The organism is Stenotrophomonas sp. ESTM1D_MKCIP4_1 (assembly GCF_003086895.1).
Classification (GTDB): domain Bacteria; phylum Pseudomonadota; class Gammaproteobacteria; order Xanthomonadales; family Xanthomonadaceae; genus Stenotrophomonas.
Genome location: NZ_CP026004.1, coordinates 1,507,417 through 1,731,559, shown reverse-complemented (window position 1 = coordinate 1,731,559; position 224,143 = coordinate 1,507,417). Strand labels below are relative to the sequence as shown.

Sequence of the window (224,143 nt, the reverse complement as noted above, 5' to 3'; positions counted from 1 at the left end):
AGTGTCCAACCTGCCCAACACCAAGGAATGAGCACAATGCGCACCCTGCCCCTGCTTGCCCTGCTGTGCATGCCTGCCCTGGCAGGCGCGGCAACCATGCGCCATGCACCGCCACAAGTGGAGGATCAGCAAGGGACGCCCTGCGTATCGGCGGGCGATGAGCGTGCACCGGTGACCGTGGACCACATCCAGCTGTTCGAGCGCAGCGGCGGCCGTGAGCGGCCCCTGGCCACCGCCGAGCTAGATGGCAACGGCCAAGCGCTGGCGCCGGGCCAGTGCCTGCGTCTGGATGAGCAACCGGCGCTGCGCGGCGTCGCCCTGACACCCGGCCAGGCCTATGGCGTGCTGCTGGTGTCATCGGTACCCGGCCGGGACGGTCCGTCGCGGCGCTGGTACCGCGGGCTGTTCTGCGTGGTGGGGCAAGGCCCTGAGCGTCGTGTGCTGCCCCTGCGGGATACCTCGGGAGAGCGCCAGAAGGATCTGGCCGCCTGCCAGCTGCGGCAGGCGCCGTGACCGGTATCGAAACGGCGGAAAGGCCGGTACGGGTGCAGTGCCCGTACCGGCCCCGATGCCCTCAGGCGTGGAGCGCCGGAGTCAGCGCGCGACCGCCACGCTCGGCGCCTGCGGCGACTGGCCCCAGCCGCCCAGTGCCTTGTACACACCGACCACGCTGACATTGACCTCAGCCTCGGCCGCGGCCAGTGCGTCGTCAGCCGCCAGCTGCGTGCGCTGCGCATCCAGCAGGGTCAGGAAGTCTTCCGAACCCTCGCGGAAGCGGATCTGCGCCAGCGATTCAGCACGCCGCGCCGCCTGCGCCTGCTCGACCACGATGGCCAGCCGCGCCTGCTGCTTGGCGTAGCGGGTCAGCGCGTTTTCGGTGTCTTCCAGCGCCAGCAGTACCGCCTGCTCGTACTGCGCGGCCACGCCTTCGGCTTCGGCCTTGCTGGCACGCAGGCGTGCTCGCACGCTGCCGAAATCGAACGCCGCCCAGCTCAGCGACGGGGTCAGTGACCACGCCTTGTTGTTGCCGTTGACCAGGCCGCTGGCATCGCCGCCGAGGAAACCGACGAAGCCGGACAGCGACAGCCGCGGGAACAGATCGGCGGTGGCCACGCCCACACGCGCGGTGGCGGCCGCCAGGCGGCGTTCGGCCACGCGCACATCGGCACGCTGGCGCAGCAGTTCGCGGGTGTCACCCAGCGGCAGCGCCTTGGCAAAGGCCGGCACGTCGTGCGGGGCAAGCATCGCGGTCAGCACTTCCGGGCGCTGGCCCAGCAGCACCGCCAGACGATTGCGCGACTGCGCCTCGGACACTTCCAGCAACGGGATGTCGGCCTCGATCGCCTTCAAGCGGGCGCGGCTGCTCTGCACATCCAGTTCGCTGCCGGCACCCAGTTCCCAGCGTGCCTCGGTCAGCTTCTGCGTATCGCGCAGGTTTTCCAGCGTGTGCTGGGCCACCGCGATGCGCTTCTGCGTGCCGCGCAGCTCGAAGTAGTTGCGCGCCACTTCGGCGGCAACCAGCACCTGCGCGTCGGCCAGGTTGGCCTGCTCGGCGCCGAGGTCGGCACGTGCGGCTTCTGCAGCGCGGCGCTTGCGGCCGAACAGATCCAGCTCCCAGCCGGCATCGAAGCCGAGCTGGTAGCTTTCACTGAACACCCGCTGCCCACCCAGCTGCGGATCGGGTTGCTTGCGGCGGTCGTAGCTGCCGTCAGCAGTGATGTGCGGCGCCTGGTCGAAGCGGCTTTCAACAAACACCGCGCGGGCCTGGCTGACGCGGGCCACGGCCACGCGCAGGTCCAGGTTGTCCGACAGCGCGCCGTGCACCAGTTCTTCCAGCACCGGATCATCAAACTGTGCCCACCAGCTGGCGACCGGCGAAGCGGTGCTGAACACCGCCTGCTGTGCGCCCTGCAGGGCCACCGGCTCCTGCGCCGGGGCCCTGTAGTTGGGGCCGACGGTGACACACCCTGCCAGCACCAGACTGGAGATGGCCATCGCCAACGTGCGGATCACCATGGCAGCACCTCGCCCAGGTAGGTGAAGCTGCCACTGGCACCGGCTTCGCCGATCAGCGCCATTTCCACGCTGGAACGCGCGCCTTCGCTGATTTCGATTTCGCCGTTGCCGCCGTTCATGTCGGTCTTCACGTAGCCGGGGTGCACGGTGTTGACCTTGATCGGGGTGTTGCGCAGTTCATAGGCCAGGCTCAGGGTCCAGCTGTTCACGGCCGCCTTGGAGGCGTTGTAGGCCGGAATCTTGAAATCGTAGATGCCCGAGTCCGGATCGGCGTGCAGGGTCTGCGAGCCCAGCATGCTGGACACGTTGACGATGCGGCCGGACTTGGCCTGCTTCACCAGCGGCAGGAAGGCCTGGGTGACCGCCACCAGCGCGTACACGTTGGTGTCGAAGGTGCGATGCCACGTCTCCAGCGACTGCTCGGACGGCGCCTGCGCCGGGTTCTCGATCATGATGCCGGCGTTGTTGACCAGGATGTCCAGGCGGCCGTGGCGCTGGCGCACCTGCTCGACCGCTTCGGCAATGCTGGCCGCATCGGTGACGTCGAGCTGGATGGCTTCCACCGGCAGGCCTTCGCCCTGCAGCAGCAGCGCCTGCTCCACGGCGGTCTCGCGCTTGCGGCCGGCCAGCAGGGTGTGCACCCCGGCCTGGGCGAGCTGGCGCACGGTTTCCAGGCCGATGCCACGGGTAGCGCCGGTGACCAGCGCGATCTTGTTCTGATGGGTGTTCATGGATTCATGCCTTGGTTTGGGGGAAGCGGTCGCCGCTCAGGGCCGGCGACCGCAGGGGTGCATGTCAGTGGTGGATGGTCGGCTCGCCGTGCTGCACCAGCTGGCCACCGCCGTTGCGGGTGACGAACTTGCGCAGGGCCACGTAGAACACCGGGGTCAGGAACAGACCGAACAGGGTCACGCCCAGCATGCCGGCAAACACCGTGATGCCGGTGACAGAGCGCACTTCGGCGCCTGCACCATGGGACAGCACCAGCGGCACGGTGCCGGCGATGAACGCGATGGAGGTCATCACGATCGGGCGCAGGCGCAGGCGGCAGGCTTCCAGCGCGGATTCAACGATGCCCTTGCCGCCCATTTCCAGTTCACGGGCAAATTCGACGATCAGGATCGCGTTCTTGCACGCCAGGCCCATCAGCACCACCAGGCCGACCTGCACGAACACGTTGTTGTCACCGCCGGTCAGCCACACGCCGAACAGGGCCGACAGCAGGGTCATCGGTACGATCAGGATCACCGCCAGCGGCAGCGACCAGCTTTCATACAGCGCCGCCAGCACCAGGAAGGCCAGCATGATCGCCACCGGGAACACGATGAAGGCCGCCTTGCCCTGGGTCGCCTGCTGGTAGCTCAGGTCGGTCCATTCAGTGGTCATGCCCACCGGCAGCACCTTGTCGGCAATCTCGGTCAGCTTGTTCATCGCCTCGGCCGAAGACATCACGCGCGGGTCGGCTTCACCGGCCAGATCGGCGGCCGGGTAGCCATTGAAGCGCAGCACCGGGTCCGGGCCGAAGGTCTGCTTGATGGTGACCATCGAGCCGATCGGCACCATCTCGCCGCGATCATTGCGGGTACGCAGCTTGCCGATGTCTTCCACGCTCTCACGGAACGGACCGTCGGCCTGGGCGATCACCTGCCAGGTACGACCGAACTGGTTGAAGTCGTTGACGTAGGCCGAACCCAGGTAGGTCTGCAGGGTGTCGAACAGCTCGGTGAGCTGCACGCCCTGGGCCTTTGCTTTCACGCGATCCACTTCCGCATCCAGCTGCGGCACGTTGGCCTGGTAGCTGGAAATCGGGAAGGCCATGCCCGGGGTCTGCGCGACGGTGCCCTGCATCGCCTGCACGGCATTCTGCAGCGCGCCATAGCCCAGGTTGCCACGGTCTTCGATGAACATCTGGTAGCCGTTGCCGTTGCCCAGGCCGAGGATCGGCGGCGGCATCATTGCGAAGGCGAAGCCCTCCTGCAGTCCGGCAATCTTCTGGTTGATCTCGGCATTGATCTGCGCAGCTGTACGGCCATGACGCTCGTTGAACGGCTTGAGCGGAATGAACGCCACACCCGTGTTGGGCGTGTTGGTGAACTGCAGCGCGTTCAGGCCGGGGAACGAGATGGTGTGGGCAACGCCATCGGTTTCCTGGGCGATCTTGGCGACCTTGCGCAGCATTTCATCGGTACGCGCGATCGACGAACCTTCCGGCAGCTTCACACCGGCAATCAGGTACAGCTTGTCCTGGGTCGGAATGAAGCCCGGCGGCACCAGCTTGAAGATCACACCGGTACCGACCAGCAGGATCGCGTAGACCACGAACACCGCACCGCGACGGCCGAGGATCTTTGAAACGCTGCGCTCGTACTTCTCCGAGCTCGACTTGAAGAAGCGGTTGAACGGACGGAACACCCAGCCGAACAGGCGGTCGATGATGCGCGTCGGCGCATCCTTGGCGGCGTCATGCGGCTTCAGCAGGCGCGCGGCCAGGGCCGGCGACAGGGTCAGCGAGTTGATGGCCGAGATCACCGTGGAGATGGCGATGGTGACAGCGAACTGCTTGTAGAACTGACCGGTGACACCGGACAGGAAGGCCATCGGCACGAACACGGCGCACAGCACCAGCGCGATCGCCACGATCGGGCCGGACACTTCGCGCATGGCCTGGTGGGCCGCGGCGGTGGGCGACAGCCCTTCCTCGATGTTGCGTTCAACGTTTTCCACGACCACGATCGCATCGTCGACCACGATGCCGATCGCCAGCACCAGGCCGAACAGGCTCAGCGTGTTGATCGAGAAGCCCAGCAGGTACAGCGCGGCAAAGGTACCCACCACCGACACCGGCACGGCGATCAGCGGAATGATCGAGGCACGCCAGGTCTGCAGGAACAGGATCACCACCAGCACCACCAGCGCGATGGCTTCCAGCAGGGTGGACACCACGGCCTTGATCGAATCGCGCACGAAGATGGTGGTGTCATACACCGCTTCGTACTTCACATCGGCCGGCATGCTCTTCTGCATCTCATCCATGGTGCCGATGACCGCATCACGGATTTCCAGCGCGTTGGCACCCGGTGCCTGGAAGATGCCGATGCCCACCGCGTTCTTGCCATCCAGCTGAGAACGCAGGGTGTAGTCGCCGGCACCCAGTTCCAGGCGGGCAACGTCGGACAGGCGCACGATCTCGCCATCGGTGCCGCTCTTGAGCACGATGTCGCCGAATTCCTTTTCGGTCTTCAGGCGGCCCTGCGCATTGATCAGGGTGAGGAACTGGCTGTTGGGCAGCGGTTCGGCGCCGAGCTGGCCGGCCGAAACCTGCACGTTCTGCTCGCGCATGGCGGCCACCACATCGCTGGCGGTCAGGCCGCGCGAAGCGACCTTGTCCGGGTCCAGCCAGGCGCGCATGGCGTAGTCACCGCCACCGAAGATCTGCGCATCGCCCACGCCCGGGATGCGGGCCAGTGCGTCCTTGACGTGCAGGCGGGCGTAGTTGCGCAGGTACAGGGTGTCGTACTTGCCATTGGGCGAGGTCAGGTGCACCACCATCAGGAACGTCGGCGACTGCTTCTGGGTGGTCACACCCTGCCGGCGCACGTCCTCGGGCAGACGCGCCTGCGCCTGCGCCACGCGGTTCTGCACCTTCACCGCCGCCGCATCCGGGTCGGTGCCCGGGCGGAAGGTGACGGTCATCTGCAGCACGCCATCGGAGCCGGCCACCGACTTGAGGTACATCATGCCCTCGACGCCGTTGATCGCCTCTTCCAGCGGGGTGGCCACGGTTTCAGCGATGACCTTGGGGTTGGCGCCCGGATAGACCGTGCGCACGACCACCGACGGCGGCACCACTTCGGGGTACTCGCCGATCGGCAGGATCGGAATCGAGATCAGGCCAGCGGCGAAGATCACGATCGACAGCACCGCCGCGAAGATCGGCCTGTCGATGAAGAAACGGGAAAAGTCCATGGAGGAATTCCTGGGAAATGCCGCCGACGGGCAACAGCCGCCCTGCCCCTCGTCAATCTGACGAAGGCAGGGAAGGCTGCCGCTGGCGCCGGCAGCTAAGCGGAAACTTGGATCAGGAGACGGCGGATCAGCGGTTCAGGGCAGCGGTGGCATCGCGGCCCGGCGCGGGCGCCGGCGAGGGCTGCATCGCCACCGCCTTGGCCTGCACCGGCATGCCCGGCATGAAGACCTTCTGCACGCCATCGATGATGACCTTGTCGCCAGCGGCCAGGCCGTGTTCGACGATGCGCAGGCCTTCGGCGGTGCGACCGAGCTGGATGTCACGGCGCTGCGCCTTGCCATCCTTGTCCACCACGTACACGTACTTGCGGTCCTGGTCGGTCAGCACGGCCTTGTCGTCGATCAGCATGGCCTGGAACTGGCCGCTGCCCAGCAGCTGCACGCGGGCGAACAGGCCCGGGGTGAACTGGCGGTCAGCGTTGTCCAGCAGTGCACGGACCCGGATGGTGCCGGTGCTGCGCGCCACCTGGTTGTCGAGGAAATCGACCTTGCCGGTGTGCGGGTAGCCCTCTTCACCGGACAGGCCAACCTTCACCGGCAGTTCGCTGTCACGCTCGCTCGGGCGTTCGCCCTTGCGCGCCATCTGGGCGTAGCGCAGGAAGGTGCTTTCGTCGGCATCGAAGTACACAAAGACGGTGTCCAGCGAGACCAGCGTGGTCAGCACGCTGGCGCTGTCGCCGGCAGTGACCAGGTTGCCGGCGGTGACCATCGCCCGGCCGGCACGGCCGTCGATGGGCGCGCGCACCTTGGTGAACTCCAGGTTGAGGCGGGCTGCATCCAGTGCGGCCTGCGCAGCCTGCACCGCCGCACCGGACTGATCGGCTGCGGCACGACGCTGTTCGGCGGTCTCGGTGGAAATGGCCTGCTGTTCGGACAAACGCTTGGCACGCTCGGACTCGCTGCGGGCCAGGCTGGCCTGGGTGCGAGCGCGGGCCAGTTCAGCGGCAGCGCGATCGTACTCGGCCTGGTAGCTGCGGGCGTCGATGGTGAACAGGACAGCGCCCTTCTTCACTTCTTCGCCTTCAACGTAATTGACCTTGTCGATGTAGCCGGACACGCGCGGACGCAGCTCGACGCTCTGCACGGCCTCGACGCGGCCGCTGAACTCGTCCCACTGGCTGATCGGCTTGACCAGCACCGGGGCGGCACTGACCTGCGGCGGCGGCGGTGCGCCGGCCTCTTCGGCATGGCCGCCACTGCAGGCGGCCAGTACTGCGGCTGCGAGGATCGACACGCCGGCCATCGCCAGGCGATGGCGGAAACGGTGTGGGGTGGTGTTGGGGGAAGTCATGGCATGCATCCGTACGGAAGGGGTGGTACAGCGTAGGAATCGAAGATCGGTAAAGCGGCGGCGTAGCCTGCGACCTCAACAAAGGTTGAGGTCAAGCAACGCCTGCGGTGTCGCGCCACAGTGGCGGCAGGTCGAGGTTCAACAGGCCGCGCGGCAGTTCCGCATCGCTGCTGTCGCAGCGGACGATGGCGCGGTTGTCGCGGCATCCGCTGTCCAGCAGGGACACCACGCGGCGGCCGACCAGCAGCGAGCTCGGCCACTCGATGCAGGCGTTGGCCGCATTGGCCGGGGTGCATACCGGGCTGCACACTTCCAGCATCTGCGCACGCACGCCCACGGCCTGCGCTTCCTGGTGCACCACCTGCGCGTACATGCGCAGCGCTGCGGTGGTGATCGAGGTTTCGCCGTAGCCGGCCCAGGGTTTGGCACCTGCAGGGCTGCCGATCATCACGTAGCGGCGGGCGTGCGGGTTGTCCTGCAGCAGCGGCAGCAGGTGGCGCACCGCGTGGGCATGCGGCATCAGGTCGGCCTGGAACGCACCCATCAGGGCATCGCCGCTGCGGTCGATGACACGGCCACGGTTGTACGGGCCGCCCATCGCGGCGACGACGGCCGCCAGCGGACGGGGCCGCTGCACCACGCGTTCGGCGAGCACCTGTGCGGAGCGGTCATCGCTGAGCGAGCCCAGCATCGTCTGCAGGCCCGGCTCATCGGCGAACTGCTCGTGCAGTGCCGCCAGTCGGCCCGGGTCGCGACCCACCACCAGGACCGGGCTGCCGGCCTCCAGCAGGGCACCGACCACGCCCTGGCCGACGGCACCGGTGCCGCCAAGGACCAGGACTTCGGGCGTCAGAATCCCATTCACGGGACATTTCCTCCCAAATCCGGGATAGTCCCAATTCGCCGCAGCAGATCGCTCTGCTGGGCAGCCAGGCGGATCGAACTGCCGCGCTGGTTACGCATGGGCGCGGTAAACTCCCGGAAATCCTTGTGTACCAAGGAACTTGGGCGGGCTTCGACGGTCATTGCCAGGTCCAGAGTGGTCTGGCCGGCACGCCGGAAGTGGGCAAGAATGTTGCGCAGGCTCATGGCGGACGAGCTCCATTTCACGAATGGCGCCACGATAGACCTCAAACCTTTACTTGATTAGTCCGGATTAAGGGGAATAATCATCCCGTCCCCGGTCCAATCGATCTGTCACGATTGTCCCATCCCCGCCGTCCAGGATCCCGACCATGTCCCACGATCTCAATGAGACGCTGATCTTCGTCAAGGTGGTTGAGCAAGGCAGCTTCATTGCCGCTGCCAAATCGCTCGGCCTGCCCAAGACCACGGTCAGCCGCAAAGTACAGGAGCTGGAAACGCGCCTGGGCGCGCGGCTGCTGCACCGGACCACGCGCCGGCTCGGGCTGACCGAAGCCGGTTCGATCTATCACGAGCACTGCCAGCGCATTGCACGCGAACTGGAAGAAGCCGAAAGCGCGGTGAGCCAGCTGCAGTCCGGCCCGCGTGGCTGGCTGCGGTTTACCGTGCCGTATGCCATCGGCATCACCTGGATCGCGCCGCTGCTGGGCCAGTTCCACGCGCAGTACCCCGAAATCCGCCTGGACATGCACCTGGGCAACGAGAAGCTGGACCTGATTGCAGGTGAAGCCGATCTTGCGCTGCGCGTCGGTGCCCTGCCCGATTCCAACCTGGTCGCGCGCAAGCTGGGCAGCCTGCGCACACAGGTGTTTGCCAGCCCGGCCTACATCGAGCGCTATGGCGAGCCGCTGCATCCGGAAGAGCTGCAGTTCCATCGCATCCTGGCGATGCGCAAGCCGTACCACACCGGCAATTCGCCGCGCTTTACCTGGCAGCTGGGCGAGAACGGCGGCGAGCTGCGCGATTTCCCGGTGACCCCGTTGATGACCGCCAATGACATGTCGGCGTTGAACGGCGCACTGGTGTGCGGCGAAGGCCTGCTGCTGACCGGCGATGTGATGGCCAAGCCGTTCGTCGAATCGGGCATGGTGCGCCGCGTGCTGGCCGGTTGGACCGGCCCGGAAGTGGACTTCAACGCGGTATTCGCCGGCGGCCGCCTGGTCTCGCCGAAGGTGCGTGCCTTCGTCGATTTCCTGGTGGAGAAGCTCAACTTCGACGCCAACTACATGCTGGCGCAGTGCCCGGCCGCGAAGCTGGCACGGCAGCAGCAGGAAAAGGAAGATGCCGTGCTGGAAAGCAGCGGCAAGCGCATCCTTGAAAAGGTGACCGCGGCGGCGTGAACCGCCGCATCCACGCATGGCGTGGATCTACTGCCCGACGGGCGCATGGCATCCACGCGTGGCGTGGATCTACTGCGCGACCGGTGCACGCATCCACGCATGGCGTGGATCTACTGCCCGACGGGCGCACGGCATCCACGCGTGGCGTGGATCTGCCCGACCGGTGCACGCATCCACGCATGGCGTGGATCTACTGCCCGACGGGCGCATGGCATCCACGCGTGGCGAGGATCTGCCCGACCGGTGCACGCATCCACGCATGGCGTGGATCTACTGCCCGACGGGCGCACGGCATCCACGCGTGGCGTGGATCTGCCCGGTAGGGCCGGCCGCTGGCCGGCTGTTCGCCTGTCAACCGAGCACGTGCTCGACCAGCTGGCAGGGGTCGAGCTTGCTCGAACGCTTTTTGTAGAGTCGAGCCGTGCTCGACTCTGCCAAGGCCAGAGCGTGCCGACCAAGGTCGACGTACCACGAGCGGGAGATGCGGCTGGGAATTTCATGGCGTGCCGAGCAACGCTCGGCACCCACAAAAATGCCGCCTGCAAGGGCGGCATTTTCGTTCCGGCCGAGGGCCGGAACGGCTCAAGCAGTAACGCTGCGCGTTACTGCTTGAGCGGAATCACGCGGATTTCCACGCGGCGGTTCTGCGCACGGCCTGCATCGGTGCTGTTGTCGGCAATCGGGTAAGCCTTGCCGGCACCCAGGGTTTCGATGCGCACCTGCTGCACGCCCTGGCCCACCAGGTACTGGGCCACCGAGTCAGCGCGCTCCTTCGACAGGCGGTTGTTCACCGCATCGCTGCCGATGCTGTCGGTGTGGCCGACCACTTCGATCATGGTCTGGTTGTACTCATTCAGCGTGCTGGCCACGCCATTGAGCGAGCTGTAGAACTGCGGCTTCAGCGCCGACTTGCCGAAATCGAAGGTGATGCCGTCCGGCAGGTTCAGGGTGATGTTGTCGCCCTGGCGCTGCACGTCGATGCCGGTATTGGCGGTGCGCTCACGCAGCGCACGCTCCTGGCGATCCTGGTAGTTGCCGATGGCCGCGCCGCTGAGTGCGCCGATGCCGGCACCGACCAGCGCGTGCTGGCGACGTTCGGTGGCACTGTTGCCGCTGAGCAGGCCGGCGGCGACGCCGACGGCGGTACCGATCAGGGCGCCACGACCGGTGCGGTTCTGCTGCTCGGTGGGGTTGCCGTACTGGTCACTCTGCACGTAGGACCCGCCAGTGGCGCACGCCGTCAGCGCGGCAGCGGTCATCAGGGCCAGGGCAACGTTGCGGGTGGTGTTGCGGATCATGGTGGTCTCCTTGGGTGCCGGCCAATGCGGCGTGCGAACGACCCGGAGGATATACAGCCCGGCGCGATGCCGGGATGATGAATGTGAAGGTCGGACGTCCTGCATTCAGCTTTCTGACCCGACCTTCATCGGCCCGCTTTACTCTCCGCCCGTGCTCCGGTAAGCGGAGAGCGCGGCATCGCGACCCGCCACCAGGTCCACCAGCGGCGTGCGTGGATACCCGGGCGCTTTCTCGGCCAGCAGCTGCGGATGCTGCCACGGGGCGAAGCGCGCCTTCACCGGCAGCGCTGCCAGTTCGGGCACCCAACGCGTGATGTAACGCGCCTGCGGATCGAACTTCTCCGCCTGGGTCACCGGGTTGAACACGCGGAAGTACGGCGCCGCATCAGCCCCGGTCCCCGCCACCCACTGCCACCCCATCGTGTTGTTGGCCAGGTCGGCATCGACCAGCGTGTCCCAGAACCAGCGCGCACCGTGCAGCCAGTGCGCGCGCAGGTGCTTGCACAGATAACTGGCGACGATCATGCGCACCCGGTTGTGCATGTAGCCGGTGTGCCAGAGCTCGCGCAGGCCTGAATCTACAATCGGCACACCGGTATTGCCACGCTGCCAGTCCTGCAGCTGCGCAGTGCTGGGGTTGGCCCAAGGGAAACGGTCAAAGCGCGGATTGAGGTTTTCGTTCGGCGTCTTCGGGAAGTGGTGCAGCAGGTGGTAGGCAAAGTCCCGCCAGCCGAGCTGGCGCAGATAGCCGTCGATATCGGCATCGGTACCGGCGCTGCGCAGTGCCTCCAATGCGTGGGCGATGCGCCACGGCGCGATCTCACCAAAGTGCAGGTGCGGCGACATCCGCGAGGTACCCACGCGATCCGGCAGGTCACGCTGTTCGCGGTACCCGCGCAGTGCACCGTCCTCGAACACCGACAGAGCCTCCAGTGCCCCGGCTTCGCCCGGCTGCCAGTGCTCCCAGAAGCCGGCATCCCAGTCCAGTGCCGGCGCCAGCTGCAGTTCCTCCAGCGCGCGACTGGCGACGCCGTGCGATGCCAGCTTCTTCGGCGCAGCCTGCAGCGCAGGCAGGCGCCAATGGCTGAGCACGTTGCGCCAGTACGGGGTAAACACCTTGTACGGCTGTCCCTGCTGGGTCGCGATGTCCCAGGGCTCGAACAGCAGGCTGCCGTTGCAGCTCTGCGCGTCGATGCCCTGCTCGCGCAGCGTGCGCTTGATGGTGGCGTCACGCGGCTGGGTGGCCGGCTCGTACTTGCGGTTCCAGTAGACGGCCTCGGCACCGGTTTCCTCGATCAGCGCCTGCAGTTCGGCCAGGCTGTCACCGGCGCGCAGCACCAGCGCTGAACCCCGCGCACGCAGGTCGGCATCCAGCGCGGCCAGCGAGCGGTGGCGCCAGGCATCCGACGCGGCACCGGGCACCCACTCGCCCTCCTCCTGCGGCGCATGGATGTAGACCGGCACGGCGTCATGGCCAGCATCCAGTGCGGCCTGCAGGGCCGGATTGTCCTGCAGCCGCAGATCACGGCGGAACCATACCAACGCTACCGACACGTGCATCGCCTTCGTTCTGAGTGCCGCACATGATAGCCAGCGGCGGTGAAGGCGGTGCGCGCGACGCGGTCTGCCGGGCTCGTCCCACTACAGGCCCAGGCGGCGTGTGTTCTGGAATCACTGCGCAGCTGAGGGTTTCCCGCGCGTAGCGTCACAGACCTCGGGCGCGCTGGCCATCCCAGGCATGCGCAATCATCGCCCGCCGATAGACCGAAGCGGCCCGCTCGGCCAGCGCGCGGTCATCGAAGCGCAGGAAACCCCGCTGCAGGCGCACCGCGTGGTCCAGCCCCAGACCGCGCTCTGCGGCAGCATCCATGGCCTGCCAGTGCGCACGCGCCAACTCCCGGATCATCGCCGGATCGCTCAGGTCCACCGCGCCATAATCCTTGGACCGCGGCCGCAGCGCCGCGGGCGCCTGCGCCATCGGCGGCGGCTCCGGTGCGGGCCCGGGTTGCCAGCGCCCACCACGCAGCACGCGCTGCAGGCGTACCGGCACCGTCATCAACACCACGGCGAAGGGAAAGGGCAACAGCAGTGCGCCAGCTCCGGTGTGCAGGGTTCCCTGCAGGCCATCACCCAGTCCGGTGCGCAGTGCGGACAGCCCATGGCCCAGATGCATCAGCAGCCCGAAGGCGATGAGATGGACCCAGGGGTACAGCGCGGCACGGTTGAAGCCGCGCCGCCACCATCGGGGCGCCGAAAGATCTGCCGGGTACCGGCTGTACATCAGGACACCCAGCACCAACCAGCCCACCACTGCCGCGATGACCCACTCCCTTGCCATTGCCGAGCCTCTCCCCTGCCCCAGCGGCGCTGCGCCGCGCCCGCGCAGCGTATCGGGTTGCCCTGGCCCGCGCTATGGCATCGGCTCAGCGAGGGTTTTTCGCATCGAAACGCTGCATGGACTCACGGATCAGCGCCTGCGCCTCGGCCGCGTTGCCCCAGCCATTGAGCTGCACCGGGTTGCGACCGGCCGGCAGATCCTTGTAGACCCGGAAGAACGCTTCAATGCGCTGCCGTTCGATCTCGGGCAGATCGGCCAGATCGCGGATGTTGGCGTAGCTTGGGTCGACCTTGTCGGTGGGCACGCCGATCACCTTCTCGTCGTGCTCGCCATTGTCGATCATCTTCAGGTAGCCGATCGGGCGGAAGCGCACGATCACCCCGGGATGCAGCGGTTCACGGGTCAGCACCAGCGCGTCCAGCGGGTCGTTGTCACCGGCCAGGGTGCGCGGCATCGAACCGTAGTTGGCCGGATAGGCCACCGGCATCGACTGGAAACGATCCACGTGCACCAGACCATCTTCCTTGATCTCGTACTTGGTGAAGCTGCCGGCGGGAATCTCAACCGCCAGGTTCACTTCCTTCGGGGCCTGCTTTGGCTGCGCGGCCAGGAACGGGTGCAGCACGCTGTCAGCGGCAGTCACTGCACCGGTCATCAGCAGCAGCGCCGCGCCGATGGCGGCCAGTGGGGCACTACGTCGAGGTGTGTTCATGCAATGGCTCCTCATTCCCAGCAGCGGTCGGCACGACCCTTGGCAGTCTGCGCACGCGGGCATGCACGCGGGGTGATGCGCCCCTCGGACAGCTCGATCTTCTGCGTGCTGCCATCGGCAGCCCGGCGCAGCTCGAAGGCGTCGTACAGACGGCCGGTGACGGTGCGGGCTTCGTAGCGCAACTGCTGCGGATCGATGTGCAACACCTGGAACAACTGGGTGTCTTCGGCCACCGGGTCCATGGTCTGCTTCGCCTCGTCCGACAGCCGGTACTGCTTCGGGCCAGCCACGGTCACCACGTACTGTGGCGTCGCGGCCTGCCCTTCGCCACGGCGGCCGTAGGTGTGGTCATGGCCCTGCAGCACCAGATCCACCTTGTGGCGGCGGATCACCGGCTGCAGCACGTCCTGCAGTTCCGCGTTCTGGCGCCCCTCGCGCGGCGAATAGAACGGTTGGTGCAGCAGCACGATCGTCCACGCACGCGGGTTGCCGCTCAGCACGGTGTCAAGCCAGCGGGCCTGCGCCTGCGCGGTGCCCAGATCGAGGGCCGAGGTGCCATCGAGCACCACCACGCGCACGTCCTGCACGTCGAACCAGTAGGTGCTGGTATCGGCTGCGCCCACGCCGTTGCCCGGCAGCGCGAAGGTAACCGGCCAGTGGCGGCCCAGCACGCGCCTTTCCTGCGGCGTATCTTCAAATTCCTCGAAGTATTCGTGGTTGCCGATGGCCGGTGCCACCAGCGTTTCCTGTGCCAACCAACCGGTCGCCGCGAACCATTCACCCCATTCGCTATCGTCCGCGCCGTCGCCACCGCTGACCAGATCGCCCGCAAACAGGCTCACCCGCGCATCCGGCGCGGTCTTCTGCGCCGCCCGCACCACGCGGCTGACATGGCTGAGGTTCTTGTTCTGGGTATCGCCGAAGTACAGCAGGGTAAGCGGCTGACCCGGAACGCCTGCGGTGCGCAGCTGGTTCCAGGCACTCCAGCCGCCGTTGCCCTGCACGCGGTAGACATACAGCGTGTCCGGCTGCAGCCCGTCCACCTGCACACGATGATGATGGGACAGGCCGTTCTCGCTCTGCAGCGTCCGGGTCGTCGCACGCACCTGGCGCACGCCTTCGATGGCCGGCGAATCACCGGCCACGGCCACTTCCAGCAGCGGCGACTGCACGCTGCCATCGGTACGCCAGGCCACCGCGAAGGCATGTGCTGGATCGGCCGACGGCGAGGCCACGATGCGGTCCGGCAGTGGCGTGGCGGCGTAGTGACGGCTGCCCTGCGGAACCTGGGTATTGGGCTCGGCGGCGGCGCCCGCCAGCAGCGGTGCGGCAAGCAGCAGGCCCAGCGCGAGGGCATTCATGCAACGACGGCTCATGCGCCACACTCCAGCGGCAGCGACAGCTGCCTGGCAATGGCTTCCCAGTCGAACGCCACCACGCCCTGGTCGTCATGCACCGCATACAGCGCGCCGTGCGGGAAGCGCGGGCTGGGCTGCTGCATCATCCAGATGCCATCGGTGTTGGCCACGGTGTTGCCCTGGAAGGCACCGACCGGCTTCAGCGTATGGCGGTCGAACAGATGGAACACACTGCGTTGCTTGCCCTGTTCGGTGGTGATCCACCAGCCATCCTTGCCGCAGGTGCGCAGCATCACGCCCTCGGCCTGCGCCTTGAACACATCGCGGCCAAAGGTGGTACCGGTGAAGCGGCCGGCCAGCGTGTAGACCTTGAATTCGCTGCCGTAGCTTTCATCTTCCTCGGCGATCAGCAGGCGATCGTTGGCCGGGTCGCCCCAGATCGACTCGACCACGCGCAGCGCGCCGGCCTCGCTGGTGTCACCGATGCTGGCCGCCAGGGTCGCTTCGACCTTGGCGCCATCGCGGGTGACGTGGTACTGGCGCACGCGCTTGTCCAGTTCAGCCAGTGGCGGCAGGATGTCCTTGCCCTGTGCGTCTTCGCCGTTGTCCCAGGAATCGGTGACATAGACACTGTAGCCATCGGCGCGGCGGTCCACCCACAGGCCGTACGGCTTGCGCAGATCGGCGGCGCCGAACACCGCCAGCGGGGTGAAGTCCGGCAGGGAAAACACCTGCACGCGGTGGTTGTCGCGCTCGACGATCCACAGCAGGTCGTCGGTCACCGAAATGCCATTGGGGCGGTCGAACTGGCCCAGTGCGGTGCCCGCGGTACCGACATCCCGCAGGTGCTGGCCGGTGCTGCCGTCGTACACCACCAGCTTGTCGGTGGCCTTGGCGGTGGCGATCAGCCAGGTGCTGCCATCCGGTGCCTTCCAGGCGGCCGGCGAATCAATGTTGTCGTCCGGGGTCATCGGGGTCAGGAACGCCTCGGCGATGGTCGACACCGCACGCGGTGCTCCGGCCGTGGCAGCGCTGCCGGCCGCAGCCGGATCGGCCGACGGCGTGCAGCCAGCGGCAAGGCAGGCGGCCATCGCGGCGGCCAGCAGGGTCATGCCACGCGCCATCACAGGGCCACCTTCAGGCCGACGGCGTAGGTGCGGCCGTATTCTTCCATCTGCAGGGTGCGCGAACGGGTGCCCTGGTACAGCTCCAGTGGCTTGTCGAGCAGGTTCTGGGCTTCAAAGTACATGCTGATGCGCGGGGTGAACTTGTAGTCCAGCGAGAAATCGAGCTGGGTGTTCGGTGCCACATAGATATCGAACGCGCGGCCTGCACCCACGGTGTCCAGGTACTCGCTGCGGTACACCGCGGCCAGGCGCGTGCTCAGGCCGTACTTCTCATAGCCGATGTGCGCGCTGTACACGTGCTTGGAGGCGCGCGGCAGCATGAAGTCCTCACCCTCGCGGCCGTCGATGCCTGCGTCGAACTCCGTATCCAGCCAGGTGCCGCTGGCACCGACCAGCAGGCCGTCCAGCGCCCCCGGCAGGAAGGCCAGCTGCTGCTGCCAGTTGAACTCGGCACCGCGCACGGTGGCCTTGCGGCCATTGATCGGGCGGGTCACGTCGTAGCCATTGTAAGCCGGATCGTTCTGGCTGATGGTTTCCACGATGTAGCCGTCGATGGACTTGTGGAACAGGCCCAGCGAGACGATGCCGGTGCTGCCAATGTACTTCTCCACCGACAGGTCGAGGTTCTTCGACTCGTACGGGTCCAGCTGCGGATTGCCCAGGCGCAGCTCCTCGTCACCGGTATTGAGCGCCCGGCGCGGCGAAATGTCGCCGAAGGACGGACGCGAGACCGTCTTGTTGGCCGAGGCGCGCAGTACCCAGTCGTCGGCCGCGTCGTAGCGCAGGTGCAGGCCCGGCAGCACGTTGGTGTAGCTGCGGTTGGCCTGCACCGGGCTGACGGTGTAACCGTCATCGTCGTCCAGCTCAACGTTGTTGCCAGTGGCCTTGAACTGGGTGTTTTCCACGCGCACGCCGCCGATGATGCGCAGCGCGCCGATGTCCCAGGTGCCCATCGCATAGCTGGCGAAGATGTCTTCGCTGGCGGTGTAGTCTTCTTCCAGCGACGTGGCCGCGTTGCCGGCGACATCCTGCGGACGTGCGCTGTAGCGGCTGCCGTTCTGCGCCCAGTAAGCACGCATGGCGGCCGAGCTCATGCCCTGCCCCATCGTGCCATGACGATGTTCCGGATCGGCCGCGGTCCAGCTGGTCAGGTCGATGTCCGGGCCGCGGCGCAGCTCGACTTCGTCCACGTTGACATCACGGTCCCGCCAGCGGCCCAGCAGGCCGAACTTGATGCTGCTGTTGTCACCATCGAAGCGCACGTTGACCTGCGCGCTGCGCTCTTCATCGTTGACCTGCTTGGGCGAAAGCACGACGCGATCGAAGGCGTAGTTCGCGTTGTCCATCCAGTCGTTGCTGCTGAGCGTGTAGGTCGGCAGGCGGCTGCGCTGGTCCAGGGTGCCGGACATGTCGTCGGCATCCAGCTCGAAGCGCGCTTCCATTTCGTCGTTGACGCGCTCTTCGGTGCGGGTGTAACCAACCTTGTAGTCCACCACCGCGTTGGTCAGCTTGTTCTCGCCGCCGAGGCTGGCGGCAAAGGTGTTTTCCTTCTTGGTGCGGTAACGCATGCGCTTCTGGATCGCATCCGACGGCAGGTCGTCCAGGCGGTACTGGTCGGTGCCGGTGGCCACCATGTCGGCGTCGTCGAAGTTGTAGATCACGCGCTGGCGCGTCTCTGCATCGTCGAACTGGCTGTACAGCGTACGCAGGTAGTACGTGCTGTCCTCGTTCGGGCGCCAGTCCATGTTGAGGTTGGCACCGATGCGCTTGCGCTCGATTTCGTACTTGCGGTTCTGCAGATTGATCGCGGTGACCTCACCGGGCTTCACGTCGACGGCGTCGATGTCGCCGTCGAGGTTGTCGTACTCGACTTCGGTGTTGTCCGACTCGAACTTGCGGTTCTGGTAGTTCACGCCCAGGGCAATGCCGAAGGTATCGGCGAACACTTCGCTGTAGTTGAACGAGGCCTTGGGGCTGGTCTCGCCGGACAGCTGCTGGTGGCTGGCTTCGATCTTGCCACGCAGGCTGCGGCCGTCGCGGTCGAAGGCCGAGGCCGATTCGACCAGCACGGCACCGCCGATGGCATCGCCGGGCATGTCCGGCGTGGGCGACTTGACCACGCGCAGGCGCTCGGTCGAATCGGAGGGGATGACGTCCAGCGGCGCGGCGCGGCTGGAATCTTCCGGGGTGCCTACCGCAATGCCATCGACGCTGACGCTGTTGAGGTTGGCATCCAGGCCGCGGATGACCACGAAGCGGCCCTCGCCCTGGTCACGGGTGACGCTGATGCCCGGCAGGCGCTGCAGCGACTCGGCCACGTTCTTGTCCGGGTACTGGCCCAGCGCGTCGGAGGACACCGCATCTTCGATGGCGTCGCTGCTGCGCTTCAGGTCGACCGCGCGGATCTGCGATTCAAGCTGGGCGCGCACTTCGATTCGGTCCAGGTCGACCGCATCGGCGGCAACCGCGCCGGTGGCGGCCAAGGCCTGCTGCCCGGCGGCGTGCAGCGGTGCTGCGGCCCCCAGCGCCAGGGTCACGGTGATGGCCATGGCCAGCGGAGTCTTGATGTGCACGGTGGAGCCCCATACCTGTGAAGAATGGGTCTGCACGGTATGTCCGCAACGTTGCACGGCGGTGACACTGTTCAGCACTTTCCCGGCCCATGGCGTGGGCTTCGCCGCGCCGATCCGGCAAAATGGGGGCCTCTCTCCATTCCCCTTCCCGACAATGAAGATCGTCGAAGTGCGCCACCCGCTGGTGCAGCACAAGATCGGCCTGATGCGCAACGCCGCGCTCAGCACCAAGGATTTCCGCGAACTGGCCAACGAACTGGGCACGCTGCTGGCCTACGAGGCCACTGCCGACCTGGAAACCGAGCCGCACACCCTCCCCGGCTGGGCCGGACCGGTAACGGTGCAGCGCATTGCCGGTGCCAAGATCACCGTGGTGCCGATCCTGCGGGCAGGCCTGGGCATGCTGAGCGGCGTGCTGTCGCTGATTCCGGCCGCCCGCGTCAGCGTGGTCGGCCTGCAGCGCGATGAAGAAACCCTGCAGCCGGTGCCCTACTTCGAGCGCCTGACCGGCCGCCTGGAAGAGCGCGATGCGCTGATCCTGGACCCCATGCTGGCCACCGGCGGCACCCTCATCGCAACCATCGACATGCTCAAGCGTGCCGGTGCGCGCCGCATCAAGGGCATCTTCCTGGTGGCAGCGCCGGAAGGCATCGAAGCAGTCAAGGCCGCGCACCCGGACGTGGATATCTACACCGCGGCCATCGATGCCCAGCTCAACGACAAGGGCTACATCCTGCCGGGCCTGGGCGATGCCGGCGACCGCATTTTCGGTACCCGCGTGGTGTGATCCTGCGGCTGGGGTCAGAGCCCATTGCCGTCGCAAAGGGATCTGACCCCGGGGTCGGATCCCTTCCGCAGGAAGGGCTCTGACCCCAGATCCATCTTCCCGTCGTCTTCCGGCCAGCAGGCGAATGCTCCGCGCAAACCGCACCGCTCGCCCTGGAGCTGCCTGAAAGCCTCGTAACACCGCTCACGAACCGGGGGTCAGAGCCCGTTGCCCAGCAACGGGATCCGACCCCGCTGTTGCTGTTGCCGGCCAGCGGCCGGCACTACCGCCTGCCGCACACCTGTCACCCCAGCGCGCGTGCCTTCAGTTCGCCCTGCTCGTGCAGGGTCACGAAACGTCCTTTCTCATCCCGCCCCAACTGCGCCAGGGCCACCTGCGGGTCATGGGTGAAGAACAGATGCACGTTGCGCGCAAGCTTGTCCTCCAGGAAGCGGCGCTTCTCGTCGATCAGCAGCTCGGCGTTGCGGTCGTAGCCCATGGTGATCGGCACATGCACCCAGGATCGGCCTGGGATCAGATCGGCGCAGAACACCACCCCACCCCGCGCATCCCCGTCGGGCGCGGCATGGCCGACGATCTCGGCAAGCATCAGGCCGGGCGTATGGCCATCGCTGTAACTGAAGCGCACGCGCTTGCCCAGCACCTGCGAGTATTCGCCCTCAACCACTTCCAGGCGGCCGCTGGCCTGCAGCAGGCCCGGCAGTTCGGGAATGAAGCTGGCCCTATCACGCGGATGCGGCTGCAGTGCACGCTGCCAGTGCTGCGCACCGACCACGAAGGTGGCGTTGGGGAACAGCAGTTCCGGCCCGCGCCCCTCGCTCCAGGCTGCCAGCAGGCCCCCCGCATGATCGAAATGCAGGTGGCTGAGCACCACCGCATCGATGTCTTCGTGCTCGAACCCCGCTTCGCGCAGTGAATCGATCAGGACGTGCTGGCTTTCCTGCACGCCATAGCGATCACGCATGCGCGGATCGAAGAAGGCGCCGATGCCGGTCTCGAACAGCACGGTCTTGCCATCCAGCGGACTGGCCAGCAGCGCACGACAGGCCAGCTGGATGCGGTTGAGCTCATCCGGAGCGGCCCACTTTTCCCATACTGCGCGCGGCGCATTGCCGAACATCGCGCCGCCATCCAGGCGCTGCGAGTTCCCACGGATCGACCATAGTTTCATGCGGCAATTATCGAGGGGGCCCCGTTAAATAATCGCTAGCCGGAATCGTTGGGCAGACAACGAAGAACCCCGCCGGGTGGCGGGGTTCTGGGGTATCGGTGATTCGCCAGGTTGCCGGCCAGCGGCCGGCACTACCCTCAACGGGCCGGTACTACCTGGGCGGCGCCCACCGGGTTGCGCGGGTCGCTGCCGCCGTAAAGCTTGTTGGCCTTGCGGTCCCATTCCACCGTCTGCAGGTTGCCCCACACGTGGCTGGAACCGCGGCCGCCAGCGGCGGTGTCGCCCGGCAGGTCGATCTTATGGCCCATCGCCTGCAGCTGCTTCACCGTGTCCGCATCAAAGGCATCGCTCTCGGCCTCGATCAGGTCCGGCAGCCACTGGTGGTGGTAGCGCGGCAACGCGGCCACCTGCTGTGCGTCCAGGCCGGCGTCGTAGCCGAGGATGCCCAGCAGCACCATGGTGATGATGCGGCTGCCACCCGGCGTACCCAGCACCACCACCTTGTCGGCGTTTTCCATGAAGGTAGGCGTCATCGAACTGAGCATGCGCTTGCCCGGCTTCGGTGCGTTGGCCGCATACCCCATCACGCCGAAGGCGTTGGGCGTGCCCGGCTTCAGCGCGAAGTCGTCCATCTCGTTGTTCAGCAGCACGCCGGTGCCCTTGGGAATCAGCCCCGAGCCGTACAGCAGGTTGACGGTCTGGGTGGCGCCGACGCGGTTGCCGTCGCGGTCGATGATCGAGAAATGGGTGGTCTCGTCATCTTCCAGCGGGGTCGGGTTGCCCGACAGCAGATCGCTGGGGGTCGCCTTTTCCGGGTGGATCGTCGCCCGCAGGCCCTGTGCGTAATCCTTGCTGGTCAGCACCTTCTGCGGGATCTGCACGAAGTCCGGATCGCCGAGGAAGAAGGTGCGATCACGGTAGGCGCGGCGCATGGCTTCCACCACCAGGTGGGTGCGGTGCGCGGCATCCATCTGCTTGATGTCCCAGCCTTCCAGGATCTGCAGCATGCTGGCCAGGGCGATGCCACCGGACGACGGCGGCGGCGCGGTGGTGATCTTCCAGCCGTTGTAGTCGAACACGATCGGTTCGCGCAGCTTGACCTGGTAGCCGGCCAGTTCGTCCGCCGTCCACTTGCCACCAGCCTGCTTCACGCCTTCCAGCAGCAGCTTGCCGGTCTGGCCCTTGTAGAAGCCATCACGGCCGCCAGCGGCCAGGCGTTCCAGGGTCTGCGCCAGCTCCGGCTGCTTGAACAGATCGCCGGTGGCGATCGGCTTGCCATTGCGCAGGTAGACCTCGCGCGTGCCGGGGAAGCGTTCCATCACCTCGCGGCGCGAGGCGTAGCCCTTGGCCATGCGGTCGTAGACCGGGAAGCCTTCGCGGGCGATGCGGATGGCCGGCTGCAGCGAGGCCGACAGCGGCAGCTTGCCGTGCTTGGACGACAGTTCCACCAGTGCGGCAGGCAGGCCCGGAATGCCTGCCGACCACGGGCCGTTCACCGAACGGTCGCGGTCCAGGTTGCCCTGCTTGTCCAGGAACGCCTGCGGGGTCGCTGCCGCCGGAGCGGTCTCGCGCGCATCCAGCATGATGTCCTTGCCGGTGGTGGCATCGTGCAGAAGGAAGAAGCCGCCGCCGCCCAGGCCGGAACTGATCGGCTCAACCACGGCCAGGGTGGACGACACCGCGACGGCCGCATCGAAGGCGTTGCCGCCCTGGGCCAGGATGTCGATGCCGGCCTGGGTGGCCAGCGCATGACCGCTGGCGATGGCCGCGCCATCGGGGCGCTCGGCACGGGCGGTGGTTTCGGCCCAGGCCAGCGGGCTCAGCACCAGGCTGAGCAGCAGCAGGGGGCGGACGAGCAGCGTCTTCATTCGGATGGGGGCTCCGCGTAGAGTTCGGGGTGATCGTGCTGCAGTTGGCGCAACTTGGCCAGCAGCTGGATTTCCGTTTCCACGATCTCCGGGTCCGGGTCGATGCATTCGACCGGGCAGACGACCACGCACTGTGGTTCGTCGAAATGACCCACGCATTCGGTGCAGCGCGCAGGGTCGATCACGTAGATGGTTTCACCCATCGAAATGGCCTGGTTCGGGCAGGCCGGCTCACAGACGTCGCAGTTGACGCAGAGCTCGTTGATTTTCAGCGACATGGCGATACTCCTCGCCCGCGCCTTGGGACAAGGACCGTCCCGCGCGGGCGCGCGGGACGGTCAGGTCATCGGCAGCGCCACCGGGGTGGCAGTGCCCGGGCCATGCCGCAGCATGGCCGCCATGGCTCGGTCTTACTTGGCTTCGACGAAAATGTATTCGGCGCCGGTCGGCTGCACGGCAGCCTGCACGCGGGCGTTGTCAGCGGACTGGCCGATGAAGACGACGCGCACGCCCTTCATCGAATCCGGCGAGACATCCTTGAACACCGCCTGGATCATGTCAGCCATCTTGCCCGAGGCCGACGAACCGAAGGCCAGCATGTTGCCCGGCTGCACGCCACGGGCCACGGCCTGGGTCGCGCTTTCGGTCTGGCGCTCGTACTTGGCCTGGAAGTCCGGGTCCGATTCCGGCGAGAGGTAATACAGGAACGGGCTGTTGGTGATGTTGCCCATGTTCTGGATCGCCACTTCCTGCAGGTACTTCTTCCAGCCTGCATCGTCTTCCTTGGCCGGGGCGACCAGGGCCTGCTTGGCTTCCTCGACCGGAGCGGCCTCTTCCTTCTTGCAGGCGGTGAAGGCCAGGGCAAACGAAGCGATCAGCATCGCGCGCATGGTGGTGTTCATGGGTTTCCTCCCGAATGGTGCGTGTGGTTTACGTAATGGGGGTGCGTGGTACTACTGGCCCTGCCGCAGGGGCAGGATTTACGACTGCGCCGACTTCGCTTCGCGGACCCTGCGCAACGCCTCGAGCACGGCGGCCGGCACGAAACCGGACACGTCGCCTCCCAGGCGGGCGATCTCGCGGACCAGCGAGGACGAAATGAAGCTGTGCTGCTCGGCCGGGGTCAGGAACAGGGTCTCGACCTCCGGAATCAGATGGCGGTTCATGCTCGCCATCTGGAATTCGTATTCAAAGTCGGACACCGCGCGCAGGCCGCGCAGCAGCACGCCGCCCTGGACCGAACGTACGAAATGCGCCAGAAGCGTATCGAATCCGATGACCTCGACATTGCTGTGGTGGCCCAGGGCGCCCCGGGCCAGCTGCACGCGCTGCTCCAGCGGCAGCGCCGGGCCCTTGGAAGGGCTCTGCGCCACGCCCACCACAACCTTTTCAAACAGCGGCGCGGCCCGGCTCACCAGATCGATGTGACCATTGGTGATGGGGTCGAACGTACCGGGGTAGACGGCGATGCGGCGGTTGGCCACGGTCATGGGCGGATACAGATGTTCAGATGAAGTCAAAGTGTAGCAGCGGCGCGGCGGTACAGGGCAAAGCGCACTTCGCGGGTGCCGCCCTCGCGGTGCAGCAGCCATTCCGGCGGCAGCACGGGTACGTGGCCGGCCGGTGATTCCAGGTACAGCCAGGCATCGGCGGCGAGGTGGCGCGGCAGCTGGGCCAGCACGTCCTGCCAGAGGCCATCGGCAAAGGGCGGGTCGATGAAGACCAGATCGGCCTGCTGGGCGGGCGCGCCCTGCAGCCAGCGCAGGGCATCGGCCTGGACCACGGTGACCTGCGCGGCGGCCTGCAGCTTGGCCACGGCGGCCGACAGATTGCGGCCCAGCTGGGCATCGCGCTCGACCAGGGTGGCGTGGGCGGCACCCCGCGAAACGGCTTCCAGGCCCAGCGCGCCGCTGCCAGCGAACAAGTCCAGCACGCGCGCCCCGCCCAGCCGGAGCATCAGCCAGTTGAACAGGGTTTCGCGCACACGGTCACTGCTGGGCCGCAGGCCCGGCAGGGTCGGCACCGGCAGGCGGGTGTTGCGCCAGCGCCCGCCGATGATGCGGACCTGGCCGTCATTGCCACCACGGCCGCTCATCGGCGCCCCCGGCGGAGGGTATTCGGAAAATTCAGCATGGGCGGGATTGTAGTCGCCCGGGCGGCGCCCGGAACCCCGGCGTAGATCCACGCCATGCGTGGATGAACTCCGTCAGCTATCGAATGGCATCCATCCACGCATGGCGTGGATCTACTCCGGGCATGCTTCGGAACACCCGCTGTTGCAGTTGAGCCTGCCGGCCAGCGGCCGGCACTACCGCAGGTGCAGCGCGAGCCCCCCTGCCCGACCAACCCCTTGATTTCGGGACAATCAGCCATACCCCTTGGCCAGGCCGCACGCGCTGGCGCGGCATTGCACATGGAGCCCTACCTGATGACCGAGACCACCCAGACCGAAACCCTTGGCTTCCAGACCGAGGTCAAGCAGCTGTTGCAGCTGATGATCCACTCGCTGTACTCCAACAAGGAAATCTTCCTCCGCGAGCTGGTCTCCAATGCCGCCGACGCCGCCGACAAGCTGCGCTTCGAGGCCCTGACCCAGCCGGCCCTGCTGGAAGGTGACAGCGAACTGCGCGTGCGCGTCAGCTTCGACGCCGCCGCCCACACCATCACCATCGAAGACAACGGCATCGGCATGAGCCGCGCCGAAGCCATCGCCCACCTTGGCACGATCGCCAAGTCCGGCACCGGCGATTTCCTGCGCCAGCTGTCCGGCGACCAGAAGAAGGATTCGCAGCTGATCGGCCAGTTCGGCGTCGGCTTCTACAGCGCCTTCATCGTCGCCGACGAAGTGGAAGTGACCTCGCGCCGCGCCGGCCTGGCTGCAGGCGAAGGCGTGCGCTGGACCTCGCGTGGCGAAGGCGATTTCGACGTGGCCACCATCGACAAGGCCGAGCGCGGCACCCGCATCGTGCTGCACCTGAAGGACGGCGAGCACGATTTCGCCGATGGCTGGCGCCTGCGCAGCATCCTCAAGAAGTACTCGGACCACATCGGCCTGCCGATCCAGATGCCGAAGGAAGGCGAAGAAGGCACCGCGCTGGAATGGGAAACCGTCAACCGTGCCAGCGCGCTGTGGACCCGCCCGCGCACCGAGATCAGCGACGCCGAATACACCGAGTTCTACAAACACGTGGCGCATGACCACAGCGACCCGCTGGCCTGGAGCCACAACAAGGTCGAAGGCAAGCTGGAATACACCTCGCTGCTCTATGTGCCTGGCCGCGCGCCGTTCGACCTGTACCACCGCGATGCGCCCAAGGGCCTGAAGCTGTACGTGCAGCGCGTGTTCGTGATGGACCAGGCCGAGCAGTTCCTGCCGCTGTACCTGCGCTTCATCAAGGGCGTGGTCGATTCCAACGATCTTTCGCTGAACGTTTCGCGCGAAATCCTGCAGTCCGGCCCGGTCATCGATTCGATGAAGGCCGCGCTGACCAAGCGCTCGCTGGACATGCTGGAAAAGCTGGCCGCCGACAAGCCCGAGCAGTACGCCACGTTCTGGAAGGAATTCGGCCAGGTGTTGAAGGAAGGCCCGGCCGAGGACTACAACAACCGCGAAAAGGTGGCTGGCCTGCTGCGCTTCGCCTCCACCCGTGGCGAAGCCGATGCACAGACCGTGTCGCTGGCCGAATACATCGGCCGCATGGCCGAAGGCCAGGACAATATCTATTACCTGACCGGCGAGAGCTACAGCCAGGTGCGCAACAGCCCGCACCTGGAAGTGTTCCGCAAGAAGGGCGTGGAAGTGCTGCTGCTGACCGATCGCATCGACGAATGGCTGATGGGCTACCTGACCGATTTCGACGGCAAGGGCTTTGTCGATATCGCTCGCGGCGACCTCGACCTGGGCGCGCTGGAAAGCGAGGCCGACAAGCAGGAACAGGAAGCGGCAGCGAAGGACAAGCAGGGCCTGGTCGAGCGCCTGAAGACGGTGCTGGGCGATGACGTGGCCGAAGTGCGCGTGTCGCACCGCTTGACCGATTCGCCGGCCGTGCTGGCCATCGGCGAACAGGACCTGGGTCTGCAGATGCGCCAGATCCTGGAAGCCAGCGGGCAGAAGGTGCCGGACAGCAAGCCGGTGCTGGAGATCAACCCCGGCCACCCGCTGATTGCCAAGCTCGATGCCGAAGCCGATGGCGCGCGCTTCGATGACCTGGGCCGTGTGCTGTTCGACCAGGCCGCGCTGGCCGCCGGTGACAGCCTGAAGGACCCGGGCGCCTACGTGGCGCGCCTGAACAAGCTGCTGCTGGAACTGTCGGCCTGACCGACAGCGGAGCGCCGGGCATGGCCCGGCGCTACCGGCCGCAGGCGATAGCCTCCGGCCGGTAGATCCACGCCATGCGTGGATGAAGCCATCCACGCAACCCGATTGCTGCTACGGGTGCACCCGCTCTGCCGCGTGCGTACCCAGCGCCAGGCAGGCCAGCATCAGCCCTTCCATCACCCGCTCGCCCACGTCATGTTCCGGCCCGCCGTTGCGACGGCAGCGTTCGGCTGCCAACAGCAACTCATGCAGGACGCGAAGCCCGGCCAAGGCGCAATCGCCATCGGCAATCTGGATGCGGCGGCCGATCGGCAGGTTGGACTCGGGCCACGGCTGCCCATCGCTGCCGTAGCCGGCACCGATGCGCCGCAGGGTGGTAATGAAGCGGTTGGGATCGCGGAACGCGTCGTCGGCGTTGGCCGGTTCGTCGTGGTTGCGGCCCGGGAAGGGAACGTGCTTTGCGTTCATGGCATGTGCTCCGTACAGGAAAGACGGCAGCGCCACCGGAAGAGGTGGCGGACGGTACGTGGCGGCAAAGACCGGGGTCACTGATCCGGCGGGCGCAAGCGCCCCCACGCACCGCCGCGCCATGGAACGCGGACGGATCGCCAACCGGCGCCGCACAAAACGACGCCGGTTGGCGAGTGGTACGAACAGTGACACCAGGGCTTTGCCGACCCGGCCACCCGTTTTCGGTGGCGATCCATCTTGTGCATATGCTCGCGCAGAGCACCAAGGGCGACTGCGACATTCACGAAGCGCCGCGAATTATTGCATACGCCCAACGCCTTGAAAGCCCTTGTTTTGCGGTCTTTTTGCCGCCGCTGAACTTCGGCCTCGATAACTTACGGGCGCGTCACCTGCCCGGCGATGACACGGTTCAATCGCGACAAGGCGATCGCATTGCACTGATCGGCTCGTCCGTACGTGGACGGCATGAACACGTGCAGCGGCTGCCACTGTTGGCGCTCCTGCTCTGGTAGAGGCCAACCTTGGTTGGCGCTTTGAAGAGCGTGTCAACCAAGGTTGACACCTACCAAGGCGGCAATCCCGGCAACCGCGGTTTGTACGTCCAAGGCGGCAATCGCGGCAACCGCGGTTGGTACGTCCAAGGCGGTAAGCGTGGCAACCGCGGTTGGCAGATCCAAGGCGGCGGTCGCCTCAGGCGTTCCGGTCCAGCAGCGAGCCCAGCATCTGGTCCTGGCGGCGGATCACCGAGGCGTTGGCAGCGAACGCCACCACTTCGGCCTTCGCCGCCAGCAGGTCGCCCAGCGGCGCCGTCGGGTCCGGATCGGTGGCACTGACGGTGGTTTCCACCCCGCCCTGCTCCACCGGGCTGCGCTGCAGCTGCAGGCGCTGCGCGTCCGGAGTGGCGAGGTTGGCCACATTGTGTGCGGCCACCTGCACGCCCTGCTGGGCTGCACGCATTCCGGACAGCGCAGTATCCATCACGTTCATTGGCAGTCTCCGGACCGCCCGGCGCAGCCCCTCGGACCGGTTAACGGCCGGACCTGCGCAATCTTGAATCCACATCGGGCCGACAGGCGCGAGTGGTAGCATATCCCTCTGATTTCAGCGCCTTTTGCCAATGCTCAGTTTTTTCCGCCGCAAGAAGCCCCAGGACGCCGCCACGACGGAGGCGCCCAAGACCCAGCACTACTCGGCTGACGAGCTGGCGGCGGCGTTCCCGTCCGCTGCCCCGGTCGAAGAAGCCCCGGCCGCGCAGGTCGCCACGCCGGCCAGCGTCGAGGCGGCCACGCCCGCGCCTGCGCCTGTCGTAGCGCCCGAGCCGCCGGTCGCCGCTGCTCCGCCTGCCCCGGCCCCGGAACGGGTGATCGCCCCGGAGGACTTTGAAGCCGAGGCCCTGGCCGCTGCCGCCGTCCTCGCACCGTTGGCGCCGGTTACCCCGGCCGAAACCGCGGCCGCGCCTGCAGCCGACCTGCCGGTGCTGGTGGATGCCGCCCCGGCCCCGGCCGGCAAGCCCGGCTGGCGCGAGCGCCTGCGCAACAGCGTCATCGCCCGCAGCTTCGGCGGCCTGTTCTCGCGCAATCCCAAGCTCGATGACGACCTGCTGGACGAACTGGAAACCGCGCTGATCACCGCCGACGTCGGCGTGGGTGCCACCACCGATCTGGTGGAAGGCCTGCGCAAGCGCATGAAGTCGCGCGAGTTCGCCGATGCCAACGCCCTGCTGTCCGCACTGCGCAGCGAGCTGATCGCGATCCTGCAGCCGGTGGCACAGCCGCTGGTGATCGACCGCAATGCCAAGCCCTTCGTGGTGCTCACCGTCGGCGTCAACGGCGTCGGCAAGACCACCACCATCGGCAAGCTGGCCAAGCGCTTCAAGGACGAAGGCCACAGCCTGATGCTGGCGGCCGGCGATACCTTCCGCGCCGCCGCCGTGGCCCAGCTGCAGGCTTGGGGCGAGCGCAACGGCGTGGCCGTGGTCGCGCAGGGGCAGAACGCCGATGCCGCTTCGGTGGCCTACGACGCGCTGCAGGCCGGCAAGGCACGTGGCACGTCGGTGCTGATTGCCGACACCGCCGGCCGGCTGCACACCCAGTCGGGCCTGATGAACGAGCTGGGCAAGATCCGCCGCGTGCTCGGGAAGATCGATGAAACCGCGCCGCACGAAGTGCTGATGGTGATTGACGGCACCACCGGCCAGAACGCGCTTTCGCAGCTGCGTCAGTTCAATGCCGCGGTGAAGGTGACCGGCCTGGTGGTGACCAAGCTGGACGGCACCGCCAAGGGCGGCGTGGTCTTCGCCCTGGCCCGAGAATTCGGCATTCCGATCCGTTTTGCCGGCATCGGCGAGCGCCCGGAAGACCTGCGCGTGTTCGACCCGGAAGCCTTTGTCGACGCCCTGCTGCCTGAGGCGCTGGGCGGTTGATACGCGGTGCAGCCACGCATGGCGTGGCTCTACTGCACTATCCCGGAACACCCATGCCCCGCCAGCCGCACGCCAGCGCCGCAACCGACCCCGCAGACGGCTTCGTCGCCCGCCTGCTGCACTGGTTCGACGACCACGGACGCCACGACCTGCCCTGGCAGCATCCGCGCAGCCCCTACCGGGTCTGGCTGTCGGAAATCATGCTGCAGCAGACCCAGGTGACCACGGTCATCCCGTACTTCCAGCGCTTCCTGCAGCACTTCCCGACCCTGCCCGACCTCGCCGCCGCCGGAAATGATGCGGTGATGGCGCAGTGGGCAGGGCTGGGCTACTACGCCCGCGCACGCAACCTGCACGCCGCGGCCAAGCGCTGCGTGGAACTGCACGACGGCGACCTGCCGCGCGATTTCGATGCCCTGCACGCCCTGCCCGGCATCGGCCGCAGCACTGCGGGGGCGATCCTCAGCCAGGCCTGGAACGACCCGTTCGCGATCCTCGATGGCAACGTCAAGCGCGTGCTCAGCCGCTACCACGGCATCGAGGGATTCCCCGGCCTGCCAGCCATCGAAAAGCAGCTGTGGTCGCTGGCCGAGGCGCATGTCGCGCAGGTGCCGGCCGGGCGCATGGCCGATTACACCCAGGCGCAGATGGACCTGGGGGCAACGGTGTGCAGCCGCGCCAAGCCGGCCTGTGTGATCTGCCCGCTGCAGCAGGACTGCGTGGCGCGCCGCGAGGGCCGCACCGCCGAGTTGCCGACGCCGAAGCCGGGCAAGGTCCTTCCCGAACGCGAAGCGGTGGCCCTGCTGCTGCGCGACGCCCAGCAGCGCGTGCTGCTGCAGAAGCGGCCGGATACCGGCATCTGGGCGCAGTTGTGGACCCTGCCACAGGCCGAGGCCGGCAGCGACCTGCAGGACTGGTTCGATGCCCATGTCGACGGTTCGCTGGAAGACGCCGAGGAACTGCCGGTACTGCAGCACACCTTCAGCCACTACCGGCTGCATCTGCAGGTATTGTCCCGGCAGGTGCGCGGCCTGCGCGTGGAAGAACCCGCGCTGCGCTGGGTCGCTGCCGATGAACTTCCGGCGCTGGGCCTGCCCGCGCCGATCCGCAAGCTGCTGGACGGCACGCCGATGAAAGCGCCGAAACGCAGAACCACGAAAACCCGCAACCACGAGTGAGTGCCATGCCCCGAACCGTCTTCTGCCAGTACGAACAACGCGATGCCGAGGGCCTGGACTTCGTGCCCTACCCCGGTGACCTGGGCCAGCGCGTGTTCAACCACATCGGCAAGCCGGCCTGGGCGGCCTGGCTGGCTCACCAGACCATGCTGATCAACGAGAACCGCCTGTCGCCGCGCAAGCCGGAACACCGCGCGATGCTGGAAGCGGAACTGGTGAAGTTCCTGTTCGAGAAGGATGCGGAAAAGCCGGCTGGCTTCACCCCCGAGGCCTGAACCACGGTAGTGCCGGCCGCTGGCCGGCAACCAGGAATACCTGCGATGCCGGCCAGCGGCCGGCACTACCCGGTCAGTTGGCGGGCGCTTCGCGCTCCTGCAGCTGCGCCTGGCGCATGTCCTTTTCGTCCGCGCGCAGGGCTTTGACGTCCAGCTTGCGGATGGTCTTGATGAAGCATGGCAGGCGGGGGCCACCGGTGGGATCGCGCACCAGCACCTTGTCGAACGGCGCCGTGACGCGGCCCATATGGCTGGTCAGGCCGATGGCGGGGGCATAGGAAAGATCCGGGCACGGCCCGGTCAGTTCCAGCAGATAGGCTTCGCTGGGCTTGGTCCACACCGCCAGCGCGCTGTCACCCAGTTCAGTCCAGCCGTTGAGCGCGCCGAAGAACTGCATGTCCTTCTGCGGCGGACCCGCGTGCGTGCGGTACAGCTCCAGCCGGTCGGCACTGCTCAATCCGGTGGTGGCGCAACCAGCCAGGGCCAGGCACAGGCCGGCGATCAGCAACGGGGTCTTCATGGCGGTTTCCAGCGGGGACGTATTGCCATCATGCGCCCGACCGGATGACACACGCGCGACGCCCGGCGGCCCCATTCAGCCGCCGGTCGGCGCGCCCGGCGCCCGGTAGGCGTCAACCTTGGTTGACGCGCGCCCAGCAAAAGCAGCCGACCAAGGTCGGCATCTACCAGAGGGCGGCAGCCCAACGCCTGGTAGTCGTCAACCTTGGTTGACGCGCGCCCCGCGAGAGCAGCAGCGAGGCCAGCCTGGCACCCGGTAGGCGTCAACCTTGGTTGACGCGCGCCCAGCAAAAGCAGCCGACCAAGGTCGGCATCTACCAGAGCGCGGCAGCCCAACGCCTGGTAGTCGTCAACCTTGGTTGACGCGCGCCCCGCGAGAGCAGCAGCGAGGCCAGCCTGGCACCCGGTAGGCGTCAACCTTGGTTGACGCGCGCCCAGCAAAAGCAGCCGACCAAGGTCGGCATCTACCAGAGCGCGGCAGCCCAACGCCTGGTAGTCGTCAACCTTGGTTGACGCGCGCCCCGCGAGAGCAGCAGCGAGGCCAGCCTGGCACCCGGTAGGCGTCAACCTTGGTTGACGCGCGCCCAGCAAAAGCAGCCGACCAAGGTCGGCATCTACCAGAGCAGGACCGGCACCTCAGACGTCGGCGTGGGCCAGTGCGTGCAGGCGCCCTTCGCGCAGTTCCAGCACGCGGTCCAGGCGGCGGGCCAGGCTGCGGTCGTGGGTGACCAGCACCAGGCTGGTATGACGCGCGCGGTTGAGTTCCAGCATCAGCTCGAACACGGTGGCCGCCGTGCGGTCATCCAGATTGCCTGTCGGCTCGTCGCCGAGCACGCAGGCCGGGTGGTTCACCAGCGCACGCGCCACGGCGGCACGCTGGCGTTCGCCGCCAGACAACTCGCCCGGCTTGTGGTCCAGGCGATGGCCCAGGCCAACCGCTTCCAGCAGCGCGGTCGCACGCTGGCTGGCTTCCGCTACGCCGGTACCGGACAGCATCACCGGCATCATCACGTTTTCCAGCGCGGTGAATTCCGGCAGCAGGTGGTGGAACTGGTAGACGAAGCCCAGCGCCTGGTTGCGCAGCAGGCCGCGCTCGGTGTCCGACAGGGCCGACATGCGCTGCCCGGTGACGTACACCTCGCCCGCGGTGGGTATGTCCAGGCCACCCAGCAGGTGCAGCAGGGTGCTCTTGCCGGCACCGGAAGCGCCGATGATCGCCACCGTCTCGCCGGCATCGACCTTCAGGTCCAGGCCATCGAATACCGGGGTCTGCATGCGCCCTTCGGCGTAGGTCTTGCCCAGCGCCTCGGCACGGATCACTTCATCGCCGCGATTGAAGACCTTATTCATAACGCAGGGCCTCCGCCGGCTGGGTGCGTGCTGCCCGCCAGGCGGGATACAGGGTGGCCAGGAAGCTCATCAACAAGGCAACCAACGTGATGACGACGATATCGCTGGTCTGCATGTCGGTCGGCAGGCCGGTGATGTAATACACGTCTTCCGGCAGCAGCTTGACGTTGAACAGCGACTCGATGGCGCCAAGGATGCGTTCCAGGTTCAAGGTGAGCGTGATGCCGCCGATCAGGCCGGCCAGTGTGCCGAAGATGCCGATGAGCGAGCCCTGCACCATGAACACCTGCATCACCCCGCCCGGGGTCAGGCCCAGCGTGCGCAGGATGGCGATGTCGGCCTGCTTGTCGGTCACCAGCATCACCTGCGAGGAGACCAGATTGAAGGCACCCATCGCGATGATCAGCGACAGCAGGATGCCCATCACTACCTTTTCCATGCGCAGCGAGTGGTAGAGATTGGCGTTCTGCTGGGTCCAGTCGCTCACCCGGTACGCGCCGCCCAGGTTCTGCGCCAGGTCCACGCCCACTTCCAGCGATCGATCCATGTCGTGCAGTTTCAGGCGCACGCCGGTGGCACCGTCCGAGCGCAGCACGCGCTCGAGGTCCTTCATGTTGGCGAAACCGACGCCGCGGTCGACCTCGTTGTAGCCGGCCTCGAACAGGCCACTGACGGTGAAGCGTTTCATCCGTGGCACCGCGCCAGCCGGTGTGCCCTGCACTTCGGCAAAGGTCACCAGCACCTGGTCGCCCACGTCCACGCCCAGCCAGAGCGCCAGCTCCTTGCCCAGCAGCAGGTTGAAGCTGCCAGGCTTGAGGCTGTCATAGCTGCCTTTGACGATCTTCCTGTCGATCACCGACACCTTCGGCTCCAGCGCCGGATCGATGCCCTGGATGATCGCGCCCTGCACGCGCGGGCCGCTGATCATCGACTGGATCTCGATGTATGGCGCGGCACCGGCAACGCGCGGGTCCTTGTTGGCCACGTCGACCACGCGCATCCAGTCCGGCATCGGTTCGCCATCGCGGCTGATGGTGGTGTGGGCGGTCATCTGCAGCAGGCGGCTGCGGATTTCCTTCTGGAAACCGCTCATCACCGCCAGGGTGGTGATCAGCACCGTGACGCCGAGCGCGATGCCCAGGATCGATGCCATTGAAATGAAGGAGATGAAGCCGTTGCGGCGCTTGGCGCGCAGGTAGCGCAGGCCGATGGCCACGGGGATGGGTTTGAACATGCAGGCACGCCAGTCGATTCAGTCTATGGTGCCATCGTACGGGGTCGACGTGGAACGGCGCGTGCGGATACGGCCAGTCGCAGTTCACGTCGCTGCCGGTGGTTCAGCACATCCGGCCAGAACAACAGCCGCCCGCGCCGCCCTTCCCTGCGCCACTGCAGCAGCAGCCACGGGCCACGCACCGCCAGCCGGGGAGCGTCGATATCGCTGCCATCCAGCTGCAGCGGTGCCGGCAACGCGGGCAGGTCGAGCCGCTGCACGCGCTTTCGCAGGCCCGATGCCAGCTGGATCAGGCCCAGCAGCCAGACCGCTGCCAGTACGGGCCAGAACCCGCCCTGCGGCAAGGCCGAGGCGTGCAGCAGCCAGGGGGCGGCCAGCAGCACCAGCGCCTGGGCGCCCGCCTGCAGCCGCGAGGGCCGCCACTCAAGCCTTGAGGGCGAGGATCTTCTGCATGAGGGGGATGGCGTGGGCATGCGGGCAGGCCTCGTAGCCCATGAACCAGCGCCACAACTTATCGTCCTCGCATTCGAGCAGGAACAGGAAAACTTCGCGCTCTTCGGTCGGCGCAGTGCTCCATTCGCGGTCCAGGTAGCGGCCGAACAGCTGGTCCAGCTCGCGCATGCCGCGGCGGCAGCGCCAGCGCAGCTTCTTCAGCAGGGTGTCTTCGTCCATCGTGTTTCTCCAGATACAGCAAAGCCACGCATGGCGTGGCTCTACTGGGGGCACAGCCACGCATGGCGTGTCTCTACCGGGTACCGCCAGGCCTGTATCAGGCGCGGCGTTCCATCATCAGCTTCTTGATCTCGGCGATCGCCAGCGCCGGGTTCAGGCCCTTCGGGCAGGTCCGGGCGCAGTTCATGATGGTGTGGCAGCGGTACAGCTTGAACGGATCTTCCAGATCGTCCAGGCGCGCACCGGTGTCTTCATCGCGCGAGTCGATGATCCAGCGGTAGGCCTGCAGCAGGATCGCCGGGCCCAGGTAACGCTCACCGTTCCACCAGTAGCTCGGGCAGCTGGTCGAGCAGCAGGCGCACAGGATGCACTCGTACAGGCCGTCCAGCTTCTTGCGGTCTTCCGGCGACTGCAGGCGCTCACGGTCCGGCGGCGCCGGGGTCTGGGTACGGATCCACGGCTTGATGGACGCGTACTGCGCGTAGAAGTGGGTCAGGTCCGGAACCAGATCCTTGACCACGCTCATGTGCGGCAGCGGGTAGATCGGCACTTCCTTCTTGCCGCAGTCCGCGATGGCGCGGGTGCAGGCCAGGGTGTTGGTGCCGTCGATGTTCATCGCGCACGAACCGCAGATACCTTCGCGGCAGGAGCGACGGAAGGTCAGGGTCGGGTCGATCTCGTTCTTGATCTTGATCAGCGCGTCCAGGACCATCGGGCCGCAGGCGTCCAGATCAATTTCATAGGTATCGGTGCGCGGGTTGCTGTCGTCGTCCGGACTCCAGCGGTAGATCTTGAAGGTGCGCAGGTTCTTGCCACCGCTCTTGGCGGGGAAGTGCTGGCCCTTCGTGACCTTGGAATTCTTGGGGAGTGAAAACTCGGCCATGGCTGCTCTCGTTGGCTCAGGCGGCCCGCGCCACTGGGGCGCGGATTGCATGGTAGGCGGGGGTCGCGATCAGTACACGCGCGGCTTCGGCGGCACCACGTCGACCTCGTCGGTCAGCGTGTACATGTGCACCGGACGGTAGTCGAAGCTGCACTTGCCCTTCTCGTCGACGGTGACCAGCGTGTGCTTGTGCCAGTTGACGTCGTCGCGGTCCGGGAAGTCCTCGTGCGCGTGCGCACCACGGCTTTCCTTGCGCTGTTCCGCCGAGTTGATCGTCGCCACTGCGTTCAGCAGCAGGTTGTTCAGCTCGTAGGTCTCGATCAGGTCCGAGTTCCAGACCAGCGAACGGTCGCTGACTTTCACGTCCTGGAACGAATCGAACACCTTGGCCATCTTCTCGCAGCCTTCCTTCAGCGTCTGGCTGGTACGGAAGACGGCGGCATCGGCCTGCATCGTGCGCTGCATGTTGTCACGGATGACCGAGGTCGGCGTATCGCCATTGGCGTGGCGCAGCTTGTCCAGCAGGCCCAGTGCCTTGTCGCAGGCATCGGCCGGCAGCGGCTTGTGCGCAGCGCCCGGCTTGATGGTTTCGGCGCAGCGGTTGGCCACGGCACGACCGAACACCACCAGATCGAGCAGCGAGTTGGAGCCCAGGCGGTTGGCGCCGTGCACCGACACGCAGGCCGCTTCGCCGATGGCGTACAGGCCGGGCACCACGGCATCGGGGTTGTCGCCATCCTTGCGCACGACTTCGCCGTGGAAGTTGGTCGGAATACCGCCCATGTTGTAGTGCACGGTCGGGATGACCGGGATCGGCTGCTTGTGCACGTCGACGCCGGCGAAGATGCGGGCGCTCTCGGCGATACCCGGCAGCTTCTCGTCGATCACGCCCGGGCCCAGGTGGGTCAGGTCGAGCAGGATGTGATCCTTGTGCTCGCCGACGCCGCGGCCTTCACGGATCTCGATGGTCATCGAACGGGCCACCACGTCGCGCGAGGCCAGATCCTTGTAATGCGGTGCGTAGCGCTCCATGAAGCGCTCGCCGCTGCTGTTGCGCAGGATGCCGCCTTCACCGCGGACACCCTCGGTGATCAGGCAGCCGGCGCCGTAGATGCCGGTCGGGTGGAACTGCACGAACTCCATATCCTGCATGGCGATGCCGGCGCGCATGGCCAGGCCGCCACCGTCGCCGGTGCAGGTGTGCGCCGAGGTGGCGCTGAAGTACGCACGGCCGTAGCCGCCGGTGGCCAGCACCACGCCCTGGGCGCGGAACAGGTGCAGCGTGCCATCGGACATGTCCAGGGCCAGCACGCCACGGCACACGCCTTCGTCATCGAAGATCAGATCGAGTGCGAAGTACTCGATCATGAAGCGCGCGTCGTGCTTGAGCGACTGCTGATACAGGGTGTGCAGCATGGCGTGGCCGGTACGGTCGGCCGCCGCGCAGGTACGCTGCGCCGCCGGGCCTTCGCCGTATTTGGTGGTCATGCCGCCGAACGGACGCTGGTAGATCTTGCCTTCCGCGGTGCGGCTGAAGGGCACGCCGTAGTGCTCGAGCTCGATGATGGCCGGAATGGCCTCACGGCACATGTACTCGATGGCGTCCTGGTCGCCCAGCCAATCCGAGCCCTTGATGGTGTCGTAGAAGTGGTAGCGCCAATCGTCTTCGCCCATGTTGGCGAGCGCGGCGGAAATACCGCCCTGGGCAGCGACGGTGTGCGAACGGGTCGGGAAGACCTTGGTCAGGCACACGGTCTGCAGACCCTTGGCGGCAAGGCCGAACGTGGCGCGCAGGCCGGCGCCGCCGGCGCCCACCACGACCATGTCGTACTTGTGTTCGGTGATCTTGTAAGCGGACATCTAGTCTGGATTCCTGTCTTGGTGCCTGGGCTCAGGCAACGCCGAGGGCGATGCGGCCCACCGCAAACACACTGACGATCATGCCGAGCACGGCGACGAACTTCACCGCGGTCTGCAGCACCAGGGCCAGCAGCGATTCGTGGATGTAATCTTCCAGCACGACCTGCATGCCGAGCTGTGCGTGCCAGAACATGGTGATCAGCAGGCCGATGAGCGGCACGGCGTTCCACGGCTTGGCGATGGTGGCCACGGCCGTGGCGTAATCAGCGCCGGCCATGCGCACCACGAACACCAGGAACCACAGGCCCAGCACCACCAGGGCGGCGGCGGTCAGGCGCTGGTGCACGAAGTGTTCGGTGCCGGTCTTGGCAGAACCCAGGCCGCGCACGTTCTTCAGGGGGGTACGGAACTTGCTCATGCGGCACCTCCGAACAGCACATAGGCCCAGACCAGCGCGGTGATCACCAGGCTGCCGAAGACCGAGATCCAGCTGCTGCGGACGAAGGCCGGGATGCTGAAGCCAACAGCGAAGTCCTGCACGATGTGGCGGATGCCATTGCACAGGTGATAGGCGAACGACCATGTCCACGCAAACAGGAACACGCGGCCATACCAGGCCCCGGCATGACCGGTGAAGCAGTTCCACGAATCGGGTCCCATCATCAGGGCCAGCAGGCCGGCGGCGATGATGAGGGCACCCACGGACAGAAAGACGCCAGTGGCTCGATGCAGGATCGAGGTGGCCATCTGAATCTGCCAGCGATACACCTGAAGGTGCGGGGATAGGGGGCGTTGTCTGGTCGCCATTTCGCTGGGCTCGTTGTCTCGGCTGGGCGGCACGCTGCCGCGTTGGCTCAATGCTGATCAGAAATCGATGCAGCGTCCGTTTTTCTCCCAATCGCCATACCGCACCGGATCAAGTCCGCCGCGGCCGCCGAATTCCTCTTCCGCCTCTGGTTGTTCCACGGGCACAGGTGCCGCGGGGACCAGCGGGGCTTCAGTTTCGTCGTCGGGAGTGGGGGTTGTTTGGCCTATCATGTTCGGTCTCGCAACGCACAAATTTTAGACCTCGTTCACGTGCCTGACAACCTTCCCCCTGCTTTCGTCGCATATCCGCGCCTGCCCGGCCACCAGTTGCTGAGCCTGCAGGGCGTGGATGCGGCCACTTTCGCCCATGCACAGTTCAGCAGCGACGTGACCGCCCTGCCCCTGCTTCACTGGCAATGGAGCGCCTGGCTGAGCGCCAAGGGCCGCACGCTGGCGGCGTTCCAGCTGCTGAAGCTGGCCGATGACCACGTGATGCTGGTGCTGGCCGACGGCGACGCAGATGCGATTGCGTCGCAACTGCAGCGCTTCGTGTTCCGCCGCAAGGTGAAACTGCAGGTGCATGCGGATCTTGCCGTTGCCGGCGCCTTCACTGCACCGGAAGCGGCCACGGCCGCCGCCATCGCGCAGTGTGGCGAGGCGGGCTGGGAACTGGACCTGGGCAGCGATGCCCTGCCGCGCACGCTGCGCATCGGCCCGGCCGCCGGGTTCGCGGCCGGCAGCGACGCCGACGAAGCCGCGTTCGCCCTGGCCTGGCGCCAGGCTGATCTGCGCTATGGCCTGCCGCGCCTGGAAGAAAGCCAGCGCGAAGCGTGGACGCCGCAGCAGCTCGGCCTGGACCGGCTGAACGGTTACAGCGTGAAGAAGGGGTGTTACCCCGGCCAGGAAATCGTGGCCCGCACGCATTTCCTCGGCAAGGCCAAGCGCGCGGTGCAGCTTCTGCATACCGCCGCCCCGGCACAGGCCGGCGATGGCGTGGAGCAGGACGGCGCGGCGTTGGGCAGCGTAGCCAGCGTGGCCGGCGAGCTGGCCCTGGCCGTGCTGCCGCTGGAAACCAGCGACGCCGAACTGCAGGTGGGCAGCGCGGTTGCGCAGCGGGTGCCGCTGCTGGATGGCCTGGCGCGCTGAAGGTCGATGAGGTAGTGCCGGCCGCTGGCCGGCAATCACGCGTCAATGATGCGTGGTAGTGCCGGCCGCTGGCCGGCAATTACGCGTCAATGGAATGCCGGCCACTGGCCGGCACTACCGCATCCGCGCATGGCGTGGATCTACCGGCCAAGGCATGGCGTGGATTTACAGGCGTTCGCCGGTTTCCGCATCGAAGAAATGCAGGCCCTGCGGGTGGATCGCCACGCGGATGTCTTCGCCCACGCCCGGCAGCGACTGCGGGGCCACGCGCATCGTCAGCGCATGCGTGCCGCTGCTCAGGTTGACGAAAATCTCGTTGCCCACCGGCTCGATGCCTTCAATGCGCGCCGTGAACCCATGCGCATCGTCCGCGCCCGCCGGCTGCAGGTGTTCCGGGCGCACGCCCACGGCAATCGGCTTCTGCAGCCATGCCGGATCAATCGTGGCCTGGCCCAGCGGCGCGCGCCATTCACCGGCAACCACCGATACGCCACTTGCATCGCCCTGCAACGTGCCGCGCAGCACGTTCATCGCCGGGCTGCCAAGGAAGCCGGCGACGAACAGGTTGGCCGGGCGGTCGTACAGCGCCATCGGCGTGTCGATCTGCTGGATGATGCCGTCCTTCAGCACCACGATGCGCTGGCCCAGGGTCATCGCTTCCACCTGGTCGTGCGTCACGTAGATCATGGTGGTGCCCAGCTTGCGGTGCAGCTGCGCGATCTCGGTACGCACGCTGTGGCGCAGCTTGGCATCCAGGTTGGACAGCGGTTCGTCCAGCAGGAACACCGCCGGCTCGCGCACCAGCGCACGCCCCAGTGCCACGCGCTGGCGCTGGCCGCCGGACATCGCCTTGGGCAGCTTGTCCATCATTTCGGTCAGGCCCAGCGTCTGCGCCGCTTCAGCGATGCGCTTGTCGATGGTTGCCTTGTCATGGCCGCGCAGCTTCAGGCCGAAGGCCAGGTTCTCGGCCACGGTCATGTGCGGGTAGAGCGCATAGCTCTGGAACACCATGGCGATGTCGCGATCCTTCGGCGCCACGTCGTTGACCACGCGGTCACCGATGGTCAGCGTGCCGCCGCTGATTTCCTCCAGGCCGGCCACCATCCGCAGCAGGGTCGACTTGCCACAGCCGGACGGGCCGACCAGCACCATGAGCTCGCCATCGGCGACCTCGAAGGTGGCGTCCTTCACCGCGACCTGGCCGTTGTCGTAGACCTTGCGCACACCCTGCAACTGCACTTTTGCCATATCAATCTATCCAGTCCGCCCGACGCCGGGCTGTCATTGGGGACTGCCTCGGCCCTCCCGATGGCAGTGATGATTGCGCGGTTGCCGCATGACGACGACCACTGCAATCGAATACAGTTGCCCATTCTGCCATGTAAACGTTTTCACGTGGCACTATCCGAAGGTCGGTGCGCGCCGATCTGCTTCGACGATCAGACGAAAGGTCATCGTCGTTGTGGTTACGAATGGAACGGTCGTCCGGCCCGCCGGAAATCCGCCCCCAGCGAGCCCCGGACAGACAGTAGCGCGGATGTCCCCTGAACCCAGCCATGAAGCGATTGACAACGATGTCACCCGGATCTGAAACTCGAGCGATGCACGACACCCTCTTCCTGTTTGGCGCCACAGGTGACCTGGCCCAGCGCTACCTGTTCCCTTCGCTGCTGCGCCTGCTTGGCGACGGCCTGCTGCCGGAGGATTTCCGCATCCGTGCGCTGGCCCTGTCCGGCCATGACACCGAAGCCTTCCACGACATTCTGCGGCCGCGCCTGCAGCAGGCCATGCCGATGGCCAGCCAGGAGGACATCGCCTCCCTGCTGCGCCGCGTCGATTACCGTTCGGTGGACCTGCGCGACGTCGATTCGGTCGCCGCTGCAGTCTCCGACCTGGTCGACCGCCGCTGCGTGAGCTACCTGGCCATCCCGCCGGGCCTGTACATCTCCACCTGCGAAGGCCTGGCCAAGGGCGGCGCCCTGGCCGCACCGGCACGCCTGATGCTGGAAAAGCCGATCGGCAGCGACAGCGAGAGCGCCGAGGAGATCATTTCCACCATCGGCCAGTGGATCGACGAAGACCGCGTGTTCCGCCTGGACCACTACCTGGGCAAGGCGGCGGTGCAGAACCTGATCGCCCTGCGCTTCGGCAACACGCTGCTGGAAGCCGTGTGGAACCGCAACTACATCGAATCGGTGCACATCCTGGTGGCCGAGAGCGAAGGCGTGGACGGCCGCGACGCCTACTACGCCCGCTCCGGCGCGCTGCGTGACATGGTGCAGAGCCACATCCTGCAGCTGCTGTGCATGGTGGCGATGGAACCGCCGGCCTCGCTGGAAGCCGACCGCATCCGCGACGAAAAGGTCAAGGTGCTGCGCGCCCTGCGCCCGTTGGATGCAAAGCACGCCGCGCGCGACAGCATCCGCGGCCGCTACACCGCCGGCAGCATCAACGGCCAGCCGGCCCAGGCCTACCAGCCGCCGGAAGGCAGCGACGTGGAAACCTTCGCCGGTGTCACCGCGCATATCGACAACTGGCGCTGGAGCGGCGTGCCGTTCCACCTGGTCACCGGCAAGCGCCTGCCCGAGCGCACCACCCGCGTGGTGGTCACGCTGAAGCCGGTCACCCACTGGCTGTTCGAGCGCCCGCAGCGTGCGCAGGCCGCACCGAACCGCCTGGTGTTCCAGCTGCAGCCACAGGAAAACATCGAACTGGGCCTGATGAGCAGCCTGGCCGGCCCCGAATGGGGCGCGCTGGAACTGCACCCGCTGGAACTGGAACTGTCGGTGCCGACCGGCCTGCACCGCCGCATCGCCTACGAACGCCTGTTCCTGGATGCCTTCAACGGCAACCACACGCTGTTCGTGCGCGATGACGAAGTGCGCGCGGCCTGGGCCTGGATCGACAGCGTGGCCGACGCTTGGAAGGCCGCCAAGCTGCCGCTGGAACCCTACCCGGCCGGCCAGTGGGGCCCGGACAACGCCACCGGCTTCCTGCCGCAGGGTGTGGATGCCCCGGACAGCGGAGCCTCCGCATGAGTGTCGGCAACCAGCCTGTGCTGGTCGCCGACATCGGCGGCACCAACGCCCGTTTTGCCCTGGCCGATACCTCGCTGGACGCGCCCCTGCAGAAGGACAGCATCCGCGAATACGCGGTGGCCGAGTTCCCCTCGCTGGGTGATGCCGCACGCCACTACCTGGAACAGGCCGGCGCCACCGCGCGCAGCGGCGTGTTCGCGGTGGCCGGCCGCGTCGATGGTGACGAAGCACGCATCACCAATCATCCCTGGGTGATCTCGCGCAGCCGCACCGCGGCAATGCTCGGTTTCGACCAGTTGCACCTCATCAACGACTTCGCCGCGCAGGCGATGGCCGTGGCGCTGCTGCAGCCGCAGGACGTGATCCAGATCGGCGGCGCGCACTGGACCCCTGCGGCGCCGGGCGAATCACGCAATTACGGCGTGATCGGTCCCGGCACCGGCCTGGGTGTGGGCGGCCTGATCGTGCGCCACGGCCGCAGCTATCCGCTGGAAACCGAAGGCGGCCACGTCAGCTTCCCGCCGGGCACGCCGGAGGAAATCCGCATCCTGGAGATCCTGTCCGAGCAGTTCGGCCGGGTGTCCAATGAACGCCTCATCTGCGGCCCCGGCCTGGTCAACATCCATCGCGCTGTGTGCGAGATGGCCGGTTTCGATCCGGGCCAGCTGCAGCCGGCCGACGTCACCGCCCGCGCCGCCCTCGGCGATCCGCAGGCGATGCGCACGGTGGATGTGTTCTGCGCCGTGTTCGGCGCCATCGCCGGCGATCTGGTGCTGGTGCAGGGCGCCTGGGATGGCGTGTTCCTGACCGGTGGCCTGGTGCCGAAGATGCTCGATTCGCTGCAGCATTCCGGCTTCCGCCAGCGCTTCGAGCACAAGGGCCGGTTCTCTTCGATCATGTCGCGGGTGCCGTCACTGGCGATCATGCACCCCTGCCCCGGGCTGCTGGGCGCCGCTGCCTATGCCGCCGACGCCGAACGCAATGCCCAAGGAGCTGCCGCATGAGCCCGACCTTCCACGACGACCGCGTCGACTTCATCAGCCACAGCGATGCCGATGGCTGGATCGAAGCGGTGGCCGCCGAAATGGCCCAGGCCATCAACCACGACATCAACGAAGTGGGCCGTGCCCGCATCCTGCTGTCCGGTGGTACCACGCCGGCACCGGTCTATCAGGCCCTGGCCGAACTGGACGTGCATTGGGACCGGGTGGAAGTGAGCCTGGCCGATGAGCGCTGGCTGTCGCCGCAGGATCGCGACAGCAACGCCTGGCTGGTGCGCGAGCACCTGCTCAAGCGTGCCGAAGGCGCGCACTTCGATCCCCTGGTGCGCGTTGGCAAGCCGCTGCCCGAATGCGTGTACACCGCCAACCTGCAGGCCCAGCACAGCCAGGCGCCGAGCGTGGTGGCCCTGGGCATGGGCAACGATGGCCATACCGCCTCGCTGTTCCCGGGCTCGAAGGATCTGGCCCGCGCACTGGAAAGCACCCTGCCCTACGCGGCGCTGGATGCCACCGGCTGCCCCGGCGCCAACCAGTGGCCGCTGCGCATCACCCTGACCCCGCGCGGGCTGGGCCAGTGCCGCCAGCGCCTGCTGCTGCTGCGTGGCAAGCAGAAACTGCAGGTGCTGCGCCAAGCGCTGGACAGCAACGATGCGCAGCAGTACCCGATCCTCAATGCAATCAACCTGGACGGCGCGCGCCTGCGCGTGCACTGGGCTGATTGACGTCGGCGGCGGCGCCTGCCGCCGCTTGCCTCTCGCCACCTTGAACGCTGGTAGCCAATGAGCCTCCATCCGCAACTGCAAGCCATCACCGATCGCGTCATCCGCCGCAGCGCCGCCTCGCGCGCCGCCTACCTGGCGGCGATCGACGCCGCCCTGCGCGATGGCCCGTTCCGCAGCCGCCTGAGCTGCGGCAATCTCGCCCACGGCTTCGCCGCCTGTGGCAGCACCGACAAGAGCCGGCTGCGCGGCGGCGTGACGCCCAACCTGGGCATCATCACCGCCTACAACGACATGCTGTCGGCACACCAGCCGTTCGAGACCTATCCCGAACAGATCCGTGAAATCGCCCGCGAACTGGGCGCCACCGCCCAGGTGGCCGGTGCGGTACCGGCGATGTGCGATGGCGTGACCCAGGGCCGCGGCGGCATGGAACTGTCGCTGTTCTCGCGCGATGTCATCGCGCAGGCCACCGCCGTCGGCCTCAGCCATGACATGTTCGACACCACCATCCATCTTGGCGTGTGCGACAAGATCGTGCCGGGCCTGCTGATCGGCGCGCTCGCCTTCGGCCACCTGCCGGCAGTGTTCGTGCCGGCCGGCCCGATGACGCCGGGCATTCCGAACAAGCAGAAGGCCGAAGTGCGCGAGCGCTACGCTGCCGGCGACGCCACCCGCGAGGAGCTGCTGGAAGCCGAATCCGCCTCGTACCACGGCGTCGGCACCTGCACCTTCTACGGCACGGCCAATTCCAACCAGGTGCTGCTGGAAGCGATGGGCGTGCAGCTGCCGGGTGCGTCGTTCGTCAACCCGGGCACGCCGCTGCGCGATGCGCTCACCCGCGAAGCCACCGAGCGTGCGCTGGACATCACCGCGCTGGGCGACGATTTCCGTCCGCTGGGCCGCATCATCGACGAGCGCGCGATCATCAACGCGGTCATCGCGCTGATGGCCACCGGCGGTTCGACCAACCACACCATCCACTGGATTGCCGTGGCCCGTGCCGCCGGCATCGTGCTGACCTGGGACGATTTCGACGAACTGTCGCAGCTGATTCCGCTGCTGGCCCGCGTCTATCCGAACGGCGAGGCCGACGTGAACCGTTTCGCTGCGGCCGGTGGCCCGGCGTTCGTGTTCGGGGAGCTGATCAAGGCCGGGCTGATGCACGGCGACATCGTCAGCGTGGCCCGTGGCGGCATGGCCGACTATGCCCGCGAGCCGCAGCTGCGCGATGGCGCGCTGGTCTATCTGCCGGGCCTGGAACGCAGCGCCGATGAAGAGGTGGTGCGTGGCGTCGACACTCCGTTTGAAAGCCAGGGTGGCCTGCGCCTGCTGCGCGGCAATCTGGGCAAGTCGCTGATCAAGCTGTCGGCGGTAAAGCCGCAGTACCGCACCATCGAGGCCCCGGCCGTGGTGGTCGATGCGCCGCAGGTGCTGAACAAGCTGCATGCCGGGGGGCTGCTGCCCGAGCATTTCGTGGCGGTGGTGCGTTACCAGGGCCCGCGTGCGAACGGCATGCCGGAGCTGCACTCGCTGGCGCCGCTGCTGGGCCTGCTGCAGAACCAGGGCCGGCGCGTGGCGCTGGTGACGGACGGTCGTTTGTCCGGGGCTTCGGGCAAGATTCCGGCGGCGATCCATGTGACGCCGGAAGCGGCGCGCGGGGGACCGCTGGCGAAGGTGCGCGAGGGCGACATGATCCGCCTGGACGGTGAAGCCGGCACGCTGGAGGTGCTGGTGGATGCGGCCGAGTGGGCGGCTCGTGCGCTGGCGCCGAACACGGCGCCGGCGGCACATGACCTGGGCCGCAATCTGTTCGCGATCAATCGCCGTGTGGTGGGTCCGGCGGACCAGGGGGCGATTTCGATTTCCTGCGGGCCGGCGGCGGCCGATGGTGGGCCGTGGGATTACGATTCCGAATACGAGCTGGGGCACGATGCTGCGGCTGCGGCGGCGCCGCATGAGGCGAAGGACGCCTGAAGCGAAAAGCCGCGGCAGGCTTCCCGGCTTGGGCAGTAGAGCGCCCTGGCCGGGACACGCCGTAAACCCATCCATGGGGGCTCGGTCGCGGCATCCATGCCGCTCACGGTCCCGACCAGGGCGCTCTACTGCCCTTGGACAATTCCCGGCGCGTCATTTGCGCTGCGGCCACTGAATCAAGAAGAGCAAAGGCAAGGGCAAAAGCATGGGTATCGAGCAACATCAGGTGAAGGCGGCGGAACTGCTGCATGCGGCGGGCATTCTGCCGGTGGTGACGATTCATACGCTGGACCAGGCGCGCGCGGTGAGTGCGGCGCTGCTGGAAGGTGGCCTGCCGGCCATCGAGTTGACGCTGCGTACGCCGGTGGCGATGGAAGCGCTGGCGATGCTCAAGCGCGAGCTGCCCGATGTGGTGGTGGGTGCAGGTACGGTGCTGACCGTGGAGCAGATGCAGCAGTCCATCGATGCAGGTGCGGATTTCCTGGTGACGCCGGGTACGCCACCGGTGCTGGCCGATGCACTGGCGGCCGCGCCGCTGCCGGTGGTGCCGGGTGCGGCCACGCCGACCGAGCTGCTGTCGCTCTACGCGCGCGGTTTCCGGGTGTGCAAGCTGTTCCCGGCTACGGCCGTGGGGGGCCTGGCGATGATCAAGGGCCTGGCTGGCCCGGTCGCCGACCTCAAGCTGTGCCCGACCGGTGGCATCACTGAAAACACCGCTGCCGAGTACCTGGAGCAGAAGAACGTGGTCTGCATCGGTGGCTCGTGGATGGTGCCGGGCAACTGGATCGCCGACGGCGAGTGGGACAAGGTGCGCGCCAGCGCTGCCGACGCCGCCAAGATCATCAAGCGCGTCCGCGGCCACTGACGCTTAGCGGGGGTCAGAGCCCTTTCCCGATGGGAAAGGGATCCGACCCCGGGCAACGAGCGCGCAAAGCGCGCGCCCCGCTCCTGCTCTTCCTTCTTCATTCCGCGGTGGCGGCGCACGGAAACTGTCCATGGCCGGGCGGATGGGCTGTGCAGGGGCGTGAGCCGCATGGATGCGGCGACCGAGCTTACAGGGACGTACTTGCAGCGTCCCCTGTACAGCCCATCCGCCCGGCCAACCCCAGAAATCCAACCGCACCACCACCGCGAGGGGCTTCGCCGTTGGCCGAACCCTGTTACAGCGGCCGTGCCGGATCCACCAGCCCGTATTGGCTGGCCATGCGCGCCAACGCAATGTTGTCGCTGATCCCCATCTTCTCGAACAACCGCGCCTTGTGCGTGTTCACCGTCTTCGCACTCAGGCTCAGGCGCCGTGCGATGTCTTCCTGGCGCAGCCCCTGGGTCAGCAGCAGTGCCACTTCCAGTTCACGCGGCGACAGCGTGTCGAACGGCGAGGCATTGCCTTCCACCGTGGACAGCGCCAGGTTCTGCGCGATGCTGGTGCCCAGGTAACGGCGGCCGGCCGCCACGTCACGCACCGCACGCAGCAGTTCCTGCGCATCGCAGCCCTTGCCGATGTAACCGGCGGCACCCGCTTCCAGCAGACGCTTGGGCAGCGGTCCATCCTCCAGCACGGAAACGATCACCACGCGGGTGGCACGGTGGCCACGCACGATGCGTTCGGTCACCTCCATGCCACTGACACCCGGCAGGTGCAGATCGCACAGCACGACGTCCGGCAGCAGCTGGCGGATCTCGCGCAGCCCATCCTCGCCGGTCTCGGCTTCCCCCACGACCTCGATGTCGGATTCACCCGACAGGATCATCTTCATACCGGTGCGGACCAGCGCGTGGTCGTCCACCAGGTAGACTCGAATCGTCATTCACGTACCTCATCGAATGCGGCCATTGCGGGCCACGCTAGGCAGGGCACCCCAGCACCGCAAGCACGATGACTGCGCAAAAACGGCGTTCTGCCTTGCGCATCACATTCTTCGCACATCGATGTTGCCCCCTGTCCCACAGAACCCGCTACAACGAAACAACCTGCTCTTTCATGGACACCCGTGAAGGGGCATCCACGTCACTCCCCTGTTGCGATCGCTTCGCTGGCCGCTGCTTGCGGCGAACCGCGGTGTCGCCAGGGTTGCCGGCGACGGAACATGACCAGATAGCACCCTACCACCCAAACCAGCGCCGCACACCATCCGGCGAGGATATCGGAGGGGTAATGCACCCCCAGATAGACCCGCGAGACGCTGACCAGCAGGCTGAACAGCGGCGCCAGCACCAGCACCGGCCAGCGCCAGCGGGTGTTCCAGGCCAGCAGCACCAGGGTCGCCGCCAGGGTCATGCTGCCCATCGCATGCCCGCTGGGGAAGCTGAACGTGGATTCCGGCGCGATCGATTCCCACAGGCTGGGGCGGTCACGCTGGAAAAACTGCTTGCTGCCCATGTTCAGCAGCGCAGAGCCGACGAAGCACACCGCCACGAAGGTCGCCTCGCGCCAACGCCTGTGCCACAGCAGCAGGGCGACGATGAGTACGTCGGCCGGGATCAGGAACCATTCGTAGCCCAGTTTCGACAGCAGCACGAAAAATCGGTCCAGCCACGGCGAATGCAGCCCGTGCATCTGCCACAGCAGCGGGGCATCGAAATGGAACGACTCGAACTCATGCACTTCATCGGCCAGTGCGACGAAGCAGGCCAGCGGCAGCAGCACGCCGGCAAACAGCAGCACCAGGCGCCACGCGTTGCGCGCCATCCAGTGTCGGAAGCCGGACGCCGGTTCCGGCGCGGCCAGGATCGCCGGCTTATCCGGCAATCCGGACATACTTCTGTTCGACATATTCGTCGATCAGGGCAACGAATTCCTGGGCGATGTTGTCACCACGCAGGGTCACCTTCTTCTCGCCATCGACGAACACCGGCGCGGCCGGCGTTTCGCCGGTACCCGGCAGGGAAATACCGATGTTGGCGTGGCGCGACTCGCCCGGTCCGTTGACGATGCAGCCCATCACGGCCAGGGTCATGTTCTCCGCGCCGGGGTGCTGCACCTTCCACACCGGCATCTTTTCGCGCACGTGGTTCTGCACGACCTTGGCCAGTTCCTGGAAGAACTCGGAGGTGGTGCGCCCGCAGCCCGGGCAGGCCGTGACCAGCGGCGTGAAGGCGCGCTGGCCGGTGGTCTGCAGCAGTTCCTGCGCGACGATCACTTCCTGCGTACGCGACTGCCCCGGCTCGGGGGTCAGCGAAATGCGGATGGTGTCGCCGATGCCTTCCTGCAGCAGCACGCTCAGCGCCGCCGCCGACGCGACGATGCCCTTGCTGCCGATGCCGGCTTCGGTCAGGCCCAGGTGCAGGGCGAAATCCGAACGCTGGGCCAGATCGCGGTACACCGCGATGAGTTCCTGCACGCCGCTGACCTTGGCCGAAAGAATGATGCGATCACGCGGCAGGCCGATCTCCACCGCCTGCTCGGCCGAATCCAGCGCCGAACGGATCAGCGCCTCGCGCAGCACGCGGCCGGCGTCCCAGGGCTGTTCGCGGTGGTTGTTCTCGTCCATCAGCTTCGCCGCCAGGGCCTGGTCCAGCGAACCCCAGTTGGCACCGATGCGCACCGGCTTGTTGTAGCGGATGGCGAATTCGATCAGCTGGGCGAACTGCAGGTCCTTCTTCTTGCCGAAACCGACGTTGCCCGGGTTGATGCGGTACTTGGCCAACGCCTCGGCACAGGCCGGTTCGGCGGTCAGCAGCTGGTGGCCGTTGTAGTGGAAGTCACCGATCAGCGGCACCTCGATGCCCATCATCGCCAGCTTGTCGACGATGCGCGGAATGGCCGCAGCCGCTTCCACGGTATTGACGGTCAGGCGCACCATTTCCGAACCGGCCCGCCACAACTCGGCCACCTGCTTCACGCTGGAGGCCAGGTCGGCGGTGTCGGTGTTGGTCATCGACTGCACCACCACCGGCTTGCCGCCGCCTACGGTGACCCCGCCGATCTGGACGGCATGGGTCTGGCGACGGGACCAGGCAGTGGCATCGGAGGGTTGGGTCGGGCGGGTGACGGCGTCGTGCATGGGCGCATTCTACCGCCCGGCCCTGCATTCCGGGCGATTCCCATTCAGGCGGCGGCACATCTGCGGCCGATTGTCGCAGGCAGGTTGCCCGGTGAACGCATACGATGGGCGGGCATGACCGGTCCCGACGCCCCCTTCCTACGTACCCTGTGCAGCCTGCGCTGGCTGGCCGTGGCCGGCCAGGCCGCGACCATCCTGGTGGCCACCTGGGTGCTGGGCCTGCCGCTGCCGCAGCTGCCCCTGTGGGCGGGCGTGGCCGTGCTGGCCGTCTTCAACCTGTACACGCAGCTGCGCCCCGAACCGGACGACACCGCGCCGCTGACCGCGTTCGGCCACATCCTGGTGGACGTGATCATCCTGACCTGGATGGTTGGCTGGAGCGGCGGCATCGCCAACCCGTTCGGCTCGCTGTTCCTGATCCTGATCGCCCTGGCCGCGTTCGCCCTGCCCCTGCGCTGGGCCCTGGCCGTGGCCACCGCCTGCCTGCTCGGCTACGCCGCCAGCGGGCTGTTCGGCCAGCCGCTGCCCACCGGCTATTTCCGCGCGCTGGATCTCAACCGCTGGGGCGTGGTCGCCAACTTCCTGCTGTCGGCGGCGGTGGTGCTGACCTTCTCCACCCGTTTGGCCATGGCCCTGCGCGTGCGCGAACTGGAGCTCTCGGCGCTGCGCGAACGCTTCGCCCGCAACGAAGGCATCGTCGCCCTGGCCACGCACGCGGCGTCGGTGGCGCACGAACTGAACACCCCGCTGGCGACCATGACCCTGCTGGCCGACGACGTAGCCGAGCGCAGCGAAGAACCGGAGGTGCGCGAGGACATGGAAACCCTGCGCGAACTGCTGGTGCAGTGCCGCGAGCGCGTGCTGGCACTGGCCGCACCGGCTGCCACCGATGGCCCCGGCCGCAGCCATGCCAGCGCCCAGCAGGTGCTTGAACAGTGGCGCCTGGTGCGCCCGACCATTGACCTGCACCGCAACGACGACGCGCCGCTGCGCCTGCCGCTCGACCCGGGCGTGGGCCACCTGCTGATGGTGCTGCTGAACAATGCGGCAGACGCCGGGGAACAGGCCGGCCGCCCGCGCGTGGACCTGGACCTGCGCATCGAAGGCGAGGATCTCATCGGCGAAGTGCGCGACTACGGACACGGGTTCAACGCGCGTGCCGCCGTGCTGCCGGGCAAGCTGTTCGGCAGCAGCAAGAGTGAGGGCATGGGCGTGGGCCTGGCCCTGTCCCATGCCACCATCGAACGCCTGCAGGGCGAAATGTGGATGCGCCCGGCCCAGGGGGTCGGCAGCCGCGTCGGCTTCCGCCTGCCACTGGCTACACGCGAGGAAACCCCATGAGCGCCTCAACCCTCGGCCTGCTGGTCGACGACGACGAACTGTATCTGCGCACCCTGCAGCGCAGCCTGGCCCGCAAGGGACTGGAAACGCAGACCGCGCAGGATGCCGCCAGTGCACTGGCACTGGCCCGCCAGCATCCGCCGGCATTTGCGTTGATCGACCTGAAGCTGGGCAGCGATTCCGGCCTGGCGCTGATCCAGCCGCTGCGCGCCCTGCGCGCGGACATGCGGATCCTGCTGGTCACCGGGTATGCCAGCATCGCGACCGCAGTCGAGGCCATCAAGCTGGGTGCCGATGACTACCTGCCCAAGCCCTCCACGGTGCCGATGATTCTGCGCGCGCTGGGCGAGGAGGACGACGGCCCGGCTGACGACGGCGAACTGGAAGTACCCGACGCGATGACGCCGATCAGCCGCCTGCAGTGGGAACACATCCAGCAGGCAATGCACGAGACCGGCGGCAACGTCTCGGCGGCCGCACGGTTGCTGGGCATGCATCGCCGTTCGCTGCAGCGCAAGCTGGCCAAGCGGCCGAGCCCGGAACGCGACCCGAGCCGCTGAAGCGGTAGTGCCGGCCGCTGGCCGGCAATCTCATGAACGACGGACGCATCGTGTGGATGCCGGCCAGCGGCCGGCACTACCAGGGTCTCAGCGCTTCAGTTGGGCCAGGATCCCGCGGGTCATCGGATCGGCAATCGCCACATCCTCATGAACGCCGGACGCATCGCGGGGATGCCGGCCAGCGGCCGGCACTACCAGGGTCTCAGCGCTTCAGCTGGGCCAGGATCTCGCGGGTCATGGGATCGGCAATCGCCACATCCTCACCCTGCAGGGCCGGCAACAGGCCACTGGCCAGCTGCTTGCCCAGTTCGACGCCGAACTGGTCGAAGGCGTTGATGTTCCAGATGACCGACTGTACGTACACGGCGTGCTCGTACATGGCGATCAGCGCGCCCAGCGCCTGCGGGGTCAGCGCATCGAGCAGGATGAGCGTGCTCGGGCGGCCGCCCGGGTAATCGCGATGCGGATCGTCGCTGGCCTGGCCGTTGGCCAGCGCCTCGGTCTGTGCCAGCAGGTTGGCCAGCAGGGCCTGGTGGTTGACCGTGTACGGATCATCGCTGTGCACGCAGCCGATGAAATCGGCCGGGATGATGCTGGTGCCCTGGTGCAGCGCCTGGAAGAAGCTGTGCTGCACGTCGGTGCCCGCCCCGCCCCACCACACCGGCACGGTGTCGGTGGTGACCGGCTGGCCGTCGCGCTGTACGCGCTTGCCCAGGCTTTCCATCACCAGCTGCTGCAGGTAGGCCGGCAGCAGCGCCAGGCGCTGGTCATAGGTCATCACCGCGTGCGTGGCATGGCCCAGCACGTTGCGGTTCCAGATGTCGGTCAGGCCGTGCAGCACCGGCAGGTTGCGCTCCAGCGGCGCGTCCAGCGCGTGCGCGTCCATCTGCGCGGCGCCCTCCAGCAGCTGCTCGAAACGCTCGAAACCGATGGCCAGCGCAATGGGGAAACCCACCGCAGACCACAGCGAGTAACGGCCGCCCACCCAGTCCCACATCGGCAGCACGCGATCGGCGGCGATGGCGAAGGCCTTGGCCGCACGCTCGGGGTTGGCGCTGACCGCGTACAGGCGGTCGCTGCCGCCCAGCCAGTCATGCAGGATCTGCCCGTTGAGCAGGGTTTCCTGGGTACCGAAGGTCTTGGAAATGAGGATGCCAGCGGTCTTCGCCGGATCCAGCGTGGCCAGCGTGCGCTGCATGGCGGCGCCGTCCACGTTCGACACGAAATGCACGCGCAGGCGTGCGCCGCTGACCGGTCGCAGTGCATCGGCCACCAGGCGCGGGCCCAGATCGGAACCGCCGATGCCCACGCTGACCACGTCGGTCACGCCGCTGTCTTCCAGCGCGCGCACCAGCACGCCCATGCGCTCGCGGATTCCGCGCGCGGTGGCATAGGCATCGGCCGCCACCGGCGCATCAACCACGTCGCCACGCAGCGCGGTATGCAGCGCGGCGCGGCCCTCGGTCAGGTTGACCTGCTCGCCACGGAACAGACGGGTGATGGCACCGCCGACATCACGGTCGGCGGCCAGCGCCAGCAATGCCTGCAACGCCGCAGCATCATATTTCTGCCGCGCGAAGTTGACGTACAACGGACCGACCCGCAGCGCCAGGTCCTGCACACGGCCGGGTTCGGCGGCGAGGAGGCTGGGGATGCTCGCGCCCTTCAGGCGCTGGGCGTGGGAATGCAGCGAGTCGAATCCGTTGTTCGTTGTCATGCGGCCTGGGTCGGGATCGTGTCGTTGGTGTGGGTGATCTGGTTGTTGCCGTCCACGTACACCAGCTTCGGCTTGAAGCTGTCGGCTTCCTGTTCGGTCATGCTGGCGAACGCAGCAATGATGATGATGTCACCGACCTGTACGTGGCGTGCAGCGCCGCCGTTGAGCGACACCACGCCGCTGCCGGCTTCGGCACGGATGGCGTAGGTCGAGAAGCGTGCACCGTTGGTCACGTCCCAGATGTGCACCTGCTCGAACTCGCGGATGCCCGTGGCAGCCAGCAGGTTGTCGTCGATGGCGATCGAGCCTTCGTAGTTCAGCTCGGAATGGGTGACGGTGGCGCGGTGGATCTTGGTCTTCAGCAGGGACAGGTGCATGGCACGGCACAACGCAAAGGAAAGCGGGGATTCTAGCACCCACGCAGCGCGGGGCATCACGGCCGGCAACCCGTTCAGGTAACGGGCTGGAAGGGGGAGCCGGGGTCAGATCCCTTTTCCGCAGGAAAAGGGACCTGACCCCGCGCAGACATCAGAATTCCAGGTTGTCGATCAACCGGGTGCTGCCCAGGCGGGCGGCGATCAGCGCCACCCGGCCGCCGCCGTCGAAGGTCGGCTCGGCCAGTTCCGGCGTGCGCAGCACCGCATAGTCGACCTGGAAGCCGGCGGCCTGCAGTGCGGCCGTGGCGTCAGCCTCGATCTGCGCACGCGCCTGCCCGGCCACGTAACCTTCGCGCATGCCCAGCAGCGTGCGATGGATGGTCGTGGCCAACGGACGCTGGGTGGCATCGAGGTACTGGTTGCGCGAGCTCTTGGCCAGGCCGTCGTCGTCACGCACGATCTCGGCACCGACGATCTGGATCGGGAACGACAGCTCGGCCACCATCTGCTTGATCACCGCCAGCTGCTGGTAGTCCTTGCGGCCGAACACGGCCACGTCCGGCTGCACCTGCAGGAACAGGCGGGCGACCACCGTACAGACCCCATCGAAGTGCCCCGGGCGGCTGGCGCCCTCCAGCACTTCGCTGACGCCCGGCGCGTGCATCTGCGTGGTCTTGTCCACGCCCAGCGGATACATCGCCTCGACGCTGGGCAGCCACACCGCATCACAGCCGACCTGCCCCAGCCCGGCCACATCGGCCTCGGGCGTGCGCGGGTAACGGCTGAAGTCCTCATTCGGCCCGAACTGGGTCGGGTTGACGAAGATGCTGGCCACCACTTTGTCGGCGTACTGCCGCGCCAGGCTCACCAGCGAGTGATGGCCGCCATGCAGGTTGCCCATGGTCGGCACCAGTGCCACGCGCAGGCCTTCCTGCTTCCACTGCGCGATCTGCCCGCGCAGCGCGCCGAGCTCGTTGAAGGTCTGGATCATTGGGCGTAGGCGTGCTGTTCGTCAGGGAAGCTGCCGTCACGCACGGCATCGGCGTAGGCGCGGGTGGCACCGGCCACCGAACCACCTTCGGCCAGGAAGTCCTTGACGAACTTCGGGCGGCGATGACCGCTGTCCAGGCCGATGAAGTCGTGCAGCACCAGCACCTGGCCATCGCAGTGCGGGCCGGCACCGATGCCGATGGTCGGCACGTCCACGGCCGCGGTCACTTCGGCAGCCACCGGGGTGGGCATGCATTCGAGCACGATGAGCGCGGCACCGGCAGCGGCCACCGCCTTGGCGTCTTCCACCAGCTGGCGCGCGGCATCGCCACGGCCCTGGATCTTGAAGCCACCCAGGCGCAGCACCGACTGCGGGGTCAGGCCCAGGTGCGAGCACACCGGAATCTCGCGCTCGACCAGGTAGCGCACGATGTCGACCTTGAAGCCAGCGCCTTCGATCTTGACCATCTCGGCACCGGCCTGCAGCAGCTGCAGCGAGGCGTCCAGCGCGCGCTCGGGGGTCGCGTCGGCACCGAACGGCAGGTCGGCCACCAGCAGCGCGCGCTGCAGCACGCGGGACACCGCACGGGTGTGGTAGACCATGTCGGCCACGGTCACCGGGAGCGTGGAATCGTGGCCCTGCACCACCATGCCCAGCGAGTCGCCGATCAGGATCAGGTCTACGCCGTTGGCGTCAAAAGTGCGGGCGAAGCCAGCGTCGTAGGCGGTCAACATGACCAGCTTCTGGCCATTGCGCTTGGCCTCGGCCAGGGCGGGAACGGTCCAGGGCTTGCTGTCTGCGTGGGTGCTCATGTGCTGATAACCGGGGGAGATAACCCGGCCATTATCACCCTATCGGCGCGATCCCGCAGGCATCGACCCGCACCACTGCATCCTGCACGCGACCATGGCCGGGAATGACCAGATCCGGTGCGATTTCGGCCAACGGCACCAGCACGAAGGCACGTTCGTGCAGATACGGGTGCGGCACCTGCAGGTCGGGCTCATCCAGCACCTGTGTTCCATACAGCAGCAGATCCAGGTCGAGTGCGCGCGGGCCCCAGTGCACGGCGGGGTCACGCACGCGGCCGAACTGCTGCTCCAGCGCCAGCATCGCCTGCAGCAGATCGCGGGCCGCCAGAGTGGTTTCGACCGCGGCCACCGCGTTGACGAACGGCGGCTGGTCTTCGTTGCCCCAGGCCGGCGTGGCGTACAGGCGTGACGCCTGGCGCAGCTGCGTGCCCGGCAGACCATCCAGCGCGGCGATGGCCGCGCGGACGGTACTGGCCGCGTCACCCAGGTTGGCCCCCAGGCCGATCCAGGCAAGGGTCATGGCTTACTCGGCGGCGCCGCCGGCGCCCCCACCAGTGCGACGACGACGACGGCGACGCTTGCGCGGTGCCCCGCCCTCTTCGTCTCCACCGTCGGCATGCGCGGCATCCAGCGAGGAGTCCAGCTCATGCCCGGACTGCGCCTGTGCCTCGCGCCAGAACGCCACATCGGCTTCGTGTTCGGCCGAGGCGACCTGGCGCAGGGACAGGAAGTCGAACGCAGCGCGGAAGCGCGGGTGCGTCAGGGTACGGAGCACGCGCTTGCGCTGGCGCGAGCTGAAGCGCGACTGCAGCAGCCAGATTTCCTGCATCGGCAGCGAGAAGCGACGCGGCAGGGCGATGGTGCTCAGCTGCTGCACGGTCACCCGGTCGGCGGCACGACGCTGCGCTTCTTCCGGCGCCACGCCCTGCTTGAGCAGGCTGGCCTGGGCGCGGCAGTACGCCGGCCACAGCAGCAGTGCGAACAGGAACGCGGGCGAAACCGGTTCATCCCGGGCCACGCGCGCATCGGTATTGGCCAGGCCTTCCACCAGCATGCGGCGCAGCGCGCCGGTGCGGTTGGACTTCAGGGCCTTGGCACTTTCGGGGAACAGCACGTCGAGCAGGCCGTAACGCTCCAGGCCCTCGAAGCTGGCCACGCCATGCCCGGACAGGAACAGCTTGAGCACTTCCTCGAACAGGCGCGCCGGGGCGGCCTCGTTGAGCAGACCGGCCAGGTGCGGGATCGGTGCGGCAGTGCCTTCTTCGATCTGGAAACCCAGCTTGGCGGCCAGGCGCACGGCGCGCAGCATGCGCACCGGGTCTTCCTGGTAGCGCTGCACCGGGTCGCCGATGAGCTTCATCAGGCGTGCCTGCACGTCCTCGAAGCCGCCGGTGTAATCGCGCACCGAGAAATCCTCGATGGCGTAGTACAGGGCGTTGCAGGTGAAGTCGCGGCGGACGGCATCGTCTTCGATGGTGCCGTACACGTTGTCGCGCACGAGCATGCCGTTTTCCATTTCGCGGTCGCCGCTGCCGTCATCGCTGTTGGCGCGGAAGGTGGCGACTTCGATGATCTCGCGGCCGAAGACCACGTGGGCGAGGCGGAAACGGCGGCCGATCAGGCGGCAGTTGCGGAACAGCTGCTTGACCTGTTCGGGCGTGGCATCGGTGGCCACGTCGAAATCCTTGGGTTGGCCATTGACCAGCAGGTCGCGCACCGCGCCGCCCACAAGGTAGGCGCCGAAGCCGGCATCGCGCAGGCGGTACAGCACGCGCAGAGCATTCGGGCTGATGTCCTTGCGGGAGATCGTGTGCTGGTCGCGCGGGATGACGCGCAGGCTGAACGGTGATGGAGCAGGGGAAATGATGTTGGCGCTTCCGGTTGAAGTTTCGGGATTGCCCAATGGCATCGAGGTGCATATACTAGCGCTCCTGCCTCGGCAGCGACACACCGCTCCCTTCGTCTAGTGGTTAGGACGTGGCCCTCTCAAGGCTAAAACAGGGGTTCGAGTCCCCTAGGGAGCACCAGTCGCCGCAGCAGGAACCGAAAAAGCCCGCCTTCGTGCGGGCTTTTCTGTTTTCCGGGGTGTGTGGCTTCGGGTGGTTGGTCGTTGTGGCGCCTCTTTGCTATCGGCGTGAGCCGGCGGGGCCCTTCGGGCCAGGACACGCCGTAAACCCATCCCTGGGGGCTCGATGGCGCCATCCATGGCGCCAACGGTCCTGGCCTGCAGGGGCCAGAATGTTGTAGGGGCACCACCTGTGGACCGAAGGCTCAGCGCTGGGAGGGCCCCGCCGGCTCTGGACGGTTTCATGCCCGCCGCGGCAGACGTCGGTTGCTGCTTCGCAGCTGCCGCACGCACCATGAAACTGTCAGGAGGGGGCAGGCCGCCCTCTCCAGGACCGTTGGCGCCATGGATGGCGCCATCGAGCACCATGGAGGGGATTTTGCGTGTCCTGGAGAGGGCGGCCTGCCCCCTCCCCCCACGGAACAGGAAGGCGCTAAAACGCAGGCCGGCCGTCAGCCTTCCATCTGCTCCAGTTCCTTGCCCTTGGTTTCGCGCACGTAGCGGATGACGAAGAAGATGGAGAGGAACGCGGCGACGGTGTAGATGCCGTACGCACCGGCCAGGCCGATGCCGGCCAGCAGCATCGGGAAGGTGACGGTGATGGCGAAGTTGGATGTCCACTGCGCCGCACCGGCCACCGCCAGCGCCGAGCCGCGGATCTGGTTCGGGAACATCTCGCCCAGCATCACCCACATCACCGGGCCCCACGACATGTTGAAGAACACGACGTAGACGTTGGCCGCCACCAGCGCCAGCCGGCCCATGCCATCGGACAACTGCAGCTTCCCATCGACCAGGCTGCCACTGGCAAAGGCCACCACCATCAGCGCCAGCGCAACCGCCATGCCGACCGAACCCACCCACAGCAGCGGCTTGCGACCGATGCGGTCGATCAGCAGCACCGTCACCAGGCAGGCACCGATGCTCAGCGCACCGGACAGCACGTTGATCAGCAGCGCGTCGTTTTCCGAGAAGCCCACCGCCTGCCACAGCACCGCGCCGTAGTAGAACACCACGTTGATGCCCACCAGCTGCTGCAGCACCGCCAGGCCGATACCCACCCAGACGATGCCGCGCAGCTTGCCACTGGCTTTGTCCTTCAGGTCGGCGAAGGTCGGGCGATGCTGGTCCTGGGCCAGGCTGCCCTCGATCTCGCTGCGCTTGGCCCGCGCCTCGGCCGTGCCGTACAGCTTCACCAGCACCGCCTCGGCCTGTGCGTGGCGGCCCTTGGCCACCAGGAAACGCGGGCTTTCCGGAATGGCCAGCAGCAGCACCAGGAACAGCAGCGACGGAATGGCCTGCATCCAGAACATCCAGCGCCATGCCTCCTGCCCCAGCCACAGCACCTCGGTGGAGGCACCGGCCGCACGGGCCAGCAGGAAGTTGCTGAGGAACGCTGCGAACAGGCCACTGATGATCGCCATCTGCTGCACCGTGGCCAGCTTGCCGCGATAGCGCGCCGAGGCCACTTCGGCGATGTAGGCCGGCGACATCACGCTGGCCGCCCCTACCGCGAAGCCACCGACCATGCGTGCGGCCACGAACAGCCACGAGGCATGCGCCGCGCCCGCACCCAGCGCCGACAGCAGGAACAGCACCGCCGAGATGATCAGCACGCTGCGCCGGCCCAGCAGGTCACCCAGGCGCCCGGCCACGAAGGCACCGATGGCGCAGCCCAGCAGCATCGACGCCACCTCGAAGCCCAGCGCCGCCTCGCTGGAATTGAACGCCTGGCGCAGGCCGTCGACCGTACCGTTGATCACGCCACTGTCGAAGCCGAACAGGAAACCACCGAGGGTGGCCACGCAGCTGATCAGGACGATGAAGGCAGTGTTTTCGCCGCGGCTGCCGGCGCTTGCAGGAATCGCTGTGGACATTGGGTCTTCCGCGAAAGAGGTGGGCCGGCCGCTCAGCGCAGCAGGTACTGGTTCAGCAGGTTCTCATAGGCTTCCTGTCGGCCGCTACGCTGGCGCGGCTCGCCGGCCTGCTGGGCATGGGCGCAGAGGTCGTCCAGGCTGAGCTGGCCAGCAGCAAATGCCTGGCCGGGGCCGTGGTCGAAGCTGGCATAGCGCTCGCGCCGCCACTGCTCCAGCGGCGAGGCCTGCAGCAGTGCATGGGCCACCTCCAGGCCGCGCGCGAAGGCATCCATGCCGCCGATATGGGCCAGGAACAGGTCCTGCGGGTCGGTCGACTCGCGGCGGACCTTGGCGTCGAAGTTGAGGCCGCCATGGCCCAGCCCGCCCTGCCGCAGCACCACCAGCATCGCGCCTACCGTGTCGTACAGGTCGGTCGGGAACTGGTCGGTGTCCCAGCCGTTCTGCGGGTTGCCGCGGTTGGCATCGATGCTGCCCAGCAGGCCGGCATCGGCGGCCACCTGCAGGTCATGGGCAAAGGTATGCCCGGACAGGGTCGCGTGGTTGGCCTCGATGTTCAGTTTGAAATCGCCGTCCAGCCCATGCTCGCGCAGGAAGCCGACCACGGTGGCGCTGTCGAAGTCGTACTGGTGGTGCATCGGTTCCATCGGCTTCGGCTCGATCAGGAACGTTCCCTCGAAGCCGATGCTGCGGCCGTGGTCGCGGGCGGCGGCCAGGAAACGGGCCAGGTGCGCCTGTTCGCGCTTCATGTCGGTGTTGAGCAGGCAGGCGTAGCCTTCGCGGCCCCCCCAGAACACGTAGTTGCTGCCCCCCAGCGCCACGGTCGCCTCCAGCGCCGCACGCACCTGCACCGCTGCGCGCGCGACCACGGCGAAGTCCGGATTGGTGGCCGCGCCGTTCATGTAGCGCGGGTGCGAGAACAGGTTGGCCGTACCCCACAACAGCTGCATGCCGGTCTGCTGCTGGCGCTGCCTGGCCAGTTCGACCATGTGCGCGAGGTTGGCGCGGTACTCGCCGATGTCCTCCGCGTCCGGCGCCAGGTCCACGTCATGGAAGCACCAGTACGGCACGCCCAGCTTGGTGAAGAACTCGAAGGCGGCATCACAGCGCGCCTCGGCACGGGCCAGCGGCGTATCGCCGTGGTCCCAGGGGAACGCACGGGTACCCGGCCCGAACGGGTCCTGGCCGGCGCCACAGAAGCTGTGCCAGTAGGCCACCGCAAAGCGCAGGTGCTCGGCCATGCTGCGCCCGCCGATCTGCCGCTGCGCGTCGTAGACCTTGAAGGCCAGGGGATTGTCGGAATCACGTCCCTCGAAAGGAATGCGACCAATGCCGGGGAAGTACTCACGCTGACCAACATGGAACGGGGTTGCCATGGACGATGCTTCCTTTTCGGGATCAGGGCAGGCGCTGCTGGAACAGCGGCGTCAACGCCTGCAGGTGGTGGACGAAACGCTGGTAGCCGGCCTCGTAGGCAGCGGCGCGGGTGGGATCGGGCCGGGCAGCCAGGGCGGCATCGAACTGCAGGTGGTCATCGACCAGGTCGGCCAGCGCGCGGCCCTCCCCTTCGCACAACCACAGCGCCTGCAACGCCGCACCGAACGCGGCACCCTCGGCCTGCACCGGCACGGCCACGGGAAGCTGGAACAGGTCGGCGATCAACTGGCGCCACGCGGGACTGTTGGCACCGCCGCCGGTCAGCACCAGGCGCTCACCGCGCAGGCCGCCTTCCACCAGCGCGTCATGGCCCAGCCGCAGGCTGTAGCTGGCGCCTTCCATCGCGGCGCGGTAGAGGTTGGCGGGCGTCAGGTTGTGCAGGTCCAGCCCCTGCAGTGCACCTCGCGCCAGCGGCAGGTCGGGGCTGCGTTCGCCGTTGAAGAACGGCAGCATCACCAGCCCATCGGCACCGGGCGCACTCTGCGCCAGCAGGGCCTCGCACTGCGCAGGCGACTGCCCCAGCAACGCGGCAATCTGGCCGGTGGCCACGGTGCAGTTCATGGTGCAGATCAGCGGCAGCCAGCCGCCGTCGGAGGCACAGAACGCAGCCCAGCGCCCCTGCGCGTCCACGCGGGGTGTGGCGCTCCAGGCGAACAGCGTGCCCGACGTTCCCAGGCTCATGCTCAGCCGCCCTTCGCGCACCGCACCGGTGCCGATCGCCGCCATCATGTTGTCGCCGCCACCCACGGCCACACGCGTTCCGGCTGGCAGCCCCAGCAGCGCCGCGATCGCCGGCAGCAGGGTGCAGCCCTGCTCCGGGCCGACCAGGGGTGGCAGCAGCGCGCGCAGGTCGCGCCGCTCATCGGTGGCCGCCAGCATCACCGGCGACCAGTCGCGTCGGCGCACATCCAGCCATCCCGTACCGGAGGCATCGCCGGCTTCCATGAAGCGCTGCCCGGTCAACCACAGATTCAGATAGTCATGCGGCAACGCGATGCCATCCAGAGCCGCATCGACCTCGGGCCGGTGCTGCCGGGTCCAGCGCAGTTTGGAGGCGGTATAGCCCACCCGCAGATCGTTGCCGGCCGCAGCGATGCAGGCCTCGGGCCCACCCACGGCAGTGGAGATGGCCAGACAGTCGGCGTCGGTGCTGGTGTCGCACCACAGTTTGACCGGGCCCAGCGCACGGTTGTCGCGCCCCAGCGGCACGAACCCATGCTGTTGGCCGGAGACCGCCAGCCCGCGCACCCGCGCCCGCACCGGGCCGGGCAGCGCCTGCACCGCCTCCACCAGCGCCTTCACCCAGTCCGCAGCGTTCTGCTCGCGCCCCCCGTTGGCCGTCGCCATCAGTTCCAGCGGCCGCGCCTGCTGCGCCAGCACCGCGCGTTCCGCCGCGTCGTAAGCGATCACCTTCACGCTCTGCGTGCCGGCATCGATCCCCAGATAGACGCTCATGCCCTGCCCGTTCCTGCGATCCGCACCGCTTCACCGCCAGATGTCCACCGATGGACATCGAGTCTGCCGGGGGCCTCCCCGGCTTGGCAATGTGCACTGCCGCAAAGTCCGTCTGCGCGGCGGCCGCGCGCCCTTGCCGGCGGTGCCGGAACGCGGCGTCGCATGGCGCAGGTGCGCCCGACGGCAGCGCGCGCGTTCAACCTGTTCTAGAATTGTCCGCTTGAAGACGGATCTGCCTCCCCCTTATGCCCTTTGTCGTCACCGAAAACTGCATCAAGTGCAAACACACCGATTGCGTGGAAGTGTGCCCCGTGGATTGCTTCCACGAAGGCCCGAACTTCCTGGTGATCGACCCGGACGAGTGCATCGACTGCACCCTCTGTGAGCCGGAGTGCCCGGTCAACGCGATTTTCCCGGAGGACGACGTGCCGGCCGGCCAGGAAGTGTTCGTCGGCCTCAATGCCGAGCTCGCCAAGGCGTGGCCGGTGCTGACCGTGCGCAAGGATCCGCCCGCCGACGCCGGCGAGTGGGACGGCAAGCCGGACAAGCTGCCGCTGCTGGAGCGCTGATCGACCGGCGGTTGCAACGAAGAAGGGCGCCCAGGGCGCCCTTTTTCGTGGGTCGATGCCAACCTTGGTTGGCACGCCGGCGCCAACCAAGGTTGGCGTCTACCAGAGCAAAGCGCAGCAACAAAAAAGGGCGCCCGGGGCGCCCTTTTTCGTGGGTCGATGCCAACCTTGCTTGGCGTTTACCCGGTGCCAGCGCCGTGCTTACTGCGCCAGCTTGGCCTTCAGTGCGGCAATCAGCTTCACCGGGGCTTCGGCGGTGGCCGGCAGGCCACGCGGATCCACCGCGGAAATGTAGGCACCGGCATCGACGGCAACCACGCGGACCAGGAAGTTGCTGCCTTCATAGGCCACATCGTAGGAACCCAGCAGCTGCGCGCGGCTGGCGATGGTCACGCCTTCCACGCCTTCCAGCGCGGTACCGACCTTGCCGAAGGCCTCTTCCTTGCTGCCCGGAATGGTGAAGCCGCTGTTGTTGGGGGCCGGAGCGGCCGTGGTTGCGGCAGCAGCCGGAGCCGCCGGCTTGGCGGCCGAGCTCAGCACCGGCACCTGGTTGCCACCGGCACCGGTGGGAACGTTCAGATCCGGCGGCACTTCCAGAGGACGCATTTCGGGGGCCAGGGCGTAATCACCCTTGGCGCCACGCTTGAAGCAGCCGGTGGTGCCGGCCGCAACGGCGACGGCGAGCAGCGCGTAGGACAGCACGCGGACAGTGGAAACGGAATGACGCATGTGGATCTCCTGGATCAGGCCACGACAACAGGTCAGTGGCTGGAAAGGGCTTCAAGGGCGGCGATGTCGCCGGCAAGATGGTCGGCTGCGGGCTGGTGTGCCGCCGACAGCGGCAGCAGCGGCAGGCGCAGGTCATGGCCGATGCCGATACGGCGCAGCAGCGCCTTGACCGGGATCGGGTTAGGCTCGACTCCGCAGAAATCGTGGAACGGCTGCAAGCGCGCATCCCAGGATTCGGTGGCGTCATGTTCGTGGGCTGCGGCCAGCGCACACATGCGGCGGTAGGCACCGGGAAGGACGTTGGAACCGACCGAGATCAGCCCGGCCATGCCCGCCTGGATCGAGCGGGCGGCGGTACCGTCGTCGCCGCTGAGCACGGCGAAATCCGGGCCGGCCAGTGCCAGCAGGGCGTGGACGCGGCCGGTGTCACCCACCGCTTCCTTGATGGCCACGATGTTGGGATGGCGGGCAAGCTCGGCCACGGTCTCCGGCTGCATGTCGCAGCCGGTACGGCCGGGCACGTTGTACAGCACCACGGGCAGGCCGCCCTGGTCGGCCACGGCACGGTAATGCGCGATCAGGCCGGCCTGGGTGGGACGCACGTACGGCGGGGTGACCACCAGCGCGTGGGTGGCGCCGAGCGCGGCGGCGCGGCGGGTCTGTTCGATCGTTTTGGCGGTGCCGGACAGGCCGGTGCCGGCCAGGACCGGCACGCGGCCGGCGATGTGCTCGACCGCGCTGGCCAGCAGCTGGTCGTATTCGGCATCGGAGAGGGTGGCTGCTTCGCCGGTCGAGCCGGCAACGACGACGCCCTGCACGCCGCCTTCCAGCTGCAGGTGCAGCAGGCGCTGCCAACCATCGGGGTCGAGGGAGCCGTCGGCCCGGAACGGGGTCGCCAGCGCGGTGATGAGGCCGGAAAGGGACAAGGACGTGCTGCTCTTGGCTGGGGAGGGAAACGCCCGCCACGACAGGCCGGGGGCACCCTGAATGTTACTTGCGGCGCGAAAGCACGGGCAAGTATGCTGGACACCGGTGGATTCCCGCCCCCGGCGGGCATTCAGACTCACCCCTGCATTACCCGGAATCGCCTTGACCGACACCACCCCGCGCCCCGCGCCGAGCGAAAACCACCTCCTGATCAACGCCTACACGACGCATCCGGAGTCCCCCCTGCTGTCCGTCACCCGCCGCATCGCCGACAGCGGCTGCAATCTGGTGGACGCGCGCCTGGCCACGGTGGGCCGCGATGTCTCGGTCACCGCCCTGGCCACCGGCTCCTGGGATTCGGTCGCCAAGCTGGAAGCCATGCTGACCCGGCTTGAGCGAGAGGAAGGCCTGAAGCTGGTCTGGTACCGCACGGAAGCCAAGCTGGCGCAGTCCAACCTGCTGCCGTACATCGTGGAAGTGATCGCCGCCGACAAGCCGGGCATCCTGTTCCAGCTGGCCGATTTCTTCGACCGCCAGGGCATCACCATCGAGAACCTGCAGAGCACGCGTTACCGCGCCATGCAGACCGGTGCTGAAATGTTCAGCGCGCAGGTCACCATCGGCGTGCCGGCCAACATGCACATCGCTGCACTGCGCGATGATTTCCTTGAGTTCTGCGACCATCTGAACCTGGACGCGATCATGGACCCGATGAAATTCTGATCGGAAGTGCGGATTTTTCGCGCGCCTCTCACAGGCGCGTGGCGTTTCATGCAATTGTCGTAGAAACAACCCAGGCTCGACAGAAGGACCTCATGAACAACGGCGATACCCTGGACAGCACCACCCTTTCCCTGCCGCTGGCGCTGTCCGGCGGCAACCAGTCCACCCTCGGCGACTACGCCGGCCAGTGGCTGGTGCTGTACTTCTACCCCAAGGACAGCACGCCCGGCTGCACCACCGAAGGCATCGACTTCAACGCCCTGCTGCCGGAATTCAGGAAGGCCGGCGCGGTCGTGCTCGGCGTCTCCCGCGACTCGGTCAAGTCCCACGACAACTTCTGCGCCAAGCAGGGTTTCAACTTTCCGCTGGTCAGCGATGCCGACGAAGCGCTGTGCACCGCCTTCGACGTCATCAAGATGAAGAACATGTACGGCAAGCAGGTACGTGGCATCGAACGCAGCACCTTCCTCATTTCTCCCGACAGCCAACTCATCCAGTCCTGGCGCAAGGTCAAGGTCGCCGGCCATGCCGACGCCGTGCTTGCCGAACTGAAGGCCGCCCAATCCAAGTGAGTCCCAACGCCCACTGTGTCCGCCATCACCCTGCCCTGCAGGCCGTGGTGGTTTTTCCCTGTCCGTAACCAGGAAATGACGATGACCCGAGGCAAGCGCATCTACGTGCTGGATACCAACGTGCTGATGCACGATCCCACCGCGCTGTTCAAATTCGAGGAACATGACGTCTACCTGCCCATGCAGGTGATCGAGGAGCTGGACAACGGCAAGAAGGGAACGTCCGAAGCGAGCCGCAACGCGCGCCAGGTCAGCCGCTTCCTCAACGAGCTGGTGCAGGAATCGGGCCTGGACAACCTGGCCGACGGCATTCCGCTGCAGCGTCCCAACGGCCTGCAATTGCGGGGCAAGCAGAGCGCCGGCAAGCTGCGCTTCCAGACCAGCCATTTCGATGCAGGCAAGAGCTTCGGCAAGGTCATCCCGGACAACGCCATCCTCGGCGCCATCCTTGCCCTGAAGGAAGAAACCCCGGACCTGCCGGTGGTGTTCGTTTCCAAGGACATCAACCTGCGGATCAAGGCCGCCATCGCAGGCATCGTGTCCGAGGACTACGAGAACGACCGCGCGCTGGATGATTTCAGCCTGCTGTACACCGGCGCCACCGAACTGCCGGAAGACTTCTGGAAGCGCCACGGCGAGGACCTGCGCAGCTGGAGCGACAAGGGCCGCACCCACTACGAAATCCTCGCCCAGGACGGCGAGGAGTGGTACCCGAACCAGTACGTCTACCTGCCGGGCGAAGATGAAGTCGAACTGCGCGTCAGCCGCGTGGTGGGCGATGGCAAGGTGGTGCTGTCGCTGGTTGATGATTTCCGCCACGGCAGCCATGCCGTGTGGGGCATCAGCGCACGCAACCGCGAACAGAACTTCGCGCTCAACGCACTGATGGACCCGGAGATCGACTTCGTCACCCTGCTCGGCACCGCCGGCACCGGCAAGACCCTGCTGGCCCTGGCTGCCGGCCTGGCGCAGACGATGGACCAGCAGCGCTATCGCGAAATCATCATGACCCGCGCCACGGTGAGCGTGGGCGAGGACATCGGCTTCCTGCCCGGCACCGAAGAAGAAAAGATGACCCCGTGGATGGGCGCGCTGACCGACAACCTGGAAGTGCTCACCCACAACCAGGAAGGCGGCACCTGGGGCCGGCAGGCCACCAACGATCTGCTGGCCAGCCGCATCAAGATCCGTTCGATGAACTTCATGCGCGGGCGCACCTTCCTGTCGCGTTATCTGATCCTGGACGAGGCGCAGAACCTCACCCCGAAGCAGATGAAGACGCTGATCACCCGTGCCGGCCCCGGCACCAAGATCGTCTGCCTGGGCAACGTCGAACAGATTGATACCCCGTACCTGACCGAAACCACCTCGGGCCTGACCTACGCGGTGGACCGCTTCAAGAACTGGCCGCATAGTGCGCATATCACCCTGCGCCGTGGCGAGCGTTCGCGCCTGGCCGATTATGCTTCGGAGGTGTTGTGAACCGTTTCACCCGCCTGCTGCTGCCCACGGCTGCGATCGCCCTCGCAGCCGCACTGGCCGCCTGCACCACCACGCGCGGCCCGGCCAGCGTGCCGACCGCCGAGCGTACCGGCCAATCGTGGGTGGTCACCCGCCCCGTCATCGCCGCGCAGGTGCTGGACACCTGCTCGCGCACAAGCCCCGGCCGCGAGGCCGGGCGGGTGACGGGTTACTGGGCGCCGAGCCGGCAGCAGGTGGACCAGATGGAAGCCAGGCTGTCCTCGCTGGAAGCCCAGGTTCCGCACGTGTTGGATTTCGATCGCCAGTACGTGGGCATCGAAAGCGGTGGCCAGCAGTTGATCTACATCAACGCGTTCCACCTGCCTGACGGCGCCACAACCAATCCGGCGCGCGAAGCGATCCGCGTGTGCGATGGTGGCCGGCAGTTCTGGGGCGCGGTGTTCGATCCGGCCAGCGGTAGCTTCAGCGACCTGCAGTTCAACGGCGGCAAAGTGCCGTCGCCCTGAGGCGGCGGCATGGGAATCCGCCTGCCCACCTGGGTCTGGATCGGCGCCGTCGCCTTGTCCAGCGTGGCCGGCATGGTCAACGTGGTGGGTTTCCTGGGCTTCGAGCATCAGGCGGTCAGCCACATGACCGGCAGCACCAGCCAGCTGGGCATGGCCATCGCCGAGGGTGACTGGCGCGCCGTGGGCCACCTCTGGGGCCTGCTGATCGCCTTCTCGCTGGGCGCGATGCTCAGCGGCCTGCTGATCCAGGACAACACCCTGCAGCTGGGCCGCCGCTACGGCGTGGCGCTGGCCATCGAATCCACGCTGCTGCTGGTGGCCATTCCACTGTTCGAGCAGCAGCAGATCTGGGGAGCCCTCGCCGCCGCCATGGCCTGCGGCCTGCAGAACGCGATGGCCACCACGTTCAGCGGCGCGGTGGTGCGTACCACGCATCTGAGCGGCATGTTCACCGACCTCGGCATCGGCCTGGGCCATCTGCTGCGCGGCCTGCCCCTGCAGGTGCGCCGGCTCACCCTCAGCGGCCTGATCATCAGCGGCTTCCTCGGCGGCGGCATCCTCGGCGCGTGGTTGTTCATGCGTTTCCGCTACGACGCCCTGCTGGCGCCTGCCCTGCTCACCGGCCTGACCGGCATCGTCTACGTGCTGTACCAGCAGTGGGCGCGCTGGCGGCACTGAGGATGGGCGGGGGTCAGATCCCTCTCCCGCGTAGAAGGCTCTGACCCCGGCTGCCGGATCCAGCGCATCCACGCATGGCGTGGATCTACCTTCCCCTGCGGGACCACGGCACAATCGCTGCATGAGCCCGACCACTCCCGCTTCCGCCCTCACCATCGCCGGCTCCGATTCCGGCGGTGGCGCCGGCATCCAGGCCGATCTGAAGGCCTTCGCCGCGCACCGCGTACATGGCCTGTCCGCCATCGCAGCATTGACGGCGCAGAACACCCGCGGCGTCATCGCCGTGCACGTGCCACCGGTCGCCTTCCTGCGCGCGCAGCTGGACGCCTGCTTCGATGATTTCGACATCCACGCCGTCAAGCTCGGCATGCTGGCCAATGCCGAGGTCATCCACACCGTCGCCGATGTGCTTGCACAGCGCCGCCCCGCACACGTGGTGCTGGACCCGGTGATGGTCGCCACCAGCGGCGCACGCCTGCTGGAAGACAGCGCGCTGCAGGCGATGCGCGAACGCCTGCTGCCGCTGGCAACGCTGATCACTCCCAATACCCCGGAAGCCGAGCTGCTGGTCGGCGGCAGCATCACCAACGCCGACCAGGCCGAACAGGCCGCTGCAGCCCTGCTGGACATGGGCGCCGGCGCGGTGCTGCTGAAGGGTGGCCACCTGCATGAAGGCAACCGGGTGATCGACCGCTATTTCGATGGCGTCAGCAGCGAGGAGTTCATCCACGCACGGCTGCCGCTGGATGCACATGGCACCGGCTGCACGCTGGCCTCGGCCATCGCCGCACAGCTGTGCAACGGGTTGAGCCTGGCCAACGCCTGCGAAGCCGGCATCGACTACGTGGCGCGCGGCCTGCAGCAGGGCTATGCGCCCGGACGCAGCGAGGTGCTGGTGCTGGACCACTTCGGCGCGGCGCCACACGCATGACCGATACGCCGCGCACCTTCGCCGTGGACAGCGGCGATGGCCACCGTTACGAAATCATCGCCTGCGTGCCTGCCGACCCCGTGGCGCGCCTGCTGTGGCTGCCGGCGCTGGGTGTGGCCGCGCGCCACTACCTGCCGCTGGCGCAGGCACTGGCCGCACGTGGCGTCGCCGTCTACCTGCACGAGTGGCGCGGCAACGGCAGCAGTTCCCTGCGCCCGTCGCGTACCACCGACTGGGGGTATCGCGAGATCCTCGAGCAGGATCTGCCGACCAGCCAGGCCGTGCTGGGCCGCGAAGACGAAGCGGCCAGCGCCCTGCCCTGGATCATCGGTGGACACAGCCTGGGCGGGCAGCTCGCCTGCCTGCATGCGGGGCGCAACCCGGACCGTTTCCAGCGCCTGTGGCTGGCGGCCAGTGGCACGCCGTTCTGGCGCGTGTTCCCGGCCCCGCGCGGCTGGCTGCTTCCGCTGTTCTACCGCTTCCTGCCATGGATCGCGCGCCGCCAGGGTGTACTGCACGGCCGCCGCCTTGGCTTTGGCGGCACCGAAGCGCGTGGCCTGATCGCGGACTGGGCACGTGTGGGCCTGAACAACCACTACGCCGCCGTGGGCATGCACGAGGATCTTGATGCGCAGCTGGCACGCATCCATGGCAGCGCGCAGGCGGTGCTGATGGCCGATGATTGGTTCGCGCCGCCCGGCTCCATGCACGCGCTGCTGGCCAAGCTGCCGAATGTGGCCTCACGCGTGCGCGTGCTGTCCGCGCAGGAACTGGGGACGCGTGCCGATCACTTCGCGTGGATGAAGGCGCCAGACATTGTGGCGGAGAGCTTTTTCATTCAGTTGAATGAAAATTTTCACAAAAGCGTTGACGACAGCCGCCGACATCCGCATAATTCCGCTCCTGTCGCAGGGCGCCCGTAGCTCAGTTGGATAGAGTACCTGGCTACGAACCAGGCGGTCGGGAGTTCGAATCTCTCCGGGCGCACCACTCGACAGGCTTCCAGCATCCGCCGCTGGAAGATGCAGTAAAATGAAGTAACAAATTGATTGTGTACCGCGCGCCCGTAGCTCAGTTGGATAGAGTACCTGGCTACGAACCAGGCGGTCGGGAGTTCGAATCTCTCCGGGCGCACCACACACGATCAATACAACAAGTTTATGTAATTGGCGCCCGTAGCTCAGTTGGATAGAGTACCTGGCTACGAACCAGGCGGTCGGGAGTTCGAATCTCTCCGGGCGCACCATTACACCGAAACAGCAGGCCTCGGCCTGCTGTTTTTTTTGTGCCTTCGGCAGGGCTGCGCCCTGCACCTGCGGTAGTGCCGGCCGCTGGCCGGCAACAACGTTTGGAGCGCGCGGCATTTGGCAGGTGTCGACCCTGGTCGACACATCTGTCAGGTATCGAAACAAGTCCGGGGTCAGAGCCCGTTGCACAGCAACGGGATCCGACCCCGTGCCGTTCCGACAGATCGCGGAAAACTGTCGAAGGCGGGGTGGGTCCGGTTGCGGGGGCGTGAGCGCCATGGATGGCGCGACCGAGCTTACATGGACGTACTTGCAGCGTCCCCCGCAACCGGACCCACCCCGCCATCCCACGGATAACCAGCTTCTGCCGTTGACGTTGACGTTGACGTTGCCGTCGACGTTGATTCGGCAGGTGCAGGGCGCAGCCCTGCAGACCCCCCCCCCTCCACGCATGGCGTGGATCTACCCCATTGCCTGCCACCACTGCGCCAGCAGCTCCGGCCTGCGCAACCGCTCGCGCCACCAGCGCAATGCCGCGCCATCCTCACCCGTGCGCCAGGCCAGCCAGAACGTTTCCTCCGGTTTGTGCTCCTCCACTTCGCGGATCACCAGCTGGCCACGGGCCACCGCTGCGCGCGCGCACGGCTCGGGCAGAAAACCGAAACCCACGCCCTGGCACTGCAGGTTCAACTTGCTGGCCATGTCCGGCACCGTCAGGATCTCCTGCCCCATCAGCAGGCCGACCGTGCGTGGCAGCAACCGCCGCGCGGAATCGGACACGGCAATGGCGCAATGCTCGGCCAGCTGCTCGCGCCCCAGCACACCCGGCGCCTGCGCCAACGGATGATGGGGAGCCACCGCGAACACAAACGCCACGCTTCCCAGCGGCTCCACCACGTAGCCACCGCCACTGGGTCCCTCGCCGGCCGCGCCCACCAGCAGGTCGGCGCGGCGGTCCAGCAGGGCCTCCCAGGTACCCGACAACGCCTCGCCGAACAGACGCAGCCGCGTCGGCGCCTCGATACCGCGAAACGCAGCAATGTCCGGGCCCAGCAGCCAGGTCGGAAACACCGAATCCACCGCCAGAGTCAGCTCCGCCTCCCAACCGGAGGCCACCCGCCGCACCCGCAGCTCCAGTTCACGGGCAGCCCGCAGCAGGTGGCGGCCCTCGTCCAGCAGCGCCCGACCGGCCTCGGTCAGCTCCGCACGGGGGCCGACCCGGTCGAACAGCTGGACGCCCAGGTCCTCCTCCAGCTTGGCCACGGTGTAGGAGATGGTCGAGGGCACCTTGTGCAGGGCCTTGCCCGCGCCGGCAAAGGAGCCGCGGCGGTCGATGGCGTCCAGGATCTGCAGGGCATCCAGGCTGAGCTTGAGCATTCGAAATTTTCGATGATGGCTGTCAAAACTATCCGTTTTTCAAACCCACGGTGCAAGCGGATACTTCTCTCCAACGGGGAAACACAGCGGCCACCGGCCCACCCCGCCCCATCGAAACCATCGAACAAGGAGAAATCATCATGCTGCAGATCCGCAAGAGCGCTACCCGTGGCCTGGCCGAGCATGGCTGGCTGTCCTCCCGCCACACCTTCTCCTTCGCCGGCTACTACGACCCGCGCTACGTCAGCTTCGGCCCGCTGCGCGTCATCAACGAAGACAAGGTCATCGGCGGCCAGGGCTTCGGCACCCACAGCCACAGCAACATGGAAATCATTTCCTACGTGCTGGGCGGTGCGCTGGAGCACAAGGACTCGATGGGCACCGGCTCGGTGCTGCGCTACGGCGACGTGCAGGTGATGAGCGCCGGCAGCGGCGTCAGCCACAGCGAGTTCAACCACTCGGCCACCGATCCGGTGCACTTCCTGCAGATCTGGGTCTTCCCGGACAGCGAGAACATCGAACCGTCCTACCGCGAGACCCATTTCGCGCCGGAAACCAAGCGCGGCCAGCTGCGCCTGATCGCCTCGCCCGATGGTGCCGACGGTTCGCTGCGCATCCAGCAGGATGCCCGCATCTACGCCACCATCCTTGATGGCAGCCAGAAGCTGCACCACGCACTGGGCAATGGCCGTGGCGCCTATGTGCAGGTCGCCCGTGGCCAGCTGCAGGTGAACGGCATCACCCTGGATGCCGGTGACGCACTGCAGATCAGCGACGAAGCACAGCTGACGCTGGAAAACGGCAACGACGCCGAAGTGCTGGTGTTCGATCTGCCGCTGTAAGCACTGAGCACGACGATGCAGCAAGGCCCGCGGCGCCCATGGGTGTCGCGGGCCTTTGCGTGCCTGGCCCGCGCGACTGCATTCGTATTCGCCGTGCGATGACGCTTCCGGCACTTGCTCAAGGAGCCTGGAAACGTTTTCATTGCGGGATTCTCCCGATCCCACCCTGCGCATGACGCCCTCTTCCCCGCGTGCCCAGCAGCACGCCACCCGCGCTGCCTTCTTCATACCGGGCTTTGCCACGGCGGCCTGGGCACCGATGGTGCCGTACGCCAAAGCCAAGGCGCAGTTGTCCGATGCCAGCCTGGGCGCGGTACTGCTGTGCCTCGGCCTGGGCTCGCTGCTGGCGATGCCGCTGGCCGGCGCACTGAGCGGACGCCTGGGCTGCCGGCGCCTGATGATCATCACCACCGGTCTCATCCTGCTGGCGTTGCCGCTGCTGGCGCTGGCGCCCTCCCCGCTGGCGCTGGGCACGGCGCTGTTCCTGTTCGGTGCGGGTGTCGGCGCGATGGACTGCACGATGAACATGCAGGCGGTGGCGGTTGAACGTGATGCCGGCCGCGCGATGATGTCGGGCTTCCATGCGTTCTACAGCATCGGCGGCTTCATCGGTGCCGGCTGCATGACCGGCCTGCTGTTGCTGGGCACACCACTGTGGATGGCCGCGCTGCTGTCGGTGGCAGCCATGCTCGTGGTGGCGCTGTTGTCGGCACCGCACTGGCGCCCGCAGCGCATCGCCCATGACGGCCCGATGCTGGCCATGCCCCACGGCGTGGTGCTGTTCATCAGCGTGCTGGCCTTCATCGTGTTCCTGGCCGAAGGCTCGATGCTCGATTGGAGCGCCGTGTTCCTTGCCGAGGTGCGGCAGGTCCCGCGCGACCAGGCCGGCGCTGGCTTTGCGGTGTTCACCCTGGCGATGACCGCGATGCGCCTGTTCGGCGATGGCCTCGTCGAGCGTCTGGGCCGCACGCGCACGATCATCATCGGCGGGGTCACCGCCGCCACCGGGTTCGCCCTGGCCACCCTGGTGCCCTCCTTCGCGGTGGCGCTGGCTGGCTATGTGATGGTCGGCCTGGGCTGCGCCAACATCGTGCCGGCGCTGTTCTCGATGGCCGGCCAGCAGCGCGCGATGCCTGAAAGCATCGCCATCACCGCCGTCACCACGCTGGGTTACGCCGGCATCCTCGCCGGCCCGGCGGCGATCGGCGGACTGGCCCACCTCACCACGCTGGGATTCGCCTTCCTCTGCGTGGCGGCACTGCTGCTGGGCGTGGCGGCCTCGGCCCGCGCTCTGGCACGCCGTTTGCCGTAAGGAGAAAGATCAGCCGCGCGTGGCCACAGGAGCGGCAGTGTCATGCACCCGCCACTCTGCCTGTGCCGGCAGTTGTGGCGCCGGGCAGGTCGCGCGCGGGTGGTGCGCGTCCTGGGCCATCCAGTCATCCACTACGCCGGCCAGCAGGTCCAATCGCAGCGGCAGGGTGATGTGGTCTTCTCCGCGCATCTCGATGTAGTGCGCGCGCGGATTGGCCAGCGCGAGCTGGCGGCCCTGGCTGACCGGAATGTGCTGGTCGCCCTGCCCGTGCAGCAGCAGCACGCAGGCACGGGTATCGGCCAGTGCGCGGGCCACGTCCACCCGGTCCAGATCGACATCAATGCGGCGGCTGGCAGCGGCGATCACCTGGTTGATGTCCTGGCCGCCGTAACGCCAGCGCGCATACGATGCCACGGCCTGCGCCTTCAGCCCTTCCGGCTGCAGCGCCATCAGGTGCGGAATCATCGTGCGGATGGCGACGCCCGCATTGGCAAACGATTCCATCGCCACCACGCCGGCCACCTGGTCGCCCAGCTTGTCGGCCGTGAACACGGCGGTGGCGGCGCCGTAGGACACCCCGAACAGGTACAAGGGCCCGACCACCTCGCCGCGCGCACGCAACTCGCCGATCACATCCACCACATCGTCCGATTCGTAGGTGCCGTAGCCGGACGGCCCACGCCCGGACTGGCCATGGTTGCGCAGGTCCAGGGTGACCACGCGGTAGCCCGACTCGGCCAGTTGCAGCGACCAGGGCAGCATCGAATCGCCATTCATCATCCAGCCGTGCAGCAGCACCACCGTGCCGCGCGGCGCCTGCGCACGGAACGGCTGCGGCACCGACAGGCTCAGCCCGGTGTCCAGGGGTTGGCCGTTCTCGTGGCGCTGCGGCAGGTAACGATAGCGGGCGCCATAGTCGCCCGGATCGAACACCCGCCAGAAGATCGGCACGCCATCGCGCCCCGGCGCAATGCCATGGCGATTGGGCAGCTCGGCGATGGCCGCGGCGATGCGCGGCTGGTCCAGCAGGGTGGATACGCCACCGGGCGCGACCAGCCGGTCGCTGAGCGACGTGGACGAGGCGGTGATCGAGGAAGAGCATGCAGCCAGCCACAGGCCGGCGCACGCCAGCAACAGCAGCAGCGGGCGCTTCATGGGCAATCAGGGAAAAGTGCGACAGCGTGGCAGGTTAGCGGGCGCAGCCGGGCTTCATCTATCGCAGTTGGATGACCGGTTGATGACAGTCGGGGATCGATTCAGTTTTGTCCGCGCGCCATCATGCGAAGGGTGGACGCATCCGCTCAGCGCTTGACCAGCTCGACGCGGCGATTGCGCGCCCTGCCGTCTTCGCTGCCGTTGTCAGCCACGGGCTTGTCGGCACCAAAGCCCGCCGCCTGCAGGCGCTCCGGAGCGATGCCTTTGCTGGTCAGGGCTGCCACCACCGATGCAGCACGGGCTTCAGACAGGCTGCGGTTGTGTGCCGCCGCGCCGCTGTTGTCGGTATGTCCTTCGATGGCAAGCTTCAGTGCAGCATCGCTGCGCAGCAGTTCCAGCACCTGCGCCAGCTGAGGCTCGGATGTCGGCAGGATGTCCGCCTTGTCGCTGGCGAAGTTGACCTGGATGGCGACCCGGCCGGCACTGTTCAGCTGATTCCTGAGTGCGTCGGCCGGCAGCAGCGCTGCGGTCTGGGTGAAGCCTTTGCGCTCGACCACGACCCAGCCTGCGCTCAGGTACTCCAGCCGCGCGTGCACCCAGAGCTGGCGACCATCGGCAAGGTCAACACGGTAGACCTGGGTTTCGTAATCCTGCCAGCTGAAGCCCGCAGCCTGGCTGTAGGCCGACTTCACCTGCTGCGGCACGCCATCGGCAGCTTCGCGCGGAATGTGGCCATCAAACACCTTGCGGCCACCGGCCTGGGCCATCATCGCTTCAAGGTTGCGCCGCACCTCATGCAATGAATACGCATGCTCGCCCTTGTCGAAGTCCTGGGCCCAGGTGCGTCCTTCCACCTGCTCGAAGCGCTTACCGTTCCAGAACGGGAAGGTGTCGAAATCACGTTTCTGCGGTGCATTGCGCTCGCCATAGCCGGCCGGCAGGCCCAGGTGCGGGAAGCTGTCCGACCACTGCGCGGTAGGCTTGAACGGCACGTCATCGAGTACCACCAGACCGGCGCCGTTGCTGTCCACGGCGAGCTGCACCCACACCGTGCGATCGGCCTGACGCACCACGTACACCGTGGTGGCCGCGTCCTGGTCCAGGTTCACCGCATCGATGAAACCGCCGCCGATCTCGTCTTCCAGCTGCGGGCCGTAGTAGATGTCACGCAGCAGTTTGCCCTCGAACACCTTGTGCCCACCGGCGGCAGCCAGCACGCCATCGAAGTTGCGCTGCACTTCCAGCGCCGAGAAGGTCTTGTCCGCTGCGCTGTCGGCAACGATGCGCGCCGACCAGCTCGGGCCTTCCGCCCAATGCACGCCATCGCCGATACGGAACGGAAAGCGCGCCCATGCACGCTTGCTGGCTGTGTTCTGCGGCGCATAGCCGTGTGGCAGGCTGAAGAACGGCAGTTCCCCCAGCGCCACGCTGCTGATCGACAGCTGAGTGGTATCGAAAGACAGCACCGGCACCGGCTTGCCATCCCGGTCGGTCAGGCCCGCGGCCGCGTCCTTTGCCGCCGCTGCACTGGCAGTGCCAGCTTCCGTTGCAGCTGCATCCGCGGGCGCGGCGGCCGTCTCGGCGGCCGGCACAGGCGTGCGTTCGCAGCCTGCCACTGCCAGCAGCACCACAGCCCCCAGACAGATCCTCGTCCATGCGTACATCGCCACACCTCATATCCATTGAGAAGGGCCCCGAGCATAGCGCATGGCCGTGACGGCCACACACTGCCATCGTTCGTGCGCATTCACGTCATTCCCATGTCATTGCGCCTGCAGAAACTCCCGGGCTTTCCCCACTCAAGGTCCGGTTTCGATGCGAACGATTGCGCGTTTTCCCAGTGTTTCGCTGCTTGCCCTGCTGATCGCCCCCGCGCTGGACGCCTTGGCTGAAGCACCGCAGGGCGAGACCGCCGAATCGCGCAGTGCCGACGCACGCACACTGGACCAGGTGCAGGTGATCGGCCAGGCCACCAGTTATGCCAAGACCTCGGTACGCACCGAAGCGCTGAACCGGCAGACGGTGCTGAGCAGCGTCAACGGCGCACTCAACGAAGTGCCGGGCGTCGTGGTCAGCGAAGCCGATGCAACCGGTTCTTCGGTGTGGGGCACGCAGATCAGCATGCGCGGCTTTGTCACCAACCGCGATACGCAGCAGATCGGCACCACCATCGATGGCCTGCCCAACGGCGGCTCGGGCTACGGCGGCGGCTCGCTGGCCAACCGCTACATCGACACGCTCGACCTGGAAACAGTGGAAGTCAGCCAGGGCACGGCCGACATTTCCTCGCGCTCCAACGAGGCGCTCGGCGGCACGCTGAACTTCCTCACCAGTGATCCGCTGCATGACAGCCGCCTGCGCTTCGTCACAGGTGCCGGTGACAACGATGCGCGCAAGTACTACGTGCGCTACGACACCGGCCTGCTCGGCGGCCACACCCGCGCCTGGGTCAGCGCATCCTCGGCCCGCGTGAGCGACTGGATCGATGGCAGCGGCAAGACCAGCAACGATCATATCGCCGGCAAATTCGTCACCGAACTGGACCGCTGGACGCTGACCGGCTATCTCTCCTACAACGATGCCGACGAGCCGGAATACACCAGCGTTTCGCCGCAGGGCTTTGCCAGCAACCCCGACCGCGACAACCTGGTCGGCACCCTCACCGGCATCCCCTACCTGGACCAGAACTACCGTTCCGGTTCGCGCGCGCTGCGTGAGAACACCTTCGGCTACCTGCGCGCGGCCTTCGACGGCGGCAACGGCTTCAGAACCTCGCTGGCTGCCTATGGCCATCGCATGCAGGGCCGAGGCGACTGGCTGCCGCCCTATCTGGCCGACGTGACCCAGGACGGGGCCGGCCAACCGCAGTCCGAATACATGGGCGGCAGCACGGCGTACGGCGGCAGCAACCTCGGCCAGATCTACTTCGTGAACCCCGATGGCAGCAGCGCCCAGCCCATTGCGGGTTGCACCCCGCGCGTGGGCTTCAGCGCCGAATACGATCCCAACTGCTACGCCGGCAACGTGCTGGGCGCGCAGTCCTATCGCCACACCCACTACGACAACGACCGCATGGGCGTGACCGCCGATGTCGAATGGCGGCAGACCTTTGGCGGCGTCGACAACACCGTCCGCGGCGGCCTGTGGGTGGAGAAGCTGGACCGCTCGGCGCGCCGCGACTGGCACCGCCTGCTCAACGTCGGCCAGGACATCGGCTTCGACCACCAGCCGTACTGGGTGCAGTTCGAGGACAACTACACGGTGGACGAGCAGATGTACTACGTCGAGGACGTGGCCCGCTTCGGCCCGTTCAGTACGCGCGTGGGCGTCAAGCAGTTCTTCGTCGACCAGTCGCGCAACCGCGTGATCGGTGCCAGCGAGCACGTCACCTCCGATTCCAAATCCGACCCGCTGCTGTCCACGGGCTTCACCTGGGCTCCGGGCGTGGAGGGCATGGAGCTGTTCGCCGGCTTCTCGCAGAACTTCGCCGCGATTCCCTCCGGCGTGCTCGGCGAAACCGACCCGCAGCGCTTCCGCAACGTCGAACCGGAGACGGCTGACAACATCGAAGTGGGCATGCGCATCAGCCGCTGGCCGCTGACCGCCTCGGTCACCCTGTACAACATCAAATTCGACAACCGGATCGTCTACCTGCCGGCCGGCCTGGTCAGCGGCATCGACTACCTGGACGAGACCGACGGCGTCTACGAGAACTTCGGTGGCGTGGAAAGCAACGGCCTGGAAGCGGCCTTCGGCTATGGCTGGGACAACGGCTGGCGGATCAACGCGGCCTATACCTACAACCGCTCCAAGTACCTGGGCAGCGGCGATGCCACGCGTGATACCCAGCTGGGCATCGTCGATGGGGCCAAAGTGATCGGCCAGCCCGAGCAGATCCTGGTGCTGTCGGCCGATTGGCAGGGCGAGAACTGGAACTTCGGCCTGTCCGGCCGCTACCTGGGCACCCGCTACCTGGACGCGGCCAACGTCAACAAGCTGCCCTCGGCCACGGTCTTCAACGCCAACATCGGCTTCGACCTGCAGGGCCTGTCGCCGCGCCTGAAGGGCATGGGCGCCAACCTCGTGGTGAGCAACATCACCGACAAGCGCTATCTTGCTGGGGTTGACGGTGCCAACGCGGCCTTCATCGGCGCGCCGCGCACCGTCGGCATCTCCTTCCGCGTGGATCTGTGAGGTACTCGTGACTGATATCGGCCGACGCCGGTTGCTGCAGGCCGGCGTCGCCGCCGGCCTGGCACCGCTGCTGCCCAGCATCGCCCGGGCAGCGGCCATCGCCCCGGCCGCGCAGACGCGCAGCCTGCAGGACCTGCAGCACATCGTGGTGTTCATGCAGGAAAACCGATCGTTCGACCACTACTTCGGCACCCTGCCGGGCGTGCGTGGGTTCGGCGACCGCTTCGTTGCCCCCGCTGCACCGCTGGCCGGCGCGGATGGCCCGCGCAGCCTCTGGCTGCAGCCCGATGCCAGCGGGCAACGCGCGATCGCGCCCTTCGCGCTGGATACGGCCGCACACTTCGGTTACATGCGCGTGGAAGGCACCCCGCACACCTGGCCCGATGCACAGCGCGCCTGGGACCACGGCCGCATGGGGCACTGGCCGATGGCCAAGCAGAACCACGCGATGGGCTACTTCCAGCGCGCCGACCTGCCTTTCCAGTTCGCCCTGGCCGAAGCATTCACGATCTGCGATGCCTACCACTGCGCCATGCAGGCCGGTACCAACCCGAACCGGGTATTCCTGTGGACCGGCCACAACGACGCCTTCGCCCGCGCCGGCGGTCCGGTGATCGCCAACTCGCATGACAACTTCCCCGAGCACGGCGGTCATCCGCAGTCCTACCGGTGGACCAGCTATGTGGAGCGGCTGCAGCAGGCAGGTGTCTCCTGGCAGATATACCAGGACATGGCCGACAACTTCACCGACAACCCGTTGGCCGGCTTCGAGACGTTCCGCCAGGCCTACAGCGGCGCACCGGGACACGATGCCGCGCTGCGCAAACGTGGCGTCAGCACGCGCGGGTTGGCCCAGCTGCGCCAGGACGCCATCGACGGCCGCCTGCCGCAGGTCAGCTTCATCATCGCCGATGCCGCCGGCAGCGAGCACCCTGGGCCTTCCAGTCCGGCCCAGGGCGCGGCCTACACCGCGCGCGTGCTGGACGCGCTGACCGCCGACCCGGAGGTGTGGAGCCGCACCGCGCTGCTGCTGATGTTCGATGAGAACGACGGTTTCTTCGACCACGTGCCGCCGCCCGCGCCGCCGTCGGCAACACCCGATGGCGGCTGGGCCGGTGCGTCGTCGGTGAGCACCGACGGCGAGTACCACCAGCACCCGGCGCCGGGCGACGAGAAGTCCGACGCTGCCGAACTGCGCGGCCGCCCGTATGGCCTGGGCCCGCGCGTGCCGCTGTATGTGATCTCGCCCTGGAGCCGCGGCGGCTGGGTCGATTCGCAGGTGTATGACCATACTTCGGTGCTGCGGCTGATCGAGCGCCGCTTCGGCGTGCCCGCGCCGGACATCTCGCCATGGCGCCGCGCCGTGTGTGGCGACCTGACCAATGCCTTCGACTTTGCCCAGCGCGATACCCGTCCGTTCGTGCGCAATCTGCCCGATGTCAGTGCCACCGCTGCGCGCGCCGCGGCCCTGCCCGGGCGCACCGTGCCTGCACTGCCTGCAGGCCTGCTGGCGGCACGCCAGGAAGCGGGCACGCGTCCTGCACGCGCCCTGCCGTATCGCCCGCAGGCGCAGGTGGCGGCGATTGCCGCAGACAGCATCCGCCTGCAGTTTTCCTGCGACGGCGCAGCCAGCGTACTGCACGTCTATGACCGGCTTCGCCTGACGGACCTGCCGCGCCGCTATACCGTGGCGCCGGACGCGCCGCTGCAGGACCGGTGGGCGCTGGATGCCCAGGGCCGCTACGATCTCTGGCTGCTGGGCCCGAACGGCTTCCACCGGCACTTCCGCGGCGCTGCCGGTGCGCCGGTGCTGCACGCGCAGGTTGACCCGATCGAGGGCCAGCTGCGGTTGACGCTGCGCAATGCCAGCGGTGCAGCGCAGTCGATCCGTGTGCGAGGCGGTGCCTACGCCGGGCACATGCCTGAGCAGACGCTGATCCTGGCCGCTGGGGTGGAGACCACGCTGGCCTGGGACGCGGCGCCCACCAGCGGTTGGTATGACCTGCACGTGGTGGCCGGTGACAGCGAACTGCGCCTGGCCGGCCGCGCCGAAGATGGTCGCCCCGGCACCAGCGACCCGGCGATGGGTGGCCAGCCGCTACGCTTCGAGCACGGATGAGGCTGTCGGTAGAGTCGAGCTTGCTCGACTGCTTGTTTCAGTCGAGCAGGCTCGACTCTACAAAATGCAGCCGAGCATGGGCTCGGCTCTGCAGAGCCAGTGGCGCATGACGGGACGTCAGCCGTTCCAGCCCAGCCCGCGCGGCTCACTGCTGAACCCTGCTTCGCGCAGCGCTTCGACGGCGGGACCACGATGGATCTGCTCTTCGTTGATGCGCTCCAGGGTGAACGACATCCGCCGGCCACGGCGCAGGCACACCGCCAGCGCCTGGGCAGCGGCCGACCAGCGCGCTGCGGCATCTTCGGCCGTCGCATCGATCCAGCTGGTCAGCTGGCGCCCGCCCTGCGGCAGGTACAGCTGCAGGCGGCCAGCGCCGATCACCACCATCGCCCCGGCTCGCCGCACGGGCTTCGGCCCTGCCGACGGCAAGGGCCAGGGCAGCAGACTGCCGAACGGATTGGCGGGGTCCAGTGCAGACAACGCAATCCATCTGCCAGGCCGACCCGGCCGTTCGGCGCTGACGCGCAGGCGGTCGATGTCATCGCGCTGGGCGAACTGGGCACCGCCCATGCCCTCCACGAAGCGCCCCCGCAGCAGCCGCCCGCTGTCTTCCATGCTGCGCAGTACCGGGCGCAGTGCCGGGAAACCACCCGCCACGGCTTCACTCATCGCCGCGCTGCGGGTCACCACCGTGTAACGATCCAGCAGCGCCTCGGCCTGTGCGAGCGCGCGCACCGTGTCGTTGGCCCGCGCCTGCGGCAGAAGCGACCAGCGTCCAGCCAGCGTTGGCCCCGTGCTGCTGGCAAGTTCCAGCCCAGCGCCCGCGGCAGATGTGGCTGGCGCGAAGGCAAAGCCCCGGCGCCGCCGCGACACCGGTACGGGGCGCGCCCGTGCGGGACGCGCGCCGCCCAGCGCGCGCAACGGCGCCCACAGATCACTGCTGACCTGGCCGCGCCAGGCCAGCTGCCACAACGCCGTCGGGAAGTCCTCGCCGGCACGGTCCGTCTCCGCCAGGCGCAGCTGTACCTGCATCGCCAGCTGCGGGGCGAAGAACGCACCGCCGTCGGCCAGCACGTGCAGGATCGCCTGCTGCATCGGCGAATCAGCCATCTCTCCGTTGATGGTCGGCAGGGTTTCAGGCGCATGCTCGCGGACGTGCAGCGACACCAGGCCATCATCGTCGCCCACACGGCCATGGCCAGCCCAGAGCACCGCGCCGGTCGCCAGCAGCTCATCCAGCAGCGCGGGCCTGTAGCCGGGCACGCGCGCCGGCAGCACCTGCTGTTCCCACAACGATGCCGGCAGTGGCAGGCCCGCCAGCTGTTCGATCACCTGCAGCACGCTTTCGCTGTCGGGCGCAGGCACGACCTCGTGCAGCACGCCTTGGTTCTGCAGCAGCAGGTCGACGTAGGCCTCCACCGGCACCGGGCGGGTCGCCTCGCGCGCGGCCTGCAGCGAGCGCAGCCGCAACCGCTGCAGCACATCGGCGGCGACCCACTCGTGGGCAGCGCGCGGCGAAGCAGGTGTGAGCTCATCCATGGCCTGGCGGCGATCAAGGCCGAAGCGGCCGCGAACGATCCGCCCTTGTTCCTGCAGGGCATGCAGCGCGTCATCCACCACCGCCACGCCCAGCCCGAAGCGTGCGGCCACGCCGCCGCTGCTGAAGGGCCCGTGATGCCGCGCATGGCGGCTGAGCAGATCACCCAGTGGATCGGGCACCGGCGCCAGGAATGCCTCGGCCACGTCCGCAGGCGGATCGATCCCCAGGGCATCCCGCAGCCGCGCGGCATCCTCCACCGCGGCCCACTGCTCAGTACCGGCGACGGCCACCCTGATGGCACGGCCAGCGGCGTGCAGCGCCTCCAGCCAGGCCGCGCCCTGCGCTGGCTCAGTGATGCGCTGCGCGACGTCGATGGCAGGCAGCGGGCCAAGTTCGCGCAGCAGGTCGGCCACGCCTTCGCTGCCACGCGCATGGCGGATCGGATCCAAGCGCTGCAGCTCGCGCGCCACGGTGGCCACCACGTCATCGTCGAGCAGCTCACCCAGATCGACCTGGCCAAGCAGTTCGGCAAGCAGGCCACTGTCGAGCGCCAGCACCGATGCACGCCGCTCGGCCAGCGGCACATCGGCTTCGTACATGAATTCGGCGACATAGCCGAACAGCAGATTCGCCGCGAAGGGCGATGGCACTGCCGTCTCCACTTCAACCATCCCGACCTGCCCCGCCTGCATGCGCAGCATCAGCGCATCCAGCGCGTCCAGATCGTAGACGTCCTGCAGGCACTCGCGTGCGGTTTCGACCAGGATCGGGAATTCCTCCTGCCCGCGTGTGATCTCCAGCAGCTGCCCGGCACGCAGGCGCTGCTGCCACAACGGCGAGCGCTTGCCCGGTGTGCGGCGCGGCAGCAGCAGGGCGCGCGAAGCGCACTCACGGAAGCGTGCGGCGAACAACGCAGAGCCCGTGACTGACAGATGGATGGTGTGGCGCAGGCTGGCCGCGTCGAACAGAAAGATCTCCGCACCGGGCACAACGCCGCTGCGATCCGGCATGCGCACGATGATGCCGTCGTCGCTGGCCACCACCGCCGCATCCACGCCCGCCTGCTCTCTCAGCCGGGCGGCCACGGCCAACGCCCAGGGATCGTGCACCCGTCGCCCGTAAGGGGAATGCAGCATCACCCGCCAATCACCCAGTTCATCACGGCAACGCTCCACCACCAGGCGCCGGTCGGTCGGCAGCACGCCGGTCGCCTGCTGCTGTTCGGCCACCAGCGCCAGCATGTTGCCGATCGCGTTGTCATCCAGGCCACGCCCGCGCAGCCGGGCAAGCAGCGCCGGGGATGGCTCGCCAGCGGAGCCTGGATCGGCTTCCAGTTCGGCAAGGAACGCGCCGGTGGCCTGCCCCAGCTCGGCCGGGCGGCCGATGCCCTCGCCCCGCCAGAACGGCAACCGCGCCGAGCGCCCTGGCGCGGGCGTCACCACGACCTGGTCGAGGGTGATCTGGTCAATGCGCCAGGAGGTGGCGCCGAGGGTGATCACATCATTGACCCGCGACTCGTGGACCATCTCCTCGTCCAGCTCGCCGACACGGCGCGATCCTGCCTGTTCTTCACCCTCGGGCAGGACAACGGCATACATGCCACGGTCGGGAATGGTACCGCCGCTGGTCACCGCCAGCTGGCGGGCGCCAGGACGTGCGGTCAGCGTGCCGGTCTTCCGGTCCCAGACAAGCCGCGGGCGGAAACCGGCGAACGCATCGGACGGATAGCGCCCAGCCAGCATGTCCAGCACCGCATCAAAGGCATTGCGCGGCAGCGTGCGGTACGGCGCGGCGCGGCGAACCCGTGCGTACCAGGCCTCGACATCGAGTGGCTCCATCGCTACCGCAGCCACGGTCTGCTGGGCCAGCACATCGAGCGGATTGCGCGGTGAGTCGATGGCTTCGATACGCCCATCGAGCATGCTGTCCACCACCACGGCCGCATCCACCAGGTCACGCCGCGTGCGTGGGTACAGCAGCCCGCGCGACAGACCACCCACCTGGTGCCCGGCACGCCCGACCCGCTGCAGCGCGCTGGACACCGAATGCGGCGCGGCCACCTGGATGACCAGATCCACCAGGCCCATGTCGATACCCAGTTCCAGGCTGGACGTCGCCACCACGCACCGCAGTTCGCCGGACTTCAGTGCCTGCTCGATGGCAGCACGCTGTTCCTTGGACACCGAGCCATGGTGCGATCGCGCAATCAGGGTGCCCGGCGCCGTCACCCGGTTCACCGTGCTGCCGGTGAACGAGCCGTAAGCCGTTGCGGTCTCTCCGGCGGTCAGTTCGGGATGCTCCCCCGTGCTGCGCTCGGCATGCAGTTCGTTGAGCCGCGCGGTGAGTCGTTCGGCCACGCCACGCGAATTGGCGAAGACAATCGTGGAGCGATGCTGCAGCACGTTGTCGAGAATGCTGGCTTCCACATGCGGCCAGATCGACCCCGTGCGTGCGCCTGAGCTGTGTCCTTCCGCGGGGCCGTGCACGGCCAGGTCGGTCATGTCCTCGATGGGCACCACGATCTTCAGTTCCAGCTGCCGCTGTGAAGCGGGCTGCACCACCTGCACCGCGCGGTCGCCGCCCAGGAATGCGGCCACACCCTCCACGGGCCGTACCGTGGCCGACAGGCCGATGCGTTGCGCCGGGGCCTGCAGCAGCGCATCGAGCCGCTCTAGGCTCAGGGCCAGGTGCGAGCCACGCTTGCTGCCGGCCACCGCGTGGATCTCATCGAGAATGACCGTGTGCACATCGCGCAGTATGTCGCGCGCCTGTGAGGTCAGCATCAGGTACAGCGACTCGGGCGTGGTGATCAGGATATCCGGCGCGCGCCGCAGCAGGCGCGCCCGCTCGCTACTGCTGGTATCGCCGGTACGCATGGCCACGGACAGGGCGACGGTCGGATCACCGCGTTCACTGCGGCGGGCACTGATGCCCTGCAGCGGCACCTGCAGGTTGCGCTGCACATCGCTGCCCAGCGCCTTGATCGGCGACAGGTACAGCACGCGCGTGCGCGCCACGTGCTTGGCCGAAGGGTCGCGGCGTGCCTCGCCATCGCGCTCGGCAAAGACCTGGTCGATGGCATGCAGGAATGCCGCCAGCGTCTTGCCCGATCCCGTCGGCGCCACCACCAGCGTGTGCCGGCCCGCAGCGATCGACGCCCAGGCCTCGTCCTGGACCGGCGTTGAGGCCGCGAACGCAGAGCGGAACCAGTCGCGTGTCGCGGGATGGAAATGCTGCAGGGAATCCAAGGCAGGGACGGTCGCCATCGATGATGGCTTCGATCATACGGCGAAGAAATCGTTTGTCATTACAAATAGTTACGTTATAACATTTCACGCCATTTTTACGGAGCGTGTCATGCGTCGCCACCTGCTAGCTGCAGCCATCCCCCTCGCCCTCCAGTCCGTCGCCCTCCATTCCGCCCGGGCGGCGGACGCGCCCACCCTCCCCACCCTGCAGGTGGAAGCCAGCCAGCCCTCACGCATCGACAGCCGTGTCACCGTCGACAACCCGCAGGCCCAGAACCGCACCCTCGGCGGCCTGCTCGAACATGTGTCCGGCGTGCAGAACAGCGCCTTCGGGCCCAACGCCGGCGCGCCGGTCATCCGCAGCCTCAGCGGCAACCGCGTGCAGATCCTGCAGGACGGCCAGTCCATCCTCGGCATGAACGCAATCAGCGGCGACATCAACATTCCGTTCGACCCGCTGTTCGTGCGCAGCGTCACCGTCAACAAGTCCTCCGACACCGTGCGCTACAGCGGCAACGCCATCGGCGGCAGCGTCGAGATCGATTCCGGGTTGATGTCACGCACGATGGAAGACAAGGACCAGTCGATGGAACTGGTGCTGCGCAAAGGCTTCAACGCCGCCGACGCGCAGGGCTTCCGCATGAACTTCAACAACCAGCGCAACGTCTCCACCAACCTGCAGGTCTCGCGGCAGCGCATCTCCCACTACGACATCCCCGGCAACAGCAAGGCGGCCGCCTGCAACACGCAGCTGTTCCCGGCCGCCGGCGGTGTCAATTCGGCGCTGGCCGATGCCTGCCAGAAGGAAGCCCGGGTGCAGCAGGTCTACAACAAGGCCTCGCAGCCCTACATCGACCAGTTCATGACCGAGAACCCAGACTGGGCCGATGGCGAGTTCTCCTTCTACACCAACAGCCCGACCTCGGTGTGGCAGCGCCAGACCTACGTCAATCCGGTCAATCCGGACTACGTCGCCGGCACGCCGTCCTATGTGCAGAAGCGGATCAACAACGACGTCACCCCGGACTACCACCACCGCCTGGGCAACAGCTATTCACGCAGTTCGCAGGTGGCGCTCGGCTCGACCCTGTTCTTCGACCGCGGCTACGTGGGCATCAGCATAGACGCCAAGGACAGCGAATACGGCGTGCCCGGTTTCTCGATGCAGAACCTGTCTTTCGGCGCCAACTACGCCGATGGCCTGCCGGTGGGCGTGGTCATCAAGCAGGAACGCTATGCGCTGGAAGCCCTGCTGCGCGACCCGGTGCCCGGCGTCGAACGCGCCGAACTGCGCGTCTCGCAGCTGGACAACACCTCCGGCGAGCGCCTGGGTACCCGCAAGGCCAACGATTACGACTTTGAAAGCACGCAGGCCGAACTGCTGCTGGCGCACCGCCGCATCGGCCCGCTGAGCGGCCTGCTCGGTCTCAGCCAGCAGTCGCGCGAGGTCACCGGCAGCGGCCCGCAGCGCTACCTGCCCGACGTCGACACCCGCACCCAGGCCGTGTTCCTGAAGGAGACGCTGGACTTCGATTGGGCCTCGTTCGATGCCGGCGTGCGCCATGAACGCGTGGACCACATGCTGCGGCCCAGCAGCTTCAGGACCGCACGCAATTCCGCCAACACCGCGCTGCAGGACCGCGACTTCCGGCTCAACAGCTACAGCATTGGCTCCTACGTTGAACTCGGCCCGCTGTTCGCCGCCAAGCTGCGCTATTCCTCCTCGCAGCGCGCACCGGAGATCAACGAGCTCTACGCCAGCAATGCGCATTACTCGGTGATGACCCAAGAGGAAGGCAACCAGAACCTGGAGCCGGAACGTGCGAAGAACCTCGAGCTGACCGGCCTGTTCCACCTGGGTGGCTTCCAGCTGTCGGCCACCGCTTACCGCATGCGTTACGAAAACTACCTGTACCTGGGCTACTCCGGCCTGCAGACTGCCAACCGCCTGCCGCTGAAGTACTGGAAGCAGACCGACACCACGGTGAAGGGCTTCGAGATCGATGCCTCGCAGGCCCTGGACCTGGGCCGTTTCGGCGCGCTGAACCTGTCGGTCTTCGCTGACCTAGTGAAGAACAAGGCTGACCACCCGGATCCGCTGCGCGCGCACAACGATGGCGAGTACCTGCCCAACATGCCGACCAACCGTTACGGTGCCATCGTGCAATGGCAGCGCGAGGGCTGGAAGGCGCAGCTGTCGAGCACCTACTACGACAGGCAGACGTACCTCGGTCGCAACGTCAGCGAGGAAGTGCCTCTCGATGCGTTCAACCTGGTCGATATGCAGCTGAGCCGGGCGATTCCGCTGCGCACGACAGCTGTCGCCGGCCTGGAAGTCTTCATCAATGGCAGCAACCTGCTCAACGAGGAGGCGCGGCCGCACAACTCGCCATTGAAGTACATCGCACCGCTGCCTGGCCGTGCGTTCCAGGTGGGGGTGACCGTGCGGCTCTGACCCCGCTCACGGCAGGAAGCGCCTGCGGAGCATGATCCGCAGGCGCTGTACGGCATGCGCGGCGCAGTGCCAGCAGGCGCCGCCTGCGTATATGGGAATGGCCAAGCGTTATTTAGCCGTGGCGATCCGACGTGAAACAGTGTGGCCTCGTTCATGTTTGCCGTCGGAGGCCACCCCTTCCATGTCCATTGCCCGTCCCCAGACCGCGCTGCAGTTCCTTGGCGCGACCGCATTGTCCATCCTGCTGGTGCTGTCCGCGCCCTTCGCCAATGCTGCCGAAGACGCAGGCTCGCCGTTGCGCGCATACGTTGCTGCCAAGCGCACGGCGATCCAGGCACAGTCAGCACAACCGGCCGTACCCACCGCCATCCATGCCAAGGTGACGGCCGAAAGCCGGTCGGGCGTCCGGCGCCTGCGCATCGGGCCGACCGGTGCGTTCCAGTACATCAGTGACAGCGGCCGTGACTACGCCGGCTACAACCTTGGCGCGGGATCATGGGACTCGCTGGTCGGCACGCTGGCCAGCGCCGTGGCCGATGAATATGTCGTGCAGGCAGCGGTGCAGAACCTTCCGCTGGATGCACTGGATGTGGTGTTCACCAGCATTCCCGAGCGCAAGAGTGCCAGCCTGGCCTATCCCAACAATCTCTCCTACGTCGTCTACATCGATTCGCCGGCCACCGACGCGCAGCTGCAGGCGCTCAAGCGCGCCGTACACGAGCAGTCCTCGGCCATCGATCTGGTAACGCGGCCGCAGCAGGTCAGCCATGCCGACGTGGACTATGTGCACAGCAGCACGACGCGTGACCCGAAGCTGCCGCCCGGCCTGCGTGATTTCATCACCGAGGAAAAGCGCCCGGCCGTGCTCGCCCGGCAGGTCCCCCGCGATCCGAAGGCGGCCCCGAGGGAGCCGGACACCCTGGTCGCCCGTGCCCATGTCGAGCCGCATACCGGCCTGCGCCAGGTGTTCCTGGGCAAGGATGGCTATCACCAGCAGCTGCATGACAGCGCGCCCGGACTGCTCGGCTATGGCGTGGCGCCGACGGTGGAAGAGCACCTGCTGGGCGTGACCGGCACGTGCCTCACCCATATCTTTGAAGTGCAGGCAGCATCGCGCAACGTGCTGCTGGATTCGCTGGAGCTGACCGTCGATGGCCAGCTGAGCCCGCGCTTCGGTCGCGGCGTCACCACCCCAGCGCGCTTCAGCGGCATCCGCTACCGCGTGCGCATCGAATCACCCGCATCAGCGCAGGACATCGATGCGCTGCGACAGTCGGTCGAGGCGACCTGCCCGCTCTACAACCTGGTCAAGGACGAGCAGAAGCTGGAAGGCCGCATCGTCCGCGGCGCCTACAGCGAAGCCGCACTCTGACCGCAACCGCGGCACGCAGTGACCCGACAGGCGGTCTCCCGGGCCAGCAAGGGCCACGGGAGACGCCCCATCCATTCCGGCAGTCAGCACCGACCTGGGGATTTTTCGATGAGGCTCGTCCTGCGCTCACGTTCGAGCGCGTACCGTCCGTTGCATCCGCCGCGTGGCCCACGTCCGCGCCGCGGCCACCTGGCCCTGGCCCTGTGCACCCTGCTTTCCCCGATGGCAGAGGCCGCCGAGGAAAAGCACACGCCTGCCGCACACGCGCAGGAGGGCCAGGCACGCTTGCTGGACAAGGTGTCCGTACTGGGCTCGCAGATCGCCGGCGGTGGCGCGCAGGCCGCGCTGCCGGTGGTGGCGGTTGACCGCGAGCAGATCGACGCGACCGGCGCTACCAATGGCAACGAGCTGTTCCGCAGCCTGCCGCAGTTTGGCGATGTTGCCGTCACCGAAAAGGGCACCACCAACGCCGGGCGCAACTCGAATGTCGCGCGTGGCGACGTAGGCGCGATCAACCTGCGCAATCTCGGCGCCAAGTACACGCTGCTGCTGGTCAATGGCCGGCGTACCGTGCAGCACCCCATCAGCAACAGCGGCGACGATACGACCTACAACGCCAATGCCATCCCGACCTTCGGCCTGGAGCGGATCAACCTGCTGCTGGACGGTGCCGCCTCCATCTACGGCTCCGACGCCGTGGCTGGCGTGGTCGACCTGGTGACACCCAGCAACCTGCAGAACGGCGGTGGTGTCAGCCTGAACTACGGCAAGGTCTCCGACGGTCATCGTGAAGACATCTCGCTGGATGGCTACCTGGGCAGCGACTTCGCCGAAGAGCGCGGCAACCTCTCGCTCCTGTACGGCTTCTCCAAGCGCACGGCGCAGCGCAATTCCGACGCCTGGTTCACCGCCACCGATGGCCGCCGGCCGCTGGGCGATGGCACCAGCGTGCCGGACCCGAACGGCACCTCCGGCTTCAGCACGCGGACGCCGTGGGGGCACTTCGATACCTACACCAACGGCAGGCGCACCGGCAGCTGGAGCATCGACCCGGCCACCGGCGCACTCGTGTCCGGCGCGGTCCCCACGCGCTATCACTATGATTCCGCCGCCGAACCCGGCATCACCTCGGCACCTGCCATCAGCAAGGGCAATGTGTTCGCAAGCGGACGCTTCGACATCAATGACAACCTGCAGCTGTTCGGTGAGCTGGGCTATTACCGGGCGCGCTCCGAATCGTGGGTCAGCAGCGAATCCGGCTTCGGCGGCGAAGGTTTCCTGCTGCACATCCGTCCCGATGCCTACTGGGTTCCGGACGCGCTGCGCGGTGCCGATGCGATACGGCTGCTGAACTATCAGTTCGCTGATTCAGGGATCCGCCGGGTGAAGGTCGACAACGAGCAGTCACGCGTCCTGCTGGGCGTGCGCGGCTGGACCGAAGGTGGCTGGAACTGGGAAAGCGCACTGCTGTACTCACGCGCGCGCAGCACGGACGTGCAGCAGGGCGGACTCACCGATGCGTTCATCGAGGCGGTGAACCGCACCGATGCCAGTGCCTACAATCCCTTCAGTGGCGGCGATCCAGCCAGGATCCGCGTGGGTGATGCCACGCCCTACGACACATCGGCGTTCATCGGCGAGGCAACGCGCGAAGGCACTGCCGAACTGGCGCTGTGGGATTTCAAGGTCAACCGCTCCGATTTTCTCAATTGGTATGCCGGTGACATCGGCCTCGCCGCCGGCGTCGAGTACCGCTACGAAAGCCGCATCGATGACCGCGATGGCAACATCGACGGCAGCCATCCCTACACCGACTGGTACACCGGCACCGTAGCGCCCAGCAACTTCTTCACCCACAGCCCGCGGCCGGATGTGCATGGCAGCCGCAATGTCACCTCCGCGCTGATCGAACTGGCCGTACCACTGGTTTCCCCCGCGCACGGCGTGCCGCTGGTGCAGTCGCTGGACCTGCAGATCGCCGGTCGCTGGGAGGATTACAGCGACGCCGGCAAGGTCGCCAAGCCGAAACTGGCGGCAGCGTGGAAGGTCAATGACAGCCTGCTGCTGCGTGGCTCGGTCAGCGGCGGATTCCGTGCCCCCGGCCTGGAACTGGTCAACTCGCCGCCCACCTACGGGTTCGGTTTCAACAACGACGCCATCCGTTGCCACGCGCTGATCGCCAAAGGCGCACAACCGGACTACAGCGCCTGCCTGAATGCCTACAGCAGTGGTTCGGCGGTCAAACCTTCGGTCAGTGCAGTGACGTCGTATGGCGATGACGTGAAGCCGGAAACCACGCGACAGTCGTCGTGGGGCGTGGTCTTCGAGCCTCGCGCGCTGCCTGGGCGCTTGGGCTCTGTGAACCTGAGCGTGGACGCGTGGCGGATAAAAGTGGAGAACCCGATCAGCACCATGGGCGAAGAACTGCTTTACGACGCGTACCTGCGCGTGGTCGAGGGCACCAGCAACCCCAACGTGGTGCGTGCGCAGGTGACCACCGAGGATGTCGCCCTGTTTGCAGGCACCGGCCTGCAACCTGCCGGCGTGGTCACCCACATCTACAACCGCTACCAGAACCGCCAGCCGCTGACCGCGTCCGGCGTGGACTACAACGTCACCTGGCGCCTGCCGGATACCGGGTGGGGCAGCTTCGCGCTGCTGCTCAGCGCCAGCCAGCTGAAGCAGTACACCCAGCAGAAACCCGCCGAAGTGCAGCTGATTGCCGCCGCCATCGCACGCGGTGAACTGAACATCATCGCGCCGGACCTGGGGGCGGCCAACGAAGTGGGGATCAACGGCGCCAAGCCGGAGTGGCGGGCCAGCGCCACCCTGATCTGGAACCTGCAGGACTGGACCGTGCGGCTGCGCGATGACTACATCGACAGCGTAACCGCAGGCGCCTACTCCGACGGCCGGCCTTACGTCGTCGATTCCACCCAGCGCTGGGCGCTGTCGGTGAAGAAGGAGTTCCACGATGGCGTGCTCAAGGGCACCGCCGTGGAGGTTGGCGCGCGCAACCTGTTCAACAAGGAGCCGCCCCTCAATGCATCCGGCAATTATCTGAGCGCGCTGCATGAAACCTATGGGCGTTACCTCCACCTCGGCATTTCAAAGAACTGGTGACCGCATGAAGACGCTGCCCCTTGCATCCCTGCTGGCTGCCTCGCTTTGCGTGCTCGCGTGCAGCCCGCAGGCATCCACGACTGTCCAGGCCGGCACGGATGCACCTGCATCGACAGCCTTCCAGACGGCGCACGCCGAGTGGGTGCGCAAGCGCGCCGAGGACCTTGCCAGGCCGGATGGCTGGACCAGCCTGACCGGGCTGCATTGGCTCGACGCAGGCAAGCAACGCGTGGGCGCTGGCGAGGACAACAGCATCCGGCTGGCCATCGGACCCGACCAACTGGGCCAGGTCGAACTGCGGGCCGATGGCGTGTACTTCCAACCCGCAGCGGGTGTGCCCATCACGGTGGATGAGACCCTTCTGCAGGGCACGACGCGCTTGGTTCCGGAAGGCAGCGGCGCCGGGACCACGCTCGCCTATGACGACGGCAAGGGAAAGATCTCGGTCATCCGTCGCGGACAGCGCCTTGCCCTTCGGGTCCGGCACGCCGATGCACCCGCACGCCGCGACTTTGCGGGACTCGACTTCTTCCCGGCCGACGAGCACTGGCGCGTGCAGGCGCAGTTCGTGCCGCACCCGGCAGGCAGGACGCTGCCGATCGTCAATGTCCTTGGCGAGATCACCGACACGCCGAATCCAGGCTATGTGCGGTTCAAGAAGGAAGGACATGAGTGGCAGCTGCAGGCCCTGGGTGATCCGGCCAAGGGCTTGAACCTGATGTTCCAGGACCAGACGACGGGCCGGCAGACCTATGGCGTGGGCCGTTATCTGCGGACCGATCCTGTTGCCGCTGATGGTTCGGTCACGCTGGATTTCAACCGCGCCTACAACCCGCCGTGTGCCTACACCGAATTCGCAACGTGCCCTCTGCCGCCGCCGGAGAATCGCCTGGCGCAGCAGGACGGCAGCCAGCCCCGCGTGCGCCTGGCCGTACTTGCGGGCGAAAAGAAATACGCCACTTCGCACCGATGACGGACTGCGGTTGGCATGGACATGCGTGCGTGCGCGCATAACGAAAAACGCCCGCAGATCGTGATCTGCGGGCGCTTTCTTGTATCTGGCGGAGCGAGAGGGATTCGAACCCTCGATAGAGCTTTTGACCCTATACTCCCTTAGCAGGGGAGCCCCTTCAGCCACTCGGGCATCGCTCCGGGGTTTTTCTCCGCGTCTGGTGCGGTGCACCTCAGCGGGGCGTGAATCATAACGTTAATCAGACGCGAAGGTAAAGCTTTTATTCGCCGGAATTTTCACTTCCGGTGCTGCCGGCTTCATCACCACGCTGGATGCGCTGGTAGATCTCTTCGCGATGCACAGCAACGTCCTTCGGCGCGGTGATGCCGATACGCACCTGGTTGCCCTTGACGCCGAGCACGGTGACGCTCACCGAGTCTCCGATCATCAGGGTTTCGCCGACGCGGCGAGTCAGGATCAACATTTTTGTAAGTCTCCATGGAACCGTGTGGAAGGGTATCCCCCACCGGCTTGACGCTCCGTCAAGAAGCGTCCCCACGACAAAGGGAAAAGATTTCGTAATGGTACCGTCAGCCGTCCCGCTCCTACAAGGAGGGGGACGGCAGGGGTTTACATCACAGGCGGGGGCTGACCCATTCGACGACCGCGGCCAGAGCGGTAGCAAGGGCGGGCCCGTCCTCGCCACCACCCTGGGCGAGGTCCGGGCGTCCGCCGCCCTTGCCCCCGATCTGACTGGCGATATGGGACAACAGTTCCCCGGCCTTGACCTTGCCCATTGCACTGCCGTTCACACCCGCAACCAGGGCAGCCTTGCCGTCCTGGGCGCCGGCAAGCACGATCACCGCGTTGCCCAACTGCTGCTTCAGGCGGTCCATGGCGTCACGCAGGGCCTTGGCGTCGAACCCTTCGAGGCGTGCGGCCAGCACCTTCACGCCGGCCACCTCGACGGCCTGGCTGGAAAGGTCGGCGGTGGCGCCGGCGGCAACCTTGGCCTTCACGGCTTCCAGTTCGCGTTCCAGCTGCTTCTGGCGCAGGCCCAGCGCACGGATCTTCTCGACCACATCGGTGGCGCTGCCGCCCAGCAGTTCAGCCGCCTCGGCCAGGCGGGCCTCTTCGCTGTCCACGTAATCCAGGGCACCCTGGCCGGTCACGGCCTCGATGCGGCGCACGCCGGCCGAGACACCGCCTTCCGAGGTGATCTTGAACAGACCGATGTCACCGGTGCGGCTGACGTGGGTGCCGCCACACAGTTCAGTGGAGTAGTCACCCATCTTCAGCACGCGCACGTTCTCGCCGTACTTCTCGCCGAACAGGGCCATCGCGCCGAAGTCCAGCGCTTCCTGCATGCCCATGTTGTGCACTTCGGCGGCGTTGTTGGCGCGCACCTGCTGGTTGACCTTGCGCTCGATGACGGCCAGTTCGTCGGCGGTGATCGGCTGGAAGTGCGAGAAGTCGAAGCGCAGGCGGTCGGGGGCGACCAGCGAACCCTTCTGCTGCACGTGGGTGCCCAGCACTTCGCGCAGGGCGGCATGCAGCAGGTGGGTGGCGGAGTGGTTGAGGATGGTGGCGCCACGGCGCTCGTCATCGACCTGGCCGGAAAGCACGTCGCCGACCTTCAGGCCGCCTTCGGACAGGGTGCCGACATGGCCGTGGAACTGGCCGGCGAACTTCTGGGTGTCGTCCACCACCAGGCGCACACCGTTGCCGGTCAGCACGCCGGTATCACCGACCTGGCCGCCGGATTCAGCATAGAACGGGGTCTGGTTGGTGATGACGATCACCGCGTCGCCCGCTTCAGCCGCCTGCACCGGACGACCGTCCTTGAGCAGGGCAAGCACGGTCAGGCCATCGGCCTGCAGGCGGTCATAGCCCAGGAACACGGTCGGGGTCAGCGTGGCCACCAGCTCGGCCGGCAGGGTCACGCCGCCACCGAACTTGCCGGCGGCACGCGCGGTCTCGCGCTGCTGCTCCATCGCCGCGTCGAAACCGTCGGTATCGACCGTCAGTTCGCGCTCGCGGGCGATGTCCTGGGTCAGATCCAGCGGGAAACCGTAGGTGTCGTACAGGCGGAAAGCGTCGACGCCCGGAATGACGCCATTGTTCGCCTTGGCCGCCACGTCCTCGAAGATCTTCATGCCGGCGTCGAGGGTCTCAGCGAAACGCTCCTCCTCGGCCTGCAGCGCACGCACCACGGTGTCGGCCTGGGCCGGCAGTTCCGGGTAAGCCTCACCCATCAGTTCGACCAGGGTCGGCACCAGCTTGCTGAAGAACGGCTGGCGCACGCCCAGCATCCAGCCGTGGCGCAGGGCGCGGCGGATGATACGGCGCAGCACGTAGCCGCGACCTTCGTTGGACGGCAGCACGCCGTCGACGATGAGGAACGAGCAGGCGCGGATGTGATCGGCAATCACGCGCAGCGACTTGTTTTCCAGGTCGGCCATGCCGGTCAGCTCGGACGCCTTGCGGATCAGCGCCTGGAACAGGTCGATTTCATAGTTGGTGTGCACGTGCTGCAGGATCGCCGCCAGGCGCTCCAGGCCCATGCCGGTGTCCACGCACGGTGCCGGCAGCGGCACCAGGGTGCCATCGCTCTGGCGGTCGAACTGCATGAACACCAGGTTCCAGATCTCGATGAAGCGATCACCGTCTTCATCCGGCGAGCCCGGGGGGCCACCGGCAATGTGGTCGCCGTGGTCGTAGAAGATCTCGGTGCACGGGCCGCAGGGACCGGTGTCGGCCATCTGCCAGAAGTTGTCCGAGGCGAACGGCGCGCCCTTGTTGTCACCAATGCGGACGATGCGTGATTCCGGAATACCGACCATGTCGCGCCACAGCGCGTAGGCTTCGTCATCGGTCTGGTACACGGTGACCAGCAGGCGCTCGGCCGGCAGCTTCCAGACCTGGGTCAGCAGCTCCCATGCCCAGGCGATGGCGTCCTTCTTGAAGTAATCGCCGAAGGACCAGTTGCCCAGCATCTCGAAGAAGGTGTGGTGACGCGCGGTGTATCCGACCTGGTCCAGGTCGTTGTGCTTGCCACCGGCACGCAGGCAGCGCTGGACGTCAGCGGCGCGCACATAGCTGCGCTTTTCCGCGCCCAGGAACACGTCCTTGAACTGGACCATGCCGGAATTGGTGAACAGCAGGGTCGGATCATTGCCCGGCACCAGCGGCGCCGACGGCACGATGGTGTGGCCTTTGCCCTTGAAGAATTCAAGGAAATCGCTGCGGATCTGGGAGGTCGTGAATTTGGCGGGTGCGTTCATTGGGGGCTGGCAGTGTGCGGGCCGGCAGCCCCGAACCGCCGACCTGACTGGCCGGGGCCGTAACGGACCGCCGAAAACCTAAAGGGTATCAGGCCCGGCGCCGCCAGTCTCAGTCATCCGGGTCGAAGCGGGTCGCGCGACGGATGCTGTCACCGTCGAAGCCGCGCCGCGCCAGCAGATCGGCCGCCTTGCGGCGCTGCGCCAGGTCCTGCGGGCCGTCCTCGCCGAAGCGGCGGCGGACCAGGTCGCGCGCGTTCTCCTGCCAGTCCCCCTCGTACGTTTCCATGGCCGCTGCAATGGCGGCGCTGTCCAGCCCGTGGGTGCCCAGCTCGGCGCGGACATGGATGGGGCCATAGCCGGTATTGGCGCGCATCCGGACGAGATTCTCCGCAAAACGGGTGTCGTCCTGCCAGCCGGCCTCGGTCAGCTTGGCAACGGCTGCCTCGGCCGCCTCACCCTCGACACCGCGGGCGGTCAGCTTCCGGGTCAGCTCCTTGCGCGAATGCTCACGCCGCACCAGCAGCCCGAGGGCGCGTTGTACGGGGGTCTGTTCGCGCGGCCGGCGCTTGCGGCCAGACGGGGCGTCGGCATCGGACATCAATTGCTCCAAGGGTGGCGCCGTCCCTGGCGCCCTGCCCGTCCGTGGGCGGTTCTAACCTGCGGGACAGGGCGACGTCACTGACGGCGCCGCCCTGCCCCACAGCAAGACTTACTCGTCGTCGCCGTCGTCGTCGCCTTCCTCGCGGGCGGCTTCGGACGGCTGGAACTTCTCGCGCAGCTCGGCTTCAAGCTTGGCGGCGACGGTCGGATTGTCACGCAGGTAGCCACGGGCGTTGTCCTTGCCCTGGCCGATGCGCTCTTCACCGTAGCTGTACCAGGCGCCGGCTTTCTCAACCAGCTTGGCATCCACACCCATGTCGATCAGTTCGCCTTCGCGGCTGATGCCTTCGCCGTACAGGATCTCGGTGATGACCTGCTTGAACGGAGGCGCCAGCTTGTTCTTGACGACTTTGATCTTGGTCTGGTTGCCGATGATCTCGTCGCCCTTCTTGATCGCGCCGATGCGGCGGATATCCAGGCGCACCGAGGCGTAGAACTTCAGTGCGTTGCCACCGGTGGTGGTTTCCGGGCTCTGGCCCGGCATCATCACACCAATCTTCATGCGCAGCTGGTTGATGAAGACCACCAGGGTATTGGAGCGCTTGATGTTGCCGGTCAACTTGCGCAGCGCCTGGCTCATCAGACGGGCCTGCAGGCCCGGCAGCTGGTCACCCATTTCGCCTTCGATTTCGGCCTTGGGGGTCAGTGCGGCAACCGAGTCGATGACCAGGATGTCCACCGAGCCCGACCGGACCAGCATGTCGGCGATTTCCAGCGCCTGCTCACCGGTATCGGGCTGGGACAGCAGCAGGTCGTCCACGTTCACGCCCAGCTTGGCGGCGTAGATCGGGTCCAGCGCGTGCTCGGCGTCGATGAAGGCGGCGGTGCCCCCCATCTTCTGGCATTCGGCGATGGCCTGCAGGGTCAGAGTGGTCTTGCCGGACGATTCCGGACCGTAGATTTCAACGACACGCCCCTTCGGCAGGCCGCCGATGCCCAGTGCGATGTCGAGCATCAGCGAGCCGGTCGGGATGGCCTCGACGGGCTCGACCACGCGGTCGCCCATGCGCATCACCGAGCCCTTGCCGAACTGCTTTTCGATCTGGCCCAGAGCAGCGGCCAAGGCACGCTTTTTGTTCTCGTCCATCGTATTGGTCCTTGCAGAGGTCATGTCGTTGGGGGTGCTGTCTTTCGGGGTCTTCTTTGCCATGGGCTCACTTTAAGTCGGATGTATCGCACAGGCTGAGATTCTGCCCGGCGCTCAGAAAAGAATTATCGGACATCCGTACCAACCTCAGTGGAACCAGAGAATCGCCACAAAAGACCGCGGGGTAATGCCGGTGGAACAGTGCTGCCGCAGGAGGCTCAGCGGTTGGGACGCAGCAGGCCGCAGTACAGGCCCTCGATGGCGAAATCCTGGTCGGGCAGGACCTCGATCGGCTTGTAGTCGGGGTTGCGCGGCAGCAGACGGATGCGGTCCTTGGCGATCTTCAGCAGCTTGACGGTGATCTCGTCGTCGATGCGCGCCACCACGATCTGCCCGGAATGGGCATCGCGGGTGCGGTGCACGCCGATCAGGTCACCGTCGAAGATGCCCTCGTCGATCATCGAGTCGCCCTGGACCTTCAGCAGGTAATCCGGCGCCGGCGAGAAGAACACGCGGTCCAGCACCACGAAATCGTCCGAACCGATGTCGGCACCGATCGGCAGGCCGGCGGCCACCCTGCCCAGTACCGGCAGTCGCAGGACGCTGTCGGGCAGGCCCGGTTCGGCCAGCTTTTCGATCGGTGGGGCCTGCACCAGACGGATGCCGCGGGCCTGGCCGGGAATGCGACGGATCGCACCGGCCTGTTCCAGGGCCTCCAGGTGGTACTGGGCCGCGCGCACGCCCTTGAAGCCGAATGCACGTGCGATTTCAGTCTGCGACGGCGGTGCGCCTTCGCTCTCGATACGCTCGGCGATCAACTGCAGGATCGCCTGCTGGGTGTCGGTCAGGTCCATGGTTAGTAGTATTACTACTAATATCCGGGTGCGCAAGTGCTGGCGACGACCGCGGCATCGGGAACGGCCGCCGGGCATGGCCCGGCGCTACCGGCTGTAGTGCCGAGCCCATGCTCGGCAATCTCGGAATGCGGGGGCGCTGAGGGAAGAGCAGCCGACCAGCGGTCGGCTCTACCTGTAGTGCCGAGCCCATGCTCGGCAATCTCGGAATGCGGGGGCGCCGAGGGAAGAGCAGCCGACCAGCGGTCGGCTCTACCTGTAGTGCCGAGCCCATGCTCGGCAATCTCGGAATGCGGGGGCGCTGAGGGAAGAGCAGCCGACCGGCGGTCGGCTCTACCTGTAGTGCCGAGCCCATGCTCGGCAATCGGGATACGCGGACGCAGGAGCAAAAGCAGCCGACCAGCGGTCGGCTCTACAGGAATCGCGCGGCGATTCCGCGGTTCCCGTTGGGAACCGCTGCGGTAAGCACGCTACGCGTGCTTACCGCTTCTCCATATCGAGAACAGGATCCAGACGCCGCAGAATCCGGCACCGACGAATCCGCAGACGCCCAAGGCCAGCAGCCACCGGCTCGATATGCCGCCCACACTGTGCATCACGATGGACGAGCCGATGATCAGGGCAGCAGTGACGATGCCCATCACCAGCCGGTTGGCGGCGCGGTTCACCTGGTCGCCGAAGCCCTGCAGTGCGCTGGTTTCGACTTTCAGCTGCAGGCGGCCGCGGCGCGCGGCCTGGACCAGCTTGCGCAGGTCGCGTGGCAGTTCACCGGCAAAATCGATCATTCCCAACAGGCCACGCCGGCCGCGCTTGAGCAGTGCGTGCGGCGCATACCGCTGCAGCATTACCCGTTCCAGGAACGGGCGGGCAGCGCTGGCCATGTCGAAATCCGGGTCGAGCTGGCGCCCCATGCCCTCCAGGGTCAAAAAAGCCTTGATCATCAGCGCCAGGTCGGCCGGCAGGGTCAGGCTGTAGCTGCGCAGCAGCTGGGTGATGTCGCCCAGCATCAGGCCGATGCGCAGGTCCTTCAGCGGCACGCCGCGGTACTGGTCGACGAACTGGCTGATGTCATGCTGCAGGCGGTTCTCATCCACCTCCACGCCACCGGCCCAGTCCAGCAGCACGTCGGCCACGCCCTGCGGGTCCTGCTCCACCAGCCCGTGCAGCAGCTGCGCGACCTGGAAGCGACGCATTTCAGACAGCGCGCCAACCATGCCGAAGTCGATCACGCCAATGCGGCCGTCGCGCAGATAGATGATGTTGCCGGGGTGCGGATCGGCATGGAAGCTGCCGTCTTCCAGCACCATCTTCAGCACAATGTCGGCGCCGCGCCGGGCCAGCTCGCGGCGATCCAGTCCGGCCGCATCCACACCGGCCAGGTCACGCCCGGGAATGCCGTCGACGAAGTCCTGGACGTTCAGGCTTTCGCAGGTCCACTGCCAGTGCACCTCGGGAATCAGGATGTCGTGGCGGCCCTGGAAGTTGCGGGCGATGCGCTCGGCGTTACGGCACTCGGCAGCGAAATCCAGTTCGCGGCGCAGCGATACGGTGAACTGCTGGACCACCTCGGCCGGGCGGTAGCGGCGCAGGTCAGGCAGGCGCGCCTCGACGATCTCGGCCAGCCGCGCCAACAGCCGCAGATCGGCTTCCACCACGTCACGGATGCCCGGCCGCCGCACCTTCAGCACGACGTCACGGCCATCATGCAGGCGTGCACGATGGGCCTGGGCCAGCGAGGCGGCCGCCATCGGGGTTTCATCAAGGAAGGCAAACACCTGCGAAGGAGATGCGCCCAGATCGGCTTCCAGCTGTTCGCGGATGGCTGCGTACGGCAACGCCGGGACCGCGTTCTGCAGCTCGGAAAGCTCGGCGATCCATTCCGGCGGCAGCAGGTCGACGCGGGTAGCCAGCACCTGGCCCAATTTGACGAAGGTCGGGCCGAGATCCTGCATGGCACTGCGCACACGCACCGGCGCGGTCATGCGCAGCATCTGCTGGCTTTCCTCGTTCCAGTGCAGCAGACGTCCCGCGCGCTCGAGCACGGTGGCCAGGCCGATGCGCCGGACCACGTCGCCAAAGCCGTAGCGGATCAGGACGGCGGCAATTTCCTGCAACCGGCCGAGGTCACGGACAGTGCCCAGCGTCTCCCACATCGTTGCCTACTCCGGTTCCATACCGGGCCAGCATGTCACAGCTGGGCGTCGATGCCATGCAGCGCCGCCGCGACGGTCTGCCGCCGTATGGCTTCGCGGTCGCCATCGAACTGGAACAGTTCGGCGCGGGCATACCCCCCGCGGCGCTTCCAGCCGATCCACACACTCCCCACCGGCTTGTCCGGGCTGCCGCCGCCGGGCCCGGCAATACCGGTCACGGCCACGGCGATACCCGCCCCGGAATTGATCAGCGCGCCGGACACCATTTCCAGCACGGCCTCGCGGCTGACCGCTCCGAACTGCTCCAGGGTCTGCGCACGCACGCCCAGCAGGCGCTGTTTGGCCTCATAGCTGTAGACCACCATGCCGCAGTCGAAGAACGCCGAAGAGCCGGCGATATCGGTCATGCATTTGGCGATCCAGCCACCGCTGCAGCTTTCGGCGGTGACCAGTTGCAGCGAGGCCTGCTGCAGGCGCTGCCCAAGCGCGGCGGCCTGGGCATGGAGATCGGCATCGGAGGGGAAGGACATCGGCGTGGATCGAGGTAGCAACGGTCACCTTGTACCGCAGAACGGCGGCGCTGTCCTCCCCTGCCCTCAGTGGTCGTGATGCAGGTAGCGGGCCTGGCGCGGCAGGCGCAGGCTGACCAGGAAGGCGACCACCATCATCACCGTGACATACCAGAAGAACAGTTGTTCGTGGCCCAGGCTCTTCAGGCCCAGCGCGGCGTACTCGGCGCTGCCACCAAAGATCGCGTTGCCGATGGCATAGGCCAGGCCGACGCCGAGCGCACGTACCTGCGGCGGGAACATCTCCGCCTTCACGATGCCGGAAATGGAGGTGTAGAAGCTGACGATGGCCAGCGCCAGCACGATCAGGCCGAACGCGGCCCACGGACTGGTGACGTGCTGCAGGGTGATCAGGATCGGCACGGTGGTCAACGCGCCCAGCGCACCGAACAGCATCATGCTGGTGCGGCGGCCGATGCGGTCGGAGAGCATGCCGAAGAGCGGCTGCATGCACATGTACAGAAACAGCGCGCCGGTCATCACGTAACTGGCCGTCTTGATCGGCAGGTGCACGGTGTTGACCAGGAACTTCTGCATGTAGGTGGTGAAGGTGTAGAAGATCAGCGAGCCGCCGGCGGTGTAGCCGAGCACGGTGAAGAAGGCCGCCTTGTGGTCACGGAAAAGCGCCGACAGGCTGCCGGCATCCTTGTCATCCCGGTCGGCCTCACTCTGGGTTTCGTGCAGGGTACGGCGCAGCAGCAGCGCCACCACGGCCGCGACGGCACCAAGCACGAACGGGATGCGCCAGCCCCAGGCGCGGATCTCCGCTTCGCTCAGCAGGGCTTCCATGATGACGATGACCAGCACCGCCAGCAGCTGGCCGCCAATGAGGGTGACGTACTGGAACGAGGAGAAGAAACCACGCTGGCCGCGCAGGGCGACCTCACTCATGTAGGTGGCGGTGGTGCCGTATTCGCCGCCGACCGACAGGCCCTGGATCAGGCGCGCGACCAGCAGCAGGACTGGCGCCATCGCACCGATGGTGGCGTAGGTCGGCAGGCAGGCAACCATCAGCGAGCCGCCGCACATCATGCTGACCGAGATCAGCAGCGACCTCTTGCGGCCGAGACGATCAGCGATGCGGCCGAACAGCCAACCGCCGATCGGACGCATCAGGAAGCCTGCTGCGAACACGCCGGCGGTGTTGAGCAGCTGCACCGTGGGGTTGGAGGCCGGGAAGAAGGCACCGGCGAAGTAGATGGCGCAGAACGCGTAGACGTAGAAGTCGAACCACTCCACCAGGTTGCCGGACGAGGCGGACATGATGGCGAACACGCGGTGACGCTTCTCCGCCGCGCTGTACTGGGGGAGTGCGTCGGTGCTGGCATTGGACATGGGAGGAACTCCGGGGTGCCGTGGGGGCAGACCTCCCGATCATCCGCCCGACGGGCGTTAGAGGATGTGCACTATCGGGCGGCTGGAGTGCGGTAATCGGCCGACTATGCGTGGCTCCGTAGAGTCGAGCCCGCTCGACTCATGCGGCCGCAGCTCCCCGGTAGAGTCGAGCTTGCTCGACTGATGCGGCAGGTACGGGGTCAGAGCCCCTTGCTTCGCAACGGGATCCGACCCCACTGCAGCTCCCCGGTAGAGTCGAGCCTGCTCGACTGATGGGGCCGGAACGGGATCCGACCCCATCCGGATTCACCACTCCGGCAGCTTCTCCGGCAGCAGGGCGCGGATCGGGGCGCCGTCGGCGCTGGCGGCCAGCTTCTCCGCTTCGGCGATCGGGATGTCCACCTGCAACAGCCAGCCATCTTCGTCCGCCTGTTCGCTGCGGATCACTTCCAGCTGGTGCAGGCGCGCCCGCAGGCGCCCGGCACTGGGCGGCAGACGCAGGTCACCTGTGACGTGCTGCAGCCCCAGGCGTTTGCCCAGCACGCTCTGCAGCAGATCCAGGCCCTGCCCGTCGCGGGCGGAGATCCACACCCGCTCACGCCGGGAAGGATCGGGAATGCCGTCCTGGCCGTCGTGGCGGACTTCCGCCCCTTCGATGCGGTCGATCTTGTTGAACACCAGCAGCTGCGGCAGGTCGCCGGCGCCGACGGCGGTCAGCACTTCGTCAACCTGGGCAATCCGCTCCTCGCGGTGCGGATCAGCAGCGTCGACCAGATGCAGCAGGAAATCGGCCTCGCGCGCCTCGGACAAGGTGGACCGGAACGCGGCCACCAGGTCATGCGGCAGGTCGCGGACGAAGCCCACGGTGTCGGCCAGCACCACGCTGCCGCCGGGCACGGCGATGCGGCGCACGGTCGGGTCCAGAGTGGCGAACAGCTGGTCCGCCGCGTAGGCCTCGGCGCCGGTCAACGCGTTGAACAGCGTCGATTTGCCCGCATTGGTGTAGCCGACCAGCGCAACACGCGGCAGTTCGCTGCGCAGGCGCGCGCGGCGCATCTGGGTACGCTGCACTTCGACTTTCTCCAGCCGCTTCTGCAGCTGCTCCACCCGCTTCTGCAACAGGCGGCGGTCGGTTTCAAGCTGGGTTTCACCCGGACCACGCAGGCCGATGGAGCCGCCGCGCTGGCGCTCCAGGTGGGTCCAGCCGCGCACCAGCCGCGTGGCCAGGTGGCGCAGCTGTGCCAGCTCGACCTGCAGCTTGCCTTCGTGGCTGTGCGCACGCTGGGCGAAGATGTCCAGGATCAGGCCGGTACGGTCGATCACCCGGCGCTGCAGGAAACGTTCCAGGTTACGTTCCTGGCCCGGACTCAGCGAATGGTTGACCAGGATCAGGTCCGCGCCGGTCGCATCGGCCGCCGCCTTGATCTCATCCAGCTTGCCGCTGCCGATCAGGGTCGACGGGTTGGGCCGGTCAAGGCGCGCGGTGATGGTGGCGGCGATGCTGGCCCCTGCCGAGCGGGCCAGATCTCCAAACTCTTCCAGCACATCGTCTTCCAGCTTGCCGAAGTGGGGCTGGATCAACAGGGCGTTTTCACCCTTTTTCGAGCGGTCAAACATTCACCGCTCCGGAATTACTCGTCTGCTTCATCACCCGCCTGACCATTTTCACCCGACTGCACATAGCCACCACCCGGCCCGACCTTCACGTTACGCGCCGGCACCACGGTGGAAATGGCGTGCTTGTAGACCATCTGGCTGACGGTGTTGCGCAGCAGGACCACGAACTGATCGAACGATTCGATCGTGCCCTGCAGCTTGATGCCGTTGACCAGGTACACCGAAACCGGCACGCGCTCGCGCCGAAGTGCATTCAAGAAAGGATCCTGCAGCGATTGTCCCTTGGACATTGCTAACTCCTGATTATTGTTCTTATTGGGTTGCCGGCGGTTGCAACGGCCCCCGAGCCGCCCGCCGACCCATGATGGTACACGGACGGCGACGGTTCAGCGTGCGACGAAGGTCGACACCGCGCCGGCCAGGCGCTCGTGGTCGATATGGGGGTCGAACCAGCGGGCATCAAGCTCGCCGCGCAGCCAGGTCAGCTGGCGCTTGGCCAGCTGCCGGGTCGCGAAAATGGCCTTGTCGCGGAAGCGGGCGGCGTCGCCCTGCCCGTCCAGGAATTCCCAGGCCTGCCGGTAGCCCACCGCACGTACCGCCGGCAGGTCCAGTGGGGCGGTCACGGCGCCCATCTGCGGCTGGGCCCGCAGGGCGCGCACCTCCTCCAGGAAGCCCTGGCCCAGCATGGCGTCGAAGCGGGCCTCGATGCGCTGGTGCAGCACCGCGCGGTCACGCGGCGCCAGGATCAGCTTGAGGGTCCGCACCGGCAAAGGTGCGACGCCGGGGCGGCGCTGCCAGTCGCTGATCGGGATGCCGGTAAGCCGGTAGACCTCGAGCGCCCGCTGGATCCGCTGCGGATCGGTCGCATGGATGCGCGCGGCGGCAGCGGGGTCAACCCGCGCCAGTTCGGCATGCAGCGCCGGCCAGCCACGCTCGGCAGCCTCGGCACTGAGCACCTCACGCATCGTCGGGTCGGCCTCGGGCATCGGCGACAGGCCCTGCAGCAGCGCGCGGAAGTACAGGCCCGTACCGCCGGCCAGGATGGGGGTCTTGCCGCGGGCCACGATGTCGGCCACCACCCGCCCCGCATCGGCGGCGAACTCGGCGGCCGAATAGGTCTGCCATGGATCGCGCAGATCCAGCAGGTGGTGCGGAGCCTGCGCGCGCTCGGCCGCATCGGGCTTGGCCGAACCAATGTCCAGGCCACGGTAGACAAGCGCCGAATCGACACTGACGATCTCCCCGTCCAGTTGCCGGGCCAGCGCGATCGCCGTCGCGGTCTTGCCACTGGCGGTCGGCCCCATGACCGCGATCGCCAGCGGCCGCTGGTCGACGGCCATCAGTCTTCGTCCGGCCAGCGGATCGAGGGCGCCGCATCGACGCGCGGTGCGGGGACTGCGTCCACAGCTTCCCAGATTTTCAGTGCATCGACCGTGGCCGCCACATCATGCACACGCACGATGCGAGCGCCGCGCTGCACCGCGATCAGGTGCGCCGCCACCGAAGCCGATACCCGCTCGGCGGGTACATCGCGGCCGGTCAGTTCGCCCAGGCTGCGCTTGCGCGACAGGCCGGCCAGCATCGGCACGCCCAGCTCGAGAAAACGCTCGGAACGGGCCAGCAGGGTCATGTTGTGGGCGGTGGTCTTGCCGAAGCCGAAGCCCAGGTCGATCACCAGGTTCTTCCTGGCAATACCGGCCATTTCGGCCGCAAACAGGCGCTGCACAAGGAAGCCATGGACCTCGGCCACCACATCGGCGTAATCCGGGTCGGCCTGCATGTGGCCGGGTTCGCCCTGCATGTGCATCAGCACCACCGGCACGCCGGTGCCGGCGGCTGCGTCCAGCGCGCCTTCCTGACGCAGGCCGAAGATGTCGTTGATCATGCCGGCGCCCGCCGCCACCGCCGCGCGCATCACCTCCGGCTTGAAGGTATCGATGCTGATCGGCACCTGGGTACGGGCGGTCAATTGCTCGATCACCGGGACTACGCGCTGCAGTTCTTCTTCCACCGAGACCGGCGCAGCGCCGGGGCGAGTCGATTCACCGCCGATATCCAGCAGGTCGGCGCCCTCCTCCACCAGCTTCAGGCCATGGGCGACGGCGGCCTCGGTGCTGTCGTGCGCGCCACCATCGGAGAACGAATCCGGGGTGACGTTGACGATGCCCATGACGCGAGCGCGGTCCAGGCGCAGGATGCGGCCGGCGCAGTCGAGCTGGGGGGAGATATCGAACATGAGGCGATCCTGCGGGCAACGGTGTTTAGTTTAAGTCCGCAGACCCGCACGCTGCATCCTGTGGTACTGCCGGCCGCTGGCCGGCACGCAGATCGGGTACGGCAATGCCGCCTCGATCAGAAGTCGCCCAGGCGCGCGTTGTCAGTCGGCGCAGCCAGCCAGGCCGCCAGATCTTCGCCGATCGCGTTGACGGTGCGGTCGAGGACCGTGCAGGAGCCCTTGAAACCGGCGAAGGCACCACCGCGGGAGATCCGCCTTGCGGTGACCGTCGCGACCTGGTGGCCATCCTCGAACAAGGCACCACGCACCGCGGCAGACTTGAAGTGTCCGACAAAGGCGTTGCCTGCGCTCTGCGCTTCGACCAGCTCCAGCCTCAACGAGCGCCCGTTGCCGCTGTCGGCACCCACCGGCCCGGATACCAGGGTGTTGCCGTGGCGGGCGGCATTGCTGGCAAGCGACTGCGCCAACGTGGCACCGATGCTGCACTCGCTCTTGATGGCGTCGGCGATGATGGCCGAATCAGCGAAAGGTACCGGCTGCATGACGCGGATCTCAGCGGCGGCGGCGGGCAGGACAACGGTCGCCAGCCCTGCCAGGGCAAGCGGAAGCAGCAGTTTCATGGTGATCCCCTGTAAACCCGGCCTCCCCCTATGGCGGCCGTGGTGGCGCATCCTGACGCGCAGCAGAGGCATCGCGCAAGGCCTCATCCACGCATGGCGTGGATCTACCGTGTCGACCAAGGTCGACACCTACCAACAGCCGCCGCTTCGGCAGGTACAGGGCGCCGCCCTGCCGAAAACCCTCAACGCTGACGGCGGCGCTTCCGGTCTACGTACAGGGTCTTGATGATGCTCAGCAGGATGCCGACGGCAATGCCGACGCCGCAGCCCAGCAGCAGGTTGTCCACGGTCAGGCCCACGGCAACGCCGACGACGGTGGCGATGACCATTTCGACGGTGTGGGAAATCGGTTGCGGCGGGGGAACGGACATGCGGGCTCCAGCGTAAGGCGGTGAATTCAGTCGGGCCTCGGCCCGGAAACAACGAGGCCGGGTTTCCCCGGCCTCGTCTGCGATCAGCAATGGCGGGCAGTCAGTGCGACTCGGCCGGGCCCGCGATCGGCGGCAGCGGACGGGCGTCGCCGCCCTTGTCGTTGCCACCGCCGTCCTTGTTGGACTTGCTCCAGCCCGCCGGCGGCGGCGGATCGCGGCCTTCCATGATGGCGTCGATCTGCGGTGCGTCGATGGTCTCGTACTGCAGCAGCAGCTGCGACATCGCGTGCAGCTTGTCCAGGTTGGCCGTCATAAGCTCGGTCGTGCGCGCATACGCCTCATCGAGGATGTTGCGCACTTCCTCATCGATGCGGCGCGCGGTGTCGTTGGACACGCTCTTGTGCTGGGTGACCGAACGGCCCAGGAACACCTCGTCATCCTCTTCGCCATAGGCGATCGGGCCGAGCTGGTCGGACAGGCCCCACTTGGTGACCATGTTGCGGGCCATCTTGGTGGCGCGCTCGATGTCGTTGGAGGCACCGGTGGTGACCTTGTCGGCACCGAAGATCAGCTCCTCGGCCACGCGGCCGCCGTACAGCGAGCACAGCTGCGACTTGATCGCCACGCGGTTCATCGAGTACTTGTCGCCTTCCGGCAGGTACATGGTCACGCCCAGCGCACGACCGCGCGGGATGATGGTGACCTTGTAGACCGGGTCGTGCTCGGGCACCAGGCGACCGACGATGGCATGGCCTGCCTCGTGGTAAGCGGTCAGGGTCTTCTCTTCTTCGCTCATGGCCATCGAGCGGCGCTCGGCACCCATCAGGATCTTGTCGCGGGCACGGTCGAAGTGGTCCATGCGGACCTCCTTCTCGTTGCCACGCGCGGCGAACAGGGCCGCCTCGTTGCAGAGGTTGGCCAGGTCGGCACCGGAGAAGCCCGGGGTACCACGCGCGATCACCATCGGCTCGACGTCGTCGGCCAGCGGCAGCTTGCGCATGTGCACCTTCAGGATGTGCTCGCGGCCCTTCACGTCCGGCAGGCCGACCACCACCTGGCGGTCGAAACGGCCCGGGCGCAGCAGCGCCGGGTCCAGCACGTCCGGACGGTTGGTGGCGGCGATGACGATCACGCCTTCACCCCCCTCGAAGCCGTCCATTTCAACCAGCAGCTGGTTCAGGGTCTGCTCGCGCTCGTCGTGACCGCCGCCCAGGCCGGCACCACGGTGGCGGCCGACGGCGTCGATTTCGTCGATGAAGATGATGCACGGCGCGTGCTTCTTGGCCTGCTCGAACATGTCGCGCACGCGGCTGGCGCCGACGCCGACGAACATTTCCACGAAGTCCGAACCGGAGATCGAGAAGAACGGCACCTTGGCTTCGCCGGCGATGGCCTTGGCCAGCAGGGTCTTGCCGGTACCCGGCGGGCCCACCATCAGCACGCCGCGCGGGATCTTGCCGCCCAGCTTGGTGAACTTGGAGGGGTCACGCAGGAAGTCGACCAGTTCGCCCACTTCTTCCTTGGCCTCGTCGCAGCCGGCAACGTCGGCGAAGGTGACCTTGATCTGGTCTTCGCCCTGCAGCTTGGCGCGCGACTTGCCGAAGGACATGGCGCCCTTGGCGCCGCCGCCACCGCCCTGCATCTGGCGCATGATGAACAGCCAGAAGCCGATGATCAGGATGACCGGCAGGAAGTTCATCAGGATGGCTGCGAAGGAAATGCCGCTGGACGGCTCTTCCTGCACGATGTCCACGTTCTTGGTACGCAGCACGTTGATCAGGTCGCGATCAGCCGGTGCGGCGATGGTGGCCGTCTGGCCGCCACGGGTGGTGTAAGTGATCTGGTTGGTCAGGCCGCGCGAATCGCCACCGAAGGTGACCTTCTGCACGTTGCCGCTGTCCACCTGGTCCAGGAACTGCGAATACGTCGCGCCCTGCGCCCCGGCCCCGGAGGACTTGGGCGAGAAGCTCTGGAAGACCACCATCAGCACGACGGCGACGACCACCCATAGCAGGAGGTTCTTGGTCAAGTCGTTCATCCTCATTGGCTCCGGCGTTCCTCTTAGTGCGGGTGTTGCGTTGGGGTCGAGCGTACTCGGCGAGCTTACTTCATGTGGGCGCGTTTTCCCTGTCCCAAGGCATACACCTCGGGCGAGCGCTTGCGCGAGGCTTCCGGCTTGCGGATGGAGACCTTGTCGTACCGGCGGCGCATTTCGCGCACGTAATCGTCAAAGCCCTCGCCCTGGAACAGCTTGATCAGGAACGCCCCACCGGTCTTGAGGTGGTTGTCGGCGAAGTCCAGCGCAAGCTCGGCCAGGTGCATCATCCGCGGCTGGTCGACCGCGCCCACACCACTCTTATTGGGGGCCATGTCCGACAGCACAAGGTCTACCGGCTGATCCCCGAGCATGGCTTCAAACTGCGATAGGACGGCTTCTTCCCTGAAGTCACCGTGAAGGAACTCCACGCCGGCCAGCGGCGGCATGTCCAGGATGTCCAGGGCAAGCACCCGGCCGGTGTCGCCGATCTGTCTCCGGACCTGCTGAGACCAGCCCCCCGGGGCCGCACCGAGGTCGACCACCACCATATGCGGCTTCAGCAGCCGGTCACGTTCGAGCAGCTCTTCGAGCTTGTAGGCCGCACGCGAGCGCATGCCTTCGGCCTGCGCCTTCTTCACGAAGGGGTCGGAGAAGTGTTCCTTGAGCCAGCGCTGGCTGCTTTTGCTACGGGTGGCCATTGGAAATAGGGGCTGATGGGGTCGTCATGATACCCTGATCGTCCCATTCAACCGCCTTTTCCTGCATGTCCATCGCCCTGACCGCTTCCCAGACCCGTTTCCTGCGCGGCCAAGCCCACGACCTCAAGGCTCTGCTGCAGACCGGCGGCAAGGGCATCACCCCGGCTTTCATCGCCGAGCTGAACGAAGTCCTGGAACGCCACGAACTGGTCAAGGTGAAGGTTGCCGCCGAGGACCGCGACGCCCGTGACGCGATGATCGCCGAGATCGCCGAGGCCACCGAGGCGGCGCTGGTGCAGCGCATCGGCCACGTCGCCGTGCTGTACCGCCCGAGCAAGGAACAGCGCCAGATCGTGCTGCCGCGCGGCTGATCGCCCTGCCCCCATGCAGCTGAACCACGAACCGCCCGATTACGCCTACAGCCTGCGCGCCGCCGACGGCCGTTCGGCCAAGGTCAACGACCAGGTGCTGGGGCAGAGCTTCTTCCTGACCCCCGACCAGCTGGTTGCGCAATGGCCGGTGCGCCAGGCAGCCGAGCTGCAGCTGGCCGACCTGGAACCGATCCTGGCGCTGAACCCGGCCCTGATCATCCTGGGCACCGGCGAGCGCCAGGTGTTTCCGCCGGCCGCAGTGATGGCGGCCTGCCTCTCGCGCGGTATCGGCCTGGAAGTGATGAACAATCCGGCTGCGGCGCGCACGTTCAACATCCTTGCCGGCGAAGGCCGCAAGGTGGCCGCCGCCTTCATTCTGGAAGGTTGAGGCCGGAGCCGCCGGGCGTTACCCGGATCAGATCGCGATACCCATAGCGCCCGGGCCGATGCTCGGGCGTTTTTGTCTCGCCGCGAAGAGCAGCCGAGCAAGGCTCGGCTCTACAGGTGATGGATTGCAGGCTGCCTGTAGCGGCCGTGCCGATGCTCGGGCGGCGCCGCATCGCGGCGCAAAGTCCCCGGGCACGGCCCGGCGCTACCCCGTCAACGCGCCGGCAGATACTGCTGCGGGTCGACCGGTTTGCCGTTGTAGCGTATCTCGAAGTGCAGCATGTCGCGGTTGGCGCCGGAGCGGCCCATCTCGGCGATCTGCTCACCCGCCTTGACGTTCTGACCTTCGTTGACCAGGCGCTTGCGGTTGTGGCCATAGGCCGACAGCCACTGGTCACTGTGCTTGATGATGATCAGTTCGCCATAGCCCACCAGGCCGGCGCCGGAGTACACCACCACGCCATTGGCGGTGGCACGCACGGCAGCGCCGCTTGCGCCGGCAATGTCCACACCCTGCTTGGTCGCATCGCCGGCCACGTAGCGGCCCACGATCGCGCCGTCGGCCGGCCAGCGCCAGTCGATGTTGCTCTTCACCGGCCCCACCGGCGCGGTCGCCACCGGTACCGTCGTGGTCGTGCCTGCGGTACCGCGCGGCGGGGTCACCACCGTGGTCGGCGCGCGGCCACCCGTGGCACCGGCCGGATACAGTCGGATGACCTGGCCAGGGTAGATCTGCGAGGGATTGTCCAGACGGTTCCAGGCGATCAGGTCGGCCGGGGTGATGTCATGGATGCGGGCCAGTGCATAGATCGTGTCGCCCTTGCGCACGACCACGGTCTGCCCGGGCTTGGGCACCGACGTCTTCGGCGTGCTGACACTGCTGCCCCCCGTGCTGCCACTGCTGCCGCCGCCCGGCCGCACGACGGTGGCGGTGCCACAGGCAGCCAGGGTGGATACCAGCAACGCCAGCGCGCCAATGCGCACTCCCTTGCTCAGACGATCTGCACTCATGCGAACTTCGACCTCCATACAAGCCAGGCGACCAGCACCACCACCAGCGCGGTGGCGATCCAGCCCAGCGGTTCAATCCAGCGACGCAGCGCCGCTTCGGCACGGGCACCGCCGATACGGATGACCGCCGCCAGCACGTACACGCGCTTGCCGCGGCCGATCAACATGCTCAGCAGGTACTGTGGCATCGGCACCCCGACGATACCCGAAGCCCACGTGAAGACCTTCATCGGGATGGGCATGAACCCGCCCAGCACCAGGAAGGTGAACACCGCCCATGGCGACTCGGCCATCTTGCCCTGCACGGTGGCGATGCCCTGTTCGATGGCCGGCAGCATGCCCAGCGCCTCGAACAGAGGCTTGATCGCCTCGAATGCGAAATGCCCCAGTGCATAGCCGACCACCGCGCCGACCATCGAGCCGGCCAGGCTGAGGGTGGCGAACCACCAGCCGCGCTTGGGCTGGGCCACGCACATCGGCGCCAGCATCACCTCCGGCATGACCGGGAAGATGATGGCTTCAAAGAAACTCAACACCGTCAGGTAGGTCGGCGCGCGTTCGTGCGCCGCCCACTTCATCGCCCGCTCGTACAGCGGCCCGAAAATCTTCATGCAACCCTGCTCCGTGGATTCAATCGAGCATGCCAGACAGCAACGGCACGAACGTGACCGGTGCCAGCACGCGTTGTTCGATGCTGCCGTCGTCCTTGCGGTCCAGCTGCACCAGCGACTGGCCGCCGGGGCCGCCCACCGGTGCCACCAGACGTCCGCCCACTGCCAGCTGCTCGACCAGGGCATCGACCAGGGCCGGTGCCGCCGCCGTGACCACCACCGCATCGAAAGGACCGTGCTCGGCCCAGCCGACCCGGCCGTCGTCATGCTTGGTGCGGATGTTCATGCCCAGCGCGCGGAAGCGCTTGCGCGCCTGCCGCAGCAGGTCACCGATACGCTCGACGGTGTAGACCTCCACGCCCACCGCGCCGAGCACGGCTGCCTGGTAGCCCGAACCGGTGCCGACTTCCAGCACCTTTTTCGGCGCCACCTGCAGCACCGCCTCGGTCATCCGGGCCACCACCCATGGCTGGGAAATGGTCTGGCCATGGCCGATCGGCAGAGCGGTGTCTTCGTAGGCGCGCGAGGCCAGGGCCTCGTCGATGAACAGATGCCGCGGAACCACCCGGATCGCGTTCAGCGTGGACTCGTCGACGATGCCGGCCTCGCGCAGGCGATCCACCAGGCGGTCGCGCACCCGCTGCGAGGTCATGCCGATGCCGACGGCTTCCGGTTGCAGGCGCAGGCGTGGGCTCATGCGGGCTGGTCCAGCGCGGCGCTCAGTCCGCCGACCCAGCTGGCCACTTTTTCCAGCGCCTGGTAGCGGGTCAGGTCGACCTGGATGGGCGTGATCGAGATATGACCGGTACGCACGGCGTGGAAATCGGTGCCCGGGCCGGAATCCTGCTCGCGCCCCGCCGGCCCGATCCAGTACACCTCGTTGCCGCGCGGGTCTTTCTGCGCGATGCAGCCTTCAGCACGATGGCGGTTGCCCAGCCGGGTCACTTCAAAGCCCTTGACCTCGCTCCATGGCAGGTCGGGGACGTTGACGTTGAGAATGGTGTCAGCCGGCAGCGGATCGGCCTTCAGCCGGGCGACGATCTCCACCGCAGCGCGCGCGGCGGTCTCGAAGTGCTTCGGCTCGTGGTTGCGGGTAACCAGCGAAACGGCCACGGCCGGCAGTCCGAGAAAGCGCCCTTCCATCGCCGCCGAAACGGTGCCCGAGTAGATGACGTCGTCGCCGAGATTGGCGGCGTTGTTGATGCCGGATACGACAATGTCAGGCTCGAATTCCAGCAGTCCGGTCAGCGCCAGGTGCACGCAGTCGGTCGGGGTACCGGCCACCGAGACCGTGTAATGGTCGATGCGCTTGAGCCGGATCGGCAGGTCCAGGGTCAGCGAGTTGCTGGCGCCGGAACGATCCCGGTCGGGCGCGACTACCGTCACTTCATGGCCGGCCTCACGCAGCACGGCGGCAAGCATCCGGATGCCTGCGGCGTCGACGCCATCATCGTTACTGACCAGGATGCGCATCTTCGATTTAACCGCTTGATTTTCCAAGAATTCGATTCCGTCACCTTGTCGCGTGGGCGGGATCCGCCCGGCTCCCCAGGGAAGCCGGCGATCACGCTAGTGCGTCGGGTATTGTGCCGCAAGCGGGCCGCCGGTCCTACCCTGCCAGTGGTGATGCGCGTCATCGAATCGACATAGGCAGACCTGCGCGGGCGGTTTACCCTGTGCGCATGTCCCACCCTGATGACGAAGATCCGGCCGCCCTGTTCCGCGCGGCCATCGGCGAAGTGAAACCGCTGCGCAAGGAAGTCGAACCGGCGCCTGCCGCGCCGCGACCGAAACCGCGCGCGCGCATGGCCGAACGCGACGAAGCCGAGGCGGCGGGTGAGTTCGCCCGCCTGCTGCGCGACAGCAGTCCACTGGAAGCCGGCGATACCGCCAGCTACCGGCGCGACAACCTGCCGCCGCGCATGTTCCAGCGCCTCAAGCGCGGCCAGTATTCCGTGCAGGACGAACTGGACCTGCACGGTGCCACCGCCGCACAGGCCGAGGCGCTGCTGCGGCAGTTCCTGCTGGAAGCGCACGCGCACGAGTACGGCTGCGTGCGCATCATCCATGGCAAGGGCCTGCAGTCCGATGGCGGCGCACCGGTGCTGAAGAATCTTGTCGACCGTCTGCTACGGCTGCGCAACGACGTGCTGGCCTTCCATTCGGCACCGACCGGCCAGGGCGGCACCGGCGCAGTGCTGGTGCTGCTGGCGCGGCGTTGACGAACCCGGCGGCGACCGGCCCGGTAGAGTCGACTATTAGTCGACTGCTTCTTGCGGCAGCGCGCGAAAAGCCCGCGTTGCGCGCGATAGTCGACTGACAGTCGACTCTACCCCCCCGGCCCCGCACCTGTACCGTCAGGCCTGCGAGGCGTCTTCGACCGGGCCGAGTTCGTGCAGCAGGGCGGTGGCGTAGCAGCCTGGCGGCAGGGCGAACGAAAGCTCCAGCACGTCGTCGGCCAACCACTGATGCTGCAGCAGGGCCGGACGCAGGCGCAGCGCGCGGCGTTCCTGCTTCAGGCGGGCGCCTTCCAGTCCCACTCGCAGCGCCTGCGACTCCTCATCGTCCAGCGCGGCCAGTTCCAGTGCGCGGGCAGCATCGGTACTGCGCAGTTCGCCCTCACCCCACAGCGGCGCGCTGGGGTGGATGTCGAAACGTGCCAGGCGCTCGGCCAGCACATCGGTGTAAGGCTCGGGACCGAACACGCTGCGGCTGCCATCCAGCATCCACACTTCGCCGTCCAGCGGCTGGTCCCAGCTGCCCTGCTCCACGCGCGTGGCCAGCACGCGGTTGAACAACGCCGAGCGGGCAGCCGACAGCAGCAGTGAACGCTGGTCCTGACGCATGCGACGGCCACCGAACATGGCCAGCGCCGCAGGCACGTTGCCGCCATCACGACCAAACCGCTGTTCGCCGAACCAGTTCGGCAGGCCACGGTGGGCGATCTGCTGCAGGCGCTCGTCGATCGCTGCGGCATCGCCCTGCACCTCGCGCAGCACCAGCTTGAAGCGGTTGCCGGCCAGCGCGCCGCGCTGCAGCTTGCGGTTGTGCCAGGTGGCATCGATCACTTCGATCTCGTCGCTGGCCAGGCTGGCCAGGTCGGGGGCGACGCGCTTGGGCAGGTGCACGCTGAAACGCTGGGTGGTGACCGCGTTGCGGTCCTTCATGCCCGCATAGCTGACCGCCATCTCCGGCAGGCCCGCCCACTTTGCCAGCACCTTCGCGACGTGCACCGTATTGGCGCCGCGCTTGCGGATGTGCAGCAGCAGGTGCTCGCCTTCGCCGGTGGCCTCGAAAGCCGGCAGTTCGTCGACCTGGAAATCCTCCGGCGTGGTGCGGATGCGTGCGCGCAGCAGCGGCTCGCCAAAGGCCAGCGGTACCGGAATCATGCCGCCACCAGCAGGACCACGGCCTGCGCGGCGATGCCTTCGCCACGACCGGTGAAGCCAAGCTTCTCCGACGTGGTGGCCTTGACGCTCACCGCGTCCAGCGGCAGCTGCAGCAGGCCGCCGATGCGTTCACGCATCGCCAGTGCATGCGGGCCGACCTTGGGCCGCTCGCAGATGACGGTGATGTCGGTGTTGCCGACGCGCCAGCCGCGCTCGCGCAGCAGGCTGTCGCAGTGGCGGACGAAATCGCTGCTGTCCGCGCCCTTCCAGCGGTCATCGCTGGGCGGGAAATGCTGGCCGATGTCGCCCAGCGCGATGGCGCCGAGCATGGCATCGCACAGCGCGTGCAGGATCACATCGCCATCGCTGTGCGCAAGCACGCCGCAGCTGTGCGCCACGCGGATGCCGCCCAGCATGATGTGGTCGCCTTCACCGAAGGCATGGACGTCGTAGCCCTGGCCGATGCGGACGGGCGGGAACGGAGCAGTGCTCATGGATGAAACCCTTGCAACAGGGCCGCGCGGGCGTTCAACCGGCGCGGCGGGAAAGTACGAACTCAAAACGGTCGAGGTCGGCCGGGGTCGTGACCTTGAAATTATCCTCGCTGCCTTCGACCAACAGCGGGCGCTGACCCTGACGCTCCATGGCCATGGCCTCGTCGGTGACCTCGACGCCACCCGCGGCGGCACCGGCCAGCGCACGGGTGAGCTGGTGGCGACGGAACAGCTGCGGCGTCAATGCGCGCCACAGCCGCTCGCGCGGCTCGGTGCCATCGATGCCACCATCGTCGCCGGCACGCTTGAGGGTGTCGCGCACCGGGGCGGCGAGGATCGCGCCGACCGGGTCGGCACGCCCCACTTCCAGCAGGCGGCCCAGATCGGCCAGCGACAGGTTGGGCCGTGCGGCATCGTGCACCAGCACGAATTCATCAGCGCGTACGCTGTCGGGCAAGGCCTGCAGGCCTGCCAGCACCGACGCGGCACGGGTTGCCCCGCCCACGCATGTCAGTACCGGCTTGCCGGACCATTCGGTCCAACCCGGCCAATCGGCATCGTCCTGGCCGATCACCACCATCGCCCCGGCCACAGCCGGGTGCGCCAGCAGCGCATCCAGGGTATGGGCGAGCAGGATCTGCCCGCCCGCCTGCAGGTACTGCTTGGGCAGCGGCGCACCGAAACGGGCGCCGCGCCCGGCAGCCGGAACAACCGCCCAGATGGCCGCGCTCACGGCACGTCCGCCGGGTGGTCACCGACCTGCGCCGCGCCCGGTGCAGCCTGCGCCGGACGGACCGGCGCATCCTCCACCACGCGGTAGAACTTCTCGCCGGGCTTGATCATGCCCAGCTCGCTGCGCGCGCGTTCTTCAATGGCGGCCTGGCCTTCCTTGAGGTCCTTCACTTCAGCAGCCAGCGCATCGTTGCGCTGCTGCAGACCTTCATTATCGCGTTCCTGGTTGGCGACCTGGGCTTCGAGCATCATCACTTCACCCGAATTGCCCGGGCCGAACCAGAAACGGTACTGCAGCCATGCCAGCAGCAGGGCCAGCAGCAACAGCAGCCAGCGCCAGTCGCGCATGGGATCAGCGCTTCAGCGACACGAACGCGTCACGACCGGCGTAACGCGCGCTGGCGCCAAGGGCTTCCTCGATGCGCAGCAGCTGGTTGTACTTGGCCACGCGATCGCTGCGGCACAGCGAGCCGGTCTTGATCTGGGTGGCGGTGGTGGCCACGGAGATGTCGGCGATGGTGGTGTCTTCGGTTTCGCCCGAACGGTGCGAGACCACGGCGGCGTAGCCGGCACGGTCGGCCATGGCGATCGCTTCCAGGGTTTCGCTGAGGGTGCCGATCTGGTTGACCTTGATCAGGATCGCGTTGGCGGTGCCCGAGTCGATGCCTTCCTGGAAGATCTTCGGGTTGGTGACGAACAGGTCGTCGCCCACCAGCTGGACCTTCTTGCCGATGCGGTCGGTCAGCAGCTTCCAGCCCGCCCAGTCGTTCTCGGCCAGGCCGTCTTCGATCGTGATGATCGGGTACTGCGCGGCCCAGTCGGCGAGGAAGTCGACGAACTGTTCGGAGGTCAGGCGCTTGTTCTCGCCCACCAGGTTGTACTTGCCGTTCTCGAAGAACTCGCTGGAGGCCACGTCAAGGCCCAGCAGCACGTCTTCACCGGCGGTGTAGCCGGCCTTGCCGATCGCTTCCAGGATGGTGTCCAGCGCTTCGACGTTGCTGCGGAAGTCCGGCGCGAAACCGCCTTCGTCACCCACCGCAGTGCTCAGGCCGTGGCTCTTCAGCACCGACTTCAGCGAATGGAAGATTTCGGTACCAGCGCGCAGCGCTTCGGAGAACGAGGTGAAACCCACCGGCAGCACCATGAATTCCTGGAAGTCGACGTTGTTGTCGGCGTGGGCGCCGCCGTTGATGATGTTCATCATCGGCACCGGCAGCGCCGGGGTTGCGCCGGTCTTGCCGGCCAGGTACTGCCACAGGGCCTGCTTGCTGGAGGCGGCGGCCGCATGCGCGGCGGCCATGGAAACACCCAGCAGCGCGTTGGCGCCCAGGCGGCCCTTGTTCTCGGTGCCGTCCAGATCGATCAGGCGGCGGTCCAGCCCGGCCTGGTCAGTGGCTTCAAAGCCCTGCAGCGCGCTGGCAATGGTGGTGTTGACGTTGTCGACTGCCTTGCGCACGCCCTTGCCCAGGTAACGGGTCTTGTCGCCATCACGCAGCTCCACCGCTTCCTTGGTGCCGGTCGAGGCGCCGGAGGGGACCGCGGCGCGACCGAACGAACCGTCCTCCAGGATGACTTCGGCTTCCAGCGTGGGGTTGCCACGGCTGTCGAGGATTTCACGGGCGTGGATGCTGCGGATCGTACTCATGGTCGGGCCGGTTACCTGTATGGAGGGAATGCGACAAATGTGAAATGCCGCGTGATTATCCCCGGCTGCCCGTCGCTTGCCAAATGCTGTGGTCGGCCACAACGGGATCGGCGCCCCCTGCCAGCAGCGGCACGGCAATCAGCAGGCCCAGCAACACCAGCAACAACGCGGCCACGGCAGCCATGCCACGGCCCCGCTGCGTGCGCCAGGCCAACACCGAGGCCACGCCACTGCCGAGCGCGGACAGTGCCAGCACGACAACGGCCAGCATCAGCGCCCACTGCACTGCGGCCAGTGCCTGGCTGCCATCACCAGGCGTGCCGATTGCAGACAGGAACACCATCACGCCTGCGGCGACCGCCGCCCAGGCCAGCACGGCAAGGCCCAGCGCGCAGGCGCCCCAGGGCCATGGCCGGCGCGGCGCGCGCGCGGAAGCACTCATGGGATCACTGTCGTGCATCAGGCTCATCGTATGAATGCGTTTCGCGTGAATGGGGCCAGTGCCGGCCGTCGAATGCTCAATGCTGCGCCCAGATGGCCCAGGCCAGCAGAGCGGAGGGCACGGCCAGCAGCAGTGCGGCCAGTCCGGCGACACCACGTGCGCGCTGCAGGCGCCAGCCCAGCAGCGCGCTGGTGGCACTGGCGGGATACATCACTGCGGACGCGATCAGGGACACCCGCAATGCGGACGCCTGCCACTGCGGCGCGGCACCGTCGCCCGGCATGCGTGTACCAGCGGCGCCGAGCAACACCGCGTAGCCGAACGCGCCCCAGGCCAGCAGGCCCAGCGCCAACGCCACCCAGCCCCACGGCCAGCTGCGCCAATGCCGCCGGCGACGCTGGGCTTCCAGCGCCGCCCACGGGTCCAGACTCACGCGAAGCGCGAGAAACCGTGCTTCTTGGTGACCGCGTCGAGCTCCATCAGGGTCTCGAGCAGGGCTTCCATCTGGTCCAGCGGCCACGCATTCGGGCCATCGGAGAGCGCCTTGGACGGATCCGGATGGGTCTCGGCGAACAGACCGGAGATGCCCACAGCCACGGCAGCGCGCGCCAGCACCGGCACGTGCTCGCGCTGGCCACCGGAGCTGGTGCCCTGCCCGCCCGGCAGCTGCACCGAATGGGTGGCATCGAACACCACCGGGCAGCCGGTGTCGCGCATCACCGCCAGCGAGCGCATGTCGCTGACCAGGTTGTTGTAGCCGAAGCTGGCACCACGCTCGCAGACCATGATCTGCTCGTTACCGGTGGACTTGGCCTTCTCGACGACCGGCTTCATGTCCCACGGCGCCAGGAACTGGCCCTTCTTGATGTTGACCGGCTTGCCGGCAGCACACACCTTGCGGATGAAATCGGTCTGGCGGACCAGGAACGCCGGGGTCTGCAGCACGTCCACCACCGAGGCCACTTCGTCCATCGGGGTGTATTCATGCACGTCGGTCAGCACCGGCACGCCGATCTGCTTCTTCACTTCGGCCAGCACCTTCAGGCCCTCTTCCATGCCCGGGCCGCGGAACGCGGTACCCGAGGTACGGTTGGCCTTGTCGAAGCTCGACTTGAAGATGAAGTTGACGCCGAGGCGATCGGTGATCTCCTTCAGCTTGCCGGCGGTATCGAGCTGCAGCTGCATCGACTCGATCACACAGGGGCCGGCGATCAGGAACAGGGGCTGGTCCAGCCCGACCTCGAATCCACACAGTTTCATGGCGTTTCCTTGTTGTCCGCTGCACCGGCAAGGCCGGCGCGCTGGGGTTGAAGCATGCAGGATGGGGGCCGAAGCCCCCATTCACAAGTCAGGCGCGGGCTTCGGCCAGCAGCGCGCCACCGGCCTTGCGCTCGCGCGCGGCACGGATGAAACCGATGAACAGCGGGTGGCCGTCACGCGGCGTGGACAGGAATTCCGGGTGCGCCTGGCAGGCCAGGAACCACGGATGCGCGTCACGCGGCAGCTCGACCACTTCCACCAGGGTGTCGTCCATCGACTTGCCCGCGATCACCAGGCCGGCATCTTCCAGCTGGGTGCGGTAGCGGTTGTTGAACTCGTAGCGGTGGCGGTGACGCTCGGCCACCACATCCTTGCCGTACAGCTCGCGGGCCAGGGTGCCCGGCTTCAGGCGCTGTTCCTGCAGGCCCAGGCGCATGGTGCCGCCCAGATCGCTCTTGTCGTCACGCTTTTCGACATCGCCGGTGGCCGTGCGCCATTCGGTGATCAGGCCGATCACCGGGTCCGGCGACTGGCGGTCGTTCTCGGTGCTGTTGGCGTTTTCCAGCCCCAGCACGTTGCGCGCGTAGTCGACCACGGCGGCCTGCATGCCGTAGCAGATGCCGAAGTACGGCACGTTGTTCTGGCGGGCGAACTGCGAGGTCAGCACCTTGCCCTCGAAACCGCGGTCACCGAAGCCACCCGGCACCAGGATGCCATCGACATCGGCCAGCGCGGCCATGTCGGTGCCTTCCAGTTCCTGCGCTTCCAGCCACTTCAGGTTGACCTTGGTGCGCTGGCGCAGGCCGCCGTGCTTGAGGGCTTCGCCGACCGACTTGTAGGCGTCCTGGTGGTCGACGTACTTGCCGACCACGGCGATGGTCACTTCGTCCAGCGGGTGCAGGGTCGCGTCGACCGCGTCTTCCCACATCGACAGGTCGACCGGGCCGGCCTTGTCGGCCAGCTTCAGCTGGTTGACCACGATCTCGTCCAGGCCCTGCGCATGCAGCCCGGAGGGAATGCGGTACAGCACGTCCACGTCCGGCACGCTGATGACGGCGCGTTCGGAGACGTTGGTGAACTGGGCAATCTTGCGGCGTTCCGAATCCGGCACGGCCTGTTCGGAACGGCACAGCAGCACGTCCGGCTGGATGCCGATCGAGCGCAGTTCCTTCACCGAATGCTGGGTCGGCTTGGTCTTCAGTTCGCCAGCCGCACCGATGTACGGCACCAGGGTGAGGTGCATGAACAGCGCCTTCTCCGGGCCGCGTTCGGTGCGCACCTGGCGGATCGCTTCAAGGAACGGCAGCGATTCGATGTCGCCGACGGTGCCGCCGATCTCGACCAGGGCCACGTCGTAGCCTTCGGTGGCCTCATCGATGCAGCGACGGATCTCGTCGGTGATGTGCGGAATGACCTGCACGGTCGCGCCCAGGTAGTCGCCGCGGCGCTCCTTGCGGATGACGTTCTCGTAGATGCGGCCGGTGGTGACCGAATTCTTGCGGCTCAGGCGGGTACGGACGAAACGCTCGTAGTGGCCCAGGTCGAGGTCGGTCTCGGCACCGTCGTCGGTGACGTAGACCTCACCGTGCTGGAACGGGCTCATGGTGCCCGGATCGACGTTGATGTACGGGTCGAGCTTCATCATCGTGACCTTCAGGCCACGCGCTTCGAGAATGGCGGCCAGTGACGCAGCGGCAATACCTTTGCCGAGCGAGGACACCACGCCGCCGGTTACGAAAATCAAGGGAGTCATGGCTGCAAGCATCCTGTCTGGAAATGGAAAACGGCAGCGCCACGCCTGCCCGAGGGGCGGGCGTGGAGCAGAAAGGGGGTTTTCCGGTTCGCTGGGGCAGCGAGGGAGGTGCGGCGCCGGTCGGCGGCAGGCGCCGGACGGGGACCATCGTGCGAGGTCGGGGCGGCCGTGCCGGCCGATTCGACCGTCACCTGCGACCCGCATTGCTGGAGGCCACGCATGGCCGGTCCAGCCCATTCGCAAATGGTGGACACGCACTACTCCCGGAAAGCCATAGTTTACAGATAGAGGGCCGCCAACCCAAGGGGCAGATGGCGTCACTACTAAAAGAAAACGCCCCGCGCTGCGGGGCGTTCAGGGGCCAGCGCCTTGCGGCAGCGGCCTCGGCGGCGGAAGCCTTACCGCTTCTTCCTCGCCTCTTCCTCTTCTTCCTGCTGCGGGGCCGGCTGGCCCTTCGCCTTCATCTGGGCGTTGGCCTGGGCACGGCGCTTGGCCTTGGCATCGGCCTCGGACTGTGCGGCCTTGTCAGCCTGGTCACCCTGCTGCGGGGCCGGCTGGCCTGCGTTCTGCGCCATCACCAGCGGCACTGCAACGGCGGCAGCGGCCAGGATCGCAACGGTCAGCAACTTCTTCATGGAGTCCTCCTCCCGGTATGGCCTGGACATGGGGGCGCCGGTGTCCAGATTCCAGCGGCTGTCATTTTACCCCCTCCCCGGCGCCGAGGCTGAACCGCAGGCGTGCAAAATCCCCGTCCACACCGCACACTTGCGCGTCGCTCCGCGCTTTGAAGATAGATGAACGCACGCTATAACGCCGCCGATATTGAAGTCCTGTCCGGCCTGGACCCGGTCAAGCGCCGTCCTGGCATGTATACCGACACCGCGCGCCCGAACCACCTGGCGCAGGAAGTGATCGACAACTCGGTGGACGAGGCCCTCGCCGGCCACGCCCGCTCGATCGAGATCACCCTGTACAAGGACGGCAGCGTGGAAGTCAGCGATGACGGCCGCGGCATGCCGGTGGACATCCACCCGGAAGAGAAGATCCCGGGTGTCGAACTGATCCTGACCCGCCTGCACGCGGGCGGCAAGTTCAGCAACAACAACTACACCTTCTCCGGCGGCCTGCATGGCGTCGGCGTCAGCGTGGTCAACGCGCTTTCGACCCTGGTGGAAGTCCACATCAAGCGCGAAGGTTCCGAGCACCGCATCACCTTCCGCAACGGCGACCGCGCCACTCCGCTGGAAGTGGTCGGCACGGTGGGCAAGAAGAACACCGGCACCCGCGTGCGCTTCTGGCCGGACCCGAAGTACTTCGATACGCCCAAGTTCGCCGTGCGCGCGCTCAAGCACCTGCTGCGCGCCAAGGCCGTGCTGTGCCCGGGCCTGACCGTGAAACTGACCGACGAAGCCACCGGCGAAGTCGATACCTGGTACTACGAAGACGGCCTGCGCGATTACCTGAAGCTGGAACTGGGCGACCGTGAGTCGCTGCCGGCCGATCTGTTCGTGGGCAACCTGAAGAAAGACACCGAGGTGGTGGACTGGGCCGTAGCCTGGCTGCCGGAAGGTGAGCTGGTGCAGGAAAGCTACGTCAACCTGATTCCCACCGCCCAGCACGGCACCCACGTCAACGGCCTGCGCACCGGCCTGACCGAGGCGCTGCGCGAGTTCTGCGACTTCCGCAACCTGCTGCCGCGCGGCGTCAAGCTGGCCCCGGAAGACGTCTGGGACCGCGTGTCGTTCGTGCTGTCGCTGAAGATGACCGACCCGCAGTTCAGCGGCCAGACCAAGGAACGCCTGTCCTCGCGCCAGGCCGCCGGTTTCGTCGAGGGCGCCGCCCACGATGCCTTCAGCCTGCTGCTGAACCAGAACGTGGAGCTGGGCGAGAAGATCGCGCAGATCGCCATCGAGCGCGCCAGTGCGCGCCTGAAGACCGAAAAGCTGGTCGTCCGCAAGAAGGTCACCCAGGGCCCCGCCCTGCCCGGCAAGCTGGCCGACTGCATCAGCCAGGACCTGTCGCGCACCGAACTGTTCCTGGTGGAAGGTGACTCGGCAGGCGGCAGCGCCAAGCAGGCGCGCGACAAGGACTTCCAGGCGATCCTGCCGCTGCGCGGCAAAATCCTCAACACCTGGGAAGTGTCCTCCAACAGCGTGCTGGCCTCGGAGGAAGTGCACAACCTGGCCGTAGCCATCGGCTGCGACCCGGGCAAGGAAGACATCGCCGGCCTGCGCTACGGCAAGGTCGTCATCCTTGCCGATGCGGACTCGGACGGCCTGCACATCGCCACCCTGCTGACCGCACTGTTCCTCAAGCACTTCCCCGCCCTGGTCGATGCCGGCCACGTGTTCGTGGCGATGCCGCCGCTGTTCCGCATCGACGTGGGCAAGCAGGTGTTCTACGCCCTGGACGAGGAAGAGAAGCGCTCGATCCTGGACAAGATCGAACGCGAGAAGATCAAGGGCGCAGTCAATGTCACCCGCTTCAAGGGCCTGGGCGAGATGAATCCGCCGCAGCTGCGCGAGTCGACCATCCACCCCGATACGCGCCGCCTGGTGCAGCTGACGGTGGATGACGGCGAGCAGACCCGCTCGCTGATGGACATGCTGCTGGCGAAGAAGCGCGCTTCCGATCGCAAGGGCTGGCTGGAAAGCAAGGGCGACCTGGCGTCGCTGGAAGCCTGATCCCCGCGCGGGGTCGGATCCCTTTCCGCAGGAAAGGGCCCTGACCCCGATGTTGGTCGTGCCCGGTTGTCGGGGTCAGAGCCGTTTTCCCGTGGAAAACGGATCCGACCCCAGGCTCCCCCTCATCTGCGTGGACCCTCGTATTGGCCAGCCATTCGCTGCTGTTCCCGGGACTGCCGCTGCACAGCGCGCGGCTGGTCCTCAGCCCGATCCGTCGTGACGATGCCGCTGCGTTGTTCGCACTGCAGTCCGACCAGGACGTGATGCGCTTCTGGAACCATCCGGCGTGGACGCGGCCCACCGAAGCCCGCGCGCAGATCGACGACGATCTGGCCGCACAGGCCACCGGCACCCAGCTCAAGCTGGCCGTGCGCGAATCGCTGGACGGTCCGCTGCTGGGCATCTGCGTGGTGTTTGCGCTGGACCGCGATGCCGCACGCGCCGAAATCGGCTACCTGCTCGCCCCGGCGAAACAGGGCCAGGGGTACATGCACGAGGCACTGCAGCAGCTGCTGGCCTACCTGTTCGACACCCTGCACCTGCACCGGGTGGAGGCGGAAATCGATCCGCGCAACCAGCCCTCGGCGCAGGTACTCGACCGCCTCGGCTTCCACCTGGAAGGTGTGCTGCGCCAGCGCTGGCGCATCCAGGGCGAGCTGTCCGACTCGGCGGTGTACGGCCTGCTGGCCGACGATGAGGCCCGCGGCGCCCTGCCCGCTTGACCGAATCTGGCCGCAACGGGCCCCCACCGGCAGCCATGCCTTTGGACACATCCCGCGCGCCGGGCAGCGGCCTAGCATCGGGATCCCCTTCCGCTACCGCTCCGGTGCCATGAAGTCCCTGCTGCACATCGCCGCGCTCTGCGTCGGCCTGCTCGTTGCCCCTGCTTGCGCCATCGCCGCACCTGCCGCCGATTCCAAGCCTTCCCCCCAGACCGACAAGACCGAAGCGCCCGCGCTGCCGGCCGACGCCTCCGTGCGCCAGAACATGCGTCTTGCTGGCCGCACGCTGGACTACACCGCCACCGTCGGCACCCTGCCGGTACGGGATGCGCAGGGCAAGGTGATTGCCGATGTGGTCTTTACCGCCTACACGATGCCCGGCAAGGACCGGCCGGTGACCTTCGCCCTCAACGGCGGTCCGGGTGCCTCGTCGGTCTACCTCAACATGGGGGCGATCGGGCCGAAGGTAGTCACCTTTGGTTCGGAAGGCGACAGCGCCTCGGCGCCGGCCACGCTGCACGACAATCCGGGCACCTGGCTGGACTTCACCGATCTGGTGTTCATCGACCCGGTCGGCACCGGCTTCAGCCGTGCGCGCATCAGCGACGACGAGGCCAAGAAGCAGCTGTACAACCCCGGCGCCGACATCGAGTACCTGTCGCGCTCGATCTACGACTGGCTGCTGCGCAACCAGCGCATGGGCGCACGCAAGTACCTGACCGGCGAAAGCTACGGCGGCTACCGCGGCCCGCGCATCACCCACTACCTGCAGACCCGCCTGGGCGTGGCGATGAACGGCCTGGTGCTGGTATCGCCGTACCTGAGCCCGACCCTGGAAGACAACGCGGATGTCTCACCGATGGCGTGGATGCAGACGCTGCCGTCGATCGCCGCAGCGCACCTGGAGCGCCAGGGCAAGCTGACCGATGCCGCCATGCGCGAGGTGGTGGAGTACACCCGGGGCGATTACGCGACCGCGCTGATGAAGGGCCGCAGCGATCCGCAGGCCACCGAGGCGATGCTGCGCCGGGTGACCGAACTGACCGGTCTGGACCCGCAGTTCGTGCGCCGTGCCGGTGGTCGCCTGGAGACGCAGGCGTATCTGCGTGAGGTGTTCCGCGACAAGGGCACGCTGGGCAGCCGCTACGATTCCAACGTGACCGCGTTCGATCCGTTCCCGAACGATCCGGAACAGCGCGCCAATGACCCGCTGCTGGACAGCATCATCGCGCCGACCACGACGGCGATGGTCGACTTCGTGACGCGCGTGGTCGGCTGGAAGGTCGACGCGCGCTACCAGGCGCTGAACTACGACGTGAACCGGCTGTGGGACCGGGGTGGCGAGCTGCGCCAGGGCGCGGTGACCCAGCTGCGCCAGGCGGTGGCGATCGACCCGCACCTGCAGGTGCTGATCGTGCATGGCTGGAACGACCTGTCGTGCCCGTTCATGGGTTCGATCCTGACGGTGGACCAGATGCCGGCGATGGGCACCGACCCGGACCGGGTGCAGGTGCGCAGCTATCCGGGCGGGCATATGTTCTACAGCCGTGCGGACAGCCAGGCGGCATTCCGCAGGGATGTGCAGGCACTGTTCCAGCGCAACTGAGGGATGGTGGTGGCCGGGCCTGCGGCCCGGCACCCGCTGGATCAACTGCAACTGCAACTGCAAAAGCTGGGATTCCGTGGGTTGGCGGGGTGGGTCCGGCTGCGGGGGACGCCGTCAACCCATCCATGGGGGCTTGGTCGCGGCATCCATGCCGCTCACACCCCCGCAACCGGACCCATCCCGCCTTCGACAGTTTCCTGCGAGCTGTCGGTGGGTGCCGACCGTTGGTCGGCACGGGCTCTGCCCCTGGCTCTGCTCTGGTAGGTGTCGACCTTGGTCGACACGATGGGCGCAGAAGAATTGTTTCGCCCATGAAAAAGCCCGCCGGTATCCGGCGGGCTTCTTCGTCTACTGGGGTCGGATCCCTTTCCTTCAGGGAAAGGGCTCTGACCCCGGATGCACGGGCATCAGGTCCAGCCGAACAGCTCGAACAGCTTCAGGATCAGGTAGGCACAGCCGCCGGCGGCGGGGATCGTGAGGATCCAGGCCCAGACGATGCGCTCGATCACGCCGAACTTCAGCGAGCGCGGGTTCTTGGCGAAGCCCACGCCCATGATGGCGGTGGAGATGCTGTGGGTGGTCGAGACCGGCATGCCGAAGTGGGCGGCCAGGGTCAGGATGGTGGCCGAGCTGGTCTCCGCGGCGAAGCCGTGGATCGGGTGCAGCTTGACCATCTTGTGGCCCAGGGTCTTGATGATCTTCCAGCCGCCGGAGGCGGTACCGGCAGCCATCACCACCGCACAGGTCAGCACGATCCACATCGCAATGCCGTCACCGGCATGCGCGTCCGGGTGCATGAAGGCCAGCCACGAAGGCAGGTCATTCAGCGCGCCAGTGGCTTCGGCACCGATCAGGGTCATGGCAATGATGCCCATGGTCTTCTGCGCGTCGTTGTGGCCGTGCGCGAAGCCCATGTAGGCGGCCGAGGCGATCTGTGCCTTGCCGAAGAACGCGTTGACGATGCGCGGGCGGGCCAGACGACCGATGGCACCACCGATCTTGGCCAGGCCGGCAATCAGCGCCCACAGCAGCACCATCACCACGATGCCGAGCAGGAAGCCGGCGATCGGCGAGGTGATCATCGGCACGAACACCTTCCACAGCAGGCCTTTGTTCTGCGCCCAGTTGCCCAGGCGCTCGGACCAGATGAGTGCGTCCCAGTTGTTGTGGGCAGCGGCCAGGCCGGCGCCGCACAGGCCACCGATGAGCGCGTGCGAGGAGGAGGACGGCAGGCCCTTCCACCAGGTGATCAGGTTCCAGATGATGCCGCCCAGCAGCGCGCACAGGATGACCTGCGGGGTGACATCCACCACGTTGGTGTTGAGCAGGCCCGAGGCGATGGTGAGCGCGACCGCGGTGCCGGTCAGCGCACCGATCAGGTTCATGCCCGCGGCCAGCATCACCGCCCAGCCGGGCGAGAGCACCTTGGTCGCCACCACGGTGGCAATGGAATTGGCGGTGTCGTGGAAGCCGTTGATGAACTCGAAGACGAGCGCGGCCAGGATCACCACCAGGACAAGGGTCAACATGCGGCGGCGTCCGTCAGCTGTTCTTCAACACGATCTGGTAAGCCACCACGCCGGCTTCGCGGCAACGGTCGATGGCCTTTTCCAGGATCTCGAAGAATTCCTTCAACAGGAACATCTGCAGGTTGTCCAGGCGACCGGAATAGATGTCGCGGTACAGCTCGAGCATCAGGCGGTCGGCCTCGTTTTCCAGCGAACGCAGCTTCTCGTTGAGCGCGGTCATCCGGTCCAGGTTCATGTGGCGCAGGTCGGCCACCATCTCCACCACCACATTGGCAGCCTGTTCCAGCATCGCCGCGCGCGGCGCGAAGTCGATGTGCTCCAGGTGGGTCGTGGCCAGCGAATAGCGATCGGCGAACTTCTCGATCTGCTTGGGAATCTTGTACAGCGCCGAGCCCAGCGCTTCGATGTCCTCGCGCTCGATCGGGGTCATGAAGCTGTCCACCAGCGCCTGGCTGATCTTGTCCGAGGCGGCGCGCTCGCGCAGGCGGGCCAGCTTGAAGGCGTCCAGCGCGGGCTGGCGGTCGGCCTCGCGCAGCATGGAATGCAGCGCCTTGGCGGCATCGGAAGCCGCGACGGCAGCCTCATCAAGCAGGGTGTAGAACTGTTTGCCGGAACCGAAAATGGTCTGCAGAGAGAACATTGAGAAACCTGTCAGCCGTCGCGGGAAGGACGGCACCAGGACGAATTATGACGGCTAGATGACCATCTCGGGTATCCCCGCCCTGCGAGGGGGCTCGAAAACCCCCAACCTGAACAGGCAGTTGCCACCGGGCCATGCGCCTTTGCTAAGATGCCAGCGCGCCCTCGGGCGCACCTTATGGACGACGACCCTTACCCCCCTGCGCCGCGCCAGGCCCCGTTCCTGAGCGCCTGCCGCCACTGCAAGCACCCGCCCTCCCTGCCACCAACCGGGGACGACGCCCGTGTTTGAGATCCTGATTGTCCTGGCCCTGATCGTGTTCAACGGCTTCTTCGCCATGTCCGAGATGTCGGTCATGACGTCGCGCAAGAGCCGCCTGAAGCAGATGGCCAGCACCTCCAAGCGCGCAGCCAAGGCGCTGGAACTGTCCGAGAAGCCCGAGAACTTCCTGTCCACGGTCCAGATCGGCATCACCCTGGGCGGCATCCTTACCGGTGTCTACGGCGGCGAGGCCATCGGCAACAGCATTGCCCACCACCTGCAGGTGATGTTCCCGTCCCTGGCCGACACCATCACCCTGTTCGGCGAGCCGCAGCCGCTGTCGAACCTGATCGGTAAAACGCTGGCCGTCGCGCTGATCACCTTCCTGACCCTGATTTTCGGCGAGCTGGTGCCCAAGCGCCTGGCCATCACCCGGTCGGAAGACATCGCCGGCATGGTCGCGCTGCCGATGGGCTGGCTGGCCCGCATCGCCTTCCCGGCGGTCTGGCTGCTGTCGCACTCGACCCGCCTGGTGTTGCGCCTGCTGGGCCTGGGCAAGGACGAGGCGGCCCAGGTGACCGAAGAAGAGATCCGCATGCTGGTGGCCGAGAGCCACGAAGCCGGCGTGATCGACACCCACGAACGCGACATGATGAACCGTGTCATGCGCCTGGGCGATCGTACCGCCGACAGCCTGATGACCCCGCGCAACCGCATTGCCTGGCTCGACACCCAGGCCGGCCTGGAGCGCAACCTGGAAATCATGGCCGAGCATGAGTTCTCTCGGTACCCGGTACTGCGCGACAACGATATGGACGTGGTCGGCATCCTGGAACTGAAATCGCTGGCCACGCGCATGGCGCGCGGTGACAACGCGCTGTTCCAGACCCTGCGCGAGCCGCTGTACGTGTCCGAATCGACCCACGCGATGAAGCTGCTGGAAATCTTCCGCGAGGAACAGCAGTCGATGGCACTGGTGGTAGACGAATACGGCGAGATCCAGGGCCTGGTGACCATCAGCGACCTGATGGGTGCGGTGGTCGGCCGCCTGCAGGCGGTGGAGAACGCCGATGAGGACGCCTTGGTGGTGACCCGCGAGGATGGCTCGCTGCTGGTGGACGGCTCGCTACCGATCGAGGACCTGCGCGAACTGATCGGCAGCAACGAACTGCCCGATGCCGAGGATGGCGATTACTACACCCTGGCCGGCATGTGCATCCATTACTTCGGCCGCATTCCGCATGCGGGCGAGTACTTCGACTGGGCAGGCTGGCGCTTCGAGGTGGTGGACCTGGATGGCGCGCGCGTGGACAAGCTGCTGCTGCGCACCCTGTCCGACGAGCAGGCCGATGAGCTCACCGCCTGATTCCAGCCAGGCGCCGGACAACGGGCCGGGCGGCGAGCGCCCGGTCTATCGCAACGAGGGCATCCGCACCCTGCTGGCGATGTTCGCCGCCGGTGACCCGGCCGAGCACATGCCGCTCGGGCAGATCCTCAAGGACCTGCAGCAGAGTGCCTTCGGCGTGTTTCTGTTCGTGGCCATCCTGCCCTCCTTCATTCCGATCCCGGGCATGGGCGGCGCGGTCAGTGGGCCGCTGGTGGTCCTGATCGGCCTGCAGATGCTGTTCTGCCGGCGCAAGCCCTGGCTGCCAGGCTTCATCGCCAGGCGTGGGCCGAAACGCGGGACCATGCACCACTTCCTGGAACGCATCGACCGGCCGCTGCGGCGGCTGGACCGCATGCTCTCACCGCGCATGCCACAGCTGCTGGCACCGCTGCTGGCGCACGCATTCACCGGCCTGCTGCTGGTGCTGCTGGGCGTGCTGCTGTCGCTGCCGATCCCGTTCACCAACTTCCTGTTCGGGTTCCAGTTGCTGCTGTTCGCGCTGGCGCTGCTGGAACGCGATGGCGCGCTGATGCTGTTCAACTGGATTGCCGCGCTGGTGGCCATTGCCTTCTTCGGCTTCAGCTCGGGGCAGCTGGTGGGTTACACGGTCGAACTGTTCCAGCGCTGGTTCTGAGCGCCGCCATCCACAATGACTGGTAGAGCCGGCCGCTGGCCGGCTGTCAGGATGTCCGGGTTGCCGGCCAGCGGCCGGCACTACCGACGCAGCGAAGCCTCAGCGCCTTGCATGGTAGAGCCGGCCGCTGGCCGGCTGTCAGGATCGCGCCGAAGCCTCAACGCAGGTCGATGAATCCGTTGTCGCCCAGCTGCGCCGGTTCGTCCTGCACCGCTGACAGCACGAACGTCAGCGCCTTGCCCAGCAGCGTGCCAGGACCATCCCAGTATTCGGCCGAATCAGCGCGCACGTGGATCAGCCGCAGGTTCGGATCGTCCTTGCCACCCGGGAAGAACAGCTTCATCGGCGGCGACCACAGTTCTTCGATCTTCGCGCGGTCATCGACAATGCGCGCGCGCCCGGCCACCGACACATACGTGTTCTTCGATGCCGAGGCATAGGCCACGTTGACCCGCGGATTGAGCGCGATCTCGGCCACCTTCGGGCTGTCGGCGGCGGTGGCGAACCAGAGGTCACCATCGAAGGCCACCTGCTGTGTGCCCAACGGCCGGCTGTACAGGCGGCCGTCGACGCCGATGGTGGTGAACATCGCCACCTCCACGTCCTTGATCAGTTCGGCCAGCTGGGCAATGTGTTCGGCGCGGGTCTCGGCCATCGTGGGGGGCTCCGGAATAAGGAGCCCCCATCAGACCCGGTGCCACCGCAATGCACCGTGATGCAGATGTTCAGCCGGCGTGGCGGGCGTGCCAGGCCTGCATGGTCAGCTCGAACGAGCGCAGGCGTGCGCGGTGGTCGTACAGGTTGGCGGTCAGCATCAGCTCGTCGGGCTTGTGCCGCTCGACGAAGGCCGCGATGCCCTCCGCCACCTGCTGCGGGTCGCCCAGCACGGTGCAGGCCAGCGCACGCTCCACGCCGAGCTTCTCGTGGGGTTCCCAGAACGTTTCGATATCGTCGATCGGCGCAGGGATCCGACCCGGGCGGCCGCGGCGCAGATTGACGAAGCTCTGCTGCTGGCTGGTGAACAGCCGCCGCGATTCGGCCTCGCTGTCACTGGCGACGACATTCAGGGCCAGCATCGCGTGCGGCTGCTTGAGCGTGGCAGAAGGACGGAACTCGCGGCGATAGACCGCCAGCGCTTCGTCCATCGAATCCGGTGCGAAGTGCGAGGCAAACGCATACGGCAGGCCCATTGAGGCCGCCATGCGCGCACCGAACAGGCTGGAGCCGAGGATCCAGGTCGGCACCCGCAGGCCGCCGCCAGGCACGGCCTGCACGGCCTGGCCGGGTTGCACCGGCTCGAAGTAGTGCAGCAGTTCGCGCACGTCCTGCGGGAACTGGTCGGCGCTGTCGAAGTAGCGGCGCAGCGCGCGTGCGGTGGGCTGGTCGGTGCCGGGGGCGCGTCCCAGGCCCAGATCGATGCGGTCCGGATACAGCGAAGCCAGCGTGCCAAACTGCTCGGCCACCTGCAGCGGCGCGTGATTGGGCAGCATGATGCCGCCGGAGCCCACGCGGATACGCTGGGTGCCGCCGGCCACGTGACCGATCAGCACGGCGGTGGCCGCACTGGCGATGCCGGGCATGTTGTGGTGTTCGGCCAGCCAGTAGCGGCGGTAGCCCAGCGCATCGGCGTGCTGGGCCAGTTCCAGCATGTTGGCGAAGGCGGCGGTAGTATCGCTGCCCTCGCAGACCGGGGCCAGGTCGAGGATCGACAACGGGATCATCAGGCGTATTTCCGTCACAAGATGCCCCCTTGCATGGGGTCGGGACGGGGCCACGGCCAGTGACGGTGGCAGGATGCTGATTCCTGCGGCACGGGTTAAGGACCCGCCGCGCTCGATCTGGTAGTGCCGGCCGCTGGCCGGCAGACAGCGTGCCGTGGCAGCCGGCCAGCGGCCGGCGCTACCCAGGCGCGGTCAGAACGCGCTGGGGCGCGGCTTGGCCAGCGGCTGGTCGACCAGCGGCTGCAGCGCTGCATCCAGCGCCACGCGCTCATCGAACACAAAGCAGCGGCCTTCGTAACCCTCGCCGCCCACTTCCTCGAAATAGCCGAGGATGCCGCCATCCAGCTGCAGCACATTGTCCATGCCATCGTTGGCCATCCACAACGCGGCCTTTTCGCAGCGGATGCCGCCGGTGCAGAAGCTGACCACGGTGCTGTTCTTCAGCGCCTCGCGGTGCGGTGCCAAAGCCTCCGGCAGATCGGTGAACTTGTGGATGGGCAGCACCAGCGCGTCCTTGAACGTGCCGAACTCCACTTCCTGCAGGTTGCGCGTATCGAGCATCACCACCGGCTTGCCCGCATCGTCATGCCCCTGGCGCAGCCAACGCTGCACGGTGGCAGGATCCACCGCAGGTGCGCGCGGGTACTGCAGCGGCTGGCCATCATCGCGGCGGAAGCTGATGATTTCGTCTTTGACTTTGGCCTTCAGCCGCGCGAACGGCTGGTGCTCACTGAAGCTGGTCTTGACCCGCATGTCGGCAAAACGCGCATCGGCGTGCAGGGCCGCATAGAACCCTTCGATGGCCTCGGGTGCCCCGGCGAGGAACAGGTTCAGCCCCTCGCCCGCCACCAGGATCGTTCCACGCAGCCCAGACGCCTCGGCGCGCGCCAGCAGCTGGTCGCACAGGACCTGGGGGGCGTCGATGACGGCGAAGTGATAGGCAGCGGTATTGGCGATCATGCCGTCATTTTAGCGCCTCGCGCCGGCACGGACAGATTCGGGGGTCAGCGCCCTCCGCGCGGCGGAGGGCGCTGCCCCCCCCTTGCCGGCCAACGGCCGGCAAGACCGTGGGTGCCTCAGCCGCGCAGCAGCACGAACGGCAGCAGCACCAGTGCTGCCGCAACCCCCATGCCCAGCAGCACCAGCACCACGAATACCGGCCGCCGCCGCAGCAGGCTGCCGAACGTTTCGGCCGTCCCGTCGCGCAGGGCCTGCTCACGCTCGGCACGCACGCGCACCCCACGCGCCGCCTGGTAGTCGGCCATCAACGCCTTCGCCCGCGGCTGGTCGGCATCCTCGCTCAGCCACAGGCCGCCGTTGGAAATGCCCCACGGACTGGGTTCGGTGCGGTACCAGGCGATGCCATGCTGGTCCAGCAGCGCGCATACATCGGCATATTCATCGTCCCCGACATTGCGGAGATTGAGCAGGAGTTTGGCCATGCAACCATGATACCCGGCGCCGATGCGCTACCCTTGCCGCCCCCGACACCGCCCATTCCGGAGACGCCCGATGCGCCGCCTGCTGCTACCCCTGCTGCTGTCCCTTGTCGCCGCCGGCTGTGCCCGCGAACCGGCCGGCCCGCCACCGGGTGGCACCCTGACCACCTTCGAGCGCATCGACACCCAGGTGGGCACCGGCGCCGAAGCCGTGCCTGGGCAGAAAGTGACCGTGCATTACACCGGCTGGATCTACGACCAGCGTACCGAGAGCAAGCATGGCAAGACGTTCGACAGCTCGCTCGGCCGCGGCGAACCGTTCACGTTTGCGCTTGGCGCCGGCCAGGTCATCCGTGGCTGGGATGAAGGCGTGGCGGGCATGAAGGTGGGCGGCAAGCGCACGCTGATGATCCCGCCGGCCTATGGGTACGGCGACCGTGGCATCGGCCCGATTCCGGCCGGTTCCTCGCTGGTGTTCGATGTCGAGCTGCTCGATGTCAAACCGTGATGCATCGCCGGGCCGGGTTGCCGTCGTCGGCGGCGGACCGGCCGGCCTGTTCGCCGCCGAGCGCCTGCGCTCGGCCGGGCTGGACGTCGACCTGTACGAAGCCAAGGGTTCCCCTGGCCGCAAGTTCCTGATCGCCGGCAAGGGCGGGCTCAACCTGACCCATTCCGATCCGCGACCGCTGTTCGACAGCCGCTACCGCGAACAGGCGCCCGCCGTCGGCCAGTGGCTGGATGGCTTCGACGCACAGGCCCTGCGGGACTGGGCTGCCGGCTTCGGCGTGGAGACCTATGTCGGCAGTTCCGGCCGCGTGTTCCCGGTTGATCGCAAGGCTGCCCCGCTGCTGCGCGGCTGGGTACGACGCCTGAAGGAACAGGGCGTCCGCCTGCACGCCAACCACCGCTGGACCGGTTGGAATGATGACGGCGCGCTGTGCTTCAGCACCGAAGAAGGCCCGGTGGCCGTGCAGGCTGATGCCACCCTGCTCGCACTGGGCGGCGGCAGCTGGCCACAACTGGGCAGCGATGGCGCCTGGGTGGAGCCGTTGCAATCGCGCGGGGTCGATATCGCGCCGCTGCAATCGGCCAACTGCGGCTTCGACGTGGAATGGACGCCGTTCTTCGCCCAGCGCAATGCCGGTGCGCCGCTGAAACCGGTGGTCGCGCACTGGATCGACCTGCAGGGTCAGCCGCAATCGCTGCAGGGCGAATGCGTGGCCAGCGCCTATGGCATCGAAGGCAGCCTGGTCTACGCGCTGGCGGCCGACCTGCGCGAGACGATCAACCGCGACGGACACGCGACGCTCTGGCTGGACCTGGTGCCGGGCCGTGATGAAGCACGTCTGTTGGCCGACCTGTCGCGTCCACGCAAGGGCCGCAGCTTCGGCGAGCATCTGCGCCGCCAGGCAGGGCTGGATGCGGTGAAGGCGGCCTTGGTGTTCGAGGTCCTCGGCAAGGAGGCCGGCCATGATCTGCCGGCCGTGGCAGCTACGCTCAAGCGCCTGCCACTGCGCCTGCTGCGGCCGCGCCCGATGGCCGAGGTGATCAGCACGGCAGGCGGGGTGCGCCTGCAGGCGCTGGATGAAGGCCTGATGGTGCGCGCCCTGCCCGGCGTGTTCTGTGCGGGCGAGATGCTGGACTGGGAGGCGCCGACCGGCGGCTACCTGTTGACCGCGTGCTATGCCAGTGGCCTGCGTGCGGCCGAGGGTGTGATCGGGTGGTTGGCCGGGCGGTGACCGCGGGTTTCGTAGAGCCGAGCCCGTGCTCGGCTTGATCGACAACAGCCGAACATGGGCTCGGCTCTACAAAAACAGAGCAGTCGAGCAAGCTCGACGCTACGAGGGCCGGTGCATGCGCACCGAGGCCAGGGCGACACCACTGGGGTGCGGGTACGCTTCGGCAGCCCCAGGCACGAAACCCTGCCGTTGATAGAACGGCACGGCATTGAGCGAGGCCGACAACACGACGTCCCGCGCGGGATCGGCCATTGCCAGCAGGCACTGCATCAGCGCCTGGCCAATGCCCTGCCCTCCCTTGTCCGGATCGACGAACAGCGCGTCGATCTCATTGCCGGCGGCATCGAACACGCCGAACCCCAACAGCCCTCCAGCAGCGTCCTCGGCCACGACACAGCCGCCCTGTGCCAGCAGGCGCGCGTACTGCGCCGGCGGCGGCGACGCTGACCACGGCGCGATGACATCAGGCGGATAGTGGCTGCTGCAGGTTTCGCGCACACAGCGCGTGCGCAGCGCCCACAGTGTGGCCACGTCATCGGGGGTGCCGGTCCTGAAGTGCATGACATCTCCTTGTAGAGCCGAACTTGCTCGACTGCTTCTGTTGATCGAAAAGCAGTCGAGCACCGCTCGACTCTACCCACAGCGGCTACCGCGATTTGCTGGCGCGGAGTGCCTGGATGCGCGGCGGCGGCTGAAACGAATCGCTGCGCGCTTCGGCCCAGAACGAGTGGAACACCGCATGGTCCGGCACCTTGTGCAGCAGCTCGCCGGGTTCCAGGTAGCGGTACAGCGAAGCCAGCGAACGGATCTCGACCGGCGAAACGCGGCGCAGGATGTGCTCCGGCCCGAGTTCGGCCGGGTCGTTGAGGCCGGCAGCGCACAGCAGTTCCTTCAGCGCATGCAGCGTGTGCTCGTGATAGCTGTGCACACGCGTGGCCTTGTCCGGCGCGTCCAGGTGCTTCCAACGGGCCGGGTCCTGCGTGGCGATGCCGGTCGGGCACTTGTCGGTGTGGCAGCTGAGCGACTGGATGCAACCCAGTGCGAACATGAAGCCACGGCCGGCATTGCACCAGTCCGCACCCAACGCAATGGTACGGGCGATTTCAAACGCGCTGGTGATCTTGCCTGCCGCACCAATGCGGATGCGCTCGCGCAGGTCCAGGCCCACCAGGGTGTTATGCACCAGCAGCAGCGCCTCGTGCATCGGCACGCCCACATGATCGACAAACTCGGCCGGGGCCGCGCCGGTGCCGCCCTCGGCGCCATCGACCACGATGAAGTCCGGCAGCAGACCGGTTTCCTGCATGGCCTTGGCAATGCCGAACCATTCCCAGGGATGGCCGATGGCCAGCTTGAAGCCGACCGGCTTGCCGCCCGACAGTTCACGCAGGCGGGCCACGAACTGCAGCAGTTCCACCGGCGTCGAAAACGCCGAATGGCGTGAGGGCGAAACACAGTCCACGCCCATCGGCACGCCGCGGGTCGCGGAAATCTCAGCGGTCACCTTCGGCGCCGGCAGCACGCCACCATGGCCCGGCTTGGCACCCTGTGACAGCTTGATCTCGATCATCTTGACCTGATCGTGGGTGGCATTGGCGATGAAACGCGCTTCGCTGAAACCGCCCTTCTCGTCGCGACAGCCGAAATAGCCCGAGCCGATCTCCCAGACCAGATCGCCGCCCATTTCCCGGTGGTAGGGCGAAATCGACCCCTCGCCGGTGTCGTGGTAGAAGCCACCGCGTCGGGCTCCCTCGTTCAGCGCTCGAATCGCGTTGGCCGACAGCGAACCGAAACTCATCGCCGAAATGTTGAACACACTGGCCGAATAGGGTTTCGCGCAATTGGGGCCGATCAGCACACGGAAATCATGGGCCGCAATGGTGGTCGGCGCCAGCGAATGGTTGATCCACTCATAGTCCACCGCATACGTGCTGCGCAGCGTACCGAAGGGCACCGTGTCCATTTCGTTCTTGGCGCGCTGGTAGATCAACGCACGCTGCTGGCGCGAGAACGGCACGTCCTCCAGATCGCTCTGCACGAAGTACTGGCGGATTTCCGGGCCGATCGATTCCAGGCCGTAACGGAAGTGCGCCATCACCGGGTAGTTGCGGCGCAGCGTGCTGCGCTTCTGCAGCAGATCCCAGGTGCCCAGCGCGACCATCGCGGCGGTCAGGCCCACGCCCCAGTACCAGGCGGGCCAGATCGTGGCCAGCCACAGGCACAGGGGAAACAGCAGGATGGCGAGCAGGTAGACGATATACCGGTGCATGGCGTTCCTCGGTTGCAACCGCCCCAGTCTACCGCCCGGGCGTCTACAGGCGGTCGTCGACCACGCTGCGCGGCCAGGCTGACTTCACGTCGTAGACCAGTCCGCCCGGCGCCAGCAGCGCGCGGATGCGACCTTCATCCAGCGTTTTGAAGCTGGCGTGGGCAACGGCCAGCACCACGGCGTCGTAGTGCCCGGCCTGCGGCTCGGCCACCCAATGCACGTTGGCATCGGCCAGCGCTGCCGGTCCCACCCAGGGATCGCTCACGTGCACCTGCGCACCGGCCGACTGCAGGCGTTGCGCCAGTTCCAGTGCGCGGCTGTTGCGCAGGTCCGGGCAATCTTCCTTGAAGGTCACCCCCAGCACCAGAATGCGCGACTGCACGGCATCGCGGCCGCGTTCGGCCAGCATCGCCAGCACGCGCGTGGCCACGTGCTCGCCGACCCGGTTGTTGACCTGCCGTGCGGTATGGATCAGATCCGGGTGATACCCCACGCTCTCGGATTTGTGCAGCAGGTAGTACGGGTCCACGCCAATGCAGTGGCCGCCCACCAGGCCCGGCCGGAACGGCAGGAAATTCCACTTGCTGCCGGCAGCGTCCAGCACATCCTGGGTGTCGATGCCGAGGCGATCGAAGATCAGCGCCAGCTCGTTGACCAGCGCGATGTTGACGTCACGCTGGATGTTCTCCACCACCTTGGCCGCTTCGGCCACGCGCATCGACGGCGCCGGGAACGTGCCGGCTGCGATGATGCGCTGGTACAGGCCATCAACCACGGCTGCCACTGCCGGCGTTGAACCGGAGGTGATCTTGCGGATGTCGGCCAGGCGGCGCTGGCGATCGCCGGGGCTGACCCGCTCCGGGCTGTAGCCGCAGTAGAAATCTTCGTTGAAGCGCAGCCCGGAACCTTCTTCCAGCAGCGGCACGCACACTTCCTCGGTGGTACCCGGGTACACCGTGGATTCGTAGATGACCAGATCCCCCGCACGCAGGTGGCTGGCCACCAGGCGCGTGGCCGAGCGCAGCGGCTCCAGGTCCGGCTGCTCGTAGGCGTCGATCGGCGTCGGTACGGTCACGACGTAGATGTTGCAGGCGTCCAGCTGCGCCGGGTCGCTGCTGTAACGCAGCTGCACAGCGGCGGCCAGCTCCTCCGGCTCCATTTCCAGGGTGTGATCCTGGCCACTTTCGAGTTCGGCGATGCGCGCTGCATCGATGTCATAGCCAAGAGTAGGAATGTGCTGGCCAAACGCCACCGCCAGAGGCAGGCCGACATAACCCAGCCCGATCACCGCCGGCAGCGGCCGCTGGGCAGCGCCGATGGGCGCACTCATGCGCGATGCCTCAAGCGCAGCGACAGGGTCTTGGGCATCCGGATTTCCGAGCGGGAGACAAACATGCTGCAAGGGTAACCGCCCCGGCGGCGACAGGCCACGCCGGGCTCAGGAACCCAGGCTCACCGCGGCCGGTTCGAGCTCGCCGTGGCCGCCGGTCCAGGCCCGCAGCAGCAGCGCGAACCCCTGGCTGCCCGACGCCTGCGCGTTGTCGAAGCCCTGCCAGGGCGCGTCCACGATGCTGTCCAGCGTGGCAGGGTCGATCCTGCGGTTGGCCATGGTCCAGCGCGGGAACCAGCGCGACGGCAGCTCGCCTGCGGCCAGTTCGCTGATGCTGCCGTGGCGACGTGCATTGAGGATGCGCGCGTGCACCGAGGCCACCCCATCGCGCGGCCCTTCGATGTACTGCAGGAAGCGGGTGCCATCGAACATCAGCACGCCGGTCACACCTGCCATGCGGTTGAAGGTGGTCGCCTCGGCCAGCAGCGCATCAAGATCGGGCGCATCCAGCCCTTCCCTGGCCATACTGACATAGGCAAACGCATGCAACGCCATCTCCAACGCTCCCCCTTCCCCTGATACAGGCAAATATGACAGGAAGCGCGAGGACTTCAAGCGCTGCCTATTCCGGTGGCGCCTCGATCACGTAGCCGCGCTGCGACAGTTCTTCAAGGTAGCCCTCACCCAGAAGCAGGCTCACCGGTACCGTGGCGAACGTGGCCGCATGCCTGCCAAGTGATGCCTCGGCCGCCTGCACCCAGCGCGCCCGCACCTGCTGCCCCATGTTGCTCCAGCCACGGCGACGCACGAACTCGGAATCCTGCAGTGTCTCCCGGCAGCTCTTCGCCATCGGCGATGAAGCAAGCCGCTTCAGTACGGCGACATCGCCCAGCGCCCAGGCATTGGCCCGCTCGCGCAGCACCGATGCCTGGAATTCCACGGTATCGAGCGTGCGCTCGAAGCAGGCACGGTCATCCACCTCCGAAGCCTGCAGCTCCTTCAACGCGCCGCGGATATCGTCGATCTTCAACTTCACCTGCACGTCCTCCGGCGCCAGGCCATGCGCTTTGTAGACACGCTTGAGCGCGTCCCTGACCGGCCTGCCGTCACGCAGGCCATTGCGCTTGAGGAACGCCTGGTACAGGCGGTTGGACGCCACCAGCGGGCGATCTTTCTCCACACCACGATCATTGCCCAGGTAGGACTGCTTCAGGCCCAACCAGCGTGCATACGTCGGCGCCGGCAGCAGCTGGTCCAGCGTGCGCCCCTGTGGGTCGCGCGTGGTCTTCTTCGCCAGCGGCAGCAGGGTCAGACCCTTGAAGAAACCGATCTTTGCATCCAGTCCGAAACCCGGTTCGCCCAGCACATGGTCAACGCCGGCAATGGTGCGTTCGACCTCGTCCGAACGCCATTCCATGCGTGCCGGCAACGGCGACACCGTGCCCAGGATCCACAGTACATGGCCCTGCGCGTCCGTCACCTTCCACAGGCCCGGGCCCGGCTGTTCGCCGGTCACCTGCACCGTATCCAGGTCGACCACCGCGCCACCGGGTGGCACCGGCGGCGCCGACTGTGCCGCGGCCGACACCCCCACGGCCAGTACCAACACCCACCGCATCCACTGCCTGTCACGTCCGTGCATGTCGCCATTCCTGGGAGAGTGGGCGGACTGTAACCAGCGCCGCAATCCACTGCGTAAAGGCCGTGTTATCCGCCGGCAGGGGCCATGATTCCGCTACAATCGGCGCGCGCTTCAGGCCCGGATGGCGAAACTGGTAGACGCATCGGACTTAAAATCCGCCGGGGGTAACCCCATGCCGGTTCGATTCCGGCTCCGGGCACCACTTCGTCAAGGAACGACATCCATGCAAGGTCACCGCCCAGGGTTGGCGCTGCTGATGGCCATGGCCGCCGCAAGCACTGCCGCCGCCCCACTCGCACCGCTGCCGGTTCTGGAAGTCGCTCCCGCCAGCACGCGTACGCTGTCGCCCTCATTGATCGCTTCGCGCGTTGACGAAGTGCGGCGCCTTCACCGCGGCATCCTGGTGCAGCGCCACTGCGACCCAGACGACACACTTGCCCGCAGGCAGGACCAGGCCTTCGCGCTCGACACGCACCGCGAGCTGGTGTTCATCGGCTGCATGGCCGGCGCGTACAACGCCAGCGCCGTGGCATTCGTCGTTGAACGCGGCAAGGTGGCTGATGCCCATGCGCTGCACTTTGTCGTGGCCGGGGTGCCTGCCATCGACGACGACATGCCCGCCTTCGAGCTGCAACGGCTGGGCTGGCCGCACTACGACCCTGCCCGCCAGCGTCTCACCGAAACCACGTTCTACCGCGGCGGCGGCGATTGCGGCCATGCCGCCAGCTGGCGCTGGGACGGCACGGCCTTCCAGGCCGAAACCGTGCAGCTGCAGCCCGACTGCCTCGGTGGCGAGCCCGGTGACTGGCCGACCGTGTTCCGCACCGCAAGCAGCCCGGCCAAAGTGGCGCGCGAATTCGGGCCCGCGCGCGACGCCACGGACCCGCGCTGACCGCTGCGCTCAGATCGCCCGCGAGTAGCGCGGCTGTTCGTGTGCGGCCCGCAGGTACGGATCAAAGCACATCGCCAGCAGGCGCAGCAGGGGTCGTCCGGCCTCACTGCTGCGCACCACACCGTCGCGGTACTCGGCCAGGCCATCCTGCTGCAGGCGTTGAACGGCCTGCAGATCCGGGGCGAAGTACTCCTCGAACCGCACCCCATGGCGCTGCGCCAGCGCGCGCCCATCCACTTCGCCCTGGCACATCAGCTGCTGGATCAGTTCGGCGCGCAGCTGGTCGTCGTCACTGAGCGCCACGCCGCGCCAGACCGGCAGCTGCCCCTGGTCCACGGCGGCCTCCCACGACGGCAGGTCGCGCGGGTTCTGGCTGTAGGTGGCGCCGACGTGGCTGATGGCACTGACCCCCAGGCCCAGCAGATCGGTGTCGGCATGGGTGGTGTAGCCCATGAAATTACGGTGCAGCTGGCCGGCACGCTGCGCGCGGGAGAGATCCTCTTCAGGCAGCGCGAAGTGATCCATGCCGATGTACTGGTAACCGGCCGCCGAGAGGCGCTCCACCGCCAGCCCGAGCAGGGCCAGCTTGTCTTCCGGCGAGGGCAGCCGGCTTTCGTCGATCTGCCGCTGCGCGCGGAACAGGTGCGGCAGATGCGCATAGCCGTACACCGCCAGGCGGTCCGGGCGCAGGGCCAGTACCAGTTCCAGGGTGCGCCCAAAGCCCTCCAGGTTCTGCCCCGGCAAGCCGTAGATCAGATCGACGTTGACCGATCGCATGCCGCTGTCACGGCAGGCCCGCAGGATATCCAGCGTCTGCCGCACGCCCTGCACGCGGTTGATGGATTCCTGCACCTGCGGATCGAAATCCTGCACGCCCAGGCTGGCGCGATTGAAACCCAGCCGCGCCAGCATCGCCACATCGCCGGCATCGATGAAACGCGGGTCCAGTTCGATGGAGAAATCGCGCTGTGACGCGTCACTGAAACTGAAACGACGCCGCAACCCCTCCACCAGCGTGGTCATCGCCTCGGCATCGAGGAAATTGGGCGTGCCACCACCCAGATGCAGCTGGATCACCTCGCGTCCGTCATCGAACTGCGGCGCCAGCAGATCAGCTTCGGCCAGCACCCGTGCCACGTAGCTGTGGCCACGGCCGCGATCGCGGGTGATCACCCGGTTGCAGCCGCAGTAGAAGCAGGGGCTGGAACAGTACGGCACGTGCACGTACAGCGACAGGGCACGCGCCAGCGGGTTGCTGTCAGCGATCGCCCGGCGCAGGGCCGGCGCATCGAAACCTTCGTGGAAGTGCGGCGCGGTCGGGTAGGAGGTATAGCGCGGCCCCGGCCGGTCATGCCGGCGCAGCAGATCGGGGTCGAAAGTCCAGGCCAGGCCTCCGGCGGCGGGAGAGAACGTATCCATGACGCCAGCATCGCGCTGGTGCCCTGCCCCCGCCTTGACCTGGATCAATCCTGGCGGCGGGCGCCCAGTACCGGCAGGCCTACCTGTGGCCAGCGCAGCATCTGGTAGCGGCGCCAGAAGGTATCGGCGATGCGCTTGGCGACGTCGTCGGCCAGCGCCTGCATCGGCGGGTTGCCGCACTCGGCGGTGGTGATGTGGAACAGCACCAGCCAGCGGTCGAACAGATCCTTGTCGAGATCGATGGCCATGTGCTTGGACATCGGCGAACCGCTGAAGCGCCGGGTGCCGCGCAGCATCGCCGACCAGAAATCGACCAGCTGGGCCAGGTGCGCGGGCCAGTCATGCACGTGCCCGTTGAACACCGGCCCCAGCCGCGCCTCCTCACGGACCCGCGCATAGAAGTCATGGACCAGGCGGGTCACTTCCTCTTCGCTGCACAGCGCAAGCGAGGCAACGGGAAGCTCGGTCAGGGGAGATGCGTTCATCGGGTTACCCAGTACGAAACGGCAGTGCGCCGTCGGCGGCGGCGGCCGCTGTTGATCCAGATCAATGTCGGCACGGTCAGGCGTGCCTAGGCTGACGCGCTTGCAGGACGCATGCCCTGCAGATGCTGCGCCAGCCACGGCGGAGTATACGCGCCGCCTTCTTCCTCGACCCGGAACAGCATGAACACACCTTCATCCGGCCGCCGCCAGCGGCTCATCCAGCAGTGGGGCGCGATCCTCTGGCCCAGCTTCATCGCCGCCGGCCTGGCCAGCGTGGTGTTCTTCGCCTTCGTCGACCCGCTGCGCCTGCAGGCGATCAGCTTCCCCGGGAGCGTGATCAGCCGCGAGCTGGGCTACACCGCCGGCTTCTTCATGTTCTGGGCAGTCACCCTGCTGTCCAGTGCGGTGACCGGGTACCTGCTGCGCCCGCTCAGCGATGGCGACGACGACGAGCTGCCCCTGGGATGAGCTGCGCCGCGCCCTCCCCGAGGCGCCCCTGGCGCTGGCGTGGCACCCTCGGCATGACGCTGCTGGCGCTGTTCTACGCGCTGCCATGGTTGCGCTGGGACGGCCGCCAGGCGCTGCTGCTGGATCTTTCCGCACGCCGCTTCGATCTGTTCGGCTGGACCCTGTGGCCGGATGACGTCGGCGCGCTGCTGGGCCTGTTGGCGGTCCTCGCCGTGGGCCTGGCCCTGCTGACCCACCTGGCCGGCCGGGTCTGGTGCGGGCACGCCTGCCCGCAGACGCTGTGGATGCGCGCCTTCGATGGCATCGCCCGCACCCTGCAGCGACGGCTGCCGCCGCCGCTGGCCACGTTCGCCACCCGCCTGTGCTGGTTGCTGCTTGCCGTATGGACGGGCATCACTTTCGTCGGCCTGTTCAGCCCCATCCATGGCCTGCTGGGCCTGACCGCCGAAACCGGCTGGAGCCGCTGGACCGCGTTCTGGGTGCTGTTCTACGCGGCCGCCACGTACGGCAATGCCGGTTTCCTGCGCGAGCAGGTGTGCCGATCGCTGTGCCCGTTCGCGCGCCTGCAGCCGCTGCTGACCGATCCGCACACCCCGCGCATGCTCTATGACGCACGCCGCGGCGAACCGCGTGGCGCACGGCCTTCCGGGCAAGGTGGCGTGATCGGTCGTGGCCGTGGCCTGCTCGATCCGGTGACCGCCCAGGATTACGTGTTCCGGGCCGCCCACCCGTTGCTGGCCGGGCCGATGCCTACGTTCAGCGCGGACCGGCTGGGGGATTGCGATGACTGTGCGGCCTGCGTGGTGGCCTGTCCGATGCAGCTGGATATCCGCCATGGGCCGCAGGCCGACTGCCTGGCCTGCGGCGCCTGCCTTGAAGCGTGCGCGCAGCAGCAGCACCGTGCCGGCTTCGGCGCAGGGCTGGTGCGCTATTGCAGCCCGCAGGCCATGGCCGGGCAAGCGCGTCGCTGGTGGCGCCCACGCACCACCGCACTGGCATCGCTGCTGCTGGCCCTGCTTGCCTGTGGGGCCTGGCGCCTGTTCTGATCCAGCGCGCCTGGCTCAACGCGGGCGACGGTCGCCCGGCGGCACCAGCTGCGCGCGGCGGACGATGCCGAGCTGCTCGATGATCAGTGCCAGATCATTGGTGACGTCGGTCCGCTCGGTTCCCTGCGGAACCAAGCGATCCAGCACCTGCTGGTAGGTATCCCAGAACGCCGGACCGCATCCGTGTTTGTGATAACTGGCTTCCAGTTCGCGGCGTACCCGTTCAGCCAAGCCATGCATGCCGTATTCCATACGACCTCCGTTGGACTTGTCCTGCATCGTTGACGGTCTACCGATTCACGTGCGTGCTACTGAAAGACTCCCGGCCTTCACAACCGGCTGATGCCAATTAGTCATAATTTTCACGACAGGTCAATTACAGGAGGCGACTTTTGTGATTGAAATTATTAATCGTTCATGATCCTGCCGGAATCCCGTCCCCCTCTCCCGGTCGTGGCAAAGCCGACACTCCCCCGATGCGAGCGCCCTGCGGCCCGTCGCCACGCCTTGCGCCATTGATTTCAACTATCTCGATAAGAGCGCTTAACAAAATGCTTTAACCGCGTTCCGCGCGACATTTTTAGTCGTAAATCAGATGGTTTTCGCTTGATCGCTCGTTTCTGCAGGAAACAGACCGGGATAGCGCTGCTGAAGCATGTAGCGCCGCAGGCGGGGGATCGGAACGTCGCGAGGCCATTGCGAGACAGCGGATCTGCTGATTCCAAAGAGCTTTGCCAGCTCTGCGTCGGTCCCGAGGCCCAGCCGCGCGCGCACGTGACGCTTGCACCAAATTTCGTCCATTTTCGATCTCTTTCGTCATCAGACTTATTTTGGTGGCAAGCAATCTTTTGAATCCACGCGTTAAGCTGGCTTGCATAGATGAATACTCTTGGACAACGACTCGCCGCCGCCATGAAGGATGCTGGCCACCCCCGCCCAGCCGATCTGGCCCGCGCCGCCGACAGCACCACTGCCACCGTCAGCAACTGGCTCAATGACAACGTCAAAGCTAACCACGTAAAGGCCGAACAGCTTTTCCGCATCGCCGATGCGGTGAAGATGGACCCGCGCGAACTTCTGTTCGGCCCGGTCGAGGGCGCGGTGGGCGAACGTGGCACCGCCTACATGTATCTGCCCAGCGAGGCCTACCTGGATGTCTGGGAGACCGCCTACGAAATGGTGGCGAACATCCTGGATCGACGCGGGATCGACGTCGGTCTTCGCCGGCAGGCCTCGCTCGGGCTGATGGCCAACGATCTGCTGCGCGAAGGCATCAGCCGCAACAAAGTGGCCCGCGTCGTGGCGACCGCGCTGCCCTGACCGGCCCTGCGCAGCATCGCCGGGCACTGGTAGCATGGTGGGCGATGGGGATGGGGCTCCCCCGACAACCGCCTGAGATGGCTGATGGCTCCTGTTGTTGACGAACCCGGCGTTCGTCGATGGCAGGGCGTGCCCGCCATTGCGAATGCCGTCGATCCTGCGAACCAGCACTCGAGGCAACCGATGCAAGCACTGAACAACTATCTCCTGGTCTTCCTGGGTGGCGGCGCGGGCGCATGCCTGCGCCACGCCTGCAACCTCATCGGTGCGCGGGTCACCGTCGGCAGTCCATGGCCCTGGTCCACCTTCCTCATCAACATCAGCGGCGCGCTGCTGATGGGCGTGGTGGTGGAGGCATTTGCCCTGCGCAATGGCGCCTCGCCGCAACTGCGACTGCTGCTGACCACCGGCATTCTGGGCGGCTACACCACCTTCTCGACCTACTCCCTGGAAATCGGCCTGCTGCTGCAGCGCGGCCAGCATGGGCTGGCGGCGCTCTATGCAGGCGGCTCAGTCGCACTTGGCCTGGCCGGGCTGTTTGCCGGCATGAAACTGGCCCGCCTGGCGCTGGCCTGACCGCTCAGGCGGCGGTGGCGCGATCCAGCTCGCGCCACTGCCGTGGTGACTGCCCGGTGTGCGCCTTGAACGCACGTGAGAGCGCCGCCTCGCTGCCATAGCCCACTTCATCGGCAATCCGCTTCAGTGGCCGCCCCTGGCGCAGGGCCTGCTGGGCCAGACCCACTCGCCAGCCCTGCAGATACTGGCCCGGGGTGGTACCCATGGCCTCGCGGAAGCTCGCAGCGAACACACTGCGCGACATCCCGGCCGTTTCGGCAAGGTCCTCCAGTGTCCATGCCTGCGCCGGCGCCTCATGCATGGCCACCAGGGCCAGCCGCAGGCGGGGGTGGCCGAGCCCGGCAAACAGCCCGCCACGCATCTGCCCCCCTTCCATCAGCTGGCGCAGCACCTGGATCATCACCACCTCGAACAGGCGGTTGACCATCACGGCACGTCCGCAGCGCTGCTCGAATGCTTCCTCGAACAGCAGATCCAGCACCGCGCTGCCGCCGTACAGGTCGGTCAGGGGCAGGCAGATGAAATCCGGCAGCGCCGCGCTGATCGGATTCAGCCGCCCGCCCTCGAAATGCAGGTTGGCGCAGGCCATGTCGGCCCCGTGCTGTGGATCGGTGGTGAACCGGTGTGGCATCGGCCGCGGGTACAGCAGCAGGCTGGGCACATCCACCTGCACGGTCTGCTGGCCATGGCTCACCTGCACCGGCCCTCGCCGCACCAGATGCAGCTGGCCCGCGTCGTCTTCGCCCTGCAGGCTGTTGATGCCGCACAGTGCGCCGGCATGGAACACCGAGGCATTGACGGCGAAACGTTCCAGCAGGACGGCAAGGCGGTCGACCATGACAGGACTCCGGATCAAGAGGATCAGATCTGATGCGACATATCGTATCGGATCCGGCGCAATCGTGGCCGGCACTGGCCCGCGCCCGGGGGCGGCGCTATACAGGCCGTTCATCCGCAAGCATGGAGGCACCGATGTTCACGCGCATCGCTCTGGTCCTGGCGACCCTGTTGTTGACCACGACCACCCCCACGCATGCCGGACCACCCAACCGGATCGAACAGCTTGCCTGGCTGGCCGGCTGCTGGCAGCTGGACGGGCAACCGGCGGGCGCGGGCGAACAGTGGTCCAGCCTGGCCGGGGGCACGTTGTTCGGCACCAGCCGCAGCCTGCGCGATGGCCGCACGGTAGGCTTTGAATTCATGTCGCTGCGCCAACATGACGATGGCCGGCTGGTGTTCACTGCCCTGCCCCAGGGCCGCGATGCCACTGACTTCACTGCCACGCGGATCGACGCCGATGAAGCGGTGTTCGAGAATCCGGACAACGATTTCCCGCAGCGCATCCGCTACCGTCGCGTCGATGGCCAGCACCTGCACGCGCGCATCGAGATCGCACGCGACAATCCACGGCAGGCGATGGATTTTCCGATGCACCGCGTGGCCTGCACAGCACCGGAGAACCGCGCATGAGCGTGCCGCACCTGCTGTTGCGGTTGCCGCTCGCCCTGGCCCTGCTGCTGCCCGCCACGACACAGGCCGCTGCGCCGCCAGCGCCACGCACACTCAGTGGCGTGCTGCAGGGTGCGCCATGGCGGCTGGATGTACCGGCACGCTGGAATGGCGAACTGGTGCTGCTGGCCCATGGGTACGAACCGGTCGGTGCGCCTCGCGCAACGCCGATGGCCGCCGCTGACAGCACCCAGGCACTGCTCGACGCGGGTTACGCCGTGGCCCAGAGTGCCTATTCCAGCCAAGGATGGGCGGTGGCCGATGCAATGGCTGACATGGAGCGCCTGCGCCAGCACGCACTGACCGAACTGAAGCGGGTTCGTCACACCTGGCTGCTGGGCTTCTCGATGGGCGGCGCGGTCACTGTGGCCAGCCTGGAGCAGCATCCCCAGTCGTATGCTGGCGGTGTTTCACTGTGTGGCGCCAACCTGCCCGGCGAAACGCTGGCCGCGGACCTGCTGACCACTCTGGTGGCGTTCGACTACTTCTTTCCCGCGGCCGAGGGCCTGCCCGCCGCCGGCCTGCTCTCGAACGAGGCCGCTGCGCTGCCGCAGATGGCGCTGTACCAGGGCATCGCCACCGCGCTGGCGACAGGACCGGCGCAGGCCACGCGGCTGGCCGCGCATCTGCAGGTGCCACCCGACGCGCTGGCCGGAGCCATCAGCCTGCACGCCCTGGTTCTGCACGAACTGGTACACCGCGCCGGTGGCCTGCCGGTGGGCAACGACGGCACGGTCTACAGCGGCTTCGGCGATGATGCGGCCTTCAACGCGGGCGTGCGGCGCGTGCAGGCCACTGCCGCTGCGCAGGCATACGTGCACGACCGGCTGTCGCTGACCGGCCGGCTGCAGCGGCCGCTGGTGATCCAGTTCAACCATGCCGATCCGACCATCGTGCCGCGCATGCAGTCGGTGTATCCACGGCTCGTCGCGCAGGCCGGCAGCGCAGCGAAACTGCGCGTACTGCCGGCCGTGGGCGAAGGACATTGCGACTTCAGCGGCGCGCAGGTGGTGGACGCGCTGGAAGCGGCTGCCGCGCACTGAAAGTCACGCCCGCACGCAGCGGCGCGGGCGCAGCGTTACGATGGCAGGATGACGCGGCCTGTACCGCGCCCCCCATCCACTGCACCGTGAACCGATGGCCTTCTTTGAACGACTGAGCGACACCCGCTACCTGCCGACCTCGCACGTGGGCGGCGCCTGGAACACCCAGGAACAACACATCGCACCGGCGATGGGCCTGCTTGCCCATCATCTTGAGCGCGATGCCGCCGCGCGCGGCCACGGTTTCCTGATCGGCCGCCTGTCCTATGACATTCTCGGCACCATTCCGATCGAAGAGATGGAGACGCACGTGCAGGTGCTGCGTGGCGGTCGCACCATCGAGCTGGTTGAAGCCACCCTCACCCACCACGACCGCGCGGCACTGCGCGTGCGGGCGTGGCTGATGCGCCCGAACGACACTGCCAGCATTGCCGGTACGCCGCTTGCGCGCATTGCCGCCGCCGAAACGATGCCCGAATGGGACCCGGCCACGGTGTGGCCGGGCGGCTTCATCGAGAACGTACAGATCCGCCGCAATGACCAGGGACCAGGCCGTGCAACCTACTGGGCACGCGCGAAGCAACCGCTGCTGGACGACGAAGCCGTCAGCCCGCTGGCACGTGCTGCCACCCTGTTCGATCTGTCCAACGGCATGGCCGTGCGCGCCAACCCGAAGGAGGTCGCCTTCCCCAACCTGGATTTGACCGTGCATCTGTTCGGCACGCCACAAGGGGAGTGGCTGGGCTTTGACACCTCGGTCTCGTTCGGCAGCGAAGGCATCGGCCTGACCAGCACCGTGCTGCACGACGAACGCGGCCCGATCGGCAGCATCAGCCAGGTGCTGACCGTGCGCCCCTGATCGTAGACCGGCCAATGCAACGGGCGGCGTCAGCCGCCCAGCGTGCCCATGGTGAACGTATACCCCGAGCGCATCAGGAAATCGCGCATGCGCAGTTCAGCGCGGCGCGGTGATGGCAGATCGGAAGGGCCATACAGTGCGTAGACCACGCCGGAGCCTTCGATGCGCTCACGGCGCACGCCGCAATGGCGCGTCTCGGCGGCGATCACCCAGCCGTCCTTCAGTTGGTCCGGCCCGATCGACTGACCGTTCTTGAGCCGGAATGTCAGCCAGCGCACATCCGCAGTGGATCTGCTCATCGTTGGCCTGCCGCGTGCTGCATGCGGTGTTGCATGTCCCTGCCTGCCATTGCTGCCCCCGAAAACGTGAACCCCGACCATACGCCTACATCATGTCGCGCTGGTTTGAGACTGATCACGTCGCCTCATGCTGCCGCCCGCGCCAGGCCGCGACGGCTCAGTACGAAGGCCCGGCCGGCGCGGCGTACTGCTGGTTGACCCGGTCTTCCCGCTCGCGGCGCAGGGCTGAGCACCGATCCCGGGCCATGGACATCTGGGAATCTGCGGCGACCCGCTCCGAACTCAATGACTGCTGCAGGCTGGAAATCTGCGCGCGGATGCCCGATTCGAGGGTGGCATTGGACAACGCGGCGCGGCCTTCCGGTGGCGCGCTGCGGGCGGCCGCCAACTGCCGGTCCAGTTCGGCAACCTGACGGTTCGTCGCCTGCGCACGCGATTCGAGCGGACCATAGATGCGCGACTGTTCGCCCTGCAGGCAGTTGCGCTCGGCGATACCCGCATCGCTCATGCCGGTGGTGCGGTACACCGCCGCGCGGTTGGACGCTTCCCCCGCGCTCTCGGAGGCAGCGCGGTTCGAGCGCAGCTTCATCGGCGCGCTGCCTGCACCGCAGGGAACCTCCGAATAGACCGTCTCACCCGACGCGCCCTTGCATTTGTAGACCTGCGCCGATGCCATGGGTGCCAGCAACAACAGCGCCACGCCAATACCGAACTTCGCGTTCATCCAGACCTCCTGTCCGTGGCCATGCCGGCCCGCTGGGTCCTACGTTATGACGGAACCCTGGCGGTGGCAAAGCCCAGACCCGCCCGAGCGACCCGGTTCCGTTCATGCAGCGCATCGGCCAGCACCTGGATTTCCGCGCGCATGGCCAGCACCTGCAGCCACTGCGCCGGGATGCCTGCGGCACCGTGGAAGGCCCCGGCCAACTGGCCGAGCACCGCAGCGGTGGTATCGGCATCGTCGCCCAGGTTGGCTGCTTCCAGCACCGCAGCGGCGAAGCTGTCGTGCCGGTGGAAGCACCAGAACGCGGCCTCCAGGCTGTCTACCACGTAGCCGCTGCCACGGATCTGCTCGCGGCTCGCCTGCCGGTACGTTCCAGCGGCAATCTGCTGCAGGCGCTCGCCCTGTACCGGCACATCACGCAGGTCCAGCACGGCCTGCTTCGATTGCCCATCCAGCGCACGCTCGACCGCAGCGGCCAGCAGGCGACACGCATCCAGGCACTCGCGCGCCGCATGGGTGGTGCGTGAGCTCTGCTCGGCCATCGGCAGCAGTTCCGGTGTGCGCGCATAGCGCAGCACCACCGGCGCCAGACGCATGATTGAACCATTGCCGGCACTGCGCGGATCGTCATTGCCCGACAGCGGATCACCGCTGAGCAGGAACTGATCGATGGCCGCGCGCGTGGCCATGCCGATGTCGAAGCATTCGCCCGTCGCACTCCAGTAGCCGTTGCGGTACCAGTTCGCGTAACGGGTCATCTGGTCGCGCGCATCGAAGTCGTCGCACCGCACCAGGCTCTCAGCCAGGCACATCGCCATCGATGTGTCGTCGGTCCACTGCCCTCGCTTCAGATTGAACGGGCCGCCGCCGACCATGTCGGCGAGGGGCGGGAAGCTGTCGCGTGGTTTGAATTCCACCGTGGTGCCGACGGCATCGCCGCAGGCCAGTCCGAGCAGAGCGCCACGGAAGTTGCCGATCTGGTTCATGGCATGAGTGTAGCCAGAGGCAGCATCAGGTGTTCCCGGACACCCGTCTCAGTTCGAGCGCAGCAAACGTGTACCAGGCAAATGCAGGCAGCAAGGCGATGCGCTGGGTCAGCCCGTGCCAGGGCTGCGGATCGATGCCAGACAGCATCAACCACAGATAGAGCATCCCCAGCAGCGAGATCACGCGCGCCATCCAGGCGATACGCGTGGAGGCATCAGCACCGAGTTCGACCAGGAACAACAGCGGCGTCAGGATGGAAAAGATGCCGATGGAGTACATGCCATGCAGCGGGCTTCCCGTGGTGAACACCCCGTTGCTGAGCATGGCCACGCCGAACATCGTTGAGGTGAGCGCGGTGAGTGCGAAGCGGCGGCCCCACCCCAGCAGCGCAAGGCTGAAGACGATGATGGCCACACCATTGACCGAGATGCAGGCCGTCAACATGGTCGCGGGCAGGCCCGGCATCAGGCCCATTTCGCTGAGGTGCTGCGACAGCGAGCTGTAACCGGGCACGGTGAAGCCGAACGCGATCGCGGCGAGCATTGCGCCAAGGGGGAGGTAGATCGCCTGCCGGATTGCCAGTGCGCGCACTGCATGCCCCTCTTCCTGAGTGTGAAGGCGGACGTTAGCAGGGGCGCTGGTGCGCCAGCAGTGCGGTTTGGCAGGGGGCCGCGCAAAGAAAAAGCCCTGACCGGAGTCAGGGCTTTTCAATTGGAGGCCTCAAGCGGAATCGAACCGCTGTAAACGGATTTGCAATCCGGTGCATAGCCACTCTGCCATGAGGCCAACGTACTGCGGCCAGGAACGGTGCCCCTGACATGACAAAACCCCGCGATGGGGCTTGTCGAAACATGGAGCGGGAAACGAGACTCGAACTCGCGACCTCAACCTTGGCAAGGTTGCGCTCTACCAACTGAGCTATTCCCGCGTAAGCCGTCATGGTACCGGAAATCCGGAACACACACCAGCGATTTCACCTTTCTGACTGCGCGTAAAGCCTTGTGGCTCAACGTGCCCCGCCTTGCCGTGGCGGGAGAAAAACAAGGCCCCTACCGGGGCCCTGTAGAATCTGGAGCGGGAAACGAGACTCGAACTCGCGACCTCAACCTTGGCAAGGTTGCGCTCTACCAACTGAGCTATTCCCGCAGATTCCGTTCGACCTGCGTCGAAGGAGCGCTATTGTGTCCAAATTCCTTCACGTCGTCAACAGTCTTCACACACCGTAATCCGCGCCTGGCGCGATGGGATACCCTGCCCCGCCCGGACACCTGCGCCCATGTTCCTGCACGGCAAGCCTCTGCTGATCTCCCTGCTGCTGCACCTGCTGGTGGGCGCACTCTATTGGACGCTGATGCCGCTGGGCATGAACTGGTATGGCGAGCATGTCGGTTTCAGCGCGCGCGGCAACACCGGCCTGGGACTCGCGCAGTACTACGCGTTCGTGCTGTTCCTCGGCGCACAGCCACTGGTTGCGGTACTCCGGCCGGTTGCAGCCAAACTGGTGGTGCTGGCCATCCCGCTCGCATTCGCTGCCTGGACACTGATGCACAACAACCCGCTGCGCATGCTGTACTTCACCATCGGACCCGGCGCGCTCGCACTGGCCGCGATCACCGTCAGCGCGCGCTTCGCCGCGCGCACTACCGCCTGCAGCGCCAGCAAGGAGCCCGCGCATGACTGACAAGCACACCCGGTGGTACTGCGTGGCCGCCGCCATCATCTGGATGGCGGTGATGGCCGCGCTGATTCATGCCGGCGCGCAGCATGACTACTGGCTGCAGCGCAGTCTCGATCCAGACGCGCCCCAACCCTATGCCACCGGCAAGGTGGCTACGTTCGCTTTGATGAGCACGGTCGAGATCGCCGTTGTCATGCTGATCGTGCGCCCCTGGCGATGGCATCGGCTCTGGCTGCGCCTGCTGATCGCCTTCGTGGTGCTGCTGGCGTGGACGCTGCCGTTGGCGATGGGCGCAATGCACCAGTCGCCGGTCTACGGCACGCACCTGCTGTGGTTGATGCTGCTGGATCTGGGCCTGTTCCTCGCCCTGTGGTCGGTGACGTCGATCAGCGTGTGGCAGGCGCTTCGCGCCCGTGCTGAAGCGCAAACGAAAAACGCCCCCTTGCGGGAGCGTTCTTCCTGATCTGGAGCGGGAAACGAGACTCGAACTCGCGACCTCAACCTTGGCAAGGTTGCGCTCTACCAACTGAGCTATTCCCGCAGATTCCGTTCGACCTGCGTCGAAGGAGCGCTATTGTGTCGATATTGCTGCACGGCGTCAACAGGATTTTTCAGCTGATCCGCACCACATCGTTCAGTTTCGCAGCCGGGTCGTTCCACCGCCGCGGGGCTGCTGGAAGAACCGCCGTGCAGAGCGATGATGGATCGGAAACGGTAGGGCCGTACAACGAAAAACGCCCCCTTGCGGGAGCGTTTTTCTTGAATCTGGAGCGGGAAACGAGACTCGAACTCGCGACCTCAACCTTGGCAAGGTTGCGCTCTACCAACTGAGCTATTCCCGCTTGGGAGGCGAAATTCTACCTGTTCCGCGAATGACGTCAAGCGGTTTTTTCAGGGGAGTTTCGCCGCGCTTCGGCAATGCGTATCCACGCATGGCGTGGATCTACTACGGAGCCCGATGCATGGCCGTAGGGTCGGACCCCTTTCCCGCGGAAAGGGCTCCGACCCTGGGGCTCAGTTGCCCAGCTTCTTCTGCCGCGAACGCTCGCGCGCGGCACGCTCGTCTTCGCGCAGGCTGGGCCAGGCGGCATGCAGGTACTGCAGGCCCGACCACAGCGTCAGCACGGCGGCAATGGCCAGGGTCCAGTCGCCGATGTGGAACACCGGCGGCCCCATCCAGATATCACTGACCGGCACGTTCGGTGCAACCGAGTACAGCAGGCACAGCAGCGCCACCATCTGCGCGGTGGTCTTGACCTTGCCGATCATTGCCACGCGCACCTTGGCGCGCTGCCCCAGTTCGGCCATCCACTCGCGCAGGGCCGACACGGCGATTTCACGACCGACGATGACCGCCGCCCAGAACGCCATCCACGGCGTCGGGTGCCCCTGCACGATGAGGAACAGCGCCACGGCCACCATCAACTTGTCCGCCACCGGGTCGAGGAAGGCGCCGAACGCCGATTCCAGCTTGTACCGCCGCGCGATCCAGCCATCGAGCCAATCGGTGATGGCGGCCAGGCCGAAGATCGCCGCGGATGCGAAATTGGTCCAGGTGTAGGGCAGGTAGAACACCAGCACCAGCACCGGGATCATCACGATCCGCAACAACGTCAGCCAGGTGGGCAGGGTCAACTTCATGCGGCTTGCTTCTCTCTCTACTCGGCCGGGTCAGGCGTGGCCAACCCGTGCAGGTTAGCGTAGATGCGTGCAGCGAGGGCGTCATTGATGCCCTCCACCTTGGCGATTTCCGCTTCGCCGGCAGCTTTCAGGCCGACCAGGCCACCAAAATGCTTGAGCAAACTGGCGCGTCGGCGCGGGCCGATACCGGGGATGTCTTCCAGCTTGCTGGTCATCCGGGCCTTCTGCCGGCGACCACGGTGGCCGGTGATGGCGAAGCGGTGTGCCTCATCGCGCACCTGCTGGATGAACTGCAGCGCAGGGTTGGCCGCGCCCGGCCGCAGCTCGCGGCCATCGGGCATCACCAGGGCTTCGTGGCCGGCGCGGCGCTCCACGCCCTTGGCCACACCCACCAGCAGCACGCCTTCCACGCCCAGGTCGGCCAGCGCGGCCTGTGCCTGGGCCAGCTGGCCGGCACCACCGTCGATCAGCAGCACGTCGGGCAGCACGCCCTGCTCTTCCACCGCGCGGCGGAAGCGGCGGTCGATCGCCTGGTGCATGGCGGCGTAGTCATCGCCGGGTTCGATGCCGCTGATGTTGAAGCGGCGGTACTGTGCGCGCACCGGGCCGGCCGCATCGAACACCACACACGATGCCACGGTGGCCTCGCCCATGGTGTGGCTGATATCGAAGCATTCCACCCGTTTGACCGGCTCGGCCAGGCCCAGCATCTCGCGCAGCGCTTCGCTGCGTGCGTGCTGCGCGTTGCGGCTGTTGAGTTCGGTGGCCAGGGTCAGCTGCGCGTTGCGGCTGGCCAGCTCAAGGTAGCCGGCGCGCTCGCCACGCACGTTCCACTTCAGCTGCACCTTGCGCTCGGCCGAGGCGGAAAGTGCGGCCACCAGCAGGTCGGCATCGGGAATCTGCCGGTCGAGCAGGATCTCGCGCGGCGGCTCGAATTCGATGTAATACTGCGACACGAACGCGGCCAGCACCTCTTCCGGGCTGTCTTCGCCGTTGGTGCGCGGGAAGAAGGGGCGCGTGCCGAGGTTGCGTCCATCACGGAAGGCGAGCAGCAGCACACAGGCCTGCGAGCCCTGCATGGCCACGGCCAGCACATCCAGGTCGGCGGCACGGCCATCGACGTACTGGCGGGTCTGCATGCTGCGCAGCGACGCGATGAGGTCACGCAGGCGCGCGGCCTGCTCGAACTCCAGCGCCTCGCTGGCGCCCTGCATCTGCTCGCCCAGCTCGCGGGTCAGTTCGTCGCTCTTGCCTTCCAGGAACAGGGTGGCGCGACGCACCGATTCGGCGTACTCCGGTGCGGGCACCAGATCCACGCAGGGGGCGCTGCAACGGCCGATCTGGTACTGCAGGCAAGGCCGCGAACGGTTGCGGAACACGCTGTCCTCGCAACTGCGCAGCTTGAAAAGCTTGTGCATCAGGTTCAGCGTTTCGCGCACCGCGGTGACACCGGGGTACGGCCCGAAATAACGCCCGGGAATCGCGCGTGGGCCACGGTGAAGCGCAATGCGCGGCCAGTCCTCGCGGGTCAGCAGCACATGCGGGTAGGTTTTGTCGTCGCGCAGGGACACGTTGTAGCGCGGTGACAGCGACTTGATCAGCTGGTTTTCCAGCAGCAGCGCCTCGCCTTCCGAACGTGTGACGGTCACGTCCATGCGCGCGATCTGCGACAGCATCGACATGATGCGCGCGTTCTTCGGGCTGCCGTTGAAGTAGCTGCCCACGCGGTTGCGCAGCGCGCGCGCCTTGCCCACGTACAGCAGCGTGTCGTCGGCCGCGTACATGCGGTAGACGCCGGGGGCGGTGCTCAGCTGGGCCGCGAAGGCCTTGCCGTCGAAGGCCGGTGCGGTGACGTCGGTCATTCGCTGATCGGCACTTCGCTGAGCACGCCACTGTCCGGGTCAAAACGCAGCACGGCGTGTGCATCGGTCTCAGCGATCCACACGGCACCAGCGCCCACCGCCAGGCCCGCCGGACCGTGCAGGCGACGCGGCAGCGGCTGGGTGATCAGATCACCGCCCCCCAGGCGCAGGGTGCGCAGGCGGCCGTTGCCGGTGTCGGCGATCCACAGCACGGGAGCGTCCGGGCTCAGCGCGATGGCCTGCGGGTACTGCAGGCTGGCCTGTCCGCGCGGGCCGTCCTCCGCGCCGAAGCGCCACGTGCCCTGCCCGACCAGGGTCTGTACCAGATCGCCACGCAGCTGCACCCCCCGGATGGAAGAACCCAGTGCATCGGCCACGTACAGCACCTGCTGCACCACGGCCAGGCCGGTGGGCTGGGCGAAGGCGGCCATGTGGCCACTGCCATCGCGCTCGTCGATGGCGCCACTGCCGGCGCGCCACTGCAGGCTGCGCAGGCCCAGGTGGAAGCTCCACAGGCGGTTGTCACCGGCCATGGCGATGTGCAGCTGGTTGTCGGCGATGGCCAGGCCGACCGGATGGTCCAGGGCCACCTGCCGCGGCTGTGCGACCGGGCCTTCCACCGGCGTGCCGGGACGACCGTTGCCGCACAGCGTATCGACCTGGCTGGTGGCCAGGTTGATGCGACGCACGGCATGGTTGCCGGTATCGGCCACGTACAGCGAGTCGCGCTCAAGCACCAGCCCCTGCGGGCGGTGGAACGCGGCTTCGGCCAGGTTGCCGTCCATGAAATCGGCGGTGCCCAGCCCGAACTGGCGCAGCACGCGTCCGCCGTGGCTGCACTCCAGAATGCGATGGCGACCGCTGTCGGCGATGTACAGGCGATCCCGGTTCACTGCCAGCCCGGTGGGGAAACGCAATGGATGCGGCAGTTCCGGATGCAGTTCGCTGCCTCCGCGCGACGGTGCCAGTGGCGCGTTCTCGCAGAGATCGGTCAAGGCGCGTTCCAGTTCGCCGGGCGCGCCCTGGCCAACCAGGCGCTGCTGCTCGCGCCCCTGGGCATCGAGCAGGATGACGGTCGGCCAGGAGGTCACGCCGAAGCGGCGCCAGCCATCCCAGTCAGCATCCAGCAGCGCCGGCATCGACAGGCCCTGCCGGCGCAGCAGCTTCAGCGCAGCGCCTGCGTCGCGCTCGAAATCGAAGCGCGGCACATGCAGCACCAATGGCTGCAGCCGACCGGGGTTGCGTGACAGCCATTGGCCGAACTCGGCCAACCGCTGCATGCTCCAGGCCGATGCGGCGTTGACGAACAGCAGCGCGACCGGGCGGCCACGCAGTTCGGTCAACGTGCAGGGGGCGGCATTGAGCCAGGTGGCAAACTCGGGCAGATCCTGGACGGGCTGGGCGTTCATGGCCTGATTATGCCGGACTCGGCGTCATGCAACAGTCGTGCCACGACACGTTCTGCAGCCTGGTCGACCATCGTCCACACCTGTTCAAAGTGGTCCTGGCCGCCGGTATAGGGATCCGGGATGGCCGGGGCGCCCTGCCCCCCGGACCAGGGCAGGTACAGCGACAGCCGCTCGCGCCGGGCAGGCGCAGCCACCCGCGCGGCGTCGCGCAGGTTGGCCTCGTCGGCGCAGAGGATCCAGTCGAAACGGTCGAAATCCCCTGGCTGCAGCTGGCGCGCACGCAGGCCACCGATGTCCACGCCATGGCGGGCGGCACAGGCGATGGCTCGCCGGTCCGGCGGCTCGCCCACGTGCCAGTCGCCGGTACCCGCCGAATCGACGTGCACCCGGCCCGCCAGTGGCGAGGCCTGCAGGCGGGCGCGCAATGCCCCCTCGGCCATCGGCGAACGGCAGATGTTGCCCAGGCAGACGACCAGCAGGTTCATCGCACCGCCATGGACTGCAGCAGGGCCTCGGCACGGGCCAGGTCTTCGGGCGTATCGATGCCCGGCGGGAAGGCTTCGGGCGAGATCGCCACGCTGATCGGGAAACCGGCTTCCAGCACGCGCAGCTGTTCCAGCGCCTCGACCTGCTCGAGCTGGCCCGGCGGCATCGCCGCGAACTGCTGCAGGAAGCCGGCGCGATAGCCGTAGATGCCGATGTGGCGCAGCCAGCGATGGCCTTCCGGCAGCGCCTCGCGGCTGCGCGCGAAGCCATCGCGATGCCAGGCGATCGGCGCACGGCTGAAGTACATCGCCTCGTTGCGGACGTTGCGCACCAGCTTGACCACGTTCGGGTCGAACAGGGTGTGGGCGTCCTCGACGGTCGTGGCCAGGGTCGACATGGGTGCGTCTCCCTCGACCAGCGCCTGCGCCACGGCGCGGATGCCGGCGGCCGGGGCGAACGGCTCATCGCCCTGCAGGTTGACCACCACGGTTTCGTCGCACCAGCCGGCGATGCGCGCGCACTCGGCCAGGCGGTCGGTGCCGGAGGCATGCTCGACCGCGGTCATGGCCACCTTGACCTCGCCCAGTCCATCCAGCGCGTCAGCGATGCGCGTGTCATCGGTGGCCACCCAGACCTCGCGGGCGCCGGCCTGAAGCGCGCGGCGCGCCACATGCAGCACCAGCGGTTCACCGCCCAGCAGGCGCAAGGGCTTGCCCGGCAGGCGCGAGGCGGCGAAGCGGGCCGGAATGGCGACAACGAATTCGGTCATGCGGGCGGTACTCGGCAGGCGCGATACGGGAGGGATGCGGCCGGCGGCAGGCGATTGCAAGCGCCGCGCGGTCGCTCAGTTCGGGCGCAGCTTGTCCAGGCGGTCGGTCAGGGCCACCCAGAAGGCGGCCGGCAGTTCGGCGCGCAGCGGCACTGCATAGTGCCAGTCATTGCCGAAGGCGCGGCACTTCACCGCATCCTTTTCGGTCATCAGCACCGGCAGCTGGCTGCCGAAGGACAGGTCCTGCGGCTGGTAGACCTGGTGGTCGGCAAAGGCATGCGGCACCACGCCGATGCCTCGCGCGCGCAGCATGTCGAAGAAGCGCTGCGGGTTGGCGATGCCGGCCACGGCGTGCACACGCTGGCCGGCGAAGTACGCCAGCGGGCGTGGCCGGCCACCGGGCAGCGGCTGCGCGCTGTCGATGTGCAGGGCCATCGGCCACTGGCCGAAGCCGCAGGCCTGGGCCGCTGTGGCTTCATCGGCCTGGCCGAGGTTGACGACACGGAAGTCGCATTCGTCGGCGCGGCTGACCGGCTCGCGCAGGGGGCCGGCGGGAATCATCCGGCCGTTGCCGTAGCGGCGCTGGGCGTCGATCACTTCGATTTCGATGTCGCGCTGCAGGCGGTAGTGCTGCAGGCCGTCATCGCAGACGATGACATCACAGCCGGCCGCGATCAGTGCCTTGCCCGCAGCCACGCGGTCGCTGTCCACGCGCACCGGCACGCGGGTCTTCCACGCGATCAGCACCGGCTCGTCACCACCCAGCGCGGTCGGCGTATCGGCCTCGACCCAGCGCGCCTTGTCCGCCTCTTCGCGGCCGTAGCCACGGCTGGCCACGCCCGGCGTCCAACCGGCTGCGCGCAGGCGTTCGACCAGGGCGATGGTCAGCGGCGTCTTGCCGGTGCCGCCAGCGGTGATGTTGCCGACCACGATGACCGGCACAGGCAGTGCATGCCGCTTCAGCCAGCCACGGCGGTACAGGCGCCGGCGCAATGCCGCCACGCCTGCGTAGACCGGTGCCAGCAGCCGCATCGGCCATGGCACCGGGCTGCCGTCGTACCAGTACGGCGGGGTCTGGGTACCCTTGCCTGCCATCAGTCCTGCCTTTCGCGGAACTGCATGCTGTGCAGGTGCTGGTACAGGCCCCCCATTTCCAGCAGCTCCCGGTGGGTACCCCGTTCGACGATGCGGCCGTGGTCCATCACCAGCACCTGGTCGGCGTGTTCGATGGTGGACAGGCGATGCGCGATCACCAGGGTGGTGCGTTCAGGCATCAGGCGCTGCAGCGCGTCCTGTACCAGGCGCTCGGATTCGTTGTCCAGTGCGGCGGTGGCTTCGTCCAGGATCAGGATCGGTGCGTCGCGCAGGATCGCGCGCGCGATGGCCAGGCGCTGCCGCTGGCCACCGGACAGCAGCGCGCCGTTCTCGCCCACCGGGGTCTGCAGCTGCTGCGGCATGCGTGCGATGAACTCCCACGCATTGGCCGCTTCGGACGCCGCACGGATCTGCTCGTCGGTCGCTTCCATGCCATAGGCGATGTTGGCGGCGATGGTGTCATCGAACAGCATGACCTTCTGCCCCACCATGGCCACCTGGCGGCGCAGATCGGCCAGCGCGTAGTCATCCAGCGGCACGCCATCGAGGGTGATGACACCGCCGCTGGGCTCGTAGAAGCGCGGGACCAGGCGGATCAGGCTGGTCTTGCCGCTGCCGGAACGGCCGACGATGGCGGTGACCGTGCCGGGCTTGGCGACGAAGGTGATGTCATCCAGGGCGATGCCACTGTCGGCACGGTAGCGCAGCATGACGTGGTCGAAGGCCAGCTCGCCGCGGGCGCGCTGCAGCGGCGTGCGCCCGGCATCCCGCTCGACCGGCATGTCGATGATGCCGAACAGGCGTTCGGCGGCAGCCACGCCGCGCGAAATCGAGGTCTGCACGCTGGTCAGGCGACGCAGCGAGGGAATGATGGCCATCATCGAGGTCATCAGGCCCATGAACTGGCCGGCATTGAGCTTGCCGGCCAGTGCTTCGCGGGTGGACACCCAGACGATGACCGCCAGCGCCAGCGCGGCGAGGAACTGGACCACGCTGGAGGCGGCCGCACGGGTCACTTCCACCTTCATGTTCAGCGCCAGCATGCGGTTGGCCAGGCGCGAATAGCGGCTGATCTCGTGCTGCTGGGTGCCGTGCACCTTCACTTCCTGCTGCGCGGCCAGCGACTGTTCGGCGGTCTGCGCCATGGTGCCCATGCCGTCCTGGATGCCGCGGCTGATGCGCCGGTAGCGCTTGCCCACGTAGGACACGATGGCGCCGATCAGCGGCACCACCAGCAGCATGGCCAGGGTCACCTTGACGCTCATCTGCAGCATCACCACCAGCATGGCGATGATGGTGAGGGTGTCGGCCACCATGGTCTTGAGCGCGTCGGCGCTGGCCTGGGTGACCTGTTCGGTATCGAAGTTCAGGCGGCTGACCATCACCGGCGTGGCTTCGGTATCGAAGTGCGAGGACGGCAGGTGCAGGTACTTGTCCAGGACCTGCTCACGCAGGTCGCGGACCACGCTGCGGCCGGTCTTGGCCAACGTGTAATCACTGACCCAGGTGGCCAGGCTGCGCATCAGGAACAGGCCGAGGATGGTCAGCGGCAGCACGACGGCAGCGCGCGGCTGCGGGTCGACGAAGCCTTCGTTGACCAGCGGCTCCATCAGCTTGGTGAAGTGGTAGCCGGCCAGGGCCTCGACCACCATCGCGATGACGGCGGCCACCATGAACACCCAGTAGGCCCGGGTATAGCCGAGCAGGCGTTTGTAGATCGGCCACACTGGCGCGTGATTGGAACTCATGGACGCACCTCTGGCGCTGTTGCGATGGCGATACGACGGAAGCCGAGCTGGCCCAGCGCATCCTGCGCGGTCACCACGGCCTGGTAGGGAGTGCGCGCGTCGGCGCGCAGCAGCACGGTCTGTTCGCGATCGGTGCCGGCCACCGCGGCGATGGTCTGCTTCACCGATTCGACATCGGTGCGCAGCACTTCCTGGTCGTTGACGAAGTAGCGGCCGTCGGCGTTGATCAGCACGCTGAGCGAACGCGGCGGCTCGTTGGTCTGCTGGTCGCTGGCGGTCGGCAGCTGCACCTGCAGCGTCGAGCGCGCGTCGAACGTAGTGGTGACCACGAAGAAGATGATCAGCACCAGGATGACGTCGATCAGCGGAACCAGATCGATATGCGGCTCATCCTGGGATCGGTCGTTGCCGATGCGCATGGATCAGGCCTTGGCCGTGGCAGGGGCGGCAGCACGCGGTGCCGGTGCGGGGTTCATCACCCCCGGGCGACCATCCAGCGTATCCAGCAGGGCACTGGCTTCCTGTTCCATCTCCACCACGTAGCCGTGGATGCGGCCCTTGAAGAAGCGATGGAACATCAGCGCCGGGATGGCCACGATCATGCCCGTGGCCGTGCACACCAGCGCCTTGCCGATGCCGCCGGCCAGCTGGTTCACATCGCCCACGCCGTGGTCGAGGATGCCCAGGAACATCTGGATCATGCCGATGACCGTGCCCAGCAGGCCCAGCAGCGGGCCGGCCGAGGCGATGGTGCCCAGCGCATTGAGGAAACGTTCCATGCGGTGGACCAGGTGCCGGCCGGTATCCTCGATGCGCTCGCGGATCTGGTCGCGCGGACGGTTGCGCGCTTCCAGCGCGGCAGCCAGCAGCGCGCCCAGCGGCGAATTCGCACGCAGGGTCTGCAGGTGGGCGGGATCGAGCTTGCCGCGCGCGGCCCAGTTGCGCACTTCCTGGCCCAGGCCAGGCGGCAGCACCTCATTGCGCCGCAGGGACCAGAAACGCTCCAGGACGATCGCCAAAGCCAGTACGCCCAACAGCAGCAGCGGCACCATCGGCCAGCCACCGGCCTTGACCAGTTCCCACACGTTTCAACCCTCCGGCCCATCGGCCGCTTGTTCGATCGGCGATAGGATAGCAGCCGACCGCGCCCGGCCTGCGGCGTCCCACCACCGGGCCGCATGGATCCGCTGTTCACGCACCTGCAGCCCTTGTGCGCCAAGCCATACGCGGATCGCACCGGACTCGGCCGTAGACAGCACTTCGGCGCCTGCGGCCTGCCAGCGCAGCACTACGTCACGTTTCGGGTGGCCAAAACGGTTCTGGTGGCCGGCCGAGACCAGGGCCAGCCGGGGCGCTACCGCCTTGACCCAGGCGGCCGTCGAGCTGCCGTCACTGCCATGATGCGGCACCAGGACGACATCGGCGGGCAGGGCAGCAGGGTCTGCCTGCAGCATCTGCCGTTCGGCCCGGCGTCCGATATCCCCCGGCAGCAGCACGACGCCATGCCGGCCCTCTACCCGCAGCACGCAGCTGGTTTCGTTGTCGGGTGCGCTGCCGTCCGCTGGCGGATGCAGCACCTGGAAGTCCACCCCGTCCCACTGCCAGCGCAGGCCCGTTGCACAGGGCAACGCGCTCTCGACCTGGCTGCCCGGCGGGGCCAGCACCTGCAGGCGCGGCAGTGCGGCACGCAGGGCCGGCAGAGCGCCGGCATGGTCCAGATGGTCGTGGCTGAGCAGCAGTTGCGACGGCGGCGCCTGCCCCAGTGCGCGCGCGGCCGGCAGCAGCACGCGCTCACCGCCTTCGCCCGCAGGCGGGCCGGCGTCGTACCAGAGGGCATGCGTGGCGGTCCGCAGCAGCACGGCGGCCCCCTGCCCCACGTCGTGCACCAGCAGTTCCAGCTCGCCGTGCCGCGGCGCAGGCACGGACGGCCACAGCAAGGGCAGGCACAGCAGCGCGCCGGCCAGACTCCCCCCTGCGCCACGCGGCAACAGCCACCAGAAGACACCCGCCAGCGCCGTCGGCAGCGCCCAGGCCGGCGCCTGCGGCAGCCACCACATCGCCTGCGGGTGCTGCGCCACAGGCTGCAGCAGCCCCCAACTGAGATCGAACAACCAGGCCGCCGCGCGCCACGGCCACGCGCCCGCCCCTTCGCACAGCGCCTGCAGGCCGGTGCCGAGCAGGGCCAGCGGCACCACCAGCAGGCTCCACCAGGGAACCACCGGCAGGTTGATGAACGGCCCCAGCCACGACGTGCCGCCGAACAGCACCACCGCCAGCGGCAGCAGCGCCAGGCTGGCCACGCCCTGCCCGGCCACGGCCGCACGCAGCACCCCGGCGATGCCGGACGGCGGCCGTTGCGGCAGGCACCACAGCAGCCACAGCACACCGCTGAAGCTGAGCCAGAAGCCTGCCGAAAGCACGGACAGCGGCGCGGGGAGCAGCATCCCCACCGCCGCCAGGGACAGCGCTGACGCCGTGCCCAGCGGACGCCGATGGGCGCGCGCCAGCGCCACGACTGCGATCATCAGCGCCGTCCGCACCGTGGGCAGCTCGCTGCCGGCCAGCAGCGTGTAACCGGCGGCCGCCAACGCAGCGGCACCGGCGGCAGCCTGTGGGCGCGGCCATGCCCGCGCCAGTGCCGGCCACAGCCACCACAGCCCCGCGCACAGCAGGGCGGCGAAGCCGGCGACCAGGCCAACATGGAAGCCGGAAATGGCGATCAGATGGGCCAGGCCCAGCGCGCGCAACTGCTCCCAGTCGGAATCGTCCAGGCCGCGGGTATCACCCAGCGCCAGCGCCTGGATGAAGCGCGCCGCGGGTCGTTCAACCTGCGCGGCAATGGCGGTACTGCAGCGCTCGCGCCACGCGACCAGTCCGTGCGCAGCCCGCAGTTGCCGCGCACGTCCTGGCTCGCGCACGCTGGCACTGCCGGCCAGCCCCTGCAGCACGGCGTAACGCTCGCCATCGAAACCACCGGGATTGATCCGCGATCGTGGCGGCCGCACGCGCAGCGACAGCTCCCAGTGCGCCCCCGCGCGCAGCGTCCCGCGCAACGGATCAGGCATCCGCGAGCGCCGCGGTTCGTGCCAGCCGACCTGCAGGCGCCGCCCCTGCAGCGCGGGCCATCCCTCTGCCTCGTGCACCTCAAGCAGGAAGCGGCTGTGGTCGGCGCGGACCTGTGGCAACCCGACAACGCGCCCGCGCACCCGTATATCCTGCGCCACCGCTGCCGCGGGTACCTGCTGCTGCAGGGCTGTGTGTCCGTGGCAGCCGGCCCAGGCCAGGCCGAAGACCGCGGCCGCCACTGCACGCCCGCGCCACTGCCATGCCCAGCCCGGCAGGGCCAGCAGCGCCAGGACGACGCACAGCCCGCGTGGCGGCAGAACCGGCAGCAGCACGCACGCCAGCGCCCCCAGCACCAGCGCGGCGGCACAGGCAGGGCCCAGCAGGGGTGCAACCACGGCAATGGTGCGCATCTCCGCAGCGTCGCCGCGCGGTGCCGCAGCTGCCTATCAGGCAAGCCCGCACGCGCCTGTGGGCGACCTCAGCGGCGCAGGGTGGCGCGGTGGAAGTTGACCCGGAAGCTGGCGCCGCCGCCGACCGCCTCCGCAACGCTGACGCTGCCACCGTGGTGCTGGACGATTTCCTTCACCAGATGCAGGCCCAGGCCACTGCCGCTGCCAGCGGCGCGCAGGCGGTGGAAAGGCTCGAAGATGGCCTCGCGGTCACTCACCGGCACGCCCGCGCCCTGGTCGCTGATTTCCAGCAGGCCCTGCGCATCGAGGCGCACGCAGATGGTGCCACGACCACCGCCATGGACGATGGCGTTGTGCACCAGGTTGGCCATCACCCGTCCCAGTGCCAGGCCATCGCCCTGGATCCACACCGGTGTCTCCGGCGCATCCACTTCAAAGCCATACCCTGCCCCCACCACCAGCGGCGCCAGCTCGGCCGCCGATTCGCGCACCACATGGGCCAGGTCCACCCGCTGCAGCGCGCTGACGTTACGGTCCAGCCGCTGCAGGTCGAGCAGGTGTTCGGCGACGTTGCCCAGCCGCGCCACATCGGTCAGCAGCTGCGATTTCAGTTCGCCCTGCGGCAGCTGCGACAGCCGCGCCTGCACCACGGCGATCGGCACACGCAGTTCATGGGCTGCATCGGCCAGGAACTTGTCGCGCGCGGCGTAGCCCTGCTGGACCTTGTCGATGGCATCGTTGAACGCACCCACCAGCGGCGCGACCTCAGTGGAGACCAGGCGCTCGTCCAGCCGCGCACCGGGCTGGCCGATATCCAGTTCCTTGGCCTGCTGGGCCAGCCGGCGCACGCCGCGCATCGCCCGGTGGATGACCGTCGGCATCACCAGCAGGGTGACCACGATCAATGGCAGGAAGAACCAGAAGCCGATCAGGCGCAGGACCATCAGCGCACCATCCACCAGCCCGCCCTTGGGCGCACCACCGGCCATGACCGTGATGCGGCGGCCATCTTCGTTGCGCACCATCACCCGCGCCACATCCAGGTAGGGCGGCACCAGCGACCCCACCTCGGTGGCGCCCAGTGCCGGCAACCGTGCCAGCAGCGGTGCATGGATCGCCGGCACCTTGCCGCGTTCCAGCCACACACCGCGGTCATCGACGGCTACGAACCAGAGGTTGCCACCGGCACGTGCGTCCAGCGCCTGCCAGCGCGGCTCGTCCAGCACGAGGTGTTCGCCCTGGCTGTGCACCGCCCGGGCGACGTCCTCGGCGGTGAACATGTCCATACCCCAGGACTCCTTGTCGCCCCAGGTAAGGATCAGCGCCACCACCGCAAACAACACGGTGAACGCCTGGGCCAGGAACAGGCGCCAGGCCAGGCCCAGGGTGATCGAGCGGATCTGCCTCGCCATCTCAGGCCTCCGCCAGCAAGTAGCCGACGCCGCGGATGACGTGGATCTCCACGCCGGCACCTGCCTGCTGCAGGGCTTTGCGCAGCTTGGAGATGTGCGCATCCAGTGCATTGGACTGGATCTCATCGTCGAAGCCGTACACGGCCGATTCCAGCGCACTGCGGGTCACCGTGCGCCCCTGCCGCATGGCCAGTGCCTGCAGCACCAGCACCTGCCGACGCGGCAGGGACAACACCTGTCCCTCGACCTGCGCCTGCAGCGACTCGAAATCGAATTCCAGATGCCCCAGGCGCAGGCGCGGGGTGACCATGGCCGACGGCCGCCGCGATACCGCACGGATGCGCGCCATCAGCTCTTCGATCGCCACTGGCTTGACCAGATAGTCATCGGCGCCGACATCCAGCCCCTCCACTTTGTCCGACAGCGTGCCCTTGGCGGTCAGCATGATCACCGCCAGGTTCGGACGCAGCGCGCGCGCGGTGGCGACGAAACCGGCGCCGTCGCCATCAGGCAGCTGACGATCGAGCAGCAGCAGTTGGTGCACGGGCTCACGCAGGGCCAGTGCCGCTTCAGCCAGGTTGCCGACCACATCGGCGACCACGCCCTGACGCTCCAGCCCGGACTGCAGGGCCCGCGAGAGATCGGGATCGTCTTCCACCAGAAGGATGCGCATCGTGGGCTCGGCTACCGGAAACGCTGTCGATGATAGTCCCTGCCGGGCAACGATGAGGTCCATGCGTGGACATTGCCCCGGCGCAATGTTCCGACAATGTTGCGCGGTCAGGATGCAACGCGGTTCCCTGCGAAGTACCCGTCCATGCGTTCGCTGCCCCCTCACCTGCTGCGCCCCCTGCTGTGCACCGTCGTTCTCTCCACGCCGCTGCTGGCCAACGCACAGGAACAGGCGCCGGGCGTGCAGGCCGGCATCACCTTCGGCGCCACCACGGGTGCGTACGCGCACTACGATGACAAGCCGCTGGTGGTGCCGGCACTGGCATGGCAGGGCAAGCGCTTCTTCGCCAGCCCCGGCTCGCTGGGCATGCACCTGTACAAGGACGGAGGATTGCGGGTTTCCGCCGTGGTCACGCCGTACACGCTGCGCTTCAAGACCGATGACGTGAACGATCCACAGCTGCGCCGTCTGCACAGCCGGCAGATGTCCGCGATGGCCGGCGTCAACGCCGAATACAGCGCCGACTGGGGCGCGCTGTCGGCCAGTGTCAAACGCGAGGTCAGCGGCCATGGCGGCGGTCTCGAATCGAGCCTCTACTACAGCTACCCCATCCAGGCCGGGCGCTTCACCTGGGTGCCGCGCGTGGGCGTCGTGCACAGCAATGCGCGCCTGCTCGACTACTACTACGGCATCAGCAATGAGGAAGCACTGCGCTCAGGCCTGGCGGCCTATTCGTCGGGCAGCGCGACGTCGCCGGGCCTGCAGATCGCAGTGAGCACGCCGCTGGGCACCCAGTGGCGCGCGACTGGCGTGGTCGCCAGCCAGTGGTTCGGTGATGCGGTGAAGGACAGCCCGATGGCCCGCCGCGGTGCGCAGACCTCCGCTTTCATTTCCCTGATGCGCTCGTTCTGATCGAGCGCTCTGCAACGGACAAGGACACTCCATGGGCTCCGTCTCTTTCCCGACCGATGCGCACGCGATCCTGCGCGCGCCCGACCTGGACAGCGCCGAGCGCGCCTATCTCGGATTGATGCCGGACCAGGCCCATATCGATGCGCTGGTGCGCCGCGCCCTGGGCCTGTCGCGCGTCGCTGATGCAGCGTGCTGCTACGCCCTGTCGATGACCCTGGTCGGTCTGCGGCTGCAGGAACTGGAGATGGATGAGCCCTGTGCCACCGCCCATCGCCAATCGACACTGCGCAACCTGCGCCAGGTGTACGCCTCACCCTGAGCGGGCGCTGCACGGCTGATCCACGCCCGTCTGCCAGCGCATCCGCACGCGGATCAGCCCGCCATCGCCCGGATTCATCCCCGCTGCCTGCCCTTGGCACGCGCAATTCCCCGATTCGTCGCATGCCGGTACCGGTTGGCCGGGGCCGATGACACGCTGGGCTCCCTTCTCCGGAGCACCGTGCCATGCCGATGCTTGCCCTGCTGCTGTTGCACGCGGTCCTGTCCAGCGTCGGCATCGGCGGCGTGGATGCAGGCCCAGCACTCCCGGCCAGCGGATCGCGGCTTTGCCTGCAGCTGCCCCTGGGCAAGGACAGCCTGCTGCAATGGGAACGCAGCAAAGGTGGGACATCACACGCGCTGGCGGTATCGCAGCAGATCAACGGCCACTGGCAGCTGCGCCACCGTTTCAGTCTCGGCACGCTGGCCGCGCAGTGATCGCCAGCCGGGATTCATCCTCTCCGGGATGACCGATGACAGCATGGGGCCTTGCCGAATGGATGCGCCATGAAGACCCGGATCGTTGCCCATGCACTGCTGTTGCTCGCCGTGGTGCTGCTCGCGGCCTGCTGCCCGTTCGGCAGCGAGATCCGTTCCCGCCCGGTCTATGTGCACCCGCAACTGTCGCCGGCCGCATCGCGTTCGTTGGTCGCCGGCTGTGATCGCCAGGGTGCGCAGCTGCGCCGGCAGCTTGAAGCGGCATTTGTTGCTGATGCGCGGCAGGAGTGCGCGCTGCCGGAGCCCTTCGCGGACTATCGCTTTGTCAACGCAGCGGGCGAAGCCGTTTCGCCGGAGCGCGCCAACGAGGCACGCGCCGCCCACGCCGAACGCACCTGTGCCGCTGCGCAGGACAAGGACAGCGGGCTGGCCGCGCTTTGCCCCGAGTGCAGGAACAAGGCCGAAGAGCGCGTGCGCCAGTGCCGGATGGACAAGGGCCTGGTGCGCAGTGAAGCACCCGTGCGGATGTGCAGCATGATCCGGTTCTGAGGCCAGCCAACAAAAAAGCCGACCCACTGGGCCGGCTTTCCTGTTTCCACCGCTGCACCGGCAATGCCGGGAGCCAGGTGGTGGGCGGTACAGGGTTCGAACCTGTGACCCCTACCATGTCAAGGTAGTGCTCTACCGCTGAGCTAACCGCCCATCTTGTTCGTGCCGCCCGAAAGCTGGCCTTGCTACGTAAAAACCCGGCGCCAGGGCCGGGCTTTTCAGGTCACGATCGCCCCGCCGAGGGGAACGTCGTGGTGGGCGGTACAGGGTTCGAACCTGTGACCCCTACCATGTCAAGGTAGTGCTCTACCGCTGAGCTAACCGCCCGTTTTGCTTCTGCATTTCCGCGATTGCGTCGGTGCAGGCCGCGTATATTACGGATGCCGACGGGTAAGCGCAACACTTTTGTGAAGATGGCTGCGCTACCGTGTTCAGCCGAGGCTGGCCTCCTTCAGCTGCCGGATCTGGTCGCGCACGCGGGCGGCGTCCTCGAACTCCAGGTCCTTGGCGTGCTGGTACATCTGCTGCTCCAGCGCCTTGAGCCGGGTGGCCAGCTGGGCCGGCGACATCGACCGGTAATCGGCCGCCTCCTCGGCCACCGCCTTGCCCTTGCCTTTGCCCTTGCGGGACTCTTTCTCGGCGGCATCCGAGCGCGCCCCTTCCAGCACGTCGACGATCGGACGCGCCACCGAGCGCGGCACGATGCCGTGTTCCTCGTTGTATTCGACCTGCTTGGCGCGGCGGCGGTCGGTCTCGTCGATCGCCGCCTGCATCGAACGGGTGATCTTGTCCGCATACAGGATGGCCTTGCCGCGTACGTTGCGGGCGGCGCGACCAATTGTCTGGATCAGCGAACCGGTGGAACGCAGGAAGCCCTCCTTGTCCGCATCCAGGATCGCCACCAGCGAGACCTCCGGCATGTCCAGGCCTTCGCGCAGCAGGTTGATGCCCACCAGAACGTCGAACTTGCCAAGGCGCAGGTCGCGGATGATCTCCACGCGCTCCACCGTGTCCACATCCGAGTGCAGGTAGCGCACGCGGATGCCGTGCTCGGTCAGGTACTCGGTCAGGTTTTCGGCCATGCGCTTGGTCAGGGTGGTTACCAGCACGCGGTCACCGGCCTTGATGCGCTCATTGGCCTCGCTCATCAGGTCGTCGACCTGGGTGCCCACCGGGCGGATCTCGACCACCGGATCGATCAGACCCGTCGGGCGCACCACCAGTTCGGTGATCTCGTCACCGGCTTCGCGGTACTCATACGGGCCCGGCGTGGCAGACACGTAGATCGCGCGCGGGCAGCGCGCCTCCCACTCCTCGAAGCGCAACGGGCGGTTGTCCAGCGCCGAGGGCAGGCGGAAACCGAACTCGACCAGGGTTTCCTTGCGCGAGCGGTCACCCTTGAACATCGCGCCGATCTGCGGAATGGTCACGTGCGATTCGTCGATGACCAGCAACGCGTCGGGCGGCAGGTAATCGAACAGGGTCGGCGGTGGCTCGCCGGCATTCTTGCCGGTCAGGTGCCGCGAGTAGTTCTCGATGCCGTTGCAGAACCCGACCTCGGCCATCATCTCGATGTCGAACTGGGTGCGCTGGGCCAGGCGCTGCGCCTCGACCAGCTTGTTTTCCGCATACAGCTGCTCCAGGCGCTCCTTCAGCTCCACCTTGATGGTCTCCACCGCGGCCAGCACGCGCTCGCGGGTGGTGGCGTAGTGGGTCTTCGGATAGACCGTGAAGCGCTGCATGTTGCGGATCGTCTCACCGGTGAGCGGATCGAACATCGTGATCTTCTCGACCTCGCCATCGAACAGCTCGATGCGCAGGGCCTCGCTGTCCGACTCCGCCGGGAACACGTCGATCACCTCGCCACGCACGCGGAACGTACCGCGCTGCAGTTCGTACTCGTTGCGCGTGTACTGCAGCTGGGTCAGGTGGTTGATGAGATCGCGCTGCTCGATGCGCTCGCCCTTGGAGAGGATCAGGCGCAGCGACAGGTAGTCCTCCGGCGCACCGAGGCCGTAGATGGCCGACACGGTGGCCACCACAATGGCATCCGGGCGCGAGAGCAGCGTCTTGGTCGCCGCCAGCCGCATCTGCTCGATGTGCTCGTTGATCGAACTGTCCTTCTCGATGAAGGTGTCCGACGACGGCACGTAGGCTTCGGGCTGGTAGTAATCGTAGTAACTGACGAAGTACTCCACCGCGTTGTGCGGGAAGAACGCCTTGAACTCACCATACAGCTGCGCGGCCAGCGTCTTGTTCGGCGCCATGATCAGCGTCGGCTTCTGCACGTTCTGGATGACGTTGGCGATGGTGTAGGTCTTGCCCGAACCGGTCACGCCCAGCAGCGTCTGCTTGGCGATGCCCGCTTCAAAATTCTCTGTCAGCTTCGCGATCGCGTTGGGCTGGTCGCCCGCCGGTGAATACGGCGAGACGAGTTGAAAACTGTCGCTCATGGTATTGCCAGGTCCCGGGAATGATGATTATAGCGGCCGGTTTGGTGACGGCCGGTTGAGGAAACACCCTGCCCCGCCATGCGCGCGATGCTGATGGCAGGCATGGCAGGCCGACGTTCAGGCTGGTGCGATGAAGCCCCGCCTCCTCCTCAATCGCCCGCCCGGCCCTGCGCGTGGCTTCCACCTCATGGAACTGTTGCTGGCGGTCATGCTGCTGGCCGTGCTGCTCGCCCTGGGCTGGGGGCCATGGCATCGCCTGGTCGGGCGGATGCGGGCCGACACCCTGCGCGCGGAACTCACCAGCAGCCTCGCCCTGGCCCGCAGCGCGGCCCTGACCCAGCGCCGCCGGGTGACGGTCTGCGGTTCGCTCGATGGCCTGTCCTGCAGCCTGGAATGGAACCATGGCTGGCTGGTGCGCGCGGAGGATGCGAGGTGGGGCCCTGACGCTGCCGGCAAGGTGCTGCAGGTCCGGGACCGGCAACCGGGTCGCATCCTGATCCGATCCAGCCAGTACCGCCCGCACGTGCAGTTCCTGCCGGACGGACGCAATGCGGGCACCAACCAGTCGCTGGTGCTGTGCGTGGACGGACGCGAGCACAGCCGGGTGATCATCAGCGTGACCGGCCGGGTACGCAGCGAGCGCGCCCGATCACCTGTGGACTGCTGACGCCGCCGTGGCCCAGCAACGAAAAAAGCCGCGATTTCTCGCGGCTTTCTCGAATCTGGCGCCCGAAGTTGGACTCGAACCAACGACCCCCTGATTAACAGTCAAGTGCTCTAACCGGCTGAGCTATTCGGGCGGGGAGGCGCATTCTAGACGGTCAACGCGGGGGATGCAACACCTTGATGCCTTACCAGCAACCCGGCTTGGACGCTGCCGTCGGTGTCTTCACGTTGGCCTGGTTCAAGGTCATCTCGCCGCAGGTGTCCTTGGCCTGCCCGCCCTGCGGCGTAGCCTTCAGGGTAAACGTGCTCTGGGTGCCCTCGAACGCAATGCTGTACTGCGCGGTGCCGCCTTCGCGGGGCGACTGGATGGTCTTGCTGGAGCCGGACAAGGTGAACCCTGCGTAGCTGTTGTTGACGGTGTGGAACCGCTCGGCCAGCTGCGCGTACTCCACCATGTCCGCCTTGGCCTGGCCGCGCCGCGCCTTGCGCACGTGCTCCGCGTACGACGGCAGTGCGACGGCCGCGAGAATCGCAATCGCGGCGACCACGATCATCAGTTCGATCAGAGTGAAACCTGCCGTGGGGCGCGCGTGGCGCAGGACCCCCGCGCGTAGTCCCTTGTTGTCAAAGCGCATGAAACGTCTCCGTCATTGGATCTGGCGCCAGGACTGGCGACCGCATGGATAGGGAACGTACATCGGCGCCGCACCTGCAACCGTCACGGCCATCCAGCAGCCGGCGAGGTCAGGCAAGGTCGGCGCCGGGGTGCCATCGAGCGGATTCACCGGCGGCTGCAGGCGCGGCACGACTGCCACACCCACGTCCTTGACCGGCGCGTTGCCGCCTGTGCTCAGCGAGATCGACGCCACGCCGTCAGCCACCTTGGTGCCGTTGGCAATCGAGCCGACCCTGACGTTGAACAACGCAGCCGTGCCGGTCCGCGGATTCAACCCGAACAGCGAGTTGTTGCCATCGGTGCTGCAGCCGCTGGAATTGAGGGGCTTGTAGGTAGGCATGAACACGATTCCCGAGGCAATCTCAGGGTACCCCACCATGCGCTCGCCGGCCGGCAGATCCACCCGCCACCCCAGCGCGCCGGTCGGACGCGTACCCGCAGTCAGCGTGCGGCTGGTGGAAACCGCATACGGCATGAGCTGGGAAGGCAGGATCGTGGCCGTGACCGCGCCATCCGCATAGTCGTTCACGCCATACAAGCTCTGCGTGTTGGTGTCGGTGCCATCGTTGACGAAGGAGTAGCTGCCGGTGCCGAACAGCAGCAGCACCGAGCCGTTCTCGCCAGCGGTCGCCTGCAGGCCACCCATGATCGGCTGCCGGTAGGTGGAACCGGAGTCCACAAACGTGCCAGTCGTGAAGAACGGCCGGGTCACCGAATCGGTAGTGTCCAGCAGATCGAACTTCCAGATCGCGCCCTTCTGGTCCGCAGCGTAGACAGTGTCGGCAAAACCGTCGCGAACGCGCGCGTACTTCTTGGTCGTGCTGTTGTACTGGCTGCTGTCCACGCGATCGACCACCATGATGTTGCCAAGGCCATTGCTGCCGGCGATGGTGCTGCCGGACTCGGTCGCCTCGATCATGCGGATGGTGGGGTTCTTGGTCAGGTCCACGACGAACAGCACCGCCTTGCCGCTCTTGCTGGCGTAGCCGTTGCCGAAGATGGCCTTCCAGGCCACGCTACCGTCCGCGGCGCGCACCGGCACGATCACCGGCTTGCCCAGCACGTGGCCGATGTTGGCTTTCACCGTACCGGTCGCGGTGAGATCACTGATCTCCCACAGGCGCTTGGCATCGGTGAACGCCGTCGGATCGGTCACGTCCAGCGCGAAGACACTTCGCCCGCCGGCACCGGTGGTGCCCACCAGCGTGGTCGACCAGGTGTTGCTGCTGTAGGTGTCGCCGACCGCAACCGGACCGTCCACGAAATACCGGTGGGCGAACTTCTGGTTGTTCTTGCTGGCCGGGTCGTAGGGCATCAGCAGATTGCCCAGATGACCGTACGAGGTACCCGGGATGTAGCCGAACAGCTCGCGACCGCCGTTCCCGCCCAGGTTGCCCTGCGCATCCATGCCGCCATCGTAGGCGTGCAGCATGCCGTCGTTGGCGCCGACATAGACGGTGTAACGCCGTGAGTTGCGCTTGCTGGTGAGATAGTCCAGGTAACTGGTCGCGTACGCCCCGCCCAGGCTGCGGTAGCCGTAGTCATCGCTGGGTGCGCTGATGACCGGGGTCGAATTGATGATGTCGCCGATCACCGTCGTGCGGTCACGGAAACGCCCGCCCAGCCGGACTTCGGTGCTGGTGTCGCCCAGCAGATAGCTGGCGGCATTGGCCGCCGTCGTGCCGGCAGGCAGGTTGGCCGAGTCCGGGCAACGACTCAAGCCCGGGTACAGATCCTGCGAAAGCCCGCAGATACCGGCCAGGGTGATCGAGGTGGTGGACATCTTGGTGACGTCGCTGCCGCTGGCGAACCACACATTGCGGGCGGTCGCCGCCGGCATGGCGGTACTGGCCTCCCACGCCTGCGTATAGACCGCTTCGCGTGTGGTCTGGTCGACGGTGACGCGGCTGCCCTGGAGGCGGCTGAACCAGTCCGTGCCGTTGTTCAACACTTCATAGCGGGGCGTGACGGAAAGCGAGCCGGCACCAATGCGGGCCCCGGAAAGCGCAAAGCTTCCCGACGTGGATGCGCCGCCACTGACCGACGACAGCACCCGGCGCATCGCCGCCGTCACTTCAGCCGGGGTCTTCGCATTGATGAACTCACCGCGGCTGTTGATGGCGGCGTGCCAGATCTCGTCGATGACGCGACCGTCATCGGACGAGGTGGGATTGCCGTTGCTGTTCCAATCCGGCGCATTGGTATAGGGGTCCGCCGTCGCCTGCTGGTTCACCTCGAAGATGCGGCCCTGCGCGCCCAGCGTGACGCCATAGAAGTTCATGTGCAGGTTGGTCTGGCAATCAAGCCGCTTCCAGGCCGGCGAGGTCTTGTCCAGCGAATCGCACTCCTTGGGTACCGCCACCTGGCCCAGCGGGAAGGCGGTGCCGGTGCGCAACGGGGTGTAGTTCGTACCGTCGTAGTAACTGGCCGCGACATCGGCGATGGTGTTGCTGTAGCTGTCGGCGAACGGCGCACCCGGGAAGTGCGTTCCGCCCGCATTGTCGGCGTTGCCGTAACCGGATGCCGAACTGGACGTATTGGTATAGCCGTCGGTGAACAGCATGCCGCCATTGCGCTGGCACGCGAGCTGCACGGGCGCGCCATCGCCGGTACGGCGGAACTGCTGGCCCAGGAAGGCCACGGCCTCACGGTTCGGCGTACCGCCGTTCGGCTTCAGCGAGTAGATCTGTGTATACAAGCTGGCACGCGCCGTATTGACGTCATACATGGTGACGTCTTTCAGCGAATTGATGGTGAAGTACCCGACCCGCATGTTGTTGACTTCCGCCATGGCATGCGACGAGGAGCCGACCATGGAAAGAATGCGGTTGCGGTGGTACTCGAACCAGTTGGCGAAGTTCTGCAGCGCGGCGTTGTACTCCGCGGTGGAGTTGTAATTGGCCGCCTTGATCTCATAGCGCCGCATGTTGCAGTTGGGGCCACACGCGTTGTTGATCAGCGGGCGGTTGGTTTCATCCGCTTTGTAGCCGGCAGGGGCGGCGGCATCGGCAGGCAGATAGAACGTCGCGGGGAAATAGCGGATCGCGATCAGGCAGGTCGATGTAATGGTGACCGCGCTGCTGAGCGTGGAGAAGCCGGCGCCCGTGCCCGAAAGCCCGCATCGTCCAAAGAGACTATTGGTTGAGTAGCTGGTGCCACTGGGAAGCACCATGCCCTGCAAGAGGCGGAACTGCTCGGAACTGACCGCACGACCATTTACATTGGTCAGATCATAGGACACACCATTGGCGACCGAAAAATCAGAGCCGGTACGGGGATCAGCACGCACGTCATCCACATCGGCGGCGGGCCACAGCACGCTGTTGTTGACTGCCGCCGCGCGGCGCCACGGTTCATACGTCACCGACGGGTTGTAATAGCCTGCGTTGTAGGTGGGCGAACGCGCAAAGCCGAACACATCCAGCGGCGGAATGGCCACGCCATAGCTGTAGTTGATGTTGTAATTGGTATGCGGAAACAGGTGCAGGTAGCAATCAACGGAATTGTTGTCGCAGGCCGTACCCACATCGAAGAAGACACCAGCACTGCTGAAGAAGCTGCTGCCGGTCCAGCGCATACGCCCGTCACCACCGGCGAAAATGCGCTCGAACATCATCGAGTTGGAATCGTCCACCGCCATGATGAAGGCTGGGGGCGCCTGCACGGTGTTGTTCAAGGGCTGCTGGGCCAGGTCGCCCTGGCCCTGAGCCGCATAGATGCCATAGATGAAATAGCCACCTGCAGCCAGCAGAAGGGCCGCAGACGCGAACAGGCTTTTCTTTAGACGTGGAACCATGGCGGCGGGCCTCAGAGCTTGAACACGGTATCGATGGACGCCGACGACGACGCATCGGTAGCGGTATCTGTGGAATAGCTGGTGATCTGGTACACCGGCGTCACCGGATCCAGCGGGCGCCCCATCTGCAGGGAGCCGCCACCGATGATGCAGCTGTCGATGCGGCGCACCTTCACTGCCCGGCTCGTCGAGTCCGGACGACCGCGCCCCCACTCGACCGGGTCGAATGCCAGTTCGCAGTTCTGTTCGATGTCACCTTCGGCAAGCGGTGCGTTGCTGTCGAGGGAGGTGCGATTGGCGATGGCTTCCACCGCCCGCTCGCTGAGGCGCGTCACACCTTCGGCGTTCTCGAACGCGACATTGGTGGCACGGTAGTTGGAGGCCATCTTTTCCTGCATGCCTGCCACCTGCATGCCTGCGATGCCCAGCAGCGCGAGCAGGATGAGCATGATCAGCGCGATATACAGAACCGCGCCTCGCTGGCGCGAGGGAAGGCGTGGATGAGCTCGGCGCGATTTCATGGCATCAGTTCCCGAACAGCCGGTTACGCAGTGCAACCGTGGATTCGTAGACGATGCGATAGCGACCGTCCACGGTACTCCCATACTTGAATTCGACGCCCAGCGCGCGCGGGTTCGCAACCGTGTCGCTGGGCTTCTGTGCCGAAGCCGGCATCGGGCTGCGCGCCAGGACGGCGACCTGGACCTGCCCGACCCGGCGCCACTGTGCCGGCGCATTCGCGGCGCCCGGTGCAGCCACGCCCGTGGCCACAGCCTGGGTGGTGATGTTGCCGCTGGGCGGGGTCGCCAAGGCGATCACATCGGTCGAATCCAGTCCGTACATGAACTGCAGGCTCTCGATGCCCTCGACAAGCTCTTCGCCCGCACTGTAAGCGTCGGCGCCATTGGAACGCGCCCGCATCAGCACCGGCTCGCCGGTCGTGGCCGAGGTGCCGACGTAGTACACCACCGACTCGGCGCGGTACAGCATGGTCTGCCCGGCAGGCTGGGTTGCGTAGGTGCCCAGGTTGGCGCCCAGGGCCGTCACCTTGCCGGTTTCCAGCTTGCCCTTGAACACGTTCGCGTGGCTGCAGTCGGCAATGCCGAACAGCGTGGGCGTGGACACGCCGCCGTCGGTCAGGCGCGCACCCTTGCTGGAAGTGAAGGTCAGCACACTGTCGCTGCCGGCGGTCAACCCGGTTACCGGCACACCGTCGGGCGAGAGATAGCGCAGCACCAGCACGTCACTGCCACCCCGTGGCCCCAGGTCCGCAATGGCCTTTGGCAGGTTGGTCGGCAGCGACCAGGACCCGCCGAGGGTCAGGCCCGCGCCGCCCGGAGCCGTGTTCGGTGCCTCATACCCCTGCAGCGACACGCTGAAATCCAACGGGTGCTGCGACCCACTGGCAGCCCCCGTATTGACGACCGGATCACCTTCGTTGCGGACGAAATGCGCCTGATCGTTCACGCATCCGAAATGGCCTGCCATGCGGATGTCGCGCTGCAGGAATTCGAGGGCAAAGCGTGCGTTTTCCTGTGCACGCGCCCCGCCCTCGGCCAGGACCGAGGCCGTGCGCGAGGCCGCAAAAATCTGCACCACGCCCAGCATCAGCACCAGACCCAGCGCCAGGGCGACCATCATTTCAACCAGTGTCAGGCCCTTCTCGAAACGGCGCAGGGCGAAGGTCGGCGGAATGCGGTTCATAGCTGCGACACCAGGCTGAACGTGGTCAACGAATCGGCTTTGTCCTTGTTCCAGCGCTCGTCACCCCACGAGATGTCGACCCTGGCCTGGCCGTTGGTGATGGTGACGTTCGCACTGGCACCCTCGCCCAGCGCCTGCACGACCTGGCACTTCCAGCGCGTGACGTTGTCGCTGATGGTCAGCTTGTCACCCACCGGGCGCGTGCAGCTGCTCAGCTTCACGCTGTTGGCGGCAAAGGTCGCACCGTTGTACCAGTGCGCCTGATAGCGGTTGCTGCGCATCTGGTCCAGCAGGTCATACGCCAGGTTGGTCGCCTGGGTACGGTAATTGGAGCTCTGCACGAAGCGGACGTTCATCGTCTGCAGCAATGCGAAACCCAGAAGCCCGAAGGCCAGCACCAGCAGGGCAATCAGCACTTCAAGCAGGCTGAAGCCACGGCTGCGGGCCGGCGAGGAAAAGACACGGCGACGGCTCATTTGCAATCTTCCTTCTGCGATGTCACCTGGCCGGCCAGATTGATCTTCATCACCCGGCGCAGGGCAACCTTGCCGCATTCGGTGGGTTGCAGCGTTACTGTCTGAACAGCACTCGCGCGAAGCCGGCCACGATTGTCAAACGCGATGGGAGCGCCGTCCGGGCCGGAACCCACCAGGCCAGTGCCGACCGCCATGAAACGCAGCGCGGGCTCGCCGCTCTGGTAGGTCCCATCGCCGTTGGTGTCGGACCAGGCGAGCATGCCCTTGGACCATGCGTCGTCGCAGCTGCTGCCGGTGCTGCTGCCGCAGACGCCACCGCCGTGCTTGTTGCGGACACCCTCGCTGCGGGCAAGCGCGATCAGCGCCAGCGCCTCGTTGCCACCGGTTGCCACCCGGTTGGAGCGGATGGTGCTCTGGAAACTGGGATAGGCAATGGTGCTCAGGATTGCCAGCACGGCAACCGTGACCATCAACTCGACCAGCGTGAAGCCCTTGGACAGGCGCGGATACATGGAACGCTCCCCAGCGTGTTGGTGGCCACGATGGCGCACCCGGCGGCCACCGGCAAGCGGCGGCGGGATGAACGGTCAGATCAGGGCGACGGGCGTCAAAGCGTTGACACGCCCTGCCCTTCCGGCAGCGCCCGGAAGGGGTCGGAGCCGCTTCGCGGGTCCGACCCCGGGCTGGGGCCGGATCCCGAAGGGCTCCGACCCCGGCCGGTCAGGCCAGCACCTGGTAGCAGGGCTGGTACTCGCCGGAGATCTTCATCCGGCGCTGCTCGACGAAGGCGCGCAGCAGCGCGTCGAGGGCCTGCATCATGTCCGCGTCGCCGTGGATCTGGAACGGCCCGAACTGTTCGATGCGGCGCATGCCGTCTTCCTTCACGTTGCCGGCCACGATGCCGGAGAACGCCCGGCGCAGATCGGCGGCCAGCGCATGCGGCGCACGACCGTGGTGCAGGTCCAGCGCGGCCATCGCTTCGTGGGTCGGCACGAACGGCTGCTGGTACTCCCACGGAATCTCGATGGACCAGTTGAAGAAGAACGAATCCTTCTGCGCCAGCCGATGCTCGCGCACCTGCTTGATGCCGCTGGCCATCTTGCGGGCCACCGCCACCGGGTCACCGATGATGATCTCGTAGCGCTCAGCGGCCGCGTCGCCCAGGGTCAGGCGGATGAAACGGTCGATCTGCTCGAAGTACGGCGCGGCCACGGTCGGGCCGGTCAGGATCAGCGGGAACGGCAGATCCTTGTTCTCCTCGCGCAGCAGGATGCCGAGCAGATACAGGATCTCTTCGGCGGTACCGACACCGCCGGCGAACACGATGATGCCGTGGCCGATGCGGACGAAGGCCTCAAGGCGCTTCTCGATGTCCGGCATGATGACCAGGTGGTTGACGATCGGGTTCGGCGACTCGGCGGCAATGATGCCCGGCTCGGTCAGGCCGATATAGCGGGTGACCGTCTTGCGCTGCTTGGCGTGCGCGATCGTGGCGCCCTTCATCGGCCCCTTCATCGCACCCGGGCCGCAGCCGGTGCAGATGTCCAGGCCACGCAGGCCGAGCTCGTAGCCGACCTGCTTGGTGTACAGATATTCGTCGCGGCCGATCGAGTGGCCGCCCCAGCAGACCACCAGGTTCGGGTCACCCGGGTTGAGGATGCGTGCATTGCGCAGCAGGCCGAACACCGCATTGGTGATGCCTTCGGAGGACTCCAGTTCGGCCGCGTAGGCCGGGCCCATCTCGATGGCCATGTAGGCCAGGTCGCGGACCACCGCGAACAGCAGTTCGGCCACGCCGCGGATGATCTCGCCATCGACGAAGGCCATCGCCGGTGCGTTGACCAGGTCGATGCGCACGCCACGATCCTGCTGCGCCACCTGGATGTCGAAATCCGGGTAGAGATCACGCGCCGCGCGCGGATCGTCCGAAGCACTGCCACTGGTCAGCACCGCCAGCGCGCAGCGGCGCAGCAGCTCGTGCATGCCACCACCGGAGGCATCGCGCAGGCGTGCCACCTCGGCCCGCGACAGCACATCCAGCCCACCGCGCGGGTAGATCCGCGCATCCTGCACCGGCAGCGCGCGGGCTGCCTTTTCGTTCGTCGTCATATCCAACTTTTCGCTTCCTTCAAGGTTTCCGACTGTACTGCCGCCCCCTTAAAAAGCAAAACGGCCGGGAAACCCGACCGTTGGATGTGTGCTGCCTGCGTTCGCCATTCCGGGACCGCCAGGCGGCGTAATGCGCCGCGCACAAGAGAGGATGCTACGCCCCCGCCCGCACGCCCGCAAGGACTTTCGCCTGAACGGAAAACGGCCGGGTTTCCCCGGCCGTTTCCGTGTGCAGCAACTACGTCAGTTCATCAGAACTGGTAGCGGAAGCCCAGCTGCACCGACCACTGCGACACGCCGACGTCGAAGCCGTCTGCGTCATTGTTGGCCACCGTCGGCTCATCCGCGCCGCGGAAGTTGTACACGTACTTGCCGTCCTTGATGCCCTGCAGGCTGGCGACACGCGCATCGGCGAAGAAGCCGTAGTCGTAGATGTTGCCCCACTTCTTGTTCAGCATGTTGCCGACGTTCTGGATGTCGACCCACACTTCCGACTTGTGGCCCTTCATGAAGCCCGGCAGCTGCTGGCTGATACGGATATCGAAGGTGTTGATCCAGCCGGTACGGAACTGGTTGGCCGGAGCGTAGCCGCCTGCGTACTTCGCCAGCTGCGGGTTGTTGGCCAGCCATTCGTAGAACGACTTCTCCATCGCCGCATCCGGGGTGAAGGTGCTGCCCACCAAGCTGCCAAACAGCACTTCGCCCGGATTCGGCACGTAGAACAGGTCGTTGGCGGAACGGCTGTCACCGTTGGCATCGTTCACGTAGACGTAGCTGTACGGACGGCCGCTGCGGCCTTCGTACACCAGGCCGACGCGGGTTTCGTAGTCACCGAAGAACTTGTGCTTCCAGTTCAGCGAGCCCGACACGCGGTCGCGGATCTGGTAGCGCGAGGTGTTCTCGGTTTCGCTGTTGGCGTCGAAGGCGTACTGGTAGCCCCAGCCCGAGCTGGCGGTGGAGCTGGTCAGCGAACCCACTTCGGTGGCGTCGGTGTAGGTGTAGCCGATGTTCCAGGACCAGTCGCTACCTTCCGACCACGGCTTGCTCAGCGACGCGGTGAACTGCGAGGTGCGGCCCTTGTCGGTGTTGGCGATTTCGTACACAGCGTCGTAGGCCTGGTTGCGACCGGAACGTGCATCGTTGTTCGACCAGGCGTTGCCATTGCGGGAAGCGGCGTAGTAGAGCGCACGGCCGTCCGGGCCCAGCTGCTGCACCGGGCCGAGGTTCAGGTTGCGGTAGTACAGAGCATCCTTGACCTTGGTGACCAGCAGTTCAGCCGATGCCACGATGCCATTCCACGGCAGTTCGTGATCGAACGCCAGGTTGGCCTTGTAGACCGACGGCATGTTGAAGTCGCTGCCGACGAAGTTGACGTTCTGGCGGTTCGAACCTGCGGTGGTCGGGACCGGCTGGTTGTCCTTGCTCGGGTTGAACGGCAGCGCCGGGTTATAGGCGTTGTTGGTGTAGACCGAGTTGTTGAAGCCGGTCGCCGAGTAGCTGTTGCTCAGCCACACCTGCGGAGCGTCACCCTGGAACAGGCCCACGCCACCACGCAACTGGGTCGGGCGCTCGCTGTCGAAGGTGTAGTTGAAGCCCGCACGCGGCTGGATGAGGAACTTGTTGCTCAGTACTTCGCTGTTGTCGCGACCGAAGAACGTCGACGCTGCAGCGTTGTAGGCCGGAGCCGGGCTGGTGTCGGCACGATCAGCACGCACGCCCAGGGTCAGGGTCAGGTTGTTGTTGACATACCAGGTGTCCTGCACGAACAGGGCCAGGTTGCTGTACTTGTAGTCAGCCGGAATCGAGCCCGGGGTGCGCTCCGGGTTGTAGTTGTAGGTGCTCCAGATACCGTTGGCGAAGTTGTCCAGACCGTAGAAGGTGTACGAACCCCACGAGGTGGCGCCGAAGTAGTTGTAGATGTCGTTGGTGTCGTACGACGCACCGAACTTGACGTCGTGGTCACCCAGCGTCCAGGTACCCGCGGCGTAGTAGTTCCACGCCTTGGTCTGCAGGATGTTGTTCTGCGAGTTGACTTCAGTACCGAGGTACAGCGAGTCACCGGTCGGCGCGGCCTGGGTGCCCTGGAAGTAGATGCGGATGCTCGGCGCATCGGTGGACACGTTGCGGATTGCCGAGTACTCGCGGTACGAGGCCTTCAACTCGGTGGAGAAGTTCGAGGTCCAGTCGCTGAACAGCTGGGCGACGTAGCTCTCGTTGGTCTTGTCATGCTGGTACCAGTACGAGCTCAGCGAGGCCGTGCTGGTGCTCATGCCGTTGATGCGCAGCTTGCTCTGGTCGATCTTGCTGTAGCGGATGTTGGCACGATGGTTGTCGCTGATGTTCCAGTCCAGCTTCAGCGCGTACTCTTCCATCTCGGTGTCGCCGTTGCTTTCCAGGCCACCGGCGTTGATGCCGTAGCTCTCCGCAATCTGCTGCGCACGGGTCACGTCGGCCAGGGTGAACTGCGGGTTGGCCTTGCCCAGCGCGGTGCCGCTCAGGTCAGCGCCCGGCGCGGCCTGCTTGAACTTCTCGTAGTTGGCGAAGAAGAACAGCTTGTCCTTGACGATCGGACCGCCCAGGGTCATGCCGTAGGTTTCTTCCTTGGTGAAGCCCTTGAACGGCTGGCCTTCCGGGTTGTCGCCGAACCAGTCGCCATCACGGTAGGTGCCGTACACCGAACCGTGGAAATCATTGGTACCGGACTTGGTCACCGCGTTGACGGTGGCACCGGCGGCGGCAGCGATGCTGACGTCGTAGTTGGACAGGTTGATGTCCAGCGCTTCGATGGCTTCCATCGCGACCGGCTGGCGGCGGGTCGGCATGTTGTTGCCTTCCAGGCCGAAGGTGTCGCTGGCGGACACGCCGTCGATGTTGATCGAGTTGAAGCGCGGGTTCTGGCCGCCGGCCGAGATCGAGCCCGAGGCGCGGTCGATGAAGGTCACGCGCGGGTCAAGGCGCATCAGATCCTGGATGTTGCCGCCGATGGACGGCGCAACTTCGATCTGCTGCTGGCTGATGTTGGTGCCCGAGCCCATCTTGGTGGCGCTGAACACTTCCGAGCCGCCGCCGACGGCGGTGACCTGCACGGTGTCCAGGTTGGTGGCAGCTGCCAGGTCACCGGTCAGGGTGGCGTTGATGGTGCCGGTCTGGTTCACGCCCAGGTAGACGCCATCTTCCGTCTTGGTGCCTTCACCCGGCTTGGTGATGGTGATCGAGTACGGACCACCCACGCGCAGGCCGCGGGCGTTGTAACGACCGGCCGCATCGGTGGTGGCACGCGAAACGGTGCCCGACTCGGTGTGGGTGATGGTGACTTCGGCGCCGGCGACGGGCTGGCCCGCGCGGGAGATCACCTGGCCGCCGACACCGGCAGAGGTGCTCTGGGCGAAGGCGGGGGCGGCGGCGAGTGCAGCCACGAGACCAAGGGTAAGCTTGGACATCCGGAGTGGGTGGGTCATTTTTCGGTAGCCTCGATGCGAGTTGGCGATGGCGGAAAAAAAAGCGCATCCAAGCAGCCTTGCGGGCGGCTGACTGGACATTTATCTGGGGTTCCCTACCGTGAACGGCAGCTGCCGCAACGGTTAACACTAGATTAACACGCTATCCCATCAATGTGACGGTTGTGCGACAAACGGCACCGGATCGCAACGCTATCGTGACGGAATCTTCACTCCGCCTTGGCTTTCGGTTAACCCGCGAACGCTGCCTGGCTGGCGTCAAGCACCTGCCCGCGCCACGCGGCGCCGGCAGCGGACAGCAGGGCCACGGCCGCAGCGGCGGCGTTTTCCGTGCCTTGGGCAGCCGGATCCTGGTCAACCGAATAGGCGCGGGCCCGCAATGCGGTGCGCAATGGGCCCGGATACAGGCCGCTGACCCGCACCGGGGTACGGCCAAGTTCGTCGTGCAGGCTGGCGATCAGCCCGCGCAGCCCGTGCTGGGCCACACCATAGCCGCCCCAGTACGCCTGCCCCACCCGTTCCGGGGCATCGACGGCGAACACCAGCGCCGCATCGTCCTGCTGCTTCAGCAGCGGGAGGCAGGCCTGGGCCAACCAGGCCGGCGCGGTCAGGGTGACGTGCACGGCACGGGCGAAACTGGCTGGGTCGGCCAGCTCGAACGGGGTCAGGCCGGGAAAATGCGCGGCGCACACCAGCAGGCCATCCAGCCGCCCCAGCTCGCGCTGCAGGGCCTGGACCAGCTCGGCGTAGTCATCCGGACCGGCACCTTCCAGATCCAGCGGGTACAGCAGGGGTTCGGGGCCGACCGCCTGCACCTGGGCATAGACCCGGTCCAGCCGCCGCGGCTTGCGGCCCATCAGGACCACGGTGGCCCCCGCTTCGGCGGCCGCGACGGCCGCGGCACTGCCCAGCCCGCCACCGGCACCGGCAATGAGCACCACACGGTCCTGCAGGGGACGGCCATCGCGCGCCGCATCGGTCGCCGACGTCGATGGCCAGGCACTCATCCCTGGGTCGCCTCTTCGACGATGCGCTTGAGCTCGCCGGCCTCGAACAGCTCCATGACAATGTCGCAGCCGCCGATCAACTCCCCGTTGATGAACAGCTGCGGGAACGTCGGCAGGTTGGAGAAGCGCGGCAGGTTGGCGCGGATCTCCGGCTCCTCCAGCACATTGACCGTGCGCAGGGCGACGGCACCGGCCGCCATCAACGCCTGCACGGCGCGGCTGGAAAAGCCGCACATCGGGTATTGCGGGGTGCCCTTCATGAACAGCACGAGCGGGTAACGATCCACCTCGGCCTGGATTTGCTGCATTACCGCCACACCTCACTCCTTGCTTCGCCGGACAAACCGACCGCAGTGGTCGGCTAGACTGCCCACGGTAGCCGCCATTGTAAGCCGATGGAACCGGCTGCCACCGTCCTCTGGCCACGAACCTGTCCATGCCCCTCGAATTGCCTGCCCTGCCCTACCTGCCCGGCTCCCTGCAGCCGCACCTGTCCGCGCAGACCGTGGAACTGCATTACGGCCGCCATCACCGCGCGTACGTCGATGCGGTCAATGCCGCCATCGTCGGCACGGAATGGGAAGAAGCGACATTGGAGGACATCGTCCGTCAGGCCCAGGGCAGGCTGTTCGATGCGGCCGCGCAGGCCTGGAACCACAGCTTCTACTGGCAATGCCTGCGCCCGCGTGGCGGCGGCGAGCCGCAGGGCCGGCTGGGCGAACTGGTCAAGCGCCAGTTTGGCGATGGCCAGCGCCTGCGCGAGGAGTTCAACCGCGCTGCGCTGGGCCTGTTCGGTTCCGGCTGGGTCTGGCTGGTGCAGCACCCCGGTGGCCAGCTCGGCATCCAGGCAACCCGCAACGCGGGCACGCCGCTGACCGGAGACAGCACGCCACTGCTGTGCTGTGACGTGTGGGAACACGCTTACTACACCGACTACCAGAATGAGCGCGCGCGCTATCTGGAAGCGTTCTGGCAACTGGTCAACTGGGAATTTGCGGAGAGCCAGCTGCGCTGAGGCGCCTTGCCGGCCAGCGGCCGGCACGACCGGTTGTGATCTGCCGGCCAGCGGCCGGCACTACCGGGATCAGCCGTTGCGCAATGCGTGCACGGCGGGGGCTACCTGGGCCTGGCGGTCCAGCTCCAACCCCACCTGCAGCAGTGCATCGGCCAGGGCACCCGCATCATCGTCGCGCAGCGTGGCATGGCCCACCTTGCGTCCGTCGCGCGGCTGCTTGCCATAGTCATGCCAATGGCCGCTGGCCTGGCCCAGCACCGGCGCCGGGTCGGGCATCGCGCCCAGCCAGTTCAGCATGCAGGCATGGCCAAGCATGCGGGTGCTGCCCAGCGGCAGGCCCAGCACGGCACGCAGATGGTTCTCGAACTGCGAGGTCTCGCTGCCTTCGATGGTCCAATGGCCGGAGTTGTGCACGCGCGGTGCCATCTCGTTGGCCAGCAGTTCGCCATCGCGACAGAACAGCTCCAGCGCGAACACGCCCACATACTGCAGGTGCTCGGCCACGCGGCGCGCGTAACCAATAGCCGCTTCATGCTCGGCCTCCGACAGCACGGCCGGGGCCACGCTCGCGGACAACACGCCATCGACATGCCAGTTGCCGGTGACCGGCCAGGCCTGGAAGCTGCCGTCGCGGCCGCGCACGGCAACCACGCTCACCTCGCGCTGGAAGGCGACAAAGCCCTCCAGGATCAGGCCGGTCCGCTCGACCTGCGCGCCCAGCGCATCCCATGCGGCGTCGATGTCGGCTTCGCTGCGCAGGCGGAACTGGCCCTTGCCGTCGTAGCCCAGGCGGCGGGTCTTGAGAATGCACGGCAGGCCGAACTCGGCAGCTTTCGCAGCCAGTTCGTCGCGGCTGCGGATATCGGCGAAGGCCGGCAGCGGAATGCCCAGCTGCTGGAACAGGGTCTTTTCGCTCAGCCGGTCCTGCGCGACGGCCAGGGCCGACGGCGGCGGGTAGACCGGCACCTGTCCGGCCAGCCACTGGGCACTGTCAGCGGGCACGTTCTCGAAATCGAAGGTGACCACGTCCACCTTGGCGGCGAATGCGGCCAGTGCCTCGCGGTCATCGAAGGCGGCCACCGTGAGCGGCGCCAGGGGGCCGCTGCAGGCGTCGGCCGCCGGGTCGTACAGCTCGAAACGCAGCCCCAGCGGCGCACCGGCAAGGACCATCATGCGGGCGAGCTGGCCACCGCCCAGGATGCCGACAGTCAGGCTCATTGGCGCGGGTCGTCGTGGGCCATGACATCTTCGGTCTGGCGCGTGCGGAAGGCCTCCAGCGCCTGGCCGATGGCCGGCTGGTCGCTGGCCAGCATGGCCGCCGCGAACAGCGCCGCATTGGACGCGCCCGCGTTGCCGATGGCGAAGGTCGCGACCGGGATGCCGGCCGGCATCTGCACGATCGACAGCAGCGAATCCATGCCATTGAGGGCCTTGGACTGCACCGGCACGCCCAGCACCGGCACGGCGGTCTTCGCGGCGATCATGCCCGGCAGGTGCGCAGCCCCGCCAGCACCGGCAATGATGGCGCGCAGGCCGCGCGGGCCCGCCTCTTCTGCGTAGCTGAACAACACGTCCGGCGTGCGGTGGGCCGAAACCACCTTCACTTCAAACGGAACACCCAGAGCTTCAAGCTTCTGGGCGGCGTGCTGCATGGTTTCCCAGTCGGAACGGGAACCCATGACGATGCCGACAAGCGGCGCGATCGGGTTGGGGGTCATTGGCCGTCACCTGCCTTAAAGACGTATTCTAGCCGTCTTCCACGCAAGACGAAGAACCATGGATCGCAAGCTGCTTGACCTGCTGGTGTCGCCGGACACCCGCCAGCCCCTGTCCCTGCTGGATGGCAAGGGCCTGGACGCCCTCAACAAGGCCATTTCCGCCGGCTCGGTGAGCAAGGCCGATGGCAACCCGCTGGCCCAGCCGCTGCGCGAAGCACTGGTCACCCGGGACCGCAAGCAGGTGTTCCGGGTTGACGATGGCATTCCGGTGCTGCTGGCCGAAGAGGCCATCCCGACCGCGCAGATCGCTGACTTCCCCGCCGCATGACCACCCTGCCGACGCCGGATGCGGCCCTGGTCGCGGCCGATGTCGCGCGCGCGTTGTCCGAGGACCTGGGCAGCGGTGACGTCACCGCCGCCCTGCTGCCCGACCAGGCCGACAGCGCCTACCTGCTGTGCAAGCAGGATGCGGTGATCGCCGGCCGCCCCTGGTTCGATGCCACCCACCGTGCACTTGACCCGGACGTGCGTATTGAATGGCGCGTGGCCGAGGGTGACCACGTTGCCGCCGGCACCGTGCTGGCCCTGCTGCACGGCCGCAGCCGCAGCCTGGTCAGCGCCGAGCGCACCTCGCTGAATTTCCTGCAGACCCTGTCGGGCACCGCTACCACCACCGCCCGCTATGTGGCGGCAGTGGCCGGCACCGGCACGCGCATCCTCGATACCCGCAAGACTCTGCCCGGCCTGCGCCTGGCGCAGAAGTACGCGGTGCGCTGCGGCGGCGGCGACAACCACCGCTTCGGCCTGTACGACACCGTGATGCTGAAGGAAAACCACATCCGCGCCGCGGGCTCGCTGCCCGCAGCGGTGGCTGCCGCGCGCCAGCATTGGCCCGAGCTTCCCCTGGTGGTCGAGGTGGAGGATCTGGATCAGCTGCAGCAGGCGCTGGTTGCCGGCTGCGAGCGCATCCTGCTGGACGACTTCGATGCGCCGCTGCGCCGCGAAGCCGTGCGCATCACCGCCGGCCGCATTCCGCTGGAAGTATCAGGCAGCGTCGGCCTGGAGGGACTGCGCGCCATTGCCGAGGACGGCGTGGACTGCATTTCCATCGGCGGGCTGACCAAGCACGTGCAGGCCATCGACCTGTCGTTGAAGCTGGGACCGCCGCCGGATTGATGCCCGCTCCGGGGTCAGATCCCTTTTCCGTGGGAAAAGGGATCTGACCCCATCTCTCACTGCCGGCCAGCGGCCGGCACTAGCGTCAGTGCCTTCACGATTCGGCTACGCCTGCCTCTGCGACGCTGCGGTCATCCCCCACAGGAGCCGCGCATGCGCCGGATGCTGTTCCCCGCCTGCCTGCTGCTGGCGGCTGCGCCGCTCTCTGCTGCAGCCGCCGAAGCCTGCGATGTGCCGCCGCGCTACGGGCTGAGCCCGCTGGCGGTCTCCATCCGCAATGCCGCCTGCAACGAACACCGGTTGTGGTACCGCCCTTTCATCGACCGCGACGGCCGCGCCGCCAGCCTCAGCGTGACCGAATCGGAAAACGAGCACCTGGCCGACAATGGCCTGATCGCCTGGCAGCGCGTGGCCGGCTACTGGCGCGACAGCGGCACGCTCAACGCGATGGGCAGCATCCCCGGCGCCAGCAGCTGCCTGGCGCCGCTGGGCACGCGCTACACCGACAGCGACTGCCGCGCCTTCCTCATCGACAATCCGTGGTCGGCCGCCTTCATTTCATGGGTGATGACCCGCGCCGGTGTGCCCGGCTTCAACACCTCACCGCGGCACATCGACTACATACGCGCGGCCTACCAGGCCGGACCGGCCGGCGTGCCGTACCGGCTGACGGACCCTGCCACGACCAAGCCCGCCCCCGGCGACCTGCTGTGTTTCCTGCGCGACCGCAGCAGCACGCTGAGCTACAGCGGGCTGGTGCAGGCGCTGGGCAATGGTTCGGTCGGGCACTGGAAATCGCACTGCGAGGTCGTGGTGGCCGCCAACCTTGGCGGCGACCAGACCCTTTATCTGGTCGGTGGCAACGTGATGAACACCGTGGCCATGCGCCTGCTGCAGCTGGACCGCAGCGGACGCATCCAGCTACCGCCGGCACGCTCGCGCGACAGCACCGGCGTGGAGCCCAGCTGCACGCCCGGGCGCGAAGACGAATGCAGTTTCAACCGCCAGGACTGGGCGGCACTGCTGCAGTTGAATGCCACTGCGCCCGCCACATTCGTCCCGCCTGCTGCAGCGACCGAACCTGCGGTGGATCGCTGACGATCACGCTTGATCCAGCGCGGTTTCGCCGCCATCTTGGCTGCATCGACTCAAGACACTCCCTGCCATGCCCACCCTGCTCCTGTTGCTGATCGCTGGCGGTATCGTCTATTTCTTCTGGAACGCGGCACGCTCGGCCGCCGAACGCGCCGTGGAACTCGGCCGGAATGCCTGCCGCGCCGCCGATGTGCAATGGCTGGACCAGGCCGTGCACGCCACGGGGATGCGCCTGTCGCGCGGTGAAGATGGCCGGCTCGGGTTCGAGCGCACCTTCAAGTTCGAGTATTCCTATGACGGCATCGATCGCCACGTCGGCCGCATGGTGCTGCGCGGTGATCAACTGGTCTCATTCACTGGCCCGGGGGCGGCGCGGATCAGCCGGATCCGCGCGGATGTCGATGATGCCGAGGACATCTAGGCGGTAGATGCCTGAGGGTGTGCCGACCAACGGTCGGCACCTACCGATGCCGAGGATGTGCCGACCAACGGTCGGCACCTACCGTTATTTGACCACGCGCAGGTTCGGGCGCCCCTTGGGCGGCGGGCTGGTCGGCGGCGTGTCATCCGACGGCGCCTCGCCATCGTGCAGCGATTCGTCACTGGCCGGCGCCGGCTCCGTGCCCGGAATATCGTCCGGCAGCGCCATGCCCTGCCCGGTCTCGCGGGCATACACGGCCAGCACCGCGCTGATCGGCACCTGCACCGGGTAGCTGGTGCCGGAGAAGCGCGCCGAGAAGCTCACCATCTCGTTGTTGATCATCAGCTGCACCACCGCGCGTTCGGCGATGTTGAGCACGACCCGGCCATCCTTCACCGCCGAAGGCGGGACCTGGACGCCGGGCACGCCGGCATCGACCAGGATGTGCGGGGTGAGCTGATTGTCGTTGATCCATTCCACCAGTGCCCGCAGCAGGTACGGGCGGTGGCTGGTCATGTGGAAGAAGTCGTCGGTCATGCGTGAAGTGTACGCGCCCGACGCCCCTGCCGGGGCAGATCGCCTGCATGCCGGTGGGCATGCAGACGGGATATGCCCGCCGGGCTCAGCCCGGCAGGTCGCGCAGCTTCTTTTCCTGGTCCGTCAGGCTGCGGACAAACCCCGGGTGGCGGAAGATTCGGTTGCCGTAGTCCTCGATGGCCTTGCCATCCTTGGGCAGCGGCACATCCAGTGACTGCAGGCGCCAGATGATCGGCGCCATGGCGCAGTCGGCCAGGCTCATTTCCGGGTTGAGGAAGAACTTGCTGGCCTTGAACAGCGGCAGCGATGCGGTCAGCAGTTCCTTCAGCCGCTTGCGGCCGGCCTCGGCCTGGGTCTTGTTGCCCAGCTGGATGGCCTGCACCTGCGGCACCCAGTCGTGTTCGATGCGCAGCATGGCCAAGCGGATGCGGGCACGCGAAAGCGGATCGACCGGCATCAGCGGCGGATGCGGGTAGCGCTCGTCGAGGTACTCGCTGACCACCGAGGCGGCGTACAGCACCAGCTCGCGTTCGACCAGGGTCGGCACCGAGTGGTAGGGGTTGAGGTCGATCAGATCTTCGGGCGGATTCTGCGGGTCGACAGGAACGAAGTCATAGCTGACCCCTTTGGCCGCCAGGACCAGGCGCACCCGGTGGCACAGGACATCATCGTTCGAGGAAAACAGCGTCAGTGTATTGCGCATGCGTACGCTCGCCGCCATCAAAGGCTCTCCCACGACAGGAGACCGCCTGCCGCATCGGCGCCGCCAGCACCGTGCCGGCGGTCGACTCCTCCCCGAGTGTGCAACCGACCATCACAAAAGCCAATAGCCTTTGGGCATGGCCGGAAGCAGAATCAGTGCACGTCCTTCCAGTATTCCTTCTTCAGCAGGTACAGCAGGAAGGTCAGCAGGGCCAGGAACAGGATCACCCATACGCCCAGCTGCTGGCGCTTCAACGCGGCCGGCTCGCCGGCGTATTCAAGGAAGTTGGTGATGTCCCGCACGGCCTGGTCGTACTGCCCGGCATCAACGCTGCCCGGCGCTTCGATACGCAGGCCGGTAACCGGCGGATCCATGCCCGGCGCCTCCGCCTTGCCGTGCACCGCGTGCTGCAGGCCCTGCATTTCCCACAGCGGGTTGGGCATGGACGCATTGGCGAACAGGGCGTTGTTCCAGCCCAGCGGCCGGCTGCTGTCCAGGTAGAATGACTTGAGGTAGGTGTAGACCCAGTCGCTGCCGCGCACCCGCGATATCAGGCTGAGGTCCGGCGGCATCTTGCCGAACCACTTTTCGGCCTGTTCCTTGGGCATCGCCACCGGAACCGGATCGCCGATCGCTGAGCCGGTGAAGTTGAGGTTGTTCATCACCTCTTCCTCGCTCAGGCCCAGGTCCTGCGCCATGCGTGAATAACGCAGGTATTTCAGCGCGTGGCAACCCGAACAGTAGTTCATGTACAGCTGCGCGCCGCGCTGCAGCGATGCGCGGTCACCCAGGTCGTTGCCGGCCTGCAGCAGCTTGGTGCCACCCTCGGCGGCAGAGGCCAGGAAACTGCCCAGCATCAGGGTGGCCATCAGGGCCAACCGGACCATCCAGCGATCAGTCATGGGTGGTCACCCTCTCCGGTACCGGCTTGGTCCTGTCCAACCTTGTCCATAGCGGCATGGTGATGAAGAACGCGAAGTACAGGAAGGTCAGCACCCGCCCGACATAGGTTTCATGCGCATCGGTGCCGGGGCCGGAACCGATCACGCCCAGCCAGACGAAGCACACGGCGAACACGCCCAGCAGCACCTTCGAGAGCAGGCCGCGGTAGCGGTAGGACTTGACCTTCGCACGGTCCAGCCACGGCACCAGGAACAGGATGGCGATGGCCGAGAACATCACCAGCACGCCACCCAGCTTGTTGGGCACCACGCGCAGCATCGCGTAGTACGGCGTGTAGTACCAGACCGGCTTGATGTGCTCGGGCGTCACCAGGCGGTTGGCCTCGGTGAAGTTGTCATGCTCCAGGAACAGCCCGCCAAAGGCCGGTGCGAAGAAGATGATGAAGGCGGCGATGATCAGCAGGAAACCGGCGCCGACGCCATCCTTGAGCGTGTAGTACGGATGGAACGGGATGCCGTCGGCCGGCGCGTTCGGCGACCAGCGGTTGCCCTTCGGCCCCTTCTTGATTTCCACGCCATCGGGGTTGTTGGAACCCACTTCGTGCAGCGCGCCCAGGTGCAGCACCACCAGCAGCAACAGCACCAGCGGCAGGGCGATGACATGCAGGGCGAAGAAGCGGTTGAGCGTGGCGTCACTGGGCAGGTAGTCGCCCATGATCCATTCGGTCAGGCCGTTGCCGATGACCGGTATCGCCCCGAACAGCGAGATGATGACCTTCGCGCCCCAGAACGACATCTGGCCCCACGGCAGCACGTAACCCATGAAGGCTTCGGCCATCAGCACCAGGTAGATCAGCATGCCGAGGATCCACACCAGCTCGCGCGGCTTCTGGTAACTGCCGTACAGCAGGCCGCGGAACATGTGCAGGTAGACGACGATGAAGAACAGCGAGGCACCGGTGGAGTGCATGTAGCGGATCAGCCAGCCCCACTCCACGTCCCGCATGATGTATTCAATGGAACCGAACGCTTCGGCGGCGTTGGTCTTGTAATGCATCGTCAGGAAGATGCCGGTGACGATCTGGTTGACCAGCACCAGCAGCGCCAGTGAACCGAAGTAGTACCAGATGTTGAAGTTCTTCGGCGCGTAGTACTCGCTGACGTGCTTGCGGTAGACCGGCATCAGCCCCGGCGCGCGGGCGTTGACCCAGTCGGCCACGCCGCTGGCGGTACGGGCGAGGATATTGGCCATCAGGCTGCCCCCTGCGGATCGACACCGATGATGATGGTGTTGTCGTCCTGGTAGTGGTGCGCGGGCACCTTCAGGTTGATCGGCGCCGGCACGTCCTTGAAGACGCGGCCGGACATGTCGAAGCGCGACTTGTGGCAGGGGCAGAAGTAGCCGCCCTTCCACTGCGGGTCGTACGGCTCGGGCCGGATCTCGGCCACCATTTCAGGCGAACAGCCCAGGTGCGTGCACAGCCCGACCAGCACGGACACATCCGGCTTGATCGAACGCAGCTCGGGGTTCTGCTTGAGCACGTAGTCCGGCTGCTGGTCCTTCTCGCCGGACTCGGGGTCCTTGAGACGGCCATCCAGCCCATGCAGCGCGTCGAGGATGGCCTTGGACCGTTTGACGATCCAGATCGGCTGGCCACGCCATTCCACGATCAGGCGTTGGCCTTCCTGCAGAGCGCTGATATCGGCCACCACCGGTGCGCCGGCAAGCTTGGCGCGGGCACTGGGGTTCCAGGATTTGATGAAAGGGACTGCGGTGAATCCGACGCCGACGGCGCCCACCACGGCTGTGGTGGCAGAAAGAAAACGCCGACGTCCGGTGTTGACTGGATCGTGTACCCCATCGTTGGCCATCCGGCACTCCGATATTGATTAGGTAGCTTTAAGGCTGCCAGCGGATCCGGTGGGGGCCAGAGCCGCATTGAATCATGGGCGAGTGTAGCGGAACCGTCGCGCGCCACACAACGCATTGCAACAATCTTTGTAAGGTGTGCCGACTAACAGTCGGCACCTACCGACAGTCGGCACCTGCCATCGAATGCGTGCCGACTGACAGTCGGCACCTACTGCTTGCTCAATTCCGTGCGGTAGCGGTCGGCCAGCTGGCCGACGCGGCGCACGTAGTACTGGGTTTCACTGTAAGGGGGAACGCCACCGTGGCGGTCGACCGCGCCTTCGCCGGCGTTGTAGCCCGCTGCGGCCAGGGTCAGATCGCCATTGAAGCGCTTGAGCAACCACGCCAGATACTGCACGCCACCACGGATGTTCTGGCTGGCATCGTAGGAATCACTGACCCCGAAGCGTGCGGCGGTCGGTGGCATCAACTGCATCAGGCCCTGCGCGCCGGCGCGGCTGAGCGCGGTCGGGTTGTAGGCCGACTCCGCATGGATGATCGCGCGGACGATCGCCTCCTCCACCCCGAACTCGCGCGCGGCCGAGGCGATCTCGGTCTGGAACGAGGTGGTGTTGAGGCGCACGGTGCCGAAGTTCACCCGCGGGTTGGCCCCGCAGGCATAGCAGCGCTCCATGAAGCTGTAGCGGATGGTGCGCACCGGACCCAGGTTGGCGACCTGGGTGGGGCGTGCGCTGGTGTAGTGGCGCACGCCATCCTGCATGTAGGAGTAGACCTGGCCACTGACCATGCGGCCACCACGCGCAGCGGCGGCAGCAGGCACGGGTGCGGGCGCGGCGGCAACGGCGGGGCTGGCGGCACTGGCGGCCACGGCCACCGGATTGCGCTCGGCACTGGCTACCTGGGTCGGGGCAGGGCTGGCGCTGGCACTCTGAACCGGCACGGCGGCCGGTACCGCACGCGGCGTGGCCGGGCGACGGGTATCACGGGTGTAGCTGATGGTGCTGCAGCGCGCACCGGGCACGCGCTTGCTGACATAGCTGGTGACACCGTCCGCGCCCTGGCACTTGAACAGGGTACCGGCGCTGGCCGGCGCAGCGGTCAGCGCAGCGATGATGATCGCCGTGGTCCCCAGTATCCCCTTCATGGCGGCGAGTGTCCCAGCTTCGCTCCGGCTTGCCAAGCGGCCCGGCTCAGTCCGTGACCGCCGGCACAGCCAGCAGCTGGGCCAGCCCCGCCAGGCGCTGGGCCAGTTCATCGCGCAGTTCCACGGGCGTGGTCCATAGCGCCACCGGCAGCCGGTCCAGGCTGAGGATCTGGGCCAGCATCATGCCGCGGCTCTCGGCGCCCATGCGCAGCATGCAGTGGTCGGCACCGTCGGGCTCCAGCACCCCGCACCAGGGCGGAATGCGCCCTTCCAGTTCGGCCTGGCTGCCGGCCAGACGCAGGACCGCCTGCAGGCTGAAAGGCGCCTGGCTGACGGCCTGCCGGACCATCACGACGGGCGGAGCCGGGGTGCGCCGGTGCATGCCGGGCTCCGGTTGCAGCCGCACCGCGCCCATGCGGTCGACGCGCAGGGTACGCCAGTCCTCGCGGACCCGGTCCCAGGCCAGCAGGTACCAGCGACGGCCATAGTTGACCAGATGCTGGGCCTCCACCTGGCGCTGGGTTACCACGTCCTGCGCGCTGCGGTACTCGAACGCCAGGCGCGCCGCCTGCCGGCAGTGCTGCGCCAGCTGGCCGAGCAGGCGCGCATCGGTGGCCGGCAGCTCGGACAGGGTGGCGGTGGCGGCGTGCACCTCGCCCGCCTGCTGGCGCCGCCGTGCCGGCACCAGCGGGTCGAGCTTGGAAAGCAGGCCGCGGGCGGTGTCATCAATGCCCGACACGGTGGCTGAGGCGGCACGCAGGGCAATGGCCAGCGTGGTGGCCTCCTCTTCGTCCAGCAGCATGGGCAGCACGGGCGCACCTGCGCCGAGGCGGTAACCACCCCCTACCCCGGCCGAGGCCTGCACCGGATACCCCAACTCGCGCAGGCGCTCGATGTTGCGGCGGATGCTGCGCCGGTCCACGCCCATGCGCTCGGCCAGTTCAGCGCCGGACCAGTGGCGGCGTGCCTGCAGCAGGGCGATCAGGCGCAGCAATCGGTGGGCGGTATGACGCATGATGAATCGAGGACAGAAGTCGTCCGTGATTGTGCCCCACGATGGCCTCCCGCTTCACCACCCATCGCAAGGAGCACGTCCATGACCGCACGCCAGATCACCCTCTACCACGCCGCCCGTTCACGTTCGAGCGGCGCGGTCGCCCTGCTCGAGGCACTCGGCGCCGATTACCACCTGCAGGTGCTGGACCTGAAGGCCGGCGCCAACCTGGCCCCGGCCTATCTGGCCATCAACCCGATGGGCAAGGTGCCGGCCATCCATCACAACGGCGCGTTGGTCACCGAACAGGTGGCGATCTACCTGTACCTGGCCGACCTGTACCCGGAAGCCGGGCTGGCACCGCCGATCGGCGATGCGCTGCGTGGCCCCTATCTGCGCTGGATGGCCTTCTACGGCGCCTGCTTCGAGCCGGCAATGATCGATCGAGCGATGCGCCGCGACCCGCCCCCGCAGTCGATGTCGCCCTACAACGACGCCGACACCGTGCTGCAGGTGGTCGAAGCGCAGCTGGCACAGGGGCCGTACCTGCTCGGGGAGACGATGAGCGCCGCCGACGTGCTGTGGGGCAACGCCCTGGCCTGGACCACCGCGTTCGGCCTGGTGCAGCCGGCCCCTGCCACGGCGGCCTACATCACCCGGATGGCGGCACTGGCCGCGTTCGACCGGTCGCGGCAGATCGACGCGGAGCTGGTCGCGGCCTGACGGGTGCGGTAGATCCACGCCATGCGTGGATGAATTCCGCCGGGCATGGCCCGGCGCTACCGGCGGGCGGTGCGGGATACGGGTAGAATTGCCGGCTTTCCCGCCACCCGAATGGATTAAGCGCCATGACCGGGACGCCAGACGTCTTTCCGCCCGCCTCGCCGGGCGGTACCCCGCTCGTTGCCCTGCCCACTGGTCCGCGCAAGCCCGACCAGGTGAAAGGCAAGCTCTACATCAAGACCCACGGTTGCCAGATGAACGAGTACGACTCGGCCAAGATGGCCGACGTGCTTGCCGCCAGCGATGGCCTGGAACTGACCGACCGCCCGGAAGACGCCGACGTCATCCTGGTCAACACCTGCTCCATCCGCGAAAAGGCGCAGGAGAAGGTGTTCAGCCAGCTGGGCGTATGGAAGGGCCTGAAGAACAAGGGCCGTGAGGTCATCATCGGCGTGGGCGGCTGCGTGGCGTCGCAGGAAGGCGAAGCGATCATCAAGCGCGCGCCGTTCGTGGACCTGGTGTTCGGCCCACAGACCCTGCATCGCCTGCCGGAACTGATCCGCGCCCGCCGCGAGCAGAAGCGCCCGCAGGTGGACATCAGCTTCCCCGAGATCGAGAAGTTCGACCGCCTGCCGGAGCCACGCGCCGACGGTGCCTCGGCCTTCGTCTCGATCATGGAAGGCTGCTCCAAGTACTGTTCGTTCTGCGTGGTGCCCTACACCCGCGGCACCGAAGTCAGCCGCCCGTTCGAGGACGTGGTGGTGGAAGTGGCGCAGCTGGCTGCCCAGGGCGTGCGCGAGATCAACCTGCTTGGCCAGAACGTCAATGCCTATCGCGGCCCGTATGGCGATGGCGAGTTCGCCGACCTGGGCCTGCTGATCCGCACCATCGCCGAGATCGATGGCGTTGGACGCATCCGCTTCACCACCTCGCACCCGCTGGAGTTCAGCGACTCACTCATCGACGCGTTCCGCGACGTGCCGCAGCTGGCCAACTTCCTGCATCTGCCGGTGCAGGCTGGCAGCGACCGCGTGCTGTCGGCAATGAAGCGCGGCTACACCGCGCTGGAGTTCAAGTCGAAGATCCGCAAGCTGCGCGCGGTGCGCCCGGACATTTCGATCAGCTCGGATTTCATCGTCGGCTTCCCCGGCGAGACAGACGCCGATTTCGAGAAGACCATGAAGCTGATCGAAGATATCGGCTTCGACCACAGTTTCTCCTTCATCTACTCGCGTCGCCCGGGCACCCCGGCGGCCGACCTGGAGGACACGATCAGCGATGCGGAAAAGCATGCGCGCCTGTCGCGCCTGCAGGAACGCATCAACGCCCATGCGGCCGGCATCTCCGAAAAGATGGTCGGCACCGTGCAGACCGTGCTGGTGGAAGGCCCCTCGCGCAAGAACCCGAACGAACTGACCGGCAAGACCGAGAACATGCGTTCGGTGAACTTCCCGGCGCCGGCGCGCCTGATCGGCCAGTTCGTCGATGTGGTGATCACCGAGGCGTTGACCAACTCGCTGCGGGCGCGGGTGGTGGCCGAGTAAGGCGTGCCGAGCAACGGTTGGCCTGTGTCGGTCGGATCGCTGCAAGGGCGCCGACCGTGGCCGCACGGCGGGCGTGGTGATTTTCTCACCACGCTACGAAAAAGCCTGCTGCACAAGGTTCTGCGTCACCTATCCACAGGTTGATTGGGCTTCGTTCCACAGCGGATGTGGAAAAGCTGCGGTGTTAGAGCGGCGCCTACCGCACTGCGGCTGCGACTGGTCGGCCAAGCGACATGTTTGCCTCTGCGGATTACTCGAACCCCTACTCTCCGGGAAATCCGATCTTCGAGGTTCCAAAGCTGTACTTGGTTTCCATCAGCTTTTTCACCGGGCCCATGCCTTCCACGGTCATCTTGCCGTCGGGCGTACCGCACCGCGTGCCCACCTGCGTCCTGCCGTACTGCAGTTCGGCTTCACGACTGCGCTTGGGGCGGGGGTCCGGCTCCCACCAGGGGAAATGGGCGTACGGCTTGTTAGTGGAGACTTCGTAGCGCCAGCAGACGAACGAGAGTGATTCCTTGCCGGTGGCGTCATAGTCGTAGACGCGGTACGAACTGTAGCCGCTGGTAAGCGGCGTGAGCTTCAGCACGCCTTTTTCTGCGTAGGCACGCAGGTTCTCGGTGTAGCCGTCAGCAGGGACCGGGCCAGACAGGATCACGCGTGTGAGCTTGCCGCTCTTGTCATAGTTTTCCTGCCGATTCAGATCCAGCATGCGCCATTGGCGTTCGTGGGGGTGCTTGGCGCCTGGGCCGAAGAACTCGAAAATCCGTTTGTGCGATCGGTGCCGGTACTCGCGCACGCGGGTGTAATCGGTTATGCCCTCGAACAGTCCTGTGGCCAGTTCCATTGGAACGCGCTCGCCCGGGAATCGGTAGAGCAACTTCTGTTGACCATCCTGACTGCGCTCAGCGAAAAGAGCTGTCGCATCGGCGGGAACGATCGCGAATGAGTTGTCTTCAATTCCACTAATTCCTCCTTTCTCGCTACCATGAAACATGCTACCGATCCGCCTACGCTGATTGGCAGCATCCATGTAAATGCTTCCGCTTGCATACCATGCGCCATCGGTAGCCTCTGTTCCAATGCCGGTGTCCTCGCGATAGGGATTCTCACCCGCCTTACGCGTGGCTTGCTTCCTCAAACCAGACGCCAGCGTTCCATCGAGCCGGTAGGTGAAGTACCAAGTCGTGCTCTTGGAGGTTTTCTCACGGAGTTGAGAACATGTGAATCCTGGATCCTCCGACACAACCAATCCGGAAGCCTCACTCGCCACCTCTACACGCCCCTGTTCGTCATACAGCGCACAGAACGTTGTGACCTTCCGCCCCGCCGCATCGACCTGTTGAATCGACGTCAACTGACCTGAAGCGTCATAATCAAGCTCGTGCGTTTTGTAGATCTCGAAGTACGGGTACACATGTCTGACCGCGGGGTTCAGGCCTGCAGGGAGGGATTTACCGATCAATTTGGACTCCCTCCTTTTCCACTCCTCGGCGCGGCAGATCCGCTGCCCTTGAATGCTTTTTTCCAAGTAGTAGACCGAACCACCACTTGAATCAAACGGCTTGTTTTGCAAATCACTGGCTTGAGGGTCCATATCAATTCGTACGTAGGGGGCAGCGGTGTTCGCGCGATCAAGGCTGGCGGCTACTGCGGACCTTTCGCCAATCTCCTTCGGCGCGAATTTGACCACAACGGTGCCTGTCTGAGACAGGGCACCAATTTCATTTATAGAACTGCAGTCCGCAAACGCAGTGCGTACAACGCATAGGCCGCTTAAGACCAACACCCCGCTCAACAATTTATGCCTGCTCATGCCCGCTCTCCGTGTTCCCCGTGAACAGCTCGAACTGAGTAAGCTAACTCACTGGACCTAGACTCGAGATCAGGCTCGACTGCAATGATCTCACTCGGCATCTTGGCAGCCGGATCGTCCATACCATTGCCCCAGAGCAACGGCATCGTGACCCAGAAGCCCTGTATTCCCTTTCGCTTGTCAGCACCCCTCAGAAACTTTGTCGCCTTTTCCGCATCATGCCGTCCGACGGCGCTGGTCACGTAGTTGGTCACAACGCTCGGCTCCAGCATGAATTCCGGCCGCAGATCCGGCGGCTGTGCATACAGGCATCGGCGTACGTGCCCGTTGTCGTTCAGACCATCACTCGGGAAACCGTGAAACACGTGGTCGTAGCGCGTAAAGGAATCACGCGGAACATTGGTAAAAACACGCTGATAAGCAATTGAATTTTCATCTGCCAGCCTCCTTATCTCCGCCCATGTGATCGAGCTTGCAGGCCTATCGACATTCAAGGTCGGAACATCCTTGTGGAACCACGGGTAGCATGATTCAGTTTCGCTGGAAAAATTGAACAACTTCTTGCCCTTTTCAGGAATCTCTTCAAGTTCCTGCCCCAGGAATTTTTTCCACAACCTCATCCGCAGATCCCGCGCAAACTTCCGCGTAATCACCCGCATCCCATTCCCCAGATCCATCGGCTTAGCCTCCCCATCTACGATCACCGCCGCAATCTCGGTGTCCCCCGTGCCCAGCAGGCTGCGGTCATTGCAGTTGGCACTGCCAATAATGGCCACGGCGTCATCCACGATCAGCAGCTTGGAGTGCACGTAGCACTGTTCGGTGACCACATACAGCGATGGACCGTTCTCACTGCCTATCGTGTGCGGCGGCAGGTGATCTTTGCGCCGGGTTTCCGCCAGCACCCCGTAACTCCTCAGGTTCATCACCGACAGATATTCCTTCCACCGGCCCGCTTTCACTTCCGCCTGCAGGTCGGCCTCTTCCACGCTCGCCTCGCGAATGCTTTTGTCGCGCGCAATCAGTGAGCGGCAGATGCGCCGGATCAGGCTGTCATCGCCGCGCAGCAGGGTCTGCTGCACCCAGTACTGCTGCTTCAACACTGCGCCATCGGCGAGGCTGCCCTCCGGGTGCACTGGCAAGGTGATGTACACATGGAAACCCTGGCCGGCCAGGATCGCGCGGCGTATGCGTGCGGCAAGGGTGGCCACGAGTGGGTTGCTGGCAGCCGACTTCACGCCCTGCGTGCGGGTCACCGCCGCCTGCACGACATCGGTTTTCCCCAGCGGACCACTCATGCCGATCGCCCTGTCGACCCGCGCCACCTTTTTCTTCTCCGCGTCGGTCAGGGGCCGACGCTCGCCTTCCTTGATCGATGTCTCCACCACGCTGCCCGGTCCGGCATCAGACCAACCGCAGTCGGATATCAGGAACTGGGTTTCCAGATACACGAAGGCGCTCGCCGAGGCGATGCAGTTGACCATCGCATCCAGGATGGAATGCATGGGCTGGTTGCGCTCCCAGTACGGTTGCAGACAGCTGGCATCGTCCAGGTTCAGGCCGAACTGCTTGCACCCTTTCTTCTCCAGCGCATGCAAGGCCGTACCAGACGATCGCAGGATCTGCACATTCATGCCGCCAGCCGTGCCTGGGAGAGTCAAGTCGCCGAACAGTTCGGCCGTGCCGCCCATGGACGCCAGCCACTGGTCCGTCAGCGCGGTCAACTCCATGCCACGTGCCAATGTTGTCTGCTCGGGCATGCCCGTACCGAGCCACTCATTGGCTTTAGTCACGGCCTTGTTCATGGCGCTGCGCGCTGCCATGCCGACCTCGCGGTCGCCGCGCTGGTTCTGCCACACCATGGCGTTCCATCGGTGCATGAAGTTGCAACAGAGATCGAATACCGCCGGTCCCTCAAGCCGCGCATGCACGTCCTGCCAAGGCATGCGGGGCTGGCGCCCACAGTCGAGCAGTCGCTGGGTGCGATCAATCGGTGTGTTGATCCACTTCACCAGCGCTTCCCAGTCCTTTCTTGCATTGTCGAACTTTGCCTCGATCTCGGCCAGCTGGCCCTCGATGTCCGCCACCAGGCTGCGTGGATTGAGGATGTAGCCCGCTGTTCTGGCGGCCTTCTGAAACGGACGCAGCGCTACCGCCCTGACTTCGGCTTTGCGTTCGTCCAGCCAACTGCCGACCTTGACGGCTTGTATTCGGGTGAATCCACCGACCGCGCGCCCCGCAGCCCTTGCCGCTTCAGTGGGATTGAGCTTCACCGCTTCATCAGCGGCCCGATTGGAAGCCGCAATGACGTCGGCGTACTCCTTTTCGATCTGCTCAAGCTGCTTCTGAATGACCAGGAACGTCCTGGCAACGGTGCGATGGATCGCTCGGCCTTCTTCCACGCCGTCAATGACCCAATCAGCAAGTACCTCCAATCCCTTGCGCTGCAATGCTTCGGGAAGACCCAGCTTGTCCGCGTAGTCCTGAAGCTCGGCCAGCGCTGCACCGGCGTCCCAGTGCGCCTTCATCTGATCCACTGCGATGGCAAGGCCAGGTACGTACGCCTGGGCAAAGCCGGGGTGGACACGGCCGGCCGCGTCCGGCCTGGTATCGGGCTTATCCACGGTGAGCGCTTTCTCGTCATCCGTCATGCCCCGATATTTGCTCAGGCAGTTGTTGTAGTGATCATTGAGCACGTGAAGCGCCGGGGCGCAGACCACATCGAAGTTGCCGTCGTCCCATCGACCGTGCGCGATGTCCAGCCCCCCAACGAAGCCGATGTGCCCATCCACGACCAGGATCTTCTGGTGGTGCGAGAAGGCGATGTTGAAGGCATCGGTGCGGCCGGTGGCCGGGTTGTGCAGGCCGACCTGAACCTGCCCCGGCGTATTGGCATCCTGCATCTTGTACAGGGCCGTACGCGCCTCGTTCTCGTGGGTGTACGCCGCCGCTTCGACACTGTCGTAGAGCAGCACCCGTACATCCACGCCGCGCTGGTTGATGGCGTCGAACAACAGCTCGCTCAGGCGGCTGGCATGGGCGCCTCCACGATTGTCCAGTTCGGTGTCGAAATTCATCTGCCAGTCGGCGATGAAGATGAACTTCTGCGCGCCGCGGATGGCATCGGCCATCGCCTTCATCGCCGAACGGCCATCGGTGTATGCATCGACCCTGTTGCCTTGCCGGACAGGCGCGAACTGGCGATCCGGCGGCGCGTAGTAGTCGCCGCTGGTCGTGCCCTTCTGCCCATCCAGGCAGGTCAGGGTGGTATGCGGGACGCTGCCCAGTGTGGTGCCGTCTGCCATGACTAGATCTCCTTGCGCTGGGCGGGGTCGGCGTCGATATGCGACTGGAACTCGTACTCGGCGCGCTGCCGATAGGCGTACAAGGCGGCATCGTCGGGCAGGTCCGCCAGCGTCTTGCCGTAATTGATCGCCTCGAGCGTGTCCAGCGTGACGCGCACGCCGGGCGAACTGCTGTACGACCTGGGCCGCTGCAGTGGAATCACATCGATGCCATGCACCAGGAACAGACGCCCCGGGAACCGGCCGGCGTCGTTCCAGATCCTCTCGCACAGGGCATCGTCCAGGCTGACGTCGCCCTGCGCATCTGCCTCGCCCTCGGCCAGCGTTTCGGCCCAGCTTTCCGGCACCAGCGCACCGTCACGCAGCTCGGCGTCCAGGGCCTGCCGGGTACGCACGATCTTCCAGGCCTGGCCTGCCAGTGGCATGCCGTGGGGCCCGGGGATGTCCTGCAACCGGAAGGCCAGCTTCGGAACATGCTCGCTGAGCACGCTGGTGGGCATGTCCGGCAACGGCTGAGTCAACTGCGCCGGGCCCTCGAAGAACGTCTGGCCAGCATGCACGGTGAGGGTGCCGGGACAGTTCACCACGAGGTTGCCGCCTTCAAGAGTGATGCTCGCGCCACCAGCGGTTGCAATGTGCAGCGTACGGGCTGCCGCCAGTTGGACCGATGCATGGGCACTGACGGTGCGCAGCGGGGCCCGTGACTGCAGGTTGATCGCTGCAGACTGGGCCTGGATGTCCAGCTCGGCCTGTCCGGCCACGACGCTCAGCGCAGCATCGCCAACAGCGGTTGGACTACCGGCCGCCAGCATGCCGACCGCCTGCCGCGCATGCAGGCGCGCTTGGCCCGCCACGCTGACGTCGCTGTTCTGACCACTGCCCAGCGCCACATGCTGTGCACTGTGCCAATGCAGGGCTTGCCCGGCCACCATGGCAACCCCGGCATGCCCACACAATCCAAGGGTCGGCGAATCGGTATGTGGCACCTCACCGGCCGCGGACCGACGAGCGCCCTCCGCGCAGGCCTGCGCATACGTCTGGCCGGAAACGCTGGCACGGGCGACACGCTGCAGGCCGGCCAGACCGGCGCTGTCCTCGGGTGGCGCGTGGGCGGCGAGGCCGACCGTGCCGTGCGTGATGCCCGTTGCATGGCTGGTTTCGGCCAGGGTGGCAGCCTGCTGCAGCAGCGCGCTGGCCCCCACCACTTCCCCGGCGGGCGACGACGCGCCATGGGGCCGCGCAGTCAACCACACGCCACGCTCTGCGCGCAGGGTTCCCCACGCATCGGTGCGCAGTTCCAGCCCCTCACCGCGCAGCGAACCGCGATGGTTGTCAGCCTGGTGCAGCAGATGCCCCAGATTCAGTTCACTGCTGGCCTGGCTGCTGGCCAGCTGCAGGCGCAGTTGTGCATCGGAATCATCAAACAGCAGGCGGTTGTAGCCGGTGCCGGACCACTCGCTCGACTGGATGCCCCAGAGCGCTCCCGCGTGTCGATGCTGGCCGTCTCCAGGTGCCATCGCATGCCAGGCCGGCGCGTGTCCGCCCGTAGCGTTGCCCTGCGCACTGGGCCCTGCGTCGGTCGCCCGACCAAACAGGTCTGGATCGGTTGCCGCCACCGTCGTGCCCGCAGGCGACGAAGTGACGCCAGCTTCGCCACGCCCGTTGTACAGCGCGCCAAGTACCAGCGGCCGGTCGATGTCGCCCTCGAGAAACCCCACCAGCACCTCCTGGCCGATGCGTGGCAGGAACTGCGCGCCAACCCCCGGCCCGGCATAGCGCTGTGCCACGCGCATCCAGCAGGTGGCGTCGGCATCGGCCGTCCCCTGCAGGTGCAGGCGCACGCGGATCCGCCCCTGGCTGTCCGCATGCAGGTCCGCATCATCGCGGCCACCACCGCCGATGACCGTGGCGGTCTGGTAGCCGGGCGCAAGCGGCCGCGGATTGATGCGCTCCCCCGTGCCATCAGGCAACACAGGCCGCCATGGTTTCTGCTGGTCAACGGCACGGAAGCGATTGACACAACCGGTTGCAGCCGCCGCGTCCAGCGGCGCACCCGGCAACGACCTGCTGGCTTCGAGCCACGCCGAGGGCGGCTCGGCGCGCGGCGGCACGGAAACTGTGGCCAGTGGCGACGGGTTGCACCCGTGGTGGAGCACCTCGATCGGCAGGATGACCGGTGCGGAAGGCATGCCGGTGCCGAGTACGCGGATGAAGCGACCGGCCTGCAGACTGCGGACACTCCCCGCCCCCACCCAACCGGCCAGGCTTGCTTCGTGCGCCTCCGCCGCGCGACGGGCACGGCACTGCCCATCACGGGCGCGGGCGAAGGCATGGGCGCCGGCCGGATCGTAGATCTCACGCGGACTGCCGTCTGCGCCCTGCAACGGCAGTTGGACATGACGCACCACAGGCCCGTGATAGTCACTGGTGGAAAGGGACAGTCGGTTGCTGCCCAAACGGCGATACGGACCCAACTGCTGCAGGGTGTCCGCTGTTTCGGTGCCGTCATTGCGATGGAAGCGGACCCCGCCATCGCGGGCCGACTGAGTGTTTTCCGGCTGCACGGTGCTGTCGAAGAACATCACCAATGTCAGTTCATCGCCGCATTGGCCGTCGAACGCGCAGGCGATTCCCTCTTCAGCGAGCAGGCGCAGGATGAATGCCAGATCCGGCTCCCGGTACTGCACGCAGTAGCTGCGGACAGGCGCAGCGGCCAGGGCCGCCACGGCATCGTCGCTCCAACGCCAACGGGCCAGTTCACCATGTGCGCCCAGCACGTCGTCAACGATGTCACGCACGCGCCGCTCCTGATACACCCGGCTGTGCCGGGCATGTCCCAGAAACCACGTCCATGGCACATAGTGCAGACGGTAGCGGGCCAGTCCGCCGTCGCTGCCCAGCAGGCTGGCTTCGGCGACGTGCCCCCGTCGGTGATGGTCCCGCCCGTCGTCCAGGCGAGTGACCAGCGACCCGCGGCTGCCCAGCCATTCCTCCATCGGCAGGCTGGCATCCGGGTGTAGAACGTCCACCCAGTAATCGAATCCGCTGGCAAGGTGTTCATGTCCCCACCATTGTTCGATGAACAGGGGGGGCAGACCGTCGGCCTGCAGGCGGTGCAGCTGGCGGTCGGGCTCCAGCCCGACCAGGGAAGCAAGCGCGCAATGCGCACGTGAAGCGTCCATGACCTCTCCTTTGCCAGGCGCGCTGGCGATGTCCCTGTCGCCGGCCCGCTGACCTCGGATCCGGCTCTTACGGCGGTGTCGCGCAGCACTCTGTCCCGACGAGAGCCGGGCATCTTCCCCCCGCGGCCTCTGATATGGCTCTGCCAGCCCTGCCCTCCGGCCGTGACGCTTTTTTCACCACCCGCTCATGGAGCCTGTGGCACAAGCAATCCAGCTGTCTATCCACAGCTTTCCGGCAAACCGGTCCACACACGATGTGGAAAACGCCTCACGCTGGCCGTGCGGCCCTGCCGCGCGCTACCCTTGTCCCCTGAACCGATTGCGGCGCAAGGCTTCCGCCCTACCTGATCCATGAAAAGCATCGAGCATCGAGATTTCACCCTGTCGCCGGAAGACAACGAGCGGCTGGCCAACCTGTGTGGCCCGTTTGACGGGCATTTGCGACAGATCGAGCTGAAGCTCGGCGTGGAGATCGCCAACCGCGGCTTCGTGTTCCGCATCAGCGGGCCGGGCGAAGCCATCGTCGAGGCGCAGAAGCTGATCGAGGCGCTGTACGTCGAAGCCGCCGAGACCACGTTCGACAGCCACGCCATCCACCTGCGCCTGGCGCAGGCCAATGTCGAGCAGATCGCCGAACGGTCCTATGAAGCACAGGACGTGGCGATCAAGGTCAAGCGCGGCACCGTGCGCGGCCGCGGCGCCAACCAGGGCCGCTACCTGCACCAGATCGCCACCCATGACATCAACTTCGGCATCGGCCCGGCCGGTACCGGCAAGACCTTCCTGGCCGTGGCCAGCGCGGTCGAAGCCCTCAACGAATCGCGCGTGCAGCGGCTGATTCTGGTGCGACCGGCGGTGGAAGCCGGCGAAAAGCTGGGCTTCCTGCCCGGCGACCTGAGCCAGAAGGTCGATCCCTACCTGCGCCCGCTGTACGACGCCCTGTACGAAATGATGGGCGTGGAAAAAGTGGTCAAGCTGCTGGAAAAGAACGTCATCGAGATCGCGCCGCTGGCCTATATGCGTGGCCGCACGCTCAACGATGCGTTCGTGATCCTGGACGAGGCACAGAACACCACCATCGAACAGATGAAGATGTTCCTGACCCGCCTGGGCTACGGCTCCACCGCGGTGGTGACCGGCGATCTGACCCAGACCGATCTGCCCAAGCATGTGAAGTCGGGCCTGCGCGATGCGATCGACGTGCTGCGCGAAGTCGAAGGGGTCAGCTTCACCTTCTTCGAGTCGCGCGACGTGGTCCGCCATCCGTTGGTGGCGCGCATCGTCAGCGCCTACGACCGCCGTGACCTGCATCAGATTCAACCTGGAGCGACCCCGTGACCAAAGGCCCCGTGCGACTCGACGTCGCCATCAGCTACGCCCTTCCCCGCACCGGCCTGCCGGCGGCAGTAAGCTTCCGCAAATGGGTGGCTGCCGCCCTGAAGGGACGCATCCGCGAGGCCGACCTGGCCATCCGCGTGGTCGACGCCAAGGAAGGCCAGTCGCTGAACCGTCATTACCGTGGCAAGGATTACGCCACCAACGTTCTCAGCTTCCCGGCCGACGTGCCTGAGGGCCTGCCCAAGGGCGTGAAGTTCCCGTTGCTGGGTGACCTGGTGATCTGCGCGCCCGTGGTGGCCCGCGAGGCCGACGAGCAGGGCAAGGCGTTGAATGCCCACTACGCGCACCTGACCGTGCATGGCGTGCTGCACCTGCTGGGCTGGGACCACGAAGACGACAAGGAAGCCGAGGCGATGGAGCAGCTGGAGCGCGAAATCCTCGCCGAGTTGGGCATCGAGGATCCTTACGCCGGCGAGCGCTGACTTCGGCTCCCGCTGGGGCCAGCTCCTGCTGGCCTGTACCAGCCCCCGTTGCCGGCCAGCGGCCGGCACTACCTGTGCGCGATCATGTGGTGTAGATCCGCCTGACATCCAGCCGAGCATGGGCTCGGCACTACAACGGAGCCCCCTTCGTGCTGCTGCGTACTGCCCTGCCCCTGCTGCTCGCCTCCCTCGCCGCCTCCGCTTCGGCCGCTCCGCTGGACCTGCCGGCGCTGATCGAATGCCGCCAGGGTGTAGCCGACCACGCCGCGCTGACCCCGCTGCTGGCGGACCCGCTGAAGGCGGTGGCCAGCGGCCTGCAGCCGCTGCCGCAGGCCAACCCGTTCATGAGCGAGTTCCGCCTGGCCAATCCGATCACGGTGTTCGGCCAGCAGACCGACCACGTAGCGGTAGCCGGTGCCAGCGTCATGGCCGTGCTGGAACAGGCCGACCCGCACCCCCTGGCCACGCGCCTGGCGCTGGAAACCGGCTACGACCAGGACGGCAAGTTCATGGCCGGCCGCGAGGTGGTCAGCCGCGATGTGACCGACCCGAAGACGGGCGAGGCCCGGATCGAATCGATCATCCTCAGCGTGTCGACCGTGGCCAGCCACCCCGGCCGGACCCTGGCCGGCTGTACCTACAGCCTGGATCTGCCGGCCGACGACGAGGTCCCGGACGCTGCCCCCGACGGTCACTGAAAGGCCCCAACATCCTGCTAGACTGGGGACAACGCCCGGCTCGCCGGGTGCCCTTTTTCCAGAGATGTCAGAAGACGACAGTAGCAGCTCCTCCCAGGAGCCCCATGAAAAGAAGCGCGGCTGGCTCGAACGCCTGACCTCCGCCTTCTCCGGCGAACCCCATACCCGCGACGAGCTGGTCGCTGTCCTGCACACCGCGCAGGACGAGGGTCTGATCGCCGCCGATACCCTGAAGATGATGGAAGGCGCCATTTCGGTGGCCGAGCTGACCGTGGGCGACGTGATGATCTCGCGCTCGCAGATGGTCTCGCTGCCGGTCGAGGCGCCCTTCCTGGACCTGATGAAACAGGTCGTCGAATCGGGCCACTCACGTTTCCCGGTGCACGGCGAGAACAAGGACGACATCCTTGGCATCCTGCTGGCCAAGGACCTGCTGCGCGGCGTAGTGGCCGACAACGGGCCGGCCAACGTGCGCGAGCTGCTGCGCCCGGCGGTACTGATCCCCGAGGCGAAGAAGCTCAACGTGCTGCTGAAGGAGTTCCGCCTGTCGCGCAACCACATGGCCATGGTGGTGGACGAGTACGGCGGTGTCGCCGGCCTGGTCACCATCGAGGACGTGCTGGAACAGATCGTCGGCGAGATCGACGACGAGCATGACGAGGCCGAGGATCAGTCGGCGCAGATCGCCATCCAGGCCGATGGCCGTTACGTGGTCGATGCGCTGACCGCCATCGGCGATTTCAACGAACGTTTCGGTGCCACGTTCTCCGATGAGGACTACGACACCATCGGCGGCCTGGTGACCGAAGCCATCGGCCACCTGCCCGAGGTGGGCGACGAGCTGGCCCTGGACCGCTTCATGTTCCGCGTGGCCCGCGCCGATGCGCGCCGGGTGCAGGCCTTCCACGTGACCGTGCTGCCGCCGGACGAGCAGGACGACGCGTGACGCGCCGGGGCCCGTTCCAGCCCGTGCGCCTGGCGGTGCGCCTCACCCTGTGGCTGGCACTGTGCGTGCTGGCCATGGCCCTGCCGCAGGCGGCGTTCGCGCAGGCCGCGGCGGTTGCGCCGGCCGCCGTCACCGCCGCCCCGCAGGAGGCACAGCCGCCGCGCATCGGCGTGGTGACCATGCAGCCGGGCACGGTGTTCTTCGAGCGCTTCGGCCACGATGCCATCGTGGTGCTCGATCCGGTCAGCGGCGAAGCGATCTCGTACAACTTCGGCTACTTCGATCCGACTGAAGCGGATTTCATCAGCCGGTTCGCCCGCGGCGACATGATGTATTACCTGGTGGCGCTGCCGCTGCAGCAGGATCTGTCGTACTACGACGAGACCGGCCGTGGCGCCAGCGTGCAGTGGCTGGACCTGCGCCCGGACCAGGCCCGCGCCCTGGCCGCCGGGCTGGCCGAACGCGCCAAGCCGGAAAACGCGCGCTACCACTACGACTACTACACCGCCAACTGCGCCACGATGGTGCGCGACACCTTGAACCAGGCACTGGATGGCGGCCTGCACGCGCAGCTGTCCGGGCGCTCGCGCGGCAACACCTACCGCAGCGAATCGGTGCGCCTGGCTTCGCCGGCACCGTGGATGTGGCTGGGCTTCGACGTCGGCCTGGGGCCGTTCGCCGACCAGCCGCTGTCGCGCTGGCAGGAAGCCTTCGTGCCGATGCGCCTGGCCGATGCGCTGCGCCAGGTGCGCAACAGCGATGGCCGGCCGCTGGTGCAGAGCGAACAGGAACTGCTGCCGCACCGTATCGATCCCGAACCGAAGGAGTTCGCCCGCCGCTGGTGGCCGTGGCTGCTGTGCGGCCTGGTGATCGCTGCCGGCGTGTTTGCACTGCGCAGCCGGCCGCGCCTGCTGGCCGGCCTGGCCCTGCCGTTCTGGCTGCTGTGCGCCCTGCTGGGCGGTGTGCTGGTGTTCCTGTGGGGCTTCAGCATCCACTATGCCGCCTGGGCCAACCGCAACCTGCTGCTGTTGTCGCCACTGGCGGTGCTGCTGCTGCCGGGCGCCATCGCCCTGCTTCGCCGGCGCGTGCCTGGCCGCATGTTCAGGATCGTGCTGTGGCTGCTGGCCGCACAGTCGGTGGCCGCGCTGGTGCTGCACTGGCTGACCCTGCAGGCGCAGTACAACGTGCAGTGGATCGTGCTGCTGCTGCCGGTGCACGCGGCCCTGGCATGGGCGCTGGGGCGTCGTCCTCACTTGTCCAAAACACCCCGCTGACGCACGATGGCGGGCATGTCATTGCCCGCCTCCGCTTCCGCACCTGTTTCCGACAACCCGGCCTGCGTCATCAACTGCGTCCACTACGATGACCAGGGCAAGCGCCACGACATCAGCCTCGATGCCATCAGCGATGTCATCGCCAGTGGCAACGGTTTTGTCTGGGTTGGCCTGTTCGACCCCAAGGATGATGTGCTGCTGAAACTGCAGGAAGAGTTCTGCCTGCACGACCTGGCCATCGAAGACGCGCGCAATGCGCACCAGCGGCCGAAAGCCGAGGCCTACGGCAATTCGCTGTTCGTGGTGATGACCACGGCGCAGATGGTCGACGAGCGCATCCAGTACGGTGAGACCCATGCCTTCCTCGGTCCGCGCTTCCTGGTGACCGTGCGCCACGGCGCATCGCTGTCGTATGCGCCGGTACGCGCACGGGTGGAACGCGAACCGCAGCTGCTGAAAATGGGGCCGTCCTACTGCCTGTATGCGGTGACCGATTTCGTGGTCGACAACTACCTGCCGATCACCACCCGCTTCCGCGACACCTTGGATCTGCTGGAGAAGGACATCTTCGCCGAGACCTACAAGCGCAGCACGGTGACGCGCCTGTATGAGCTCAAGCGCGAACTGAACAAGATGCGCATGGCGGTGGCACCGCTGCAGGACGTGCTGGCCCAGCTTCGTCGTTACCAGGGCGACCTGATTCCCGACGAAGTGAAGCTGTACGTGCGCGACGTGCACGACCACGCCGCGCGCATCAGCGATGTGATTGATACCCTGCGCGAGATGCTGGGCACCGCGCTGAGCGTGAACCTTTCGCTGGTGACCCTGGCGCAGGGTGAAACCGTGAAGCGCCTGGGTGCGTGGGCGGCACTGCTGGCCGCGCCAACTCTGATCACCAGCTGGTACGGCATGAATTTCAGCCACATGCCCGAATTGAACCAGCCGTGGTCGTACCCGCTGATGATCGTTGGCGTGGGCGCGGTGTGCGTGGTCCTGTACCGGTTGTTCAAGCGCGCGAAATGGTTGTAGGGCGTATCGACCAACGGTCGATACCCGCCAGGCACGATGACCAACGGTCGATACCCACCAGGCACGATGACCAACGGTCGATCCCCACCGGACGGCGGGGTTGCGGTGGGTAGTGCCGGCCGCTGGCCGGCAACCAAGCCCGGCCGGCCAGCGGCCGGCATTACCATTTGGCATCAAGCCACGTAGACGGTCTTGATGTTCATGAACTCATGGATGCCGTGGTCGGCCAGTTCGCGGCCGAAGCCGGACTGCTTGCTGCCACCAAAGGGCAGCCGCGCATCACTCTTGACGATGGCGTTGACGAACGCCGCGCCGCATTCCATGCGCTGGGCGAATCGTTCGCCGCGCACCGGATCGCTGCTCCACACGCTGCCGCCCAGACCGAACCGGGTGTCGTTGGCCACGCGCAGTGCTTCGGCTTCGTCCTGCACCCGGATCACGGCCGCCACCGGCCCGAACAACTCCTCGTCATAGGCGGGCATGCCCGGTCCCACCTGGTCCAGCACCGTGGCCGGATAGCCGGCATGGCTGCCGGCGATCGGTTCGCCGCCCAGCAGGACGCGCGCCCCCTTGGCCACGCTGGCCTGCACCTGCGTGTGCAGCTCATCGCGCAGATCGGCGCGCGCCATCGGCGCCAGGGTGGTCCCACGTTCATTGGGGTCGCCATACTGGCGCTGCGCGGCGGCGTCGACAAAGCGCCGAGTGAACTCCTCGGCCACGGCCTCCACCACGATGAAGCGCTTCGCCGCGATGCAGGTCTGTCCGCTGTTGTCGAAGCGCGATTTCACTGCCGCGGCAACGGCCTTGTCCAGGTCGGCATCCTCCAGCACCACGAAGGCATCGCTGCCGCCCAGTTCCATCACCGATTTCTTCAACTGGCTGCCCGCATTGGAAGCGATCGAGCGCCCTGCCCGCTCGCTGCCGGTGAGGGTCACCGCTTTCACCCGCGCATCGCGCAGCACCTCGGCGGCCTGGTCGTTGTCGATGTGCAGCACATCGAACACCCCATCCGGCAGGCCACCGTCACGGCATACCGCCAGGATCAGGTCGGCACACTGCGGCACGTTGCTGGCATGCTTGAGCAGGGCCACATTGCCGGCCATGAAGGCGGGGGCGAGGAAGCGGAACACCTGCCAGATCGGGAAATTCCACGGCATCACCGCGAACACGCAGCCGATCGGCTCGTAGCGCACGTAACTGCGCTGCGCTTCGGTATCGATGATCTGCGGCTTCAGATAGTCCGCAGCATGGTCGGCGTAGAACTCGCAGGCCGCTGCGCACTTGTCGACCTCGGCCAGGGCTTCGGCCTTGAGCTTGCCCATCTCGCCGGTCATCGCCTGCTGCAGGTCGTCGCGGCGCGCACGCAGCTGGGCGGCGATCTGCTTGAGGATGGCGCCACGATCCTGCAGCGAACGTTCGGCCCACGCCGGAAAGGCATCGGCTGCGGCCTGCAGGCGCTGCTCGATATCGGCAGCGCCGATGAGTTCATGGCGGTAGGTGACCTGGCCGGTGGCCGGGTTGACGATTTCGACGGTCATGGGGGATCTCCATCAGAAAGATCCCCATTGTGCGCCCGTACCCGTGAGCCGGGTGTTGCCGCCGGATAGCGGCGGCGTGCGTGTGTCAGCCGTTGTCCTGGCGGGCCAGCTGCAGATCGCGCTGGCGCCGCTTTTCGGCCCGCGCGTTGATGTACCAGCCGATCACCGCCGCCACCGATACCGCCGACACCAGCAGCGTCGCCAGCGCGTTGATCTTCGGGCTGATGCCCATGCGCACCGAGGCGAACACCTTCATCGGCAACGTGGTCGAACCTGGTGTGGCGACGAAGCTGGCCACCACCACGTCATCCAGCGACAGGGTAAACGCGAGCAGCCAGCCGGCCACCAGCGCCGGGGCGATGATCGGCAGGGTGATGCGGCCGAACACGGTAAGACGGCTGGCGCCCAGATCCATCGCCGCCTCTTCCAGCGAAAGGTCCATTTCCTGCAGGCGCGAGGACACCACCACGGTGACGAAGCACAGGGTGAAGGTGACGTGGGCGATCCAGATCGTGGTCAGGCCGCGTGCCGGGAAGCCGGGAATGGCACCCATCGACGCCAGCAGCGCCATCAGCGAGAAGCCCAGGATCACATCCGGCATCACCAGCGGCGCGGTGACCAGTGCGCCGAACACCTGCTTGCCACGGAAGCGGCGGAAGCGGGTCATCACCATCGCCGCCAGCGTGCCCAGCACGGTGGACGTACAGGCGGTCCAGAATGCCACCACCAGGCTGGTCCACATCGCATCCATCAGCGCGCGGTCGGCAAACAGGTCGCTGTAGGCGCGGGTGGAAAACCCGGCCCAGACCATCGCTAGCCGCGAGCTGTTGAACGAATAGAACATCAGCAGCAGGATCGGCAGGTACAGGAAGGCGAAGCCCAGCAGCAGCACGCCCAGGCCCAGGCCCTTCGCACTACGCGGGCTCATGCCTGCTTCCCTTCCAGCAGTCGCTGCTGGGAACGGTTGAACCACAGGATGGGCACCAGCAGCAGCAGGATCATCGCCACGGCCATCGCCGAGGCACCGGGCCAGTTGCGGTTGTTGAAGAACTCGTTCCACAGCTGGCGGCCGACCATCAGCGTTTCCGAGCCGCCCAGCATTTCCGGAATCACGAATTCACCCACCGCCGGAATCATCACCAGCATGCAGCCGGCGATGATGCCCGCCTTCGACAGCGGCAGGGTGATGCGCAGGAAGGCCTGCCAGGGTTTGGCGCCAAGGTCGTAGGCCGCTTCCAGCAGGCGGTGGTCATGCTTGACCAGGTTGGCGTACAGCGGCAGCACCATGAACGGCAGGTAGCAGTAGACGATGCCGATATAGGCCGCGGTCGGGGTGTCGATCAGCTGCAGCTTGGGCAGGCCCATGTGGGTCATCAGCGATTGCAGGCCGGTGAACTGCAGGAACTGGTCGAGTAGGCCGTTGCGGTCGAGGATCGCCTTCCAGGCGTACACGCGGATCAGGAACGAGGTCCACGACGGCAGCACCACCAGCATCATCGCCACGTTGCGCGCAGCCGGCGACAGGCGCGCGATGGCATAGGCCATCGGGTAGCCGATCAGCAGGGTGAGGAAGGTGGAGATCGCCGCGATCCTGATCGAGCTGAGGAAGGCCTGCGCGTAGATCGAGTCGCGGAACAGCGCCAGGTAGTTCTCGAGGTTGAGCTTCAGCGAGAACGCGCCATCGACGTACTGCAGCAGCCAGGTGTACGGCGGTGAGCCGACCCGGCTGTGCGAGAAGCTGATCATCAGCACGATCAGGAACGGCACCGCGAAGAACAGCAGCAGCCACAGGTAGGGAATGCCGATGACCGTGGCACGCGTGCCCGGCAGCCAGCGCTTCAGGCCCGCCGCACTCATGAGGTCAGCACCACGCCGTCGTTGTCGCGCCAGTGCACCCATACCTCATCGCCCCAGGTCAGGCCATCGCTGGCCCAGCGCTGCGAGTTGGCGAAGTTGGCCAGCACCTTGGCGCCGCTGGGCAGGCGTACGTGGTAGACCGAGTGGCTGCCGAAATAGGCGATGTCCTCGATCACGCCCTGGGCCTTGTTGGTGTGCCCTTCCGGTTCGTCCTTGCCGATCATGACCTTCTCCGGGCGCAGCGCGAACGCAACCGGCTGCCCTTCGTAACAGGTGATGCCGTGGGCGATGTAGACCGGCGCCGGGAACAGCGGCGAGCGCACGGTCACGTACTCGGGCAGGTCCTCGTCGATGACGCCCTCGAACAGATTGACCGAACCGATGAAGCCGGCCACGAACCGGTTGGCCGGCTGCTCGTAGACTTCATCGGGCTTGCCGACCTGCTGGATCCAGCCGGCATCCATCACGGCGATGCGGGTGGCCATGGTCATAGCCTCTTCCTGGTCGTGGGTGACCATCACGCAGGTCACGCCCGACGATTCGATGATGCTGACCAGTTCCAGCTGCATCTGCGAGCGCAGCTTCTTGTCCAGAGCGCCCATCGGCTCGTCCAGCAGCAGCAGCTTGGGCCCCTTGGCCAGCGACCGCGCCAGCGCCACGCGCTGCTGCTGGCCACCGGAAAGCTGGTGCGGCTTGCGCTTGCCCAGGTGCGCCATCTGCACCAGGTCCAGCATCTCGCCCACGCGGCGGCTGATCGCATCCTTGGCCAGGCCGTCCTGCTTCAGGCCGAAGGCGATGTTCTGCTCGACCGTCATGTGCGGGAACAGCGCGTAGGACTGGAACATCATGTTGACCGGCCGCTGGTACGGCGGCAGTGCGTCCAGGCGCTGGCCATCGAGGGTGATGCTGCCCTTGGTGGGCGTCTCGAAGCCGCCCAGGCAGCGCAGCAGGGTCGATTTGCCGCTGCCCGAGCCACCGAGCAGGGCGAAGATCTCACCCTTGCGCACGTCCAGATTGACGTCGTCGACGGCGACAAAGCCGTCGAATTCCTTGCGCAGGTCACGAATGGAGAGATAGCCGGGCGCACCGTTCGCATCGACGACGACGGCTTCCGGCTGGGCTTCAACGGGCATGGGGGCTCCGGGAGCGGGCGGTGGACAGCGGTGGCCATTCTACCGGCCGGGGGGCTGGAAATGCGTGCAGACCCACGGTCGGCACCCACCGGATCGGGGGGCCGCCGGGCATGGCCCGGCGGAGTGCATCAGCGCGCGGCCACAGGCGGTGCCTCCTGCCAGCCCAGGCCCAGGCTCTTCTGCAGCGCCACGTAACGCACCAGCACCTGCAGGCGCGCCTGCGCGGCGGCATCCTGCGCCTGCAGGTGCTGGCGCTGCACGTCCAGCAGATCGATCTGCGATGTGGCCCCGGCCTGCCGGCGCTGGCCCATCAGGGCCAGGGATCGGTCCGCCGAGGCCTCGGCGCGCAGGCTGGCCTGCAGCTGCTGGCGCGCGGCACCAAAGCGTGCCAGCGCGGTGTTGGCATCCTGCAGCGCTGCCAGCACGGTGCCCTCGTAGGCGGCCAGCCGGGCCTGGTTGCCCGCCCGGGCCTGGGACACACGCGCCTTGTTCACGCCGAAATCGAACAGCGACCAGCGCAGGAACGGGGCAACGATGGTCGCCGCCGAATCCCGGCCGAGGTCGGAAACCGATGTGGCACCGGCACCGATGGTGCCCAGCAGGGTGACCTGCGGAAAGTACGCCGAGATTGCCTGGCCGATCTGCGCCGACGAGGCC

General features: G+C 66.8%; 210 protein-coding genes, 14 tRNA genes and 1 riboswitch (1 of these 225 cut by a window edge). Of the genes, 75 read left to right on the top strand and 149 right to left on the bottom strand.

What is annotated here, in order from left to right; all coding sequences use genetic code 11:
- Positions 1-36 precede the first annotated feature (36 nt).
- On the top strand, positions 37-513 hold the full coding sequence (locus tag C1924_RS08055; RefSeq protein ID WP_108764819.1) for a hypothetical protein: 477 nt from the start codon (positions 37-39) through the stop codon (positions 511-513).
- An 81-nt stretch (positions 514-594) separates the two neighbouring features.
- Here C1924_RS08055 and C1924_RS08050 read toward each other — a convergent pair whose 3' ends face one another.
- The 6 genes from C1924_RS08050 to C1924_RS08025 form a co-directional block, all read right to left on the bottom strand.
- The gene (locus tag C1924_RS08050) at positions 595-2,016 is read right to left on the bottom strand and encodes an efflux transporter outer membrane subunit (RefSeq protein ID WP_108764818.1); all 1,422 of its coding nucleotides are present in this window, start codon (positions 2,014-2,016) and stop codon (positions 595-597) included.
- Positions 2,010-2,747 (bottom strand): SDR family oxidoreductase, encoded by a 738-nt coding sequence (locus tag C1924_RS08045; RefSeq protein ID WP_108764817.1) that lies wholly within the window; start codon positions 2,745-2,747, stop codon positions 2,010-2,012. The genes C1924_RS08050 and C1924_RS08045 overlap by 7 nt, the downstream gene beginning before the upstream one ends.
- A 64-nt stretch (positions 2,748-2,811) precedes the next feature.
- Positions 2,812-5,982, bottom strand: a complete 3,171-nt coding sequence (locus tag C1924_RS08040; protein ID WP_108764816.1) for a multidrug efflux RND transporter permease subunit — start codon at positions 5,980-5,982, stop codon at positions 2,812-2,814.
- A 127-nt stretch (positions 5,983-6,109) separates the two neighbouring features.
- Positions 6,110-7,333: an efflux RND transporter periplasmic adaptor subunit gene (locus C1924_RS08035; RefSeq protein ID WP_108764815.1), complete on the bottom strand. Its 1,224-nt coding sequence runs from the start codon at positions 7,331-7,333 to the stop codon at positions 6,110-6,112.
- Positions 7,334-7,424: 91 nt separating this feature from the next.
- Positions 7,425-8,198, bottom strand: a complete 774-nt coding sequence (locus tag C1924_RS08030; protein ID WP_108764814.1) for an SDR family NAD(P)-dependent oxidoreductase — start codon at positions 8,196-8,198, stop codon at positions 7,425-7,427.
- Positions 8,195-8,422, bottom strand: a complete 228-nt coding sequence (locus C1924_RS08025) for a hypothetical protein (protein WP_108764813.1) — start codon at positions 8,420-8,422, stop codon at positions 8,195-8,197. The genes C1924_RS08030 and C1924_RS08025 overlap by 4 nt, the downstream gene beginning before the upstream one ends.
- A 146-nt stretch (positions 8,423-8,568) precedes the next feature.
- Between C1924_RS08025 and C1924_RS08020 the strand changes: the two genes are divergently transcribed.
- Positions 8,569-9,597: a LysR family transcriptional regulator gene (locus tag C1924_RS08020; protein WP_108764812.1), complete on the top strand. Its 1,029-nt coding sequence runs from the start codon at positions 8,569-8,571 to the stop codon at positions 9,595-9,597.
- A 602-nt stretch (positions 9,598-10,199) separates the two neighbouring features.
- Here C1924_RS08020 and C1924_RS08015 read toward each other — a convergent pair.
- The 7 genes from C1924_RS08015 to C1924_RS07985 form a co-directional block, all read right to left on the bottom strand.
- Positions 10,200-10,895, bottom strand: coding sequence for an OmpA family protein (locus C1924_RS08015; protein ID WP_108764811.1), 696 nt, complete (start codon positions 10,893-10,895; stop codon positions 10,200-10,202).
- 138 nt (positions 10,896-11,033) lie between these two features.
- Complete coding sequence (locus tag C1924_RS08010; protein ID WP_108767000.1) at positions 11,034-12,449, bottom strand: deoxyribodipyrimidine photo-lyase; 1,416 nt, start codon at positions 12,447-12,449, stop codon at positions 11,034-11,036.
- 151 nt (positions 12,450-12,600) lie between these two features.
- A complete protein-coding gene (locus C1924_RS08005) occupies positions 12,601-13,233 on the bottom strand; it encodes a hypothetical protein (RefSeq protein WP_159094768.1) in 633 nt (210 codons plus the stop codon).
- Between the two features lie 85 nt (positions 13,234-13,318).
- Positions 13,319-13,945, bottom strand: a complete 627-nt coding sequence (locus C1924_RS08000; RefSeq protein ID WP_108764809.1) for an inorganic diphosphatase — start codon at positions 13,943-13,945, stop codon at positions 13,319-13,321.
- 11 nt (positions 13,946-13,956) lie between these two features.
- Positions 13,957-15,306: a fibronectin type III domain-containing protein gene (locus C1924_RS07995; protein ID WP_254051266.1), complete on the bottom strand. Its 1,350-nt coding sequence runs from the start codon at positions 15,304-15,306 to the stop codon at positions 13,957-13,959.
- Positions 15,307-15,317: 11 nt separating this feature from the next.
- Positions 15,318-16,427 (bottom strand): phytase, encoded by a 1,110-nt coding sequence (locus C1924_RS07990; RefSeq protein ID WP_108764807.1) that lies wholly within the window; start codon positions 16,425-16,427, stop codon positions 15,318-15,320.
- The gene (locus tag C1924_RS07985; protein ID WP_108764806.1) at positions 16,427-19,003 is read right to left on the bottom strand and encodes a TonB-dependent receptor; all 2,577 of its coding nucleotides are present in this window, start codon (positions 19,001-19,003) and stop codon (positions 16,427-16,429) included. The genes C1924_RS07990 and C1924_RS07985 overlap by 1 nt, the downstream gene beginning before the upstream one ends.
- Before the next feature lie 154 nt (positions 19,004-19,157).
- Between C1924_RS07985 and upp the strand changes: the two genes are divergently transcribed.
- Positions 19,158-19,790, top strand: coding sequence for a uracil phosphoribosyltransferase (gene upp, locus C1924_RS07980; protein ID WP_108764805.1), 633 nt, complete (start codon positions 19,158-19,160; stop codon positions 19,788-19,790).
- A gap of 283 nt (positions 19,791-20,073) precedes the next feature.
- On the opposite strand, the gene C1924_RS07975 is transcribed toward upp, so the two are convergent.
- From C1924_RS07975 to rsmD, 6 genes are all read right to left on the bottom strand, one after another.
- Positions 20,074-20,961: an MBL fold metallo-hydrolase gene (locus C1924_RS07975; RefSeq protein WP_108764804.1), complete on the bottom strand. Its 888-nt coding sequence runs from the start codon at positions 20,959-20,961 to the stop codon at positions 20,074-20,076.
- A 137-nt stretch (positions 20,962-21,098) separates the two neighbouring features.
- Positions 21,099-22,829 carry a gamma-glutamyltransferase gene (gene ggt, locus C1924_RS07970; protein WP_108764803.1) on the bottom strand — a complete coding sequence of 577 codons (1,731 nt, stop codon included), beginning with the start codon at positions 22,827-22,829 and terminating at the stop codon, positions 21,099-21,101.
- Positions 22,826-23,107 (bottom strand): YfhL family 4Fe-4S dicluster ferredoxin, encoded by a 282-nt coding sequence (locus C1924_RS07965; protein ID WP_108764802.1) that lies wholly within the window; start codon positions 23,105-23,107, stop codon positions 22,826-22,828. Before C1924_RS07965 ends, ggt begins: the two co-directional genes overlap by 4 nt.
- A gap of 132 nt (positions 23,108-23,239) precedes the next feature.
- The gene (locus C1924_RS07960) at positions 23,240-23,731 is read right to left on the bottom strand and encodes a hypothetical protein (RefSeq protein WP_108764801.1); all 492 of its coding nucleotides are present in this window, start codon (positions 23,729-23,731) and stop codon (positions 23,240-23,242) included.
- A 78-nt stretch (positions 23,732-23,809) separates the two neighbouring features.
- The gene (gene coaD / locus C1924_RS07955) at positions 23,810-24,319 is read right to left on the bottom strand and encodes a pantetheine-phosphate adenylyltransferase (protein ID WP_108764800.1); all 510 of its coding nucleotides are present in this window, start codon (positions 24,317-24,319) and stop codon (positions 23,810-23,812) included.
- A gap of 26 nt (positions 24,320-24,345) precedes the next feature.
- On the bottom strand, positions 24,346-24,924 hold the full coding sequence (gene rsmD, locus C1924_RS07950; RefSeq protein WP_108764799.1) for a 16S rRNA (guanine(966)-N(2))-methyltransferase RsmD: 579 nt from the start codon (positions 24,922-24,924) through the stop codon (positions 24,346-24,348).
- Positions 24,925-25,257: 333 nt separating this feature from the next.
- Between rsmD and htpG the strand changes: the two genes are divergently transcribed.
- Complete coding sequence (gene htpG / locus C1924_RS07945; RefSeq protein WP_108766999.1) at positions 25,258-27,147, top strand: molecular chaperone HtpG; 1,890 nt, start codon at positions 25,258-25,260, stop codon at positions 27,145-27,147.
- A 111-nt stretch (positions 27,148-27,258) separates the two neighbouring features.
- On the opposite strand, the gene C1924_RS07940 is transcribed toward htpG, so the two are convergent.
- Complete coding sequence (locus C1924_RS07940) at positions 27,259-27,615, bottom strand: hypothetical protein (protein WP_108764798.1); 357 nt, start codon at positions 27,613-27,615, stop codon at positions 27,259-27,261.
- Positions 27,616-27,842: 227 nt separating this feature from the next.
- Between C1924_RS07940 and C1924_RS20280 the strand changes: the two genes are divergently transcribed.
- Positions 27,843-28,130: a hypothetical protein gene (locus C1924_RS20280; protein ID WP_159094767.1), complete on the top strand. Its 288-nt coding sequence runs from the start codon at positions 27,843-27,845 to the stop codon at positions 28,128-28,130.
- Between the two features lie 178 nt (positions 28,131-28,308).
- Here C1924_RS20280 and C1924_RS07935 read toward each other — a convergent pair whose 3' ends face one another.
- A complete protein-coding gene (locus C1924_RS07935; protein WP_108764797.1) occupies positions 28,309-28,605 on the bottom strand; it encodes a flagellar basal body protein in 297 nt (98 codons plus the stop codon).
- 130 nt (positions 28,606-28,735) lie between these two features.
- On the opposite strand from C1924_RS07935, the gene ftsY reads away from it, so the two are divergent.
- The 3 genes from ftsY to C1924_RS07920 are packed head-to-tail and all read left to right on the top strand — an operon-like array spanning position 28,736 to position 31,493.
- Positions 28,736-30,040, top strand: a complete 1,305-nt coding sequence (gene ftsY / locus C1924_RS07930; protein WP_108764796.1) for a signal recognition particle-docking protein FtsY — start codon at positions 28,736-28,738, stop codon at positions 30,038-30,040.
- A gap of 53 nt (positions 30,041-30,093) precedes the next feature.
- Positions 30,094-31,218, top strand: coding sequence for an A/G-specific adenine glycosylase (gene mutY, locus C1924_RS07925; RefSeq protein ID WP_108764795.1), 1,125 nt, complete (start codon positions 30,094-30,096; stop codon positions 31,216-31,218).
- Positions 31,219-31,223: 5 nt separating this feature from the next.
- Positions 31,224-31,493 (top strand): oxidative damage protection protein, encoded by a 270-nt coding sequence (locus C1924_RS07920; RefSeq protein ID WP_108766998.1) that lies wholly within the window; start codon positions 31,224-31,226, stop codon positions 31,491-31,493.
- A 73-nt stretch (positions 31,494-31,566) separates the two neighbouring features.
- On the opposite strand, the gene C1924_RS07915 is transcribed toward C1924_RS07920, so the two are convergent.
- The 10 genes from C1924_RS07915 to C1924_RS07870 form a co-directional block, all read right to left on the bottom strand.
- A complete protein-coding gene (locus tag C1924_RS07915) occupies positions 31,567-32,013 on the bottom strand; it encodes a DUF6491 family protein (RefSeq protein WP_108764794.1) in 447 nt (148 codons plus the stop codon).
- 635 nt (positions 32,014-32,648) lie between these two features.
- The gene (lolD, locus tag C1924_RS07910; protein ID WP_108764793.1) at positions 32,649-33,362 is read right to left on the bottom strand and encodes a lipoprotein-releasing ABC transporter ATP-binding protein LolD; all 714 of its coding nucleotides are present in this window, start codon (positions 33,360-33,362) and stop codon (positions 32,649-32,651) included.
- On the bottom strand, positions 33,355-34,596 hold the full coding sequence (locus C1924_RS07905; RefSeq protein WP_108764792.1) for a lipoprotein-releasing ABC transporter permease subunit: 1,242 nt from the start codon (positions 34,594-34,596) through the stop codon (positions 33,355-33,357). Before C1924_RS07905 ends, lolD begins: the two co-directional genes overlap by 8 nt.
- Before the next feature lie 23 nt (positions 34,597-34,619).
- Entirely contained in the window at positions 34,620-35,069 is a 450-nt protein-coding gene (locus C1924_RS07900) for a hypothetical protein (protein WP_108764791.1), read from the bottom strand.
- Positions 35,020-35,268, bottom strand: a complete 249-nt coding sequence (locus C1924_RS07895) for a succinate dehydrogenase assembly factor 2 (protein ID WP_079221506.1) — start codon at positions 35,266-35,268, stop codon at positions 35,020-35,022. Before C1924_RS07895 ends, C1924_RS07900 begins: the two co-directional genes overlap by 50 nt.
- Before the next feature lie 97 nt (positions 35,269-35,365).
- Entirely contained in the window at positions 35,366-36,151 is a 786-nt protein-coding gene (locus tag C1924_RS07890; protein WP_079221505.1) for a succinate dehydrogenase iron-sulfur subunit, read from the bottom strand.
- A 69-nt stretch (positions 36,152-36,220) separates the two neighbouring features.
- Positions 36,221-38,011 (bottom strand): succinate dehydrogenase flavoprotein subunit, encoded by a 1,791-nt coding sequence (gene sdhA / locus C1924_RS07885; protein ID WP_108749285.1) that lies wholly within the window; start codon positions 38,009-38,011, stop codon positions 36,221-36,223.
- Between the two features lie 31 nt (positions 38,012-38,042).
- Positions 38,043-38,429 (bottom strand): succinate dehydrogenase, hydrophobic membrane anchor protein, encoded by a 387-nt coding sequence (gene sdhD, locus C1924_RS07880; RefSeq protein ID WP_079221503.1) that lies wholly within the window; start codon positions 38,427-38,429, stop codon positions 38,043-38,045.
- Complete coding sequence (gene sdhC, locus C1924_RS07875; protein ID WP_108749284.1) at positions 38,426-38,818, bottom strand: succinate dehydrogenase, cytochrome b556 subunit; 393 nt, start codon at positions 38,816-38,818, stop codon at positions 38,426-38,428. Before sdhC ends, sdhD begins: the two co-directional genes overlap by 4 nt.
- Positions 38,819-38,875: 57 nt before the next feature.
- Positions 38,876-39,049 carry a DUF1674 domain-containing protein gene (locus tag C1924_RS07870; protein ID WP_108764790.1) on the bottom strand — a complete coding sequence of 58 codons (174 nt, stop codon included), beginning with the start codon at positions 39,047-39,049 and terminating at the stop codon, positions 38,876-38,878.
- 39 nt (positions 39,050-39,088) lie between these two features.
- Between C1924_RS07870 and C1924_RS07865 the strand changes: the two genes are divergently transcribed.
- Positions 39,089-39,964, top strand: coding sequence for a folate-binding protein YgfZ (locus C1924_RS07865; RefSeq protein ID WP_108764789.1), 876 nt, complete (start codon positions 39,089-39,091; stop codon positions 39,962-39,964).
- A gap of 165 nt (positions 39,965-40,129) precedes the next feature.
- Here C1924_RS07865 and ugpC read toward each other — a convergent pair whose 3' ends face one another.
- Complete coding sequence (ugpC, locus tag C1924_RS07860; RefSeq protein WP_108764788.1) at positions 40,130-41,212, bottom strand: sn-glycerol-3-phosphate ABC transporter ATP-binding protein UgpC; 1,083 nt, start codon at positions 41,210-41,212, stop codon at positions 40,130-40,132.
- A gap of 353 nt (positions 41,213-41,565) precedes the next feature.
- Between ugpC and zwf the strand changes: the two genes are divergently transcribed.
- The 5 genes from zwf to eda all read left to right on the top strand — a co-directional run bounded on the left by zwf (position 41,566) and on the right by eda (position 47,564).
- Entirely contained in the window at positions 41,566-43,002 is a 1,437-nt protein-coding gene (gene zwf / locus C1924_RS07855; RefSeq protein WP_108764787.1) for a glucose-6-phosphate dehydrogenase, read from the top strand.
- Positions 42,999-44,006 carry a glucokinase gene (gene glk, locus C1924_RS07850; protein ID WP_108764786.1) on the top strand — a complete coding sequence of 336 codons (1,008 nt, stop codon included), beginning with the start codon at positions 42,999-43,001 and terminating at the stop codon, positions 44,004-44,006. The genes zwf and glk overlap by 4 nt, the downstream gene beginning before the upstream one ends.
- Positions 44,003-44,725, top strand: coding sequence for a 6-phosphogluconolactonase (gene pgl / locus C1924_RS07845; protein ID WP_108764785.1), 723 nt, complete (start codon positions 44,003-44,005; stop codon positions 44,723-44,725). The genes glk and pgl overlap by 4 nt, the downstream gene beginning before the upstream one ends.
- A gap of 57 nt (positions 44,726-44,782) precedes the next feature.
- Entirely contained in the window at positions 44,783-46,699 is a 1,917-nt protein-coding gene (gene edd, locus C1924_RS07840; RefSeq protein ID WP_108764784.1) for a phosphogluconate dehydratase, read from the top strand.
- 205 nt (positions 46,700-46,904) lie between these two features.
- On the top strand, positions 46,905-47,564 hold the full coding sequence (eda, locus tag C1924_RS07835; protein ID WP_079221494.1) for a bifunctional 4-hydroxy-2-oxoglutarate aldolase/2-dehydro-3-deoxy-phosphogluconate aldolase: 660 nt from the start codon (positions 46,905-46,907) through the stop codon (positions 47,562-47,564).
- Between the two features lie 295 nt (positions 47,565-47,859).
- On the opposite strand, the gene C1924_RS07830 is transcribed toward eda, so the two are convergent.
- The 3 genes from C1924_RS07830 to ispG form a co-directional block, all read right to left on the bottom strand.
- Positions 47,860-48,507: a response regulator gene (locus tag C1924_RS07830; RefSeq protein ID WP_108764783.1), complete on the bottom strand. Its 648-nt coding sequence runs from the start codon at positions 48,505-48,507 to the stop codon at positions 47,860-47,862.
- Positions 48,508-48,707: 200 nt separating this feature from the next.
- Positions 48,708-49,457, bottom strand: a complete 750-nt coding sequence (locus tag C1924_RS07825) for a phosphatase PAP2 family protein (RefSeq protein ID WP_108764782.1) — start codon at positions 49,455-49,457, stop codon at positions 48,708-48,710.
- Positions 49,438-50,703 carry a flavodoxin-dependent (E)-4-hydroxy-3-methylbut-2-enyl-diphosphate synthase gene (gene ispG, locus C1924_RS07820; protein ID WP_108764781.1) on the bottom strand — a complete coding sequence of 422 codons (1,266 nt, stop codon included), beginning with the start codon at positions 50,701-50,703 and terminating at the stop codon, positions 49,438-49,440. The genes C1924_RS07825 and ispG overlap by 20 nt, the downstream gene beginning before the upstream one ends.
- Before the next feature lie 114 nt (positions 50,704-50,817).
- Between ispG and C1924_RS07815 the strand changes: the two genes are divergently transcribed.
- Positions 50,818-52,044: an ATP-binding protein gene (locus C1924_RS07815; RefSeq protein WP_108764780.1), complete on the top strand. Its 1,227-nt coding sequence runs from the start codon at positions 50,818-50,820 to the stop codon at positions 52,042-52,044.
- Positions 52,041-52,604, top strand: a complete 564-nt coding sequence (locus C1924_RS07810) for a response regulator transcription factor (protein ID WP_108764779.1) — start codon at positions 52,041-52,043, stop codon at positions 52,602-52,604. Before C1924_RS07815 ends, C1924_RS07810 begins: the two co-directional genes overlap by 4 nt.
- Before the next feature lie 202 nt (positions 52,605-52,806).
- Here C1924_RS07810 and pgi read toward each other — a convergent pair whose 3' ends face one another.
- From pgi to pcnB, 6 genes are all read right to left on the bottom strand, one after another.
- On the bottom strand, positions 52,807-54,321 hold the full coding sequence (gene pgi, locus C1924_RS07805) for a glucose-6-phosphate isomerase (RefSeq protein ID WP_108764778.1): 1,515 nt from the start codon (positions 54,319-54,321) through the stop codon (positions 52,807-52,809).
- Complete coding sequence (gene panD / locus C1924_RS07800) at positions 54,318-54,698, bottom strand: aspartate 1-decarboxylase (protein WP_006432456.1); 381 nt, start codon at positions 54,696-54,698, stop codon at positions 54,318-54,320. The genes pgi and panD overlap by 4 nt, the downstream gene beginning before the upstream one ends.
- Before the next feature lie 151 nt (positions 54,699-54,849).
- Positions 54,850-55,689, bottom strand: coding sequence for a pantoate--beta-alanine ligase (panC, locus tag C1924_RS07795; RefSeq protein ID WP_108764777.1), 840 nt, complete (start codon positions 55,687-55,689; stop codon positions 54,850-54,852).
- Complete coding sequence (panB, locus tag C1924_RS07790; protein WP_108759494.1) at positions 55,686-56,501, bottom strand: 3-methyl-2-oxobutanoate hydroxymethyltransferase; 816 nt, start codon at positions 56,499-56,501, stop codon at positions 55,686-55,688. The genes panC and panB overlap by 4 nt, the downstream gene beginning before the upstream one ends.
- A gap of 34 nt (positions 56,502-56,535) precedes the next feature.
- The gene (folK, locus tag C1924_RS07785) at positions 56,536-57,021 is read right to left on the bottom strand and encodes a 2-amino-4-hydroxy-6-hydroxymethyldihydropteridine diphosphokinase (protein WP_108764776.1); all 486 of its coding nucleotides are present in this window, start codon (positions 57,019-57,021) and stop codon (positions 56,536-56,538) included.
- 3 nt (positions 57,022-57,024) lie between these two features.
- Complete coding sequence (pcnB, locus tag C1924_RS07780) at positions 57,025-58,404, bottom strand: polynucleotide adenylyltransferase PcnB (RefSeq protein ID WP_108764775.1); 1,380 nt, start codon at positions 58,402-58,404, stop codon at positions 57,025-57,027.
- Positions 58,405-58,453: 49 nt separating this feature from the next.
- Between pcnB and C1924_RS07775 the strand changes: the two genes are divergently transcribed.
- Positions 58,454-58,528: transfer RNA gene (locus C1924_RS07775), tRNA-Glu, on the top strand.
- Between the two features lie 490 nt (positions 58,529-59,018).
- Here the strand turns inward: C1924_RS07775 and C1924_RS07770 are convergent.
- Genes C1924_RS07770 through xylB form a run of 3 tightly spaced genes read right to left on the bottom strand, consistent with a single transcriptional unit; the run spans position 59,019 to position 63,332 of the window.
- On the bottom strand, positions 59,019-60,443 hold the full coding sequence (locus tag C1924_RS07770; RefSeq protein WP_108764774.1) for a sugar porter family MFS transporter: 1,425 nt from the start codon (positions 60,441-60,443) through the stop codon (positions 59,019-59,021).
- Between the two features lie 32 nt (positions 60,444-60,475).
- Positions 60,476-61,816, bottom strand: a complete 1,341-nt coding sequence (xylA, locus tag C1924_RS07765) for a xylose isomerase (RefSeq protein WP_108764773.1) — start codon at positions 61,814-61,816, stop codon at positions 60,476-60,478.
- Between the two features lie 22 nt (positions 61,817-61,838).
- Positions 61,839-63,332: a xylulokinase gene (gene xylB / locus C1924_RS07760; RefSeq protein ID WP_108764772.1), complete on the bottom strand. Its 1,494-nt coding sequence runs from the start codon at positions 63,330-63,332 to the stop codon at positions 61,839-61,841.
- A gap of 245 nt (positions 63,333-63,577) precedes the next feature.
- Between xylB and fdxA the strand changes: the two genes are divergently transcribed.
- The gene (fdxA, locus tag C1924_RS07755; RefSeq protein ID WP_108764771.1) at positions 63,578-63,901 is read left to right on the top strand and encodes a ferredoxin FdxA; all 324 of its coding nucleotides are present in this window, start codon (positions 63,578-63,580) and stop codon (positions 63,899-63,901) included.
- A 201-nt stretch (positions 63,902-64,102) separates the two neighbouring features.
- Here fdxA and C1924_RS07750 read toward each other — a convergent pair whose 3' ends face one another.
- A complete protein-coding gene (locus C1924_RS07750; protein WP_108764770.1) occupies positions 64,103-64,630 on the bottom strand; it encodes a hypothetical protein in 528 nt (175 codons plus the stop codon).
- A gap of 32 nt (positions 64,631-64,662) precedes the next feature.
- On the bottom strand, positions 64,663-65,556 hold the full coding sequence (gene dapA / locus C1924_RS07745; protein ID WP_108764769.1) for a 4-hydroxy-tetrahydrodipicolinate synthase: 894 nt from the start codon (positions 65,554-65,556) through the stop codon (positions 64,663-64,665).
- A gap of 163 nt (positions 65,557-65,719) precedes the next feature.
- Between dapA and C1924_RS07740 the strand changes: the two genes are divergently transcribed.
- The 10 genes from C1924_RS07740 to C1924_RS07695 all read left to right on the top strand — a co-directional run bounded on the left by C1924_RS07740 (position 65,720) and on the right by C1924_RS07695 (position 71,695).
- A complete protein-coding gene (locus C1924_RS07740; protein ID WP_108764768.1) occupies positions 65,720-66,280 on the top strand; it encodes a glycine cleavage system protein R in 561 nt (186 codons plus the stop codon).
- A gap of 92 nt (positions 66,281-66,372) precedes the next feature.
- Positions 66,373-66,852, top strand: a complete 480-nt coding sequence (locus C1924_RS07735; RefSeq protein ID WP_108764767.1) for a peroxiredoxin — start codon at positions 66,373-66,375, stop codon at positions 66,850-66,852.
- Positions 66,853-66,933: 81 nt separating this feature from the next.
- Positions 66,934-68,334, top strand: coding sequence for a PhoH family protein (locus C1924_RS07730; protein ID WP_108764766.1), 1,401 nt, complete (start codon positions 66,934-66,936; stop codon positions 68,332-68,334).
- Positions 68,331-68,840: a hypothetical protein gene (locus tag C1924_RS07725; protein ID WP_108764765.1), complete on the top strand. Its 510-nt coding sequence runs from the start codon at positions 68,331-68,333 to the stop codon at positions 68,838-68,840. Before C1924_RS07730 ends, C1924_RS07725 begins: the two co-directional genes overlap by 4 nt.
- Before the next feature lie 9 nt (positions 68,841-68,849).
- Positions 68,850-69,518, top strand: a complete 669-nt coding sequence (locus C1924_RS07720) for a YoaK family protein (protein ID WP_108764764.1) — start codon at positions 68,850-68,852, stop codon at positions 69,516-69,518.
- Between the two features lie 121 nt (positions 69,519-69,639).
- Entirely contained in the window at positions 69,640-70,449 is an 810-nt protein-coding gene (gene thiD / locus C1924_RS07715; RefSeq protein WP_108764763.1) for a bifunctional hydroxymethylpyrimidine kinase/phosphomethylpyrimidine kinase, read from the top strand.
- Positions 70,446-71,372 (top strand): alpha/beta fold hydrolase, encoded by a 927-nt coding sequence (locus C1924_RS07710; RefSeq protein WP_108764762.1) that lies wholly within the window; start codon positions 70,446-70,448, stop codon positions 71,370-71,372. The genes thiD and C1924_RS07710 overlap by 4 nt, the downstream gene beginning before the upstream one ends.
- Positions 71,363-71,439 (top strand) — tRNA-Arg (locus tag C1924_RS07705). The genes C1924_RS07710 and C1924_RS07705 overlap by 10 nt, the downstream gene beginning before the upstream one ends.
- A 70-nt stretch (positions 71,440-71,509) precedes the next feature.
- Positions 71,510-71,586 (top strand) — tRNA-Arg (locus C1924_RS07700).
- Positions 71,587-71,618: 32 nt separating this feature from the next.
- A tRNA-Arg gene (locus tag C1924_RS07695) sits at positions 71,619-71,695 on the top strand.
- Between the two features lie 463 nt (positions 71,696-72,158).
- Here C1924_RS07695 and C1924_RS07690 read toward each other — a convergent pair.
- A complete protein-coding gene (locus C1924_RS07690) occupies positions 72,159-73,073 on the bottom strand; it encodes a LysR family transcriptional regulator (protein ID WP_108764761.1) in 915 nt (304 codons plus the stop codon).
- Positions 73,074-73,213: 140 nt separating this feature from the next.
- Between C1924_RS07690 and C1924_RS07685 the strand changes: the two genes are divergently transcribed.
- Complete coding sequence (locus C1924_RS07685) at positions 73,214-73,915, top strand: pirin family protein (RefSeq protein WP_108764760.1); 702 nt, start codon at positions 73,214-73,216, stop codon at positions 73,913-73,915.
- 172 nt (positions 73,916-74,087) lie between these two features.
- The gene (locus tag C1924_RS07680) at positions 74,088-75,227 is read left to right on the top strand and encodes an MFS transporter (RefSeq protein WP_108764759.1); all 1,140 of its coding nucleotides are present in this window, start codon (positions 74,088-74,090) and stop codon (positions 75,225-75,227) included.
- Between the two features lie 9 nt (positions 75,228-75,236).
- Here the strand turns inward: C1924_RS07680 and C1924_RS07675 are convergent, their stop codons facing one another.
- Positions 75,237-76,382, bottom strand: coding sequence for an alpha/beta fold hydrolase (locus C1924_RS07675; RefSeq protein ID WP_108764758.1), 1,146 nt, complete (start codon positions 76,380-76,382; stop codon positions 75,237-75,239).
- 146 nt (positions 76,383-76,528) lie between these two features.
- The gene (locus tag C1924_RS07670) at positions 76,529-78,046 is read right to left on the bottom strand and encodes an OmpA family protein (RefSeq protein ID WP_108764757.1); all 1,518 of its coding nucleotides are present in this window, start codon (positions 78,044-78,046) and stop codon (positions 76,529-76,531) included.
- A 151-nt stretch (positions 78,047-78,197) separates the two neighbouring features.
- Here C1924_RS07670 and C1924_RS07665 point away from each other — a divergent pair, with 151 nt between their 5' ends.
- Complete coding sequence (locus tag C1924_RS07665) at positions 78,198-80,576, top strand: TonB-dependent receptor (protein WP_108764756.1); 2,379 nt, start codon at positions 78,198-78,200, stop codon at positions 80,574-80,576.
- Positions 80,577-80,583: 7 nt separating this feature from the next.
- Entirely contained in the window at positions 80,584-82,695 is a 2,112-nt protein-coding gene (locus C1924_RS07660; RefSeq protein ID WP_108764755.1) for a phospholipase C, phosphocholine-specific, read from the top strand.
- Between the two features lie 117 nt (positions 82,696-82,812).
- On the opposite strand, the gene C1924_RS07655 is transcribed toward C1924_RS07660, so the two are convergent.
- Entirely contained in the window at positions 82,813-87,501 is a 4,689-nt protein-coding gene (locus C1924_RS07655) for an ATP-dependent helicase (RefSeq protein WP_108764754.1), read from the bottom strand.
- 91 nt (positions 87,502-87,592) lie between these two features.
- Between C1924_RS07655 and C1924_RS07650 the strand changes: the two genes are divergently transcribed.
- The 4 genes from C1924_RS07650 to C1924_RS07635 all read left to right on the top strand — a co-directional run bounded on the left by C1924_RS07650 (position 87,593) and on the right by C1924_RS07635 (position 95,406).
- Entirely contained in the window at positions 87,593-89,938 is a 2,346-nt protein-coding gene (locus tag C1924_RS07650) for a TonB-dependent receptor (RefSeq protein ID WP_108764753.1), read from the top strand.
- Between the two features lie 181 nt (positions 89,939-90,119).
- Entirely contained in the window at positions 90,120-91,310 is a 1,191-nt protein-coding gene (locus C1924_RS07645) for an OsmC family protein (protein WP_159094766.1), read from the top strand.
- Positions 91,311-91,418: 108 nt separating this feature from the next.
- On the top strand, positions 91,419-94,433 hold the full coding sequence (locus tag C1924_RS07640) for a TonB-dependent receptor (RefSeq protein WP_108764751.1): 3,015 nt from the start codon (positions 91,419-91,421) through the stop codon (positions 94,431-94,433).
- A 4-nt stretch (positions 94,434-94,437) separates the two neighbouring features.
- Entirely contained in the window at positions 94,438-95,406 is a 969-nt protein-coding gene (locus C1924_RS07635) for a DUF1684 domain-containing protein (protein WP_108764750.1), read from the top strand.
- Positions 95,407-95,492: 86 nt separating this feature from the next.
- Here C1924_RS07635 and C1924_RS07630 read toward each other — a convergent pair.
- The 17 genes from C1924_RS07630 to rlmE all read right to left on the bottom strand — a co-directional run bounded on the left by C1924_RS07630 (position 95,493) and on the right by rlmE (position 112,907).
- A tRNA-Ser gene (locus C1924_RS07630) sits at positions 95,493-95,585 on the bottom strand.
- Positions 95,586-95,665: 80 nt separating this feature from the next.
- Entirely contained in the window at positions 95,666-95,869 is a 204-nt protein-coding gene (gene csrA / locus C1924_RS07625) for a carbon storage regulator CsrA (protein ID WP_079221459.1), read from the bottom strand.
- A 151-nt stretch (positions 95,870-96,020) separates the two neighbouring features.
- Positions 96,021-98,669, bottom strand: a complete 2,649-nt coding sequence (alaS, locus tag C1924_RS07620; RefSeq protein WP_108764749.1) for an alanine--tRNA ligase — start codon at positions 98,667-98,669, stop codon at positions 96,021-96,023.
- A 109-nt stretch (positions 98,670-98,778) separates the two neighbouring features.
- On the bottom strand, positions 98,779-99,267 hold the full coding sequence (recX, locus tag C1924_RS07615; RefSeq protein ID WP_108764748.1) for a recombination regulator RecX: 489 nt from the start codon (positions 99,265-99,267) through the stop codon (positions 98,779-98,781).
- 111 nt (positions 99,268-99,378) lie between these two features.
- Positions 99,379-100,416 carry a recombinase RecA gene (recA, locus tag C1924_RS07610; protein ID WP_108764747.1) on the bottom strand — a complete coding sequence of 346 codons (1,038 nt, stop codon included), beginning with the start codon at positions 100,414-100,416 and terminating at the stop codon, positions 99,379-99,381.
- Between the two features lie 218 nt (positions 100,417-100,634).
- On the bottom strand, positions 100,635-101,270 hold the full coding sequence (gene lexA, locus C1924_RS07605; protein ID WP_079221455.1) for a transcriptional repressor LexA: 636 nt from the start codon (positions 101,268-101,270) through the stop codon (positions 100,635-100,637).
- A 470-nt stretch (positions 101,271-101,740) separates the two neighbouring features.
- Positions 101,741-103,423, bottom strand: a complete 1,683-nt coding sequence (ubiB, locus tag C1924_RS07600) for a 2-polyprenylphenol 6-hydroxylase (protein WP_108764746.1) — start codon at positions 103,421-103,423, stop codon at positions 101,741-101,743.
- 35 nt (positions 103,424-103,458) lie between these two features.
- A complete protein-coding gene (locus C1924_RS07595; protein WP_108746440.1) occupies positions 103,459-103,953 on the bottom strand; it encodes a CinA family protein in 495 nt (164 codons plus the stop codon).
- Positions 103,954-104,019: 66 nt separating this feature from the next.
- Positions 104,020-105,327 carry an MFS family transporter gene (locus tag C1924_RS07590; protein WP_108764745.1) on the bottom strand — a complete coding sequence of 436 codons (1,308 nt, stop codon included), beginning with the start codon at positions 105,325-105,327 and terminating at the stop codon, positions 104,020-104,022.
- Positions 105,328-105,633: 306 nt separating this feature from the next.
- Positions 105,634-106,944: a ribosome rescue GTPase HflX gene (hflX, locus tag C1924_RS07585; protein ID WP_108764744.1), complete on the bottom strand. Its 1,311-nt coding sequence runs from the start codon at positions 106,942-106,944 to the stop codon at positions 105,634-105,636.
- A gap of 14 nt (positions 106,945-106,958) precedes the next feature.
- Positions 106,959-107,234 carry an RNA chaperone Hfq gene (gene hfq, locus C1924_RS07580; protein WP_079221450.1) on the bottom strand — a complete coding sequence of 92 codons (276 nt, stop codon included), beginning with the start codon at positions 107,232-107,234 and terminating at the stop codon, positions 106,959-106,961.
- Between the two features lie 96 nt (positions 107,235-107,330).
- Positions 107,331-108,284, bottom strand: a complete 954-nt coding sequence (gene miaA / locus C1924_RS07575; RefSeq protein WP_108764743.1) for a tRNA (adenosine(37)-N6)-dimethylallyltransferase MiaA — start codon at positions 108,282-108,284, stop codon at positions 107,331-107,333.
- Positions 108,284-109,180: a dihydropteroate synthase gene (gene folP / locus C1924_RS07570; protein WP_108764742.1), complete on the bottom strand. Its 897-nt coding sequence runs from the start codon at positions 109,178-109,180 to the stop codon at positions 108,284-108,286. The genes miaA and folP overlap by 1 nt, the downstream gene beginning before the upstream one ends.
- Before the next feature lie 116 nt (positions 109,181-109,296).
- The gene (locus C1924_RS07565; protein ID WP_108764741.1) at positions 109,297-109,800 is read right to left on the bottom strand and encodes a hypothetical protein; all 504 of its coding nucleotides are present in this window, start codon (positions 109,798-109,800) and stop codon (positions 109,297-109,299) included.
- 182 nt (positions 109,801-109,982) lie between these two features.
- On the bottom strand, positions 109,983-110,171 hold the full coding sequence (locus C1924_RS07560; protein WP_108764740.1) for a hypothetical protein: 189 nt from the start codon (positions 110,169-110,171) through the stop codon (positions 109,983-109,985).
- A gap of 100 nt (positions 110,172-110,271) precedes the next feature.
- Positions 110,272-112,209, bottom strand: coding sequence for an ATP-dependent zinc metalloprotease FtsH (gene ftsH, locus C1924_RS07555; protein ID WP_174208949.1), 1,938 nt, complete (start codon positions 112,207-112,209; stop codon positions 110,272-110,274).
- 65 nt (positions 112,210-112,274) lie between these two features.
- Entirely contained in the window at positions 112,275-112,907 is a 633-nt protein-coding gene (gene rlmE, locus C1924_RS07550) for a 23S rRNA (uridine(2552)-2'-O)-methyltransferase RlmE (protein WP_006431652.1), read from the bottom strand.
- Positions 112,908-112,972: 65 nt separating this feature from the next.
- On the opposite strand from rlmE, the gene yhbY reads away from it, so the two are divergent.
- Together yhbY and C1924_RS07540 are read left to right on the top strand one after the other, a co-directional pair.
- Positions 112,973-113,278 (top strand): ribosome assembly RNA-binding protein YhbY, encoded by a 306-nt coding sequence (gene yhbY, locus C1924_RS07545; protein ID WP_108764738.1) that lies wholly within the window; start codon positions 112,973-112,975, stop codon positions 113,276-113,278.
- A gap of 13 nt (positions 113,279-113,291) precedes the next feature.
- Positions 113,292-113,666 carry an Mth938-like domain-containing protein gene (locus C1924_RS07540; protein ID WP_108764737.1) on the top strand — a complete coding sequence of 125 codons (375 nt, stop codon included), beginning with the start codon at positions 113,292-113,294 and terminating at the stop codon, positions 113,664-113,666.
- A gap of 212 nt (positions 113,667-113,878) precedes the next feature.
- Here the strand turns inward: C1924_RS07540 and C1924_RS07535 are convergent, their stop codons facing one another.
- Genes C1924_RS07535 through surE form a run of 4 tightly spaced genes read right to left on the bottom strand, consistent with a single transcriptional unit; the run spans position 113,879 to position 116,760 of the window.
- On the bottom strand, positions 113,879-114,676 hold the full coding sequence (locus tag C1924_RS07535; protein ID WP_108764736.1) for a peptidoglycan DD-metalloendopeptidase family protein: 798 nt from the start codon (positions 114,674-114,676) through the stop codon (positions 113,879-113,881).
- Positions 114,673-115,287 (bottom strand): YqaA family protein, encoded by a 615-nt coding sequence (locus tag C1924_RS07530; RefSeq protein ID WP_108764735.1) that lies wholly within the window; start codon positions 115,285-115,287, stop codon positions 114,673-114,675. Before C1924_RS07530 ends, C1924_RS07535 begins: the two co-directional genes overlap by 4 nt.
- Positions 115,288-115,306: 19 nt before the next feature.
- Positions 115,307-115,984, bottom strand: coding sequence for a protein-L-isoaspartate(D-aspartate) O-methyltransferase (locus C1924_RS07525; protein ID WP_108764734.1), 678 nt, complete (start codon positions 115,982-115,984; stop codon positions 115,307-115,309).
- On the bottom strand, positions 115,981-116,760 hold the full coding sequence (gene surE, locus C1924_RS07520) for a 5'/3'-nucleotidase SurE (RefSeq protein ID WP_108764733.1): 780 nt from the start codon (positions 116,758-116,760) through the stop codon (positions 115,981-115,983). Before surE ends, C1924_RS07525 begins: the two co-directional genes overlap by 4 nt.
- A 209-nt stretch (positions 116,761-116,969) precedes the next feature.
- Between surE and C1924_RS07515 the strand changes: the two genes are divergently transcribed.
- Positions 116,970-117,509 (top strand): Smr/MutS family protein, encoded by a 540-nt coding sequence (locus tag C1924_RS07515; protein WP_108764732.1) that lies wholly within the window; start codon positions 116,970-116,972, stop codon positions 117,507-117,509.
- A 135-nt stretch (positions 117,510-117,644) separates the two neighbouring features.
- On the opposite strand, the gene truD is transcribed toward C1924_RS07515, so the two are convergent.
- The 10 genes from truD to C1924_RS07465 all read right to left on the bottom strand — a co-directional run bounded on the left by truD (position 117,645) and on the right by C1924_RS07465 (position 125,637).
- On the bottom strand, positions 117,645-118,676 hold the full coding sequence (gene truD / locus C1924_RS07510) for a tRNA pseudouridine(13) synthase TruD (protein ID WP_108764731.1): 1,032 nt from the start codon (positions 118,674-118,676) through the stop codon (positions 117,645-117,647).
- On the bottom strand, positions 118,673-119,170 hold the full coding sequence (gene ispF / locus C1924_RS07505; RefSeq protein ID WP_079221436.1) for a 2-C-methyl-D-erythritol 2,4-cyclodiphosphate synthase: 498 nt from the start codon (positions 119,168-119,170) through the stop codon (positions 118,673-118,675). Before ispF ends, truD begins: the two co-directional genes overlap by 4 nt.
- Positions 119,171-119,204: 34 nt before the next feature.
- Entirely contained in the window at positions 119,205-119,903 is a 699-nt protein-coding gene (gene ispD, locus C1924_RS07500; RefSeq protein ID WP_108764730.1) for a 2-C-methyl-D-erythritol 4-phosphate cytidylyltransferase, read from the bottom strand.
- Positions 119,900-120,250, bottom strand: a complete 351-nt coding sequence (gene ftsB, locus C1924_RS07495) for a cell division protein FtsB (protein ID WP_108764729.1) — start codon at positions 120,248-120,250, stop codon at positions 119,900-119,902. Before ftsB ends, ispD begins: the two co-directional genes overlap by 4 nt.
- Positions 120,251-120,254: 4 nt before the next feature.
- On the bottom strand, positions 120,255-121,547 hold the full coding sequence (gene eno, locus C1924_RS07490) for a phosphopyruvate hydratase (RefSeq protein WP_108764728.1): 1,293 nt from the start codon (positions 121,545-121,547) through the stop codon (positions 120,255-120,257).
- A gap of 55 nt (positions 121,548-121,602) precedes the next feature.
- Positions 121,603-121,989: a hypothetical protein gene (locus tag C1924_RS07485; RefSeq protein ID WP_216821581.1), complete on the bottom strand. Its 387-nt coding sequence runs from the start codon at positions 121,987-121,989 to the stop codon at positions 121,603-121,605.
- Positions 121,990-122,065: 76 nt separating this feature from the next.
- Positions 122,066-122,422 carry a hypothetical protein gene (locus C1924_RS07480; protein ID WP_108764727.1) on the bottom strand — a complete coding sequence of 119 codons (357 nt, stop codon included), beginning with the start codon at positions 122,420-122,422 and terminating at the stop codon, positions 122,066-122,068.
- Complete coding sequence (gene kdsA / locus C1924_RS07475; RefSeq protein WP_079221430.1) at positions 122,419-123,249, bottom strand: 3-deoxy-8-phosphooctulonate synthase; 831 nt, start codon at positions 123,247-123,249, stop codon at positions 122,419-122,421. Before kdsA ends, C1924_RS07480 begins: the two co-directional genes overlap by 4 nt.
- A gap of 88 nt (positions 123,250-123,337) precedes the next feature.
- On the bottom strand, positions 123,338-125,002 hold the full coding sequence (locus C1924_RS07470; protein WP_108764726.1) for a CTP synthase: 1,665 nt from the start codon (positions 125,000-125,002) through the stop codon (positions 123,338-123,340).
- Positions 125,003-125,400: 398 nt separating this feature from the next.
- Positions 125,401-125,637, bottom strand: coding sequence for a hypothetical protein (locus C1924_RS07465; protein WP_108764725.1), 237 nt, complete (start codon positions 125,635-125,637; stop codon positions 125,401-125,403).
- Positions 125,638-125,796: 159 nt separating this feature from the next.
- On the opposite strand from C1924_RS07465, the gene parE reads away from it, so the two are divergent.
- The 3 genes from parE to C1924_RS07450 all read left to right on the top strand — a co-directional run bounded on the left by parE (position 125,797) and on the right by C1924_RS07450 (position 130,014).
- Positions 125,797-127,686, top strand: a complete 1,890-nt coding sequence (parE, locus tag C1924_RS07460) for a DNA topoisomerase IV subunit B (protein WP_108764724.1) — start codon at positions 125,797-125,799, stop codon at positions 127,684-127,686.
- A 143-nt stretch (positions 127,687-127,829) separates the two neighbouring features.
- A complete protein-coding gene (locus tag C1924_RS07455; RefSeq protein WP_108764723.1) occupies positions 127,830-128,408 on the top strand; it encodes a GNAT family protein in 579 nt (192 codons plus the stop codon).
- Between the two features lie 109 nt (positions 128,409-128,517).
- A complete protein-coding gene (locus C1924_RS07450; RefSeq protein WP_108764722.1) occupies positions 128,518-130,014 on the top strand; it encodes a S10 family peptidase in 1,497 nt (498 codons plus the stop codon).
- A gap of 407 nt (positions 130,015-130,421) precedes the next feature.
- Here the strand turns inward: C1924_RS07450 and C1924_RS07445 are convergent, their stop codons facing one another.
- Together C1924_RS07445 and C1924_RS07440 are read right to left on the bottom strand one after the other, a co-directional pair.
- Entirely contained in the window at positions 130,422-131,543 is a 1,122-nt protein-coding gene (locus tag C1924_RS07445; protein ID WP_108764721.1) for an inorganic phosphate transporter, read from the bottom strand.
- Positions 131,544-131,556: 13 nt separating this feature from the next.
- Positions 131,557-132,183, bottom strand: a complete 627-nt coding sequence (locus C1924_RS07440) for a DUF47 family protein (protein ID WP_108764720.1) — start codon at positions 132,181-132,183, stop codon at positions 131,557-131,559.
- A gap of 283 nt (positions 132,184-132,466) precedes the next feature.
- On the opposite strand from C1924_RS07440, the gene C1924_RS07435 reads away from it, so the two are divergent.
- Positions 132,467-133,810: a hemolysin family protein gene (locus C1924_RS07435; RefSeq protein ID WP_108764719.1), complete on the top strand. Its 1,344-nt coding sequence runs from the start codon at positions 132,467-132,469 to the stop codon at positions 133,808-133,810.
- Positions 133,794-134,465 (top strand): exopolysaccharide biosynthesis protein, encoded by a 672-nt coding sequence (locus tag C1924_RS07430; protein WP_108764718.1) that lies wholly within the window; start codon positions 133,794-133,796, stop codon positions 134,463-134,465. Before C1924_RS07435 ends, C1924_RS07430 begins: the two co-directional genes overlap by 17 nt.
- Before the next feature lie 157 nt (positions 134,466-134,622).
- Here the strand turns inward: C1924_RS07430 and C1924_RS07425 are convergent, their stop codons facing one another.
- From C1924_RS07425 to C1924_RS07410, 4 genes are all read right to left on the bottom strand, one after another.
- On the bottom strand, positions 134,623-135,120 hold the full coding sequence (locus C1924_RS07425; RefSeq protein ID WP_108764717.1) for a pyridoxamine 5'-phosphate oxidase family protein: 498 nt from the start codon (positions 135,118-135,120) through the stop codon (positions 134,623-134,625).
- A 70-nt stretch (positions 135,121-135,190) separates the two neighbouring features.
- Complete coding sequence (locus C1924_RS07420) at positions 135,191-136,186, bottom strand: LLM class flavin-dependent oxidoreductase (RefSeq protein ID WP_108764716.1); 996 nt, start codon at positions 136,184-136,186, stop codon at positions 135,191-135,193.
- A 192-nt stretch (positions 136,187-136,378) separates the two neighbouring features.
- Positions 136,379-137,146, bottom strand: a complete 768-nt coding sequence (locus tag C1924_RS07415; RefSeq protein ID WP_108764715.1) for a sulfurtransferase — start codon at positions 137,144-137,146, stop codon at positions 136,379-136,381.
- 116 nt (positions 137,147-137,262) lie between these two features.
- Positions 137,263-137,628, bottom strand: coding sequence for a DUF6164 family protein (locus tag C1924_RS07410; RefSeq protein ID WP_108764714.1), 366 nt, complete (start codon positions 137,626-137,628; stop codon positions 137,263-137,265).
- Positions 137,629-137,698: 70 nt separating this feature from the next.
- Here C1924_RS07410 and C1924_RS07405 point away from each other — a divergent pair, with 70 nt between their 5' ends.
- Both C1924_RS07405 and C1924_RS07400 read left to right on the top strand, forming a co-directional pair.
- Positions 137,699-138,133 carry an FKBP-type peptidyl-prolyl cis-trans isomerase gene (locus C1924_RS07405; RefSeq protein ID WP_108764713.1) on the top strand — a complete coding sequence of 145 codons (435 nt, stop codon included), beginning with the start codon at positions 137,699-137,701 and terminating at the stop codon, positions 138,131-138,133.
- A complete protein-coding gene (locus tag C1924_RS07400; protein ID WP_108764712.1) occupies positions 138,120-139,364 on the top strand; it encodes a TIGR03862 family flavoprotein in 1,245 nt (414 codons plus the stop codon). Before C1924_RS07405 ends, C1924_RS07400 begins: the two co-directional genes overlap by 14 nt.
- 99 nt (positions 139,365-139,463) lie before the next feature.
- Here the strand turns inward: C1924_RS07400 and C1924_RS07395 are convergent, their stop codons facing one another.
- From C1924_RS07395 to C1924_RS07375, 5 genes are all read right to left on the bottom strand, one after another.
- Entirely contained in the window at positions 139,464-139,925 is a 462-nt protein-coding gene (locus C1924_RS07395) for a GNAT family N-acetyltransferase (RefSeq protein WP_108764711.1), read from the bottom strand.
- An 85-nt stretch (positions 139,926-140,010) separates the two neighbouring features.
- A complete protein-coding gene (locus tag C1924_RS07390) occupies positions 140,011-141,633 on the bottom strand; it encodes an FMN-binding glutamate synthase family protein (protein ID WP_108764710.1) in 1,623 nt (540 codons plus the stop codon).
- A gap of 43 nt (positions 141,634-141,676) precedes the next feature.
- The gene (locus tag C1924_RS07385; RefSeq protein ID WP_108764709.1) at positions 141,677-142,963 is read right to left on the bottom strand and encodes a nucleotide sugar dehydrogenase; all 1,287 of its coding nucleotides are present in this window, start codon (positions 142,961-142,963) and stop codon (positions 141,677-141,679) included.
- Between the two features lie 108 nt (positions 142,964-143,071).
- The gene (locus tag C1924_RS07380) at positions 143,072-143,518 is read right to left on the bottom strand and encodes a BLUF domain-containing protein (RefSeq protein WP_108764708.1); all 447 of its coding nucleotides are present in this window, start codon (positions 143,516-143,518) and stop codon (positions 143,072-143,074) included.
- Positions 143,519-143,585: 67 nt separating this feature from the next.
- Positions 143,586-144,605: a TraB/GumN family protein gene (locus tag C1924_RS07375; protein WP_108764707.1), complete on the bottom strand. Its 1,020-nt coding sequence runs from the start codon at positions 144,603-144,605 to the stop codon at positions 143,586-143,588.
- A 115-nt stretch (positions 144,606-144,720) separates the two neighbouring features.
- Between C1924_RS07375 and C1924_RS07370 the strand changes: the two genes are divergently transcribed.
- Both C1924_RS07370 and C1924_RS07365 read left to right on the top strand, forming a co-directional pair.
- A tRNA-Leu gene (locus tag C1924_RS07370) sits at positions 144,721-144,807 on the top strand.
- Between the two features lie 21 nt (positions 144,808-144,828).
- Entirely contained in the window at positions 144,829-145,497 is a 669-nt protein-coding gene (locus tag C1924_RS07365; protein ID WP_159094765.1) for a DUF1176 domain-containing protein, read from the top strand.
- 9 nt (positions 145,498-145,506) lie between these two features.
- Here the strand turns inward: C1924_RS07365 and hemN are convergent, their stop codons facing one another.
- Both hemN and C1924_RS07355 read right to left on the bottom strand, forming a co-directional pair.
- Entirely contained in the window at positions 145,507-146,916 is a 1,410-nt protein-coding gene (gene hemN, locus C1924_RS07360; protein ID WP_108766997.1) for an oxygen-independent coproporphyrinogen III oxidase, read from the bottom strand.
- A gap of 44 nt (positions 146,917-146,960) precedes the next feature.
- Positions 146,961-147,401 (bottom strand): group III truncated hemoglobin, encoded by a 441-nt coding sequence (locus C1924_RS07355; RefSeq protein WP_108764705.1) that lies wholly within the window; start codon positions 147,399-147,401, stop codon positions 146,961-146,963.
- A gap of 180 nt (positions 147,402-147,581) precedes the next feature.
- Between C1924_RS07355 and C1924_RS07350 the strand changes: the two genes are divergently transcribed.
- Positions 147,582-147,869: a hypothetical protein gene (locus C1924_RS07350; protein ID WP_108764704.1), complete on the top strand. Its 288-nt coding sequence runs from the start codon at positions 147,582-147,584 to the stop codon at positions 147,867-147,869.
- Positions 147,870-147,922: 53 nt separating this feature from the next.
- A complete protein-coding gene (locus tag C1924_RS07345; protein ID WP_254051232.1) occupies positions 147,923-148,915 on the top strand; it encodes a 4Fe-4S dicluster domain-containing protein in 993 nt (330 codons plus the stop codon).
- A gap of 15 nt (positions 148,916-148,930) precedes the next feature.
- Here C1924_RS07345 and C1924_RS07340 read toward each other — a convergent pair whose 3' ends face one another.
- Positions 148,931-149,167: a hypothetical protein gene (locus C1924_RS07340; RefSeq protein ID WP_108764702.1), complete on the bottom strand. Its 237-nt coding sequence runs from the start codon at positions 149,165-149,167 to the stop codon at positions 148,931-148,933.
- 339 nt (positions 149,168-149,506) lie between these two features.
- Positions 149,507-149,716 (bottom strand): Cro/CI family transcriptional regulator, encoded by a 210-nt coding sequence (locus tag C1924_RS07335; protein ID WP_108764701.1) that lies wholly within the window; start codon positions 149,714-149,716, stop codon positions 149,507-149,509.
- A gap of 78 nt (positions 149,717-149,794) precedes the next feature.
- On the opposite strand from C1924_RS07335, the gene C1924_RS07330 reads away from it, so the two are divergent.
- Both C1924_RS07330 and crcB read left to right on the top strand, forming a co-directional pair.
- Complete coding sequence (locus tag C1924_RS07330; RefSeq protein WP_254051231.1) at positions 149,795-150,235, top strand: helix-turn-helix domain-containing protein; 441 nt, start codon at positions 149,795-149,797, stop codon at positions 150,233-150,235.
- A gap of 37 nt (positions 150,236-150,272) precedes the next feature.
- Positions 150,273-150,336, top strand: a riboswitch (Fluoride riboswitch).
- Positions 150,337-150,418: 82 nt separating this feature from the next.
- The gene (crcB, locus tag C1924_RS07325) at positions 150,419-150,811 is read left to right on the top strand and encodes a fluoride efflux transporter CrcB (RefSeq protein ID WP_108764699.1); all 393 of its coding nucleotides are present in this window, start codon (positions 150,419-150,421) and stop codon (positions 150,809-150,811) included.
- Positions 150,812-150,815: 4 nt separating this feature from the next.
- On the opposite strand, the gene C1924_RS07320 is transcribed toward crcB, so the two are convergent.
- Entirely contained in the window at positions 150,816-151,649 is an 834-nt protein-coding gene (locus C1924_RS07320) for an AraC family transcriptional regulator (protein ID WP_108764698.1), read from the bottom strand.
- Positions 151,650-151,783: 134 nt separating this feature from the next.
- On the opposite strand from C1924_RS07320, the gene C1924_RS07315 reads away from it, so the two are divergent.
- The 3 genes from C1924_RS07315 to C1924_RS07305 all read left to right on the top strand — a co-directional run bounded on the left by C1924_RS07315 (position 151,784) and on the right by C1924_RS07305 (position 154,222).
- Positions 151,784-152,281 (top strand): DUF6265 family protein, encoded by a 498-nt coding sequence (locus C1924_RS07315; RefSeq protein WP_108764697.1) that lies wholly within the window; start codon positions 151,784-151,786, stop codon positions 152,279-152,281.
- Positions 152,278-153,363 (top strand): alpha/beta fold hydrolase, encoded by a 1,086-nt coding sequence (locus C1924_RS07310; protein ID WP_108764696.1) that lies wholly within the window; start codon positions 152,278-152,280, stop codon positions 153,361-153,363. The genes C1924_RS07315 and C1924_RS07310 overlap by 4 nt, the downstream gene beginning before the upstream one ends.
- 94 nt (positions 153,364-153,457) lie before the next feature.
- The gene (locus C1924_RS07305; protein ID WP_108764695.1) at positions 153,458-154,222 is read left to right on the top strand and encodes a thioesterase family protein; all 765 of its coding nucleotides are present in this window, start codon (positions 153,458-153,460) and stop codon (positions 154,220-154,222) included.
- A gap of 29 nt (positions 154,223-154,251) precedes the next feature.
- On the opposite strand, the gene C1924_RS07300 is transcribed toward C1924_RS07305, so the two are convergent.
- The 7 genes from C1924_RS07300 to C1924_RS07270 form a co-directional block, all read right to left on the bottom strand.
- Positions 154,252-154,521 carry a hypothetical protein gene (locus C1924_RS07300; RefSeq protein ID WP_108764694.1) on the bottom strand — a complete coding sequence of 90 codons (270 nt, stop codon included), beginning with the start codon at positions 154,519-154,521 and terminating at the stop codon, positions 154,252-154,254.
- 157 nt (positions 154,522-154,678) lie between these two features.
- A complete protein-coding gene (locus C1924_RS07295) occupies positions 154,679-155,245 on the bottom strand; it encodes a DUF4124 domain-containing protein (RefSeq protein ID WP_108764693.1) in 567 nt (188 codons plus the stop codon).
- A gap of 44 nt (positions 155,246-155,289) precedes the next feature.
- The gene (locus tag C1924_RS07290) at positions 155,290-156,231 is read right to left on the bottom strand and encodes an ADP-ribosylglycohydrolase family protein (RefSeq protein ID WP_108764692.1); all 942 of its coding nucleotides are present in this window, start codon (positions 156,229-156,231) and stop codon (positions 155,290-155,292) included.
- 25 nt (positions 156,232-156,256) lie between these two features.
- Complete coding sequence (locus tag C1924_RS07285) at positions 156,257-156,823, bottom strand: DUF998 domain-containing protein (RefSeq protein WP_159094764.1); 567 nt, start codon at positions 156,821-156,823, stop codon at positions 156,257-156,259.
- 121 nt (positions 156,824-156,944) lie between these two features.
- A tRNA-Cys gene (locus C1924_RS07280) sits at positions 156,945-157,018 on the bottom strand.
- A gap of 66 nt (positions 157,019-157,084) precedes the next feature.
- Positions 157,085-157,160, bottom strand: a tRNA-Gly gene (locus tag C1924_RS07275).
- A gap of 142 nt (positions 157,161-157,302) precedes the next feature.
- Positions 157,303-157,378 (bottom strand) — tRNA-Gly (locus C1924_RS07270).
- Positions 157,379-157,508: 130 nt separating this feature from the next.
- Between C1924_RS07270 and C1924_RS07265 the strand changes: the two genes are divergently transcribed.
- Both C1924_RS07265 and C1924_RS07260 read left to right on the top strand, forming a co-directional pair.
- Positions 157,509-157,913, top strand: coding sequence for a hypothetical protein (locus tag C1924_RS07265; RefSeq protein WP_108764690.1), 405 nt, complete (start codon positions 157,509-157,511; stop codon positions 157,911-157,913).
- 22 nt (positions 157,914-157,935) lie between these two features.
- A complete protein-coding gene (locus tag C1924_RS07260; RefSeq protein WP_343125674.1) occupies positions 157,936-158,373 on the top strand; it encodes a hypothetical protein in 438 nt (145 codons plus the stop codon).
- Between the two features lie 2 nt (positions 158,374-158,375).
- Here C1924_RS07260 and C1924_RS07255 read toward each other — a convergent pair.
- The 14 genes from C1924_RS07255 to C1924_RS07190 form a co-directional block, all read right to left on the bottom strand.
- A tRNA-Gly gene (locus tag C1924_RS07255) sits at positions 158,376-158,451 on the bottom strand.
- 225 nt (positions 158,452-158,676) lie between these two features.
- Positions 158,677-158,752 (bottom strand) — tRNA-Gly (locus C1924_RS07250).
- Between the two features lie 172 nt (positions 158,753-158,924).
- Complete coding sequence (gene pgsA, locus C1924_RS07245; RefSeq protein WP_108764688.1) at positions 158,925-159,551, bottom strand: CDP-diacylglycerol--glycerol-3-phosphate 3-phosphatidyltransferase; 627 nt, start codon at positions 159,549-159,551, stop codon at positions 158,925-158,927.
- Positions 159,552-159,568: 17 nt separating this feature from the next.
- On the bottom strand, positions 159,569-161,413 hold the full coding sequence (gene uvrC / locus C1924_RS07240) for an excinuclease ABC subunit UvrC (protein WP_108764687.1): 1,845 nt from the start codon (positions 161,411-161,413) through the stop codon (positions 159,569-159,571).
- A complete protein-coding gene (locus C1924_RS07235; RefSeq protein WP_108764686.1) occupies positions 161,410-162,822 on the bottom strand; it encodes a hypothetical protein in 1,413 nt (470 codons plus the stop codon). The genes uvrC and C1924_RS07235 overlap by 4 nt, the downstream gene beginning before the upstream one ends.
- Positions 162,819-163,307, bottom strand: a complete 489-nt coding sequence (locus C1924_RS07230; protein ID WP_108764685.1) for a low molecular weight protein-tyrosine-phosphatase — start codon at positions 163,305-163,307, stop codon at positions 162,819-162,821. Before C1924_RS07230 ends, C1924_RS07235 begins: the two co-directional genes overlap by 4 nt.
- A complete protein-coding gene (kdsB, locus tag C1924_RS07225) occupies positions 163,304-164,077 on the bottom strand; it encodes a 3-deoxy-manno-octulosonate cytidylyltransferase (RefSeq protein ID WP_108764684.1) in 774 nt (257 codons plus the stop codon). Before kdsB ends, C1924_RS07230 begins: the two co-directional genes overlap by 4 nt.
- Before the next feature lie 75 nt (positions 164,078-164,152).
- Positions 164,153-165,172, bottom strand: a complete 1,020-nt coding sequence (lpxK, locus tag C1924_RS07220) for a tetraacyldisaccharide 4'-kinase (protein ID WP_108764683.1) — start codon at positions 165,170-165,172, stop codon at positions 164,153-164,155.
- Positions 165,172-166,920: a lipid A export permease/ATP-binding protein MsbA gene (gene msbA / locus C1924_RS07215; protein WP_108764682.1), complete on the bottom strand. Its 1,749-nt coding sequence runs from the start codon at positions 166,918-166,920 to the stop codon at positions 165,172-165,174. Before msbA ends, lpxK begins: the two co-directional genes overlap by 1 nt.
- Complete coding sequence (locus tag C1924_RS07210; RefSeq protein WP_108764681.1) at positions 166,917-167,339, bottom strand: biopolymer transporter ExbD; 423 nt, start codon at positions 167,337-167,339, stop codon at positions 166,917-166,919. Before C1924_RS07210 ends, msbA begins: the two co-directional genes overlap by 4 nt.
- Before the next feature lie 3 nt (positions 167,340-167,342).
- On the bottom strand, positions 167,343-168,005 hold the full coding sequence (locus tag C1924_RS07205) for a MotA/TolQ/ExbB proton channel family protein (RefSeq protein ID WP_108746355.1): 663 nt from the start codon (positions 168,003-168,005) through the stop codon (positions 167,343-167,345).
- A gap of 3 nt (positions 168,006-168,008) precedes the next feature.
- Entirely contained in the window at positions 168,009-170,396 is a 2,388-nt protein-coding gene (locus tag C1924_RS07200) for a DNA internalization-related competence protein ComEC/Rec2 (protein WP_108764680.1), read from the bottom strand.
- A 68-nt stretch (positions 170,397-170,464) separates the two neighbouring features.
- A complete protein-coding gene (locus tag C1924_RS07195; protein WP_108764679.1) occupies positions 170,465-171,808 on the bottom strand; it encodes a HAMP domain-containing sensor histidine kinase in 1,344 nt (447 codons plus the stop codon).
- A 1-nt stretch (position 171,809) separates the two neighbouring features.
- A complete protein-coding gene (locus C1924_RS07190) occupies positions 171,810-172,481 on the bottom strand; it encodes a response regulator transcription factor (RefSeq protein WP_108764678.1) in 672 nt (223 codons plus the stop codon).
- 144 nt (positions 172,482-172,625) lie between these two features.
- On the opposite strand from C1924_RS07190, the gene C1924_RS07185 reads away from it, so the two are divergent.
- From C1924_RS07185 to C1924_RS07170, 4 genes are all read left to right on the top strand, one after another.
- Positions 172,626-173,393 carry a MipA/OmpV family protein gene (locus C1924_RS07185; RefSeq protein ID WP_108764677.1) on the top strand — a complete coding sequence of 256 codons (768 nt, stop codon included), beginning with the start codon at positions 172,626-172,628 and terminating at the stop codon, positions 173,391-173,393.
- A gap of 31 nt (positions 173,394-173,424) precedes the next feature.
- Positions 173,425-173,712: a hypothetical protein gene (locus C1924_RS07180; RefSeq protein ID WP_108764676.1), complete on the top strand. Its 288-nt coding sequence runs from the start codon at positions 173,425-173,427 to the stop codon at positions 173,710-173,712.
- A gap of 185 nt (positions 173,713-173,897) precedes the next feature.
- A complete protein-coding gene (locus tag C1924_RS07175; protein WP_108764675.1) occupies positions 173,898-174,149 on the top strand; it encodes a hypothetical protein in 252 nt (83 codons plus the stop codon).
- Positions 174,150-174,218: 69 nt separating this feature from the next.
- Positions 174,219-174,698: a hypothetical protein gene (locus tag C1924_RS07170; protein ID WP_108764674.1), complete on the top strand. Its 480-nt coding sequence runs from the start codon at positions 174,219-174,221 to the stop codon at positions 174,696-174,698.
- Between the two features lie 78 nt (positions 174,699-174,776).
- On the opposite strand, the gene C1924_RS07165 is transcribed toward C1924_RS07170, so the two are convergent.
- The 3 genes from C1924_RS07165 to uvrB all read right to left on the bottom strand — a co-directional run bounded on the left by C1924_RS07165 (position 174,777) and on the right by uvrB (position 177,151).
- Positions 174,777-174,851: transfer RNA gene (locus tag C1924_RS07165), tRNA-Val, on the bottom strand.
- Positions 174,852-174,950: 99 nt separating this feature from the next.
- Positions 174,951-175,025: transfer RNA gene (locus C1924_RS07160), tRNA-Val, on the bottom strand.
- 104 nt (positions 175,026-175,129) lie between these two features.
- Positions 175,130-177,151: an excinuclease ABC subunit UvrB gene (gene uvrB, locus C1924_RS07155; RefSeq protein ID WP_108764673.1), complete on the bottom strand. Its 2,022-nt coding sequence runs from the start codon at positions 177,149-177,151 to the stop codon at positions 175,130-175,132.
- Positions 177,152-177,338: 187 nt separating this feature from the next.
- Between uvrB and C1924_RS07150 the strand changes: the two genes are divergently transcribed.
- A complete protein-coding gene (locus C1924_RS07150; protein WP_254051230.1) occupies positions 177,339-177,818 on the top strand; it encodes a GspH/FimT family pseudopilin in 480 nt (159 codons plus the stop codon).
- A gap of 56 nt (positions 177,819-177,874) precedes the next feature.
- On the opposite strand, the gene C1924_RS07145 is transcribed toward C1924_RS07150, so the two are convergent.
- From C1924_RS07145 to grxD, 11 genes are all read right to left on the bottom strand, one after another.
- Positions 177,875-177,951, bottom strand: a tRNA-Asn gene (locus C1924_RS07145).
- Positions 177,952-178,002: 51 nt separating this feature from the next.
- A complete protein-coding gene (locus C1924_RS07140; RefSeq protein WP_108764671.1) occupies positions 178,003-178,452 on the bottom strand; it encodes a type IV pilin protein in 450 nt (149 codons plus the stop codon).
- A gap of 12 nt (positions 178,453-178,464) precedes the next feature.
- A complete protein-coding gene (locus tag C1924_RS07135; RefSeq protein WP_108764670.1) occupies positions 178,465-182,289 on the bottom strand; it encodes a PilC/PilY family type IV pilus protein in 3,825 nt (1,274 codons plus the stop codon).
- 11 nt (positions 182,290-182,300) lie between these two features.
- Positions 182,301-182,810: a PilX N-terminal domain-containing pilus assembly protein gene (locus C1924_RS07130; protein WP_108764669.1), complete on the bottom strand. Its 510-nt coding sequence runs from the start codon at positions 182,808-182,810 to the stop codon at positions 182,301-182,303.
- Positions 182,811-182,814: 4 nt separating this feature from the next.
- The gene (locus tag C1924_RS07125) at positions 182,815-183,993 is read right to left on the bottom strand and encodes a PilW family protein (RefSeq protein ID WP_108764668.1); all 1,179 of its coding nucleotides are present in this window, start codon (positions 183,991-183,993) and stop codon (positions 182,815-182,817) included.
- Positions 183,990-184,469, bottom strand: coding sequence for a type IV pilus modification protein PilV (gene pilV / locus C1924_RS07120; protein WP_108764667.1), 480 nt, complete (start codon positions 184,467-184,469; stop codon positions 183,990-183,992). Before pilV ends, C1924_RS07125 begins: the two co-directional genes overlap by 4 nt.
- Positions 184,466-184,981, bottom strand: coding sequence for a Tfp pilus assembly protein FimT/FimU (locus tag C1924_RS07115; RefSeq protein WP_108764666.1), 516 nt, complete (start codon positions 184,979-184,981; stop codon positions 184,466-184,468). The genes pilV and C1924_RS07115 overlap by 4 nt, the downstream gene beginning before the upstream one ends.
- 208 nt (positions 184,982-185,189) lie before the next feature.
- Positions 185,190-186,578, bottom strand: a complete 1,389-nt coding sequence (gene ppnN / locus C1924_RS07110) for a nucleotide 5'-monophosphate nucleosidase PpnN (RefSeq protein WP_108764665.1) — start codon at positions 186,576-186,578, stop codon at positions 185,190-185,192.
- A 251-nt stretch (positions 186,579-186,829) separates the two neighbouring features.
- Positions 186,830-190,036 (bottom strand): carboxypeptidase regulatory-like domain-containing protein, encoded by a 3,207-nt coding sequence (locus C1924_RS07105; RefSeq protein WP_254051228.1) that lies wholly within the window; start codon positions 190,034-190,036, stop codon positions 186,830-186,832.
- 230 nt (positions 190,037-190,266) lie between these two features.
- Positions 190,267-191,043 carry an SDR family NAD(P)-dependent oxidoreductase gene (locus C1924_RS07100; RefSeq protein WP_108764663.1) on the bottom strand — a complete coding sequence of 259 codons (777 nt, stop codon included), beginning with the start codon at positions 191,041-191,043 and terminating at the stop codon, positions 190,267-190,269.
- The gene (gene grxD, locus C1924_RS07095) at positions 191,040-191,360 is read right to left on the bottom strand and encodes a Grx4 family monothiol glutaredoxin (protein ID WP_079221360.1); all 321 of its coding nucleotides are present in this window, start codon (positions 191,358-191,360) and stop codon (positions 191,040-191,042) included. Before grxD ends, C1924_RS07100 begins: the two co-directional genes overlap by 4 nt.
- Before the next feature lie 119 nt (positions 191,361-191,479).
- Here grxD and C1924_RS07090 point away from each other — a divergent pair, with 119 nt between their 5' ends.
- Positions 191,480-192,058, top strand: coding sequence for a superoxide dismutase (locus C1924_RS07090; RefSeq protein ID WP_108764662.1), 579 nt, complete (start codon positions 191,480-191,482; stop codon positions 192,056-192,058).
- 69 nt (positions 192,059-192,127) lie between these two features.
- Here the strand turns inward: C1924_RS07090 and C1924_RS07085 are convergent, their stop codons facing one another.
- Both C1924_RS07085 and purE read right to left on the bottom strand, forming a co-directional pair.
- Positions 192,128-193,276 carry a 5-(carboxyamino)imidazole ribonucleotide synthase gene (locus C1924_RS07085; protein WP_108764661.1) on the bottom strand — a complete coding sequence of 383 codons (1,149 nt, stop codon included), beginning with the start codon at positions 193,274-193,276 and terminating at the stop codon, positions 192,128-192,130.
- Positions 193,273-193,776: a 5-(carboxyamino)imidazole ribonucleotide mutase gene (purE, locus tag C1924_RS07080; protein WP_079221357.1), complete on the bottom strand. Its 504-nt coding sequence runs from the start codon at positions 193,774-193,776 to the stop codon at positions 193,273-193,275. Before purE ends, C1924_RS07085 begins: the two co-directional genes overlap by 4 nt.
- Positions 193,777-193,834: 58 nt before the next feature.
- Here purE and C1924_RS07075 point away from each other — a divergent pair, with 58 nt between their 5' ends.
- From C1924_RS07075 to C1924_RS07060, 4 genes are all read left to right on the top strand, one after another.
- Positions 193,835-194,104 (top strand): Trm112 family protein, encoded by a 270-nt coding sequence (locus C1924_RS07075; RefSeq protein WP_108764660.1) that lies wholly within the window; start codon positions 193,835-193,837, stop codon positions 194,102-194,104.
- Positions 194,101-194,952, top strand: a complete 852-nt coding sequence (gene nadC / locus C1924_RS07070) for a carboxylating nicotinate-nucleotide diphosphorylase (protein ID WP_108764659.1) — start codon at positions 194,101-194,103, stop codon at positions 194,950-194,952. Before C1924_RS07075 ends, nadC begins: the two co-directional genes overlap by 4 nt.
- Positions 194,953-195,105: 153 nt before the next feature.
- A complete protein-coding gene (locus tag C1924_RS07065; protein WP_108764658.1) occupies positions 195,106-196,050 on the top strand; it encodes a DUF2272 domain-containing protein in 945 nt (314 codons plus the stop codon).
- Between the two features lie 67 nt (positions 196,051-196,117).
- The gene (locus C1924_RS07060) at positions 196,118-196,468 is read left to right on the top strand and encodes a DUF3301 domain-containing protein (protein WP_108764657.1); all 351 of its coding nucleotides are present in this window, start codon (positions 196,118-196,120) and stop codon (positions 196,466-196,468) included.
- Between the two features lie 84 nt (positions 196,469-196,552).
- On the opposite strand, the gene C1924_RS07055 is transcribed toward C1924_RS07060, so the two are convergent.
- The 7 genes from C1924_RS07055 to C1924_RS07025 all read right to left on the bottom strand — a co-directional run bounded on the left by C1924_RS07055 (position 196,553) and on the right by C1924_RS07025 (position 202,642).
- The gene (locus C1924_RS07055) at positions 196,553-197,005 is read right to left on the bottom strand and encodes a ClpXP protease specificity-enhancing factor (protein ID WP_108764656.1); all 453 of its coding nucleotides are present in this window, start codon (positions 197,003-197,005) and stop codon (positions 196,553-196,555) included.
- 85 nt (positions 197,006-197,090) lie between these two features.
- Entirely contained in the window at positions 197,091-197,726 is a 636-nt protein-coding gene (locus C1924_RS07050) for a glutathione S-transferase N-terminal domain-containing protein (protein ID WP_108759619.1), read from the bottom strand.
- Positions 197,727-197,860: 134 nt separating this feature from the next.
- Positions 197,861-198,610 (bottom strand): cytochrome c1, encoded by a 750-nt coding sequence (locus tag C1924_RS07045; protein WP_108764655.1) that lies wholly within the window; start codon positions 198,608-198,610, stop codon positions 197,861-197,863.
- On the bottom strand, positions 198,603-199,862 hold the full coding sequence (locus tag C1924_RS07040) for a cytochrome bc complex cytochrome b subunit (protein ID WP_108764654.1): 1,260 nt from the start codon (positions 199,860-199,862) through the stop codon (positions 198,603-198,605). Before C1924_RS07040 ends, C1924_RS07045 begins: the two co-directional genes overlap by 8 nt.
- Positions 199,862-200,482, bottom strand: coding sequence for a ubiquinol-cytochrome c reductase iron-sulfur subunit (petA, locus tag C1924_RS07035; RefSeq protein WP_108764653.1), 621 nt, complete (start codon positions 200,480-200,482; stop codon positions 199,862-199,864). Before petA ends, C1924_RS07040 begins: the two co-directional genes overlap by 1 nt.
- A 209-nt stretch (positions 200,483-200,691) precedes the next feature.
- Positions 200,692-201,627, bottom strand: coding sequence for a lytic transglycosylase domain-containing protein (locus tag C1924_RS07030; protein ID WP_108764652.1), 936 nt, complete (start codon positions 201,625-201,627; stop codon positions 200,692-200,694).
- A gap of 46 nt (positions 201,628-201,673) precedes the next feature.
- Positions 201,674-202,642, bottom strand: coding sequence for a WYL domain-containing protein (locus C1924_RS07025; protein WP_108764651.1), 969 nt, complete (start codon positions 202,640-202,642; stop codon positions 201,674-201,676).
- Positions 202,643-202,723: 81 nt separating this feature from the next.
- Here C1924_RS07025 and C1924_RS07020 point away from each other — a divergent pair, with 81 nt between their 5' ends.
- Positions 202,724-203,344 (top strand): glutathione S-transferase family protein, encoded by a 621-nt coding sequence (locus C1924_RS07020; RefSeq protein ID WP_108764650.1) that lies wholly within the window; start codon positions 202,724-202,726, stop codon positions 203,342-203,344.
- A 125-nt stretch (positions 203,345-203,469) separates the two neighbouring features.
- Positions 203,470-204,888 (top strand): tRNA (N6-isopentenyl adenosine(37)-C2)-methylthiotransferase MiaB, encoded by a 1,419-nt coding sequence (gene miaB, locus C1924_RS07015; protein WP_108764649.1) that lies wholly within the window; start codon positions 203,470-203,472, stop codon positions 204,886-204,888.
- Positions 204,889-205,150: 262 nt separating this feature from the next.
- Here miaB and C1924_RS20275 read toward each other — a convergent pair whose 3' ends face one another.
- Genes C1924_RS20275 through C1924_RS07000 form a run of 3 tightly spaced genes read right to left on the bottom strand, consistent with a single transcriptional unit; the run spans position 205,151 to position 213,191 of the window.
- A complete protein-coding gene (locus C1924_RS20275; RefSeq protein WP_159094763.1) occupies positions 205,151-206,704 on the bottom strand; it encodes an RHS repeat domain-containing protein in 1,554 nt (517 codons plus the stop codon).
- On the bottom strand, positions 206,701-210,009 hold the full coding sequence (locus C1924_RS07005) for a phospholipase D-like domain-containing protein (protein WP_108764647.1): 3,309 nt from the start codon (positions 210,007-210,009) through the stop codon (positions 206,701-206,703). The genes C1924_RS20275 and C1924_RS07005 overlap by 4 nt, the downstream gene beginning before the upstream one ends.
- Before the next feature lie 2 nt (positions 210,010-210,011).
- Complete coding sequence (locus C1924_RS07000; RefSeq protein WP_108764646.1) at positions 210,012-213,191, bottom strand: type VI secretion system Vgr family protein; 3,180 nt, start codon at positions 213,189-213,191, stop codon at positions 210,012-210,014.
- A gap of 351 nt (positions 213,192-213,542) precedes the next feature.
- Between C1924_RS07000 and C1924_RS06995 the strand changes: the two genes are divergently transcribed.
- The 6 genes from C1924_RS06995 to C1924_RS06970 all read left to right on the top strand — a co-directional run bounded on the left by C1924_RS06995 (position 213,543) and on the right by C1924_RS06970 (position 218,958).
- Complete coding sequence (locus C1924_RS06995) at positions 213,543-214,529, top strand: PhoH family protein (RefSeq protein ID WP_108764645.1); 987 nt, start codon at positions 213,543-213,545, stop codon at positions 214,527-214,529.
- The gene (gene ybeY / locus C1924_RS06990; protein ID WP_108764644.1) at positions 214,526-215,011 is read left to right on the top strand and encodes an rRNA maturation RNase YbeY; all 486 of its coding nucleotides are present in this window, start codon (positions 214,526-214,528) and stop codon (positions 215,009-215,011) included. Before C1924_RS06995 ends, ybeY begins: the two co-directional genes overlap by 4 nt.
- Before the next feature lie 152 nt (positions 215,012-215,163).
- Positions 215,164-215,709, top strand: coding sequence for a hypothetical protein (locus C1924_RS06985; protein WP_108766996.1), 546 nt, complete (start codon positions 215,164-215,166; stop codon positions 215,707-215,709).
- Between the two features lie 64 nt (positions 215,710-215,773).
- Entirely contained in the window at positions 215,774-216,655 is an 882-nt protein-coding gene (locus C1924_RS06980; RefSeq protein WP_108764643.1) for a transporter associated domain-containing protein, read from the top strand.
- Positions 216,656-216,729: 74 nt separating this feature from the next.
- On the top strand, positions 216,730-217,929 hold the full coding sequence (locus C1924_RS06975) for a DUF4105 domain-containing protein (RefSeq protein WP_108766995.1): 1,200 nt from the start codon (positions 216,730-216,732) through the stop codon (positions 217,927-217,929).
- A 6-nt stretch (positions 217,930-217,935) separates the two neighbouring features.
- Positions 217,936-218,958 (top strand): magnesium and cobalt transport protein CorA, encoded by a 1,023-nt coding sequence (locus C1924_RS06970; protein WP_108764642.1) that lies wholly within the window; start codon positions 217,936-217,938, stop codon positions 218,956-218,958.
- A gap of 173 nt (positions 218,959-219,131) precedes the next feature.
- On the opposite strand, the gene C1924_RS06965 is transcribed toward C1924_RS06970, so the two are convergent.
- The 5 genes from C1924_RS06965 to C1924_RS06945 form a co-directional block, all read right to left on the bottom strand.
- Entirely contained in the window at positions 219,132-220,496 is a 1,365-nt protein-coding gene (locus tag C1924_RS06965) for an NAD-dependent succinate-semialdehyde dehydrogenase (RefSeq protein ID WP_108764641.1), read from the bottom strand.
- Between the two features lie 85 nt (positions 220,497-220,581).
- Positions 220,582-221,424, bottom strand: a complete 843-nt coding sequence (locus C1924_RS06960; protein ID WP_108764640.1) for an ABC transporter permease subunit — start codon at positions 221,422-221,424, stop codon at positions 220,582-220,584.
- A complete protein-coding gene (locus C1924_RS06955) occupies positions 221,421-222,353 on the bottom strand; it encodes an ABC transporter permease subunit (protein ID WP_108764639.1) in 933 nt (310 codons plus the stop codon). The genes C1924_RS06960 and C1924_RS06955 overlap by 4 nt, the downstream gene beginning before the upstream one ends.
- Entirely contained in the window at positions 222,350-223,486 is a 1,137-nt protein-coding gene (gene potA, locus C1924_RS06950; RefSeq protein ID WP_108764638.1) for a polyamine ABC transporter ATP-binding protein, read from the bottom strand. The genes C1924_RS06955 and potA overlap by 4 nt, the downstream gene beginning before the upstream one ends.
- 128 nt (positions 223,487-223,614) lie before the next feature.
- Positions 223,615-224,143 carry the 3' end of an efflux transporter outer membrane subunit gene (locus C1924_RS06945; protein WP_254051265.1) on the bottom strand. It continues 932 nt past the right edge of the window, so the window shows 529 of its 1,461 coding nt (coding positions 933-1,461); the start codon falls outside the window, past its right edge; it ends in the stop codon at positions 223,615-223,617.

Excerpts from the sequence above, each read along its gene's own strand:
- C1924_RS08055 (WP_108764819.1), top strand. The coding sequence starts at position 37 with ATGCGCACCCTGCCCCTGCTTGCCCTGCTGTGCATGCCTGCCCTGGCA.
- C1924_RS08050 (WP_108764818.1), bottom strand. The coding sequence starts at position 2,016 with ATGGTGATCCGCACGTTGGCGATGGCCATCTCCAGTCTGGTGCTGGCA.
- C1924_RS08045 (WP_108764817.1), bottom strand. The coding sequence starts at position 2,747 with ATGAACACCCATCAGAACAAGATCGCGCTGGTCACCGGCGCTACCCGT.
- C1924_RS08040 (WP_108764816.1), bottom strand. The coding sequence starts at position 5,982 with ATGGACTTTTCCCGTTTCTTCATCGACAGGCCGATCTTCGCGGCGGTG.
- C1924_RS08035 (WP_108764815.1), bottom strand. The coding sequence starts at position 7,333 with ATGACTTCCCCCAACACCACCCCACACCGTTTCCGCCATCGCCTGGCG.
- C1924_RS08025 (WP_108764813.1), bottom strand. The coding sequence starts at position 8,422 with ATGAGCCTGCGCAACATTCTTGCCCACTTCCGGCGTGCCGGCCAGACC.
- C1924_RS08020 (WP_108764812.1), top strand. The coding sequence starts at position 8,569 with ATGTCCCACGATCTCAATGAGACGCTGATCTTCGTCAAGGTGGTTGAG.
- C1924_RS08015 (WP_108764811.1), bottom strand. The coding sequence starts at position 10,895 with ATGATCCGCAACACCACCCGCAACGTTGCCCTGGCCCTGATGACCGCT.
- C1924_RS08005 (WP_159094768.1), bottom strand. The coding sequence starts at position 13,233 with ATGGCAAGGGAGTGGGTCATCGCGGCAGTGGTGGGCTGGTTGGTGCTG.
- C1924_RS08000 (WP_108764809.1), bottom strand. The coding sequence starts at position 13,945 with ATGAACACACCTCGACGTAGTGCCCCACTGGCCGCCATCGGCGCGGCG.
- C1924_RS07995 (WP_254051266.1), bottom strand. The coding sequence starts at position 15,306 with ATGAATGCCCTCGCGCTGGGCCTGCTGCTTGCCGCACCGCTGCTGGCG.
- C1924_RS07990 (WP_108764807.1), bottom strand. The coding sequence starts at position 16,427 with ATGGCGCGTGGCATGACCCTGCTGGCCGCCGCGATGGCCGCCTGCCTT.
- upp (WP_108764805.1), top strand. The coding sequence starts at position 19,158 with ATGAAGATCGTCGAAGTGCGCCACCCGCTGGTGCAGCACAAGATCGGC.
- C1924_RS07975 (WP_108764804.1), bottom strand. The coding sequence starts at position 20,961 with ATGAAACTATGGTCGATCCGTGGGAACTCGCAGCGCCTGGATGGCGGC.
- ggt (WP_108764803.1), bottom strand. The coding sequence starts at position 22,829 with ATGAAGACGCTGCTCGTCCGCCCCCTGCTGCTGCTCAGCCTGGTGCTG.
- C1924_RS07965 (WP_108764802.1), bottom strand. The coding sequence starts at position 23,107 with ATGTCGCTGAAAATCAACGAGCTCTGCGTCAACTGCGACGTCTGTGAG.
- C1924_RS07960 (WP_108764801.1), bottom strand. The coding sequence starts at position 23,731 with ATGAACACCACCATGCGCGCGATGCTGATCGCTTCGTTTGCCCTGGCC.
- coaD (WP_108764800.1), bottom strand. The coding sequence starts at position 24,319 with ATGACCGTGGCCAACCGCCGCATCGCCGTCTACCCCGGTACGTTCGAC.
- rsmD (WP_108764799.1), bottom strand. The coding sequence starts at position 24,924 with ATGAGCGGCCGTGGTGGCAATGACGGCCAGGTCCGCATCATCGGCGGG.
- htpG (WP_108766999.1), top strand. The coding sequence starts at position 25,258 with ATGACCGAGACCACCCAGACCGAAACCCTTGGCTTCCAGACCGAGGTC.
- C1924_RS07940 (WP_108764798.1), bottom strand. The coding sequence starts at position 27,615 with ATGAACGCAAAGCACGTTCCCTTCCCGGGCCGCAACCACGACGAACCG.
- C1924_RS07935 (WP_108764797.1), bottom strand. The coding sequence starts at position 28,605 with ATGAACGTGATGGATACTGCGCTGTCCGGAATGCGTGCAGCCCAGCAG.
- ftsY (WP_108764796.1), top strand. The coding sequence starts at position 28,736 with ATGCTCAGTTTTTTCCGCCGCAAGAAGCCCCAGGACGCCGCCACGACG.
- mutY (WP_108764795.1), top strand. The coding sequence starts at position 30,094 with ATGCCCCGCCAGCCGCACGCCAGCGCCGCAACCGACCCCGCAGACGGC.
- C1924_RS07920 (WP_108766998.1), top strand. The coding sequence starts at position 31,224 with ATGCCCCGAACCGTCTTCTGCCAGTACGAACAACGCGATGCCGAGGGC.
- C1924_RS07915 (WP_108764794.1), bottom strand. The coding sequence starts at position 32,013 with ATGAAGACCCCGTTGCTGATCGCCGGCCTGTGCCTGGCCCTGGCTGGT.
- lolD (WP_108764793.1), bottom strand. The coding sequence starts at position 33,362 with ATGAATAAGGTCTTCAATCGCGGCGATGAAGTGATCCGTGCCGAGGCG.
- C1924_RS07905 (WP_108764792.1), bottom strand. The coding sequence starts at position 34,596 with ATGTTCAAACCCATCCCCGTGGCCATCGGCCTGCGCTACCTGCGCGCC.
- C1924_RS07900 (WP_108764791.1), bottom strand. The coding sequence starts at position 35,069 with ATGCCCACGCCATCCCCCTCATGCAGAAGATCCTCGCCCTCAAGGCTT.
- C1924_RS07895 (WP_079221506.1), bottom strand. The coding sequence starts at position 35,268 with ATGGACGAAGACACCCTGCTGAAGAAGCTGCGCTGGCGCTGCCGCCGC.
- C1924_RS07890 (WP_079221505.1), bottom strand. The coding sequence starts at position 36,151 with ATGGCCGAGTTTTCACTCCCCAAGAATTCCAAGGTCACGAAGGGCCAG.
- sdhA (WP_108749285.1), bottom strand. The coding sequence starts at position 38,011 with ATGTCCGCTTACAAGATCACCGAACACAAGTACGACATGGTCGTGGTG.
- sdhD (WP_079221503.1), bottom strand. The coding sequence starts at position 38,429 with ATGAGCAAGTTCCGTACCCCCCTGAAGAACGTGCGCGGCCTGGGTTCT.
- sdhC (WP_108749284.1), bottom strand. The coding sequence starts at position 38,818 with ATGGCGACCAGACAACGCCCCCTATCCCCGCACCTTCAGGTGTATCGC.
- C1924_RS07870 (WP_108764790.1), bottom strand. The coding sequence starts at position 39,049 with ATGATAGGCCAAACAACCCCCACTCCCGACGACGAAACTGAAGCCCCG.
- ugpC (WP_108764788.1), bottom strand. The coding sequence starts at position 41,212 with ATGGCAAAAGTGCAGTTGCAGGGTGTGCGCAAGGTCTACGACAACGGC.
- zwf (WP_108764787.1), top strand. The coding sequence starts at position 41,566 with ATGCACGACACCCTCTTCCTGTTTGGCGCCACAGGTGACCTGGCCCAG.
- glk (WP_108764786.1), top strand. The coding sequence starts at position 42,999 with ATGAGTGTCGGCAACCAGCCTGTGCTGGTCGCCGACATCGGCGGCACC.
- pgl (WP_108764785.1), top strand. The coding sequence starts at position 44,003 with ATGAGCCCGACCTTCCACGACGACCGCGTCGACTTCATCAGCCACAGC.
- edd (WP_108764784.1), top strand. The coding sequence starts at position 44,783 with ATGAGCCTCCATCCGCAACTGCAAGCCATCACCGATCGCGTCATCCGC.
- eda (WP_079221494.1), top strand. The coding sequence starts at position 46,905 with ATGGGTATCGAGCAACATCAGGTGAAGGCGGCGGAACTGCTGCATGCG.
- C1924_RS07830 (WP_108764783.1), bottom strand. The coding sequence starts at position 48,507 with ATGACGATTCGAGTCTACCTGGTGGACGACCACGCGCTGGTCCGCACC.
- C1924_RS07825 (WP_108764782.1), bottom strand. The coding sequence starts at position 49,457 with ATGTCCGGATTGCCGGATAAGCCGGCGATCCTGGCCGCGCCGGAACCG.
- ispG (WP_108764781.1), bottom strand. The coding sequence starts at position 50,703 with ATGCACGACGCCGTCACCCGCCCGACCCAACCCTCCGATGCCACTGCC.
- C1924_RS07815 (WP_108764780.1), top strand. The coding sequence starts at position 50,818 with ATGACCGGTCCCGACGCCCCCTTCCTACGTACCCTGTGCAGCCTGCGC.
- C1924_RS07810 (WP_108764779.1), top strand. The coding sequence starts at position 52,041 with ATGAGCGCCTCAACCCTCGGCCTGCTGGTCGACGACGACGAACTGTAT.
- pgi (WP_108764778.1), bottom strand. The coding sequence starts at position 54,321 with ATGACAACGAACAACGGATTCGACTCGCTGCATTCCCACGCCCAGCGC.
- panD (WP_006432456.1), bottom strand. The coding sequence starts at position 54,698 with ATGCACCTGTCCCTGCTGAAGACCAAGATCCACCGCGCCACCGTCACC.
- panC (WP_108764777.1), bottom strand. The coding sequence starts at position 55,689 with ATGATCCAGACCTTCAACGAGCTCGGCGCGCTGCGCGGGCAGATCGCG.
- panB (WP_108759494.1), bottom strand. The coding sequence starts at position 56,501 with ATGAGCACCCACGCAGACAGCAAGCCCTGGACCGTTCCCGCCCTGGCC.
- folK (WP_108764776.1), bottom strand. The coding sequence starts at position 57,021 with ATGACCCTTGCCTGGATCGGCCTGGGGGCCAACCTGGGTGACGCGGCC.
- C1924_RS07770 (WP_108764774.1), bottom strand. The coding sequence starts at position 60,443 with ATGTCCACAGCGATTCCTGCAAGCGCCGGCAGCCGCGGCGAAAACACT.
- xylA (WP_108764773.1), bottom strand. The coding sequence starts at position 61,816 with ATGGCAACCCCGTTCCATGTTGGTCAGCGTGAGTACTTCCCCGGCATT.
- xylB (WP_108764772.1), bottom strand. The coding sequence starts at position 63,332 with ATGAGCGTCTATCTGGGGATCGATGCCGGCACGCAGAGCGTGAAGGTG.
- fdxA (WP_108764771.1), top strand. The coding sequence starts at position 63,578 with ATGCCCTTTGTCGTCACCGAAAACTGCATCAAGTGCAAACACACCGAT.
- C1924_RS07750 (WP_108764770.1), bottom strand. The coding sequence starts at position 64,630 with ATGCGTCATTCCGTTTCCACTGTCCGCGTGCTGTCCTACGCGCTGCTC.
- C1924_RS07735 (WP_108764767.1), top strand. The coding sequence starts at position 66,373 with ATGAACAACGGCGATACCCTGGACAGCACCACCCTTTCCCTGCCGCTG.
- C1924_RS07730 (WP_108764766.1), top strand. The coding sequence starts at position 66,934 with ATGACCCGAGGCAAGCGCATCTACGTGCTGGATACCAACGTGCTGATG.
- C1924_RS07720 (WP_108764764.1), top strand. The coding sequence starts at position 68,850 with ATGGGAATCCGCCTGCCCACCTGGGTCTGGATCGGCGCCGTCGCCTTG.
- thiD (WP_108764763.1), top strand. The coding sequence starts at position 69,640 with ATGAGCCCGACCACTCCCGCTTCCGCCCTCACCATCGCCGGCTCCGAT.
- C1924_RS07710 (WP_108764762.1), top strand. The coding sequence starts at position 70,446 with ATGACCGATACGCCGCGCACCTTCGCCGTGGACAGCGGCGATGGCCAC.
- C1924_RS07690 (WP_108764761.1), bottom strand. The coding sequence starts at position 73,073 with ATGCTCAAGCTCAGCCTGGATGCCCTGCAGATCCTGGACGCCATCGAC.
- C1924_RS07685 (WP_108764760.1), top strand. The coding sequence starts at position 73,214 with ATGCTGCAGATCCGCAAGAGCGCTACCCGTGGCCTGGCCGAGCATGGC.
- C1924_RS07680 (WP_108764759.1), top strand. The coding sequence starts at position 74,088 with ATGACGCCCTCTTCCCCGCGTGCCCAGCAGCACGCCACCCGCGCTGCC.
- C1924_RS07675 (WP_108764758.1), bottom strand. The coding sequence starts at position 76,382 with ATGAAGCGCCCGCTGCTGCTGTTGCTGGCGTGCGCCGGCCTGTGGCTG.
- C1924_RS07670 (WP_108764757.1), bottom strand. The coding sequence starts at position 78,046 with ATGTACGCATGGACGAGGATCTGTCTGGGGGCTGTGGTGCTGCTGGCA.
- C1924_RS07665 (WP_108764756.1), top strand. The coding sequence starts at position 78,198 with ATGCGAACGATTGCGCGTTTTCCCAGTGTTTCGCTGCTTGCCCTGCTG.
- C1924_RS07655 (WP_108764754.1), bottom strand. The coding sequence starts at position 87,501 with ATGGCGACCGTCCCTGCCTTGGATTCCCTGCAGCATTTCCATCCCGCG.
- C1924_RS07650 (WP_108764753.1), top strand. The coding sequence starts at position 87,593 with ATGCGTCGCCACCTGCTAGCTGCAGCCATCCCCCTCGCCCTCCAGTCC.
- C1924_RS07645 (WP_159094766.1), top strand. The coding sequence starts at position 90,120 with ATGTCCATTGCCCGTCCCCAGACCGCGCTGCAGTTCCTTGGCGCGACC.
- C1924_RS07640 (WP_108764751.1), top strand. The coding sequence starts at position 91,419 with ATGAGGCTCGTCCTGCGCTCACGTTCGAGCGCGTACCGTCCGTTGCAT.
- C1924_RS07635 (WP_108764750.1), top strand. The coding sequence starts at position 94,438 with ATGAAGACGCTGCCCCTTGCATCCCTGCTGGCTGCCTCGCTTTGCGTG.
- csrA (WP_079221459.1), bottom strand. The coding sequence starts at position 95,869 with ATGTTGATCCTGACTCGCCGCGTCGGCGAAACCCTGATGATCGGAGAC.
- alaS (WP_108764749.1), bottom strand. The coding sequence starts at position 98,669 with ATGAACGCACCCGCCAAATTCACGACCTCCCAGATCCGCAGCGATTTC.
- recX (WP_108764748.1), bottom strand. The coding sequence starts at position 99,267 with ATGTCCGATGCCGACGCCCCGTCTGGCCGCAAGCGCCGGCCGCGCGAA.
- recA (WP_108764747.1), bottom strand. The coding sequence starts at position 100,416 with ATGGACGAGAACAAAAAGCGTGCCTTGGCCGCTGCTCTGGGCCAGATC.
- lexA (WP_079221455.1), bottom strand. The coding sequence starts at position 101,270 with ATGGACCTGACCGACACCCAGCAGGCGATCCTGCAGTTGATCGCCGAG.
- ubiB (WP_108764746.1), bottom strand. The coding sequence starts at position 103,423 with ATGTGGGAGACGCTGGGCACTGTCCGTGACCTCGGCCGGTTGCAGGAA.
- C1924_RS07595 (WP_108746440.1), bottom strand. The coding sequence starts at position 103,953 with ATGTCCTTCCCCTCCGATGCCGATCTCCATGCCCAGGCCGCCGCGCTT.
- C1924_RS07590 (WP_108764745.1), bottom strand. The coding sequence starts at position 105,327 with ATGTCCAATGCCAGCACCGACGCACTCCCCCAGTACAGCGCGGCGGAG.
- hflX (WP_108764744.1), bottom strand. The coding sequence starts at position 106,944 with ATGTTTGACCGCTCGAAAAAGGGTGAAAACGCCCTGTTGATCCAGCCC.
- hfq (WP_079221450.1), bottom strand. The coding sequence starts at position 107,234 with ATGTCCAAGGGACAATCGCTGCAGGATCCTTTCTTGAATGCACTTCGG.
- miaA (WP_108764743.1), bottom strand. The coding sequence starts at position 108,284 with ATGGCCGTCGACCAGCGGCCGCTGGCGATCGCGGTCATGGGGCCGACC.
- folP (WP_108764742.1), bottom strand. The coding sequence starts at position 109,180 with ATGTTCGATATCTCCCCCCAGCTCGACTGCGCCGGCCGCATCCTGCGC.
- C1924_RS07565 (WP_108764741.1), bottom strand. The coding sequence starts at position 109,800 with ATGAAACTGCTGCTTCCGCTTGCCCTGGCAGGGCTGGCGACCGTTGTC.
- C1924_RS07560 (WP_108764740.1), bottom strand. The coding sequence starts at position 110,171 with ATGTCCGTTCCCCCGCCGCAACCGATTTCCCACACCGTCGAAATGGTC.
- ftsH (WP_174208949.1), bottom strand. The coding sequence starts at position 112,209 with ATGAACGACTTGACCAAGAACCTCCTGCTATGGGTGGTCGTCGCCGTC.
- rlmE (WP_006431652.1), bottom strand. The coding sequence starts at position 112,907 with ATGGCCACCCGTAGCAAAAGCAGCCAGCGCTGGCTCAAGGAACACTTC.
- yhbY (WP_108764738.1), top strand. The coding sequence starts at position 112,973 with ATGTCCATCGCCCTGACCGCTTCCCAGACCCGTTTCCTGCGCGGCCAA.
- C1924_RS07540 (WP_108764737.1), top strand. The coding sequence starts at position 113,292 with ATGCAGCTGAACCACGAACCGCCCGATTACGCCTACAGCCTGCGCGCC.
- C1924_RS07535 (WP_108764736.1), bottom strand. The coding sequence starts at position 114,676 with ATGAGTGCAGATCGTCTGAGCAAGGGAGTGCGCATTGGCGCGCTGGCG.
- C1924_RS07530 (WP_108764735.1), bottom strand. The coding sequence starts at position 115,287 with ATGAAGATTTTCGGGCCGCTGTACGAGCGGGCGATGAAGTGGGCGGCG.
- C1924_RS07525 (WP_108764734.1), bottom strand. The coding sequence starts at position 115,984 with ATGAGCCCACGCCTGCGCCTGCAACCGGAAGCCGTCGGCATCGGCATG.
- surE (WP_108764733.1), bottom strand. The coding sequence starts at position 116,760 with ATGCGCATCCTGGTCAGTAACGATGATGGCGTCGACGCCGCAGGCATC.
- C1924_RS07515 (WP_108764732.1), top strand. The coding sequence starts at position 116,970 with ATGTCCCACCCTGATGACGAAGATCCGGCCGCCCTGTTCCGCGCGGCC.
- truD (WP_108764731.1), bottom strand. The coding sequence starts at position 118,676 with ATGATTCCGGTACCGCTGGCCTTTGGCGAGCCGCTGCTGCGCGCACGC.
- ispF (WP_079221436.1), bottom strand. The coding sequence starts at position 119,170 with ATGAGCACTGCTCCGTTCCCGCCCGTCCGCATCGGCCAGGGCTACGAC.
- ftsB (WP_108764729.1), bottom strand. The coding sequence starts at position 120,250 with ATGCGCGACTGGCGCTGGCTGCTGTTGCTGCTGGCCCTGCTGCTGGCA.
- eno (WP_108764728.1), bottom strand. The coding sequence starts at position 121,547 with ATGAGTACGATCCGCAGCATCCACGCCCGTGAAATCCTCGACAGCCGT.
- C1924_RS07485 (WP_216821581.1), bottom strand. The coding sequence starts at position 121,989 with ATGAGTGCTTCCGCGCGCGCGCCGCGCCGGCCATGGCCCTGGGGCGCC.
- kdsA (WP_079221430.1), bottom strand. The coding sequence starts at position 123,249 with ATGAAACTGTGTGGATTCGAGGTCGGGCTGGACCAGCCCCTGTTCCTG.
- C1924_RS07470 (WP_108764726.1), bottom strand. The coding sequence starts at position 125,002 with ATGACTCCCTTGATTTTCGTAACCGGCGGCGTGGTGTCCTCGCTCGGC.
- C1924_RS07465 (WP_108764725.1), bottom strand. The coding sequence starts at position 125,637 with ATGAAGAAGTTGCTGACCGTTGCGATCCTGGCCGCTGCCGCCGTTGCA.
- parE (WP_108764724.1), top strand. The coding sequence starts at position 125,797 with ATGAACGCACGCTATAACGCCGCCGATATTGAAGTCCTGTCCGGCCTG.
- C1924_RS07450 (WP_108764722.1), top strand. The coding sequence starts at position 128,518 with ATGAAGTCCCTGCTGCACATCGCCGCGCTCTGCGTCGGCCTGCTCGTT.
- C1924_RS07445 (WP_108764721.1), bottom strand. The coding sequence starts at position 131,543 with ATGTTGACCCTTGTCCTGGTGGTGATCCTGGCCGCGCTCGTCTTCGAG.
- C1924_RS07440 (WP_108764720.1), bottom strand. The coding sequence starts at position 132,183 with ATGTTCTCTCTGCAGACCATTTTCGGTTCCGGCAAACAGTTCTACACC.
- C1924_RS07430 (WP_108764718.1), top strand. The coding sequence starts at position 133,794 with ATGAGCTCACCGCCTGATTCCAGCCAGGCGCCGGACAACGGGCCGGGC.
- C1924_RS07425 (WP_108764717.1), bottom strand. The coding sequence starts at position 135,120 with ATGGCCGAGACCCGCGCCGAACACATTGCCCAGCTGGCCGAACTGATC.
- C1924_RS07420 (WP_108764716.1), bottom strand. The coding sequence starts at position 136,186 with ATGATCCCGTTGTCGATCCTCGACCTGGCCCCGGTCTGCGAGGGCAGC.
- C1924_RS07415 (WP_108764715.1), bottom strand. The coding sequence starts at position 137,146 with ATGATCGCCAATACCGCTGCCTATCACTTCGCCGTCATCGACGCCCCC.
- C1924_RS07410 (WP_108764714.1), bottom strand. The coding sequence starts at position 137,628 with ATGGCCAAACTCCTGCTCAATCTCCGCAATGTCGGGGACGATGAATAT.
- C1924_RS07405 (WP_108764713.1), top strand. The coding sequence starts at position 137,699 with ATGCGCCGCCTGCTGCTACCCCTGCTGCTGTCCCTTGTCGCCGCCGGC.
- C1924_RS07400 (WP_108764712.1), top strand. The coding sequence starts at position 138,120 with ATGTCAAACCGTGATGCATCGCCGGGCCGGGTTGCCGTCGTCGGCGGC.
- C1924_RS07395 (WP_108764711.1), bottom strand. The coding sequence starts at position 139,925 with ATGCACTTCAGGACCGGCACCCCCGATGACGTGGCCACACTGTGGGCG.
- C1924_RS07390 (WP_108764710.1), bottom strand. The coding sequence starts at position 141,633 with ATGCACCGGTATATCGTCTACCTGCTCGCCATCCTGCTGTTTCCCCTG.
- C1924_RS07385 (WP_108764709.1), bottom strand. The coding sequence starts at position 142,963 with ATGAGTGCGCCCATCGGCGCTGCCCAGCGGCCGCTGCCGGCGGTGATC.
- C1924_RS07380 (WP_108764708.1), bottom strand. The coding sequence starts at position 143,518 with ATGGCGTTGCATGCGTTTGCCTATGTCAGTATGGCCAGGGAAGGGCTG.
- C1924_RS07375 (WP_108764707.1), bottom strand. The coding sequence starts at position 144,605 with ATGCACGGACGTGACAGGCAGTGGATGCGGTGGGTGTTGGTACTGGCC.
- C1924_RS07365 (WP_159094765.1), top strand. The coding sequence starts at position 144,829 with ATGCAAGGTCACCGCCCAGGGTTGGCGCTGCTGATGGCCATGGCCGCC.
- hemN (WP_108766997.1), bottom strand. The coding sequence starts at position 146,916 with ATGGATACGTTCTCTCCCGCCGCCGGAGGCCTGGCCTGGACTTTCGAC.
- C1924_RS07355 (WP_108764705.1), bottom strand. The coding sequence starts at position 147,401 with ATGAACGCATCTCCCCTGACCGAGCTTCCCGTTGCCTCGCTTGCGCTG.
- C1924_RS07350 (WP_108764704.1), top strand. The coding sequence starts at position 147,582 with ATGAACACACCTTCATCCGGCCGCCGCCAGCGGCTCATCCAGCAGTGG.
- C1924_RS07345 (WP_254051232.1), top strand. The coding sequence starts at position 147,923 with ATGACGCTGCTGGCGCTGTTCTACGCGCTGCCATGGTTGCGCTGGGAC.
- C1924_RS07340 (WP_108764702.1), bottom strand. The coding sequence starts at position 149,167 with ATGGAATACGGCATGCATGGCTTGGCTGAACGGGTACGCCGCGAACTG.
- C1924_RS07335 (WP_108764701.1), bottom strand. The coding sequence starts at position 149,716 with ATGGACGAAATTTGGTGCAAGCGTCACGTGCGCGCGCGGCTGGGCCTC.
- C1924_RS07330 (WP_254051231.1), top strand. The coding sequence starts at position 149,795 with ATGAATACTCTTGGACAACGACTCGCCGCCGCCATGAAGGATGCTGGC.
- crcB (WP_108764699.1), top strand. The coding sequence starts at position 150,419 with ATGCAAGCACTGAACAACTATCTCCTGGTCTTCCTGGGTGGCGGCGCG.
- C1924_RS07320 (WP_108764698.1), bottom strand. The coding sequence starts at position 151,649 with ATGGTCGACCGCCTTGCCGTCCTGCTGGAACGTTTCGCCGTCAATGCC.
- C1924_RS07315 (WP_108764697.1), top strand. The coding sequence starts at position 151,784 with ATGTTCACGCGCATCGCTCTGGTCCTGGCGACCCTGTTGTTGACCACG.
- C1924_RS07310 (WP_108764696.1), top strand. The coding sequence starts at position 152,278 with ATGAGCGTGCCGCACCTGCTGTTGCGGTTGCCGCTCGCCCTGGCCCTG.
- C1924_RS07305 (WP_108764695.1), top strand. The coding sequence starts at position 153,458 with ATGGCCTTCTTTGAACGACTGAGCGACACCCGCTACCTGCCGACCTCG.
- C1924_RS07300 (WP_108764694.1), bottom strand. The coding sequence starts at position 154,521 with ATGAGCAGATCCACTGCGGATGTGCGCTGGCTGACATTCCGGCTCAAG.
- C1924_RS07295 (WP_108764693.1), bottom strand. The coding sequence starts at position 155,245 with ATGAACGCGAAGTTCGGTATTGGCGTGGCGCTGTTGTTGCTGGCACCC.
- C1924_RS07290 (WP_108764692.1), bottom strand. The coding sequence starts at position 156,231 with ATGAACCAGATCGGCAACTTCCGTGGCGCTCTGCTCGGACTGGCCTGC.
- C1924_RS07265 (WP_108764690.1), top strand. The coding sequence starts at position 157,509 with ATGTTCCTGCACGGCAAGCCTCTGCTGATCTCCCTGCTGCTGCACCTG.
- pgsA (WP_108764688.1), bottom strand. The coding sequence starts at position 159,551 with ATGAAGTTGACCCTGCCCACCTGGCTGACGTTGTTGCGGATCGTGATG.
- uvrC (WP_108764687.1), bottom strand. The coding sequence starts at position 161,413 with ATGACCGACGTCACCGCACCGGCCTTCGACGGCAAGGCCTTCGCGGCC.
- C1924_RS07235 (WP_108764686.1), bottom strand. The coding sequence starts at position 162,822 with ATGAACGCCCAGCCCGTCCAGGATCTGCCCGAGTTTGCCACCTGGCTC.
- C1924_RS07230 (WP_108764685.1), bottom strand. The coding sequence starts at position 163,307 with ATGAACCTGCTGGTCGTCTGCCTGGGCAACATCTGCCGTTCGCCGATG.
- kdsB (WP_108764684.1), bottom strand. The coding sequence starts at position 164,077 with ATGACCGAATTCGTTGTCGCCATTCCGGCCCGCTTCGCCGCCTCGCGC.
- lpxK (WP_108764683.1), bottom strand. The coding sequence starts at position 165,172 with ATGGCAGGCAAGGGTACCCAGACCCCGCCGTACTGGTACGACGGCAGC.
- msbA (WP_108764682.1), bottom strand. The coding sequence starts at position 166,920 with ATGAGTTCCAATCACGCGCCAGTGTGGCCGATCTACAAACGCCTGCTC.
- C1924_RS07210 (WP_108764681.1), bottom strand. The coding sequence starts at position 167,339 with ATGCGCATCGGCAACGACCGATCCCAGGATGAGCCGCATATCGATCTG.
- C1924_RS07200 (WP_108764680.1), bottom strand. The coding sequence starts at position 170,396 with ATGCGCACCATTGCCGTGGTTGCACCCCTGCTGGGCCCTGCCTGTGCC.
- C1924_RS07195 (WP_108764679.1), bottom strand. The coding sequence starts at position 171,808 with ATGGCGAGGCAGATCCGCTCGATCACCCTGGGCCTGGCCTGGCGCCTG.
- C1924_RS07190 (WP_108764678.1), bottom strand. The coding sequence starts at position 172,481 with ATGCGCATCCTTCTGGTGGAAGACGATCCCGATCTCTCGCGGGCCCTG.
- C1924_RS07185 (WP_108764677.1), top strand. The coding sequence starts at position 172,626 with ATGCGTTCGCTGCCCCCTCACCTGCTGCGCCCCCTGCTGTGCACCGTC.
- C1924_RS07180 (WP_108764676.1), top strand. The coding sequence starts at position 173,425 with ATGGGCTCCGTCTCTTTCCCGACCGATGCGCACGCGATCCTGCGCGCG.
- C1924_RS07175 (WP_108764675.1), top strand. The coding sequence starts at position 173,898 with ATGCCGATGCTTGCCCTGCTGCTGTTGCACGCGGTCCTGTCCAGCGTC.
- C1924_RS07170 (WP_108764674.1), top strand. The coding sequence starts at position 174,219 with ATGAAGACCCGGATCGTTGCCCATGCACTGCTGTTGCTCGCCGTGGTG.
- uvrB (WP_108764673.1), bottom strand. The coding sequence starts at position 177,151 with ATGAGCGACAGTTTTCAACTCGTCTCGCCGTATTCACCGGCGGGCGAC.
- C1924_RS07150 (WP_254051230.1), top strand. The coding sequence starts at position 177,339 with ATGGAACTGTTGCTGGCGGTCATGCTGCTGGCCGTGCTGCTCGCCCTG.
- C1924_RS07140 (WP_108764671.1), bottom strand. The coding sequence starts at position 178,452 with ATGCGCTTTGACAACAAGGGACTACGCGCGGGGGTCCTGCGCCACGCG.
- C1924_RS07135 (WP_108764670.1), bottom strand. The coding sequence starts at position 182,289 with ATGGTTCCACGTCTAAAGAAAAGCCTGTTCGCGTCTGCGGCCCTTCTG.
- C1924_RS07130 (WP_108764669.1), bottom strand. The coding sequence starts at position 182,810 with ATGAAATCGCGCCGAGCTCATCCACGCCTTCCCTCGCGCCAGCGAGGC.
- C1924_RS07125 (WP_108764668.1), bottom strand. The coding sequence starts at position 183,993 with ATGAACCGCATTCCGCCGACCTTCGCCCTGCGCCGTTTCGAGAAGGGC.
- pilV (WP_108764667.1), bottom strand. The coding sequence starts at position 184,469 with ATGAGCCGTCGCCGTGTCTTTTCCTCGCCGGCCCGCAGCCGTGGCTTC.
- C1924_RS07115 (WP_108764666.1), bottom strand. The coding sequence starts at position 184,981 with ATGTATCCGCGCCTGTCCAAGGGCTTCACGCTGGTCGAGTTGATGGTC.
- ppnN (WP_108764665.1), bottom strand. The coding sequence starts at position 186,578 with ATGACGACGAACGAAAAGGCAGCCCGCGCGCTGCCGGTGCAGGATGCG.
- C1924_RS07105 (WP_254051228.1), bottom strand. The coding sequence starts at position 190,036 with ATGACCCACCCACTCCGGATGTCCAAGCTTACCCTTGGTCTCGTGGCT.
- C1924_RS07100 (WP_108764663.1), bottom strand. The coding sequence starts at position 191,043 with ATGAGTGCCTGGCCATCGACGTCGGCGACCGATGCGGCGCGCGATGGC.
- C1924_RS07090 (WP_108764662.1), top strand. The coding sequence starts at position 191,480 with ATGCCCCTCGAATTGCCTGCCCTGCCCTACCTGCCCGGCTCCCTGCAG.
- C1924_RS07085 (WP_108764661.1), bottom strand. The coding sequence starts at position 193,276 with ATGAGCCTGACTGTCGGCATCCTGGGCGGTGGCCAGCTCGCCCGCATG.
- purE (WP_079221357.1), bottom strand. The coding sequence starts at position 193,776 with ATGACCCCCAACCCGATCGCGCCGCTTGTCGGCATCGTCATGGGTTCC.
- C1924_RS07075 (WP_108764660.1), top strand. The coding sequence starts at position 193,835 with ATGGATCGCAAGCTGCTTGACCTGCTGGTGTCGCCGGACACCCGCCAG.
- nadC (WP_108764659.1), top strand. The coding sequence starts at position 194,101 with ATGACCACCCTGCCGACGCCGGATGCGGCCCTGGTCGCGGCCGATGTC.
- C1924_RS07065 (WP_108764658.1), top strand. The coding sequence starts at position 195,106 with ATGCGCCGGATGCTGTTCCCCGCCTGCCTGCTGCTGGCGGCTGCGCCG.
- C1924_RS07060 (WP_108764657.1), top strand. The coding sequence starts at position 196,118 with ATGCCCACCCTGCTCCTGTTGCTGATCGCTGGCGGTATCGTCTATTTC.
- C1924_RS07055 (WP_108764656.1), bottom strand. The coding sequence starts at position 197,005 with ATGACCGACGACTTCTTCCACATGACCAGCCACCGCCCGTACCTGCTG.
- C1924_RS07050 (WP_108759619.1), bottom strand. The coding sequence starts at position 197,726 with ATGGCGGCGAGCGTACGCATGCGCAATACACTGACGCTGTTTTCCTCG.
- C1924_RS07045 (WP_108764655.1), bottom strand. The coding sequence starts at position 198,610 with ATGACTGATCGCTGGATGGTCCGGTTGGCCCTGATGGCCACCCTGATG.
- C1924_RS07040 (WP_108764654.1), bottom strand. The coding sequence starts at position 199,862 with ATGGCCAATATCCTCGCCCGTACCGCCAGCGGCGTGGCCGACTGGGTC.
- petA (WP_108764653.1), bottom strand. The coding sequence starts at position 200,482 with ATGGCCAACGATGGGGTACACGATCCAGTCAACACCGGACGTCGGCGT.
- C1924_RS07030 (WP_108764652.1), bottom strand. The coding sequence starts at position 201,627 with ATGAAGGGGATACTGGGGACCACGGCGATCATCATCGCTGCGCTGACC.
- C1924_RS07025 (WP_108764651.1), bottom strand. The coding sequence starts at position 202,642 with ATGCGTCATACCGCCCACCGATTGCTGCGCCTGATCGCCCTGCTGCAG.
- C1924_RS07020 (WP_108764650.1), top strand. The coding sequence starts at position 202,724 with ATGACCGCACGCCAGATCACCCTCTACCACGCCGCCCGTTCACGTTCG.
- miaB (WP_108764649.1), top strand. The coding sequence starts at position 203,470 with ATGACCGGGACGCCAGACGTCTTTCCGCCCGCCTCGCCGGGCGGTACC.
- C1924_RS20275 (WP_159094763.1), bottom strand. The coding sequence starts at position 206,704 with ATGAGCAGGCATAAATTGTTGAGCGGGGTGTTGGTCTTAAGCGGCCTA.
- C1924_RS07005 (WP_108764647.1), bottom strand. The coding sequence starts at position 210,009 with ATGGCAGACGGCACCACACTGGGCAGCGTCCCGCATACCACCCTGACC.
- C1924_RS07000 (WP_108764646.1), bottom strand. The coding sequence starts at position 213,191 with ATGGACGCTTCACGTGCGCATTGCGCGCTTGCTTCCCTGGTCGGGCTG.
- C1924_RS06995 (WP_108764645.1), top strand. The coding sequence starts at position 213,543 with ATGAAAAGCATCGAGCATCGAGATTTCACCCTGTCGCCGGAAGACAAC.
- C1924_RS06980 (WP_108764643.1), top strand. The coding sequence starts at position 215,774 with ATGTCAGAAGACGACAGTAGCAGCTCCTCCCAGGAGCCCCATGAAAAG.
- C1924_RS06975 (WP_108766995.1), top strand. The coding sequence starts at position 216,730 with ATGGCCCTGCCGCAGGCGGCGTTCGCGCAGGCCGCGGCGGTTGCGCCG.
- C1924_RS06970 (WP_108764642.1), top strand. The coding sequence starts at position 217,936 with ATGGCGGGCATGTCATTGCCCGCCTCCGCTTCCGCACCTGTTTCCGAC.
- C1924_RS06965 (WP_108764641.1), bottom strand. The coding sequence starts at position 220,496 with ATGACCGTCGAAATCGTCAACCCGGCCACCGGCCAGGTCACCTACCGC.
- C1924_RS06960 (WP_108764640.1), bottom strand. The coding sequence starts at position 221,424 with ATGAGCCCGCGTAGTGCGAAGGGCCTGGGCCTGGGCGTGCTGCTGCTG.
- C1924_RS06955 (WP_108764639.1), bottom strand. The coding sequence starts at position 222,353 with ATGAGTGCGGCGGGCCTGAAGCGCTGGCTGCCGGGCACGCGTGCCACG.
- potA (WP_108764638.1), bottom strand. The coding sequence starts at position 223,486 with ATGCCCGTTGAAGCCCAGCCGGAAGCCGTCGTCGTCGATGCGAACGGT.